Raw genomic sequence first — 230,686 nt, forward strand, 5'->3', positions numbered from 1 at the left:
CGATTCCGATGCCACCCGCGCCGACAAGGCCCAGAATGGTCGACGAGCGCACCGCCTTCTCCAGCGCATAAAGCGCGGTTGACACAAAGGCCGGGGCCGAGGCGGGTAGGGTGGCGCAGGCGGTAATGTCCAGACGCCGCGCGCCGGTGGCGGTCAGCGCCTCAGATGGACCTTTGTCTACGGCCTCCATGTCGTCGGCAAAAAACCGGCCACAAAAGCCGATGGTGTCGATCATAATCGCCAATGTACCGGCAAAAGGGCCAAGCCCCACCGCCACCACAAAGACCAGCGCCCAGGCGATATCCGGCACCGCGCGAATAAAGCCGAGGATATTGCGCACAATCCCGTTGATCCAGGCCCCGGCAATCAATCCCCGCGCGGCCAGCAGGGCAACGGGCAACGACAGGATCACCCCCATCACCGCCCCCGCAAAGGCGATCTGGAGGGTTTCAACCATCTTCCAACCCAGCCGTTCCAGCACTTTGGGTTCCAGATTGGGCGGAAAGGCGCGGGACATAAAATCGGCAAACCGTGGCGGCGAGGTCATCACTTTCTCCAGCGAGAACCCAGCCCCCTGAAAGGCCCAGACCAGAATGATCAAACCCAGCGCATAGCCCAGAAAAGTCAGGACAGAGGGGCGTTCAAACCGCGACGGTGCGGCGACAGGTGTATCAGTCATAAAGCCCTCTGAGATCTGTAGAAGTGAGCGACGCGGCGGTGGCATCCAGCGCCAGCCGGCCTTCGGCCAGACCAATCACCCGGTCGCCGTAATCCAGCGCGTGATCGATGTGATGCGAGGTAAAGACCACGGTCACGCCCTGTTCGCGCACCAGTTTGAAAAACAGCGCCATGACCTCTTCACCTGCAGCCGGATCCAGCGAGGCGCAGGGCTCGTCCGCAATCAACACTTGGGGATTGGCCACCAGCGCACGGGCGATGGCCACCCGCTGAGATTGGCCGCCAGACAGGCGATCTGCACGGCGATCCGCCAGATGGGCCAGTCCCACTTGGGTCAACGCCTGCATCGCGGCGGCACGGGCGGTTGGCGGGGCAAAGCTTTGTGACCAAAACCGCGGGCCGCTGTGTGCGCCCAACAGCCCATGGATCACATTGGACAGAACCGAAAGACGCGGCACCAGATTGTGTTTTTGCGCCACCAGCCCGGTGCGTGCCCGCAGGTGTCGCAGATCCCGCGCCCGCGCGCCGGTAATGCGGTGGCCCAGAACCTCGACCGTGCCACCGCTGGCGGGGATCAGCCCCAGCAGGCAGCGCAACAAGGTCGACTTGCCCGTGCCATTTGCGCCGACCAAGGCCACCGCCTCGCCGCGCAGCAGGCGGAAATTCACGTCCGAAAAAATCGCTGTGTCGCCAAAGGTCTTGCTCAGCCCTTCGACGCTGATGTCATGCAGGGGCACGGTTGCATTTGGCGTGCCCTGCACATGTGTCAAAACCGGAGCGCGCTGCGCTCCGGTCTGATCCGGCAACCCCTGGGCTGCCGGCTTATCATCCACCAGATCAGTCACCGATGAAGTCATCGAACTGCGGGTAACCCGCGGTGGTGTACATGGAGCGCACATAGTTATAGGCGCTGTCGTCGATGGAAACGAGGTCCATGCCAGTGTATTTGTCGTTTTCTTCATGGGCGAGGATACCGGCGATGATGGTCTCTTTGTTTTCCAGGATGGAGGTCTTAACAGCAGTTGCCGCCTCGGCTGGAACATGAGCACCCACCATGATCATGTCGTTTGGCAGGTCGCCAGAACGCGCAATGATCTTGAAGAACCCATAAGGCAGGTCGGTCTCTTTGTTGCGCACGCGCAGCCAGCTGCCTGCGTTGGAGCCCAGCGCGTCAATGTCGCCGTTCTTCAGTGCTTCATGAGCGATGTTGCGGCTGGTGTGGATCTTTTCCAGATCATTCACCGGATCCACACCGTGGTCCGCCAGCGCCTGCATCGGGCACAGCATGTTCGAGGTGGAGCCGATGTCGCCAAAGGCCACTTTTTTACCTTTCAGATCCGCAGGCACGTTGATGCCGCTGTCCGCGCGCACAACGATGGCACAGTGGTAATCCGGACGACCCAGGCCAACCAGCGGCGTGGCGTCGGTCAGTTTGTTGATGACAACATATTCCGCAGGGCCTGTGACCACAAAATCAACGGTCTTGGCGCGCAGCGCTTCGGCGGCTGCGGTGCGGGAGTTCACGGCAAAGAATTCAAACGTCTCACCGGTGGTCTTTTCCAGTGCTTCTTTGAACGGACCCCATTCCAGCTGCAGGCGCTCCAGACCTTCAACGTCGGTGACAGCCAGTTTCCAGGTTTCTGCAGCTGCACCAAATGCAGATACGGCGGCCAGGCCCAAGCCCAGTACAAAAGACTTCAGTTTCATGGGGTCCTCCAGGATTTCCCTTGGTGTGAAATTCATGCGAATGAATCCACGCCTTCATGACGGTTGCGTGACCTGCGACCGAAGCTTTTGTGAATTGGCGCGGATCTGGGAACGCGCAGCGACTTTGAGTTGCGCAAAACGGTCTTGACCTAAACCAGGGTTGAGCTTTTATCCCTCTGGTCCAAGGCGGGTTTTACCGCATTTTTTGCAACCTCTCCTCGGGGTCACGCCACCGGGGACCCCTTTGGACAAACACCACATGCATATTCTGACCGTATTCGATCACCCAAACCCTCAATCCTTTTGCGCAGCGGTGGCTGAGGTTTTTGAACGCGGCGCTTTGGATGCGGGTCATCAGGTGGAGCGGGCGGATCTCAACGCCGAAGGGTTTGATCCCCGCTGGACAATGGCAGATGCCGAGGCCGATGGCACCACGCCGCCACCCGCGGATGTGCAGCGTGAGCAGGCGCGGATTGCGCGGGCCGATGCGATTTGTCTGGTGTTTCCCCTGTTCTGGTGGGGCATGCCAGCCATGACAAAAGGCTGGATCGACCGGGTCTGGAGCTGGGGATGGGCCTATGACCAATTGGATGATCCCAACCGCTCCCTGCAACCCACTCGTCCGGGGCTTTTGTTGGTGCCCGCAGGTGCAGGTGCCAACCGGATCACGGCAAACGGCTATGAGGAGGCGCTGAACCGCGCCTGGCTCACCGGGACCTTTGGCTATTTTGGATTTTCCCCCCGCAGGCTTGAACTGCTCGCTGGATCAGAAGGCTCCCCCGAAAGGCGGGACGCCTTGTTGGCGCGCTGTTACCAGCATGGGCTTTCGATGGCTCAGATGGAGCCCTGTTAGAGGCCCGTTAGAGGCCTGTGCGGCAACCCGCCCCTGAGGGGCGAGCCACCTTGGATGGCGGGCGGCGGTTTATGCGCCCGGTGCCAGATGCGGCTGGGATTTGTGGCGTAGACCGTCGATGGAAAACTGATCCTCGGCGCGCAGCAGGAACAAGGCGACCAATGCCCCCAATGTCGGCAGCGCCGCCAGCATCAGCTGGTTGGGATAGGTGGTGTAATCCAACATATTTGGGAGCGACGCCAGGGTGCCCACCCCATGCATCAGCAAAACCGCCGCATAGGTATAGGTGCGCAGAATCCCAATCGCAAAGGCCAGAACAATCAACATCTGCAGGCCGCCCACAACCGGCGCCAGCGCTTGGGTCACAAAATCCAGCCCGTAGAACTTGTGAAACACCGCTTCAAAGCTTTGGGGTACGCGGAATTTCAGACTGGTCCAGGCCGCAAGGAAGGTCGCAGCGCTCAGCCGTATGATCAACAGCGACAGGGGGAGGGTCAGGGTTTGCATAAGACACCTTTGTCAATTTGTGAATTTGGCGGGTCATGGGGAGACGACACCGCACGGGAAACATTTGGCGCAGAGATAGGCCGAAACACCCTCCCCGTCAGGGCAGAGCGACACGCCACACGGCAACGTGAAGGCTTTGCGTTGAAAGGAACTAGAACCAGATCGACGCAGGGCCTGCCCGTTGCTGGACCTGCGCACGCAGCCTTAACCTGACCTTAGGGCGGCGCGCGGTCATCCGATTGAAAATATTGACTTTTGCAGGTTTTTGCAGTAAGATGCTATGGCAGCCGCTTCCGTTATGCCAAACGGGGCGGGACGGGTCATCTCGGCGCGGCGACGTGCCCGAATTGGACCCTGACCCTTCTCATGAAACACTCCCCTGAAACCTTGATCGGCAAAACCGCCGATCTCCTGCGCTCGCTGCATGACTCCATACTTTTGCTGCGAAACGAGGCGGAAACCCTACGCGCACAGCTCCGGGCCGAGGACGCCGTGAACCCCGAAACCGCCGGGGTCAAACCCCAGATCAACAAGCTCGAAACCCTGATCCGTGATTGCCAAAAGGTGGAGAAAACCCTTGTCGACCGAAGCACCCTCATCTCAGACGCCCACAACAGCGCCCCCGCCTATGACTTTGAAGCCGTGCGCGCCGAGATCCACAGCCGACTGGCTCGTCTGCGCGCCACGTTACCGGGCAGCGCGATTTCTGAATGAACTCACAGGCGCAACCTATGCCGCGCTGCCTTATGAGTTTTCATTCTGGGCGATGGATCACCAGTTGCCGCCACCGGGCGATTGGCGGGCCTGGGTCATTCTGGGTGGGCGCGGGGCTGGAAAAACCCGCGCCGGCGCCGAATGGGTGCGCGCTCAGGTCGAAGGGCCCACCGCGCTGGCCCCCGGCCGCGCCACCCGTGTGGCCCTGGTGGGAGAGACCTATGATCAGGTGCGCGATGTGATGATCCGGGGCGACAGCGGTATCCTTGCCTGTTCGCCCCCCGACCGCCGCCCGGTCTGGAAGGCGTCCGAACGGCGTTTGGTCTGGCCCAATGGGGCCGAGGCCCAGGCCTTTTCCGCCCATGATCCCGAAGCCCTGCGCGGACCCCAGTTCGACGCCGCCTGGGCGGATGAGCTGGCCAAGTGGAAAAAGGGCGAAGACACCTGGGACATGCTGCAATTTGCCCTACGTCTGGGCAGCCAGCCTCAGGTCTGTGTCACCACAACCCCCCGCAATGTTGAGATCCTGCGCCAGCTGTTGCAAAGCCCCTCAACCGTGACCACCCGCGCGCCCACATCCGCCAATGCGGCCAACCTCGCGCCTTCTTTTCTGGCTGAGGTCCAGGCCCGCTACGGCGGCACACGGCTTGGTCAGCAAGAGCTTGAAGGCGCGGTGCTGGGCGAAGCCGAAGGGGCTCTGTGGCGCTCAGCGCAGCTGATTGCCGCGCAGGTGAAACAGGCCCCCGGCCTCAGCCGTATTGTGGTGGCGGTGGATCCGGCGGTGTCCCATCATGAACGCTCGGATGCTTGCGGTATTCTGGTGGTGGGAGCGGTGACCGAAGGGCCGCCATCGGATTGGCGTGCCTTTGTGCTGGCGGATGAAACGGTCTGCGGTGCCAGCCCGCTGGAATGGGCCACAGCCACGGTTGCCGCCTACCACACCCATGGCGCCGACCGGGTGATTGCCGAGGTCAACCAGGGCGGCGCTTTGGTGGAAACCGTACTGCGCCAGGTCGACGCGCTGGTGCCCTTCAAACCCCGCCATGCGCGGCATGGCAAATCAGCCCGCGCTGAACCTGTGGCCGCGCTTTATGAACAGGGGCGCGTGCGACATCTGCCGGGGTTGCAAGCGTTGGAGGATCAGATGTGTCAGATGACGCCGCAGGGCTATCAGGGGCAGGGCTCGCCCGACCGTCTGGATGCGCTGGTCTGGGCCCTGACTGAACTGATGGTGGAGCCTGCCCAAAACATGGCCCGCCCCCGCGCGCGCAGCCTGTAACCGGCATCGTGCAACACTTGAAACGGCCTGCCTTTGCGGGCCGTTTCGTCGTTTTATCAAGCGGTTGTACGATGTTTCGCAGCGGATGTTGCCGCCCCGGCGTACGCCCCGGCATCAGCTTGTTAGGACGCATGGCGCAATCTGTTTCCCACGATCAGAGCCACCCCGCATACCACCCCGGATACCAAGGAGCCCGCCCATGCTGTTTGACCGCCTGCGCCGCCCAAACACTGTTGCGCCAGATCCTGCGCCCGAGACCAAGGCCAGCGCCGCCGCGCGTCTGGTGAATATGGCCGCAGGCACCCAAGCCGCCTGGAGCCCGCGGGACACCGGCTCATTGACGCGGTCCGGCTTTGTCGCCAATCCGGTGGGCTTTCGCGCCGTCAAACTGATTGCCGAGGCCGCCGCCGCGCTGCCGGTGACGCTGCAGGATGTGGCGCGCCGCTATGACACCCATCCGATGCTGGCGCTGATCAACCGCCCCAATGCAGCCCAGGGCCGTGCGGCCTTTCTTGAGGCGCTTTATGGCCATCTGCTGCTGTCGGGCAACGCTTTTATCGAGGCGGCAGGGGGTGAAGGTCTGCCCGCGGAACTGCATGTTCTGCGTTCGGACCGGATGCGGGTGGTGCCGGGCGCGGATGGCTGGCCACAGGCCTATGAATACGCGGTTGGCGGTCGCAAGCACCGGTTTGCGCATTCCGCCATCAGCCCGATCTGCCACATCCGCAGCTTTCACCCGCAGGATGATCACTATGGTCTGTCGCCTTTGCAAGCGGCGGCGATGTCGGTGGATGTTCATAACGCCGCCTCTCGCTGGTCCAAATCGCTTTTGGACAATGCGGCGCGCCCCTCGGGGGCCTTGGTCTGGCGGGGCACCGACGCGCTGGGAACGCTGAGCGAGGAACAATTCCGCCGCCTCTCGGATGAGATTGCCGACAGTTTCCAGGGCGCGCGCAATGCCGGTCGGCCCATGGTGCTGGAAGGGGGGCTGGACTGGAAACCCATGGGATTCTCCCCCTCAGATATGGAATTCCAGCAGACCAAGGACGCAGCCGCCCGCGAAATCGCGCTCGCCTTTGGGGTGCCGCCAATGCTGATGGGGATCAAAGGGGATGCAACTTATGCCAATTACCAAGAGGCCAATCGCGCCTTTTACCGGTTGACGGTCTTGCCCCTAGCGGCGCGGGTGATGGCAGAACTGTCAGATTGGCTGTCGGCCCATCTGGGCCAGCCCCTGACCCTTGCGCCGGATCTGGATCAAGTGCCCGCCCTGGCCGCAGAACGCGAAGCGCAGTGGCGACGCATCGCCGGGGCCGATTTCCTGACCGACGCCGAAAAACGTCACATGCTCGGCTTGCCTGCAAAAATGCAGGAGCAGGCCGATGGCTGATGGCCCGTTCCCATTTGATTGTTCACCGGGCCTGCGTCTGAGCGCCCATGAGCGGATCTATCAGATCCAGCACGAGGCGCTGAACCGTCGACTGGACCGGATCGAGATGATGATGGAACGGCTGGAAAAACGCCTGTGGCTTACGGTTTACGGCGTGGCTGCAGTCATCCTAGCGCAAGCCTTCCAGTCTTTCCTTATTGCACCTTAACAGATGGTTAACGGGAGAAGTGAATGCGGTTTGATCCGAATTTAGAAGTCAAATTTGCCGAAAACCCTGCGCCGATCACCTTGACCGAGGGGGCGCGGATCCAAGGCTATGCCTCCCGCTTTGGCGAGGTGGATCAGGGCGGCGATCAGGTGATGCCCGGCGCCTATACCGAAGCGTTGGAGCGTCTAAATGCGCAGGGCCGTCGCGTCAAAATGCTGTGGCAACATGATCCCAGCCAACCCATCGGCGTCTGGGACGAGCTGCACGAGGATCAGACTGGTCTCTTTGTCTCAGGCCGCCTCCTGACCGAGACGCGCCAGGGCGCTGAGGCCGCTGCGTTGATTGCGGCCGGTGCGATTGATGGCCTGTCGATCGGCTATCGCACCACAAAATCCGCGCGGTCTGAAACGGGCACGCGCCAGCTGTTGGCGCTGGATCTGTGGGAGGTCTCGTTGGTGACCTTTCCCATGTTGCCCTCGGCCCGGGTGGCCGCCCCAAAGACCAAGACCAACCAGTTGAACACGCTGGCCGCTGCCCTGCGTCAGGCCACCGCGCAGCTGAAACGCCAGTCAACCGAGGAGACCCCGTAAATGCGTGCCGAACCAGAGACAGACCTGCAGCAGGCGCTGGAGGGGTTTGTGAGCCAGATCAGCGACTTGCAAGCCGAAGTCAAATCCAAACTGCAACAACAAGATGAGCGTATGACCATGTTGGACCGATCCACCCGCCAAATCTCGACCGCTGCTGCCCGCCCGCAATTGGCCACAAGCTGCGACGCAGAAGCCCCGCATCAAAAGGCGTTTGACACCTATTTGCGCACCGGCGATGACGCCGATCTGCGTGGCCTGGAATTCGACACCAAAGCGTTGTCGACCGCGGTGAACACTGATGGCGGCTATTTGGTGGATCCGGTGACCTCGGACAGCGTGAACGCGGTTCTGGCCTCTTCGGCCTCGCTGCGGTCTGTCGCGGCGGTGGTTCATGTGGAGGCCACGTCCTATGACGTGCTGGTTGATCACGCCGAACTTGGCTCTGGCTGGGCGTCCGAGACCGCAACGGCCACCGAGACCGCAACCGGCACCATCGAGCGGATCGCCATTCCGCTGCACGAGCTGTCGGCGCTGCCCAAGGTCTCCCAACGTCTGCTGGACGACAGTGCCTTTGAGATCGAGACCTGGCTGGCGGGACGCATCGCCACCACCTTTGCCCGCGCCGAGGCCGCAGCCTTTGTGAACGGCGACGGGATCGACAAGCCGACCGGTTTCCTGACCCACCCGGTGGTCGACAATGAGAGCTGGACCTGGGGCAATATCGGCTATGTGGTCACCGGCACGGACGGCGCGCTGGATGGGGGGGATGCGATCATCGACCTGGTCTATGCGCTGGGGGCAGACTATCGCGCCAACGGCACCTTTGTCATGAATTCCAAAACCGCAGGCCTTGTGCGCAAGCTCAAGGATGGCGATGGCCGTTTCCTGTGGACCGATGGGCTGGCGGCCGGTGAGCCTGCGCTGTTGCTGGGCTATCCGGTGGTGATTGCCGAAGACATGCCGGATGTTGCCTCCAACAGCTATTCCATCGCCTTTGGGGATTTTGGCACCGGCTACACCATTGCCGAACGCCCAGACCTGCGCGTCCTGCGGGATCCCTTCAGCGCCAAGCCACATGTGCTGTTTTATGCCACCAAACGGGTTGGCGGCGATGTCAGTGATTTTGCGGCCATCAAGCTTTTGAAATTCGGCACCTCGTAATCCGACGACGAGGTCTCGAATGACGGGGGCGGCAGCCCGTTCCCGTCGGTCGGCGCGCACTCGCGAGATTGCGGAACCCCGCTGCACCCAAACCGTCCAGGTTCTGCAATGGGCGCGCGCCGACCTAACACCCCAACCCAAAACGCCCGCCTGCGGAGATGAACGCGATGATCGTGACAGAACGCACCCAAATACCCGACGCGGCCCTGCCGCGCGATGCTTTCAAAGCCCACCTGAGGCTGGGACGCGGGTTCGGAACCGCGACATTGCAGGATGATCTGTTGTCAGGCTTCCTGCGCGCCAGCCTGGCGGCCATTGAAACCCGCACGGGCAAGGTTCTGATCGCGCGAGACTTCGTGATGACCCTTACGCGATGGCGGGACGCCTCGGGCGAACGCTTGCCGCTGGCCCCGGTAACCGAGGTCACGGCCCTGGTGCGCGTCGCGCCAGATGGCAGCGAAGAGCTGCAGGACCAGATGCAATACCATTTGGACCAAGACGCCCAGGCTCCCCGTCTGTGCCCCACGTCGGCCGGCCTTCCACAGATCGCCAAGGGCGGCCATATGCGGGTGGAGTTTACCGCAGGGCTTGCGCCGGATTTTGACAGCCTGCCTGCGGATCTGTTTCAGGCGGTGATGATGCTGGCGGCGCATTATTATGAACACCGCGATGACACCGGCTTGCACCGGGGCTGCATGCCCTTTGGCGTGACCAGCCTGATCGAACGCCACCGGATCCACCGTCTGGCGTTGGGAGGTCGGTCATGAGACCTGTGAACCTGAACCGGCTGATGGCCCTTGTAGCGCCCGAACGTGTGGCCGATGGCGCCGGCGGCTTTGTGGAGACGGAAACCCAATTGGGGGAGCTCTGGGCTGAGGTGCGCGCATTGACGGGCCGCAACGTGGCGCAGAACGGCGCATCGCTGTCACAACAGCGCTATCGCATCACGGTGCGTGCGGCCCCCGAAGGCAGCCCCGACCGACCCCGTGCGGATCAGTATCTGGTCGAAGGCAACCGCCGGTTTCTGATCCACGCGGTGGCAGAGGGTGACGCATTGGGGCGTTACCTCACCTGTTTCGCAGTTGAGGAGGTGGCGCTGTGAGCTATGCAACCTCAGCCGCGCTGCAGGCGGCCATTTTTACGGCTTTACAAGGCGATACAGAGGTTTCTGCAGCCACAGGCGGCCATATTTACGATGCTCTGCCCAGCGGCAGCCTGCCGCCGATCTATGTGTTGATCGGAGCGGAGGAAGCGCGCGACCGCTCGGACCAGGGTGAAGCGGCGGCGCTCTATCTGATGACGCTCTCGGTGATCAGCGACAGCGCAGGGTTTAGCGCAGTTAAAACCGCCGCCGGCGCCATCTGTGATGCGCTGTTGGCCGCCCCTTTGGTGATGAGCCGTGGTGCGGTGACCGGTCGCTGGTTTGACCGCGCACTTGCACGTTCGCTCAAATCCGGCGGGCGCGAGGTCACGCTGCGGTTCCGGCTGCACGTCGATGACGTGAACACTTACGCTTAACCATTCGTTAATTAACGTAATCATTCCGCTCGCGGCCCAAATGTAAGGAGACGAGATATGGCAGCCCAAAATGGCAAGGATCTTTTGGTCAAGGTCGACATGACCGGCGATGGATCTTTTGAAACTCTCGCAGGTCTGCGGGCCACGCGGATCAGCTTTAACGCCGAAAGCGTTGATATCACAAGCCTTGAAAGCCAGGGCGGCTGGCGGGAACTGCTGGCGGGGGCCGGCGTGCGCTCGGCGTCGATTTCCGGATCCGGCGTGTTCCGCGATGCCAACACCGACGCTCGCGCGAGGCAGCTGTTCTTTGATGGAGAGGTACCCGTGTTCCAAGTGGTGATCCCAGATTTTGGCACCGTCGAAGGTTTGTTTCAGGTGACCGCGCTGGAATATGCAGGCTCCCACAATGGAGAGGCGACCTATGAACTCAGCCTTGCCAGTGCGGGCGCGCTGACCTTTGTGGCCGCGTAATGGCTGCGGTGAACCCATACCGGGGCGAGGTTGCGCTGACTCTGGATGGGCGTGAATATGTGCTGCGCCTGACTCTGGGCGCCTTGGCCGAATTGGAAGAAACCCTGGCCGAGGACAGCTTGATATCTTTGATCCAGCGGTTTGAAACCAATGGGTTTTCCGCGCGCGATCTGATGGCCTTGCTGCTCGCAGGGTTGCGGGGCGGCGGTCATGACCTCAGCGCCGAAACCCTGGCACATGCCACCATCGAAGGTGGCCCCATGGCGGCCACACGCGCGGCAGCGGAACTGCTGGCGCGCAGCTTTGTGGGCCCAAAATGAGCGCGACTGACGGGTTCGATTGGCCCGGTTTGATGCAGGCGGGAATTGCGGGCCTGGGACTGACCCCCGATCGATTCTGGGCGCTGACCCCGGCCGAGCTCCGCCTGTTGTTGGGACCGGTTGCCACGCCGCCGATGGATCGGAACCGGCTGGCGGATCTGATGCGCGCCTTCCCGGATGGCCCACCTTCGGATCCGCCCAAGACATAGGAGAGCGATATGCCACAGGAAGACATCACCGCACTGGAATTGAGCGCGGAGGCTTTGGAGAGATCCCTGGGTGGAGCCGCACAGATGGCCGCCAGTTTTGACGGAGAGCTGACCCGAGTGCGTGCCGCCCTAGCCGCCACGGGAGAGGATGCCAAAACCCTGGAACGCGGCCTGTCGCGCGGCTTGCGCCGGGCCTTTGACGGTTTGGCCTTTGATGGAAAGAACTTGTCCGAAGCCCTTGAAACGGCAGCACGTTCCGTCATTCGTACCACCTATAACGCAGCCCTTAGACCGGTGACCAATCAGGCCAGCAGCCTGTTGACCGATGGTCTGGCTGGGCTGGTTGGTAATATCCTGCCCTTTGCCGATGGGGCTCCGTTTTCGCAAGGGCGCGTGACGCCCTTTGCCCGCGGCGGCGTCGTGTCCAGCCCCACACATTTCCCGATGCGCGGCGGCCTGGGTCTGATGGGGGAAGCCGGGCCAGAGGCGATTTTGCCGCTGGCGCGGGGCGCGGATGGATCGCTGGGGGTGCGCAGCGCTGGTGGATCTGCGGGTCCGACCATTGTGATGAACATCCAGACGCCGGATGCCCAAAGCTTTCAGCGCAGTCAGGGTCAGATCGCTGCCCAAATGAGCCGCGCCTTGTCCCGTGGCAACCGCAACCGATAACCTGAGGAAAAGACATGAATTTTCACGAGGTGAGATTTCCCGCATCGCTCAGCTTTGGATCGGTTGGTGGCCCGGAACGGCGCACTGATGTGGTGACGCTGGCCAATGGGTTTGAAGAGCGTAACACCCCCTGGGCCCATTCCCGCCGCCGCTATGACGCGGGGCTTGGCCTGCGCGCGTTGGAGGATATCGAGACGTTGATCGCCTTTTTTGAGGCGCGCCAAGGCCAGGTCTATGGGTTTCGCTGGAAGGATTGGTCGGACTACAAATCCGCCACCGCCGCGGCGGAGGTCAGTTTTCGTGATCAGGTGATTGGCACCGGCGATGGGATCACCAGCGCGTTTCAACTGGTGAAACGCTATACCTCGGGCGATCACAGCTATGCGCGGCCCATCACCAAACCGGTTTTGGGCACGGTACGCGTCGGCCTGAACCAGGACGAACTGCGCGAGGGCGTGGATTACCAGCTCGATCTGGAACGTGGAATGGTCCAGTTCGTCTTTGCGCCCGAGGTCGGGACCGAGGTGGTGGCGGGGTTTGAATTTGACGTGCCGGTGCGGTTTGACACCGACCGGATCCAGACCAGCGTCGCCTCGTTCCAGGCGGGGGAAGCGCCCAATGTCCCGGTGGTGGAGGTGCGTGTTCCATGAGCTTTGCCAATGATTTACGCGACCATCTTGCCACGGGCAGCACCACAGTGTGCCGCGCCTGGGCGATCACCCGCACGGATGGGGTGCAGTTTGGGTTCACCGATCATGACTGCGATCTGACGTTTGACGGTCTGACATTTCGCGCGGACACAGGCCTCACGGCCCGGCAGCTGGAACAGGCCACCGGCCTGTCGGTCGACAATACAGAGGCGCTTGGCGCGCTCAGTTCCGCAGCGGTGCGGGATGAGGATATCGAAGCCGGGCGGTTTGACGGGGCCGAGGTCACAAGCTGGCTGGTCAACTGGGCCGCGCCCGAAATGCGCTGGCTGCAGTTTCGCGGCGCAATTGGTGAGATCGCCCGCGAGGATGGCCAGTTCCGCGCGGAATTGCGGGGGCTGACGGATCTGCTGAACCAGCCCCTGGGGCGGATCTATCAGGCGCCCTGTACGGCGGTTCTGGGCGATACGGCCTGCGGCTTTGATCTGGCCACGCCGGGCTATGCGGCCGAGGCGGAAGTTATCGCGATCACCGATGGCCAGACGGTTGAGATTGCACCGCAACCGGGGTTTGAGCCCGAGTGGTTCACGCGCGGCGTGTTGCGGATCCTGTCCGGCTCGGCTGAAGGGCTGTGGGGCGCGATCAAGCGGGATCTGTCCTATGCGAACAAGCGTGAGATCACCCTGTGGGAACCGCTGCGTGCCGTGGTCAACCCCGGTGATCAGATCCGGTTGGAGGCAGGCTGTGACAAACGCTTTGAAACCTGTCGGCTGAAGTTCAACAATCTTCTGAACTACCAGGGCTTCCCGGATATCCCCGGCGAGGACTGGATGGTCGCCGTGCCGCGTCGTGACCATGCCAATACCGGGGGGAGCCGCAGATGAGCGCGGTTGATGAGGCCCGCCGGTGGCTGGGCACGCCCTATGTGCATCAGGCGGCGACGCGCGGGGCGGGCTGTGATTGTCTGGGGTTGATCCGGGGGGTCTATGCGGCTGTTGTCGGCACCACGCCCGAGGTTCCCCCGGCCTATAGCCGGGATTGGTCCGAACCCCAGGGCACTGAGGCCCTGTGGCAGGCGGCGCTGCGGCATCTGCAGGCGAAACCCCTGGGGGCTGTGGCCCCCGGCGATGTGATCCTGTTTCGCATGCGCAGCGGGGCTGTGGCCAAACATCTGGGCTTGCAAACCTCATGTGGCGCCAATGCGCGGTTCATTCATGCCTATCAGGGCCACGGCGTGGTGGAATGCGCGCTCAGCGCGCCCTGGCAGCGGCGCATTGTGGCGCGCTTTGCCTTTCCCGCGCAACAGACAGGACAGGAGTAACAGATGGCGACGATCCTTCTTTCGGCGGCTGGCGCTGCTTTGGGCGGTGCGGCGGGTGGCACGGTTTTGGGGCTGTCGACGGCGGTGGTTGGCCGCGCGGTTGGGGCGACGCTGGGGCGGGCCATTGATGAACGGCTGCTTGGGCGCGGCGGTCAGGCGGTGGAAATGGGCCGGGTCGACCGGTTTCGTCTGAGCGAAGCGGTGGAAGGCGCGCCGATTGCGCGGCTTTATGGGCGGATGCGTCTGGGCGGGCAGGTGATCTGGGCCTCGGACTTTGTGGAGACCACCACCACAACTGGTGGCGGCAGCGGCAAGGGCGCGCCAAGGCAGCCAACCGTGACCCAATACAGCTACAGCGTGTCGCTGGCGATTGCGGTTTGCGAAGGCGAAGTTCTGGACATCCCCCGGGTCTGGGCCGATGGAGAAGAGATCGCGCCCAAGGATGTGAACCTGCGCTGGTATGCCGGCAGCCGCGACCAGCTGCCCGACCCTCTGATCGAGGCGGTCGAAGGCGCAGGGAAGGTGCCCGCCTATCGCGGCACGGCTTATGTGGTGATCGAGGATCTGCAGCTCGATCGCTTTGGCAATCGGGTGCCGCAATTCTCGTTCGAGGTGGTGCGCGCGGCCCAGCCCGATCAGCCGGAGTATGATATGGATCTGCCGCAGCTGGTTGAGGGCGTCGCATTGGTGCCGGGGACGGGCGAATATGCGCTGGCGACCTCTCCGGTGTGGCTGGAGCATTCGGCCGGGGAACGCACTGCGATCAACAGCCATTCTCACAGCGGGGAAACGGATCTGGTGACATCGGTGGCCACCCTGGGGCACGAGCTACCGCGCTGTGGGGCGGTGTCGCTGGTGGTCAGCTGGTTCGGCGGCGATCTGCGCTGTGGTCATTGCGCTGTTGAGCCAAAGGTGGAACAGGGGGAGGTCGATGGATCCATGCCCTGGACTGTCTCTGGCCTGACGCGTGAGGATGCGTCCGTAATTGCGCAAGCTGACGCGCGGCCGATCTATGGCGGCACCCCTGCGGATGCGTCGGTGATCGAGGCGATCCAGCATCTGAGAGCCCAAGGCAAAGCGGTGATGTTTTACCCGTTTATTCTGATGGATCAGCAGCTTGGCAACGAACTGCCAGACCCGTGGAGTGAGGCGGCCAGCCAGGCGCATTTGCCGTGGCGCGGGCGTATCACCTTGTCGGTGGCGCCGGGGCGCGCGGGATCGCCCGATCAAACCGCGACAGCCGATGCCGAGGTTGCGGCCTTTGTTGGCACAGCGCGCGCCGCGGATTTTCTGGTGGCTGAGGGCACTGTGACCTATAGCGGCCCTGATGAGTGGAGCTTCAGCCGGTTTATCCTGCACTATGCGGCGCTTTGTGCGGCGGCTGGCGGGGTGGATAGTTTCTGCATCGGCTCGGAACTGCGCGCCCTGACCCAGATCCGGGGCGCAGAGGGCTTCCCCTTTGTCGCGGCTTTGCAGGATCTGCTGGCTGAGGTGCGGACCCTTTTGGGGGCGGATGTCAAACTGGGATATGCCGCCGATTGGAGCGAATATTGGGGGTATACCAGCCCCGAGGAGGATCGGTATTTTCACCTTGATCCCCTGTGGGCGGATCCAGAGCTGGATTTCATCGGCATCGACAATTACATGCCGCTGTCCGATTGGCGCGAGGGGCGTGACCATCTGGATGCAGCGGCCGGTGTGCCTGCGATTTATGATCTGGATTATTTGCAGGGCAATGTGGCGGGCGGCGAGGGGTTTGATTGGTTCTACCACTCACCCGAGGCTGAGGCGGCGCAGATCCGAACCGCAATCACCGATGGTGCCTATGATGAACCTTGGGTGTTTCGGTACAAAGACATCCGCGCCTGGTGGGAAAACGCCCATCACAACCGGATTGACGGTGTGCGACAGACGGCAGCGACCGATTGGCTGCCGCAATCCAAACCCATTTGGTTCACCGAACTGGGCTGTGCGGCCATTGACAAGGGCACCAACCAGCCAAACAAGTTTCTGGACCCCAAAAGCTCGGAAAGTCAGTTGCCCAAATTCTCAAACGGTCAGCGCGACGATCTGATCCAGATCCAGTATCTGCGCGCCATGTATGGGTATTGGAGCGACGCGCAGAACAATCCGGTCTCGGCTGTTTACGGCGCGCCGATGCTGGATATGTCGCGCGCCTTTGTCTGGGCCTGGGATGCGCGGCCTTTTCCGGTCTTCCCCAATGCGTTGGAGGTCTGGAGCGACGGTGAGAATTATCCCCGTGGCCATTGGCTGAATGGTCGGATTGGGCAGCGCCCCTTGGCCGAGGTGGTGACAGAGATCTGCGCCGCCTCCGATGTTCAGGACGTGGACGCTTCGGGCCTTTATGATGTGGTGCGCGGATTTCTTTTGCGGGATGTGGAAACCGGGCGCTCTGAACTGCAGCCCTTGATGCTGCGGCATGGGTTTGACGCCATCGAACGGGATGGGGTTTTGCAGTTTCGCAAACGTCAGGGTGTGGATTCGGTGCCGGTTGCGCCGGATCATCTGGTTGTTGAGGGGCGCGACACATATGTCCGCGAAGACAGCCGCGATGGGGCGGCCGAATTGACGGGCCGGGTTCGGTTGCGGTTTGCGGAATGGGGCGGCGATCACAAGCTCTTGTCCGAAGAGGCGGTCTTGCCCGATGAGGCCACCCATGCGGTCAGCCAGAACGAGCTACCGCTTGCGCTGACGCGGGCCGAGGCGCGATTGACCGTGGAACGCTGGCTGGCCGAAGCGCGGATGGCGCGCGACACCGTGCGCCTTACACTGCCGCTGTCGCTGTTGCATCTGGGGGCGGGGGATGTGGTGGATCTGGGTGGTGACAGCCCGGATCTGTTCCGGATCGACCGCGCCACAATTGGGGCCGCCCAAGAGGTGGAGGCGGTGCGGATCGCGCCCGAGGTTTATCGGCCCGCGCGCGTCAGTGAGGATCTGCCCGGGGTCAATCGCTTTGCCGCGCCGGTTCCTGTGCTGCCCTTGTTCTTGGATCTGCCATTGCTGCGCGGTGATGAGGTGCCCCATGCGCCGCATCTGGCGGTGACGGCCACGCCCTGGCCGGGCTCGGTTGCGGTTTATGGATCGGCGCAGGATCAGGATTACCTGCTGGAAGAGGTTCTGGCCGCGCCCGCCACGGTGGGTGAAACCGAAAGCATCCTGCCCGCCGCCCGCCCCGGACGCTGGGATCTGGGACCGGCGCTGCAGCTTCGCCTTTACCGGGGTGCATTGCAAAGCCTTGAGCCTGCGGCTGTCTTGAACGGTGGGAATGTTCTGGCCATTGGCGATGGCAGTGCGGGCGGCTGGGAAGTGCTGCAATTTGCCGAAGCCGAGCTGATCGCGCCTCAGACCTATTTGCTGCGCAGCCGCCTGCGCGGACAGGCGGGCAGTGAGGTGGAGATGCTGCCCGAATGGCCGGTGGGCAGCCGGGTGGTTCTGTTGGACGGGGTGCCGGGGCAGGTGGATCTGAGCCCGGATCAACGCCGCATGACGCGTCACTACCGGATTGGCTCGGCCCGGCGGGGCTATGAGGATCCGTCTTATGTGCATCGCGTCGAGAGCTTTGAGGGCAAGGGATTGCGACCCTTGGCCCCGGTGCATCTGCGCCAAAGCGGCGATCTGGGCGGGGAGGTGACGGTCCGCTGGATCCGGCGCACGCGTGTCGGTGGCGATCCCTGGGACGGACCAGAGGTGCCCCTGGGCGAAGAGCGTGAGGCCTATCGCGTGCGGATCCTGCGCGGCGCTCAGATCCTGCGCGAAGAGGAGGTCAGCCAGCCCAGCTGGAGCTACAGCACCGCCGCGCAGGCTGCGGACGGGGTAGTGCCCGGCGACCGGGTGGAGGTGGCCCAGATCTCGGCCCTTTGGGGCGCTGGGGCTGCTGCTATTGTGGGACTGGGGTGACTTTGCGCTGTCCGATCCTGCCCGGTGATGTTAGCGCGGTGGCGCGTGCCTTGCTGTTGGTTGGTGCGGACAGTCGGCGCGGGTTGTGTCGCCAGATCTTTGCGGGAGCGGCCCTGGCGTTCCAACATGTGGAAGATCACCGAAGGCTGCATCCTGTTTGGGGCGACGGCACCCTGAACGCCGCAGCCCGCCGGTTCCCTTTGGCCCCGGAACCTGGGTTTGAAGATCGCGATTATGCGGCGGCGACACAGATGGTTCTGGCGGTATTGATGGATGGAAACTTGCGGAGTGATTGCGGCCCACGGACTGCTTCAACCTGAACCAGAGGCTCCCGCCCACAGTCAAAACAGCAAAGCTGTCCCGTCTGCGGTTGGGGTTGGCGTGGGGCGGGGGAAGCCCGCGCCCCCCCCCCCCCCCCCCCCCACGCCGGTCGCTTTGGGCAAAGCCGAAAGCGAAACACCTCACCCAAAAAACCGTGGTGAAACTTAAAGCCCCTGTTGCGAATGCAAAAAATTCCTCTTCCCCCCTATCAAAATGTGAAATAGATCGCATCACAGGATTGCGTTTGGTAGTATCGTGAAGAGATCGCTAGCATGGACGCATCAGCCAGGAGAGCCTTTGATGTCTCAAACACGCACCGCTCTGAGCACCGTTGACCCGGTCTGGGATCAGATTACCGCCGAGGCTGAGGACGCCGTGCGCGCCCAGCCCCTGATGGGCGGCTTGATCCACGCCTGTATCCTGCACCACACCCGGCTGGACAAAGCGTTGTCTTATCGCATTGCTGCCAAACTGTGTTCGAACGAGATGTCGATGGTGATCCTGCGCGAGATCGTGGATGAGGCTTACCGCGATGATCCCTCTTTGGTGGAAGCCGCGCGGGCCGATCTGAGCGCGGTTTATGAACGTGACCCGGCTTGCCATCGCCTGTTGCAGCCCATTCTATATTTCAAGGGCTACCAGGCTGTTCAGGCCTACCGTGTGGGCCATTACCTGTGGACCAAGGGCGATTATGATCTGGCCTATTTCTTCCAGATGCGCGTGTCCGAGATCTTTGGCGTGGACATCCACCCGGCGGCAAAAATCGGGCGTGGGATTATGATTGACCACGCGCATTCCATTGTGATCGGGGAAACTGCGGTTGTGGGCGACAATGTCTCGATGCTGCATTCGGTGACCCTGGGCGGCACCGGAAAGGAAGAAGAGGACCGTCACCCCAAGATTGCCGATGGGGTTCTGATTGGCGCGGGGGCCAAGGTTCTGGGCAACATCAAAGTCGGAGAATGCTCGCGCATTGCGGCGGGGTCTGTGGTTTTGGCCGAGGTTCCGGCATGCAAGACCGTGGCCGGTGTTCCGGCAAAAATCGTGGGCGAAGCCGGTTGCAGCCAACCGGCAGTAAGCATGAACCAGGTTGTCAGCGCCCCTGCGGGCAAATAAGCACAGTCGAAATGCGGCGGGTCGCGCGCCTCTGTACAGACGACAAAGCCCCGCCAGAGCGGGGCTTTATGCGTTTTTCATCGGCGTCTTTAGTGGATCAAGCCGCCCTGGCGGTGTTTGGGGCGGGCGCACGACCGGGCAGGTGGAAGGCCCCGGCCAATGCATCCAGGCGTGCGGCCTCATCACGTAGGACGTCAACGGATTGGGTGTTGCTGGCCACGATCTCGTCATTTTGCGCCGACATGGCGCCCAGCTCACCAATGCGGCCCGACAGGCCCTGAAGCTCTGCGCTGTCTTCGACAAACCCTTCGGCCGAGGCGCTGACCCGTTCTGAGATCTCGCTCATCCTTGTGATGATGTGTTGCAGCACTTCGCCGGTGTTGTTCACCTCGCTCACGCCGTTTTCAATATGGGCGGTGGCATCGGTGATCAGCGTCTTGATCTCGGTCGCGGCCTGCGAGGTGCGCAACGCCAGCGCCCGCACTTCTGAGGCCACAACCGCAAAACCCGCCCCTGCTTCGCCTGCGCGGGCGGCTTCGACGCCTGCGTTCAAGGCCAAGAGGTTGGTTTGGAAGGCGATATCGTCAATGGTGCCAATGATGGTTGCGATCTGGCTGGCACTGTTTTCGATCTCTTCCATTGCGCGGACAGCATGTTCCACAACGGCTGCGTTTTGCTGGGCTTCACTGACGGCCTGGCCGACGATGCCGTTGACCTCGCGCGCGCCTTCGGCGGCGTTTTGAACCGAATGGGTCAGCTCTCCCATACCGTTTGAGATTTCAGACAGGGAATCCGATTGCGCATGAATGCGCGCGGACAGATCGCCCGAGCCCTGACGGATGCTGCTGGTGCGCTGTACGATCCCGTTTGCAGTGCCCAGCACCTGCGCCATCATGTCAGAAATGGCCGTTAGCGCGGTGTTGAAATCCTGACGTAGGGGTTCGTAGGCCTGCGACAAGGGGCGCTCCATCCGGAAGGCAAGATCCTGGTTGGCCAAGGCCGCAAGACCCTGTTGCAGGTCTTCAACTGCTTTGGATTGTTCATCCTGTTCCGCAGCGCGCGCACGGCTGGCGTCCTGGCCTTGCTGTAGAGTAATTTGCAAGCTTTCGATACGGCGGGCGATCTGACCCAGCTCATCCTTGCGATGTGTCGCCTTAAGGCGGGTGTTGTAGTTGCCGGACGTAATTGTTTCCAGGCTCTGGCCGATTTCCTGCAAAGGGCGGCCCAGCAGCCGACGCAGCATTGCAAAACAGACCCCGCAAGAGGCCAGCAACAGCAAGGCGCCGATAATGGCTTCGCGGATCAAGGCGCTCATAAGCTCGACATAGTTTGCGTCCGGGCTCCAGACCATGACCAACGTCCCGCGGAATTTGCCTTTCTTTGACAGGATGGGATAGACGAGGCGAAACCCGTCGTCCGAGATCCACGGCGTGAGGTCAGTGGCGACCTTCTGTTCCATTGCTTCAACCTCGCCAAAGTCAAAGCCTGTGTTGACACCTTTTTCGCTCATCACCACGCCGTTGGACTTGGTCACACGGGCGTATTGAAAGCTTTCGCCAGCCCGTTCAACCACATAATCGATGCGCTCATCGACAGTGCCTGAAAATCCAAGCTGTACCGGCTGGGCCACTTCTTTGGCGACCATCTGGGTGAGTTCCCGTTCCATATCACGGGTGGCGGTCATCGATATGCGCACCAATTCCATTTCTGCAAATATAGCCACTGGAACGGCCACAATCAGCGAGAAGGTGGAGACTAGGATCGCAATGCGAAAGTTCATCGATTGAAAAAATCGTCGTTTTTCTGGGTTAGGGGAGTTCGGTTTCATGTCGCGCTCAATCTGTTTCGGTCCCGCGCCCCTTGTAAAAAGCGATATTTACCGAGTTCTAAACCTCGGGATAAAAATACTGCTCAATTTGAGGTGGTTGTCATATCACCGTCGTAAAACTGTTTCCTTTCTGTGGGCTTTGTGGGTTTCGACGCGTGGACCCGTCGTTTTGCCACAAAAAAGGCCGGGTCTGTGCCCGGCCTAGTTTTCATATTTTGAATTTTTGACGAAAGGTTTACGCCAGCATGACCATCGGGTTTTCGAGGTTATCGACGATGGCTTTCAGCAGGTCTGCGCCCACGGCCCCGTCGATCACGCGGTGGTCAACAGACATGGTCACGCTCATGACAGTGGCCACGGTCAATTCGCCATCTGCCCCGACAACCGGCTTTTTAACACCGGCGCCCACAGCCAGGATGCCTGCGTGTGGCGGGTTAACAATGGCGTCGAAATTGTCGATGCCGAACATGCCGAGGTTGGAGATCGCAAAGGAGCCGCCCTGATATTCATGAGGGGCCAGCTTGCGTTCGCGCGCGCGTTTGGCGAGGTCTTTCATCTCAACCGACAGGGCCGAGAGGGACTTCATGTCTGCGTCCTGAAGAACCGGGGTGAACAACCCCCCTTCGATGGCAACCGCAACGGCCACATCCGACGGTTTCAACTGCAGAACCCGATCGCCTGCCCAGACCGCATTAGCGGCAGGCACAGCCTGCAGCGCATTGGCGAGCGCCTTGATGATGAAGTCGTTGACCGAGAGTTTCACGCCGCGCCCCTCAAGCTGTTTGTTCAGCTGAGAGCGGAATTTCAGCAGCGCATCCAGCTGGATGTCACGGCGCAGGTAGAAATGCGGGATGGTCTGTTTGGCTTCTGACAGGCGCGCCGCGATGGTCTTGCGCATACCGTCGAGTTTGACCTCTTCGTAGTCGCGGCCTTCGTACATTTTGGCAACCATATCGGCCGAAGGACCAGAGGGTGCAGCAGCAGCGGCCGGGGCCGGAGCAGCAGCGGCGGGAGCGGCAGCAGCTTTCGGCGCGGCAGTTGCGTTTTCAACGTCCGCCTTGATGATACGACCACGCGGGCCTGAGCCTGCGATGGTGCTGAGGTCCAGACCCTTGTCAGCCGCAATGCGACGCGCCAGAGGCGACGCAAAGATGCGGGTGCCATCGGCTGCTGCAGGTGCCGCTGGGGCAGGGGCTGCTGCTGCCGGTGTGGCGGCTTTCTCGGCGGCCGCTGGGGCCTCCTCGGCAGCCGCTGCGGCAGGGGCCGCGGTTCCGGCGGCGGCAATGTCGTCTGCGCTTTCACCGTCTTCCAGCAGGACTGCGATCAGCGTGTTGACTTTGACCCCTTCGCTACCTTCTTCGATGAGGATTTTGCCAACAGTGCCTTCGTCCACGGCTTCGAATTCCATGGTGGCTTTGTCGGTTTCAATCTCGGCCAACAGGTCGCCAGACGAAACAGTGTCGCCTTCTTTGACGAGCCATTTCGCCAGGGTGCCTTCCTCCATGGTGGGAGAGAGGGCGGGCATGAGTACTTCGATGGGCATCTTTCTAGCTTCCCTTAATCACGCCATGTCCTGAGACATGTGTTCGATTTCGAATTCTTTATGCGCCACAAAGGAAAGCTCATGCTCCCGTAACGACAAAAGAAATAACTGATGATCCCTAACGCTGTCATCAAACGGGGCTTTGACGGCGTCGAAAATGGCTTGAATCGTTGGCGACGTTGTCGAGCGGTTGAAGAACCCTTTTGGCTGGTTGGCCATGGGAGCATCTTGCAAGCTTTCGCGGGTGATTTGCCCGCCGTCTGATCCAAAAACATCCTCTGACATGGTCAAGCCGATAACATCTGAAAAACGAAGTTTGAGGCCATCGTCCAATCCAGCGCTGCGCAGGTGCACAGTGAGCGTTCCGCGTTCGAAAGCATAGCTTTCCAACACGACAAAACGTCCGTGTTCTGCCGACAGCTTGAGGTTTGTTTCGATGGCCTCAAACATGGATCAGCGATAGGTGACTTGTTTCACGGCCGCGACCACTTCGTCGGCGGTGATCAGCGCGTGTTTTTCGAGGTTCGCGGCATAGGGCATTGGCACGTCCTTGCCGGTGCAGGTCACAACAGGTGCATCCAGATAGTCAAACGCCTCGCGCTGCACTTCTGAGGCGATGTAAGACCCAACAGAGCCTTGCGGCCAGCCTTCCTCAACAGTGACCAGACGGTTGGTCTTGCGCACGGATTGCAACACGGTGGGCAGGTCCATCGGGCGCAGGGTGCGCAGATCGATCACCTCGGCCGAGATCCCTTCCGCTGCCAGCTTGTCCGCCGCTTCCAGCGCATAGGTCATGCCGATGCCAAAGGAGACGATGGTGACATCCGTGCCTTCGCGCCAGATGCGGGCCTTGCCAAAGGGAATGGTGAAATCATCCAGTTTCGGAACCTCAAAGGACTTGCCATAAAGGATCTCGTTTTCCAGGAAGATCACCGGGTTGTTGTCGCGGATCGCGGTCTTCATCAGACCTTTGGCGTCAGCGGCAGAGTAGGGCATCACCACCTTCAGGCCGGGGATCTGCATGTACCATGCGGCATAGTCCTGGGAGTGCTGGGCCGCCACGCGGGCTGCGGCACCGTTGGGACCGCGGAAGACCATGGGCGCACCCATCTGGCCGCCAGACATATACAAGGTCTTGGCCGCAGAGTTGATCAGGTGGTCGATCGCCTGCATGGCAAAGTTGAAGGTCATGAATTCCACGATCGGACGCAGACCGCCAAAGGCCGCGCCGGTGGCGATGCCTGCAAAGCCGTGCTCTGTGATCGGCGTGTCGATGACACGTTTGGAACCAAATTCATCCAACAGACCTTGGGAGACTTTATACGCCCCCTGATATTCGGCGACTTCCTCGCCCATCAGGAACACAGTATCGTCGCCGCGCATCTCTTCGGCCATGGCGTCGCGAAGGGCTTCCCGGACCGTCATGGTGACCATTTCGGTGCCTGCCGGATAATCCGGGGTCAGCTCCACCACTTCAACCGAAGCCGCGGCAGCAGCGACGGGCGCTGCGGGCACCGCAGGTGCCTCTGCGGCCGGCGCTTCTGTTGCCGCCGCAGGCGCAGATGCCGCTGAGGCGTCATATGTTTCGCCTTCTTCGACCAGCACCGCGATCGGCGTGTTCACTTTTACACCTTCGGAACCTTCCGCAATGAAGATGGCGCCAACAACGCCCTCATCGACCGCTTCAAACTCCATGGTGGCTTTGTCGGTTTCGATCTCCGCCAGGATATCGCCCGAGTTTACGGTATCGCCTTCTTTCACCAGCCATTTGGCCAGAGTACCCTCTTCCATCGTAGGGGACAGGGCGGGCATCAGGATTTCAGTTGCCATGTCTTAGGTTCTCCTCAGGCGTAAATGTCGGTCCACAGTTCTTCCAGAGCCGGTTCCGGGCTCTCTTTGGAAAACTCTGCCGCCTGGTTGACGATGTCTTTGATCTCTTTGTCTATCGCTTTCAGATCTTCTTCTGATGCGTGTTTGCCGGTCAGCAGCATGTCACGTACCTGTTCGATCGGATCACGCTCTTCGCGCATCTTCTGCACCTCCTCGCGGGTCCGGTATTTCGCCGGGTCCGACATGGAGTGACCGCGATAGCGGTAGGTCTTCACCTCAAGGATATAAGGCCCTTTGCCGGCGCGGCAGTGGGCAACAGCGCGTTCGCCGGCTTCCTTGACGGTCAGGACGTTCATGCCGTCCACCTCTTCACCTGCGATGCCATATGAAGCGCCACGTTCCCACAGGGAAGGCGATTTGGTCGACCGCTGAACGCTGGTGCCCATAGCGTATTGGTTGTTCTCGATCACAAAGACAACCGGCAGCTCCCAGAGCTGCGCCATATTATAGGTCTCATAGACCTGGCCCTGGTTGGCAGCGCCATCCCCGAAATAGGTGAAGGTCACGCGACCGTTGTCTTGATATTTATCGGCAAAGGCCAGACCGGCGCCCAGCGGCACCTGCGCGCCAACGATGCCGTGACCGCCATAGAAATGCTTCTCTTTCGAGAACATATGCATGGAGCCGCCTTTGCCTTTGGACAGGCCGCCTTCACGGCCGGTCAGCTCGGCCATCACGCCGCCTGGATCCATGCCGCAGGCCAGCATATGGCCGTGATCACGATAGGAGGTAATCCGCTTGTCGCCTTCTTCAGCGGCGGCCTCCAGACCAACCACAACGGCTTCCTGACCGATATACAGGTGGCAAAAGCCCCCGATCAGCCCCATGCCATACAGTTGACCGGCCTTTTCTTCGAATCGGCGGATCAAAAGCATTTCGCGGTAATAGTGTTTCAGCTCATCGGCGGAAACATTTGATTTCGCAGTCGTTTTCCTAGCGGCCATAGCGGCGGGCTCCCCCTTCTGGCAAGATAGTTTAGTGTTAAACTAATTCATAAAGCATTTCCCGCGCCAATGCGAGTGATAATCTTGCGCAATTTTGAGTTGTGCGCGATCCATACGCGGTTTTGCGGGTTTAATATGCAAATTGGGGTTTTAGCCCCAAAGGCTTAACGATGGTTTTCCGGTCTATTTGCGCACAGTCGGGGGAACGGCCAACGCTGGTCCAACAAAGGGTCCGTTGGGATAAAAGCCTACAGCACCGACCGGGCCATGGGCAATTGGCTGATTGTGGCACGGACAGATGATGTGTAGCCAAAACCCTTGGGCACAGCCGCAATTGGTCAGCTGCGCGATGGGGATTTCGATACAGGAAATGATTAGCGGATGACCAGCTCATCCGGGCGCACCAGCCCCAGAACCGAGCGCGCCTGCTCATCCAGAAGATCCAGGTCCAGGTAATTGTCCGACAGGCGATGGGTCAGGTTTTCCATCTGGGCGATGTCCTGAGTCAACCGGCCAAGATCGCTGCGCAGGCTTGCGGTTTCCGCTTCAATTTCCACCCGCCGAAACAGGCCATAATCCCCTTGGATCGCCGCAAAGGTGAAATAGGCGCTGAGGCCAAAAGAAACTGCAAAAAAGAGAAACGCACCCAAATTGGGACGGTTGCCGCGTGTCACGTTGGATCGCCTGTCTAACTAACTGCTATAAGCCAACTCCGCCACTTGTGCCTCGACGGGTTAACTGTTGATTAACTTTTTGTATTTGCATCGTTTTTCGATGTCTCTGATAACTATGCCACAGGGCGGTGGCTTTGTGAATTGCTAAAATTCTATTGATGAAAATTTGCGGTTTTGCTGCGCCTCAAAGAACATTTTGAAGGGATCACGTCCGGTGTACCCTGACCCAAGACCCCAATGGGCTCTGCGCTTGAACTTTGATGAGGCGGTCACTAGCCTGTTATTATGACCAATATATTTGATCGGTTTTCCAACGCATTCCCGGGCGCGGATTTCCCAAATAACCTGTTTTATGAATATGAATACGCCTTGCGGTTTGAACTGGGCGGAGAAGAGGTGACATTTGCGCGCCCCCTAAAACGGTTCATTCAGGCGTTTGAACGGGCCGATCAGGTGGCGGCAGATCTGTTTCGCGATACGGCGACACTCTGGCTGTTCTGTGCCTCTTATGGCGAGGAGGCGCCGCCTCCAATGCGGCTCGAAGAATTTGCGCTCTGCAACCTGCCCAAATCGCGCTTTTCCTATTTGGGCGCTCTGGATCAAAGTGCCGATCCCGGAGTGGATACCGATTTGGGACCTGTGTTTCGCCATTGGGACTGTGCACAGATCGACAGACAGGATCAACTGCGCGAGGTGCTGTGGCTTGGGCTCGGTGGCGAAGTTGGGGTTCGCCCCGCGTCGGAGGTTCAGATCTATTTGGCGGATGTGGAACTCGGGCTGGTGCTGCATCCCTATGATGACCGCGGCATGGATGTGGCCGCCTTGGATCGGGCATCGCTCGCACCGCTGTATCATGCGCACCGGCCCTGGTTGCTGGACTACAACCGAGCAGAGATGGATGCACAGTTTGCCGATCCCTAACGGGGGCCGGAACGTGGGCTATTGTCCTCGAACCTTTGTCCCAAACGCAACCGCGCCGCGCGTCAGCGCGGCGCTTGGCCCAAGTCTGTTGGGCTGCCCGAAGGCGGTCCATAAGGACGCGGGAGCCCCACGCCCTCACATATTTTACTTTTCCAGCGCGGCGACACCGGGCAAGGTCTTGCCCTCCATCCACTCCAAAAACGCACCGCCCGCAGTTGAGATATAGGTAAAGCTTTCCGCCGCGCCGGCCTGGTTCAGGGCGGCCACGGTGTCGCCGCCACCGGCCACGGATGTGAGCGTGCCGGCTTTGGTTAGCTCCGCCGCTTTGGAGGCGGCCGCATTGGTGGCCGCGTCAAAGGGCGTGATTTCAAAAGCCCCCATGGGCCCGTTCCAGATCAGCGTCTTGGAGGCGGCCAGAACCTCGGCCACGGCCTCAACCGTTGCGGGGCCCGCATCCAGGATCATTGCATCTGCGGGGCAGGCGTCGGCTGCGACGGTTTCATTGTCTGCACCCGCCTTGAACTCACGCGCCACAACCACGTCGGTGGGCAGAACAATGGTGCAGCCGGCGGTGTTGGCTTTTTCCAGGATCTCAACCGCGGTGCCGGTCATATCGTGTTCACACAGCGACTTGCCCACATCGATGCCTTGGGCGGCCAGAAACGTATTGGCCATGCCGCCGCCGATCACCAGATTGTCGACCTTGGCCACCAGATTGCCCAACAGCTCCAGCTTGGTCGACACTTTGGCCCCGCCCACAACTGCGGTCACCGGGCGCTCCGGCTGACCCAGCGCGCTTTCTAGGGCGGTCAGCTCGGCCTGCATCAAACGACCGGCACAATTGGGCAGCAGCTTTGCCACGCCTTCGGTGGAGGCATGTGCCCGATGCGCCGCCGAGAAGGCGTCGTTGCAGTAGATATCACCCAGCGTGGCCAGAAAACCAGCCATCTGCGGGTCATTGGCCTCTTCCATCGCGCTAAAGCGGGTGTTTTCCACCAGCACAATCGCATCGGCGGGCAGGGCGTCAATCGCCTCACGGCTGGGGCGTTCAATAAATGTGACTGATGTGCCAAAGGCCGCTTCGAGCGCGGGAACCAACGGTTTCAGCGACAGTTCCGGCACGACCTTGCCTTTGGGGCGGCCAAAATGCGCCAGCATAATCGCAGAGCCGCCTTTGGCGCGGATATCGGCGATGGTCGGGGCGATGCGGCGGATGCGGGTGTCGTCGGTCACGCGGCCGTCCTCGACCGGGACATTAATGTCAACACGCACCAGAACCCGTTTCCCGTTCAGATCCATATCATCCAATGAATTCCAACCCATGCCCAACTCCTTTGGCTCAATCGGCAGTGATAACTAACGGGGTCTGTTTCGGGTCTTTTTGTCCATCCGTCAATGCTGGCGTGCCGGCGCAAGGGCGACTTGTCGCTTTGGATGCCGCACAGGGCCATTATTGCGCCTTGGCAATCCTGCGCGCGCGGCTTAACACTCCTTGTCAATATTACTACATTCTGAGGAGGGCCCTATGGCCGAGATCAAGGATCCCGAAAACACAATCATCATCGAGCTCAAAGGCGGCAATGTGGTGATCGAACTGCTGCCTGATGTGGCCCCCAAACATTCCGAGCGTATGAAAGAGCTGGCGCGCGGCGGTGAATATGACAATGTCTGTTTCCACCGTGTGATCGATGGCTTTATGGCGCAGACCGGTGATGTGGCCAATGGCGACATGGAAGACGGGTTCAACATCCGTATGGCGGGCACCGGTGGCTCGTCCATGCCGGATCTGCCGGCCGAGTTCTCGAAACTGCCGCATGACCGTGGAACCCTGGGTGCGGCGCGTTCGGCCAACCCGAACTCTGCCAATTCGCAGTTCTTCATCAACTTCAGCGACAACCACTTTCTGAACGGTCAATACACCGTTTATGGCCGTGTGATCGAAGGCATGGAACATGTGGACGCGATCACCCGCGGTGAGCCGCCTGCGGAGCCCGATCGCATGATCAGCGTCAAGGTGGCGGCAGATGCGTAAGCTTGTTGCAGCAGCGCTGGCGGTTTTGACCGCCGGCCCCGCGCTGGCCTCGGGGCTGACCATTGATGTCACCGGCGAAGGCGCCAATGGCACCATCACCGTGGATCTGTTCGAAGATGTGGCCCCCGGCCATGTGGAGCGGATCACCACGCTGGCGGCGGAAGGCAAATATGATGGCGTGGTGTTTCACCGCGTGATCGACGGCTTTATGGCGCAGACCGGTGATGTGGAACATGGCAAGATCGGCGCGGACCTGCGGCGCGCAGGCACCGGTGGATCGGATCTGCCGGATCTGAAACAAGAGTTTTCGGACCTGCCGTTTGATCGCGGTGTGATTGGCATGGCGCGGGCGCAAAACCCCAACAGTGCGAATTCCCAATTCTTTATCATGTTTGACCCGGGCTATTTCCTGAACGGCCAATATACCGTTGTGGGCAAAGTCACCGGCGGCATGGATGTTGTGGATGCGATCAAACGCGGCACCGGTCCAAATGGCGCGGTGATTGGCCAGCCGGATCAGATGTCCAAAGTTTCAGTGACCGAGTAACGGGCGCCGTAGTCAGATCCACAGGGTCTGATCGGCAGAATAGTCCAAGCGCATCCCCAGGGGTGCGCTTGTTTTTTTTGGGGGGGGGCACAGGCCCCCGCAGACCTGCATTAGAACAGGAAATTATCCGAGTCGTTCAAATCGCTGACGGAGGCGTCCTCGACAATGATTGTGGTCTGCCCAAAATTGATTTGCGCCCCTTGGTTTGCGGCGCTGAATTGGAGGTCGTCAAAGTCGATGTCGCCCGCGGTGATCTCAATCTGGTCACGGCCGATGGTGAAATCAGTAATCCGGTCGCGTCCGCTGTTGATTTGACTAAAGACAAAGGTGTCGTTGCCGCCGTTGCCGGTCAGCCGGTCATTGCCGCGCCCCCCGTCGATCCGGTCGGATCCTGCGCCGCCAAACAGCGCGTCATTGGCATTGCCGCCATTTAGTGAGTCATTGCCACCGCCACCACGCAGCGTGTCGCGCCCATTGTTGCCCAACAGCGTATCGCGGCTGGAGCCGCCCAGCACCGTGTCGTTGCCGCCGCCACCTTGCAGCCGGTCTGCGCCACGGGCCCCGACCAGCCGGTCGCTCTGGCCGCCGCCAATCAATGTATCCTGACCGCTGCCACCAAAAAGCCGGTCCGCGCCGCCGCCGCCATTGAGCACATCATCCCCCGAGCCACCGGACAGGGTGTCAAGGCCACGCGCGCCCAGCAGATTGTCATTGCCGGCCCCGCCATTTAGATTGTCGCGGCCACCGCCACCCACCAGCGTATCGGTGCCGCCTTCGCCAAACAGCCAGTCATTTCCCGACAGGCCAACAAGACGATCATCGGCGTCGCCCCCAAACAAAAGATCATGTGCCAACCCATCAACCGTGTTGCCTGTCAGAACATCCCCGCCATCGTTTGCAACTGACAGGGCGACGGATTGATCCCGAAACTCAATCGCTTCGACCCCGATCAGAAAATCGCGGTTGTCTGGACCGGTCTCCACCGAAAATGCAAATGTGTCGCCGCCAAATTCGGCCTCGCGGATCCGGCTGTCGATCACAACAGTGTCGATGCCAAGCGCGCCAAAAACGTCCTGTGACTGTTCGTTCAGGATGATCCGGTCGTCGCCTTCAAACCCTTCGATAATGGCGCGGGCATCTCCGGGCTCGAGCGTGATGGTGTCATCGCCTGCAAGCAGGATCTCCAGCAGCTCATTACCGCTGTCGGCATCCAGGATATCACGCCCGGTCAGCGCCAGCTCCTTGATGGTGAAAATAACCTTTTCCGCGCGCCCATAGGTGACGCTGCTGATTGTCCAGTCATCCATAGAGTCCGCCGTGAAATCACCGGTTGCCGTGATAAACGCATCACGTGCGGCGGGCAGGCTTGTGCCATTGTATTCAAGCCTAAGCGTATCCCCGGTGTTTGTCAGGATCGTGTCGGTGCTTTGCACCAAGAAGAACAGCGGCGTGGCGGTGGAGAGAATATCAAATTGTTCTACGGTTGGGCGAAAGGTCACGACGGCCATCATGAAACTCCGATATGAAAAAAGACTAAAATCTATGGGTATCTATTCATACACTATTAACGTGTGGAATTTGGCAGAAATTGGACAAACATGCCAAAAAACAGAAAAGCCGCCCAGCAGAGGCGGCTTTTGTTTTTTGAAATAGAGAGTCTATTGATATTCAGTTTAAAACAGGAAGTGGTCCGCGTCGTTTAATTGTTCGGCGCTGACATCTTCGACGACAATGGTTGTATTTCCAAAGGAGACGCGGCTGTCATTGCCCTGCGATCGAATGGTCAGATCGCTCAGATCATCGGCGCCATTCAGAATTCGGATGTGATCCGCGCCAAGTCGGAAATCGGTGATGGTATCATTGCCGTCGTTGCTGCGGAATTCAAAGACATCCGCGCCGCCGTTTCCGGACAGAACATCATTGCCACTGCCGCCAAACAATGTGTCGCGCCCGGTTCCCCCCAGCAATCGGTCATTGCCAACACCGCCGTTCAAACGGTCCTGGCCATGGTTGCCGCGCAGGATGTCGTCGCTGGCATTGCCGTCCAGCCGGTCATTGTTGCGCCCGCCGTTCAACCGGTCACGTCCGCCACCGCCGATCAAACTGTCTGCGCCGCTGCCGCCAAACAGGGTGTCGGCCAGGCTGCCGCCAACGAGCGTGTCATTACCAGACCCGCCGTCCAAGAAATCCGCGCCCCGCTGACCCAAGAGCCGGTCATTGCCGCTTTCACCAAAGAGCGCATCGCTGCCAGAGCGTCCCAGCAACTGGTCATTGCCCGCGCCGCCCACAATCAGATCGTTGCGGGTCGCCGAAAATTGGTTGCCAATGAGTGTGTTATTGAATGAGGTCCCGGTTGAGATTGCGGCAAGGCGATCCTCAAATTGCAGCAGTTCTACGCTGGACAGGCTGTCGCGCCCGTCCCGTGTTGTCAGGTTGATGGTGCCAGAGGTCACCAGCGTGGCACGGGCCGACGCAAAGCGGTCTTCGACGATCAGAGTGTCAGACCCGCTGCCGCCAAAGACGGTGTCATTGCCTGCGCCCAGGTCAAAGCTGTCGTTGCCGCCAAATCCTTCCCACAGCAGGCCGATGTCTGTGTTGCCGATATTGGTGTCGTCACCCGCTGTAATCGCTGCGAATGGATTGCGATTGAACTGCAATTCTCCGAGGGTGATCGAAAAATCGCTGATGTCGATCAAGATCTCTCCGTTGAAACCGGCGCTGAGCCCGTCGATGGTACGGCTCAGGGTTGGGAATGCGGTGAAATTCCCGGTGACGGTTGCAAAAAGGCCGTTGTCGCCTTCAAGGCGGATTAAGCTGTCGGTTGTCTGCGTTACCTCAAGGCTGTTATCCCCCACCAGTGCAAAAAGGTCATCGGCAGACAATTCATCAGAATCTGCATTAATTACTAAGCGAGCCATAAAAGTATCCTTAAAAAATCGTCTTCTACGTAGAACCACATGGTTTTCAATTTACCTAAACTTTGGATTTCTCAAATGCAAGACTTGGAACACGTTAAGAAGTTATCCTGATGAAACGCCACAGGTTTAAATAGAAAAACGCCGCGCAAGGGCACGGCGTTTTCAGGTCTTTAAAACAGTGACGGGCCGGTGGCGCGTCGGATCAGGCTTGGGGCGCTGCCGGTTTGGCGGCCGCTTTGCCGGGGTTCAGCGGATCGTCCTGACGTTGCACGGAGCCTTCGAAATGGGCGCCGGATTCAATCGCGATGGTCTTGTGGATGATATCACCTTCGACGCGCGCGGTGGCGGTCAGGCGGACCTTGAGGCCACGAACACGACCGACGATGCGGCCGTTGATTACAACGTCATCTGCCGTCACTTCGCCTTTGATGGTGGCGCTCTCGCCGATGGTCAGCAGATGCGCACGAATGTCGCCTTCGACGGTGCCTTCCACCTGGATGTCACCCGAAGTTTTCAGGTTCCCGGTGATGTGCAAATCAGACGACAGCAGAGATGCCGGCGGTTTTGCCTTGGGCGCTGTCGCTTTGAAGTCAGTTGCAGGCGCGGCTGACGTCTTGGGCGCAGAGGAGGGCGGCACAGCAGGAGCTGCGGGAGTGCCTTCCGCTTTGGTTCCGGGTTCGTTGATTTTGCTTTTAGAAAACATTTCTCGCAGCCTTGATATAGATCATCGGGTTTACGGCTTTGCCATTGACCCGAACCTCGTAATGGAGGTGGGTTCCAGTCGACCGTCCGGTGTTACCCATATCAGCAATATGATCCCCGCGCGAGACCCTTTGGCCGACCTTGACGCGGATGTTTGAATTATGGGCGTAACGGGTTTCAATGCCAAAATCATGTTTGATTATGACGATGCGGCCATAGCCGGATTGCCAGCCTGCAAAGCTGACCACACCGTCGGCGGTGGCATAGATATCGGTGCCGTGACGGCCCGCCAGATCAATGCCGTGATGCATGCGGCGACCGCCGGTAATGGGGTGACGCCGAAAGCCAAACCCCGAGGTCAGACGGCTGCTGCCGCGCACAACGGGTTCCGAGAACGGCGCGCGTTCCGCGGCCAGCCGATAGAGGTTCAACTGGCTGAGTTTGGCCAACAGGTCATTGGCGCGCAGCGCATCTGCGTCGGCAACACCGCCGCTTGTGGACAGGGCCAGCGGCACCAAGGGGCCGCCTTGGCCATCATAGCCGCGGCGCACCTGTTCGATAATATGTTCCGGCGGCATCCCGGCCTGGCGGAACATCTTGTCCAGCGGCTCAACCGAGATTTCCATCGCTTCTTCCAGCTGACGGAAGATCTGGTCGTTGCGCTCTTCCATCAGGCGCATTTCCAGCTGCAGCTCATCGCGCTCTTCCAAGGCAGAGCGGGCATCTGCCAGGATCTCGTCCCGTTCAAGCGCGGTTTCCGACAGGGCGTCGGCGACAAATTTGATCTGCGCGGGCAGGGTGACAGAGGCCTGCTGGGCGGCCGTGCTGTCTTGGGCGGTTTCCTGCAGGTCTGCCAGCTCTTGGCGGGCGGTTTCCCGCTCTTGCATGGTTTTGCGCAGGGTGGTTTGGATTACGTCAATGCCGGTTTCTAGCTCGCGGCGCCGCGTTTCAGAGGCCAGGAGCTCGGATTGCATCGCAGAAATCTGTACCAAAGCCGCGTTGAACCGTTCCTGTGCGGCCAGCGCCTCAGCAGCGCGATCGTCGCGTTCCACCGAGATAGCGTTCAGGCGCGCGCGATAGGTGACCTGATCCCGTTTCGCCTGTTCGCGAAAATTGCCAGCGCCGATACTGTCCATCAGAACAATCGCCGAGGCTACAATGGACCATGTGACAACAGCCGTCACCCCAATGGCGGCCACCAGCTGGGTCTCGGATCGCAGGCGAATAAACCGGGTGTCATTATCGGATTTTACAAAGATACGACGCTCGGGAAAGCGCCGTTCCAAAAACCCATGAACCTTGATGCCAAGCCGCGTTCGCATCGGCGCGCTCCGTTCTTATTGCAGTCTTAGCCCTCAGCCGGGCCATTGGGCGCGGGTCGTGATCTTGTGGCCTTTCCCAATTGGATTAACGAGTTGCTAATTTTCGGGCAAGTACGCGCTGCGGTTTTAGAACCCGCACTGGCCGATGTCTGCGCCATATGCGGGGATTTGAGCGAATTATTGCCGATCAAGCGCCGCGATGTGGGGTTTTGAGGCCTAGGTGGCGTCAGGCCCAGCCGGGGAGCGGGCGGATTTGATCCGACAGCGGCCAGTAGAAATCGGGCGGGATGCCCGCTTCGGCGCGTTTTTCTTCGTTAAAGGGTGGCTTTAGCGCCCCGTGGAAATATTTGCGCACCAGCCCGTGAAAGGTCTCTTTGGGGTCAAGCCCATCGCGCCCACAGAGAAAGTTGAACCATTTCGCGCCAAAGGCCACATGACTGACCTCTTCGGCGTAGATCACGTTTAAGGCCTCCACTGCCTGGGTGAGCTTTGCTTTTCTGAAAACCTCGATCATGCCTGGGGTCACATCGAGGCCGCGCGCTTCCAGGACCATGGGCACAACGGCGAGGCGTCCCATCAGGTCATCCGCCGTATCCTCAGCCGCGCGCCACATGCCGGCGTGGGCGGGAAGGTCGCCATAGAAACTGCCGATGGCTTCCAGGCAGTCACACATCATGTTGAAATGTTTGCTTTCCTCATCCGCGGATTGCACCCAATCGTCGTAAAACCCCAGCGGCATGGGGACATGGGAGAATCGTGCGATAATGTCCCAATGGAGATCCACGGCGTTCAGCTCAATGTGAGCCACCGCATGCAAGAGCGCTTTGCGTCCGGCTTCTGAACCGGGTTTGCGTTTCGGCACCTCGCGCGGGTCGAGTAGGGCGGGTTCAGCAGGGCGCGCCGGATGCAATGGGGGCTGTGCGGTGCCAATGGGGATCTCTGGCGCGTCGCCTTTGCGCGCGGCAAACCACTGGGCGGCGTATTGGCGCGACAAGGCGGTTTTTGTGCGCCCGTCGGCGGTGGTTAAAACCTGCGTCGCCATTTCAGCAAGACAATGGGGCGTGTCAGTCATGGTATGTGTCCGCTGTGCTCGGAAAGGAAGGGGCAAAAGTGGTCTTTGGATCCGGGACCCACCAAAGCGAAAGCTTCAGAGCCCCCCATCACCTGATCTGTCCCCTGCCACCCCAGCCTCTGAGCCGCAAGGAAAATAACCGTCTCCCCGCGTTCGCGGGGCCCCTCGGCGATTTGCCTTGCCGCACAGCGGCCAGCGCGGCTGATCGGGGGCAGGTGATGGGCGGCTCCGAAGCGAAAGCGCTGGTCTGCGGCGGGTTCGTTGCTGCGGGGCGGTGGCGCGCCGCGCCAAAAGCGCGGCGCTTGGCCCAACGCTGCCAGGGGGTGCCCCGGTAGGGGCGCAACCGCAGGGGCGGGAGCCTTTGTGAGTCAGAGGGATTTGATAGTGTCCAGAACCTCGTCCACGTGACCGGGCACTTTGACCTTGGGCCAGATCTTGGCGATCTTGCCCTCCGCGTCGATCAGAAAGGTTGCGCGTTGGATGCCCATGTTTTTGCGGCCATACATGTTCTTTTCCACCCAAACCCCGTAGCGTTCACAGGTGTCGCTGTCGGCATCCGACAAAAGCGGCACTGTCAGCCCGTGTTTGGTCGCGAATTTCTCATGTTTGGCAACTGTGTCCTTGGAGATCCCAAAGACAGCTGCGCCGAGATCGGCAAAGCTTTGCAGATGTTCGGAAAATCCGATGGATTCCTTGGTGCAGCCTGGCGTATCATCGCGGGGATAAAAGAATAACACAACGGTCTGCCCTTTGAGCGACGACAATGACACCTCACTCCCGCCGTCGCGGGGCAGGGTGAAGTCGGGGGCCAGATCGGAAGGGCTGAGCATTGGGTATGTCTCCAGATAGAATGTTTCAAAGTTTTCCCGCTATATTTAAGCGATAACACGCAAGGGGAAAGCGCTCATCGGCCGCGAACCGCATAATTCTGACCAGCCCGCACCTGCGGCTGTGGACCCGTCCCCCAGGTTTTGGGTGTTGGGACTGTGGCGCATGGGGCGGACGTTGATGCGATGGGTTAGCCTGTTCTGCATCCTTGCGGCATTGGTGATCTATTTTGGTCAGGGGCGACAGTTCGATCTGCCGCCGTGGATGCGCGACCGGGTCGAACAGGTGATCGAGGCGCAGATGGGCGCTTTGGATGTGGAATTTGGCGGCATCGAAGTGATCGTCAACCAGGGCTGGCGGCCGCGGGTTGGCCTGCGGGATGTGGTGCTTCGGTATGAGGACGGCAGCATTGCCGCCCAGCTGAGCGATGCGCAGGCGTCCTTTTCGATGAACGGATTGCTGCAGGGCAAAGTGCAGCCCAAATCCGTCTATGTGGCGGGGGTGGTGGCCACGTTGCAGCGCAGCGGTGACAGTGTGGCGCTGAGCCTGGCTGATGGGGCGTCGGCGGTGCGGCAGGCGCAGAACCTGCCGCAATTGATCGAACAATGGGATCTTTACCTGGATCAGCCGGGGCTCAGCGCGTTGCGTTCCATCGATGTGGAAGCGGTCACCCTGCAATATGAGGATCTGCGGATCGGGCGGGCCTGGACCTTTGATGGTGGCTTTGTGCGGCTGGATCGCACCGGTCAAGAAGTGGCTTTATCCGCCGGATTCTCGGTTCTGGGCGGCGGGGCCAATGTGGGGCAGGTGGATGCGCGATACCGGTCCTTGATCGGTGATACAGCCGCCGATTTTGGCATCGCGTTCACCGATCTGCCCAGCGAAGATATCGCGGTGCAAAGCCCGGCGTTGGGCTGGTTGGAGATCCTGCGTGCGCCGATTTCGGGCAATCTGCGGGGGCGGCTGGACAGCCACGGCGTGCTGGAGCCCGTTTCGGCCAGTCTGGAGATCGGCGAAGGCGCGTTGCAGCCGGATGAAGCCGCGCGGCCCGTACCCTTTGACGGGGCCAGCAGTTATTTTACCTATTTCCCAGCCGAACAGCTGTTGCAGTTTGATGGTCTGTCGATTTCCACCGGCTGGGGCAGTGGCCAGATGGAAGGGGTTGCCAGCCTCAGCGGGATTGAAAACGGGCAGCTGAAGAATTTGGTCGGGCAGCTCCGGTTCTCGGATCTGCAGCTGAACCCGTTTTACCTTTATCCGGATCTGCAGTCCTTTGCCGGGGTGACGACGGATTTCAAACTGGATCTGGACCCGTTCCGCCTGACGCTGGGTGAGGCGACGGTGACGCAGGACGCCACAACCGTGCATCTGAGCGGCGAGGTTTGGACCAATGCGGATGGCTGGGCCTTTGCCTTGGACGGGAATGCGGATGTGGTTACCGTTGATCAGGTCAAAACCCTGTGGCCATCAAACACGCCGCCCAAGCCGCGCGAATGGGTGCAAAAGAACCTGCATGAAGGGGTTGCGCACGACATTCAGGTCGCGCTGCGCAGCCGGGTTGGGCAAAAGCCCTTGGTGTCCCTGTCACTGGGGTTCCAAGATGTGCGGGTGAGTTATCAGAAATTCATGCCGGATCTGACGGGTGCGATGGGGCAGTTCAGCCTGCATGACAAACGTTTGGTCGCCTCGGCCACAGCTGGTCAAGTGACCGCCGATCTGGGCGGCTCCATCGATGTCGCCGGCACGTCGTTTATCATCCCGGACACCAGCGTCAAAGGGGGCGGCCCGGCGGTGGTGCGTCTGGCCGCCAAAGGCGCGGTGACGGCTGCGCTGTCGCTGCTGAACCGCGCGCCCCTGTCGGTGATGGACAAGGTGGACCTGCCGGTGGATCTGGCCGACGGTCAAGCGCAGGCCCGTGGAACGCTCTCCCTTGCGCTTAAGGAAGAACTGCCGATTGAGGAGATCGAATATCACTACAGCGGTGTGATCCGCGCGGCCAAGACGGACAAGCTGGTGCCCGGTCACGTGCTGACGGCGGATCAGTTGAACATCACCGGCGCGCATGATTTTGTGCAGATCACCGGCGCGGGTGAAATCAGCGGGATTGCGGCCACGGTGGATTGGCAATTGCCGCTGGGGCAAGAGGATGCAACCCATCAGGCCAACGGTACGATTGCATTGACGCCAGAAACCGTCGAGGTGTTCAACATTGGCCTGCCGCGCGGCACAGTTTCCGGCGCGGGCACCGGATCATATCAGCTGACGCTCAGCCCCGGTCTGCCGCCGGATCTGCAACTAAAAAGCGATCTGCAGGGGCTGGGACTGCGCATCCGGTCGCTGGGCTGGCGCAAATCGCCCGCAGCGCAGGGCACGCTGGAGGTGGCGGCCACCCTGGGTGCGGTGCCGCGGGTGGATCAGATCACGGTTTCGGCTGCGGGGCTCAGCGCGCAAGGACGGATCACGTTGCGGGAAAATGGCGGGTTGGATCAGGCCGCGTTCAATTCGGTGCGGATTGGCAATTGGCTAAACAGCAGTGCGACGTTTACCGGGCGGGGGGCAGCTGCGCCTGCGCTTGCCCTGTCGGGGGGGCGGCTGGATCTGCGCACGGCCCCATTCAGCACGGACAGCGGCTCGGGCGGTGGTGGAAGCAGCAGCGGTGATGTGGGGCCGATCCAATTTGCGCTGGACCGGCTGCAGGTGAATGATTCCATCGCGCTCCATAACGTGCGGGGGCGGGTGTCGACCCAAGGGGGTTTGAACGGCGAGTTTCGCGGGCAGATCAACGGGCAGACCGCCGTCAGTGGTGTGCTGGTGCCGCAGAACGGAGGCCTTGGCATGCGGGTGCAATCCGATGATGCGGGCGGCGTCTTCCGCTCGGCAGGTGTGTTGCGCCATGCGGCTGAGGGAAGCTTTGACATGACCCTGGTGCCCAGCACCCGGCCCGGTTACTTCAATGGGCGTATCACTGCCAATAATATCTATATCCGGCAGGCACCGGCCATGTTGGCACTGGTCAATGCCGTCAGTCTGGTGGGGCTGCTGACCGAGCTGACCGGGCAGGGGTTGTTGTTTACGGAAATTGACGCCCGGTTTGAACTGGGGCCAACCCATTTGAAACTGGTCAAAAGCTCGGCCGTTGGCCCGTCGATCGGCCTATCGATGGACGGGATCTATGACCTGGAAAACAGCGTTCTGGACATGCGTGGTGTCTTGTCGCCGATCTATCTGGTGAATGTGGTCGGCAGCGTTCTGACCCGCAAGGGTGAGGGGTTGATCGGGTTCAATTTTAACCTGCGTGGCGCGGCGGACGACCCCAAAGTCTCGGTCAATCCGCTGTCTGGTCTGGCTCCCGGTTTCCTGCGCGAGGTGTTTCGCAGGCAAACCCCGCTTGCCCCCGGAGAGGAACGCCCCGCGCGCAAAAGTTTTCAGGAACGCAAGGATGAACGGGAAGAACGCTGAGGGACCGGTTTATCATGGTCAAAGGCGGCAAAGCCCCTTATGAGAGCGGCCCATGAAACTCAGCGATTTTGATTTTGACCTGCCCGACGACCTGATTGCCACCCGGCCCATGACCCCGCGCAGCGCGGCGCGGCTGTTGGTGGCCAAAGCAGACGTGATCCACGACCAGCACGTGGGCGACCTGGTGGATTGGTTTAATCCCGGCGACCGGTTGGTGTTAAACGATACTAAGGTGATCCCCGCGCGCCTTTTTGGACAGCGCTTTCGCGACAGCGCCCAGGGCCGGGTGTCGGCCAAGGTTGAAGTGACACTGCTGGAGCCGCGCGCGGATGGCTGCTGGGCGGGGCTGTTGAAACCCCTGCGCAAGGTCAAAATCGGCGAAGAGATCCAGTTTTCCCCCGCGCTGTCAGCCACGTTGGACGCGGTCGATGACGGGCAGGGCCTGTTGCGGTTCAATGTGACCGGCGATGATTTTGATGCGGCGCTGAATGAGGCAGGCGCCATGCCGCTGCCGCCCTATATCGCCGCCAAACGCGCGGCGGATGCGCAGGACAAGGAAGATTACCAAACCGTCTGGGCCAAACACAGCGGTGCTGTTGCAGCACCCACGGCGTCCTTGCATTTCGACGATGCGCTGTTGCGGGCGCTGGCGGAGAAGGGGGTTACATTTACCCATGTGACCCTGCATGTGGGCGCGGGCACGTTCTTGCCGGTCAAGGTCGAAGATGTCACCACACACAAGATGCATGCCGAATGGGGCCGCGTCAGCCCTGAGGCCGCCGCCGAGATTGCGGCCACCAAAGCCGTCGGCGGGCGTGTGATCCCGGTCGGAACCACCGCGCTGCGCCTGATTGAAAGCGCAGCCCAAAACAGCGGTGAGATCGCGCCCTGGGAAGGGGAGACGGATATCTTTATCTATCCCGGTTTCACCTTCCACGTAACCGATGGGCTGATGACCAATTTCCACCTGCCCAAATCAACCCTGTTGATGTTGGTTTCTGCCCTGATGGGTCAAGAGCGGATGCAACGCGTCTATGCCCATGCGGTCAAGACGGGGTATCGGTTCTTTTCCTATGGGGATGCGTCGCTCCTTTTGCCTTAGATGCCGCGAACCGAACAGAAATGTCGTGAAATGATGTAGACAAGGCGGCTTGGTCATCGTTCAGATGGCCAAAGCTGCTGTGGCCTGTGCCGCTGATTTGGCACTGGTTTTCGGGCAGCATTTTCACTGCAGAATAGATCCCCCATTGGCTGGAGATGGGGTCAAAGGAGACGTGCGCAGATGTTACAAGTGCTGTCGAGCGCCTGGGCGCTGTTGTTGGGTGTTGGCCTGCTGATGCTGGGCAACGGATTGCAGGGCACCCTGTTGGGGCTGCGTGGCGATATCGAAGGGTTCTCTACGCCTTTGATGTCGGTGATTATGGCCGCCTATTTTGGCGGTCTGCTGGTTGGCAGCTATTTTGTTCCGGCGGTGATCCGCAGGGTTGGGCATGTGCGGGTGTTTGCCGCCTTTGCCTCGTTGATTTCCGCAGTGATGATCCTTTATCCGGCGATTGCCCATCCGATCCCGTGGATCCTGGGCCGTTTTGTCGTTGGGTTTTGCTTCTCGGGCGTTTATGTCACCGCCGAAAGCTGGCTGAATGACGCGGCGGACAATGAAAACCGCGGCAAGGCGCTGTCGCTGTATCTGATTGTGATGACCCTTGGCCTTGCGGCGTCGCAGGTGTTCATTTTGATCGGTGAGCCGAGCGGTTATCTGCCGTTTGTCATCGCCTCGATCGCGGTTTCGATCTCATTTGCTCCGATTTTGCTGTCGATCTCACCGGTTCCGGCATTTGAGCGGTCCAAGCCGATGGAGATCCGAGAGCTGTTCAAAATCTCCCCCCTGGGCTGCGTCGGGCAGTTTCTGATGGGCGGGATTTTTGCGGCACAATTTGGCATGGCGTCGGTCTATGCCACCTCGGCCGGCTTGCCGCTGACACAGGTCTGGATCTTCACCGGCTCGTTCTATGTGGGCGCGCTGGTTCTGCAGTTCCCAATTGGCTGGTTGTCGGACCGGATGGAACGGCGGCTGCTGATCACCTTTGTGGCAGGCATCAGCTGCGCGGCATCCCTAATGGCAGCCTTCCTGGGTGGAAATTTCAACTTGCTGATTGCAGCGTCTTTCCTGATTGGGGGATTGGTGAACCCGCTTTATGGTCTGCTGCTGGCGCATGCGAATGATTATCTGGACCACGAGGATATGGCATCCGCGGCCGGGTCGCTGCTGTTCCTGAATGGCTGTGGAGCGGTTGCCGGCCCGCTGATCATCGGTTGGGTGATGTCAGATAATATGCTGGGCTCGCCGGGCTTCTTCCTATTTATGGCCACACTTCTGGGCCTCCTGGCGCTTTATGCGGTCTACCGCGCGACTCAGCGGTCGGCGATTCCTGCAGCCGAAACCGGCATCACGCCGATGGTTGCGCCAACAGCAACAACCGTCGCTGCGGAATGGGCGCAAGAGTACGTTATCGAAACAGAGCTGGAAGAGCAGGAAGCCGAGAGCGCGCAGGGCTGATAGCGTTAAACTCTCGAAAACATGCCATTTATTTCATCTTATCCACCCCTGGTCGCAATTTGTGACCGGGGGTGACCTTGCGTTCACTGTAAAAAACAAGCCTAAACTGGGGTGTGAGTATTTATACGGAGTGCGTCCCATGAAAGGGCCCCAAGAGATCCTGGAATTCTGGCTGGATAAAGTCGGAGAAAAAGGCTGGTACATCCAGGACCCCGCGTTGGATGAGGAAATCCGACAGGCGTTTTTGGAAACTTGGGAGGGGGCCTGCGCGGGCAAGTTCTCGATGTGGTTGACCTATCCCAGTGGGGCGTTAGCCTATATCATTCTGACCGACCAGATGCCGCGCAATATGTTCCGCGGCGACAAGCGCGCCTTTGAAACCGATGCGCTGGCCCGGGCGGTCTCCAAAAAGGCGATTGATATGAAATGGGATATGAAGATCGACGAGCCAGCGCGCCAGTTCTTCTATCTGCCATTGATGCACTCGGAAAACCTGTGTGACCAGGAACGTTGTATCCGCATGTTTATGGATCACATGCCCAAGACCGGGATGGAAAACCTGCTGCACGCGCGGGCCCACCGCGAAGTGATCCGCCTGTTTGGCCGTTTCCCGTATCGCAACGCGGCCCTGGGGCGTAGCAGCAGCTGTGCCGAGAAGGATTATGTCCAAGCCGGCGGTTATGGTTCGACCGTACGTAGCCTGCAGGCCGCGGAATAAATCTCCGTAAATTTCGCGACAGATCCAGTTTGAGCCATTGGCCGTCTCTTTTTAAGGGGCGGCCATATTTGTTTAATGTGTTGACGCTACACAAGAAAAGACGCCCGCGTTCAGTTGACAGGCGGTTTTTTGACGGAAACCTACAGATTTCTTTCAGCGTCGTTGCGAAGTTTGAAAAAGTAGTTTAATGGTAAACTAAATTTCGGAACCCTGATTTTGGTGAGGAAAAGCATCATGGCCGGACAGAACTTTGACGTGATCGTAATCGGCGCCGGCCCCGGCGGCTATGTGGCAGCTATTCGCGCCGCACAATTGGGTCTGAAGACCTGTGTTGTGGAGCGCGAACATCTGGGCGGCATCTGCCTGAACTGGGGCTGTATTCCAACCAAAGCGCTGCTGCGCTCTTCTGAGGTGTTCCATTTGATGGAACGGGCCAAGGACTTTGGCCTGAAGGCAGAAAACATCGGCTATGATCTGGACGCGGTGGTCAAACGCTCACGCGGGGTGGCCAGCCAGCTGTCTGGTGGCATTGGCCATCTGCTGAAGAAAAACAAAGTCACCGTGGTGATGGGCGAGGCCACCATCCCGGCCAAGGGCAAGGTGTCGGTCAAGACCGACAAGGGCACCGAAGAGCTGACCGCCAAGAACATCGTTCTGGCCACCGGCGCTCGGGCCCGCGAATTGCCGGGGCTGGAAGCTGACGGCGATCTGGTCTGGACCTACAAACACGCGCTGGATCCGGTGCGCATGCCCAAGAAACTGCTGGTGATCGGTTCCGGCGCGATTGGGATCGAATTTGCCAGCTTCTATAACACCTTGGGTGCGGACACGACCGTGGTCGAAGTTATGGACCGCGTGTTGCCGGTGGAAGACGCTGAAATCTCCGCCTTTGCCAAGAAAGCCTTTGTCAAACAGGGTATGAAGATCATGGAGAAAGCCATGGTCAAACAGCTGGATCGTGGCAAGGGCAAGGTCACCGCGCATATCGAAGTGGGTGGCAAGGTCGAGAAACAAGAGTTTGACACGGTGATTTCCGCTGTGGGCATTGTCGGCAACGTCGAAGGTCTGGGTCTGGAAGCGCTGGGTGTGAAACTGGACCGCACCCATGTGGTGACCGACGCCTATTGTCGCACCGGTGTGGATGGGCTTTATGCCATCGGCGATATCGCAGGTGCCCCGTGGCTGGCCCACAAAGCCTCACACGAAGGGGTGATGGTCGCCGACCTCATCGCAGGCAAGCACGCACATCCTGTGAAACCCGAAAGCATCGCGGGCTGTACCTATTGCCACCCGCAAGTGGCGAGCGTCGGTTACACCGAAGCCAAGGCCAAAGAGCTGGGCTTTGACATCAAAGTGGGTCGCTTCCCGTTCATTGGCAACGGTAAAGCCATCGCCTTGGGTGAACCCGAAGGCTTGATCAAAACCATCTTTGATGCCAAAACAGGTGAGCTGTTGGGCGCGCATATGGTGGGTGCTGAAGTGACCGAAATGATCCAGGGTTATGTCGTGGGTCGCCAGCTGGAAACCACCGAAGAAGACCTGATGAACACGGTCTTCCCGCATCCGACTCTGTCCGAGATGATGCATGAATCGGTTCTGGATGCCTTTGACCGTGTGATCCACATGTAAGCCAATTGGCAGACCGTACAGAACAAAAGCGCCCCGATCCGTTCTGGCTCGGGGCGTTTTCTTGAGCGGACACGCGGCGTCTGGGGTGTTGGCCGTGTGTTCGGGACAACCTTATTCTGGGAATAACAAGGTAATTTGCATTGTGCCGCCATTGGTCACCTGGATGCGGCGCGACTGGGTGCGCCCGCTGTCTGTGTCGGTAGCCGTCAGGCGGTAGGTGCCGGGTTTCAGATCAATCTGGCCGCCGGCATTGTGGAAGCCTGTCATGATCGGATTGCCGCTTTGGTCTTCCAGCTGCCAATGGGCTGGCAGGTTCTGCAGTTTGCCGCGCGCCTTGTGAGAGGCCACAAAATACAGGCGGCCGGATTGGGTGATCAGGGGCAGGCTGGTTTCGGTGGTCTGAAACTGGGTTGTTGCGATCAACGCCGCGCTCAGCTCATCCGCAGTGTCCACCGACAGAAACTGCCCGCCCGTGGCCTTGGCGATACAGGCGAATTGCGATTTGGCCTCTTCCTCTTTGACGTCAAAGCCGATCACATGTGCGGTGAAATCAACGCCCGAGCGTTCCAGTTCGGCCGCCACGGCGCAGACATCCGGGGCGCAGGTTTCCACCCCGTCGGAAATCAGGATTACCGTCGCAGGTCCCGCGTTGTTGTTGAGAGACTGGGCCGCCTGGCGCACCGCCTCGGCCATCGGGGTTTTGCCCTTGGGTTTGACCGTGCCGATCTGTTCTGCTATGCGCGCGCGATTGTTCTGGCCGGGATCCACCAGAACCTCGACGTCGCGGCAGTCGCCCGTGCGGCGGTGACCATAGGCGGTGAGGCCGAGGGCAACTTCGGGCGGCAGATCCGTGAGAAGATTGCGCACCACGTCCCGGGCGATGGTGATTTTGGCGGTGCCGTCGATCTGGCCCCACATGGAGTTTGACCCATCCATCACCAGCATCGCGCGGGGCCCGGAGGTCAACGCAGATGGATCGGTCCCCGCCACGGCAGTCGGCGCTGCGAGGCTGATGCTCATCGACAGGACTGCCATAAGGGATGGCAAAAGACCGCGAGATGGCAAAACATGTGTCATAGGGTTCTGGTCCTTTTTTGAGGCCCGTACCGTGGAGGGTGCGCGGAAGGGGTGCGCCGTGTCGCTGTGATATGCTCAAGGGAATGATCCCAATGGCCTTACCTTCAAAGTAGCACAAAGTCCCGCGTCGCGCGCCGGGATCAATCAAGGTTTAACCATTCCACCACATTGCAAACCGGGGCGCTGGCAGGCCGCGGGATGCACCGGCAGAAGACATAATTATTGTTTTGTATCAGTCGTCTGCCCTGGGTTTGAAAAACGAATTTCAAGGCTCTGGTTTGGCGCGCGGGAAAGCTTTAAATCAAATGCTGCGCATCTTTCCAAAATCGGCCACAAAGGCCGCATGTCTTTGACGCGCGTCTCATACGGGAGAACAGCATGACAGCGGCAAGTGCTAAGACACCTTGGGTGGAGATCCTGTTGATCTGGGCGGCAGGCCTTGGGGCGGCGGCGCAATATGGCAAAGTCTCGGTTGTGTTCGATCCGCTGAGCACGCTTTATCCAGCAGCAGGGGCCTCAGTAAGCCTTGCGGTCTCTGTGGTGGGGCTGTGCGGGATTTTGCTGGGCACGGTGGCTGGTTTGCTGGCGGCGCGTCTGGGGTATCGGCGGGTATTGATCCTGTGTCTTTGGGTTGGGGCCATAACCGGCGTGATGCAGGGGCTGCATCTGCCGTTCTGGGCCTTTTTGATCAGCCGCGCGGTGGAAGGTGCCTCGCATCTGGGGATTGTGGTTGCGGGGCCAACCTTGATCGCAGCCCTAGCCGGTGCCCAGCACCGCAATCTGGCCATGACGCTGTGGGGGACGTTTTTTGGTGTCTCCTTTGCCCTGACGGCGCTGGCGGCCGGGTTCATTGTAGCGCGGTTTGGTGTGTTCAGTTTCTTTGTCGCGCATGGGGCCGTGATGGCAATGCTGGCGCTCAGCCTGAGTGCTTTCTTGCGCCGGTCCGCCGCGCCAACGCCGCAGCCCTTGCCCTCTGTGGCGGGGTGGATTGCGCTGCACCGGGAGATCTACAGCTCACCCTGGAAAATCGGGCCCGCAGCGGGATGGCTGTTTTATGCCTCGGGCTTTGTGGCTCTGTTGACGCTGCTGCCGCGGTACATCGACCCCGAATGGCGGCCAGCGGTGACAGCGGCGCTGCCCCTGGTGTCGATCGCAAGTTCGATGACCATTGGTGTCGCATTGGCCCGACGCCTGCCGGCTGTTGGGGTTGTGCAACTGGGCTTTGGGCTTAGCGCGTTATGTGCGATTGGGCTTGGGCTTTCGGGGGGCGGTGCGGGGTTTGCCCTGGCGTTGGGGGCGGCGCTGGGTTTGATCCAGGGGGCCAGTTTTGCCGCAGTTCCACAGCTGAACCCAGAGGATGGCGCCCAAGCCCAGGCCAATGGGGCCATGGCGCAGGCGGGCAACCTTGGCAATTTCCTGGGCACGCCGGTTTTGGTCTTGGCCATTGGTCTGGGCGGCTTTGGCGCGATGATTGCCACGTTGATCGCCCTGTATCTGGGTGGTTTCCTGGTGCACCATGCCCTGTCACGCGCGCGACGGGCTGCGCAAGCCTAAAGCAAGCGGTTGCCTGTTCGCATTTTGTTCACAATTTTCTATTGGAGACTCGCGCCGCTTTGCCTATCTCTAGGGGAGCCGGTGCCCAGGGGGGTGCGGATGCGAAATTGAGGGCAATATGGCTGAGCTAAAATCCATCGAGGTGCGCGGTGCGCGGGAACATAACCTGAAGGGCATCGACGTGGACATTCCCCGCGATGAGCTGGTGGTGATTACCGGTCTGTCGGGTTCGGGCAAATCCTCACTGGCCTTTGACACCATCTATGCCGAAGGGCAGCGCCGCTATGTGGAGAGCCTGTCGGCCTATGCGCGCCAGTTCTTGGATATGATGGAAAAGCCCGATGTGGATCACATCAGTGGTCTGTCGCCTGCGATTTCGATTGAGCAGAAGACCACGTCCAAGAACCCGCGATCGACCGTTGGCACGGTGACCGAGATCTATGATTACCTGCGGCTCTTGTTTGCCCGCGCGGGCACGCCCTATAGCCCAGCCACCGGCAAGCCGATTGAGGCGCAGCAGGTGCAGGATATGGTCGACCGGATCATGACGCTGGAGGAGGGGACGCGCGGCTATCTGCTGGCGCCCATCGTGCGCGACCGGAAGGGTGAATATAAGAAAGAGATGCTGGAGCTGCGCAAGCAGGGCTTTCAGCGGGTCAAGGTGGATGGGGAGTTCCATGAGCTGGACACGCCGCCCACATTGGACAAGAAATACCGCCATGACATTGACGTGGTTGTTGACCGTCTGGTGGTGAAGCCGGGGATTGAAACGCGGCTGGCGGATTCCTTGCGTACCGCGCTGGATCTGGCGGATGGCATTGCCATTTTGGAGACGGCTCCGCGGGAGGGCGATCCGGAGCGGATCACCTTTAGCGAAAACTTTGCCTGTCCCGTCAGCGGTTTTACTATTCCTGAGATCGAGCCGCGGCTGTTCTCGTTCAACGCGCCGTTTGGCGCGTGCCCGTCCTGTGATGGTCTGGGCGTTGAGCTGTTCTTTGACGAACGGCTGGTGGTGCCGGATCAGACGCTGAAGGTTTATGACGGGGCGCTGGCGCCTTGGCGCAAGGGGAAATCCCCGTATTTCCTGCAGACGATTGAGGCCATCGCCAACCATTATGAGTTCGACAAGAACACGCCCTGGAAGGATCTGCCCAAGAAGGTGCAGAAAGTGTTCTTGTATGGGTCGGGCGAGGAAGAGATCGAATTCCGCTATGATGAAGGTGGGCGGGTCTACAATGTGACCCGCGTGTTTGAAGGCGTGATCCCCAATATGGAGCGCCGCTATCGGGAGACCGACAGCAATTGGATCCGCGAAGAATTTGAACGCTATCAGAACAACCGCCATTGCGGCGACTGCGGCGGCTATCGCCTGCGGGAAGAGGCGCTGGCGGTCAAGATCGGCGGATTGCACATCGGCCAGGTGGTGGAGAAATCCATTCGCAAGGCGCTGGCGTGGATCGAGGATGTGCCCAACCATCTGACCCCACAAAAGCAAGAGATTGCCCGCGCGATTGTCAAAGAGATCCGCGAACGGTTGGGTTTCTTGAACAACGTTGGTCTGGAGTATCTGACCCTGTCGCGCGCGTCTGGTACGTTGTCCGGTGGGGAGAGCCAGCGGATCCGACTGGCGAGCCAGATCGGTTCAGGTCTGACAGGGGTTCTCTATGTCTTGGACGAACCCTCTATTGGTCTGCACCAGCGCGACAATGACCGGTTGATCACCACACTCAAGAACCTGCGGGATCAGGGCAATACGGTGATTGTGGTGGAACATGATGAGGATATGATCCGCCAGGCCGATTACGTCTTTGATATTGGGCCAGGCGCCGGGGTGCACGGCGGGCAAGTGGTCAGCCATGGCGTGCCCGGCGCGGTGCAAGCCGATGAGAACTCGGTGACCGGGCAATATCTGGCAGGCACCCGCGAGATCCCCGTGCCGGCCACCCGTCGCAAGGGCAATGGCAAATCGATCAAGGTTGTGAAGGCCAGCGGCAACAACCTGAAGAACGTCACCGCGGAATTCCCGCTGGGCAAATTTGTCTGCGTGACCGGCGTGTCTGGCGGCGGCAAATCCACGCTGACGATTGAGACACTGTTTAAAACCGCATCCATGCGGTTGAACGGCGCGCGCCAGACGCCAGCCCCCTGTGAGAGCATCAAGGGTCTCGAACATCTGGACAAGGTGATCGACATTGACCAACGCCCGATTGGCCGTACACCGCGATCGAACCCGGCGACCTATACCGGGGCCTTTACCCCGATCCGCGAATGGTTTGCGGGCCTGCCCGAAGCGAAAACGCGCGGTTACAAGCCCGGTCGGTTTTCGTTCAACGTCAAGGGCGGACGCTGTGAAGCCTGTCAGGGGGACGGGGTGCTGAAGGTGGAAATGCACTTTTTGCCGGATGTCTATGTCACGTGTGAGACTTGCAATGGCGCACGTTACAACCGCGAAACGCTGGAGGTGACGTTCAAGGGCAAATCCATCGCTGATGTGTTGGATATGACGGTCGAGGATGCGCAGGAATTTTTCCAGGCGGTGCCGTCCATTCGGGACAAGATGGATGCGCTGATGCGCGTGGGCCTTGGCTATATCAAGGTGGGCCAGCAGGCGACCACCCTGTCAGGCGGTGAAGCGCAGCGGGTGAAACTGTCCAAGGAACTGGCGAAACGCTCCACCGGGCGCACGCTTTATATTCTGGATGAACCCACCACGGGTCTGCATTTTGAGGACGTGCGCAAGCTCTTGGAAGTGCTGCATGAGCTGGTGGAACAGGGCAATACAGTGGTGGTGATTGAACACAATCTGGATGTGGTGAAAACGGCAGATTGGGTGATTGATATCGGCCCCGAAGGCGGCAGCGGCGGCGGTGAGATCGTCGCCGAAGGCACGCCTGAAGACATCGCTGCAAACCCGCGCAGCCACACCGGGCACTATCTGAAACCGATGCTGGAGGCCAAGAAGGTCGCAGCAGAATAGGAGACATGCGTGTTCCGGCCCGCAGGCCGGTTCACGTCAAAGCCGTTGCTTTAGCCGGTGATCACTTCACCTGCCAGGGCGTGGGTCCATTTGTTCCGTCGATGGTCAGGACATCGCCATCCAGGGTCATGGCCTGACATTTAGTGCCGGCAAAATTCTTTGGCTCTTTGATTGTCCGGCACCACTGTCCGTTACGGATATCCCATGCGCCTTCAAATTTAACGTCGCCGTTTTTGCCGACTTTACCGCTGAGCCGTCCGTTCTTGCGGGCTTTGAGCTGCGCTTTGCCGGAAACCAACGTCTTGCCAGCGATTGCGGCCTTTAGCGTCTCATCAGATGATGCGAATGCAGGTGCAGCTGCGCCAAGCCCGATACCAAAAGCGATGCAGATGATTGATTTGAACATGTCTTTTCTCCCCTCGTTACCCAAACCAAATTTACGCCGAACAGTGGCATAGATCTGGAGCATACACGTTTGGAGATAGGCTATCTATCATACATCGGATTAAATTGCGGTGGCGCCCCCGCAAATACCGACGCCACCGCGCGGAGCTCTGCGCCACTCAATACAGAGCTCCTTTCTGCTATGCCCGGACTAAAAAACCGGAGAGGTCGCGCGTGGCCGGGCATGTCTGGCGGACTGTGACCGGCTTTGTCTTCGCCGCCGGTCGCTTGCCGTGTGTCGTTGTTGGGCAGAAGTTTGATCAGTTCCGCTCAAGCGGGCAGGTGGACAGCCCAAAAATCCGGTAGAGCGGGCAGTGGTTCATGACGGCGGTTGCCGCAAATACGATGCCTGCGATCAGGGCGATAATCATCCAGCTGCCGCCGATGCCAGCGAAATAGGCGATAATCAGGGCGGCGCCCAGGACGAGGCGGGCGATACGGTCCCAGCTTGCAAGGTTCTTGATCATGGTCATCTCCTCATTGATGTCTGAGAGGAGCGTAGTCGAAGGGGCAAGCGTGGGTCTGTGACAGGGTCACAATGCTGCAGTGATCTAAACTGTCGCAGGGCTATTGCGCGCTCAGGGCAAAATCTTCCAGTGCAGGGCGGTTCACGACCCGCAGGCGGCCACGCCCTGTCTCGACCCAGCCGCGTTTGGCCCAGGCTTCGAGGCGGCGCGAGACAACTTCGCGCGCGGTGCCGATATCGCGGGCCAGTTCGTTCTGGGTGATGGTGATTTCATCCCCCTGATCCAGCTGCAGAAGACGATCCGCAAGACGGTGTTCGGCGCGTTGAAACGTCACCTTTTCAAGGAGATGCATTAACATCTGCATCCGGTCCGAAAAGGCGCGCATCACCATATTGCGGAACTGATCAGAGCGGCTCAGCAGCTCCATAAACACAGGTTTGGGCAGTAAAACCAGCCGCGTGGGCCCGTGGGTGCGGGCCTCGGCTGAGTAATCTTCGCCGCCCAAAAGACCCAAGGTGGATTGAATACAGCTTTGTCCCGGTGTCACCGCATAAAGCAGCATCTCGCGCCCGTTGGTGCCCGAAAGCCCCACATTCACGCAGCCCTCCAACACGATCACATAGCCCTGCACCGCATCGCCGGGGCGGAACAGGACCTGATCATGGGGCAGGGTGATGGGCGACATCAGGGCGAGGCGGGCGCGCGCCGCATCGTCCATGTCCCGCATCAGCGGAGAAGAATCGAGCCAAGACATGTGGCCGATCGTATCAGCCGCGCCCTCGCTTTTCAAAGCGCGGCAACAGCGCTGAAAAGTCGCGGCCCATCCCGTCTTCTTCCTCAACGAATTGCGCATAAAGGGATTTGGCCAGCGCGCCCATCGGCGTGTCAGCGTCCACCTCGGCGGCCGCATCCTGCGACAGGCGCAGGTCTTTCAACATCAGTTCGGCGGCAAATCCGGGGGTATAGTCATTGTCGGATGGGGATTGGGGGCCGACGCCCGGTGCCGGGCAATAGCTGTTCATTGACCAGCTCATGCCGGAAGAGGTGGAGACCACATCAAACATCTTTTGCCGCTCCAGTCCCAATTTGTCCGCCAGCGCAAAGGCCTCGCAGGTGGCGGCCATGGTGACGCCAAGGATCATATTGTTGCAGATCTTGGCGGCCTGACCAGCGCCTGCATCGCCGCAATGGACGCTTTTCTGGCCCATGATATCAAACAGCGGCTTTGCGATGGCAAAGGCATCTGGCGCACCGCCGGCCATAAAGGTCAGCGTGCCGGCTGCGGCACCTGTGATACCACCCGACACCGGTGCATCCACGGCGCGCAGCCCGGCCGCAGTGGCCTGTTCGGCCACATGACGGGCGCTTTGGACATCCACGGTGGAGCAATCCAGCAAAAGCGCGCCCGACTCCATCTGCGGGATGACCTCCTGCGCCACGCTGCGCAGGATTTTGCCATTGGGCAGCATGGTGATCACCACCTCGGCCCCCACAACCGCTGCAACCGCTGTATTTGCAATGGCCACGCCATCGACGCTGACTCCGGCGGTGTCAAAACCGGTGACATTATGTCCCGCCGCCGCCAGATTGGCGGCCATCGGCGCGCCCATGTTGCCAAGACCGATAAAGGCGATGTTCATGTGAAATCCTCCCACAGATTTGGGTCAAAAGGTCAGGCGCGCATCACCCAGCGGCAAAAGCATATTGGACACGGCCACGGGCGGCACCTGCATATCGGCGTATTGCCATTTCGGCTGGCGGTCCTTGTCGATCAGCTGGGCGCGCACGCCTTCCTGAAAATCGCTCAACTCTTGCGCGCGATAGGTGAAACGATATTCCATTTCCAGCGCCCGCTCCATCGACAGCTGGCTGCCGCGCAAACGGTGCAGAACCTCAACCGAAGCGGCCATAGACAAGGGAGAATGCCCTTTGATTCGTGACAGGATGTCAGCAGCAAAATCGGTGTCGTCATTGCCGAGCTGGGTCAGAATGTCGGCCAGGGTTTCGCCGTCAAACAAACGGTCGATCTCATCCTGGTTTTCAGCCAGGGGCGCGGGGCCCGGCTCTTGTTTTTGCGCTTCAATCACTGCGGTGTCGCCGCTTTCTTCCAGGGCCGAAATCACCGCAGGCCATTGGGATTGGGGGATGAAGTGATCGGCAAACCCGGCGTAGATTGCATCTGCGGCTTTCATCCGTCCGGCTGTCATGGCCAGGTATTCGCCCAGCCGTCCGGGGGCCAGCGCCAACAAAAGCGATCCGCCGACGTCAGGTATCAGACCGATCAAAGCTTCGGGCATACTGACCTGCGTGCTTTCCCCCACGATCCGATGGGTGCCGTGACAGCCAAGGCCAACACCACCGCCCATGGTGAAGCCTTGCATCAGGCTGACCACTGGTTTGGCATAGGAAAAGATCCGAGCGTTCATCCGGTATTCATCCCGCCAGAAATCGCGTGCGGCCTGAAAATCCCCACCTTTGGCAGCGTGATAGATCCCCGCAACATCGCCACCCGCGCAGAAGGCTTTGTCCCCTTCGGCGTCAATGATCACCAGCTTTACGGCTGGGTTATCTGCCCATTGGATCAGAGCGGCGTCAATCTCGCGGCACATATCATGAGACAGGGCGTTCAGCGCTTTGGGACGGGTCAGGGTAATACGCCCCGCATGACCGATGATGCGGATTAAAAGGTCGGACATAGAGCTGCTCCCTTAACGGTTTTCCGCCAAAAGATGGCGGGCGGTAATGACGCGCATGATCTCGTTGGTGCCTTCAAGTATCTGATGAACGCGCAGGTCGCGGGCAAGTTTTTCGATCCCATAATCGGCAAGGTAGCCATATCCGCCATGCAGTTGCAGGCATTGATCTACGACAGATGATCCGGTCTCGGTCACAAATTTCTTTGCCATAGCGCAAAATTTGCTGGCATCCGGCGCGCCAGTGTCGAGCTTCCAGGCCGCTTGTCGTAAAAAAGTACGCGCGGCCTGAAGGTCGATTTCCATCTCCGCCAGTCGGAACTGCAGGGCCTGAAATTGGTCGATGCTCTGACCAAAGGCCTTGCGTTCGGACATATATTGCAAGGTCTGGGTCAAAGCCTGCTGTGCGCCACCGATGGAACAGGCCGAGATATTGAGCCGTCCACCATCCAGACCGGCCATGGCGTATTTGAAGCCTTTGCCTTCTTCGCCGACCAGGGCACCGTGGGGGATTTCGCAATCATCAAACTGCACCTGAGCGGTGGGTTGGCTTTTCCAGCCCATCTTTTGTTCAAGCGCACCAAAAGACAGGCCGGGCGTGCCATCCGGCACCAACACGCAGGAGATCCCGCGTGGGCTGTCGTCGCCGGTGCGCACCATGGTGACATAAGCGTCCGAGTAAGACCCGCCCGAGATAAACGCTTTGGTTCCGTTGAGGGCATAGCCTTTGTCCGTTTTGGTGGCGCGCGTCTTAAGCGCCGCCGCATCCGAGCCCGATCCCGGTTCCGTCAGGCAATAAGACAGCAGGGTCTCCATCTGTAAAACGGCAGGCAGGGTTTCGGATTTCATCGCTGCATTGCCATAGGTGTCGATCATCTTGGCACACATATTGTGAATCGACAGAAAGGCCGCGACCGAGGGGCAGGCCATCGACAGGGCCTCAAACACCAGTGTTGCGTCCAACCGGCTGAGGCCAGCGCCGCCGCTGTCTTCGCTGACATAGAGCCCGCCAAATCCCAGGGCTCCCAGTTCCGGCCACAGCGTTTTGGGGATTGTCCCTTGGTCTTCCCAATCGCGAGCAAAGGGCGCAATCTGGGATTGTCCAAAATCATAGGCGAGGTCAAAAATTGCAGTTTGTTCCTCGCTCAAAGCAAAATCCATAACCACTCCTCCCCTGGGTTTGGATGAATTGAACGTTTGTTTAATTACTAGCGCCTCATGAATGCAAAGGCAACCTGCGCAAATGCAAAGTAGCCTTGCAGGTCTGCACCGGTAAAATTTTCCAAGTATGGAGAGGAAATTTTAAGAGGATTGGCTGAAAACTAAGACGAAATCCAAATTCAGGTGGGCTGTGAAACGGCCCAACACCCCGAAGGAGAATGCGTCGTGGCCAATCCACAAAGTCTCACATTCACGGCAGGTCAGTTTACGACCGCTTCCTCAACTCCGGTCGCAAAGGCACAAGCATTGTCAAAGGCCGATCAGAAGAAGCTGCAAAAGCGTTTCAAAGATTTGATGAAATTGGCCAACCGCAAGATTATGGCCGAAGACCTGGATGAAGCAGAGCTTTTGCTGAAAGAAGCGCAAAAAATTGCGCCCGACAATGAAGAGCTTTTGAACAACTACGCAAACCTCCATCTGCACCGGAAACGGTTTGATCTGGCGGTTGTTCCCTTGATGAAGATTCTGGCCAAGAACCCTCAACACTCCATGGCCTATGCCAACCTTGGGGCCATTATGAACAAATGGCAGGATTTCCCAGGCGCGCGAAAATGTTTTGAAAAAGCGTTGAAGTGCGACACCAAAAACTCGGTCGCCGCCATGCGTTTGATGCACAATTCGCTGCAGCTGTCAGCATGGGACAATTGGGATGATTTGGATAGCTACAAAAAGCTGTTCTATGAAAAGATCAGCACCATGGATCCGGGCATTTTCCTGCCCATAGTTGATGATCCTGCGCTGCAAAAAGCAAAGTCGGAAACCTATTTCAACGGCCTAGTGGGAGATGTTCCGCAGAACCGTCCAGCGCCGCGCCAGCGCGGGGAAGGGGACAAAATCCGCCTTGGCTATTTCTCGAGCGATTTTCACAAACACGCGACCATGTGGCTGATGATCCGCATGCTGGAGCTGCATGATCGTGAGCGTTTTGAGATCTTCATCTATGATTACAGCACAACCGCCGATGAAATGACCGAACGCGCCAAGAATGCCGCCGATCACTATCGCGTGGTGCGCAGAATGTCGGACGAAGAAGTTGTGGCCTTGGCGCAAGCTGACGGTATTGACATTGCCATCGACCTCAAAGGCTACACATCCGGTCACCGAACCCCAATTGTGTTCAAAAACCCGGCGCCAGTGAATGTCTCATATATCGGGTATCCGGGGACGATTGGCTCCTCGAAACTGGACTATATCGTCGCGGATGAGGTGATGATTCCGCCGTCCTTGCGCAAATATTACTCGGAAAAGATCATTTATATGCCGGATTGCTATCAGGTGACCAATGATCAGCGGAACGTGGCGACCAAGATCCCAACGCGCGCTGAACTTGGCTTGCCGGAAGATGCATTTGTGTTCTGCTCGTTTAACTCACACTACAAAATCACACCGTTTGAGTATGAAATCTGGATGCGCCTGTTGAAGAAGGTCGACAACAGCGTGATGTGGATCTGGTGTAAGGAAGACCTTGCGCGGGAGAACATGCACAAGGCTGCAGAAGCGCACGGTGTCGCGCCCGAACGGGTGATTTTTGCAGATTCCGTCTCCCAAGAAGATCACCTGGCACGTCTGTCCCAGGCCGATCTGTTCCTGGACACCTTTGCGGTTTGCGCCCACACCACAGCTTCGGATGCGATGTGGATGGGGCTGCCATTGGTGACGCTGGAAGGGAAGCAATTTGCCGCCCGCGTGGCCAGCAGCGTGTTGCAGACCATGGATCTGCCAGAACTGGTGACCACGACCATGGAAGAATATGAGGCGGTGGCGCTGGAGTTTGCGACCAACCCGGACAAGCTTGCCGCGGTGCGCGCCAAGATCAAAACCAACCGTGAGACGTCGCCCATGTTCAAGACCGAGCGGTTTACACGCAACTGGGAACAACAGCTGGAACGTGCCCTGGTGCGGTGTGAAAGCGGTCTGAAACCGGATCATCTGATGCCGTGATGGTCACACGGTGTATTTGAAAAACAAAAACCCGCGCAAATCTCAGCGCGGGTTTTCGGTTTCTATCAGTGTTGGTTCACAGCAGGCGGACTTTGGTGCCGATTTTGACCAGCTCAAACAGCTCTTCCACGTGCTGGTTATAAAGCCCAATACAGCCTGATGAGCTTTGACGCCCGATCTTGCGGGTGTCATGGGTGCCGTGGATCAAATAGGCAGGCCAGGTCAGGTACATGGCGCGGGTGCCCAAGGGGTTGCCCACTTGCCCGCCTTCCATCCGGACGGGCAGGGAGGGATCCCGCTCCCGCATGGAGGCGGTGGGGGTCCAGCTTGGGTTTTCGCGCTTGCGCACCACTTCGGTATAGCCCCGCTTGGTCAGCTCTTCGGTCAAGGGAACCGAGGAGGGGAACAGGCGGTAAGTTTCGCCATCTTCCCCCCAGTAGTGCAGCGCGCGCGAATTGATGTCGGCCAAAAGACAGCCTACGCCCAGCTCCTCAAAGTGATCTTGCCAGTTTTGTTGCGCAAAGGCCGAGATATTGCGGTTCACCGGAATTTGGGTGCGAATGGCCGGTTCGTCCTGCGGGAACGCATCCGTGGATTGGGCGCGCAACAGGGTGGGCGTTGCCAATGTAGCACCCAGGCCCAAAACAGTAGCGCGGCGGGTCAATTTATCTGAGCTCATATCGTTCACTCTGCCTGATCTGTTGATGTCACTGCGGGTGATCTTTGACGCCCATGTAAAATGGAATGTGTGGCGAAAGACAAGCCGGGTTGCGGTCACTTTTGCGTATTCTTTCCCAGCTCTTTTTGGTGGATTTCGCTTATACTGGCCGTAGCAAATTTATTGATCATTGTATTGAGGGGAACCGGATGAGCCAGAAAATCGCCATCGCTGTTATTCATGGAATGGGCAGCCAGGGGGCCAAGCCGCCAAACAGCCATGAAATCGTGTTTTCACATCATTTGTTTCATGGCCTGCGTCAGATCCTGGGGCATGACTTCTTTCACAATGTGATCTGGCGCGAGATCTTCTGGGCCGACGTGCTGCAGGATCGCCAGGCGGCGTTCCAGGACAAGATGTTGAACCAGGAACAGGCACGCTGGCCCGGTTTGCGCGATTTTGCCATGTCGCGCCTGGCCGATGCGGCGGCCTATCGTAGGGGGGCGGGCGACAATGGCAGCTGGACGTATCAAGAGATCCACCAACGGGTGGCCGCCACGATGGCTGAGTTGGAGAGAATGGGTGGCGGCGACACGCCCCTGCTGGTCTTTGCCCATTCTTTGGGCGGGCATATCCTGTCCAATTACATCTATGACCAGCAAAGCGGCAAGCCGGTGGTTCCGGCCGACACCAGCTTTCAGCGGTTTGAAACGCTGACGCATTTTGTGACCTTTGGCTGCAATATGCCGCTCTTTACCTTTAACGAGCCCGAAGACAGAATCCGCCCGATCGACTATCCTGGTGCGCGGGTGTCCATGCGGGGGCGGGCCAATCCGTGGTGGTTCAACTACAACGACCGCGATGATTTTCTGGGCATGCCACTGGCGCCCTCATCGCCGAATTACGCCGCCATGGCCGACAGCGGTGCGTTGCAGGAACGCTGGATCAACACACGTCCGCTGGTGCGTGGCATGACGCCCTTGTCCCATAATCTGTTCTGGAAAGACCGCAATTTCCACAAGCTGTTGGAACCCATGTTAAAGGCAGCAGCCGGAGCCGAGATTGCGCCGGTTCAGCAGAACCCAGCCGTGCAGCTGGTTGCGTAAAACAAAAAAGCCCCGGTGTAAAAACCGGGGCTTTTGATTTGGCTATTATGATTTAGTCCATCGCTTTGAAGTTCAGCGCCGCGCCGTCCTTGATGCCGGAGAACCAGCGGGAGGAGACTTTCTTGGACTTGGTGTAGAATTTGAACGCATCGGGGCCGTATTGGTCCAGATCGCCAAAGCCGGATTTCTTCCAACCGCCAAAGGAATAGTAGGACAGCGGAACCGGGATCGGGAAGTTCACGCCAACCATGCCAACTTCGACGCGGGCCACAAAGTCACGGGCCACATCGCCGTCCGCGGTATAGATCGCAGTGCCGTTGCCATATTGGTTGTCCTGGATCAGCTGAAGCGCGTCTTCATAGTTGTCCTTGCGCACCATGGACAGAACCGGGCCAAAGATCTCTTCTTTGTAGATGTCCATATCCGGGGTCACGTCGTCGAACAGGGTCGGGCCAACAAAATAGCCGTCCTCATACCCTTGGATCGACAGGCCGCGACCGTCGGTCAGGATCTTGGCGCCTTGTTCAACACCAGAGGTGATCAGACCTTCGATCCGATCTTTGGCTTGCGCGGTGATCACCGGGCCAAAGTCCACATCGTCGCCACCGGTGTAAGGTGCAACCTTCAGGCTTTCGATTTTGGGAACCAGCTTGTCGACCAGCTTGTCTGCTGTCTCTTTACCGACCGGGACCGCAACCGAAATCGCCATGCAGCGTTCGCCAGCCGCGCCAAAGCCTGCGCCGATCAGCGCGTCCGCGGCTTTGTCCAGATCCGCGTCGGGCATGATGATCATGTGGTTCTTTGCGCCACCGAAGCACTGCGCGCGCTTGCCGTTGGTTGCTGCGCGACCATAGATGTACTGTGCAATCGGGGTAGAGCCCACAAAGCCCACCGCCTGGATGGTGTCATTGTCGAGGATCGCGTCAACGCATTCCTTGTCACCGTGAACAACCTGAACCACACCTTTGGGCAGGCCCGCTTCATAGAACAGTTCCACCAGACGCATGGAGGTGTTTGGGGTGCGCTCGGAGGGTTTCAGGATGATGGAGTTGCCCGAAGCAACCGCCGGCGCCATTTTCCACAGCGGGATCATCGCAGGGAAGTTGAACGGGGTGATACCCGCGACAACACCCAAAGGCTGGCGCATGGAGTAGAGGTCGATGCCGGTGCCTGCGTCCACGGTGAAATCACCTTTCAGGTGGGACGGAAGGCCCATGCAGACTTCCACAACTTCCAGCCCGCGCTGGATGTCGCCTTTTGCGTCGGGGATTGTTTTGCCGTGTTCCTTGGACAGGATCTCTGCCAATTCGTCCATATGCTCGTTGATCAGAGCACCGTATTTCATGAACACGCGTGCACGACGCTGGGGGTTTACCTTGGCCCATACTTTTTGCGCTTCGGCTGCTTTTTCAACTGCGGCGTCCAGTTCAGCGGGGGTTGCCAATGGCACCTTGGTGATGATCTCACCGGTGGCAGGGTTGCGCGCTTCGGCAAAGCGGCCCGAGGTGCCGGGAACCTTCTCACCGTTGATGTAATGGGTCAGTTCAGTCATGGGAGTCCTCCACATTTAAATCTTGGACGCATCATAGGATTGCAAAAAACGTTGTAACAGAGGAAAAATCTCAAACGGAATTTGCAAAAACGCAATACATTTACCCTTGGTTAACCATGTCACCGATACGGTCTGTTTGCGGTGAAGACCGGTGTTTTCAAGGGTTTCCAGAAGGGAAAAGGCACGATGGAACCACAGTGGGATGATATGAAGGTGTTTCTTGCGGTTGCGCGAGAGGCCAGCCTGTCCGGTGCAGGTCGGGTTTTGAAAATGGACCCTGCGACCGTCGGGCGGCGGGTGTCGCGGTTTGAAAGCGCGCTTGGCACATCCTTGTTTGTGAAATCCCCGCAGGGCTATGCCCTCAGCGCGGCGGGCGATCGCCTTTTGGCCCATGCGGAATCGGCGGAACAGGCGATGCGGGCCGGGCGCGAGGCGCTGAGCGGGCCCAGTGATACCCTGTCTGGCCAGATCCGCATTGGCGCCCCGGATGGCAGTGCAAATTATGTTCTGCCGCAAGTGGTTGCACGGATTTCCGAAGCCAATCCAGACCTGGATATCCAGATTGTTGCACTTCCCCGTGTGATCAACCTGACTCGGCGCGAGGCCGATATGGCCGTCACCGTCAGCGCGCCGACTGCCGGGCAATTGCTGGTGCAAAAGATCTGCGACTATAAACTGCACCTTGTGGCCTCACGCCACTATTTGCGTGAACATGGATCAATCGACAGCCTAGAGGACGTCAAAAACCACAAGGTCATCGGATATATCCCCGATATGATTTTTGACCGCGAGCTGGATTATCTGAGCGAGCTTGGCGTGGAGCGGGTGCATTTGGCGTCAAACTCGGTGGCGGTTCAGATCAAGATGGCCGCCGAAGGCACGGCCCTATGTGTGGCGCATGATTTCACCCTGCCGTCCCACCGTATGCTGCGCAAAATCCTGACCGAACAGCTGAGCCTGACGCGCAGTTTTTATCTGGTACGCCATCAGGGGGATCAACGCAGCGAACGACTAAATCGATTTGCACAAGAGCTGTCCAAGGGAATTCGAGAAGAAATCGAAACCTTAGAGGCCTTGACTTAAACAGGTATTGCGGAAAAGCTTCCTATGGAGGAATAAAATTACGAGTAGGAGGAATAATGCTGGTTCAAGCGATTTTAAAGTCAAAATCAAATTCTTCGGTCTTTACCATTAAGCCGGATGCAAAGGTATCAGAGGCGGCGGAAATCCTGGCAAAAAACCGGATCGGGACCGTGGTTGTATCCGATGATGGCACGACAGCAGACGGGATTTTGTCGGAACGCGATATTGTGCGCGAATTGGCTGTCAGCGGCTCGGGCTGTTTGAACGAACCCGTTCGCGAATATATGACGCAGCGTCTGGTGACCTGTACCCGTCAGGACAACGCCCAAGAGGTTTTGCAGAAAATGACAGAAGGCCGGTTCCGCCACATGCCTGTGGTTGAGGATGGAAAGCTGGTCGGCATTGTCACATTGGGGGATGTGGTCAAGGCGCAGCTGTCTGAACTGGCGATGGAAAAGGATGCGCTGGAGGGGATGATCCGGGGCATGTAATAGCCCGGATCCCTGAACATCAGACGGTTAAAGTGGTGCAAGGGCGTGTTGAAACACTTGCGCCACTTTTGGCAAGAAAACTCTAGATTTACTCTGCAATTCCGGGTGTCGGCCCTTGCACTTTGGCCGCGAAATATGATTGCGTGCACATATGAGAATGCGAGGAGGAGGGCACCATGCGGGTTGCATTATACCCTGGTACCTTTGACCCAATCACCTTGGGTCATATTGATATTATTCGCCGTGCCAGTGCTATGGTGGACAAGCTGGTTATCGGAGTTGCGATCAATCGCGATAAAGGGCCTCTGTTCAGCCTCGAAGAGCGTGTTGCCATGATCGAGGCGGAATGTGCCGTTTTGAGCGAGCAGACCGGAACCGAGATTGTGGCGCATCCGTTTGAAAATCTCCTGATCGACTGCGCCCGTGACGTTGGCGCTCAGCTTATCGTCCGGGGACTGCGCGCTGTTGCGGACTTTGAATATGAGTTTCAGATGGTTGGCATGAACCGCGCGCTCGACAGTTCAATTGAGACCGTGTTTTTGATGGCAGAAGCCAAACATCAGGCCATCGCCTCCAAACTGGTCAAGGAAATTGCACGTCTTGGCGGTGATGTCTCAAATTTTGTCACTCCTCTCGTTCGGGAAAAACTAACCGAACGTCTGCAGGACTGACCGCTCGATTTCCCTCTTTTATGGAGCGGCCCGTGGCGGCCGTTCCTGTTTGTTGGCAGGCGACCGCATAGCGTGCGGTTCCGTTGCTTTGTTCGAATTTCTTGGCCACAGATTTTTTGCGCTTGGTATTTGGCGCGCTTGTTTTCGGGTGTGGTCGGTTGGCCGAACCTTAGAAACCACATGAAATGCCTTACATCGGCTCTCATTTCGCCATTTTGTTCACCAAAGACTTAAGAATAAGACTCCGGGTTGCCGTTGCATCGCTTCCGGTCGCTGTCTTTTGCCGCTGAAGCCCAAGTCGCGGAGATAGCGGGCAACATGGTTGCGCAGAATAACTGTAAAGAGGTCGGGCCCGATGGCCAATATTGATATTGTTCGAGTTGACGGAACGCCGCGCGAAACAGATTTCGCTTTGCGCGCGAACACGTCCTCACGCGGGGTTGACCTTGAAGGGGCCGAGATCACGGTCACATATACCGATGGCACCACCGAGACCCTGACCTGGGAAGCCTTTGATCCTTTTACAAATGGCGGAGCCAACGGTGATAACATCACACTGAAATATGGTTTCGACTGGCATGAGTTAACAGCCACAAAACCACTTGCCTCTATTAGCATTGATCTTTCGAACGCGAACTCGGTCTTTGACACTACAACGCCCTTTGGCAACGACCCAAGTGAGCCGTCAACGCCTGGATCATTAAACGGGTTCCCGTTCCAGCTGCATCCTGATGACGCGGGCATCGGCGGTGATATAACGGCCCGCTATACTGACATTGTAAACTTGGCCGGAAGTGCACCGGTCGGCGATCTTTATACAACGTTGACCATCGATTTCACCGGGCTGCCGGGCGGCGGTTTTGAGGGGCAGCTTGAATGGAATTCGGATATCGACACGTTGACCGGCCCGTTCAAGGAAGTGCTGGACGCAACTGATGATGTGGTGACCATCTCGGGTGACGGATCCGAGCAGTTGAACCTTCTGGACAATGACCAACATGGCGCCGGCACGGATCTGACCATCACGCAAATCAACGGTGAAGACATCGCAGTGGGCGGCAGTGTCGAATTACCAAGCGGTGAAGTTGTAACGCTGAACGCAAACGGTACGGTGTCGATCACCAACAGCAGCCCAGTGGATGAGACCAACACCTTTACCTACACCGTCATTGATGGTCAGGGGCAAACCGACAACGGCAACGTCATCGTCAAAACGCAGATCAATGTGCCCCCGTGTTTTGTTGCGGGAACACGCATCCGCACCTCAACAGGAGATGTGGCGGTCGAGGATCTTGAAGTTGGTATGTTGGTGATGACGCGCGATCATGGCCCCCAACCTTTGCGTTGGATCGGCCAGTGCCGCCGGAGGGCTGATGACAGGAATGCGCCGGTTGTCTTTGCCGCCAATGCGCTTGGCGAGCACGGACCAATTTCCGTTTCTCCAAATCACCGGGTGCTGCTGACCTCTGAACTGGCGGAGCTTTTGTTTGGCCAATGTGAGGTTCTGGTAAAAGCAAAACACCTTGTGAATGACCAAACCATCCGAGTGGATGCCCATGGCGGGGTGATCACCTATGTTCATTTGCTGTTTGACCAGCATGAAATTGTGACCAGCGATGGATTTGAGAGTGAAAGCTATCATCCTGGACCGCAGAGCTTAGGTTCCTTTGACGCTGAAACCCGCGCAGAAGTCCTGGAGCTGATGGCCGAGATGGGCAGTTTTGGCCCAACCGCGCGGCTGGAACTGAAACCCCATGAAAGCCAGCTGTTGAGCTGAGCTTATTTCAAATCACTAACGCTTAGGCGTTTTGTTGACTTCGTTGACGCAGTTGCGCTTGTGCGATTGGGTAGATCTGGACCCATGGCGCTTATCGCCAGAACGCCATCCAATCCGTCAGCTCAAAGATCTTCTTTCCCAAAAAGATCAGGTGCACGTCGCCAAACAGTATGACGTCCGTGACCAGTGCGATCAGGATAATACTTCCCAGCCAAACGGCGATTTTATGGGTCATGAAGGTTCGGCCAATAAAAGTAAAACGCCCGGTCAGATATGCCTGACCGGGCGCAAAGTCTCAAGCTTTTCAAAGGGCCGAGCAGGGACCGTTGCTGTTTAGCCCAGGTTGCCCATGGCCACGGCCACATCCGCCATCCGGCAGGAGAAGCCCCACTCATTGTCGTACCAGGCCAGAACACGCACGGTGCGGCCACCGACGACACGGGTCTGGTCCGGCGCAAAGATTGAGCTTTCGGGGCTGTGGTTGAAGTCAACCGAGACCAGCGGCGCAGGTTCATACCCCAGAACACCTTTCATCTGACCTTTGGCCGCGTCTTCCATGATCGAGTTGATCTGATCCGCGGTTACATCCTGGCCCGCTTGGAACGTCAGGTCCACCGCAGAGACATTTGGCGTCGGTACGCGAATGGCGGAACCGTCCAGTTTGCCTTTCATGGCCGGCAGAACTTCACCCAGCGCCTTGGCCGCACCGGTCGAGGTCGGGATCATCGCCATGGCAGCGGCGCGAGCCCGATACAGGTCCTTGTGACGGCGGTCCAGGGTTGGCTGGTCGCCGGTATAAGAGTGGATGGTGGTCATGATACCGGATTCGATACCCACGGTCTGATCCAGAACCTTGGCGAGCGGTGCAAGGCAGTTGGTGGTGCAAGACCCGTTGGAGATCATCACGTCACTGGCGGTCATTTCCTGATCATTCACGCCAAAGACCACGGTGCGGTCGACGTTTTTGCCCGGCGCAGACAGCAGCACACGTTTGGCGCCACGCTCCAGGTGTTTGTTGGCCTTCTGACCATCGTTGAATTGGCCGGTACATTCGAGAACCACATCACAGCCCTCCCAGTCCAGCTCGTCCATGTCGTAAGTCGAATACATCTGCATGTCACCACGACCAAGGTTCATGGTGTTTTCGCCCAGTGTAACTTCACCGGGGAAACGGCCATGAATGCTGTCGTATTTAATCAGATGCGCCGCGGTCTCAAGCGGTCCGGTTGCATTGACTTTGATCACTTCGATGTCGTCGCGACCCGAGCCCGCGATATGGGCCAGGGTACAGCGGCCGATGCGGCCAAATCCGTTAATACCAACTTTAATGGTCATGTGCATCTCTCCAGGCGAGCGTCTCTTGGCGCAGCGTATAGCGGGGTCTATTAATTTCCTAAAGGAAAAAAGTGTATAAGAGCCAGTCTGTTAGCGCAAAACATGACCGGTGGCGTTAACGAAATGCTGCGGTTGCGATAACATCAAGCAAGCGGCCATTGGCGGTTGCGCTAACGCTTGTTTGAGCCCGGAATTTCGGTAGTCTGCGCCAGACTCACCTGCCTCAGGGACAAAGGAATTTTGGTATGAGCGGCTTGTTGGCCTTGTTGGATGATGTGGCAGCGATTGCCAAGGTTGCGGCAGCCTCTGTCGACGATATTGCCACTCAGACGGTAAAGGCAGGCTCCAAAGCGGCTGGCATCGTGATCGATGACGCCGCCGTGACCCCAAAATATGTCACAGGCTTTGCCCCGGCGCGCGAGCTGCCGATGATCTGGCGGATTGCACGGGGGTCGCTGATCAACAAACTGCTGTTCCTGTTGCCGGTCGCGTTGTTAATGTCTCAATTTGCCCCCTGGCTGGTGCCGCCCTTGCTGATCCTGGGGGGCTGTTACCTGTGTTTTGAGGGGGCAGAAAAGATTGTACATGTCTTGATGCCACACGATGCGCACAGCGGTGGCCCAGACGGCAGCCATGATGTGCAGGACCCCGCCCATCTGGAAGAACAAAAGGTCAAAGGTGCGATCAAGACCGATTTCATCCTTTCGGCCGAGATCATGACCATCGCGCTGTCGACCATCGAAAGCGATGTTCTGTGGCTGCAGGCTGCGACCCTCGCTGTGGTGGGGGTTGTGATCACCTTTGCGGTTTATGGTGTTGTTGCGATCATTGTCAAAATGGATGACGTCGGCCTATGGCTTGCACGTGTCAGCGCCCTGGCGCCGGTGCGGGCCTTGGGGCGGGGAATTGTGTTTATCATGCCATGGTTTCTGAAGTTTCTGACCGTGGTCGGCACCGCCGCCATGCTGTGGGTTGGGGGATCCATTATTGTGCATTCCGCGCATCAGATGGGCTGGCATTTCCCCGAAGAGACCATTCATCACATGGCGCATGGGATTGGACATGGTGATGCAGCAGTCGAGTGGATTGTGAAGGCGGTTCTGGACGGGATCCTGGGCATCCTGATTGGCCTGGCGCTGATCCCAGTGGCAACCAAAGTGATCCAGCCCCTGGTCTCGGGCAAAGCGGACGCGCATTAAGCGGCAACCACTGCGTCTGTGGCGACCGCAGATTTTAAGTATTTGAGAAAAGATGAAAGCCTGGGCCCGCGCGGGCCTCGGCGACGTTGAATGTGCCGCGATGCGTGTTTCATCTTTTTAAAAATACTTACAGCACAACCGAAGCCACAGCCAATACGCCGGTTGTCCAGGCGCTCCACCTGCAAATGGCGCGCCAGTAAATCCGGACTGAAGGAAACGTGATTGGCCGCGTGATGAAGAAAGAAGGATTTTAGAGGGGTCTGTCACAGACGGCACTGGGGTCTTTGCGCGAATGGATTTTGGTGAGCCGGGCAGGCCGCGCAGTGTCCGCTCGGTGCGCGCGACGTTTCTTTTTGGCGCATGAAAGGTTGGTCTCATGACCGGAAAACTTCGCACCCGCCCCCGTATCGCCCTTGTTGCTGCCTGTGTGGCATTTTCACTGACTTCAGGCCAAGTTGCGGCCCAGTCCAAAGCTTCGGCATTGCCGGATTATGTGGTGGCCGAATTCGGCACCCCGCCCGCGATCCCGTCGGGCGCATTGCCGAAAGACCTGAAAAAAGCCGTGCAGATGGCTTTGGTTGACAGTGTTCAGAACTCTTTTTGGGGGCCGGAACAGATTGATGCGCTGATCACCATCGCCCAATCCAAAGACCCGCGTGTGGTCTGGATCATCGCCGATCTTATGCGGTTCACCGCCAATCCAGAGCTGTCGGCCGTGCTGGCGGAGACATCGGCCAATTTGCTGCAGATCGACACGCCGCAGCGCAACCATTGGGGTGTGATCACTGATCATCTGATTGCTTGGGATATTCCGGAACCGCCGGGTTATCTGAAGGCTAAACGTGCCATCTTTACCTCGGTTGTGCCGGGTTGGGACAAGATCTTTGTCAAAGGCGAGATTGATTGGCGTCATGTGTCCTGGGGGGGGGTGCTGATCGACGATCGCGCCTATGACACCACAGATGAACGCTGCAATTGCATCCCGGCGGCTGACAATCCCGAAGTGGAAACCGCAGAAGAGGCAACCTGGCTCAAAGACAGCGATGTGGTCTTTGGCATCGAAGTGAACGGCGAGGCGCGCGCCTATCCCCGGCGGATCATGGAAGTGCGCGAAATGGTGAACGACACCCTTGGGGGGCGGGATCTGGGCATTCCGTATTGTACACTCTGTGGCGCAGCCCAGGCCTATTTCACCGATGATCTGCCCGGCGGTGTCAAACGTCCGATCCTGCGGACCTCGGGGCTTTTGATCCGGTCTAACAAGGTGATGTATGATGTGAACACCTATTCCGTATTTGACACCTTCCTGGGCACGGCCGTCACCGGCCCGTTGGAGCGTAAAGGCATTGCCTTGAAACAGGCCGGTGTTGTGACCACCACCTGGGGAGACTGGAAGGCTGCCTATCCAGACACCACGGTTCTGGTTGAGGCGCTGGCGCTGGGTCGGGATTTTGACTTCCGCAATGGGCGCGACGCAGACGGGCCGATTTTCCCGGTGGGCGACGTGGATCCACGCTTGCCCGTGCATGAGGATGTGATCGGCATTGTTGCAGCCTCTGGCCAGCCGATTGCCTTTCAACGCTCAAAAGCCATCGCGGCGCTGCAACGCGGCCAAGAGATTGCGTTCGAAAACATCCGTCTGACGCTGGATGGCGGCGGGGTCAAAGCCGTGACGGCGGACGGCAGAGATCTGGGCAGCCACCAGGCCTTTTGGTTTGCGTGGTCTCAGTTCTACCCGCAGACCGAGCTGTGGCAGGGATAACTTAATGATCCTGAAGAGCGCCTTGTGAAAAAGGCGCTCTTTCACCATTACAGTCAGGCGTCGCGACTAGATCGCCCGCAGCATCAATTCGAACAAGAGCATGCCTGCGATCGACATGGTCACCGCACTTGCGATCATCGGGCTGGAGGCGTTTTCCAGCGCTTCGGGGACCAGTTCGGACAGGGTCATCCAGATCATTGCGCCCGCCGCAAGGCCCAGTCCAACCGGCAGAAATGGTTCAAAGACGGTCACAAACATAAAGGCGGGCACGGCCAACAGGGGTTGTGGCAGGCTGGAAAAAACGCTCCACCCCATGGCCTGCCAGACTTTGGCTCCGCGTGGCACCAGAACCAGCGCAATGGCCAGACCTTCGGGGATATTATGCACCGCAATGGCCGCTGTGATGAACTCGCCCAGATTGCCTTCGCCCGCATAGGCCACACCAACGCCAACCCCCTCTGCGGCAGAGTGTAGGGTCATGATACCGACGATCATCAACATTTTGACGGCATTGGCGCCTTTGATGGCACCGATGTGGAATTCCTCGTTGTGCGAGATGACCTTGTGGCTGAGGGCAATGAACAGGAAGCCGCCCACCAGACCCAAAATGGTCAGCGTGGCGCTTAGGTTGATGCCTTCCTGCAAAAGGCTGAAACTTGCAGCCAGCATCAGCCCAGCGGCGATCCCATTGCAAATGGACACGGCCTTGGGCGACATGGAGCGCCAGATGGCAAAGGGCAGGGGACCCAGGCCGGTGGCCAGGGCCGTGATCAGGGCCGCCAGGAAGACTAAGGTAACGGAGTCCATGGTTGAACTTTCTATGCGGGGGCTGGACAAACGCCGGAGGTGCTGGATTGCCCAATCTTTGGAAGTTAGAATAATTCTAAATTAGAATCTTTCTAATGAAATGCAATCCAAAACCTTCCTATGCCTCATCGGAATTTCACGCAGAGAAAAGAAATCAGCCGACCTCACAGGGCAACAAAACGGCCAGCCTGTGTAACAAGACCAAAAATAGCCGCTCCTGTGAGCGGCTATTCGGGACCCTCGCTTAAAACGGAAGCCTAGGTTCTACTCTGCTTCGTCGGCTGAGTTTGCGTTCAACGCGCCATAGTTTTCTGCACCGATCGAGTCATGCAGTTCAATCTGGGTTTCCAGGAAATCGATGTGACCCTGTTCATCTATGATCAGCTCCTCAAACAGATGCATTGATGCATAGTCACCCACATCCGCACAGTATTTGCGGGCTTCGGTATAAAGCGCGACCGCTTCCATCTCTGCGTCCAGATCACAGGTCAGGGTTTCACGAACGTTTTCGCCAATCCGCAAGGGGTCCAGTGTTTGCAGGTTGGGATGACCTTCAAGGAAGATAATGCGGTCGATCAGCTTGTCGGCGTGCTCCATCTCTTCGATGGATTCTTCGCGCATCTTCTTTGCAAGCTTACCGTAACCCCAATCAGCCTGCAGTCGATAGTGCAGCCAGAATTGGCTGACGGCTGTTAGCTCAACGCGCAGTGCTTTGTTGAGATATTCGATGACTTTTTTGTCGCCTTTCATGGTGGCCGTTCCCTTGTGATCCAGCTTCCTTCATGCCGCGCAAAATGGCGGGCACTTCCAGCTTGTCACTTTTGCGCATGGTTGACACGAATAATTTCATGCAACCACCGCATTCCGGTTTCTTGCCAAGCGCCCGGTAGACCTTCCCAGGGGTAATGATCGTCTCTGGGTCTGATGAACGCATCCAGTTGATAGCAAAGTGGATGTCGGTGTCTGATATGGTCTGACAGCTACAAACGATCATTGGGGCCTCGGTCAAAGTTTCTTTGTATATTGCGTTATTCCTCGCCTCCCGCAATTCCGAGTAAATCAATAAGGAAGAAATTCCATGTGTTTTTGTCGGGTTTAATTTGGAAGTATTCCAAAGGTGATGATTTTAGTCAGTAAAACAGTGCATTATGCAATAGTTCTGACAATATGTCGCACCTTCGCTTCGCGACGAAATCCGATGCAAAGCCCGGACTTTATGGAAAATCATTCTAGTGGACGTGGCTGTGCCAGAATGGGAATCGGGCGCCAACACGGCAGTTTTGACGTTGAGGGGTTTTCTCCTACGAGGTGAACCGCTCTTTTTGTATGGAAAGTGCCGCCAGAGCGGTGATCGATCTGGGATCGCGCCAAATCGTTTCGGTTACGTCTTCGTTAAATGTGTTCTCGACCTGTTTGCGGGTAACTTCTTTAACACGTTCGATTTCGCGTTCGATCTCTGTGATTACTTCCTCACAGGCTTGGATCATTCTGATCACCCAAGGCCTGTCCGGAGACCATGGCAGTGAGAAGCTAAAAAGCCTAAATCTTAAAAATGACATTAAAAAAAGAGGAGCCCAAAGAGCCCCTCTTCTCATTTTCATGATGAACTGTTGATTAGGCCAGCAGCTCTTTTGCTTTGGCAACTGTTGCATCGGCGGTGATGCCGAATTTTTCAAACAGTTCCGCCGCCGGAGCAGAGGCGCCAAAGCCGGTCATGCCAACAAATGCGGCTTTCTTCTCTTGGCCGCGTTCGCCCATCAACAGGCGATCCCAACCGCCGTCGCGTACAGCCGCTTCGATACCGACGCGGACCGGGCCTGCGGGCAGAACCTTGCGGCGATAGGCTTCGTCCTGCTCCAGGAACAATTCCATACAGGGCATGGACACCACGCGGGTGCCGATGCCTTCGGCCTCGAGCTTTGCTTTGGCGTCCATCGCCAGCGAAACCTCGGAACCCGTCGCGACCAGGATGACCTGACGCTTGTTTTCGGCATCGGCCAGAACATAGCCACCCTGGGCGGTCAGGTTGTTCATCTTATGCTCGGTGCGCAGGGTGGGCAGACCCTGACGGGTCAGCGCCATCACAGAGGGGGTTTCCTTGGACGACAGCGCGATTTCCCAGGCTTCCGCCGTCTCTACCGCGTCCGCAGGGCGGAAGGTATAAGAGTTCGGGGTCGCGCGGCAGATTGCCAGATGTTCAACCGGCTGGTGGGTCGGGCCATCTTCACCAACGCCGATGGAATCGTGGGTCATCACAAAGACTGTGGGAATTTTCGACAGGGCTGCCAGACGCATCGCCGGGCGCGCATAGTCGGTAAAGCAGAAGAAGGTGCCGCCATAAGGGCGCAGGCCACCGTGCAGTGCCATGCCGTTCATCGCCGACGCCATACCGTGTTCACGGATGCCCCAATAGACATAACGCCCCTTGCGGTTGTCGGTGTCGAACATGCCAAGATCATCCGTCTTGGTGTTGTTGGACCCGGTGAGGTCGGCAGAGCCCCCCACGGTTTCCGGCAGCACCGGGTTGATCGCAGCCAAGGCCATTTCAGACGCTTTGCGGGTCGCAACCTTGGGCTGGTCTTCAGACACTTGTTTCTTCAGCGCACGCACCGCAGCGGCCAGCTTCTTGGGCGCTTCCAGCGCATAGGCGCGGTTGAAACGATCCTGTTTCTGGCTGGAGATTTCCGCAAAACGCGCTTCCCAGGCGGCGCGCTCTTCTGCGCCGCGTTGGCCGATGGCTTCCCATGCGGTTTTCACGTCAGCGGGAACCTCAAAGGCTTCCAGCGGGCAGCCATAGGCCTCTTTGGCGGCGATCAACTGTTCCGCATCGGTCAGTGCGCCGTGACCCTTGGAGGTGTCCTGTGCCGCGTGACCCAGTGCGATGTGGGTTTTGCAGGCGATCATGGACGGTTTCTTGGTCTTTTTGGCGGCCTCAATTGCGGCATCGATCGCAACCGGATCATGGCCGTCAATTTCCTGCACGTGCCAACCGGACGCTTTGAAGCGCTGCACTTGGTTGGTGCGATCAGACAATTCAACGGTGCCGTCGATGGTGATGTTGTTGTCATCCCACAGCACGATCAGCTTGCCCAGCTGGTGCCGACCGGCTATGCCGATGGCTTCCTGGCTGACGCCTTCCATCAGGCAGCCGTCGCCTGCGATCACATAGGTGTAGTGATCCACAATCTTTTTGCCGTATTGGGCGCGCTGCATTTCTTCGGCCATGGCAAAACCAACCGAGTTTGCAATGCCCTGACCCAGAGGGCCGGTGGTGACTTCAACTGCGTCCAGCAGGAAGTTTTCCGGGTGGCCGGCGGTCAGCTGACCCATCTGGCGGAAGTTTTTGATCTGGTCCAGCGTGACCTGTTCGTCACCCAGAAGATAGAGCAGGGAATAGATCAGCATCGAGCCGTGACCGGCAGACAGGATAAACCGGTCGCGGTCCGGCCATTTCGGCGCGGTCACATCGAACTTGAGGTGTTTTTCAAAAAGAACGGTCGCCACATCGGCCATGCCGATTGGCATGCCAGAGTGGCCGGAGTTGGCGGCAGCAACCGCATCAAGGGTCAGACCCCGGATTGCGGCGGCTTTGGACCAATGCTCGGGGTTTGCGGAGCGCAGGGCTGTCAGATCCACTGGAGTTTTCCTTTGGCTTATCAGGCGGACTAGAAGGTCAATAGCAGCCATTTGACAAAGTTCAAGCGGGGTTATGGGCCCAAAACAGCCTTTGTTTGCGGCAGAACCCGCAATTGCTTGAAAGGACAGGGCTGCTGTTCTACACAAATTCAGGGCCCGTCCGTTAGCGCGGCATAGTAATGATGTTAGCGTCTGTCACAGCTGCAGACCGGTCAGTTCTAGGCTTGCGATTCGCCGTACGGATTGAAAATATATAGGTATAAAGGCCGATAAACTTTGAGCGCTAACCCGTTCCGGGTCTGTACGTTGTACCGATCAACAGGTTAGAGGCATCAGGTAACGGGTATAGACACAGGCCAGGCATAGGGACAGGCATGGAGCAGATCGAGGAATTGCAAGCACGCATCCTGGCGGCGATGGATCGCATTGCCAGTGGCGTGAATACGCTTGAGGCGCGCCAAGAGGCTGCCGCGGCGGCTACTCCAAACGCAGAACTGGAGCAGGCGCTGGACGAAGAGCGCACCGTCAACGCGCAGCTGGAAGAGCGGCTGCGCCTGTTGCGCGGACGTTTGGATGAAGTTGAAACTGCCGCCGAGGAAGCTGCTGCAGCAGGTGGTGGCGCGGATGCTGAAACCATTGCCGCGCTTGAGGCTGAGGTTCAGCTGCTGCGCAATGAGGTCGGCAATACCGCCGAACGCGATGCGCTGCGTCTTGAGGTAGGCCGATTGAAAGGCGCATTGGAAGGCGCGCAGAACGAAGCCGCCAGTGCCAAAGAACATTGCGAAACGATGGAGGCCGAGGCCGCCCGGTTGCGCAGTGAATTGGAAATTGCGCTGGAAGCCGCAGCACCGGGACCGGAACCTGTGATCTCTGAGGTGGATTTTGCAGCCCTTGAAGCAGAGCGCAACCGCCTGAAAGGGGAGCTGGAAACCGCGCAGGCTTCGATCACCGCATCGGCTGCCCAAGTTGCTGAGGTACAGGCGCAGGTGGATGCGGCGACGGCCGAAGCTGAGGCCGCCAAAGCTGCAACCGCGCAGATGCAGGCAGAAGCGTCCGAGGCCCAGGAAGCCCTGGCCGAAGCAGATGGAAAGATTCAGGCCGCCGAGGCTGCGGCACAGGCGCAAGTCGCCGCTGCACAGCAAGAGGCAGAAACCGCCAAAGCCACATTGGCTGAGGTGCAGGCTGAACTTGAGGCAAAATTGCAGGCTGCAGCCGAAGCTGTGGAAGCCGCTCCGGCACCTGCTCCGGTGTTGCCTGTCCAAGACGATGAAACCCTGATCAAGCTGGATCAAGAACTGACCACATTGCGGGCCGCCAACGACCAGCTGGTTCAATCCAACGCGGCTTTGCGTGCGGCCAATGCCGAAGGGGTCGGCGATCCCGCGCTGATCAATGCCGCGCTTGAGGCGGAGGTGCAGGGTCTGCGCGCGGCCAATGCAACCGATCGCGCCGAGATGTCTGCGGTCATTGCCCGGCTTGAGCCGCTTTTGGCCAACGCCGATACATTGCCCGCCACTGATCTGCCGCAAGTCGAGGAAGAATAATGCCCGAGGTTACAATTCATATCGGCGGACGTGGGTTCGAGGTCTCCTGTCAGGAAGGCGAAGAACGCTATTTGCAGTCCGCGGCCAAAATGCTGGACGACGAAGCGCAGGTTCTGGCCGAACAGATCGGTCGTATGCCCGAAGCGCGGATGCTGTTGATGGCGGGTCTGATGCTGGCGGATAAAACTGCCGCAATCGAAGACCGCTTGGCCGGCTTTGACGCGCAAATGGCCGCCAAGGATGCGGAGCTTGCGGCCAAAGATGCTGAACTGCAAGCTCTGCGCGCTGCTCCAGCTCCTGAGCCCGAACGGATTGAAGTTCCGGTTGTCCCACCTCAGGTAAATGAGACTTTGGCGGAATTGGCGGCACGCGCCGAAAGCCTTGCCCAGTCTGTCGAAGAAAAGGCAATAGCGTAATCTGCGAAATCGCCGGCCTTTGCTTGAAGGCCGGTTTTTTGCTGATGCAGGTGACGCGTGCGTCGAACTGATTCATTGTTCGTCACCAAGCCTGAACAGTTTGCTCGGCAAACAGAAACAATTTGTCCGTTTTAAAATTATTGTTCTTAGCCTGCGGACAGGAATGGCTAAAACAGGCACAGTTTTCATAAACATCTTTAAGTTGCTGTGCTTCCGCCTTAAAGTTAACTTAATTGAAACGAAATTTCAGGACGCACAATGTTTGGATTTGCTATTTTAGCCACGCTGCTGGTGGGCGGCGCAATAATCGCGCTGGATGACGATGATGACACCTCGGTTGCTCCTGAAGAACCAACCGAACCTGATTTGCGTGAAGACGACAATGTCCCAACGTCAGGCGGCGATCTACTCTCGTTTGGTTCAGAAGATGATCTCGTCGAAGCCCGCCAAGGCGACGATGAAGTACGTGCCGGTGGTGGTGATGACACCGTTCTGGGCGGTCTCGGCGCTGATACGTTGTTTGGCCAAGGCGGCAATGATGATCTGCGCGGCGGGGTTGCAGATGATAATCTCATTGGTGCAGGTGGCGAAGATACCCTGTCCGGTGATGGCGGACAGGACGCCTTGATTGCCAGTGCCGGGGATGATGTGATCTTCTCTGGCGAAGGCAGCGATTTTGCCGTGGGTGGCTCTGGCGCTGATAGTATCTTTGGCGGTGCCGGCAATGATATTCTTTATGGCGGGGAATATGATAGCGAGCCGACAGACGATGACATCGAAGCCTTGCGTACTGATGTGGATTCATTTGGTTTGATCGAGACCAATGACAATGCCGCCGACACGTTGAATGGTGGCGACGGTGTTGATGCCTTGATCTTGGATGACGGTGATATTGGTCGCGGTGGTGCGGACAGTGACCTGTTTATGCTGTTGGCTGACGAAGAAAACGACGACGCTATTACCATCACCGATTATGCCGACGGCGAGGATCAGATCCTTGTGGCCATTCGCGGTGAAGACTCCGGTCTGGAGCAAAACGACTTCACTGTTGTGAATGACGAAGACACAGGCGACGCGCTGGTTATGCAAGGCACCGAGGTTTTGGCCCGTGTCGAGGATGCAGGCGAAACCCTGACGGTCGAAGATCTGGCGTTTTCGGTGATCGCGCCGGACCCGTCCGCCGCGTAATTCACGCCCATAAGCGACAAAAAAACCTGCCAGATTTGCGTCTGGCAGGTTTTTGTTTATTTAAACAGTTTGCTTAGCCGTTGTTGGCTTCACGGATCTTGTCTGCTGCGTCTTTGTCAAAGGCAACGTCATTGTCAGCCAGCATGGTGTCCAGTTCGCCGGACAGGGTCATCTCGGTGATGATGTCACAGCCGCCCACGAACTCACCTTTGACGTAAAGCTGCGGGATGGTCGGCCAATCGGAATAATCCTTGATCCCTTGGCGGATTTCTTCATCGGCCAGAACGTTTACGTCGGTGTATTCGACGCCGATATAGTTCAGAACACCAGCTACCCGAGAGGAAAACCCGCATTGCGGCATCTCTTTGGTGCCTTTCATGAACAGCACTACGGTGTTGTCTTTGACGGTATCATCAATACGCGCGTTTACGTCGGTCATGTTTGTCTCCGTTTCCAGGCGCCGCGGCGCAGTTTTTGTTCAACGCGCCAAAAGCGTGGTCCGTATTTAAGAAGTTTTCTAAACTCACATATGGGAACAGCAATGATATGCGCAAGGTCCATAATTATCATTGCCCAGTGTAGCAGTATTTTTGCGATGCCTGCCATGACCAGAACCAAGGCTTCATCCATAAGTGATCACCAGATCACAGCCGGATTGGTTAAAGGCATAACTTACCAAAGGGGCGATCACGAGCCCGCGATATCCAAGATCAATCCGGCGCCTTGGTGGTCAGGGCCAGCGCGTGCAGTTCGCCATCGGAACCGTCCATCTTGCCTTTGAGCGCAGCATAGACGGCGCGTTGCTGTTGGACCCGGTTCTTGCCGCGAAAGCTTTCGTCAACAACCATGGCGGACATATGCACGCCGTCATTGCCGCCGACCTGGATTTCAGCGTCTGGGAAGGTTTCACGCAAAAGCGCTTCGATTTCATGGGCCTGCATGGGCATTTGGATCAATGTCCTTCTGTCTGTCTGGGTAAAATGTAGGGCCGCGCCGGTCGCTCTGCAAGCGGATTAGCGCGCGCGCTGCACATAGGGGGCAAGTTGCGGGATAAACGTGGGCACCTGCGCCAGGGCGTCCTGCACCTCGGGCTCTTCAAAGTCCCAGATCGAAGTTGCATCCTCTGGGCAAAGCGCATGCATCAAGGTCAGGCAGGTCTGGCGCTCAGCGTCGGGCATGGGGATGTTCAGCGCTTCTTTCAGGATCAACAGCGCCTCGTGAATGGGGCGCAGAACCCGCAGGGCGTGGGTCATGTGATGGAGCAGGTCGGGATCTTCGCGCCAGCTTTCACCGTCAAACAGATCCTGCGTGATCCGCTGACCCGCCCCGGCGCAGGAATAGGCGACGCAGCCCGGAAAGCCACGTTTGCTCAGATTCGCATGGATCTGACAGCCGCCTGAGGCGTTTAAATTGGAGCAGGGGTGGTCGGTCGCCTTGTTGATTGCAAACTCTTCCCCCTGATCAAAGGGGTAGGCGAGACAACAGAGATCGGCACAACGGCTGCAGTCGTGGGCCAGCTCCGGCAAGGCAGGCTGACCCAACTGCATCACATCAGGCAACAGCGGCGGCAAAACTGCTGCGGAATATCTCCGCCAGTTCAGCCAACGGCGCTTCTGAGCCGCCGAACTTCACGGTGTCACCGCCAAAGCGGCCCACCGAAATAATTGGAACACCCACTTGACCGGCAGCCAGCATCAGACCTTCGGCCTGATCAAAGTTACAGGCCACCAGATAGCGCGCCTGATCCTCGCCATACAGGGTCGCCATGTCGCTGGCATCCAGATGGACACCAACGCCCGCTGCTTCGGCCAATTCAAACGCGGCCAGTGCCAAGCCACCATCGCCCAGGTCGGTGCAGGCTTTGATCAGCGAACGGTTTTCACGGATGAACTCACCGTTGCGCTTTTCAGCGTCCAGATCCACGGCAGGCGCGTCGCCCTCTTCGCGGTTGAAGACTTCGGCCAGCAGGGCGGATTGGCCCAGATGTCCGGCAGTGTCACCGATCAGAAGGGCCACGTGGCCATCCCGTACTTCACCGATGATCGGCTCTTCGCCTGCGGCCACCAGACCAACAGCGCCGATGGTTGGGGTTGGCAGGATCGCCTGACCATCCGTTTCATTATAAAGCGACACGTTGCCCGAAACGATTGGCATGTCCAGCGCCGCAACCGCTTCGCCGATGCCTTTCAGCGCGCCCACGAATTGGCCCATGATTTCGGGCTTTTCCGGGTTGCCAAAGTTCAGGTTGTCTGTGGTTGCCAGCGGTTTCGCGCCAACAGCGGTCAGGTTGCGATAGGCTTCGGCCACGGCCTGTTTGCCACCCTCAACCGGGTTCGCTTTGACATAGCGCGGGGTCACATCCGAGGTGAACGCCAGTTTCTTGTCGGTGCCATGAACACGGATCAGACCAGCCGCCGCACCAGGGCGCAGTTGGGTGTCGCCCATGACGGTGGTGTCATATTGTTCATAGACCCATTGTTTGCCCGCATAGTTCGGCGAAGAGATCAGCGCCTTGAGCCCGTCGATCGGGTCCACTTCGGGCACGTCCCCGACAGGGCCCGCCGCTGGGGTTTCCACCCACGGGCGATCGTATTCCGGAGCAGACGAGGCCAGTTTTGACAGCGGCAGGTCGGCTTTTACGTCGCCATTGTGCAGGATCAGGAAGCGGTCTTCGGCGATGGTTTCACCCACAATGGCGAAATCCAGATCCCATTTCACAAACACAGCCTTTGCTTCGGCTTCCAGTTCCGGTTTCAGAACCATCAGCATGCGTTCCTGAGATTCCGACAGCATCATCTCATAGGCTGTCATACCCACTTCGCGCTGGGGCACATCTTCGAGGTTCAGTTTGACACCCAGGCCACCTTTGTCGCCCATCTCAACCGCGGAACAGGTGAGGCCCGCAGCCCCCATGTCCTGGATCGAGATCACAGCGCCGGTCTGCATCAGCTCCAGCGTGGCCTCCATCAGGCGTTTTTCGGTGAAGGGGTCGCCGACCTGAACAGTGGGGCGCTTTTCCTCGATGGTGTCATCAAATTCCGCCGATGCCATGGTGGCACCGCCCACACCGTCACGACCGGTTTTTGCGCCCAGATAGACCACCGGCATGCCAACACCCGACGCGGCGGAGTAGAAGATGCCGTCCGTCTTGGCCAGACCCGCCGCAAAGGCGTTGACCAGGCAGTTGCCATTATAGGCCGGGTGAAAGCGGACTTCGCCGCCGGCGCAAGGCACACCAAAGCAGTTGCCATAACCGCCGATGCCTTCAACCACACCGTTGACCAGCTGGCGGGTCTTAGGGTGGGACGGCTCGCCAAAGGACAGGGCGTTCATCGACGCAATCGGACGCGCCCCCATAGTGAAGACGTCGCGCAGAATGCCGCCAACGCCGGTCGCCGCGCCCTGATAGGGCTCGATATACGACGGGTGGTTGTGGCTTTCCATTTTAAAGACAACCGCATCGCCATCGCCAATATCCACAATGCCTGCGTTTTCACCCGGACCACAGATCACCTGCGGGCCTTCGGTCGGCAGTGTGCGCAGCCATTTCTTGGACGACTTGTACGAGCAGTGCTCGTTCCACATGGCGGAGAAAATGCCAAGCTCAGTGAACGTTGGCTCACGCCCGATGATCTCAAGGATCAGATCGTATTCGTCGGGCTTCAGCCCGTGATTTTCAATCAGTTCAGGCGTGATCGCTGGTTCCTGCATTCGTTTCTTCCCGATGGCCGCGTTTGGCCGCCTTTTAGGGCAGCTTGGCCGGTTGGAAAAGCCTAAACAGCATAGAGGGGTTATATAACAGGTCTTATCCCGTTTTGGTTACATCAACGCAGTTGTTCCAACAGGACGAGTGCACAGCGCGCGTTTTGGCGTTTCACATCATCCGTCCGGCAAAGAATGGGTGTAATGCGACAAATTCAATCAAACCTGAAATTTTTATGATAAAAAAAGGGGCAGTTGAAAAAAATCGCTTCAAATGAGGTTGCGGGAACTTGGCTTTTACCGTTGCGCGCGCAAAGCATGGGGCAATCAAGCCAAAAGGCCAAAAAAAAGGCCGAGCACTAAGCTCGGCCGAAGTCCAACAGGGAGGTATGAAGGGCGGCGTGTGCCAGCGCCTTCATGAGGTTCATTTAGGGGGTCTCCCGCCCGCCTTCAAGGATTAACATCGATAAAACACGCAGGGCTGCCATGCGCAAATTGCATAGCTATTAAGCAGGTTTAGAGTTTCCCTAATTCTTTCATGTGCTTGCGATGTTCAATAATTTCACTCTGCACAAAATCGCGGAATGCTGCGACACGGCGCGAGTGACGTAATTCTTCGGGATAGGCCAGATACACGGGCACTTCGTGAGTCTCTTCTTCGGGCAAGATCTCAACCAAAGCTGGGAAGTCCTCGGTGACATAGTCTGGCAAGATGCCAATGCCGAGGTCATGCACAACCGCCTGCAGCACGCCGAAGTAGTTGTTTACGTTCAAAACAGACTGCGGGTTATGGGCCATCAGACGTTTCACCATCAAGGCGGCGGCACCAACCTGCGCCGATTGGGCGTTCTGGCAGATCAGGCGATGATCTTTCATATCCTCGGCACGCAGTGGAGTTCCGTGTTCCTTCAAATATGTCTCTGACGCATAAAGGCGCATCTGCACCGTCATCAGGCGTTTGCGGATCAAATCGGCCTGACTTGGTTCTTTCATACGGATGGCGACGTCCGCTTCGCGCATCGGTAGGTCCAACACCCGCTCTTCCAGCATCAGGTCAATGTTGAGACTGGGGTAGACTTCATACAGCTTGGTCAGCCGTGGGGCGAGCCACAGGGTGCCAAATCCAAACGCGGTGGTCACGCGCAACTGGCCAAACACCTCTTCGTCGCTGTCACGTATACGGGCCGATGCCGCATCCAGTCGCTGGCTCATGGCTTTGGTGGCGTCAAACAGCAATTCGCCCTGTTCCGTCAGGATCAATCCACGCGCGTGGCGATGAAATAAAGTGGCATTTAATTTTTCTTCCAGCGCGCGAATCTGGCGACTGACGGCGGATTGCGACAGGTTCAGCTTGTCACCCGCATGCGTCAGACTGCCGGCGTCCGCCACTGCGTGGAATATCCTGAGTTTGTCCCAATCCATTTTTGTGCTCGCCCTTGATTAATTATGCTCATTATAGGTCTAAGACGCGGTGTTTTCCAAATTGTGACGGGACGTTCAACGGGTCTGAGGCAAAAAAACACTATTAAGGTCAGTAATTGTGACCTACCTTGAGTAAATCAAAGGCAAGCTGATCCAGTGAGGAGGACTTGATGAGCAAGCAAGGGATTTCACTCAACGACAAATATGATTTGTCGCAGTCGCCCATATTGTTAAACGGAACCCAGGCGCTGGTGCGTCTGATGCTGATGCAAAAGGCGCGCGATCAGGAGGCCGGGTTGAATACTGCGGGTCTGGTCACCGGCTACCGGGGGTCTCCTCTGGGCGCGGTCGACATCCAGATGGCCCGCGCAGAACGTCAGCTCAAGGCTGCGGATGTCCAGTTCCAATACGGATTGAACGAGGATCTGGCGGTCACCGCACTGTGGGGCGCACAACAGGCCGAGGTCCGGGGAGAGGGCAAATACGACGGTGTCTTTGGCCTGTGGTACGGCAAAGGGCCGGGGGTTGACCGTTCTGGCGATGCGTTCCGCCATGCCAATATGGCCGGCAGTTCCAAATACGGCGGTGTTTTGGTTGCGATGGGCGATGACCACACCGGCGAAAGCTCGACCGTGCTGCACCAATCCGAATGGTCGCTGTTGGATTGCTATCTGCCCATCCTCAGCCCTGCGGGCGTGCAAGAGATCCTGGATTTTGGCATCTACGGCTATGCGCTGTCGCGATTCTCGGGCCTGTGGGTTGGTCTGAAGACGATGAAAGACACGATCGAGGTCACCTCGGTTGTGGATGGCGATCCGAATCGACAGCAACTGGTCCTGCCGGAATTTGACATGCCCGAAGATGGGTTGAACATCCGTCTGGACGACGACCGGTTCCGCCAGGAAGACCGGATCATCGATTACAAGCGTTTTGCTGCTGAGGCGTTCTCACATGCCAACAAGATGGACAAACGGGTCTGGGGCAAGCCCGGTGCCAAGATTGGCCTGGTGGCTGCTGGGAAGAACTGGTTGGACATGACCCATGCGCTGAAGCTTTTGAACATCGACGCCAATATGGCCGAACGTTTGGGCATCACCACATATAAGGTCGGCCAGACCTTCCCAATGGATATGAAAGGGTTTCATGATTGGGCCGAGGGGCTGGATCTGATCATTGTGGTTGAGGAAAAGCGCAAGCTGATCGAGATCCAGATCAAAGAGGCCATCTTTGACGACCGGCGCGGACGGCGGGTCTATGGCTGGTACAAGGGCGGGGCAGGTGCCATGCACCGCGAGGAGCTGTTCCCGACCAAATACGCGCTGGATCCGATTATGATCGCCCAGAAGCTTGGCGATATCCTGATTGAAGAGGGCCGCGAGAACGAGGCGATTTCAGCCGGTCTGCAAGCCCTGGCCGAAGCGCAGCGCGCCGATAATGCCGAGGAAATCGTAACCCGTCTGCCCTATTTCTGCTCGGGCTGTCCGCATAACACATCCACCCGTTTGCCCGAAGGCAGCCGCGCCTATGCCGGGATCGGCTGTCACTTTATGGTGCAATGGATGGACCGTGAAACGATGGGCGTGACCCATATGGGCGGTGAAGGCGTCAATTGGGTGGGCGAGGCTCCGTTTTCCAACCGTAAACATGTGTTCCAGAACCTTGGTGATGGCACCTACAACCACTCAGGCGTCTTGGCAATTCGCGCGGCTTTGGCCCAAGGAACCAATATCACCTACAAGATCCTCTATAATGACGCGGTGGCCATGACCGGCGGGCAAGAGGCCGAAGGCGGCCTGACGGCCCACCGCATTGCCGATGAGCTGCGCGCGATGGGGGTCCAGACGCTGGTGGTGGTCTATGACGACAAGGAAGACGTGGACCAAAGCCTGTTTCCGGCCGGGTTGAAGTTCCATGAACGGTCCGAGCTGATGCAGGTTCAGCGCGAACTGTCCGAGGTCGAGGGCGTGTCGGTCCTTTTGTACATCCAGACCTGTGCTGCCGAAAAACGCAGGCGCCGTAAAAAAGGCCTGTTCCCGGATCCAGATCAGCGGATATTCATCAACACGGACGTCTGTGAAGGCTGCGGCGACTGCGGGGTTCAGTCCAACTGTGTGTCGATTGTGCCCGTGGAAACCGAACTCGGTCGAAAGCGTGCGATTGACCAATCAACCTGCAACAAGGATTTTTCCTGCGTAAACGGCTTCTGCCCATCCTTTGTCTCAGTCAAAGGGGCCAAGATCCGCAAAACCGCCTCAACCGAGCTGGACTTGCCGGATCTACCAATGCCTGAGCTTCCGGCCATTAACGGCACTCATAATGTGGTGATCACCGGCGTGGGCGGCACAGGTGTTGTGACCGTTGGCGCAATCCTGGCACAGGCCGCACAGATCGATGGCAAAGCCGCCGGCATGATGGAGATGGCAGGCCTTGCCCAAAAGGGAGGCGCGGTTCATATCCATTGCCGTCTTGCCAATACGCCAGATGACATCAGCGCCATTCGGGTCGCCACCGGAGAGGCGGACGCGTTGATTGGTGGTGATCTGGTGGTCAGCGCCGGATCCAAAACCCTGGGTCTGACTGCGCAGGGGCGCACCGGCGCGGTGGTCAACAGTCATGAGATCATCACCGGTGCCTTCACCCGTGATACCGCGTTCCAAATTCCGGGTGACCGGTTGCAACTGGCGCTGACTGCACGGCTGCAAGAGCGCGCCGATCTGTTTGACGCCTCCGAACTGGCGCGGATCACCATGGGGGATTCCATCTTTTCCAACATGATGATCTTTGGCGCAGCCTGGCAACGTGGGTTGCTGCCTGTCGGCCATGATGCGTTAATGCATGCCATCACGTTGAATGGGACAGCCGTGGACCGCAATAAACGCGCCTTTGACATTGGTCGCTGGGCGGTGTTGCACCCGCAGGAAACAGCGGCATTGATTGCGGATCATCGTCCCGGTGCGGCGGATGTCCCCCAAACATTGCAAGGCAAGATCGATTTCCGCGCCGATCATTTGCGCAAATACCAGGGCGCGCGGCTGGCCAAGCGCTACCTTGCTTTGGTCGACAGCGTTGAAGATGCGCGGCTCAAGGAGGCGGTGGCCAAAGGATACCACAAGCTGCTGGCCTATAAGGACGAGTATGAGGTGGCCCGCCTGATGCTGGACACGCGCCAAAAGGCCGAGGCCGAATTTGATGGCGATCTAGAACTGACCTATCATCTGGCGCCGCCCATTCTGGGGGGCAAGGATTCCAATGGACGTCCCCAAAAACGCCGCTTTGGCCCCTGGATCGAAAAGCTGTTGCCGCTGCTTGCGCGGATGAAAACACTGCGCGGGACGCCGCTGGATCTGTTTGGCTATACGGCTGAGCGCAAAATGGAACGCGCGCTGATCCGGCAATATCAAAGTGACATGGCCAAATGGCTGCCTGAGGCGGATCCGGCGCGGATGGAGGCCTTGGTGGCTTTGGCTGAACTGCCTCTGGATATTCGTGGATTTGGACCGGTGAAGGCGAAGAACGAAGCCCAGGCCGCAAAACGGCGCGAAGCTCTGTTGGCCACCTTGCGCGATGGCGGCACGGACAGCGGTTCAACACCCATGCCCGCACAGGCGGCAGAATAGGGGCGTTGCAGATCCGGTAATCGTTTCGTTAGATTAATGTAACTAAACGCTGGGCAGTTCGGCTGACCAGCCCTATATAGCAAGGATTCTCTGGAAACCCCTGTGGTTTTCGGGGTGTCCACCACCGAATGAGACCCGACAGAAATGCAGTCGAGCAAACAGATCGCCCGCGAAATATCCTATTCCTACTCGGCCGAGACCCGATCTGGTCGGGCGTTGATCCGCCTGATGGAGAACACCACAGGCCGGCTGGGACTGATCAAACGCGCCAAAGGGTATGAAAATGACGTGGCCTCTGGTCAAGACTTTTGGGCGGTTATGGCGCAGCGCTATGGGCTTTCGCTGGATATCACCTGCGGATCTTTGGGCAGCATTCCAAAAGACCGGCCGCTGATCCTGATCGCCAACCATCCTTATGGCATTTTGGACGGGTTGATGATGGGGCATATCCTGTCCCAAACCCGTGGTGATTTTCGCATTCTGGCCCATCAGGTGTTCCGCAAGGCGCAGGACCTGAACCGGGCGATCCTGCCCGTGGATTTTGCAGAAACCAAAGAGGCGATACGAACCAATCTGCAAACCCGCAAAACCGCGCTGGATTACCTGTCCGAAGGGGGCGCCATCGGGATCTTTCCTGGCGGCACGGTCAGCACCGCCGCCACGCCCTTTGCCCATCCGATGGATCCAGGCTGGCGCGGCTTTACTGCGCGGATGATTGCCAAATCAGATGCAGTAGTTGTTCCGGTTTTCTTTGATGGCACCACCTCGCGTCTGTTTCAGATTGCAAGCCACCTGCACACAACATTGCGCATGGGATTGCTGATCAAAGAGTTCAAAAAATGCATCGACCGCCCGGTGCGTGTGTCTATTGGCGAGCCCATCGACCGTGACATCCTTGCGCCTTTGGCACGCGACACAAAAGCAATGATGGATTTTCTGCGCAAAGCGACGTATGAGCTGTCCCCAACCCCGTTGAAATCCTTGGATTACGGGTTTGAGTTTGAAGAAAAGCACCGCGTGCGCGCGTGATACGTGCATCCCAGCGTGAGAGGGTAAATTGGCTGTAGGCATCTTTGATTCCGGTTTGGGCGGGCTCACTGTCCTGAACGCCGCGCAGAAACATCTGCCGGATGTGGAATTCCTTTATTATGGGGACAATGCCCGCGCACCTTATGGGGTGCGGGATGCAGAAGATGTGTACCAGCTGACCCGCAACGCGGTTCAGGACATGTGGTCCAAAGGCTGTGATCTGGTCATTCTGGCCTGCAACACAGCCTCGGCTGCAGCGCTGCGCCGCCTGCAAGAGGAAGGCCTGCCCGAAGGCAAACGGGTGTTGGGCGTCTTTGTGCCGCTGATCGAAGCATTGACTGAACGGCAATGGGGCGACAACTCGCCACCACGCGAGGTTGAGGTCAAGCATGTCGCCTTGTTCGCGACACCTGCAACGGTGGCCAGCCGCGCCTTCCAGCGGGAACTGGCGTTTCGTGCCATCGGCGTGGATGTCGAAGCTCAGGCTTGCGGCGGCGTTGTGGACGCCATTGAAGACGGTGACATGATCCTGGCCGAAGCGCTGGTGCGCAGCCATGTGGATGCGTTGCTGCGCAAAATGCCAAAACCGCAAGCCGCCATTTTGGGCTGCACCCATTATCCCCTGATGGAAGAGATTTTTCAGGATGCCCTGGGGCAGGACGTCAAGGTCTACAGCCAGGGAAATCTGGTAGCGGACAGCCTGGGTGATTATCTTCAGCGTCACCCGGATATGCTGGGCAGCGGTGCGGGGGGCTATTTCACCACCGGTGATCCAGCACGTGTCAGCGTACGCGCGACGCAGTTTCTCCGACGAGAAATGAGCTTTCAGGCGGCCTGAGGTCGCGCGACAACGGCTTTCTTCTGCGCCGCAGCTGGTGCACACACATTGATAAGACTCGAGATCCAACATGACCCATAACGTGGCTATTCTGGGCGCCTCCGGCTATACTGGCGCTGAACTGGTGCGGCTGATTTCACAGCACCCTTCGATCAATATTGCAGCGCTGGCTGCGGAACGCAAAGCCGGGCTGGACATGGCCCAAGTGTTCCCACATCTGCGTCACTTGTCGCTGCCAACGCTCTGTAAAATTGACGAAATCGACTTTTCCCAGATCGACCTGTGTTTCTGTGCCCTGCCACATAAAACCAGCCAAGAGGTGATCAGCGCGTTGCCCAAGGATCTGAAGATCGTGGATCTGTCGGCGGATTTCCGGCTGCGTGATCCGGACGCATATGAGAAATGGTACGGCAACCCACATTCAGCCGTCGAAATTCAGGAAGAGGCGGTTTATGGCCTGTCCGAATTTTACCGGGATGAGATCAAGGCCGCGCGTCTTGTGGCAGGCACGGGCTGCAATGCAGCCACTGGTCAGTTTGCGCTGCGCCCACTGATTGCTGCAGGCGTGATTGATCTGGATGAAATCATCCTGGACCTCAAATGCGCAGTCTCGGGCGCGGGGCGCGCGCTCAAGGAAAACCTGCTGCACGCGGAATTGTCCGAGGGGTACCACGCCTATGCGCTTGGCAGCACCCACCGGCATCTGGGCGAATTTGACCAGGAATTCAGCAAGCTTGCGGGTCGCCCCGTCAAGGTTCAATTCACCCCGCACCTGTTACCGGTTAACCGGGGCATTCTGGCTACCGTCTATGTCAAAGGAACGGCGCAGACGGTGCATGACACATTGGCGCAGGCCTATGAGAAAGAACCGTTTATTGAGGTTCTGCCCTTTGGCGAGGCGCCGTCGACCCACCATGTACGTGGCTCGAACTTCTGCCACATCGGGGTGGCTGAAGACCGGCTTGAGGGGCGCGCCATTGTGATTGCGGCGCTGGACAACCTGACAAAAGGTAGCAGTGGTCAGGCCTTGCAGAATGCGAACCTCATGTTAGGTGAAGAAGAGACAGCAGGTCTGATGATGGCACCGCTGTTTCCATAATCCCAAACCAAGAGGCGCGCGTGGCCATCTCGGACGCGCGCGGATCCAGGCTGATGAAGACGCTCAAGAAACAACGACGTATCCAGGTTCTGATGGCTGCAGCGGCGGCCTTGGTCTTGTCAACGGCGCTGATTGGCTATGCGATGCGCGATGGGATCAACTTTTTCCGCGCCCCCAGCCAAGTGATGGAAGAGCCGCCCAAACCCAGCGAAGTGTTCCGGATGGGCGGCTTGGTTGAAGAGGGCAGCCTGGTGCGCGGCGAGGGCGGCCAGGTACGGTTTTCCGTGACCGATGGCGGCGCAGCAGTGCCCGTGGTGTTTTCCGGCGTGTTGCCCGACTTGTTTGGCGAAAACCAAGGCATGGTGGGCACCGGTCGATACATTGACGGTGTGTTTGAAGCGACCGAGATCCTCGCCAAACACGATGAGACCTATATGCCCAAGGAAGTGGTAGACGCGCTGAAAGAGCAGGGCGTCTATCAGGACCCAGAAAGCTAAGCCCGCATCCAGGATCAACGTGGGGCTCCCGCCCCAAACGCGCCGCCCCATGGGGGCGGCGTTTTGCGTTGGGGGTGGCGCCGCGCTTTGCGCGGCGCGCGGCCCAAGGCCGCAAAGGGATCACTGCCCGAAGGGCGGAGGATCCCGCGGGCGCGGGAGCACCTGTGTTCTTTTCCAATGCAGATCGGCCGTGATGGGCGTTGCCTGTCCGGCGCGCGCATCGGTGTCCTGGCCTTAACGTCAGTTTGCGAACCTTGGGCAGATCCAGCCACAAGGAGCCATCACATGCGCCACATCTATGACATCGCGCGGGCCATTGTCGCCCGCGAAGGGGGATTCGTTCAGGACCCGGATGATCCGGGCGGGGCGACAAAACATGGGGTCACTTTGGCGACCCTGCGCACCTTGGGCAAAGATCTTGACGGCGATCGCGACATTGACGCAGGCGACGTCAAAGCGCTGACGCGGCGCGACGCGTCCGAGATTTTTGTCGAGCATTACTTCACCAAGCCGCGCATTGGCCTTTTGCCAGAAGCGCTCCAAGATAGCGTGTTTGATATGCAGGTCAATGCCGGTGCCAATGCGGTTATGATCCTGCAGCGGCTTTTGCGCCAAATGGGCTATGACATAGTTGTCGATGGCCGCATCGGCCCGCAGACAGCCAAGGCTGCACAGGCCGCGGCAGAGATCAATGCGCTAGCTCTGCGGGATGCCTATGGGATTGCGCGTCGGAATTATTATTTTGCAATCGCCGATCGCCGCCCAGCCAGCCGGAAATATGCGCGCACCCGGTCCGGTGCCAAAGGCGGCTGGATCAAACGCGCCGAGGAATTCATCACGCCCAGCTATCACATGAGCGCCAAGGAATTTGCCGAAAGGGTTGCGCCATGGGGATGATCACGCAGCTTTTTGCGGTTTTGTTTGGCGGGCATCGACATGCCTTGCGGGAAACAGTGGAAGTGTTTCGCGAAAACAGTGAAGCGGCCTCACAACGGGGGCATGCGTTTCAAATGGCGGCCTTGGCCCAGCTGGCGGCTGAGTTTAACCACCCATCAAAGGGGTTGTTTGATCGTCTGGTGGATGGGCTCAACCGGCTGCCGCGCCCCTTGTTTGCTTTGGGCACCCTGGCGTTGCTGGTGTCGGCCATGACCGATCCGGTTTGGTTTGCCGCGCGCATGCAAGGTATTGCTTTGGTTCCCGAACCTTTGTGGTGGCTATTTGGGGTGATTGTCGCTTTTTACTTTGGCGCGCGTCATCAGGCCAAAGGTCAGGATTTTCAACGTGATCTGGCCCGTTCACTCGCGCGCCTGCCGGCGGTGATGCAGAATTTGGAGACGTTGGGGGCGCATCAATCGCCATCTGATCCCGGCCTTCATGCGGTTTTCGAGATATCTTCCCCTCCAACGGACACGAATCCCGCCTTGGTCAGCTGGCAAAAAGCCCAGGGTCAAAAGGCTTTGGTCGACTAAGCCCCTCACAACCGCGTGTCTGCGACCAACTGCGCAGGCACGTGAGCCTATTGAGGCATTGGCCAAACCAGCAGACAGGCGTATAAAAACTCCATGATTACAGAGCTCGGCCACTTTGCCCTTATCCTCGCCTTCCTGATCGCAATCGCCCAATCGGTGATCCCCCTTGTGGGCGCTCACAAACGGTGGCCCGGATGGATGTCCTTTGCCGAGCCTGCGGCGCAGGCGCAGTTCTTTTTTGTTGCGTTTTCTTTTGGCGCGCTGATGTGGGGCTTTATCACCTCTGACTTTTCGCTCAATCTGGTGACGCTGAACAGCCATTCGGCCAAGCCAATGCTCTATAAAATTGCTGGCACCTGGGGCAATCACGAGGGCTCGATGCTGCTGTGGGTGCTGATCGTGGCACTATTTGGCGCGGTTGCGGCCCTTTTTGGTGAGGCTTTGCCGCCAACCCTCAGAGCGCGCGTTCTGGCGGTCCAGGCCTCCATCGGTGTGGCTTTTTACAGCTTTATCCTCTTCACCTCGAACCCGTTTCTGCGTCTGGCTGTGCCGCCGATGGATGGGCAGGATCTGAACCCGCTGTTGCAGGATCCCGGCCTCGCCTTTCACCCACCGTTTCTTTACCTCGGCTATGTCGGACTTTCGATGGCGTTTTCCTTTGCCGTTGGCGCTTTGATCGAAGGGCGCGTCGACGCGGCCTGGGGGCGCTGGGTGCGGCCGTGGACATTGGCGGCCTGGGTGTTTTTGACCATCGGCATCGGGCTTGGGTCCTGGTGGGCCTATTACGAACTGGGCTGGGGCGGGTTCTGGTTCTGGGACCCGGTTGAAAACGCCTCTTTCATGCCATGGCTTCTGTCTGCCGCATTGCTGCATTCGGCCATTGTGGTGGAAAAACGCGAAGCGCTCAAAAGCTGGACGATCCTGCTGGCGATCCTTGCCTTTGGGTTTTCCCTGATTGGGACGTTTATTGTCCGCTCAGGCCTTCTGACCTCGGTCCATGCCTTTGCCAATGATCCGGAGCGCGGCATCTTTATCCTGATTATCATAGCAGCCTTTACCGGCGGCGCACTGACCCTGTTTGCAGCCCGCGCCCAGTCGATGGAGGCCAAAGGTGTCTTTGGTCTTGTCAGCCGCGAAACAGGGCTGGTGGTCAATAATATTCTGCTGGCCGTCAGCTGTTTTGTGGTCTTCTTTGGCACGCTGTGGCCAGTGGTTGCCGAGATGGCCTTTGACCGGAAACTGTCGGTGGGTCCGCCGTTCTTCAACATGGCATTCACGCCGTTTATGGTGGCGCTTGGCATTGCCTTGCCGGTTGGCGCGATGCTACCGTGGAAACGGGGCAAGCTGGTGCGCACCTTCTGGCAGCTGCGTTACGTGTTTGGGCTGGCGTTGGCTTTGATGATCCTAGCCTTTGTCCTGCAGACCGGGCGTTCGGCGCTGGGGCCTGTGGGGCTGTTTCTGGGCAGCTGGATGGTCTTTGGCGCCTTTGCCGATCTGTGGATGCGCAGCGGCAAGTCCGGCCGCCTTCAACGTCTGCTGCGTCTGCCGCGTGCGGATTGGGGCAAGGCGGTGGCGCATTCCGGGCTTGGCATCACCATGTTCGCAATTGCGGGTCTGACCGCCTGGGAGGCCGAGGACATCCGGGTCGCCTATATGGATGAACCGTTTGAGGTTGGCGCCTATACGCTGGTTCTGCGCGATGTGGGGCGCGAACGGGGGCCGAACTACTTCTCTACCAAAGCGACGGTGGATGTCAGCCGGAACGGGCAGGCGGTTGCAACGCTGCACCCGGAAAAGCGTGACTATCCTGTCGCCCGCATGCCCACCACAGAAGCCGCGATTGAATATCAATTCCTGCGCGACATTTATGTGGTGATTGGTGATCCGCAAAACGACGGCGGCTGGACCATGCGCACCTATATCAAACCGCTGGCGAATTGGATCTGGGGCGGCTGTTTGCTGATGGCATTTGGCGGGCTTCTCAGCCTCTCGGACCGTCGGTTCCGTGTGGCGGCAGGTGCGCGTCGCAGCGCAATGAAAGGGGTGCCTGCAGAATGAATCGGATCCTTTTTGCCCTGATGCTGAGCTGTGCCGCAGCGCCTGCCATGGCGGTGCAACCGGATGAGATCCTGGAAGATCCCGCGCTTGAAGCCCGCGCGCGGGTTCTGTCCAAGGATCTGCGCTGTCTGGTGTGCCGCAATGAAAGCATTGACGAATCTAACGCGGATCTGGCCCGTGACCTTCGGATTTTGCTGCGCGAGCGTTTAACCGCAGGCGATACGGATGACGAGGCAATGGACTATATCGTCAACCGCTATGGCGAATATGTTCTGTTGCGCCCCAATGTGACCGGCGCAAACTGGCTGTTGTGGGCCGCGGGGCCTGCAATGCTGCTGGTGGCGCTGGTTGTGGGCGGCGGCTTTGTCCGCAACCGGTCCCGCGCTACAACCAAGACCGAGGATGCGCTGAGCGCGGATGAGCAGGCGCGGTTGAAGTCGATCCTGGAAGAGTAATTGCGAAACCGCGCCCCTTTTGTTAAAAGGGCCGTGGTCCGCAGTTCACCAAGGTTCCGCCCCGCGCTAAACCTGCGATTTTTCACGTATACCTGATCTCCAATTGGACCGTTCAGGCGATACCCCGGGACATGGGCGGACATCCTGCTTGCCAACTGCAAGTGTGGTATCGCAAGGAGCGATAAAATGTCCAAGGACCTTGACCGCGCGCAATCCGCGCGTCCGCAACAGGTGGAACAGCAGGCGAGCCACCCGGCGAGATAACAGGCCAAACAACCGGGCCGCGATGTTATTCGGCTGACGATTGATGACCTGTCACACTTCACCAAAACCCTGCGCAAACAGCTGGATGCGCCCCCTAGCCACGTGGAAATGCTGACCCATGTGGCCCGTGCTGCGGGGTACAAGAATTTTCAGCATCTGCGCGACCAGAACCAACCGGAACCCCAGGCCAACCGAAAACAGGTCGACCGCGCCGCGCGTTACTTTGATGCGCGGGGGCAATGGGCGCGGTGGCCGCTCAAACGCGGGGTGCGCGAGCTGTGTCTGTGGGTGATCTGGACCGGCATCCCCGCGCGGCAGACCTTTAATGAGCGCCAGATCAGCGCCGTGATTGATGAGATGACGGTGTTTCATGACCCGGCCCAGATCCGCCGTTCGTTGGTGGAGATGGATCTGATGACACGCGATATCGACGGCAGCAATTACATACGGTTGGAAAAGCCGATGCCACCCGAAGCGCGGGCTTTGTTGCAGATCGTCAAGGACCGGCGCGACAGCCAATAGAACACCCATAAGATTGACGCCGGGTCGGGGTTTAGGCTTCGACCCGTTTCGTGCAGTCTGACGACAACACAGTAATGAGGGGCACGCGTCATGGAATATGTCGAGATTGAATTTACAAACCACGAAGGGCTGGCGGTCATCACCCTAAATCGCCCGGACAAGATGAACGCCATGAACGCGGCGATGCGGTCCGAGATCACGCATGCCTTGAACCATCGGCTGGGGGATGCGCGGGTTGTGGTGCTGACGGGCTCTGGCCCGGCGTTTTGTTCCGGTCAGGATCTGGGCGATGCGCGCAATACCACCAAGCTGAACCTAGAACGGGTGTTGCGCGATGAATATTACCCGATGCTTGAGGCTTTGGTGAATTGCCCGTTGCCGACGATCGCCGCGGTCAACGGCGCTGCAGCTGGGGCCGGGGCCAATCTGGCTCTGGCCTGCGACGTGGTGATCGCCTCACATAATGCGTTTTTCAGCCAGGCCTTCACCCGTATTGGCTTGATGCCGGACGCCGGTGGGACCTGGTTCCTGCCGCGCAAAGTTGGGCTGGCAAAGGCGATGGGCATGGCCTTTTTCGCCGACCGCATCTCCGCGCGCGAAGCCAGTGAGATGGGCATGATCTTTGAAGCCGTGGCCGCAGAGGAATTTGTGACCCACTGGCAGAGACGTGCCCAAGCGCTGGCGGCGGGACCGACCTGTGCCCTGCAGGCGGTCAAACAGGCGATGCGGGAAAGTTTTAACCATGATTTTACCGAGCAGCTAAACCTTGAAGCGCAGCTTCAGGGCAAGCTTGGCAAAACCCGTGACTTCATGGAGGGCGTCTCTGCCTTTATGGAAAAAAGACCGGCCCAGTTCGAGGGGCGCTAAGGAAAACTTAAGTCACATCTTCTACCTCTAAGGCATACGAGCTCCACCCAAATTGACTTGAATTGACTCCATTTATTTGGCGTCACCTTCCAGCCATTGTGGCGTAATGACAGAGTTCGTTTTCTAGCTTTGAGGTGTTTGATGTATGTGATCCGGAGTAAGGAAATTCAATTCTCTGACAGCGCGGTCACGGGCGGTGATCGTGCCGCATTGGCGGAATGGATTGCCGCGGGCGGGTCCCTGACACGCGGGGTTGAAACAGCGCAGTTTGAACGGGAAATTGCAGATTGGTTGGGTGTGCGTCACGCCGTCATGGTGAATTCCGGCGCATCTGCCAATCTGGTTTTGGCCTATGCGTTGAAGCAGGGCGGGTTTCTGCGCAATCTGCGCGCGATTGTCCCGGCTTTGTGCCGCCCGACCACAATCGCGCCGCTGATCCAGCTCGGATTTCAGATCAGCCTGTGCGATTGCGACCCGCAGACACTGAACATTGACCTGGACCAGTTGGAAACCCTTTTGCAGGACCAGTCCCCGGCAGTATTGATGCTGCCGCATGTGCTGGGAGTTCCATGTGATATGGCGGCGATCCAAACACTGTGCGAACAGTATCAGGTGATCCTGTTGGAAGACGCACGTGAGGCGCTTGGCTCGGTTGTGTGCGGACGGAAAGTGGGAACCTTTGGAACCGCGGCCAGTTTCTCCCTGCGCGACGGCTATCAGCTGTCCACAGTCGAAGGCGGGCTGGTTGTCACGGATGACACCGACCTGCACCAAATGGCGCTGAGCCTTCGGGATTACGGCATGAGGGTTATACAGGGAACGGATCGCCGTGCGCGACTGTGCGACAGGCTGGGTCATACCGGCCCCCAGGTGCATCCTGGATTTCTTAACGCGGGGTTTGGATTAAACGGGTCCGAGATCAACGCATTTCTGGGGCGTCGCAAAATCCATCAACTGGATGCTTCAACGGCGCGCAGGGACAGAAATCGAAGCATCCTGTCTCAGGCATTGGATGGCTTCTTTACGCAGTTCAGCCCGGGTGATGCGACCTCTTGTACGGGTTTTGGCACTTTGGTGCGCAACCGCGACGAAGTGGTGGAATTCCTGCGTCAAAACCGGGTGGCCAGCCGGGCGATGATTGCGCCCAATATTGCGCGGCTGCCGTTCTGGTACGCCCAACATGGTGCGCAACCGATGCCAGAGGCGGACCAGATTCATGAAACAGGGCTGTGTCTGCCAGTTCATGCTGGGCTGGATGAAATGCAGATGGTGCGGATTGCCGATCTGGTCGCCAAAATAGCCGATCCGGTTTAAGCGCGCGCAACGCTCTGGTTATGAAAAAGCCGCCCCGATCAGTATGACGAGGCGGCTTTTTAATGGCTTGGGTTGGCCCCACGCAAACGGGGCCAGTTGAGATCTTAGCGGTTTTCGATGTCGATATAGTCGCGAAGACCTTCACCCGTATAAAGCTGACGCGGGCGACCGATTTTCATTGTCGGATCCGAGATCATCTCTTTCCACTGGGAAATCCAGCCGACGGTGCGGCTCAGCGCGAAGATCGGCGTGAACATCGATGTCGGGAAGCCCATCGCTTCAAGGATGATGCCCGAGTAGAAGTCGACATTCGGGAACAGTTTCTTCTCAACGAAATAGGGGTCGTTCAGCGCGGTCTGTTCCAGTTCCTTGGCAACCTGCAAGAGCGGGTTGTCTTCGACGCCCAACAGCTCAAGAACTTCATCCGCAGATTGCTTCAGAACCTTCGCACGCGGGTCGGTGTTCTTGTAGACGCGGTGACCAAAGCCCATGAGACGGAACGGATCGTTCTTATCCTTGGCGCGTGCGATGAATTCCGGAATACGGTCCACGGTGCCGATTTCTTTGAGCATTTCCAGGCAGGCCTGGTTTGCGCCACCATGCGCCGGACCCCACAGACATGCGATGCCCGCGGCGATACATGCAAAGGGGTTCGCACCCGAAGACGACGCCAGACGCACGGTCGAGGTCGATGCGTTCTGTTCGTGGTCGGCGTGCAGGGTAAAGATCCGGTCCATTGCACGGCTGAGGATCGGGTCCACCTCATAGTTTTCGGCCGGAACCGAGAAACACATGTGCAAGAAGTTCGCCGCGTAATCCAGATCGTTGCGCGGATACACAAACGGCTGGCCGATGGAGTATTTATAAGCCATCGCCGCAATGGTCGGCAGTTTGGCGATCAGACGGATGGCCGCAACTTCACGCTGCCAGGGATCCGAAATATCGGTGGAGTCGTGATAGAAGGCAGACATCGCGCCCACAACACCCACCAGGGTTGCCATCGGGTGCGCGTCACGGCGGAAACCTCGGAAGAAGTTGTGCATTTGCTCATGCACCATTGTGTGACGGGTCACACGGGTTTCAAAATCTTCCAGCTGCGTTGCGGTCGGCAGTTCACCGTAAAGCAGCAGATAACAGACTTCGAGGTAATGCGATTTGGCCGCCAATTGGTCGATCGGGTAACCGCGGTGCAGCAGTTCACCTTTGCCGCCATCGATAAAGGTGATGGTGCTGTCGCAGGACGCGGTCGAGGTGAAACCCGGATCATAGGTAAAGACACCTGCCTGGGCATAAAGCTTGCGGATGTCGAGAACATCGGGGCCTGCCGTCGGCGAGAAAATGGGAAGCTCGTATTCTTGCTCATTCAAGAGGAGCTTAGCGGTTTTCTGAGTGTCGGTCATAGATGTCCCTTCCTGTTACAGGCACGGTATGAAAGAAAAATTTCATAGTCCATGCGGGGCAACACCTGCGCGCCACCCGCGCAGGCGATGTGTTAAAGGAGCGGGCTTACTCTCGCGTTAAAGGAGAGGTTATCCCGCTTTGTCATTGATCCGGGCCAGGGTTTCATCGCGGCCCAAAACCATCATCATGTCAAAAACCGAAGGCGTTACCGCCCGTCCGGCCAGCACTGCACGCAAAGGTGCGGCCAGTTTTCCGAACTTGGTTTCGTGCTCCTCAGCGAAGGCGTTGAGTGATGCCTCCAACTCGGTTCGCGTCCAGCTAACATTTTGCAGATGCGGCGTCAATTCGCTCAGTATACCGTCGGATACATTTCTCAGTGCTTTTTCCGCTTTTGCATCGGTCTCAACCGGGCGGGACACCAAGGCAAAGTGAGCCTTTTCAAGGAGTTCCGGGAAAGTCTTGGCCCGGTCTTTGAGACAGAACATTGCCTTTTCCAAATTTTCCGCCTGCGCATCGGTCAGGGCGGGCTGATTGGCCGCAACCAGATAAGCGACAATCTCCTGCCGCAACGCGGCGTCCTCACTTTGAGCGATATGCTGGCCACACAGGTTTTCCAGCTTTTTGGTATCAAAACGGGCCGGGCTTTTGCCGATTCCGTCGAAATTAAACCACTCTTTTGCCTGTGCGTCCGTAAAAAATTCATCATCGCCGTGGGACCAGCCCAAACGCGCCAGATAGTTGCGCATGCCAGCAGCCGGATAGCCCATGGCCTGATATTCCTGCGCGCCCAATGCGCCGTGGCGTTTCGACAGTTTCTTGCCGTCCGCGCCGTGGATCAGCGGAATATGCGCGTATACCGGTAGCGGCCAGCCCATCGCGGTATAGATCATCATCTGACGGGCCGCATTGTTCAGATGGTCATCGCCACGGATCACATGGGTTACACCCATGTCATGGTCATCCACCACAACAGCCAGCATATAGACCGGTGTGCCGTCAGAGCGCAGCAGGATCATATCATCCAGCTGCTGGTTCTTGATCGTCACCTCACCCTGAACCTCGTCCCGGATCACGGTTTCACCGTCCTGGGGCGCTTTGATCCGCACCACAAAAGGCGCATCCGGATGAGTCGCAGGATCAGCATCACGCCAGGGCGAGCGGTAGAGCGTCGATTTCCCTTCAGCCTTGGCCTGGTCGCGGAAGGCTGCAATCTCTTCCTGGGTTGCGAAACATTTGTAGGCCTTGCCCTCGGCCAGCAGCTGGTTGGCGACCTCGGCATGACGGTCGGCACGGGCAAATTGGCTGATCACTTCGCCATCATGATCCAAGCCCAGCCACGCCATGCCTTGCAAAATGGCTGCCGTGGCTTCGGGCGTGGAGCGTTCGCGGTCGGTGTCTTCGATCCGCAGTAGGAACTTGCCGCCGCGGCCACGGGCATAAAGCCAGTTAAACAGCGCGGTGCGCGCGCCGCCAATGTGAAGAAAGCCGGTGGGCGAGGGGGCGAAGCGGGTGACGACCGGTTGGGACATGTCGGGAATTAACCTTTCGGAAACCATGAGAGGCGAGACTAGCAGCCTGTGATTTTCTGCCTGTCTACCCACACGCTCACGCAGGAGCAAGCATGCGGATTGGAACGGCCCTTCTGGAGAGCTGGAATTTGCAACAGGGACATCTGTTTCCCTGGTCTGCGGTTTGCTTTGCTGCCGGGGTTGGATTGTATTTCCAGTGGCCGGTGGAACCTGGCCCTTGGGTCTGGGTCGGGATGTGCGGGTTTCTGGGTCTTGGTCTGGGCGCTTTGATCTTCGCCTCGGTCCGAACCGTCGGCTGGTTGCTTGTCTTGGCGGTGGCCGGGTTTGGAGCCGGGGCTCTGCGGGCTCATTGGGTCGCCGCGCCGGTGTTGGAGTTTCGCTATTATGGTTCGGTTGAGGGGCGTCTAATCGCTGTGGACCGCTCCCAAAGCGACGCATTACGGCTGACGCTGGATCAAGTGCGCCTGTCGCGGATGTCCGCTGAGCGCACGCCGGCCAAAGTGCGGATTGCGCTGCGCGAACTGGACAGGCCGCCCCCTATCGGTGCCCATGTCATGACAACGGCGCATTTGGCTCCGGCGGGTGGCCCGGTGGAGCCCGGCGGATTTGATTTCAGGCGTCATCTTTGGTTCCTTGGGATCGGTGCTGTGGGATACAGCCGCGTCCCCGTTTTGATGAGCGCTCCACCCGGCGGGGAACTGTGGGTCGCGCGGTTTCGCGCTAAAATTACCCGCGCGCTGCACGACCGGCTGCCTGGCGCAGGCGGCGCAGTGGCAGCAGCGATCTTGACCGGGGACCGCAGTGGACTGGGCGCGCAAACGGTGGAGGATCTGCGGGCCAGCAATCTGGCGCATCTTTTGGCAATTTCCGGCCTTCATATGGGGTTGCTGACAGGTGTGGTCTTTGCCGCTGCGCGCATGGCGCTGGTGATTGTTGGGATGATCACAGGCCTTCGCATCAGGGCCAAGAAATCCGCCGCGGCATTGGCCCTTGTGGCGGCCAGCCTGTATCTGCTGATCTCTGGCGGCAATGTGGCGACCGAGCGCGCCTTTGTCATGGTCGCGGTCATTATGGTTGCGGTCTTGCTGGAACGCCGCGCCTTGACGTTGCGGTCGGTGGCCTTGGCTGCGTTGATCGTTTTGACCCATCGCCCGGAAAGCCTGCTGAGCCCTGGGTTTCAGATGAGTTTTGCGGCCACCACGGCATTGGTTGCGGTGTTTGGGCATCTGCGCCACCACAATTGGAATATAGGCCCGCGTTGGGCCCGACCTCTTCTGATCCTGTTGATGTCATCGGCTGTCGCGGGGCTGGCCACGGCCCCCTATGGGGCGGCGCATTTTAATACGCTGTCCCATTATGGGTTGTTGGCCAATCTCCTGGCGGTGCCGGTTATGGGCGGGCTGGTCATGCCCGCCGCCGTGGCAGCCGTTGTAATGCTACCATTTGGAGCTGAAGGGATCGCCCTGAGGGCAATGGTCCAAGGGCTGGAGTGGATCCTGGGCGTGGCGCAGTTTGTGTCCCATCTGCCCAATCCTCAAAGCTTTGTTGCGCAACCGTCTCAATCCATCGTGCTGGTTTTGACCGCTGGCGCGATTTTTGTGGCCTTGTGGCAGGGCAAAGGTCGGTTGGTTGGTGTCGCCGTTGTGGTCCTGGCCCTGTGCATGTGGCAACGGGTTGAGCGGCCCTGGATCTTGATCGCCGAAGACGGCGGTTTGGTGGGGGTGATGGACGGCACGCATCGGGTCCTGTCCAAGGCCAAGGGCAGTGGATTTCCGGCCAAGGTCTGGTTGGAAAACGACGGAAAGCCGCAGTCGCAACCCGAGGCTGCCAGCGATTGGGCCCAAGCCAATCCGGGCATCATACCGATTCGCGGAAAACGGGCCGCAGAGGCGTTCCTTGGGTGTGAGGGGGATTGGCTGGTGGTGAGCAATCAGCCACTGTCTGACCAAGGGATTGCCCCCCATTGTCTGATACTGGATCCAACCGTTCTGCGGCAGACGGGCAGTGTCTCCATCGACCAAAGCGGGCAGATCACAACCTCCCGCAGCCAAACGGGTCTGCGCTTATGGAGCCCGTCCAAATGGCACGGCACCGTGGATCCATTGGCGGGGCAAAAAATCCCCGTACCAGAGCAATAGCTTCGGGTTTAGTAGCTGCGGATGAGGCCCACCAGACGACCCTGAATACGCACCATATGAGAGGGGTATTTCTGTGTCGGATAGGCGGGGTTCTCCGCCTCAAGCGAGATCTGATCGCCGGTGCGGTAGAAGCGTTTCAGAGTTGCTTCCTGATCTTCGACAAGAGCCACGACGATATCACCGTTATCCGCGTGCGAGGTTTCGCGGATAACCACGATGTCGCCATCGTTGATGCCCGCGTTGACCATCGAGTCGCCCTTAACCTCAAGCGCGAAATGCTGGGCGGTGGACGACAGCATCGCGGTCGGCACCGCCACCTGATGCGAAACCTCGCTGATGGCAGAAATCGGCACACCCGCCGCAATACGCCCCATCACCGGCAGTTCAATCGCGCCCGCCATCATCTCATCCACCTTGGGGCGGGCGGGGGTGTCGGGCTTGCCGCCATCGACAACATCCAACTGCGGCGGCTGGACATCACCGCCCATGCTTTCCGGGAGTTTGATAATCTCAATCGCGCGGGCCCGATGGGCCAAACGTCGGATAAAGCCACGCTCTTCCAAAGCGGTGATCAACCGGTGGATCCCGGATTTGGACCGCAAATCTAGCGCCACCTTCATTTCATCAAAGCTTGGGGGAACCCCGTCCCGCTGGAGGCGTTTGTGAATAAAGTCCAACAAATCCAACTGCTTCTTGGTGAGCATGCGGGCCTCGCCTGTTTGTCTGTTGTGTGTCCGTGTCTCATTTTGTTCTACGCATGTTCCTGTTTTGTGTCAACCGTTCTCCTGTGGATAAACCAAAAAACCGCCCCCAAAGGGACGGTTTGGCAACGGGTTACGGAGTTTCACTTAGCCCAGCGGCATATATTCCACGGTCTCACCTGCGTCGCGGGCCGTGTCATGCGGTGGACGGATCAACAGCGCATTGGCGCTGGCCAGAACCGATAGAAGGGCGCTGTCCTGGTTCGGGCAGGGCGTAATCCCCTCGGGCGACAGGATTGCGCGCATGTAATGGGCACGAGGGCCATTGTCAGACAGGGGTTCCAAAAGAGGGGCTGATTTGACCGTTGCCGCAATCGGAAGACCCAGCATGCGATGAACCACAGGTGCCAGGAACACATGGCCGCAGACCATGGCCGACACCGGATTGCCGGGCAGGCCGATCATGGCGGCATCGCCCATTCGTCCGCCCATCAACGGTTTTCCGGGGCGCATGGCAACCTTGTAGAAGGACTGCTCCAACCCCAGTTCCTGCGCCACGTGCCCCACAAGATCATGATCGCCGACCGAGGCACCGCCAATGGTCACCACCAGATCCGCGCCATCCGCAAGGCCAAAGGCCGCCCGCAGCGCGGGTTTATCATCGCGGGCAATCGGCAACATACGGACCGAGGCACCGATCTCTTCCAACAGGGCCTTCAGGCCAAAGGTGTTGGAGGCAATGATTTGATCCGGACCGGGGGTTTCGCCGGGCATCACCAGCTCATCCCCGGTGGACATCAGCGCAATGTCAGGCTTGCGGCGCACCGGAACCGTGGCGATGTTCATCGCCGCGAGCAGCGCAATATCCGCCGGCGCCAGACGTTTTGGGGCCGCCACCACATCGCCGATTTTGAAATCGCCGCCCGCAGGGCGAATGTTATCGCCGCCGGGTTGGTCCATGATGGTGATCAGATTGCCCTTGCGGTCCACGTCTTCCTGAATGACCACAAAACTGGCACCCTCAGGCACCGGCGCGCCGGTAAAGATCCGAACCGCCTGACCCGCGCCGACACGGCCCGGAAACCCATGGCCTGCGGCGGCTTCGCCGATGACCTTGAACATGGCGTGCAGCTCAACCTCGGCCTTGTTCACCGCATAGCCATCCATCGCCGAGGCCGCAAACGGGGGTTGGTCGCGATTGGCGGTCAGATCCTCGGCCAACACCCGCCCTGCAGCCTCAGCCAGGGGGACATGTTCAACCTCAAGCGGGGTGACCAGATCAAGCAGGTGGTCCAGAGCTTCGCTGACGGGGATCATTTACGCCTCGTACCGTCCTGATTTGCCGCCATCTTTCAACGTAACGCGCACGCCGCCGATTTCCATGGCTTTGTCGGCGGCCTTGCACATGTCATAGACCGTCAGTGCGGCGGTGGAGACGGCGGTGAGTGCTTCCATCTCGACCCCGGTTTGGCCGGTTGTTTTGACGGTAGCCGCGATGTGCACACCGGGCAGGTCGGGATCAAGGGTCAGCTCGACCGCGACTTTTGTCACCGGCAACGGGTGACACAGCGGGATCAGATCGGGGGTCTTCTTGGCCCCCATAATGCCAGCCAGACGCGCAACCCCCAGAACGTCGCCCTTTTTGGCGCGCCCGTCCGAGATGATGTCAAAGGTCGCCTGGGCCATTTTGACAAATCCCTCGGCGGTGGCGATACGCGATGTCACCGCCTTGTCTGAGACATCCACCATATGGGCGTCGCCCTTTTGATCGAAGTGGGTCAAAGCCATGGATTACGCTCCGGGTTGGGCGGGATTTGCCAGCAGATCATGGGTTGCTTTGGCCACATCCTCCTGACGCATCAGGCTTTCACCGATCAGGAAGCTGCGCGCGCCATAACGCGACATATCCGCCAGATCCGCTGGCGTAAACAACCCGCTTTCGCAGACGATGGTGCGGTCGGCGGGTACTTGTTTTGACAGGGTGCGCGTGGTGTCCAGCGTTGTCTCAAAGGTTTTCAGATTGCGGTTGTTGATCCCCATCAGGGGAGATTTCAGTTCGCAGGCGCGTTCCAGCTCTTCGGCGTTATGCACCTCCAGCAGCACATCCATTCCCCATTCAAAGGCGCAGGCTTCCAGTTCGGCCGCTTGGGCGTCTGACACGGATGCCAGAATGATCAGGATACAATCCGCATTCAGCGCGCGGGCCTCTGCCACCTGATAGGTGTCATACATAAAGTCCTTGCGCAGCGCGGGCAGGGAACAGGCGGCACGTGCATTGACCAAGAATTCTTTGGCACCCTGAAAACTGGGCGTGTCGGTCAGAACCGACAGGCAGGTTGCGCCACCGGCCTCGTAGGCCTGGGCAATGGCGACGGGATCAAAATCCGGACGGATGAGCCCTTTGGACGGGCTGGCTTTCTTGACCTCGGCGATCAGACCATAGCCCTGGCGACTGGCGGTGATCAGACGATCTGCAAAGCCTCGCACCGGGTCGGCGGCGTGGGCCTCGGCCTCTACTTCAGCCAGTGGTTTGGCCGCTTTGTCGGCGGCGACTTCCTCAAGCTTATAGGCTTTGATCTTGTCGAGCACATTTTCAGTCATGGCGCGGCCTTTCGGATTATTGGCTCCAGTCGATGGGCGGGTGCCCCTGTTGGGTAAGCCAGTCGTTCACATTTGAAAAGGGGCGAGAGCCGAAAAAGCCGCGCCGGGCCGAAAGCGGCGAGGGATGTGCGGATTTCAGGATCAGGTGGGTGTCGCCCTGGATGAATTTTGCGAGCTTTTGTGCCGTGTTACCCCAGAGAATGAAAGCGGTGGGGCGGGCTGAGCATTGCTCCAGTATCTGATGCACCAAAGGAGCCCAGCCGAGCCGTTTGTGACCATCTGCCTCACCTGCAGGAACCGAGAGCGCGGTGTTGAGCAACAGGACGCCTTGTTTTGCCCAGCCGCGTAGATCTCCGTTTGGACGTGAGATGTTAAGGTCCGCCTCTAGCTCTTTGTGAATATTGGACAAGGAGCGCGGCAAGGGACGCACATTCGGTTCAACCGAAAAGGCAAGACCATGGGCGTGGCCCGGTGTCGGATAGGGGTCCTGGCCAAGAATAACCACATGCGTATCAGCGGGCGACGTGAGGTCCAGCGCGGCAAAGCGCTGCGCATTTGGCGGCAGGATCTGGCGCGTCTCTGCGTCGAGTTCGGACTGAATGCGGGGCCAGTCTGATTTAAAAAACGGCAGATGGGACCAGGCGGCGGGAAGGCTGTGGGATGTCATTGGAACGATGATCTCTCCCCTGCGGATGGACGCATCTGCAGGGGATCTGGATTAACCTGTGGTCAGGGCTGCCAAGGCTTCAACCTTGGCTTTGGCGGCACCGCTGTCGATGCTTTCGCGTGCCATTTCTGCGCCTTGCGTCAAAGAGCTCGCCTTGTCCGCCACCACCAACGCGGCTGCTGTGTTCAACACAACAGCGTCGCGATAGGCCGAAGCCTCGCCTGCCAGAAGCGCGCGGAAGGCAACCGCGTTTTCTTCGGGCGTGCCGCCGATGATTGCCTCAAACGGATGTACGGGAAGGCCAGCATCCTCAGGGTGGATTTCAAATTCCCGCACCGCGCCGTCTTCGACCGCAGCAACCCAAGAGGTGCCGGTGATCGTCAGCTCATCCGTGCCGTCGGAGCCATGCACCAGCCAAGCCTTTTCCGAGCCAAGCGCCAGAAGCGTGTCCGCCATGGGACGGATCAGATCCTTGGTGAACGCACCGGTCAGCTGGCGGGTCACACCGGCGGGATTGGTGAGCGGGCCGAGAATGTTGAAAATCGTCCGCGTGCCAAGTTCCTGCCGGGTTGGCATGACGTGGGCCACAGCCGGGTGGTGAACCGGCGCCATCAAGAAGCCGATTCCGACCTCGTTGATTGCACGTTCCATCACAGAAGCGCCCGCCATCACGTTGATTCCCATTTGAGATTGCAGATCGGCGGTGCCAGATTTCGAGGACAGGTTTCTGTTGCCATGCTTGGCAACAACAACTCCTGCGCCAGCAGCGACAAACGCAGTCGCCGTCGAGATGTTCAGGGTGTTTTTACCATCACCGCCGGTGCCAACAATGTCCATCGCGCCCTTGGGGGCGGTTACGGCGTTGCATTTGGCGCGCATGACGGCAGCGGCAGCGGCGTATTCTTCAACCGTTTCCCCGCGGGTGCGCAGGGCCATCAGCAATCCACCAATCTGGCTGGGGGTTGCTTCGCCCTCAAACAAAATACCAAAGGCCTGTTCTGCCTCGGCGCGGGTAAGCGGGCGGTCGGCGGCGGCTCCGATCAGCGGTTTCAGCGCGTTACTCATGCCGGGACTTTCATTTCGGACAGGAAGTTTTTCAGCAGTGCATGGCCATGTTCCGAGGCAATCGATTCCGGGTGGAATTGCACGCCGTGGATCGGTAGTTCCTTGTGCTGGAGGCCCATGATGGTGCCGTCTTCCAGCTCAGCCGTGATTTCCAGACACTCAGGCAGCGTTTCGCGTTCGACAATCAGAGAATGGTAACGTGTCGCCTCAAACGGGGAGGGCAGCCCGGCAAAGAGGCCAGTTCCCGAGTGCTTCATCGTGCCCATCTTGCCATGAACGATCTCATGGCAGCGAACCACATTGCCGCCAAAGGACTGACCAATGGTCTGATGGCCCAGGCAAACCCCCATAAGCGGTGTACGGGTTTCGGCGGCGGCTTCGACCATGGCCAGACAAATGCCCGCCTGATCTGGGTCACAAGGGCCGGGCGATAAAAGGATCGCGGCAGGGTTCAACGCCATGGCTTCCTGCACATCCAGCGCGTCGTTCCGATGCACCTGAACATCGGCCCCCAACTCTCCCAGATAATGGACGAGGTTGTAGGTAAAGGAATCGTAGTTGTCGATTAGCAGCAGCATGGATGGCAGCCTCGTTTTTGGCTGGCGGGCAGGGGCCTCACCGCAGTATAGTCGTTCCAACATAAATGTTCAGGGATAGGCGGCAGCGTCAAGGGCAGTTCAGACTGTGAAAGCTGCATAAACGGTGCAAAGCCTGTAAAAAGGCTTTGTGGCCAGTCGACACCTTGGCCCAGTGACGAGAGGCATAAGAGCGATGCGGGGATTTTTGGGAGGCGCTGCAATTGGCGCGTTGGTCTCAGGGCTTGGCGCGGCTCTGGCGTCTTTGGCGGTGCCATTGCCCCAGACGATTGAAGTGTCGAGCGAAAACCCGCCGGTAAGCGATGCTCCTGAGGTGGAGACACCGGTACCCGTTGAGCCGGTGTCCCGTGATGCCGATCTGGTGGAGGTTGTACCCGTTGCCCCAAAGGATGAGCCAAGCGGCGACAGTTTGGCGGCTTTGGATCCATCTGCTTTGGCGCCAGCCGCAAGGCCTGACATTGGTGGCGCGACGCAACAGCTGGAGACCGCAGTGCTGTCAACGCCGGTCACACCAGACGTGGGACAGGGCGCGACAGAGCCTGTGTTGAACCTGGGCGCAGGCCTTGCCTCCCCAGATGCGCCGGTTCAGGACGCGCAGCCCGAAGTGGAAACCGCAGCGCCCGCGCCGCTTCCGCCGGAACCAGAACCGATTGATCCTGAGCCAACCGAGACTGAGGTGGTTGTCGGGGAGCTTGCCCCTGAGCCGCCGACCTCGGCAATTCAAGCCCCGGAGACACAAGACCCTGAACCTGTGCGCCCAGAAGAAACAGAGGCGCAACCCGCGCCTGTTGAGGATGCTGTCGTAGAAGACGCCCCTGCGGCCCCGGATGAACCTGTTGATGCTGTGCCAGTCATCGTGGAAAATGACGTGCCCGCAATCCCACCCGCGCCCGAGACACAGCCGGTTGCACCGCAAATCGCCGTGACGTCCCCCGAGATCGCAGCGCCATCGTTGGGCGCGGGCTTGCCTGGCCTGACGCTGCCGCAAGTAACCGAACAACCAGCTGTTCGGACCCTGCCTGATACAGAAGGCGCGGCTCAGTCCGACGAAGCCGCAACAGAAAACCGCCCCCGAGTGGGCACGCCGGGTGTTCAATTGGGCACCGCTGATAACACATCGGACCAAGGCACGACGTCCACCTCTGATGCAGACCTAAGTTTGCCTGCGTTTGTGCGCAATTCCGAAGAATTCATCGCGCTGGATGATCGCCCCTTGATGTCGATTGTTTTGTTGGATGAGGTGGACGGAACTGGTGCGGAGGCCTTGGAAGACTTCCCCTATCCGCTGAGCTTTGCGATTCGGGCGGATGATCCCAATGCCACAGCCAAGGTCCAAGCGCGGCGCGATGCCGGGTTTGAAGTGCTGATGCTGGTGGATCTGCCCCGTGATGCCGGGCCGAAAGAGGCCGAATCTGCAATGGAGCTTTGGACTCCGGCCATGCCGCTGGCGGTTGGGGTGCTGGAAGGGGTCGACACCGGCTTTCAGGGCAATCGCGCCTTGGCCGATCAGATGGCTGCAGTGGTGGCCGATTCAGGTTTGGGCTTGGTAACCCAAGCAAAAGGGCTGAATACGGTGCAGAAATTGGCCCAAAAAGACGGCGTGCCGTCGGGCGTGGTGTTTCGCGACTTTGACGGCGCCGGACAAGATCCGCGCGCGATCCGCCGTTTTCTGGATCAGGCTGCATTTCGTGCAGGCCAGGAAGGCGCGGTGATTATGCTGGGTCGTCTCAAACCAAACACGATTTCGGCATTGCTATTGTGGGGTCTGCAGGATCGCGCTAGCCGGGTGCAATTGGCCCCGGTGTCCGCAAGCCTCAAAACCGGTCTAAACACACAATAAGGCAGGGTCATAACAGGTTTTGCCCGTTTTTATCCGCCGTGAATTGCCCCGGTCCAGACGCATCTGAGCCGGGCAAATTATCAACGTATTCTAGACCGGACGTCATAAAACTTTCGCACCCAAAGCTTAGGCCATCCCCACCTAGTTCACATTAGCCAGGGGAAGTAAAATGGCCGATAAACGTGTAGATTTGTCGTGGGACGAGTGGGACGAATTGAACGACCCGCGCCCGAGTGAAAACGAGTTTGACCAAGTTGTTGAAGAAGCGCTGACCCGTCGTGGGTTCCTGAGCGGCATCGTCGCATTTGGTTCCGGCGCAGCTGTTATGGGCACCGGCGCTCTGCTGTCCTCTACAGCCGAAGCGGCCACCACCAGCCGTTTTGCGTTCAAGCCGATCGAAATCGCGACCGACGCAACCGTACACGTTCCAGAAGGTTACACCTGGGACATCCTGACCCGCTGGGGTGATCCGCTGTTCTCGGATGCGCCAGAATTCAGCCACGAGACCGGTGGTGACGCCGTGTCCGACCGCATCTTTGGTGAAAACACCGACGGCATGGAGCTGTTCGAGGTGGGTGACAAGCAGCTGATCGCTGTAAACCACGAATATCTGAACCCCAAGCTGAACCTGCCGAAAAACGAAGACGGCAAGCCGACATCCGCAGACGAAGTGAAAAAACTGCAGAACTTGCAGGGCGTCACCGTCATGGAAGTTGAAGAAACAGGTGACGGCTGGAAAGTTGTTCTGGACAGCGCGTATAACCGCCGCATCCACCACAACACACCGATGCGCATCGCAGGTCCGGCAGCTGGTCACGACATGCTGAAAACCGCAGCGGATCCAGAAGGCATCGAAGTTCTGGGCACCATGAACAACTGTGGTTCCGGCAAGACCCCTTGGGGCACTTACCTGACCTGTGAAGAGAACTTCAACGGCTACTTCGGCTCCACCGACGCAGCATTTGAACAAACGCCTGGTTTCAAGCGTTACGGCATCAAAGGTGAGAGCCGTTACGACTATGAAAAATTCGACGAGCGTTATGACCTGTCGAAAAACCCGAACGAGCCGAACCGTTTTGGTTACATCGTTGAAATCGACCCAACCAACCCCGACAGCAAGCCCGTTAAGCGCACCGCGCTGGGTCGTTTCAAGCACGAGAACGCCGAAGTCGTCATCGCAAAAGACGGCCGTATCGTTGTCTATCTGGGCGACGACGAGCGTGGCGAATACCTGTACCGCTTTGTCTCCAAAGGCGTCTACCAGCCAGGTGGCGACACTGACAACCTGCTGGATGAAGGCACATTGTATGTGGCCAAGTTCCACGCAGACGGCAAAGGCCGCTGGCTGCCGCTGACGCCGGAAACCACTGGCATGGATGAAGTTGAAATCTACATCCACACCCGTATGGCAGCCTCTGCCGCAGGTGGCACCACTATGGACCGTCCTGAGTGGGTTGCAGCCAACCCGATCGCGGTTGAAGCCTATTGCGCGCTGACCAACAACAAAAACCGTGGCGTCAAGCCGAACGCTGGTGGCGACGACACTTCGCCAAACGCTGTTAACCCGCGTGAAGCCAACAACTATGGTCAAATCGTTCGCTGGACCCCTGCGGATGAAGACTATGCTGCCGACACCTTTGACTGGGATCTCTATGTCATGGCCGGCAACCCGAACGTGCACGGCGATGAATATGCGGGTTCCGCAAACATCCACCCGGGCAACATGTTCAACTCGCCCGATGGTATGGCGTTTGACACCGCAGGTCTGCTGTGGATCCAGACCGACGGTAACTTCAAAAACGAAGGCGATTTTGAAGGTCAGGGCAACAATCAAATGCTGGTTGGCGACCCTGTGACCGGCGAAATCGTACGCTTCATGACCGTGCCTTACGGCGCCGAAGTCACCGGCCTGTGCTGGTCTGCAGACCGTCGCTCGATGTTTGTTGGCATCCAGCACCCTGCGGCACCTTTCCCGGACGGCGAAGGCAAGCTGGCGCGTTCCTCCGTTGTGGTGGTCAAGCGTGAAGACGGCGGCCTGGTCGGCTAAGCCACTTTTGCTTCAAGGAAAAAACGGCGCGTCCCCAGTGGGGCGCGCTTTTTTGTGAGAGTACGCGTGCCAAGGGCAGTTCGTTGCGCCGTAACTGGACCTCGGAACATTTAACCCGGCTGATCTGCGCGACACAAATGTCTGCCTGCCACCAAAATGTGAGAATTGCGACAACTGCGCCGTGGTATTCTCGGACCCAGTCAAACCGGGAGAGGCTGCAATGACCAGCGAGACCAACACGCGTAAAAAAGCCAGTGATTTTGATCAACGGATCCTTGAGATCTTTGATGGCTATGTGCATGGCAAAATCAGCAAACGAGAGTTTATGATACAGGCCGGGCGTTATGCTGCGGCAGGCGTCACCGGCGCAATGCTGTTGGAGCAGCTGCAGCCGAATTATGCTTGGGCCGAACAGGTTCCTGCCGATGATCCCGCCATCGAAACCAATTGGGTTGAATATCAAAGCCCCGAAGGTCACGGCACCATAAAAGGCCTGATGGCCAAGCCGGCCGGTGTCACGGGCAAGCTGCCCGCAGTTCTGGTTGTCCATGAGAACCGAGGGCTAAACCCCTATATTCAGGATGTCGTGCGCCGCGCCGCAAAAGCAGGCTATATGGCGTTCGGCCCGGATGGTCTGTCTCCCCTCGGCGGCTACCCTGGTACCGACGAAGAGGGCCGCGCCATGCAAAAGAGCATGGACCGTGCCAAATTGATGGAAGATTTCTTTGCGGCTTTTGAATTTCTGCGGAATCACGCGGACTCAACCGGCAAAGTTGGCGCGGTTGGCTTCTGCTATGGCGGTGGCGTGTGTAATGCCTTGGCCGTAGCCTATCCAGACCTCGCAGCCTCGGTTCCCTTTTACGGGCGTCAACCCGCCGCCGAAGACGTCCCCGCCATCCGGGCCCCGCTGATGATCCAATACGCCGGGCTCGACACACGGATCAATGCAGGTTGGGAGGCTTATTCAGCCGCATTGCGCGAGCATCAAAAAGCCTTCACGGTGCATTTCTACCCGGACGTGAACCACGGGTTTCACAATGACACCACCCCGCGCTACGACGAAGAGGCTGCAACCTTGGCCTGGGACCGGACGCTGGAATTCTTTGCGGACAATCTGCGCTAAACCCCGCCAGGGACAAAAAGGGCGCGGCTGTGTGCCACGCCCTTTCATCTTTTCTCAAATACTTCCGCCGGAGGCTCCCCAGCTTTGCCTCAAGAGTTGCCGCCGCGAGTAAAACGGGCGGCATCTGCAGCCGCGCGACGGATTGCGTTGGATTTGTGAACGGTCTCCATATACTCCGCTTCGGGATCGCTGTCGTAGACAACGCCACCGCCAGCCTGAATAAAGAGCTTTTGATCCTTCACAATCGCAGTCCTCAAGGCGATACACATGTCCATGTCGCCCCCGGCTGAGAAATACCCAACGCCCCCGCCATAAACGCCGCGTTTTTCGGGCTCCAACTCGTCAATGATCTCCATCGCGCGCACTTTTGGCGCGCCAGAGACGGTGCCGGCAGGCATGCCCGCAAAAAACGCATCCAGCGCATCCTTGCCCTCAGCCAGCTCTCCGACCACGTTGGAGACGATGTGCATCACATGGCTGTAGCGTTCGATAATGAACTCTTCGGTCGGCTTGACGGTGCCAATTTTGGCCACGCGTCCCACATCGTTGCGGCCCAGATCCAGCAGCATCAGATGTTCGGCCAGCTCTTTTTTGTCGGCCAGCAGATCCAGTTCGTGTGCCTTGTCCTCTTCGGGGGTGGCACCACGGGGGCGGGTGCCGGCGATGGGGCGAATGGTGACCTCATTGCCGAAGACCCGCACTAGGATCTCGGGCGAGGCCCCCACAACCTGAAAACCGCCAAAATTAAAATAGAACATAAACGGCGACGGGTTGGTGCGACGTAAGGACCGGTAGAGCGCAAAAGGCGGCAGCGGGAAATCATGGGTCCAGCGCTGCGCCGGCACCACCTGAAAGATATCGCCTGCGCGGATGTATTCCTTGGCCTTTTCAACCGCTTCCATGTAACCGGATTTGGTGAAATTCGACACGGGTTCCCCCACGTCCTGACTGTCGCCGAGATCGCGGGTGGCCTCGGGCATGGAACGTTCCAGATCCCGCACGGCGTCCATCACCCGTTCGGACGCCTGAGCATAGGCCGCCTTGGAGCTTTGTTCGCCTGAATTCCAGACCGGTGACACCACGGTGACTTCCCCTTTGACACCGTCCAGAACGGCGATCACCGACGGGCGCATCATCACCGCATCGGGCAGGCCAAGCGGGTCGGGGTTCACATTGGGCAGCACCTCCACATGGCGCACCATGTCATAGCCGAGATAGCCAAAAAGCCCGGCCGCCGCCTGTGGCAGATCTGCAGGCAGATCGATTTTGCTTTCGGCCAGAAGATCGCGCAGATTGTCGAGCGGGTTGCCGGCCTGCGGTTCAAACGCATCCTCATCAAACCGGGCGTTGCGGTTCAGTTCCGAGGCTTTGCCACGCGAGCGCCAGACCAGATCCGGCTTCATGCCAATGATGGAATACCGTCCGCGCACCTCACCACCGGTGACTGATTCCAGCATAAACGCATCTTTTTGCGCGCCGGTCAGCTTGAGCATCAGCGACACAGGTGTGTCCAGATCTGCCGCTAGCCGGGTATAGACAACTTGGTTTTCACCGCGTGCATAAGCGTCCGTGAACGCCGCGAATTCAGGTGTCAGAGCCATGTTACGTCGCCTTTATTAGTGGAAGTTGGCCTGAACAGCCGACAAAGCCTGTTGATTGACCTGCGGTTGCGCCTGTTGCAGCAGATCATTGGCATAGGCCTCAAACAGGCCTTGGGCCAGCGATTGATCCAGCTGTTGTGCGATGGCGTCCGCCAAGGAGTTCAGCTCATCCGTTTCCGCAGGGGGCAGAACCTCATCCAGGCGGACCACAACGGTGTTGTCTTCGCCTGTGACCACGCGCAGATCACCGGGTGCCATTTCGAACACTTGGTTCATCAGGTTAGCCGGAGTGTGATCCAGATAAGCCGTACGGGTCAGCGCGGTCTCAGTCTGAACCTCTGCTGTCTCAGGGAAATCGCCGCCTTCGGTGGTTTGGGTCACCAACGTCTCGGCTTGCTGCTCCAGAGCCTGTGACACGCGGTTTGCCTCCCAGGCGGCGTTGACCGCATCGCGTGCATCCGCAAACGGTTCGGGACGCGGTTCAAGCGTTTCATCCAGGCGCAGCGCATAGAGGCTGCCATCGGCCAGGAAATCTACGGTTGGGAAATCATCCAGCGTCACCGCAGCGGCGCGGTTGCGGAAACCGTCATAGGCTGCGATGTCCGCATCACTGTCGGCGGTCCAGTTGATCTGGCCCAAGGAAAGGCCGTCACTGTTGGCCAGCTCTTCCAATGTCACGCCTCCTGCCAGAAGGTCTTCGATATCTTCCGCGCGGGCTTCGATCAAACGGCGGGCGCGATCACCCGCCAGTTCGCGGCGCAGTTCGTCACGCACCTCATCCAGGGACGTATTGCGGGCGTCCAGAATGCCGTTCACCCGATAAAGCGCAGGGCCAAGGTCAGAGGGCAGGGGCGCTGTCACCGCGCCAGCCGCAACCGCAAAGACGCCCTCTGCCGCATCGCCCAACGCATCAGGGGTCAGATCGCCAAGGTCGATGTCCGCCAGATCAAGACCCCGTTCCGCGACCAGACCTTCAAACGTTACTTCGCCTGCGTCAATCCGAGCCTTGGCAGCTTCTGCGGCGGCTTGGTCGCCAAATACAAGACGTTCAACCAGACGGCGGGCGGGCAGATTGTATTGATCCGCGCGTTGTTCATACAGCTCGACCAGTGCGGCTTCTTCCACGTCGATATCCGCCATAACCATTTCCGGGCTCAGCTGGACATAGGTGATGACTTTGGTTTCCGGCAGCGTGAACGCGGCAATGTTTTCATCATAAAATGTCTGCAACTCAGCGTCGCTTGCAGCCACTTGCGGCAGGATCACATCCTGCGGCGACAGCAAAACATAAGAAAAGCTGCGGCGCGAACCGACATAGTTCAACAGTGTTGCGCGCATGGTTTCGGGCATTTTTACACCCGAGATCACCGCGCCCTGCACCAAGGTCCGCGCTGTTTCCTGACGAATGTCCGCTTCAAACTCACGCTCGCTCAGACCTGCGTTTTGCAAGGCAAAGCCGTAAGCCTCGCGGTCGAAGCTGCCATCGATGCCCTGGAAGGCAGGAATTTCCGAAATTTCCCGCAACAGATTGTCATCCCCGGAAGAGACGCCGATGCGTTTCACCTCATTGTCGATCGCGGCCACGGACACCAGACGGTTCAAAGTGGTGCGGTCCAAACCCAGTTCGATCATTTGTGAGATCGAAAAGGCCTGCCCGGATTGCGCTTGAATGGCGCGTTGTTCCTGTTGCAGCGCGCGGGCGTAATCATTGATCGAGACTTCTTCGTCCCCAACCGTAGCCACAGCCGTGCCGGATCCGGTAAAGCTCACTGCGCCAAAGCCTGCAAGGCCCAGGATCAGCATCCCCATAAGGATCCATACGAAGGTTTTTGAGAGTTTTTTCATGCCTGCCGCCCTGATGGCCAAATTCCAGTTTTCCGCCGCTCCCTGCGCCCAACCCGATGTCGAATGCACAAACGGGAGCCGCGTCTGTGTGGTTCGCCGACCTAATTACGCTGCCACTGGCGGGGGGGCAAGGCACAGCAGTGAGTCAGGTCGCAAAGTTCTGTGCGAAATGCGCGGCCCTAACGCCGGTTTGGGTGCCAATCTGCCAATCGACGATACATTTCAGCGATCCCATCCGCGTCCACATTGGCAAAAGCGATGCGGAATTGACGCTCTCCGCTGGGATCATTTTCGGGTGTGAACATCGATCCGGGCAACATCAAAATCCCACAATCATGGATCATCTGCTGCGCCAGATCGATCGAAGGCGTGTCAAACGGGTGTTCGACATAGGCAAAATAGGCACCACAGCCCAGAAGACGCCAGCCTTGGTCTTGCAATACGGCAAAACCAGCCTCAATCGCAGCACGACGATCCAGAACCTCTTGACGTTCCTGCGCAAGCCAGCCCTGCAGATTGGCAATTCCCCAGGTCGCAGCAATCTGTCCGATCTGGTTGGGGCAAATCGTATGCGTATCTAGGAATTTTTCAATTTCGAACAATTTCGCGCGACCCGCTATGATAGCGCCAACCCGGTGTCCCGTAAGTCTATAGGATTTAGAGAAGGAATAGAGGTGCACCAACGTGCTTTCCCATACGTCAACTTGGAACAACTTATGCGGTATTCCCGTGCGTTGATCAAAGTCGCGATAGGTCTCATCCACAATCAAAGCCACGCCGTGATCGTGTGCCAATCTCATGAACGCTTCCAGAAGGGTATCGGGGTATTCAACGCCACAAGGGTTATTCGGCGTGACCAGCACGATGGCGCGGGTCTTCTCGGTCATCAGCTGTGCGGCCATGTCTGCGTCGGGCAACATGCCATCGCCGACGGGCAGGGGAACTGAGGTCACGCCCGCCAAGTCCAACGCCATCTTGTGATTAAAGTACCAGGGTGTTGGCAGGATCACCTCATCCCCTTCGTCGCACAGGCAGGCAATCGTGGCCGTAAAGGCCTGGTTGCAGCCCGAGGTGATTGCAACCTGATCCGCCGTGATCTGCGCCGCATAGTGGGCGCTGACTTGTTCTGCCAGCGCCTCACGAAGCTCGTGCCGCCCCAGCACTGCGCCATAAAGATGCGCACTGTCATCTGTCAGCACCGCCTCGGCAATGACGTTGCGTAAAGCTTCGGGTGGAGGATCGGCTGGCGCGGCCTGGCTGAGGTTCAAAAGCGGGCGATCTGCCGGAAATGAGACCCCCTGAAGCCATCGCCGCGATTCGACGATGGGCGAGGAAAAGGTGCGTTTGGTGCGTGGTATCGCCATAAAAGCCTCCGCCTTGGGCTGTCTCAAATAAAAGTGACGTAACGAAAAAAGGCGCCCCTAACAGGAGCGCCCGATCAGAAATTGGATGGGTTTAGTCTTTGCCGCGATAAGGTTCGACATATTGCAAAGCCATGTCCCAAGGGAAGAAGATCCAGGTGTCCTGGCTGACCTCGGTGATAAACGTATCCACCTGGGGCCGCCCTTTGGGCTTGGCATAGACCGTTGCAAAATGCGCCTTGGGATACATTTCCCGCACCAGCTCCAACGTCTTTCCGCTGTCGACCAGATCATCGACGATCAGGATCCCGGTACCATCGGTCATCAAATCGGCGTCGGGCGCTTTCAGCACCTGTGCCCGACCCTGGTCCTGGTGGTGGTAGGATTTGACGCTGATGGTGTCCACGGTTCGAATATCCAGCTCTCGGCTGACAATCATCGCAGGCGCCATACCGCCTCGTGTGATGGCGACCACAGCACGCCAGGCGCCGTCGTCAGGACCCTGGCCATCCAGACGCCACGCCAGAGCACGGCTGTCCCGGTGGATCTGGTCCCAGCTGATGTGAAAGCCTTTTTCGTGTGGAAGACGATCTGTCATTAGGGTGCTCCTATTGCGCTGCGGCGCAGTCGTTGGCGGCCGCCTCCTTTGGCGATCCGCCTTATTTTATTAGGCTTTGGACATATCAGGTGCGTCAACGGCCTTCATGCCGACAACATGGTACCCCGCATCCACGTGCAGGTTTTCACCCGTCACGCCGGAACCAAGATCCGACAAGAGATAGAGCGCAGATTTGCCCACATCCTCGGTTGTAACATTACGGCGCAGGGGTGAGTTATGTTCGTTCCATTTCATAATGTAACGGAAATCACCAATGCCCGAAGCCGCCAGCGTCTTGATCGGGCCGGCCGAGATCGCGTTGACGCGAATGCCGTCTTTGCCCAGATCTTCGGCCAGGTATTTCACCGAAGCCTCCAATGCGGCTTTTGCAACGCCCATGACGTTGTAATGTGGCATCACCTGTTCCGCACCATAGTAGGTCAGGGTCAGGGCACTGCCGCCTTCGCTCATCATCTTTTCCGCGCGTTTCATCACGGCTGTGAACGAATAGACCGAGATATCCATCGTCATGGTGAAATTGTCACGGCTGGTGTCGACATACCGCCCGCGCAGCTCGTTTTTGTCAGAAAAACCAATGGCATGAACAACAAAGTCCAGCTTGCCCCATTTTTCCTCGAGCGCTGCGAACAGCGCGTCAATCGACGCTTCGTCCGCGACGTCGCACGGCAGCACGATCTCGCTGCCCAGTTGCGCCGCAAGCGGGTCGACCCGTTTCTTCAGAGCATCGCCCTGATAGGAAAACGCAAGTTCCGCTCCGGCGTCGGCGCAGGCCTTGGCGATGCCCCAAGCAATTGATTTATCGTTGGCAAGGCCCATAATTAGGCCGCGTTTACCAGTCATAAGTTGACTAGACATGCAGGTTCTCCGCCTGTGATCACGTGATTATGTGGTGTTTATTATGACAAAGCGGCTGCTTCAAGAGGTCACGGTGGCTTGCGCACGCTTGTGGTCAATAATCTCAGCGCTTACGTATCCCTATACATTATAATTTGGTGGGGATTTCAGCATATGTCTGATCGCAACGCAGTATTCTCGGGCGACAACCCGTTTGACATCGCACGGCGCTGGCTGACCGAGGCCGAAGCCCAAGAGATCAATGATCCAAACGCGATAGCCTTGTCCACCGTGGACAGCGACGGGATGCCCAATGTGCGAATGGTGCTGCTGAAAGAGATCGAAGACGCGGGCTTTGTCTTTTACACCAATTACGACAGCACCAAGGGTCAGGAAATCTCTGCATCCGGTAAGGCAGCCTTTGTTATGCATTGGAAATCTTTGCGCAGACAGATCCGCGTGCGCGGGTTGGTGGAGCGCGAAGAGGGGCCAAAAGCCGATGAATATTTTGCGTCTCGCTCCCTCAAAAGCCGCCTTGGGGCCTGGGCGTCACAACAATCCAAACCCCTGGCAAGCCGGGCCTCGCTGATGGCTGAAGTTGCCAAGATCACGGCCACAAAAGGTCCTGCGCCCAAGCGCCCTCCGTTTTGGGGCGGGTTCCGAATTTCACCCCTAGAGATTGAGTTCTGGGCCGATGGCGACTTCCGTCTGCATGATCGTTTCCAATGGAGCCGATCAGATATTGGGCAAAACTGGTCAGTACAGAGATTGTCTCCATAACATTTTAGTGCGAATTTCCATTTTGCCACATCCGACACAAATTTGTACTTGCAAATGTTCAATCAATTATCGCATCAGAAAAACGCACATAATAATTCAAAAACGATTGGTGAGATTCCAGTGGCTGAAGACGTTAATCTGAGCAGCATGCAAACTCTGCGTGGTGTGGTGAAGTGGTTTGATCCGACCAAAGGCTATGGCTTTATTGTCTCAGACGAAGGCGGCCCCGATATTCTGCTTCATATAAATGTACTAAGGAACTTTGGACAAAGCTCGGTTGCAGATGGGGCAGTCGTGCAGTTGATCGCACATCGCACGACACGTGGCGTGCAGGCGGTCGAAGTTCTTGAGATCGAACCGCCAAAGCGCGAAGATGTTCCGGTGCTGAGCGATTTTGCTGAGCTGGACATGGCAGAGATCAGCACGCGACCGCTGGAAGCTGCGCGTGTGAAATGGTTCGACAAAGGAAAAGGCTTTGGCTTTGCCAATGTTTTTGGCCGGTCAGAGGATGTGTTTTTACATGTGGAAGTTTTGCGGCAATCTGGCCTTGCGGACCTGCAGCCTGGCGAAGCGCTTGCGATGCGTGTCATCGACGGCAAACGCGGACGTATGGCGGTTGAAGTTCTGGCCTGGGAAGCAGCCAATATCTAATATGATACGCCAGTTGATGGCTGTTGGTGCTGTGCTGATGATGGGAAGCGCGGCTTTTGCGGAGTGCCGCGAAGGGCAGGTCGAGCTCAAAGGGGATTTTGGGCAACTGGCGTTTTCCATCGAATTGGCTGATACACCTGCTGAACGCTCGCAGGGTTTGATGTTTCGCGAAACCATGCCACGCAGCGCTGGCATGCTTTTCGTTTATGAATATCCGCAGCGTGTCGCCTTCTGGATGAAGAATACGTTGATTCCGTTGGACATGCTGTTCGTCGACGCGAACGGTCGAATTTCCCACATCCATGAAAATGCAATCCCAAAGGACCTGACCGTGATTCCGGGCGGGGACTCGGTCTTTGCGGTGTTGGAAATCAACGGTGGTTTGGTCGCTAAATACGGCATTTCGGTCGGTAACGTGCTGCGACACAAAGTTTTTTCAAATTCTTCGCCAATTTGGCCTTGTTAGGGGTTTTCATTCCCATCCAGCAAGGATAGGAAGGCGCACGGTCCGGGGCGTGGCGCAGTCTGGTAGCGCACCTGTTTTGGGTACAGGGGGTCGTAGGTTCGAATCCTGCCGCCCCGACCACTTTCTACTCTCAACGTAGAAAGTGGTCGGAGAGACCGAAATCCAAGAAAATCGACTCACATGATTGTCCGCGATTGTCGGGACCCTTCGGCACTGGCCAAGTCTTAACATACTACATGTAGTCCATTCGTGAATTAACCAAACCTTAATCAATTGGCCCAAAATCGCGCCAAAACATGGCAGGTTAACCGCGGTTCTGATTTATGTGCCTGCTAATCAATCTTCTCCTTTGGTGAAGAAATGTCACACGGCTGGCGCTGAAACGTCTGGCAATTTTTACGCAGAGCGGGATGTAGAGACATACGATTCATTGCGCGGTTGCAGCATCTCAAACGGTTGAAATCTTAAGACATCTCGGCAAGGTATTGATTTCACGTGGCTTCGAAAAAACCAGCCGCTTATGCTGCTTTTGCATTGCCTTGATTGACCCCGCCTTTGGTGAATCAAAAACACTTGCACCCCCATGACTGCCGTTTCTCCGTCAATAGAAAAGAAGGGTAGAACATGGTAAATTTGGCGTTGACCAATTGTGTCCAAATACGTCAGATTGTGTGTACTGGACGCGGCGACACAAGATCTTGTAGGTCAAATTGGGGTAACCGCAAGAAAGCTCAAAACAACGTTTTTTCATAGCCTTACGGGCACGTCGGCGTGTGCAATGCGCCGCGATAAGGCGTTTTTTGGCTGTTTACGCGTCCGATCACGAATGAAAACCGAATTGACTGCAGAGCCGGGGCAGAACGCATGAAAATCGAACGGAAGTTTACCACCGCAGGGGAAGACGCCTACGCTGGTTTGAAATTTAACGCTGCCACTTCCGAAATCCGCAATCCAGATGGCACGATCGTGTTCCGACTGGACGACATTGAAGTTCCCTCGACCTGGAGTCAGGTGGCCAGCGATGTCATCGCACAAAAATACTTCCGCAAGGCCGGTGTCCCGGCCAGCACCAAGAAGGTCCGCGAAAAAGGGGTTCCTGAGTTCCTCTGGCGTTCGGTTCCGGCGGATGATGCCGTTGAAATGGGCGGTGAAACCTCCTCCAAACAGGTATTTGACCGTTTGGCCGGTGCCTGGGCCTATTGGGGTTGGAAAGGGGGATATTTCTCCTCTGAAGAGGATGCGCGTGCCTATTTCGATGAAATGCGGTTTATGCTGGCCACCCAACGCGCGGCACCAAACTCGCCTCAATGGTTTAATACCGGCCTGCACTGGGCTTATGGGATCGATGGCCCATCACAGGGTCACCACTATGTCGATTTCAAATCCGGCAAGCTGACAAAATCGGCCAGTGCCTATGAGCATCCGCAGCCGCATGCCTGTTTCATCCAATCTGTCGCCGATGATCTAGTGAACGAAGGTGGCATTATGGATCTATGGGTCCGTGAGGCGCGCCTGTTCAAATATGGCTCCGGGACGGGCACAAACTTTTCTGCCCTGCGGGGCGAAGGTGAATCGCTGTCAGGTGGGGGCAAATCCTCGGGGCTGATGGGCTTCCTGAAAATTGGGGATCGCGCCGCTGGTGCGATCAAATCTGGCGGGACAACCCGTCGAGCAGCGAAGATGGTGATTGTGGACGCCGATCACCCGGATATCGAGGACTTCATCCAATGGAAGGTCCTTGAGGAACAGAAGGTTGCCTCCATTGTTGCGGGTTCCAAGATGCACGAGAAGATGCTGAACGGGATTTTTCAGGCGATCCGCAACTGGGACGGCGCCGAGGCTGACGCAACCGATCCCGCGAAAAACGACGGGCTGAAGAAAGCGGTGCGTGAAGCCAAAAAAGTCGCGATCCCGGAGACTTATGTCAAACGCGTGCTGGACTATGCCAAACAGGGATACACCAGCATCGAGTTTCCGACCTATGACACCGATTGGGACAGTGAAGCCTATAGCTCGGTATCGGGACAGAATTCCAATAACTCGATCCGGGTCACCAATGCCTTCCTCACAGCGGTTGAAAAAGATGCCGACTGGCAGCTCATCAATCGTGTGGATGGCTCGGTGTCAAAAACCGTAAAAGCCCGGGATCTGTGGGAGAAGGTGGGTCACGCCGCTTGGGCCTGTGCAGATCCCGGCATTCAATTCCATGACACCGTGAACGAGTGGCACACATGCCCCGAAGATGGTCAGATTCGCGGTTCAAACCCCTGTTCGGAATATATGTTCCTGGACGACACCGCCTGTAACCTGGCGTCGATGAACCTGCTGACCTTCTATGAAGATGGCAAGTTCCAGGCCGAAGATTACATGCATGCCTGCCGCCTGTGGACGCTGACGCTGGAAATCTCGGTGACCATGGCGCAGTTCCCGTCCAAGGAAATCGCCCAACGGTCCTATGACTTCCGTACGCTGGGTCTGGGCTATGCCAATATCGGCGGCCTCTTGATGAATATGGGCCATGGCTACGATTCGGACGAGGGACGCGCGCTTTGTGGTGCACTGACCGCGCTGATGACCGGTGTGGCCTATGCCACCTCGGCCGAGATCGCGTCGGAACTTGGTGCCTTCCCCGGCTATGAGCGCAATGCAAAACACATGCTGCGTGTCATCCGCAACCACCGCAATGCGGCCCGCGGCATGGCCGAAGGGTATGAAGGGCTGACCGTAAAACCAGTTCCGCTCGATCTGGACAATTGCCCCGATGCGCGTCTGGTGGATTTCGCCATGAGCGCCTGGGACGAAGCACTGGAGCTGGGCGAGCGCCACGGGTATCGCAACGCGCAGACCACCGTGATTGCCCCCACGGGCACCATCGGTCTGGTGATGGATTGCGACACCACCGGGATCGAGCCTGACTTTGCCCTGGTCAAATTCAAGAAGCTGGCGGGTGGCGGGTATTTCAAGATCATCAACCGGTCGGTTCCGGCCGCGCTGGAAGGTCTGGGATATACCTCTGCTCAGATCGAAGAAATTGTCTCTTATGCGGTCGGTCATGGCTCCATCGGCAATGCGCCGGCGATCAACCACACCTCGCTGACCGGGCATGGCTTTGGCCCGCGCGAGCTGGCCAAAATCGACGCCGCACTCGAAAGCGCCTTTGACGTGCGCTTTGTCTTTAACCAATGGACCCTGGGCGAAGATTTCTGCACCGGTGTTCTGGGCATCCCATCGGCCAAGCTGAACGATCCCGCCTTTGATCTGTTGAACCACCTTGGTTTCAACAAGGCCGAGATCGACGCCGCCAATGACCACGTCTGTGGCACCATGACATTGGAGGGCGCGCCGCACTTGAGCGAAGATCACTATGCGATCTTTGACTGTGCAAACCCCTGCGGCAAGAAAGGCAAGCGTTATCTTAACGTTGAAAGCCATATCTGCATGATGGCGGCGGCGCAGTCGTTCATCTCGGGTGCGATTTCCAAGACGATCAATATGGCCAATTCCGCTACGATCGAGGAATGCCAGAAGGCCTATGAGCTGAGCTGGTCCTTGGGCGTCAAAGCCAATGCGCTTTATCGGGACGGCTCCAAGCTGAGCCAACCTCTGGCGGCGGCACTGGTCGAAGACGATGATGACGCGGCAGAGGTTCTGGAAACTGGCACACCACAGGAAAAAGCAACCGTTCTCGCCGAAAAAGTCGTCGAGAAAGTGGTCATCAAAGAGGTGCTGAAATCTCACAGGACCAAAATGCCGGAACGCCGCAAAGGGTACACCCAAAAGGCGGTTGTCGGTGGTCACAAGGTGTATCTGCGGACCGGCGAATACGGCGATGGCTCCTTGGGTGAGATCTTCATCGACATGCACAAGGAAGGCGCGGGCTTCCGGGCGATGATGAACAACTTCGCCATCGCGGTCTCGGTTGGTTTGCAATATGGCGTTCCGCTGGAAGAGTTTGTGGACGCCTTTACCTTCACCAAGTTTGAGCCCGCCGGCATGGTGCAGGGCAACGACTCGATCAAGAACGCAACCTCGATCCTGGATTACATCTTCCGGGAACTGGCAGTGTCTTATCTGGATCGCACCGATCTGGCGCATGTCAAACCCGAAGGCGCGGCATTTGACGATGTGGGACGTGGCGACAAGGAAGAGGGGATCTCAAACGTTTCCGAAATCTCCGACACTGCAGCCACGCGGTCACTGGAGGTGCTGAAACAGATTTCCTCCACCGGGTATCTGCGCAAACGTCTGCCCCAAGAGCTGGTGGTCTTGCGGGGTGGTCAGGAAGCCCCTTCGACCATCTCCGATGTCGAAGATCCTGTGGCAGCGCTGCAGACATTGGTGCCTGAAACATCGCAGCCGCGATCGGGCATGGATGCGCGCACCAAGGCGAAAATGCAGGGGTATGAAGGGGATCCATGTGGCGAATGCGGTAACTACACTTTGGTGCGCAACGGCACCTGCATGAAGTGCAACACTTGCGGCGCAACATCTGGCTGTAGCTAAGAGAGGTTTTAGCCGGCGCGCGCCATTCACCCCCGGTGCGCGCAGGCGGCCTTGGGTCCCCAGGCTTAAAACGGGGACCACGAAATTTCGGAACCCTGGGGCGGGTGCGCTCGCTCTCAGCGTTGGTCAGGCCGCAGGCAAAAAACAACGAGCGGTATAAAGCAGAGCCTGAACGACGAAACTTACCTCCTCTTCTGCGAAGAGGAGGTTTTATTTTGTCTGGCTTACCAGTGCCTCAGGCGTCAGCGCATTTTTTATGGATTTCTGCTGATATCCCTGCTGTTGGTTAAAAAGAGCGCGATTTTGGAAACCGCAGGTTAAGCAATATGGCCCATAATGAAACCTGGGATGTCAGGCGCGGCGGCGCTGCTTTTTAATCTATCGGTTGAACAATGGGACACTACAGAATGTGGATGGCTCGGGCTGTTGCTCTGGGCCTCATGGTATCGATATCGGTTTTGCCTGGGTACGCACAGGATCAGCGCGGCTTTTTCCTGGGCGCAGGCTGGCCCGGTGGTGGGCAGGTTCATCTGTTTGAAAATCGCGGATCCGGCGCGCAGCTTGGTCCGTCCCACGCGTTGCAATTGCAAACCTATCAGCAGGGCGCGTCCCTGCAACGTTTGGCGGATCAATGGGAGATGGACCCACAAAGTTTGAACCGTCATACTCCGGTTCAACTCCAGGCCGGATATGATTTTGGCAGGCTTTTGGGATATCTCTCGCTTCAGGATGACGGCCATGAAGGGGTAATGGAACTGGATCAGGGCGCGCTGAGCATTGGCATCTCGGTCCCTGTTCGCCAAAACATCCAGCTGATCGGTGAGGTCAGCCAGACAGAGGCCAATGCCGCAAACACCGGCACCTATAACATCTGGTCCCTCAGCGCTGGTTTCCGGTTCTAAACAAAAGGCGGTTGGCCTTTGACCCCCATCGTGATACAGCAAAGTCATGAAGCCCAAATGCACCCTTATTCTCATTTGTATTTCCTGCTGATTTCCTCAGCGGGCTGGTTTCTGTCGTTTTCTTCTTCCTGACAAGCTGCTAAGCCCGCGCTGCGCGGATCCGCGCAAGAAGCCACGCGGAATACCTGGGCCCGACCGAGTAAACGGAGCTGTCATGACGACGATCAAATTGCACAACACCTGGACCCGTCAAAAAGACGTCTTTGAGCCGATTGATGCGCAGAATGTGCGCATGTATGTCTGTGGTCCAACCGTTTACGACCGCGCGCATCTGGGCAATGCCCGGCCCGTGGTGGTGTTTGACACGCTCTTTCGCCTGCTGCGTGAGGTCTATGGCGCGGGTCACGTGACTTATGCGCGCAATTTCACGGATGTGGATGACAAGATCAACGCACGCTCCGCAGAAAGTGGCCGCCCGATTGGCGACATCACCGCCCAGACCACCCAATGGTTCCTGGACGACATGGGAGAGCTGGGCGCGCTGGAGCCGAACCACATGCCCCGCGCCACCGCCTATATTGCCGAGATGGTGGATATGATCGGCGTGTTGATGGAGCGCGGTCATGCCTACGCCGCTGAAGGTCATGTTTTGTTTGCGGTCGACAGCTGGAAAAAAGAATACGGCAAGCTGTCGGGCCGTTCCGTCGATGACATGATCGCTGGCGCGCGGGTCGAAGTGGCACCTTACAAGAAGAACCCGATGGATTTTGTCCTGTGGAAGCCGTCCACCGGCGACCAACCGGGGTGGGAGAGCCCTTGGGGCTTTGGTCGTCCGGGCTGGCACATTGAGTGTTCCGCCATGAGCCAGGCCTTGTTGGGCAAGGATTTTGACATTCACGGCGGCGGCAATGATCTGATCTTCCCACATCATGAAAACGAGATCGCTCAAAGCCGCTGTGCGAACCCGGACCACCGCTTTGCCCGGTATTGGCTGCACAATGAGATGCTGCAGGTCGAAGGCAAGAAGATGTCCAAATCACTGGGCAATTTCTTTACCGTGCGGGATCTGTTGGATCAGGGCATTCCGGGTGAGGTGATCCGCTTTGTCTTCCTGCAGACCCATTACCGCAAGCCAATGGATTGGACCGAGGAAAAGGCCAAGCAATCCGAGGCCACGCTGCGCAAGTGGCGGGCGCTGACAGCGGGCGTCGAACCCGCTGCCACCGCTGCTGCCGCGGTCCTGGAGGCGCTGGCGGATGATCTGAACACCGCGGGCGCGGTTGCAGAGCTGCATAAGCTGGCCGCCAGCGGGGAGGCCGCCTCCTTGTTGGCGTCGGCCCAGTTGATGGGGCTGTTGACACCTGCGCTTGGCGCATGGGCAGAGGCACCGAGCATGGAACTGACCCCCTTTGCCGATCGGTTGGCTGCGGCGCGGGAGGCGGCCATGGTCAGCAAGGACTTTGGCGAGGTTGACCGGTTGAAAGCGGCCTTTGTGGAGGCTGGACTGGAAGTGCGCATGTCGAAATCCGGTGTGGAACTGGTTCCGACCACAGGTTTTGACGCCGCCAAATTGGAGGCACTGGCGTGACCAAGGAGCGTCTGTACCTTTACGACACCACATTGCGGGACGGGCAGCAGACCCAGGGCGTTCAGTTTTCCACCGCCGAAAAGCAGCAGATCGCCGAAGCGCTGGATCTGTTGGGGGTGGACTATATCGAAGGGGGATGGCCCGGCGCCAACCCCACCGACAGCGCGTTTTTTGAGGCAGCGCCCGAGACCCGCGCGCGTATGACCGCCTTTGGCATGACCAAACGGGCGGGACGGTCGGCCGAAAATGACGAGGTTCTGGCGGCAGTATTGAACGCGGGCACGGGTGCGGTCTGCCTGGTTGGCAAAAGCCATGATTACCATGTGACCCAGGCCCTTGGCATCACGCTTGAGGAAAACCTTGAGAACATCCGCGCCTCGATCGCCCATATCGTGGGGCAGGGGCGCGAGGCGTTGTTTGATGCTGAGCACTTCTTTGACGGCTATGCGGACAATCCAGACTATGCGCTGGCCTGTTGTCAGGCGGCTTATGAGGCAGGCGCGCGGTGGGTGGTCCTGTGCGACACCAATGGGGGCTGCCAACCGAGCCGGATTCGGGAGGTTGTGCAGGCGGTGATTGCCAGCGGCATTCCCGGTGGCCACCTGGGTATCCATTGTCACAATGACACCGAGCAGGCCGTGGCCTGTTCGCTGGCTGCGGTTGAGGTCGGAGTGCGTCAGGTTCAGGGCACGCTGAACGGATTGGGCGAGCGCTGCGGCAATGCTAATCTGGTCACCTTGATCCCGACGCTTATGCTCAAGGCGCCTTATGTGGATCTGGTGGACACCGGCGTGTCACAAGACAGACTGGGAGATCTGACCCGCATCAGCCGGATGTTGGATGAAATCCTGAACCGGGTTCCACAGAAACAAGCGCCTTATGTGGGGGCCTCGGCCTTTGCCCACAAGGCAGGTCTGCACGCCAGCGCCATTCTGAAGGATCCGTCAACTTATGAACATGTGGACCCTGCGGTGGTTGGCAATGGGCGCATTATTCCCATGTCCAATCAGGCAGGGCAGTCGAACCTGCGCAAACGTCTGATGGAAGCTGGGATCGAGGTGCCAAAAGGCGACGCCGCCCTGCCGCGTATCCTTGAGGTGATCAAAGAGCGCGAGGCGCAGGGCTATTCCTATGACACGGCACAAGCCTCGTTTGAGCTGTTGGCGCGTCGGGAGCTGGGTCTGTGCCCTGAGTTCTTTGAAGTGAAACGTTATCGGGTGTCGGTGGAACGCCGCAAGAACAAGTACAACCAGATGGTCAGCCTGTCCGAGGCTGTGGTGGTTGTGGTGGTTGATGGTGACAAACGCCTGTCGGTGAGCGAGTCGATGGATGAAACTGGCAGTGACCGGGGTCCGGTGAACGCGCTGTCCAAAGCCCTGCAAAAGGACCTGGGTCGATACTCCGACCAGCTGGCAGGCATGCGTCTGGTTGATTTCAAGGTGCGCATCACCCAAGGCGGGACCGAGGCAATGACGCGGGTGATCATCGACAGCGAGGACGCAAGCGGACACCGCTGGTCCACGGTCGGCGTCTCACCAAACATAATTGATGCGTCGTTTGAAGCAATGCTGGATGCGGTGAACTGGCGTCTTTTGCATGCCGAGACGATGGCAGCGGAGTAAACCGTGGCAGAGCTGCAATTTGACGACGACCTGCGCGCCTGTGCTGAATTGGTCGAACGGGCGGATCCGGATCGGTTTCAGGCTGCCATGGCGGCTCCGGTGCCCGCACGGTTTCGGCTCTTTGTGCTCTATGCATTTAACGCGGAACTGTCGCGCGCGCCCTGGGCCAGTCAGGAAAGCATGATTGCAGAGATGCGCGTTCAATGGTGGCGCGATGTAGGGGCAGAAATTGCCAGCGGAGCGCCCGTGCGCCGTCACTTTGTGGCAACCCCTTTGGCGAAGGTTCTGTCACCCACAGAAGCCCAAAACATCGACGCCATGGCCGAAGCGCGGCGCTGGGACATCTACCGTGACCCGTTTTCGGATGTGGAAGCCTTGGTCCAGTATCTGAAGGACACATCCGGCAATCTGATGTGGATGTCTGTCGCAAGCCTTGGGTCGAATCTGGGGCAGGGGGACGAAACCGCTGCGCGGGAATTCGGCTTCGCGCAGGGCGTTGCGAATTGGCTGCGCGCCGTTCCTGCGTTGGAAAAACAAAACCGCGTTCCGTTGGTGGATGGCACGCGTGAAGGTGTGCAAGAGCTTGCGCAAATTGGCCTGGATGCTTTGCAGAAATCACGGCGCTCTGGCGCGTTTGCCGCAGAAACCCGCCCGGCGTTGCTGGCAGGCTGGCAAAGCGAGGCGATCCTACGCCAAGCTTTGAAAGAGCCCCAGCGGGTGGTCGCAGGTGAACTGGGACTGAGCGAGTTTAAAAAGCGCCTGCGTCTGATGTGGTGCGCCAGCACCGGTCGCTGGTAGACAGGCAATCAGACTGGGCCGCTTAGCCTGAACACGTCAGACTGGGCGGGGGCGCAAGGCCAATCGCAACAGAACCGCACCTGCCAGAACCAGGAAAGGCGCCATCGCCAGGTTCACCGCGCTCCACCCTTCGGTTGGGGTTCCACCAGAACAATTCATCAGACCACCGGACGACAGCGATGCCAGAGTGACACCGCCAAAGACGAGGAAGTCGTTCATGCCCTGCATGCGACCTTTTTCCGAGCCCTCATGGGCTCCGGCCAACATTGTGGTTGCGCCAATAAAGCCAAAGTTCCAGCCAAGCCCCAGAAGGATCAGCGCGATATAGAAATTCTCAAGCGTTACCCCGCTTAGCGCTACACCACCTGCGCCGGCAAGGATCACCAGACCCGCGCCAACAATCTTTTCCACGCCAAAACGGGCGATCAGATGGCCAGTAAAGAACGAGGGAACATACATCGCCAGAACGTGGCTCATCACAACATTGGCGGCATCACCTTGGCCAAAACCACAGCCTACAACCGCCAACGGTGTCGAGGTCATCACCAGGTTCATCAAAGCATAGGACACGACCGCACAGATCACAGCGGTCGAAATCACAGGGTCTTTCAGCAGTTCCATCCGGCTGCGACCACGTGGTGCCGAGGCGGAAGGTTTTTCCGGCATTGGGATTTTCAAAAAGAAAAACACCGCAGATCCCACCAGATTGAGCAGGATGATCACCATATAGGTGCCCATAAACGGCACCACAAAGGCGTCGGATGTTTCGACCACCAGCGTCTTGCCCAGCACCGCGGCCAGCAGGCCGCCTGCCATGACATATGAGATCGCCTTGGGGCGAAACGCATCGGACGCCGTGTCCGCAGCTGCAAAACGGTAAAACCCCTGTGCGCTCATATAGACGCCGGTCAAAAGGCTGCCGGCGAGAAAGATCGGAAATGACCCAAGATAAAGCCCATAGGCCCCAACAGCTGCCCCAAGCGCGCCAAATAAGGCCCCCATCAAAAACCCGACACGCCGCCCAAAACGCTGCATCACAGCCGACACTGGGTTCGCCGCCAACATGGATCCCGCAACGATCAATGAGATCGGCAGGGTTGCAAAACATGCGTTGGACGCCAATGACTGTCCTGCAAGGCCGCCGATGGTAAAAATCATCGGCATCTGTGCACCAAGGATGGCCTGAGCCATCACAAGGATAACAACATTGCGTTTGGCGACGCGATCATCGGGGGCTGTCATGGTCATTGTCATGTGAACTGCCTACTCCTATGGAAGAAAGGGAACAAGAGTCTCACGCCGCTTGGTACAATCACAGTTTTGCAATGCTTGAACCCACCAAACCAACAAACCCTGCAGAGATGCCGCAATCAATCGGCCGGGTCATCACCTCGGACGACTGTGTAGCCGAAGGAGCCGCCTGGCTGGCGTCGGCCGAACCGCGCTTTGCCCATGCGCTCACCCTAACGGGGCCTTTGCCGCTACGGCTGAAATCGGATGGGTTTGATCAGCTGCTAAGCGCGATTGTCAGCCAACAGGTGAGCGTGGCCTCGGCCAATGCCATTTGGAAACGGATGCAGGAGGCGCGGCTAACAGGTCCGCGTAAAATCATGTGGGCCAGCGACGATGATTTGCGCGCTGTGGGGCTCAGCCGTCAAAAGATCCGATATGCCCGCGCCCTGGCTGAGGCGCGGATTGATTTCAAAGCATTGCGCGATGCGCCAAATGATGTGGTGATGACAACCCTGACCCAAGTGCCCGGCATCGGAGTCTGGACGGCTGAGATTTATGCCATGTTCTCGCTTGGACGGGCGGATGTTTTTGCGCCGGGTGATCTGGCCCTGCAAGAGGCGGCGCGGGTGTTGTTTGACCTGGATGCACGGCCCAAAGAACGTGACCTGCGCGACATGGCCCATGCCTGGTCGCCCTGGCGGTCGGTTGCGGCGCGGCTCTTGTGGGCCTATTACCGAGTGGCAAAGGACAGGGAAGGGATCCGATGACACGTGTTTTGAACGCAGGGCGCAAAGCGCCGCTTTCCGGGGACACCCGATCTGCTGTGGTGTTTCTGCATGGCTATGGCGCGAATGGGGCCGACCTTTTGGGCATGGCCGATCCATTGGCCGAACATTTGCCCGATACGTTGTTTGTGGCGCCTGATGCGCCCGAGGCCTGTGCCGGTGCGCCAATGGGGTTCCAGTGGTTCCCGATCCCATGGATTGACGGCTCCTCCGAAGAAGAGGCCGAACGCGGCTTGTTGGCGGCAGCCGAGGATCTGAACGCCTTTTTGGATGCGTTGATGGTGGATGAGGATCTGCTGCCCGAGCAGGTTGTCCTGTTGGGTTTCAGCCAGGGCACCATGATGAGCCTGCATGTGGCCCCACGCCGCGAAGATCCGGTGGCCGGTGTTGTCGGCTTTTCCGGGCGTTTGATGCGACCAGAACTTTTGGACGACGAAGTGGTGTCGCGGATGCCCATTCTTCTGGCCCATGGGGATCAGGACGATGTTGTGCCAATCCAATCGCTGCCTCAGGCTGCCGAAGCGCTGCAAGAGGCCGGGTTCAAGGACGTCTATGCCCATGTGATGAAAGGCACCGCGCATGGGATCGACCCCGATGGGCTGGGCGTTGCCTTGGCTTTTATGCGCGATGTCCTGAGTCTGTAAACCGGACCCGGTTACGATTTTGCGCCGCGCGGCCGTCTGGGTTTGCGCGGCGTTTCTGTCTTTGGTCGCCGCGGTGGTTTCATCGCGGGTTTTGGACGCCCCGGAATACGCGGAACCTCAAGGTCTTGCCAACTGCCTTGGGGTAGGTCGTCCAAATTCCATGTGCCGATGGAATAACGGATCAAGCGCAGCGTCGGGTGGTTCACGGCGGCAGTCATGCGGCGCACCTGCCGATTTTTGCCTTCGGTGATTGTCAGCTCGATCCAACTGTCGGGAACCGATTTCCGCTCCCGGATCGGTGGAACCCGCGCCCAGAGGTTTTGGGGTTCTTTTATGAGACGCGCCTTGGCCGGGCGAGTCTGGCCGTCTTTGAGCGTCACGCCGTCCCGCAACGCCTTAAGGGCCGCGTCATCGGGAACACCTTCGACCTGCACCCAATAGGTTTTGGGCAGCTTGTGTTTTGGGTCACTGATCCAGGATTGCACCCGACCGGTATCCGTCAGCAGCATCAACCCTTCGCTGTCACGATCCAACCGACCCGCCGGATAGACACCGGGGCAGTTTATATAGTCGCTCAGCGTCTTGCGCGGGCTGTCCGCATTGGCGCTGTCGGTGAACTGCGGCAACACGTCAAACGGTTTGTTAAATCGGATCAATCGGGACATGAGCACGCACATAGGCTGCAGGCTCCAGACTGGCAAGCCCGCAGGCTTGCAGCCTGTGGATAACCGTCACGCCGCTGTCACGGAATCGACGTAAACACTGCGACATATTGTGGACACTTGGGGCTTGCCTCCTGTTAACCACGATATATAGTTTGAGGTAGCTGGGGCGGGTTCCCCGCTCTGGTGCCAGTAGAGGCAGACAGGGCGAGGAAGACGTTACCAATGGACGGCGATTTCAGGACAGATTTTGTAAGAGAACCGGGCGCTTTGCGTCACCATCCGGCGTTGGTTTTGAACGCGGATTACAGACCGCTTTCTTATTATCCATTGTCCTTGTGGCCCTGGCAGGATGCGATCAAGGCGGCTTGGCTGGATCGTGTTGATATTGTTGCAGAATATGACGAAACCGTCCGCAGCCCGAGCACCGAAATTCGAATACCTTCGGTTGTTGTATTGAAAGATTTTGTCAAACCCCAAAAGCGCGTGGCCTTCACGCGCTTTAATTTATTTTTGCGGGACGGTTTTCAATGCCAATACTGCGGTGCCAAAGGGGATCTGACCTTTGACCATGTGGTGCCACGGGCGGCCGGCGGTGTCACAAGCTGGGAAAATGTGGTTGCGGCCTGTTCGCCTTGTAACCTGAAAAAGGGTTCCAAATCGCTGCATCGCGCTGGAATGTCCCTGCGCAAACCGCCACGTCGCCCAAATGCTGAAGAATTACGCAATATCGGGCGACGGTTCCCCCCAAATCACCTGCATGAAAGCTGGATGGACTTCCTCTATTGGGACACCGAGCTGGACGCGTGATCCACAGGGTGTTTGAAAGCCAAATGTTGGATTGAACGTCTGCTCGGATCTCACCAAAGCAGCAAGCTTCAGACCCATCCTCTTTCTTGGCCCAAACTGGCAGAGGCGGGGTCTTGCACAAGGAAAATGGACGTATCCCCGCCCGATGGGCGCGGAGCCTCGTCAATTTTTCTTGCGCCAGCCCCCTCGACCCTCTGCCCAATTGGAGCCAAGCGAGGACGGCTCCGAAGCAGCAGCTCAGGTTTTGGCGCGGGTCAACATGCCAAAGAGGTCGCGCGGATCATCCGGGTCAGCCAGCATATCGAGATCCTCGTAGTAACCTGTGCCATTGATATGATCGCGGATATACCGCAGCGCCGAAAAATCCTCGATCGCAAAGCCGACGCTGTCGAACAAGGTGATCTGCCGTGCGTCGCTGCGCCCTTGGGCCTGGCCGGTGACAACTTTCCAGAATTCGGTCACTGGGAAGTCCTCAGCCATTTGTTGGATCTCCCCCTCAATCCGGGTTTGCGGCGGGAATTCCACAAAGACATCTGAACGGGACAGTATACCCGCTGCCAGTTCGGTCTTACCCGGACAGTCGCCACCAATCGCATTAATATGAACCCCGGCACCCACCATATTGTCGGTCAGAATCGTGGCACATTGCTTGTCTGCAGTGCAGGTTGTCAGGATCTGCGCTCCCTGAATTGCGTCTTCGGGCGTGCTGCAGGAAACGATGTTGATCCCAAGACCCGAGAGGTTTTGCGCGCACTTACGTGTAGCGGAGGGATCATTGTCATAAAGGCGCACCGTCTTCAGACCACAGATCGCCTTCATCGCCAACGTTTGAAATTCAGACTGCGCCCCATTGCCGATCATCGCCATGGTATCCGCACCTTGGGGGGCAAGATGTTTGGCAACCATAGCTGACGTGGCCGAGGTGCGCAGGGCGGTCAGCAGGGTCATTTCGGTCAAAAGCACCGGATAACCCGTGTACACATCCGCCAGCAGGCCAAAGGCCGTCACGGTTTGCAGCCCTTCGGATGTGTTTTTCGGATGGCCATTGACGTATTTGAACCCATAGGCCTCTCCGTCTGAGGTGGGCATCAATTCGATCACGCCGACCTCGGAGTGGCTGGCCACACGTGGGGTCTTGTCAAAGCTATTCCAGCGCTTGAAGTCATCCTCGATATATGTGGCAAGCCCTTTGAGCATGTCCTCCAAGCCGATGTGGTGGATCAGCTTCATCATATTGTCGACGCTGACAAAGGGGACCAGGGCTTTTTCCGACGGGTGTGACATAGAGTTGTCCTTTGATCTTTAGACTTTACGAGGGCTGAGGTGGATCCCCGCCATCATGCAGCGGACCGAGCCGCCGGCTGTTTCAATGGTTGGAATGCGCAGGGGCAGAAGGGCGGCGCTGTCTTCGATTTGGGCCATTTGACCCTTGGACAAGGCCGCCAAAGCGGTTTCCGACAGGGCCAAAATCCGACCGTCAGAGACCGACAGTTCCAAAGCATTTCCCGCAAAGGCGTTGATCTGCGCCTCGCTGAGGTCAATAACGGTGCGCCCGGTTTCTTCCAAACGCTGCACCACTTGGTCGCGGCGAGTGGGGTCCACGATCATATCCAGGCAGATCAACGCAAAACGGGTCGCAACGCTCATCAGAACATTGGTGTGATAGACATCGCGGCCTTGGGAATCCTTGGCGTCAAAGGCCATCGGTTCAAAGTTGAAATGGGTGCAAAACCGTTCCAGCAACACAGGATCCGCCCGGTTGGATTTCGCCACATAAGCCACCCGGCCGATATGGTCCAACACCATGGCACCGGTCCCTTCAAGCCACAGATCGTCCTGTTCCATGCCCGAGTAATCAATCACATCCTGGACCCTGTAGCGCTGTTTCAACGCCTCGATCACATCCCAGCGGCGTTCCCGGCGTCGGTTTTCTGCAAACATCGGATAAACCGCGATGTGACCGCCCGCATGGGTCGAAAACCAATTGTTGGGAAACACGCTGTCAGGCGTGCCGGGGGTGTCATCGTCAAACACCAGAACGGACACGCCAGCCGAACGCAGCGTCTCAACCGTGCTGTCAAATTCGCGCAACGCTGAGTCTGCAACCGCGCCTTCGTCCAGATTCGGGCGGGTTTGAAACGCATTGTCGGCGCAGGTCTCGGGGTTTGATACAAAATGATGGGGACGGATCATAACCAGATCCGATGGAGATTGCAGGGACGTCATAGATAGCTCCGGGTGGGACGATCAAAAACACGGCGACCAAAGGCAGAGGCACAAAGGTCCACCATCAAATGCGCGGTGCGGCCGCGCTCATCCAGGAACGGGTTCAGCTCAACCAGATCCATGGACGTGATCAGCCCGCTGTCGTGGAGGATTTCACAAACCAGATGCGCCTCGCGCACCGTGGCGCCACCGGGAACGGTTGTGCCAACCGCGGGGGCAACGGCAGGGTCCAGAAAGTCCACATCCAACGAGACATGCAACATGCCGTTTTGGGCCGCGACCTGTTCGAGGAAAGCTTTCAAGGGTTTTACAACCCCGTTTTCATCAATGTCCCGCATGTCGTGGATGCGCAGCGCGGTTTTGTGGATCTGTTCCCGTTCCACTGGATCCACCGAGCGTAGACCCATCATGCAAACATTCGCAAAGGGCACCGGATAGGGCACGGGCGGGAACGGGTCAAATCCGGAAACTCCGGTAAAATAGGCCGCTGGTGTCCCATGCAAATTGCCGCTGCCCGTGGTGGTCAGCGTGTGAAAATCGCTGTGTGCATCCAACCACAGGACAAATTGCGGGCGCTTGATCTGTGCGGCATAGGCCGCAACACCGGTGACGGTTCCCATGGCCATCGCATGGTCGCCCCCCAGAAAGATCGGCACACCTTCTGACATGACCTGTTCCGCCACGTCCTGAAGGGTTCGTGTCCAGGCCACGGTTTCATTTAATGCATGCGGGTGCGCGTGGGGCAGATCCGGTGCAAACGCCGCGGGACCAAGGTTGCCAAGATCCGTGACGCGAAATCCCAAGCTCTCCAACGCAGGGCCCAGACCTGCGGTGCGCAGCGCATCTGGTCCCATCAAACAACCGTTTCGGTCTTTCCCACTGTCAATCGGCGCACCGACCAAAACACAGGTCTGCTTCATCTGTCCCAGCCTTATCAATCAACCTGGAAACAGTGTATCTTTGCAAAGGGGCTGGATTTAATCCCACAATTTGACCATAACGGAACCCAATTTACCATTGCGGGTTAGAAAATGGACAAAGTGGACGAGCGCCTGATTTCAGCTTTGCGACATGACGCGCGGGCGTCACTGTCGGATTTGGCAACACAGCTGAATCTGTCACGCACCACTGTACGCAGCCGTATCGAGCGGTTGCAAGCGCGTGGCGATATCCTTGGCTTTACGGTGGTTATGAAAGAAGACGTGTTGCGCGATCCGGTGCGCGGCTTGATGTTGATCGGGATCGAGGGGCGAGGAACCAACCGGATTGTGCGACAATTGCAAGGTCTGCCCGAGGTGCGCGCCATTCATACCACAAACGGGCGATGGGATCTGATTGTTGAGATCGGCACCGAAACGCTGGAAGATTTTGACGCCGCCCTGTCACGGGTTCGATTGATCGAAGGCATTACCACCAGCGAAACAAACCTGCTGTTGGCGACCAAGAAGGACAGTTGAGCGCGAGGGCGCTCAAGCTTTGGTTCGCGCGTTATCGCGGATGGCGGGCCGCTGCGACCCACAAAAGCGCAAGGATCACGGACACAACCGCATTCCACCCAGCCATGGAAAGGCCAAACAGCTCCCATGGGATATCATCACACCGCACCAATGGCGCGGACATGATCTGGTTCATCAGCTGATCTGGTGTCAGCCCGCCAATAGGAGAAGAGGTGCAGGTGCTGGGCCCCTCCCACCATCCTTGCTCCACACCTGCGTGATATGCGCCGACGCCAGCAGTTGCCGCAGCAGCCAACGCGCCAAGCCAGAGCAGGGCGGGCAGGGGAATAAAGAAGGCGATCACACCAATGGCTGCAGCCGCCGCATGCGGATAACGTTGCCAGATGCAAAGCTTGCACGGTGCCAACCCACCAAGGTGCTGAAACGCAAAGGCCGTCAAAAGCACGGCAGCCGATCCCAGCGCCGCCATTAGAATCAAAAACTTACGTGTCGTCAAAGGGTCCTCACAAACCTGCGCTCAATCCATGGCACCTGTGGGATCTGACCTGATGGCCACATCCGGTGCCTTTGGTCCCTGTCTGACGGAAAACGCCTTACAGGCCAATCCAATTTTTGATGAGGCTGGCCAAAGTTGCGCCGGCAAAAATAAGAGACGCAATCCAGGCCGTACCCAGAAGCGAGCCGATGATCACCAAAATCCCATCCCGTTGCAACAAACCCATGGCCACCACAACCACCGCAAACCCCGGCACCGTATTTGTGCCCGGCAAGGGGACGAGGATCGACGCGCTGAACAGCACCAGAGCCAGGCCGACGAAACGATCCAGCGGTGGGTTCGTGAGCAGCGCCAAACGCGGTTTGCTCACCCCCTCGATCCGCCGCAACCAGGGGCCTGCCCGTTGTGACAGCTTGTCCAAACCGTCCTTGGTCACGCTGCGTTCGCCCAGTTTCCCCGGCAGCCAAGGGTCGCGACGGCCCATTACAATCTGAGCAGAGATAAACATCAACGGCAACGAGACGATCTGCGGGATCCCATACAGAAAGGGGATGCAGCACGGCAGCGCCAGGATCAGCAGAAACAGACCAAAGGCCCTTTCATGCAGCTGATGCAGGATCCAACTGAGCGAGATCTGCTCGGCTGGGGCCTCTGCCACCAAATGGTCAAGCCGTTGCGAAATGGTTAAATCCACAGAGGGTTGCGCTGTCATGGGTTGGATCCTCGCACTGCTTGGGCCTGGTTACTTACCGTTCGCCTAGCAAATCATGACCCGCAGCGCCACCGCTGCAAAGCAGCAATTTCACCCTGTGCTTTAGCTGCCATGGATGCAACGGCATCGGTCGATCAGGCGCATAGATTTTTGTCACTACGTCTTTGGAAATAATCGCAAATAAGTGCACGCTTAGCTCTTGTCCTTTCCAAAAGACTTGGATAAACAGCCCAAACGCGGCCCAAGTGGCGGAATGGTAGACGCAGGGGATTCAAAATCCCCCGCTGGTGACAGCGTGCCGGTTCGAGTCCGGCCTTGGGTACCACCGCGTTTTCAAAAATAGTGAAAAATTAATCTCTGCGCCCATACGGTGTGCATAGGTTAATTTTTGACGTCCGCTTGCCGCCAGATGGGCGGAATTCTCCCAATTCTCCTACCGCCACCTCACAACAGCTCCAATGGTGATCCCCATAGCGAGTGGGTCAGTTGGGGATTCTTTATCGTGACAAATCCAAAACCTATTTCAGACAAGACGGTTTATGACGCGCAGGCGCGGTTGACGTTGCAATCTGCGGCACCGTCCAATAACGCAAAGCCAGGACCGTTCAACATCAGGGGGCCGGCCGATTTGTGCCAAATCGTATCCCCTCAGGTCGTATTTGTTTCTGAGCGTGGAAAATAAAAAAGCCGCCCTAATTGGGGCGGCTTCTTTTTATCTTGTGACAGCGTTTTAGGTCTCGCTTGGACCCTCATCCGGTTCGTCGTCCTCGTTTTGCTCGGCGATCCAAGCAACCGACACAACCTCTTCACCGGCGCCGGTGTTAAACACCCGCACACCACCGGCAGAGCGGGAGCGGAAGGAAATGCCATCCACTGGCACCCGGATCGACTGCCCTTTGGACGTGGCCAGCATGATCTGATCACCCATTTCAACCGGGAAAGAGGCAACCAATTGACCACCGCGCATGCCTTTGTCCATGGCCGTGACGCCCATGCCGCCCCGGCCACGAACCGGATAGTCATGGCTGGACGAAAGCTTGCCCGCGCCGCCTGCAGTGATGGTCAGGATCAAATTCTCAGCCGCGGACATTTCTGAATAAAGCTCGGTGGAGAAATTCGGATCCTCGACCGCATCCTCGTCAGATGTTGCATCCTCTTCGGTCAGGCCCGCCATGGCGCGCCGCATCTTGAGGTATGCAGTACGTTGTTCTGGCGTGTATTTCGAATGGCGGATCACCGACATCGACACGACCTCATCACCATCACCCAGCTTGATACCGCGCACACCAACCGAGTTGCGCGAGTTGAACACGCGGACCTCGGTTGTGGGGAAGCGAATGGCGCGACCTGTGTTGGTCACCAGCATCACGTCGTCATCTTCCGAGCAGATGCGCGCGTTGATCAGCTTGGTCTCTGCGTGCTCATCTTCGAACTTCATCGCAATCTTGCCGTTGCGCATGACATTGGTGAAATCCGACAGCCGGTTGCGGCGCACGGTCCCGGCCGATGTGGCAAAGACAATCTGCAGATCGTCCCATTCATCATCCGGGCGGTCCACTGGCATAATTGCGGCAATCGAAACACCGGTTGGGATTGGCAGAATATTCACAATCGCCTTGCCCTTGCCGGTACGGCCCGATTGCGGCAGGCGCCAGGTCTTCAGCTTGTAGACCATACCATCGGTGGTGAAGAACAACAGCTGCGTATGGGTATTGGCCACAAAGAGGGTGGTGACCACATCCTCTTCTTTGGTCTGCATCCCCGACAGTCCTTTGCCACCGCGTTTCTGCGCCCGGAAATCTGCCAGAGGTGTCCGCTTGATATAGCCGCCCGAGGTCACGGTGACGACCATATCTTCGCGTTCGATCAGGTCTTCGTCGTCCATATCACCGGACCAGTCGACAATCTCGGTCCGACGCGGCACGGCAAAGTTTTCACGAACCTCGCGCAGCTCATCCGCGATAATACCCATAATCCGCTCACGAGAAGACAGGATTTCAAGGTATTCCTTGATCTTCTTGGCCAGTTCTTCCAGCTCATCCGTGACTTCTTTGACGCCAATCTGGGTGAGACGCTGCAGGCGCAGCTCAAGGATCGCACGTGCCTGTGTTTCCGACAGATTATAGGTCCCGTCTTCGTTCATCTTGTGGGTCGGGTCGTCGATCAGCTGGATATAGCCTGCGATCTCGGCCGCGGGCCAGCGGCGCTCCATCAGCTTCAACCGGGCTTCCGCCGCATCGGCCGAGGCACGGATAGTCGCAACCACCTCATCCACATTGGAGACAGCAACCGCCAAACCACACAGGATATGACTGCGTTCGCGCGCTTTACGCAAATTATAGGCGGTGCGGCGCGCAACAACATCCTCGCGGAAATCAATAAAGGACGTCAGGAACCGGCGCAGCGTCAGCTGTTCCGGACGGCCACCGTTCAGCGCCAGCATGTTACAGCCAAAGGACGTCTGCATCGGTGAGAAACGGTACAGCTGGTTCAGAACAACCTCAGGCGTTGCGTCGCGTTTGAGCTCAACCACCACACGGACACCGTTGCGGTCAGATTCGTCCTGAACATGCGCCACGCCTTCGATCTTCTTTTCGCGGACCTGTTCAGCGATCTTCTCGATCATCGACGCTTTGTTCACCTGATAGGGGATCTCATCGACAACAATCGCATAGCGATCCTTGCGGATTTCCTCCACCCGCGTCTTGGCGCGTATGATAACGCTTCCGCGCCCTTCCAGATAGGCTTTGCGCGCACCGGAACGGCCCAGCATGGTGGCTCCGGTTGGGAAATCCGGGCCCGGAATATACTCAATCAACTGTTCGGAGGTCAGATCGGGATCGTCGATCAGTGCAAGGGTCGCATCAATCACTTCGCCCAGGTTATGGGGCGGGATATTTGTGGCCATACCCACCGCGATACCGCCGGCACCGTTGACCAGCATATTCGGGAAACGGGCAGGGAGGACGGTCGGTTCACGGTCCTTGCCGTCGTAGTTATCCTGAAAATCAACCGTCTCTTTTTCGATGTCGGCCAGCATAAAGGCGGCCGGCTTATCCATGCGCACCTCGGTATAACGCATGGCCGCCGGGTTATCCCCGTCCATCGAGCCAAAGTTGCCCTGACCATCCAAAAGCGGCAGCGACATAGAGAAGTCCTGGGCCATCCGCACCAGGGCATCATAGATCGCGCCGTCGCCATGCGGGTGATATTTACCCATCACATCGCCAACAGGGCGGGCGGACTTTCGATAGCTTTTGTCATGCGTGTTTCCGGTTTCATGCATGGCGTACAAAATACGCCGGTGCACCGGTTTTAAACCGTCACGCAGGTCGGGAATGGCCCGGCTGACAATGACCGACATCGCATAGTCGAGATAAGACGTGCTCATCTCGGACTCGATGGATACTGTCGGACCGTCGTACTGAGGGCGTTCCGGTTGGTTTTCTTCCATGTTTTCAGGAGTTTCCGGCGTATCGTTCACGTCGTGTGCCCGCTCTTTCTTTTGGGTCTATATTTTGTGTCTACACCTTAGCAGACAGGGCACATCCTGCGCAAGCACGCGGATCACGTGGCGGTGAGCCAGAAGGATCCCACCGCGCCGAACATGCAAAAAACCGAGAAATGTGCCAGGTTTACCCAGAGCAGCTGGCCCCACCCAGAACGCAGAATTTGGCGCAATGGGGGTGGTTTAAGTAGACGTCCTGTTCGGCCTCTTCCAAGGTCTCACCCAGCTCAAACTCATCTTCATAGGGCAGGAGTGTACAGGCGAGAACAGTAGGGGCTTTGGCCCCTTTGCGTTTGACCACCATGCGCGACGACGAACACATGATCGCATCGGGGGATTTATTCAGGATCCCCCAGCATTCGGAGGAGATTTCCGGCACTTCGACATTCACATCCATTTCTGGGAACAGAACTGTTTCGGCCGGGTTGTTTGGATCAATGTCAAAGCCGTGCTCAGCAAACAGCGCAGCAAATCCCGCCCGCGCTTCGGCATCGCTTTCCTCCCACAGGGCGCGACCAGCAACGGCCATTTTGAAACCGTTGTCCCGCAGCCATGTCATGCCGGCGATCGAGAGATCAAAACTGCCTTTGCCGCGCACCTGATCATGCAGTTTCGAGCTGTGGTGGTCGAGCGAGATGCGGAAATTCAGCTTGTCCCCAAATTCACGGCCAAGTTCCAGCAGACCGTCCTGAACCCGCTTGCGCATCATGGGGCGCATCGCGTTGGTGAGGATCAGAACCTCGAACCCGCGTTCCAGACAGGCACGGGTCATATCCACCATCTGCGGATTCATAAAGGGTTCGCCGCCGGTAAAGCCGATTTCCTTGACCGGCCATTTGCGTGCCTCGATCTGGTCCAGGTAGCTGCGGATATCATCAACAGTCAGATAAACCAGCGCGTCATTCTTGGGAGAGCTGAGGATATAGCAGTTCTCACACTCAATGTTGCACAGGGTGCCGGTGTTGAACCACAGGCTGTCTGGATCGGTCAGGGACACTTTAGCGCGTGCGGCCCCTTTGGCTGTTACAAGCCTGTCTTGGAACTTGCCTACGTTGGCAACAGGTGTGGACAGGTCTTTCATTTGCACAGCTCCTAAGCGTTTACTGAGCGGTTTGGGTTGTCGCTAAGCTATGCGCAGGAAACCGCTTTTGAAACCATTGTCCGGGGGTTTAACAGGGATGTGATCGATGCAACAACGAACCCCAATGGCCTGCGTGAAATACGGGATTGATCCGATATGGTAATTTTAATTAGCGAAAGAAATCTTGAAGAAGCGGTAAATGAGGACTGTTAGCGATATCATTTTCAGAATTGTTAGAGTAGAAACCCGATGAAATCGCGAAAACCCCATCACCAAAGGGGCGTGGACCAAAGGGAGAGACCTTGATGCACAAAACCGATTACGCGAACCGGGACGAAGCGGCCAAAGGGATCGCAGCGGCAATGGAAGCGGATCTGAAAACCCTTCTTGGCAGCCAAGATCAGGTTACGGTTGCCGTCGCGGGCGGGACAACACCCGCGCCCATCTTTGACATTCTGGCACAGGCGGATCTGGATTGGGATCGTGTTACGATCATGGCCAGTGATGAACGTTGGGTGCCCGAAACCCATGACCGCTCCAATGCTCAGATGATCCGCGCCCGTCTTTTGACCGGTCCAGCGGCAAAGGCGCGCTTTTTACCCTTTCATCAGGATGATCTGACCCCCGATGAGGGGGCCGCGGCCCTGTGTAAAACCGTGTCCTCTGTGGATATGATCCTGCTGGGCATGGGCACGGACATGCATACGGCCTCTCTGTTTCCCGATGCTGTGGGGATTGACGCGGGCCTTGCGCCGGATGCGCCAAGTTTTGTTGTCATGCATCCCCCCAGCCAACCCGAAGCCCGGATCAGCCTGTCGGCGCGTGTCCTGAATGCCGCAGCGTGTAAACACCTTGCGATTTATGGCCAAGACAAAGCCGAAGCGCTGGCCAAAGCCCAGACCTGTGATGCAAAAGAAGCCCCGATCGCCGCAGTCCTGACGGATATGACCGTGCATTGGGCGCCCTGAAGTTTGGAGTATGATGATGTTTAAAGATTTAAAAACCCAACATGACGCCCTTGGCGCGCGTCGTATTTTAGACCTGTTTGACGCCAACCCAAATCGCGCCACCGAATGTTCGGTCACGTTTGGGGATCTGGTCTTTGACTATTCAAAAACCCAAATCGATGCGGATATCCAAAATTCTCTTCTGGCGCTGACAGATGAACAAGGGCTTGCCGACTACGCACAAGCCATGTTCAGCGGGCAAAAAATCAACGACACCGAAGGACGGGCCGTGTTGCACACCGCTCTGCGTAATCCGGACGGCCCACCATTGGAAGTTGACGGCGAAGACATCCGTCCAGGCGTGCGCAATACACTGGCGCGCATGCGCGAGATGGCGACGGCGGTGCGTGACGGCAGCTTTGCCGGGACCGGTGGCGCCTTTACCGATGTGGTCAATATCGGCATCGGCGGATCTGATCTGGGCCCTGCGATGGCAACCCTGGCGTTGGCCCCCTATCACGATGGCCCGCGCTGCCATTTTGTGTCGAATGTGGACGGCGCCCATATCCACGATGTGCTGAAAGACCTGGAACCAAAGACGACCTTGATTGTGGTGGCTTCCAAAACCTTCACCACGATTGAGACCATGACCAACGCCAAGACCGCACGCGATTGGATCGTTGCAGGGGGTGGTGATGGAGCCGGTCAATTCCTGGCCCTGTCGACCGCGATGGATAAAACCGCCGATTTCGGCATTCCGGCCGAACGTGTGTTCGGGTTTGAGGATTGGGTCGGCGGGCGATATTCCATGTGGGGGCCCATTGGTCTCAGCCTGATGTTGGCGGTGGGACCTGATAACTTTGACGCCTTCTTGGCGGGTGGCAAGGCGATGGATGACCATTTCCTGTCCGCAGAAGGGGCCGACAATATGCCGGTGATGCTGGCCTTGGTGGGGCTGTGGCACCACCAGATCTGTGGCCATCCAACCCGTGCGGTCTTGCCCTATGATCAACGCCTGTCACGTCTGGCGGCCTATTTCCAACAGTTGGAAATGGAATCCAACGGCAAATCCGTCGCCATGGATGGCAGCAGCGTTGACTACGTCACTGGCCCCGTTGTCTGGGGTGAACCGGGCACCAATGGCCAGCACGCGTTTTACCAGCTGATCCACCAAGGCACGGGCGTTGTCCCTTGCGAATTTATGGTGGCGGCTCAAAGCCATGAGCCGGAACTGCGCCACCATCACGAACTGCTGGTGTCCAACTGCCTCGCCCAATCTGAGGCGCTGATGCGGGGGCGCTCGCTGGAAGAGGCGCGCGCGCTGATGGCGGCCAAAGGGATGGAAGGCGACGAGTTGGAGCGCCAGGCGCGCCATCGTGTCTTTGTCGGCAACCGGCCCTCAACAACTTTGATCTACCCCAAGCTGACGCCCTTTGTTCTGGGCCAGATTATCGCGCTTTATGAACATCGGGTCTTTGTCGAAGGGGTAATCCTGGGCATCAACTCCTATGATCAATGGGGTGTTGAACTGGGCAAAGAGCTGGCAAAATCACTGGAGCCCATGGTCAGAGGCGACGCCGTCACGGATGGTAAAGACGGCTCAACCGCGGCCTTGATCGCCTATGTACGGGCGCGCGCTTAACTGTCGCGCAGGGCCCCTTCGGTTTTGGTCCAAAAAGAAATCAGGCTCTCCGGCACCGGGTAGCCTTCACGCCCGTCAGGGGTGCGCAAGACCATGACCCCTTCCATCCGGCAGCGCAGCGTGCCACCTGACCAGATCTGCTGCTCCATCACATAAGACGTGCGGCGGAACCGGAGAACCTGTGATGTGGCGATATAGGCCTCTCCCAGCAGCATTTCCTGCACGTAATGCACATTGGCATTGCGCAGCACATTGCGCGGACGCGGCTGACCTTCGAAATGCGGCAGGCAAAACTGGTTGAAATAGGCCACGCGTGAAACCTCGAACCAGTCCAGATAGGCCTTGTTGTTGACATGCTGGAGGATATCCAGCTCAGAAAACCGCACGCGGTCCGCCATCGCCAGAGTTTGCGGTGTCTCAAGCCCGTGGGCGGTTTGTTCATCCGCGCTGAGCGGTGTGTGAAAACGAAGATCCATGGCGGCACCTTAATGCAGGCATCAGATGCGGACCAAGTACGCATGTTAAGTGACGTTGCGACATCGCAAAACAACCTGCGACATGGCGGATCGCATGTCACTTTCTGTGCAGAAATTGGGGAAGATTTGGAGCGGGTAACGGGAATCGAACCCGTAACTAAAGCTTGGGAAGCTGCCGTGATACCTTTTCACCATACCCGCGCTCCGGGAGGTCAGGATTAGGCCCCAGCGCCAAAATGGTCAAGAGGCGCGGGGGCTGATTTTTGATTTATCCGCGACGCCGACGCCGACGACGCCCGGACCCTTCGGTCGCATCCCCACCGCCGCTGTTAAAGGACACATCCGGCAGATCGACCAAAGAGTTCAGGATTGGAAAAGGATCCACCGCATTGGGCATGGCAGAGGCGTTCACAAAATGCTCCTGGAAGCGCGCTTCTACGGCGGTTTCGATCTTTTCGATCTGGCGCACGGTCTCTTCGATCTCAGAGCGGGCATCGGTGTTCAGCAGAGCAATCCGCGCGCCTGTGCCTGCGGCGTTCCCGGCAGACGTGACTTTTTCCAGCGTGCAATCGGGGATCATCCCCAGAACCATCGCGTGTTTGGCTGAGATATGCGCGCCAAAGGCACCGGCCAACACGACACGGTCCACCTTGTCCACCTCCAGCTTGTCCATCAACAGACGTGCACCGGAATACAATGCGGCCTTGGCCATCTGGATTGCTCGCACATCGCCATTTGTCACTGTGATCACCGGCTCCCCATTGGCCGATCCATCCCACAGCACATAGGAATGCGTGCGCCCGTCCTGAATACAGCGTGTCGTCCCGGTCTGTTCGGCAGATCCGATCAGGCCAGAGGCATCAAGCAGCCCGGCCATTCGCATCTCGGCCAGAGCTTCGATAATGCCGGACCCACAAATGCCGGTGATGCCGGTGGTGGCAATCGACAGGTCAAAGCCTTCTTCATCGGACCACAGGTCCGAGCCGATCACCTGGAAGCGGGGTTCTTTGGTCTCGGGGTTGATCTCCACACGTTCAATCGCACCAGGCGCGGCACGCTGTCCGCTGGAAATCTGCGCCCCTTCAAAGGCCGGGCCGGTGGGTGAGGAACAGGCCAGCACCTTGTCCTTGTTGCCCAAGAGGATTTCGGCATTGGTGCCGACGTCCACAACCAAAACCAGATCTTCGGATTTGTCGGGGGCTTCGGACAGGGCAACGGCTGCGGCATCCGCCCCCACATGGCCTGCGATACAGGGCAATAGATACACACGGGCAGCTGGGTGGATGTTCAGATCCAGCTCCACCGCCCGCAACGACATGGCGTTAGAGGTTGCAAGTGCAAATGGCGCCTGACCCAGCTCAAATGGGTCAATGCCAAGGAACAGGTGGTGCATGACCGGGTTACAGACAAAGACCGCATCCACAATCAGCGCTTTGTCGATCTCGGCCTCAGTGGCGATCTGAGTGAACAGCGCATTCATGCCTTCGCGCACGGCCGCTGTCATTTCCTGATCGCCGCCACTGTTCATCATCGCATAGGACACCCGGCTCATCAGATCCTCACCAAAGCGGATCTGGGGATTCATCACCCCAGAGGAGGCGACAACCTCTCCGGTTTTCAGATCACACAGATGCGCCGCGATGGTGGTTGAGCCCAAGTCAACGGCCAGGCCATAGACGGTGCCGTCATAATACCCAGGCCAGATGTGCATGATCTTGGGCGGGTGGGTGTCATCGCCAAGGTGCACCGCAACGGTGACTTTCCAATCCCCTTTGCGCAACACAGGCTGGAGCTGTTGCAGGATATGCAGGTCGGTTTTGACCCCTTTGATCTGCCACTGTTCTTCCAGCGCGGTGATCAGCCGCTCCATGTCCCCCGAAGGTTTGTGCATGTCGGGCTGTTCCACCTCTACATAAAACAGGCGGGTGGAGGGGTTCATGGTGATGTCGCGCGCTTCGGCGCGTTTGCGCACCACTTGTTTGTGGACCTGGCTTTCGGGGGGGACGTCAATGACCACATCGCCCTGAACCGTAGCCTGACAGCCCAGACGCCGCCCATCAATCAGTCCGCGCTTGTCTTTGTAGCGTTGTTCAACCGCGTTCCACGCGCTCAGCGCGTCCTCGGACACTGTGACGCCGTGTTTGGCAAACTCACCATAGGACGGTGTGATCTGGCATTTGGAACAAATCCCGCGCCCACCGCAGACCGAGTCCAGATCCACGCCCAATTGGCGCGCGGCTGTCAGAATGGGGGTGCCAACCGGAAAACGGCCGCGTTTGCCGGTTGGGGTAAACACAACAAGAGCATCGGTGGTCATAAACTGAACCTTTTTTCTTCGCACGTCGCTGGAACATATCCCTTTTGCCGCAAAGGGAAAGGGGCCGCCACGCGAATTGCGACATCTAAAGGTTCAGTTCACCGCCAAATGGACGTCCCGCTAAGTAGAGCGCTCCTCAAGCCAGCGTAGAATTGCCTCGCGATCCCCATCCAGCTTTGGCGCAGGCGAACGGGTGGTCGGATCCGCCATCCCCGACAGTTTGATCGGATTGCCCGCCGCCACATAAGCAGGCGCGCCTGCCTTATCCAGCACTGACACGACCATATTGCGGGCCAACATCTGCGGATCCTCCATCGCTTGGACCACATTCTGGATCGGACCGGTGGGAATGCCGGCGGCTTCCAGCTTGTTCACCCAAAAATCAACGGGGCGATCGATGGTCACCGCTTCGATCAGCCGCTTGAGCAGCCGCGCATTCTCGCAACGCGCCATATTGGTGGCAAAACGGGGATCACCGGCAAGCGGCAGCTCCAAAGTTTCGCACAGGCGCGTAAACAGCACATCATTGCCGGCCGCAATCACAAACAGGCCGTCTTCAGCATGGAAGGTTTCAAACGGGGTAATGGACGGGTGACGGGCTCCGTTTGGCCGCGGCGCTTCGCCAGTGGTGGAGGCAATCGCCACCGCATGTTCCAACAGGGCCAATTGGCTGTCGAGCATGGCCACATCCACCTTTTGCCCAGGTGCACCGGATTTAACCGACAACAGGGCCGCAAGGATCCCATGGGCCAGGAACATGCCCGCAGCAATATCCCCGATCGAGGCCCCAACACGAACAGGTTCACGGTCGCGTTCGCCGGTGATCGACATCACGCCGCCACGGGCCTGCACCACCATATCATAGGCGGGTTTCAGGGAATCCGGTCCAGAATGGCCAAAGCCCGAGACCGCGCCATATATCAGCTTGGGGTGGCGCGCATGCAGATCGTCCCAGCCATACCCCAAGCGCTCCATCACACCGGGGCGGTAGTTTTCCAAGATCACGTCAGACTGGGCCAGCAGCTGATCAAAGATCTCACGGTCCTCAGCCTTCTTCAAATCCAGCGCAATGCTTTCCTTACCGTGGTTGATGGCGGCAAAATAGGCGCTAAACCCATCCTTGAACGGGGGGAAGGCGCGGGTGTCATCACCAATTTCGGGGCGCTCGACCTTGATCACCTTGGCTCCGAGGTCAGAGAGGATCATCGAGGTATAGGGGCCCGCCAAAACATGGGTCAGATCGAGAACGACATATCCTTCAAGCGGTTGGGACATGGTGTTTTCCTTTGAGGTTTTCACAAGGTTCAATACGCGCAAGCCAGGCTTGCGCACGGGGGAGGTGGGGATGTGATGTCTTGCTTTGATACCGTGTTCCTTGTTCCAGATCATTTCAATCGGCATTTTGTTAGCGCAATCCCATGATTTGGACTTATCCGGTTGATGAACTGTCGTTTTGAGCAAAATCAGGGCTTTCCACTTTGACCAAACCGTGCCATAGGGTCACCGCCAAACGGGGTTATGCATGGGGTTGATAAATGCAGATTCGTGAGGCTCTTACTTTTGATGATGTTCTGTTGGTGCCTGGCGCATCCAACGTGCTGCCAAGCACGGCGGACACACGCACGCGGGTGACCCGCGAGATTGCGCTGAACATCCCGCTTCTCAGCTCGGCAATGGACACGGTGACCGAAGCGCGCATGGCCATTGCCATGGCACAGGCCGGCGGTATGGGCGTTATTCACAAGAACCTGGATGTCGAAGAACAATCGCGCCAAGTCCGCCGCGTCAAACGCTTTGTCTCGGGCATCGTCTATAACCCCATCACCCTGACAGCGGACCAGACACTTGCAGACGCGAAGGTCTTGCAGGAACGCTATCGTGTGACAGGTTTCCCGGTTGTTGATGCCGAAGGCCATCTGTTGGGGATCGTCACCAACCGCGACATGCGTTTTGCAACCGATGACAATACGCCTGTGTCGGTCATGATGACCTCGGACAACCTGGCCATGCTGCAAGAGCCCGCAGATCTGGACGAGGCGAAATCGCTGATGAAATCCCGCCGGATCGAAAAGCTGTTGGTTGTGGATGGTGACAAGAAACTCACGGGTCTGTTGACCCTGAAGGACAGCGAACAAGCGGTTTTGAACCCCACCGCCTGCAAGGACGATCTGGGCCGCCTGCGCGTTGCCGGCGCTTCCTCTGTTGGCGACAGCGGTTTCGAACGCTCCATGGCGCTCATTGATGCGGGCGTGGATGTGGTTGTTGTCGACACCGCCCATGGCCACTCACAAGGTGTGATCGACGCGGTCAAGCGGATCAAGGCAGAGGTCGGCAATATCCAGGTCATCGCAGGCAATGTTGCCACCGCCGAAGCCACCAAAGCGCTGATCGATGCGGGCGCGGATGCTGTAAAGGTCGGCATCGGCCCGGGTTCCATCTGTACCACACGTATGGTTGCAGGTGTTGGCGTTCCGCAGCTGACCGCGATCAATGATTGCGCCACCGCAGCCGGTGACGTTCCTGTCATTGCCGATGGTGGCATCAAATTCTCGGGCGATTTTGCCAAGGCAATTGCGGCAGGGGCCTCTTGTGCCATGGTCGGCTCGATGATTGCGGGCACCGATGAAAGCCCGGGCGAGGTTATTCTGTATCAGGGCCGGTCGTTCAAATCCTATCGCGGCATGGGCTCTCTTGGCGCGATGGCGCGCGGGTCTGCGGATCGATATTTCCAGAAAGACGCCGCCAGCGACAAGCTGGTTCCTGAGGGCATCGAAGGTCAGGTTCCTTACAAAGGCACCGCATCCACCGTTCTGCACCAATTGGTTGGCGGTCTGCGCGCAGCGATGGGTTATACTGGCTGTGCCACCGTGGATGAGATGCGCAAGAACTGCAATTTTGTACGCATCACCGGCGCGGGTCTCAAAGAAAGCCACGTCCATGACGTGCAAATCACCCGCGAAGCCCCGAACTATCGGGTCGGCTAAGGAGACCAAGATGGCCGCCTATTCTAGTGAGGCCGGGGCATGACCCCCGGTGCCCGCCTACAGGCGGCCATTGAAGTTCTGGATCAGATCTCGGCAGGCACGCCCGCAGAAAAAGCGCTGACGGGTTGGGCGCGGCGCAGCCGGTTTGCCGGATCCAAGGATCGCGCGGCCGTGCGCGATCACGTCTTTGACGCGCTGCGCTGTTGGCGGTCCCATGCGGCACTGGGCGGCGGAACCAGTGGCCGCGCCCGTATCCTGGGTGGACTGCGTGATCAGGGCGTCGCGCCAGAAACACTGTTTAATGGTGTTGGGCATGCGCCAGCTGCGCTGACAGAGGCAGAACAGACCCCACCACAGGCTGAGATGTCCGAAGCCGAGCGGCTGGATATTCCGGATTGGCTGTGGGATGCGTTTTCCCAAAGCTTGGGGCCCGATAGCGAAGCCGCGGCATTGGCCTTGCGCCAACGTGCGCCCGTTCATCTGCGCGTGAATCTGGCCCGCACAACGCGGGAAGCAGCGCAGGCCGCGCTGGCAGAGCAGGGGATCCAGACACATCCGCATCCAGCCGCCACCACCGCATTGGAGGTCACCGAAGGCGCGCGCAAGATCCGCAATTGCGACGCCTTCCAATCCGGCCTGGTCGAGCTGCAAGACGCCGCAAGCCAAGCCGTGGTGGAATTGTTGCCGCTGCAAGACGGTCAGAGCGTTCTGGATTACTGCGCAGGCGGCGGCGGCAAAACGTTAGCGATGGCTGCGCTGGCCGATGTGTCCCTGGTAGCGCATGATGCAAATTACGCGCGGATGACCGACCTGCCTGCGCGCGCAGAACGGGCCGGGGCCAAGGTCGCGCTGTCCAATAGCCATGATCTTCAACAACACGGCCCCTTTGATCTGGTGCTGTGTGATGTGCCATGTTCCGGTTCCGGCAGCTGGCGGCGTGCGCCCGACGGCAAATGGTCCTTGACCCAAGAGCGCCTGGACAGCATCCAGACCACCCAGTCCCGCATTCTGGATCAGGCATCCCAGCTGGTCGCCCAAGGCGGCACGCTGGCCTATGCAACCTGTTCCATGCTGGAGGCCGAAAACATGGTGCAGGTCAACCGCTTCCTTGCGCGCACGCCCGGTTGGACATTGCAGGAGATGAAATCCTGGAAAGTGCACGAGGGCCACGACGGGTTTTTTGTTGCCGTGTTGACGCACGCATAAGCCGATTGGTAGGGTGCCTTTTGTGCTTGGCGCGCGTTAACTGAACCTTAACTCTAAATATCCATTGATCAAGCATAGTTAAGAGAACCTATACGGAGCCCCGATGGTTGGCCGTCCTAATACCTATGTGCCCCAATTAAAGGTGTTCCAAACGGAGAACACGCGCTTAATTGTCTCTGCCGTTTTGTCGGCGCTGTTGGTTGTTGCTCCGGCCCTGCTGGAACTGCCCAATTGGGTCGGGCGCGGTCTGGTGGCCGTGGGCCTGACGCTGACCTTGGTCACTGGGTTTGTCCTGTTACAAACGCAACTTCGTCTTCGCGCGCGCAATGTTGCCAGCACCCTGCTGACCGGCTTCATCGAACAAGACAGCGTGCCCTGTTTTGTGACCGACGAAGACGGGATGATCCACGCCTGCAACCCGGCGGCGGTCCAGGCCTATCATGGGGTTGAAAAAGACACGCTGGGTGGCAACCTGCGCGCCGTTCTCGCCAATCCATCGGCGGTGTTGTACCGGCTGAAATGCCGCGCCAAGAAAGAAGGCGCTGCACGTGAGGACATCGCGACTCGTCGTGGTCAACTGCGTCTGGCCGTCCACAAGATGGCTGGAGAAAGCTATTTGTGGCGCGTGGAGAATATCGCAGATCGCACCTCTCAAAACGGGCGCAGCCGTGAGGCGGCACCTTTTCCGATGTTAACCGTGGGCCGCACCGGCTCAGTTCTGTTTATGAACGAGGCCGCGCGGTCGTTTTTTGGCGAACGGGTGCGCGCCTTGGACGCGATCCTGACCAACGACGATATGGCGCCCGGACAGATCCAGACCATCGCCACCAAATCCGGTCTGAAACAGGTTCTGGTCCAAGAACACGAACGCAGCCAAGGGCGGCGAGAGCTTTACTTTATTGAGGCCGAAGACAGCACCTCCCCTGGCGGAAAGACCGATTTCGAGACGCTGCCGGTGCCTTTCCTCAAGGTTGCGCCCAATGGTGACGTGCTGTTTGCCAACCGAATGGCGCTGTCGTTGCTTGGGCTCAAATCCTGTGATGGCCAAAAACTGGGGCAGGTGATGGAAGGTCTTGGCCGACCGATGGCGGATTGGCTGACGGACACCGTCAAAGGCATGGCCCCCAATAAATCCGAGTTCCTGCGTATTTCGCGCCGGGATCGCGAAACCTTTGTTCAGGTCACTCTGACACGGGTGCTGGAAGAGGGTGAGCCGGTTCTGATTGCGGTCTTGAACGACGCAACCGAGCTAAAAACGCTTGAAGCTCAGTTTGTTCAAAGCCAGAAGATGCAGGCGATTGGCCAGCTGGCCGGCGGCGTGGCCCATGACTTTAACAACCTGTTGACGGCTATATCTGGCCATTGTGACCTGCTGCTGCTGCGCCACGACCAAGGAGAACAGGATTACGGCGATCTGATCCAGATCCATGAAAATGCCAATCGCGCGGCTGCTTTGGTAAGCCAGCTGCTGGCGTTTTCGCGCAAGCAAACGCTGCAGCCCGAAATTCTGGATGTGCGCGATACGCTGTCGGACCTAACGCATCTGTTGAACAGGCTGGTTGGCGAAAAAGTCACGCTGACGCTCAGCCATGATCCGATCATGAAATCCATCTGGGCCGATAAACGCCAGCTGGAACAGGTGCTGATGAACCTTGTGGTGAACGCCCGCGATGCCATGCCCCAAGGCGGTGAGATCCGGATCGAAACCGAAGTCATCCATCTGGACAAAAACCTACAACGCAACCGTGCCACGGTTCCGGCGGGCGAATGGGTGACCATCCGTGTGGCAGACGAAGGTATTGGGATCGACGCCGACCGCCTGGAAAAAGTGTTTGAGCCGTTTTACACCACCAAACGCACCGGCGAAGGCACTGGGCTGGGTCTGTCGACCGCTTACGGGATTATCAAACAGACCGGTGGCTTTATCTTTGTTGATTCCGTCAAAGGGCAGGGCACGCAATTCACCCTGTACTTCCCAGTTCACCGTCAGGACGCAACCGTTGATGCCGAGCCGGTGGAGAAAGCCGCAGAAAAAGCCGCGCCGTCCCACGGCGAGGGGGTGGTCCTGCTGGTCGAGGATGAGGCTCCCGTGCGCGCTTTTGCCTCCCGCGCGCTGCGCATGCGTGGCTACACGGTGCTGGAAGCGGACTCTGCCGAGGAGGCGCTGCATATCCTTGAAGATGACAGCCTGATGGTCGATGTCTTTGTCACGGACGTGGTGATGCCCGGAATGGATGGCCCAAGCTGGGTCCGTCAAGCTCTGGTCACCCGTCCTGAAACGCGGGTGGTCTTTGTTTCGGGCTATGCCGAAGGGGCATTTGACGATTCCGAACCGGAAGTGCCAAACTCAGTCTTCCTCCCGAAACCTTTCTCGCTCAACCAATTGACCGAGACAGTACACCAGCAAATGGAACCGGTTGAGGCGTGATCAGGCCTCAACCTATCCCATCATACAGCGCAAATTCTTCTGGCTTCTTGCGCCGGAACATCTGTTCAACCTCCGGCGAAAGCTGCACGTCCAGTGTCGGGCTGACATTGGAGCGCCGGGTGTCGATCTGGACCCCCAAACGGCCCGTGAGGAATGCATCCAGTTTTTCTAGCTGGTCATAGCGGAACAGATGCGAAACCTTGCAACCGTTGGTCTGCGGTTCCAGAAATTTTGCCTGGCTTCCCACATTGGCATGGGCAGGCTGCGCGCCCCGGCAATAATCGCGCACAAATTCATCAAAGCTGACCCCCTTGGTCGAAGTCGCTTTGCCATCCAGAAACGGGCGCTGACGGTATTTATACCAGCTTCCAAGCCAGCTGACCGGCTCGCGTACCACGGCCAAAAGTTCGGGTTCTGCATTGCAGATCTTGGCAAACATCGGGCGGAACCAGCGATTATATCTGAACACCGGTGAATGTTTCAGCTCGGGCGGGTTGGCCACAACCATATCCGCATGCGGGGCAAGAGCCTCCATATAGGCTGTTGTTCCGGTCTTGGGCACCGACAGAAAAACGAGGTTTTCCTTTAAAAAGACAAGCATTTCGTAAAGGTTCCAGTAAATCCTATGGCCAAAACTGGGCCATAAACCACTCTTTAACATTCCGGCCGCTGAGTGGGTATCAGAAGTTTTCGCTTGAAATGTTCCCCTTTTGATCGCACAAGAGAACAAGAGGCGAACAAAGCAGCGATTGCCGGCACCCCGCAGGTATGACACATAGAGAGGGACAAGGGACTATGGCGGATCTTTTGACCATGAAAAAAGACAAAGTGAGCGACGACAAACAAAAAGCGCTCGACAGTGCGCTGGCGCAGATTGAGCGTCAGTTTGGCAAGGGCTCGATCATGAAGCTCGGCGATGGCACCGCATTGGCTGAGATCGAGGCGTCCTCTACCGGATCGCTCGGTCTTGACATCGCGCTTGGCATTGGCGGTCTGCCGATGGGCCGGATCATCGAAATCTATGGGCCGGAAAGTTCCGGTAAAACCACGCTGACGCTGCATTGCATTGCAGAACAGCAGAAAAAGGGCGGTGTTTGCGCCTTTGTGGATGCGGAACACGCGCTGGACCCGCAATATGCAGCCAAGCTGGGCGTTGACCTGGACGAACTGCTGATTTCGCAGCCGGACACCGGTGAGCAAGCGCTTGAAATCACAGACACGCTGGTGCGTTCCGGTGCTGTAAACATGGTCATTGTGGACTCGGTGGCCGCGTTGACGCCGAAATCAGAGCTGGAAGGCGACATGGGCGACAGCAACGTGGGGGTCCAGGCACGCCTAATGTCGCAAGCCATGCGCAAGCTGACCGGCTCAATCAGCCGTTCAAAATGCATGGTGATCTTCATCAACCAGATCCGGATGAAAATCGGCGTCATGTTCGGCTCCCCAGAAACCACGACCGGCGGGAACGCGTTGAAATTCTACTCCTCTGTACGTCTGGACATCCGCCGTATCGGCGCGATCAAGGACCGCGACGAGGTGGTCGGCAACGCAACCCGTGTGAAAGTGGTGAAAAACAAAGTTGCTCCGCCTTTCAAACAGGTAGAATTCGACATCATGTATGGCGAAGGCATCTCCAAAATGGGTGAGCTTTTGGATCTGGGCGTGGCAGCCAGCGTGGTCCAGAAGTCCGGCGCCTGGTTCTCTTATGGGGATGAACGCATCGGGCAGGGGCGTGAGAATGCCAAAACCTTCCTGCGTGACCACCCGGAAATCGCCTATGACATCGAGGACAAGATCCGCGCCGCCCATGGGCTGGAATTCGACCGCCCCGAAGGCGGCGACGATGACATTCTAGAAGCGTAAAATCACTTCGACCAAATCGGTTTGAACGAGGGCGCGGACAGATGGTTTGCGCCCTTTTCATTTGGTTTTTCGACACAACCCGGCACATTCTGTGGACAGCACCGCATCTGAGGGATAAACCGGGTCGACTATGCTGTGTAAGCCTCTGAAAAAGAGAGACGGAAGATGCCGAGCCTGAACGAAATCCGTTCCACATTTCTGAACTACTTCGAAAAACAGGGACATATGATTGTCGACTCCAGCCCACTGGTGCCGCGCAATGACCCGACCCTGATGTTCACCAACTCTGGGATGGTGCAGTTCAAAAACTGCTTCACCGGGGTTGAAAAGCGCGACTATGTCCGTGCGACAACTGCGCAGAAATGTGTCCGCGCCGGCGGCAAGCACAATGACTTGGACAACGTGGGCTATACTGCGCGCCACCACACATTCTTTGAGATGCTCGGTAACTTCTCCTTTGGCGATTACTTCAAGCATCAGGCAATCCCTTTTGCCTGGGAGCTGATCACCAAGGAATTCGCGATTCCCAAAGAGCGTCTTTATACCACCGTCTATCACACCGATGACGAAGCGTTTGATATCTGGAAAAAGGTCGGCGTGCCCGAAGACCGGATCATCCGCATCTCGACCTCGGATAACTTCTGGCAGATGGGCGACACCGGCCCCTGTGGTCCCTGCACCGAGATCTTCTATGACCATGGCGACCATATCTGGGGTGGCCCTCCGGGCAGCCCAGAAGAAGACGGCGACCGGTTCATCGAGATCTGGAACCTTGTTTTCATGCAGAACGAACGGTTCGCGGATGGCTCTATGGTCGATCTGGACATGCAGTCCATCGACACAGGTATGGGGCTGGAGCGGATCGCGGCGCTGCTGCAGGGCACCCACGACAACTATGAAACCGATCTGTTCAAAGCGTTGATCGAAGCCTCGGCCAATGTGACCAATTCCGATCCTTTTGGCGATCAGAACGTCCACCACCGGGTGATTGCAGACCACTTGCGGTCCTGTTCGTTCCTGATCGCCGAAGGTGTTCTGCCCTCCAACGAAGGCCGTGGATATGTCCTGCGCCGTATCATGCGCCGCGCCATGCGTCATGCGTCATTGTTGGGCGCAAATGATCCGGTGATGCACAAGCTGGTGCCCGCGCTGGTTCAGCAGATGGGCGCGGCCTATCCTGAACTGTCCCAAGGTCAGGCGCTGATCGAAGAGACGTTTGAGCAAGAAGAAACCCGGTTTCTCAAGACTTTGGACCGCGGTCTGAAACTGCTGGACGAAGCCTCGACCGATCTGGGCAAGGGCGACACGCTGCCTGGTGAGACGGCGTTCAAACTCTATGACACCTATGGCTTCCCCCTCGACCTGACCCAGGACGCCCTGCGCGCCAAGGAAATCGAAGTCGACACCGACGGGTTCGACGCCGCCATGAAAGCGCAAAAAGAGAAGTCCCGCGCCGGTGGCATTGGTTTGGGCGAAGCGGCGGATGTGAAGGTCTATTTCGATATTCTGGATGCGTCCGGTTCAACCGAGTTCCTTGGTTATGAGACCGAGAAGGCCGAAGGTCAGATCGTTGCCATCGTCAAAGGCGGTGCGCAGGTCGACACAGCCTCCAAAGGTGACAGTGTTCAGATCATCCTGAACCAGACCCCGTTTTACGCTGAAAGCGGCGGTCAGATCGGCGACACTGGTGTTTTAACCGTCGAAGGCGGCGCGGCGCAGATTACTGATACCAAGAAGGTCGAAGGTCTGTTCCTGCACATCGCCGAGGTCACCGAGGGTGAGATCGCGGTTGAGGCCGGGGCAGAGCTGGTGGTGGATCATGCGCGTCGCAGCCAGATCCGCGCCAATCACTCCGCCACCCACCTGTTGCATGAAGCTCTGCGCAATGCGCTTGGCGATCACGTGGCCCAAAAGGGCTCGCTGAATGCCGATGACCGTTTGCGTTTCGACTTTAGCCACAACAAAGGGCTGAGCGGCGAAGAACTGGCCAACATCGGCGCCGAAGTGAATGAATTCATTCGCCAAAACACAGCTGTAACCACCCGTATCATGACCCCGGATGATGCCCGTGCCATTGGTGCACAGGCCTTGTTCGGTGAGAAATACGGCGAAGAGGTCCGCGTGGTCTCCATGGGGCGTGCGCCAACGGGCAAGGGCGCGGATGGGGAGACCTATTCGCTGGAACTTTGCGGCGGAACGCATGTCAAACAGACCGGTGACATCGGAACCTTTGTGATCCTGGGCGACAGCGCGTCGTCTGCCGGTGTCCGCCGGATCGAGGCGCTGACCGGTGCCGCAGCTTTGGAGCACTTGGAACGCGAAGCGGGCCGGATGGCGGATGTTGCCGCAGCGCTTAAAGCGCAACCTGTGGATGTACTGGATCGCCTCAAGGCTCTGATGGACGAACGCAAAGCCCTGCAGAACGAGATTTCCAACCTAAAACAACAGGTTGCCATGGGCGGTGGCTCTGGTGGTGGGGTTGAGGCCAAAGAGATCGGCGGCAAAAAGTTCCTGGCGCAGGCCCTGAAAGGCGTCTCTGGCAAGGACCTGCGCGGCTTGATTGACGCGCATAAACAGAACCTCGGATCTGGTGTGATCCTCTTGATCGCCGACGACGACGGAAAAGTGGCCGTGGCAGCAGGCGTGACCGATGATCTGACCGGTGAGATTTCTGCGGTGGACATCCTGAAAGCGGCGGTTCCGGCTGTTGGCGGCAAAGGTGGCGGTGGCCGTCCTGACATGGCACAGGGCGGTGGCAAGGATTTTGCCGGAGCTGAGGACGCAATCAAAGCAGCCGAAGCCGTGCTCCTGAATTGACCAAACGGTCAAAAAGAACTTGGACTTTCTCGCAGAACCCTTAATCTGCGGGGAAGTTTATCTGCTTTGGAGCCAAAAATGTCCGCACTCTGGATTGCACATGTCACCGTAACTGATGCTGACGCATATGGGAAATATGCGGAGCTGGCAGGTCCGGCAATTGCCAAACACGGCGGTGAATTCATCGCCCGCGCCGCGCGTTACGTTCAACTTGAAGGCAAAGAGCGCCCACGCAATGTGGTTGCCAAATTTGCCAGCGTGGAAGCTGCGGTTGCGTGTTACAACAGCGACGATTACCAGGCTGCGCTGGCCCATGCAAAAGATGCGTCTGAACGTGAATTGGTTGTTGTGGAAATCACCGAGTAATCCCGCCAAGTTCGTCACGTATTCGAGTTAATTCCAACCCATCCAAGTTTTGCTTGGGTGGGTTTTTTCTGTGTATTCTGTGGCAAAGGGCACGACCTAATTGGGCTTGTGACCCAGATTTACCGGATACTGGAAACCAAAAATGTTAACTCCCATTGGCGTTCCTTTGTCACCAGTACAACCTGTTACCCCAATCCAATCGCAAGCAGACAAGACAGACTCGCAGAAGATCGATGCAACGTCGCAGTCAGCATCCGCAACGCCAAGCAGTGCGCAGGCCTCTCAGTTTGTTCAACCGCCTGCTGACAGCTCCAAAGGACAGGACGCGGACCTTCAGTCCGCGTTAAACCAAGACGCCGCCCAACGCGCCCGGCCAAGCGTTGAGGGGAAAACAAATACACCGCAGCGCAACGTCGGCGGTGGCACTGCTGGGATCAACAAAGAAGCTATTGAAATCTTAGAACGCGTGCTTGAAAGCGCGCAGCAGGCGGATAACGTCAGCGCCGAAGATTTTCGAACCCAGCTGAGCGCCGAGCTTGAGGCCTCAGGACTGGATCCGTCCAAACCGATGGTGGATATCCGGGTCTGAAAACCAGATGTCACCGTGGGTTCTGTTATCCAATGCAGCAGAGAACGATAAAAACCCACATGCGAGATGCAGCATAAGTCATTGAATCATTTTGAAATACTCAAAATTTAGTTGGTAAGCAAATCAAAATATCTAACTGGCAATTGTTCCCTCGCAGTCAGGAGGCTGCACGGTAACAAGCAAGTGGATAGAAACCATGATTTATGCGACCAGCGGCGCGGCCGTTTCAGCATATTTTTCTCAATCGTCACAGGTTCAAACTCTCAGCGACGAGCAGCAGAACAATCTGGAAGAGATTCTTTCGCGTTATGATACAGATAATCTGAGCGAGGATGACGCATCAGAGATTGTCCAAAACATTCGCGACTTGAATATTCGCTCAGGCCCAGCATTAGGGTCGGCGCTCACGTCGGCCGGCGTAGATCCGAATGAACTTTTGGACAAGGCAGGCGTAGAGCGCGGCGGCCCGCAAGGTCCCGGTGGTCCGGGCGGCCCTGGAGGTCCTGGTGGCCCCGGAGGGCCGGGCGGTCCAGGTGGCGCTGGTGGCGCGCAAGAAGGCGGTGATGGCACCTCTGGCGTGAATGAAGCCGCAGTGACCATTTTGGAATCCGTTCTGGAGGCGCTGGAAGAGGACGAAGACAGCACCACTGAGGATTTTCAAACGCTTCTGGCCGCTCAGCTCGAGGAAGCAGGTATTGATTCCACTCAGCCGATTGTGGATTTTCGGCTCTAGGGACCTAAGAGCAGCGTACCGATGGCTGTCCTCAATGGAAAAAGGCCGCTCATCCCGAGCGGCCTTTGATCGTTTTAAAAAGGACAGCTGGCCGTTACTGGTTGGCCTTTGCCATGCGCTTGCGCTCATGCGGGTCGAGATAGCGTTTGCGCAGACGCACGTTGCTCGGTGTCACTTCCACCAGCTCATCGTCGTCAATGTAAGCAATCGCCTCTTCAAGGCTCAGTGTCATCGGCGTGGTCAGGCGCACTGCATCGTCGGTGCCCGAAGCACGCACGTTGGTCAGCTTTTTACCTTTCAGCGGGTTCACTTCCAGATCATTTTCACGGCTGTGTTCGCCGATGATCATGCCAGTATACACGTCTTCCTGTGCGCCGATCATCATCTTGCCGCGCTCTTCTAGGTTCCACAACGCGTAAGCAACCGAGGTGCCGTTCTCCATAGAGATCAGAACACCAGCACGACGGCCCGGAATTGCACCTTTGTGCGGGGTCCAGCCATGGAACACGCGGTTCAAAACACCGGTGCCGCGGGTGTCGGTGAGAAATTCGCCGTGATAGCCGATCAGGCCGCGCGACGGAACATGCGCGATAATGCGGGTCTTGCCTGCGCCTGCGGGCTTCATCTCGACCAGTTCACCTTTGCGGTGGCCGGTGAGCTTTTCGATCACAACGCCAGAGTATTCGTCATCCACATCGATGGTGGCTTCTTCGACCGGCTCCATGCGCACACCGTCCTGCTCATCAAACAGAACCTGCGGACGAGAGATCGACAGTTCGAACCCTTCGCGACGCATGTTTTCAATCAGAACGCCCATCTGCAATTCGCCACGACCTGCAACCTCGAACGCCTCACCGCCGGGGGTGTCGGTGATCTGAATCGCCACGTTAGACTCTGCTTCTTTCATCAGACGGTCACGGATCACACGGGACTGAACCTTTTTACCATCGCGGCCCGCCAGCGGGCTGTCGTTGATGCCAAAGGTCACAGTGATGGTAGGCGGGTCGATCGGCTGTGCAGGCAGCGGGTTTTCAACGCTTGGATCCAGCAGAGAGTCCGCAACGGTGGCTTTGGTCATACCAGCAACCGAAACAATGTCACCGGCTTCGGCCACATCGATCGGCTGTTGCGCCAGGCCCCGGAACGCCAGAACCTTGGTGCAGCGGAAGTTTTCAATCAGCTCGCCCTCGCGGGTCAGCGCTTTGACGCTGTCGCCAACTTTCAGGGTGCCGGATTCAACGCGACCGGTCAGGATGCGGCCCATAAACGGGTCAGAGCCCAGGGTGGTTGCCAGCATCTGGAAGGGTTCGTCTTTTCTCTCGATTTGCGCGGGGGCAGGCACGTGCTCAACAATCAGATCAAACAGAGCGGACAGATCCTTGCGGGGGCCGTCCAGCGTCATGTCGGCCCAGCCGGAGCGACCGGATGCATACATGGACGGGAAGTCCAGTTGTTCATCCGTGGCGCCAAGGTTGGCAAAGAGGTCAAAACACTGGTCCAGCGCGCGGTCGGGTTCTCCGTCGGGCTTGTCAACTTTGTTCACAACCACAATCGGACGCAGACCCAGTGCCAGCGCCTTGGAGGTTACGAATTTGGTCTGCGGCATCGGGCCTTCAGCCGCGTCCACCAGCAAAACAACACCGTCAACCATCGACAGGATCCGCTCAACCTCACCACCAAAATCGGCGTGGCCGGGGGTGTCGACGATATTGATCCGAGTGTCGTTCCATTCCACTGACGTCGCCTTGGCGAGAATGGTGATCCCGCGTTCGCGTTCCAGATCATTGCTGTCCATGGCCCGTTCAGCCACAGCCTGGTTTTCGCGGAACGCGCCGGATTGTTTCAATAGCTCGTCAACCAGGGTCGTTTTCCCGTGGTCAACGTGGGCGATGATCGCAATATTGCGCAGGTCCATAGGTATCAGCCTTTTAAAGGAGGTTGCGCCGCCCATAACGTGATCGGTGGCAGAAGGCCAGCGAAAAGAGGTGCGCGCGCAGCATGATACAGCCGGTGTGCGAAAATTCGGTCAGTGGCCGGCTGTTTTTGAGAACAAATGGATGACCAGAATGCCGATAATAATCAGGCCCAGCCCCAGTATTGCAGGCAGATCCAACGTCTGTCCAAAGACCACATAACCGATGGCTGCAATCAATACGATGCCAAGTCCAGACCAGATGGCGTAGACGATGCCAACAGGCATAAAGGCCAAGGTACGTCCCAGAAAATAGAACGACACCCCATATGCTACAACCACAAGCGCCGAAGGCAGAAGCCGCGTGAACTGATGGCTGGCCTGCAACGCGCTGGTGCCGATGGTTTCCGCAACAACCGCTATGATGAGAAATAGATAAGGGGTCGGCATGTCACGCTCCATAGGAAAATCACCCGCGCACTGGGCCAGAAAAACCCTGCATTTGCAACGCAGTCCAATAGGTTTTTAAACAGCGCCTGAAGGAATGACGCAAAAGCGACGATTGGCCCGTTATGCGCGTCCGTTGGTGACAAACCATTCCGCCACTTGCGGACGCATGTACTCCCAAACGATCTGCGCGCCTCGGCGAACCTTGATGCCGACGCGCGCATCAATCTGCGGCAATTGAACGTCATAATCCAGCCAGCTGCCACCTCCGTTGGCCAGGTTCAGCAACAACGGCTGGACCCGGTCGATGGATTTGGCAAACACGGCTTCGGCGGTTTCGGCGGCTTCAAACTCTTCCCAAATGGCGCGCAGCTCTGCGTTTTGCGGGTCTGGCAACAAGCCAAACAACCGATCAGCCGCGGCTTGCTCGGCCGCTTCAACCGCTGCCAAAGCTTCGGGAGAGACAACACCGTGTATTGGCGCATCCCCTGCGTCAATCTCAACCAGGTCATGCAGAACCAGCATGGTCAGCACTTTTAACAGATCCACCGGCGCATGCGCATGGTCCGACAGGATCCAGGCAAACATCATAATGTGCCAGGAATGTTCCGCCGAGTTCTCGTGCCGTGTGCCATCGGCAAGCTTGGACGCCCGCAGGACATGTTTCAGTTGGTCCGCCTCGCTCAGAAAGGTGATTTGCTGGGTGAACGTCGGATCGTGCTCCGTTGCCCCGCCATCCAGCAGTCCTCGAACATGATCATAGGCCAGTGGCAAATGGGATTTGAGAGAGACCGCGCGCCCCGTTTCGATGTTTTCACGGCAGATCGCCACATGTTCCGATGGTGGATTTGCACCGCGCAGGGTTTGAAACAGGGGCTGCGCACGATCCAGCGCCTTGGCGAATTGGGCGTCCTTGGATTGATTTGCCTCGAACTCACGCCACAGGTCTGCCATTGCCTGACCCTGGGTCTGAGGCAACAGGCCAAAGATCCGCGCAGCCGCCGCGTGCTCGGCGCGCGCAACCGCTTCCCAATCCACGGCTTCGTGGATCGGGTGATCGCCCACATCCACTTCGACGACATCATGCAACAGAAGCATCTGAATAACACGCAGCAGATCCACGCCATCCGGCGCGTGACCGGCCAGCACCAAAGCATACAAAGCCAGGTGCCAGCTATGTTCCGCAGAGTTTTCAACCCGCGAACCGTCCAAAAGCAAGTTGTGCCTGTCTACCCCCCTTAGCCGCTCGATTTCGTTCAAAAACTCAAACTGCTGGGCGAGGGTGGTCTGCACTGTTAGTCCTTTGGTTTTAACGAGGCCTGCGCGGCCGCAATCTTTTGTTCGAGAAAAATGCGCGCCTTTTGTTCCGCCAGACGCACGCGGACCTCGGTCAGAAAGGCTTCTTCCAAGGATTGAGAGGCGGCGCCAAGCACTTGGGCCACCTCTACATAAAGTCGTTCCTCGCCCAAAGCGTCCTGCACCTTGAGGGTGTCAGACGCGAGCTTCTGGGCGAGTGTGTCGAGTGTCGACGACATCAGCGGGTGTTTTCCGTCAGACGGCGTTTCACATAGTCGGACACATTGTCGACCATGGTTTCCATATGCTGATCCTGGAAGAAGTGATCTGCACCGGGCACCTCGGTATGGGTGATGGTAATACCTTTCTGCTCGTGCAGTTTGTTCACCAGGTTCACTGTATCCGCAGGCGGTGCCACACGGTCAGCGGTCCCATTGATGATCAAACCGGACGAGGGGCAGGGCGCCAAGAACGAGAAGTCATACATATTCGCAGGTGGGGCCACCGAGATAAAGCCGGTGATCTCAGGGCGGCGCATCAACAACTGCATGCCGATCCAAGCTCCAAAGGAGAAACCTGCAACCCAGCAATGCTTGGAATTGTTGTTCATCGACTGAAGATAATCCAGCGCCGATGCTGCGTCGGACAATTCGCCAACACCCTGATCATATTCACCCTGGCTGCGGCCAACACCACGGAAGTTAAACCGGAGCACCGTGAAGCCCATGTTGTAAAAGGCATAGTGCAGGTTATAGACAACCTTGTTGTTCATCGTTCCACCAAATTGCGGGTGCGGATGCAGCACGATGGCAATCGGGGCGTCACGTTCTTTTTGCGGGTGATAGCGGCCTTCCAGGCGGCCTTCGGGTCCAGGAAAAATGACCTCAGGCATGGGCGGTTTTAATCCTACTCTCGTTTTACGCTCGCTGATCCGATGCAAATTCTTGACGGAATCCCTCGGGCAGTTTAGAACGGTTCTAAATTGGTGATGTTGGCCTTGCCGAAACATCGTCCCGATGAGATACGCACAGTTGTACGAAACGTCAATGATTTCGCTGACACAGGCACCATTTGAGGGGGTAGGGGCATGAAACTATCGACAAAAGGACGCTATGCGATGGTGGCCCTGGCCGATATTGCCTTGCAACCGTCTGACACGTTGGTGGCGCTGGGGGATATCTCAAAACGTCAGGACATCTCGCTCGCCTATCTGGAACAGCTGTTTGTGAAACTGCGCCGTGCGGAACTGGTGGCATCGGTGCGTGGGCCCGGCGGCGGATACCGTCTGGCGCGCCCGGCATCTGAGATCCGAGTGATCGATATTCTGTCGGCTGTCGAGGAAACCATTGACGCCATGCACAAAGGCGCGGGGGCCTCTGGCGCGCTGTCCGGCAGCCGGGCGCAATCCCTGACCAATCGTCTGTGGGAGGGGTTGAGCGCACATGTCTATGTCTTCCTGCATCAAACCCGCCTGTCCGATGTGATCCAGAACGAGCTGGCCCCTTGCCCTGCGGTACCCAGCCTGTTTGACGTGGTGGACGATTAAGTCGCGATGTCCCGTATTTATCTGGATCATAACGCCACTGCACCGCTTCGCCCGGAGGCACGCGATGCCATGATCGCGGCGATGGAGGCTTGCGGCAACCCGTCATCGGTCCACGCTGAAGGGCGCAAAGCCAAAGCGATCGTCGAAAAGGCCCGCGCACAGATTGCAACAGCTTTTGGCGCGGATGGCGCTGATCTGGTCTTTACCTCCGGATCGACCGAAGGCGCGGCGCTGGCTCTGGCGGGGCGCGAACTACACGGTGCGGCTATTGAACATGATGCAGTAAGGTCTTGGATTGTTGAAGATCTCAGCGTCGATGAACACGGCGTTGCAACGGTTACAGATCCGGCACAGTCAACACTGCAACTGGCCAATTCCGAGACCGGGATCATCCAGGACCTTCCCGAAGGGCTGGCCGTAACAGATGCAACCCAGGCGTTCGGGAAACTGCCGGTCGCCTTTAATTGGTTGGGTGCCACAATGGCGCTAATCTCGGCCCATAAACTGGGTGGCCCCAAGGGGATTGGCGCTGTCGTCATGAAGCGCGGCACTGATTTAGCCCCACAGATCACTGGTGGCGGTCAAGAGATGGGGCGCCGTTCAGGAACCGAAAATGTCATTGGAATCGCGGGCTTCGGAGCCGCAGCTGAAGCGGCTTCGCGGGATCTTGCAAATGGCGTTTGGGATGAAATTAAAGAATTTAGAAATATTCTAGAAAACGCTCTTGTGGCTGGCGCGCAAGAGACTATTTTTGTCGGGAAAGATGCACGGCGTTTACCTAATACCTTGTGTTTCGCAACACCAGGGTGGAAGGGGGAAACCCAGGTCATGCAGATGGATCTGGCCGGGTTTGCCATCAGCGCCGGTAGCGCCTGTTCCAGCGGCAAGGTGCGCGCAAGCTCAGTTCTGACGTCGATGGGGATTGCGTCAGATGTGGCCCAATGCGCGATCCGGGTTTCGCTGGGTTTGGGGACGACACAGGACGATGTGCTGCGCTTTGCCGATGCGTGGCTGGACAAACAAAAGAAACACCGCGCCCGCATGGCGTGACTGCAGGAGATGACCATGGCCGCTTTGGACCAATTTGAAGCCAAGGAAGGCGTCGATCAGGAGACTGTCGATGCGGTGCGGGAGATCAGCACGTATAAATATGGCTGGGAAACCGAAATCGAGATGGAATACGCCCCCAAAGGCGTGAACCCCGATATCGTCCGCCTGATCTCGGAAAAGAACAACGAGCCCGAGTGGATGACCGAATGGCGTCTGGCGGCGTTTGAACGTTGGGAAAAGATGGATGAGCCCAACTGGGCGATGGTCAGCTATCCGGAAATCGATTTCCAGGACCAGTACTACTATGCCCGTCCCAAATCGATGGAAGAAAAGCCGAAATCTCTGGATGAGGTCGACCCCAAGCTGCTCGCCACTTACGAAAAGCTCGGCATCCCGTTGAAAGAACAGATGATTCTGGCCGGTGTTGAAGGTGCCGAAGACATGCCAGCCGAAGGCCGCAAGGTTGCGGTGGACGCGGTATTTGACTCGGTTTCCGTGGGCACGACCTTCCAGGAAGAGCTGAAAAAAGCGGGCGTTATCTTCTGCTCCATCTCCGAAGCGATCCGTGAACATCCCGAGCTGGTCAAGAAGTACCTGGGCACCGTGGTTCCGGTGACGGATAACTATTACGCCACGCTAAACTCGGCTGTGTTCTCGGACGGGTCGTTTGTTTACATCCCGCCAAACACCCGTTGCCCGATGGAATTGTCCACCTATTTCCGCATCAACGCGGAAAACACTGGCCAGTTCGAACGCACCCTGATCATCGCCGACAAAGGCAGCTATGTCAGCTACTTGGAAGGCTGTACGGCTCCGCAACGCGACACCGCGCAGCTGCACGCCGCCGTGGTTGAGATCATCATCGAAGAAGACGCCGAAGTGAAATACTCCACCGTTCAGAACTGGTTCCCCGGTGACGAAGAGGGCAAAGGCGGCATCTACAACTTTGTGACCAAACGCGCCGACTGCCGGGGCGATCGCTCCAAGATCATGTGGACCCAAGTGGAAACCGGCTCTGCCGTGACATGGAAGTACCCGTCCTGCATCCTGCGTGGCAAGGAAAGCCAGGGTGAGTTCTACTCAATCGCGATCACCAACAACTATCAACAGGCCGACACCGGCACCAAGATGGTTCACCTGGGTAAAGACACCAAATCGCGCATCGTCTCCAAAGGGATCTCAGCTGGCAAGGCGCAGAACACCTATCGCGGTCTGGTCTCCATGCACCCCAAGGCCAAGAACAGCCGGAACTACACCCAGTGTGACAGCTTGCTGATTGGTGACAAATGTGGCGCGCACACGGTTCCTTATATCGAGGTGAAGAACAATTCTTCCCGCGTGGAGCATGAAGCGACAACCTCCAAGGTGGATGATGACCAGCTGTTCTACTGCCGCCAGCGCGGCATGGACGAGGAAGAGGCGGTTGCCCTGGTTGTAAACGGCTTCTGCAAAGAAGTGCTGCAGGCGCTGCCGATGGAATTTGCGATGGAAGCACAGCAGCTGGTTGCCATCAGCCTGGAAGGCTCAGTCGGCTGATGTCGTTCCCCAAGGTAAAGAAAAAAGGACCTGTTTCCATGATCGTAACAACCACCGCGAATGTCGAAGGCTACCAGATTGCCGAATACAAGGGCATCGTCGTGGGCGAGGCGATCATGGGTGCCAATGTGGTGCGGGATTTCTTTGCCTCGGTCACAGATATCGTTGGCGGCCGCTCTGGTGCCTATGAGAGCAAGCTGCGTGACGCCCGCGAAACAGCCATGGCGGAACTGGAAGATCACGCCCGCGCGCGTGGGGCCAATGCGGTTGTGGGCGTCGATATTGATTATGAAGTCGTAGCGGACAGCATGCTGATGGTCTCTGTCAGCGGTACGGCTGTTCTGCTCGGCTAACGGAATTCGCCCAAACGGGCTTTGAAACAAACGGGACCAGCTCCCGACGGATTGAGACGAGGAAAAAATGCTCGAAATCAAAAACCTGCACGTCAAACTTGAAGACGAAGACAAGCAGATCCTGAAAGGTGTGGATCTGAAAGTGGAAGCTGGCAAGGTGCACGCCATCATGGGGCCGAACGGCTCTGGCAAATCCACCCTGTCTTATGTGCTGTCCGGCCGTGACGGTTATGAGGTCACCGAAGGCACTGCGTCGCTGGGTGGCGAAGAACTGCTGGACCTGGAAGCCGAAGAACGTGCGGCCCTGGGCCTGTTCTTGGCGTTCCAATACCCGGTCGAAATCCCCGGCGTTGGCAACATGACCTTCCTGCGCACTGCTGTGAACGCGCAGCGCAAGGCCCGCGGTGAAGAAGAGCTGTCGGCAGGTGAGTTCTTGAAGGTTGTGCGCGAAAAAGCCAAGACCCTGAAGATCGACGCCGACATGCTGAAGCGTCCGGTCAACGTGGGCTTCTCGGGCGGTGAAAAGAAGCGCAACGAGATCCTGCAGATGGCAATGCTGGAGCCGAAGATGTGCATCCTGGACGAGACTGACTCGGGCCTCGACGTGGACGCGATGAAACTGGTCTCCGAAGGTGTAAACGCGCTGCGCGATGCAGGCCGTGGTTTCCTGGTGATCACCCACTACCAGCGTCTGCTGGATCACATCAAACCTGACGTTGTGCACATCATGGCCAACGGTCGTATCGTCAAAACCGGTGGACCTGAGCTGGCTTTGGAAGTTGAAAACAACGGCTATGCCGACATCCTGGCGGAGATCGCATAATGGCGCTGCCGGAATTGAAACAAACCGCAACCGAGGCGCGGCTGGCGGCGCTGAGCTTGCCCCAAGGCGGCTGCCTGGACGCCGGACGCGCCGCTGCCGTAGCCCGTGTCCAGACCCTTGGCCTGCCGGATCGCCGCGACGAATACTGGAAATACACCCGTCCCGACACATTGGTCACGGCTGATGCGCCAACAGCCGAAGTGTTCGAGTCAACCGAAGCACCGGTCTTTGACGCGATGGACCGCGTCAAGATTGTGTTTGTCGACGGCGTTTTTGACAGCGCAGCTTCCGATGATCTGTCCCTGGAAGGTGTGACGATCGATCGTTTGTCGGATCTGGCGGACACCGATATTCACTGGGCCAAAGACCTTTATGGTGTGCTGGAAGCCCGTGGTCAAACCCCGGTGGCCCGCCCGCTGGCCGCGCTGAACACCGCATATGCGACCGATGGCGTGGTGATCCATGTGACCGGCAAGCCGTCAAAACCCATCAGCCTGATCTACAAACATGCCGATACGGCATCTGACGCGATCCTGCATCATGTGATCCGTGTTGAAAGCGGTGCCGAGGCGACCATTTTGGAAAACGGTCCCGCAGCCTCCCGGTTCAACAAAGTGACCGAGATCGACATTGCAGATGGCGGCACATTGCACCACATCCGGGCCCAAGGTCGCGATCACGCACGTCGCGCGGCGACCCATATGTTCACACGTCTGGGCAGCGGGTCGGTTTATAAGTCCTTTACCCTGACCGTAAACGGCGTTTTGACCCGCAACGAGCAGGTGATTGAGCTGACCGGCGATGATGCGGTGGCCCATGTGGCCGGTGCCTGTGTGGGCGATGGTGATTTCCACCACGACGACACCGTGTTCATCACCCATGATGCGGTGAACTGCGAAAGCCGTCAGGTCTTCAAAAAGGTTCTGCGCAACGGCGCGACCGGCGTGTTCCAGGGCAAGATCCTGGTGAAAGAAGGCGCGCAAAAGACGGATGGCTACCAGATTTCCCAGTCTTTGCTGCTGGATGAAGACAGTCAGTTCCTGGCCAAACCAGAGCTTGAGATCTATGCTGACGATGTGGCCTGTTCGCATGGCTCCACGTCGGGTGCGATCGACGATGATGCGTTGTTCTATCTGCGCTCGCGCGGTGTGCCCCATGGCGTGGCGACGGATCTTTTGACCTTGGCCTTCCTGGCTGAGGCCGTCGAAGAGATCGAGCATGAGGACATCGCGGCCGAATTGGTCGACCGCCTCGAAGGCTGGCTGGCCCGGCGTCGCTGATGGCGGTCACAACTGATATTTTGCTGACATATAAAGGGCCGCGCCAGGTTTTGGCGCGGCTCCTGTCCGCAGGCCCGCGCGAAGACCGGCTGGTGGCCCTGGCGATGGGCAGCTGTGTGATCATGTTCATTGCACAACTGCCGCGTTTGGCACGCATTGCCCATATGACCGATCAGGATCTGAACGCGCTGATGGGCGGATCATTGCTGGCCCTTGTATTTGTCCTGCCGCTGATACTTTATTCCTTGGCCTTTGTGTTTCACCTGATCGCCCGCGCTCTGGGTGGCAAAGGACACGGGTTCCAATCCCGCGTGGCCTTGTTCTGGGCGATGATGGCAGCCAGCCCCTTGATGCTTCTGAATGGGCTGGTGGCAGGGTTTATCGGCGATGGACCTGCGCTTTCGGCGGTTGGTGGCTTGTGGTTTGGTGCAGTTTTGTGGTTCTTGGGAACCGGTTTGCACGAAGCCTATTGGAGACGGCAGCAATGATCGCAATTGGTCCTCTGGTCGGCCAGACCATTCAAACCCCAGAACAGGCGGCGAAACAGTTTTTGGCGTTGGACCTCCCGCGTGAGGCAATCTGGGTTGGGTTTGCGCTGGTCCAAATCCTGAACACGCTTAATTTTGTTCTGCGCGCGATTGTGACACCTTTACCCAGCGAATTTGAATGGATGGTCTCACCGGTTGAACATCTGATAATGAACTCGGTCTTGCAGTTTGGGCTGGCAGTCAGCGTCACCTTTGCCGGACGCTGGTTGAACGGGCGGGGCGGGTTCCTTCCTGTACTGAGCTGCCAGGTTTGGATTAACTTTGTGCAACTGATTGCCATGGCTGGCCTGACCGTCGTCGCAGTGGCTACGCCAACCCTGGCGGGCATACTGGATTATGTCGTAGCGATTTTTGCGATCTATATCTCGCTGCATTTTATCAACCAAGTGCACCAGCTCGGATCCCTATGGCGGTCCTTTGGGGTGTTTCTACTGTCTGGCGTTGTCATGGCTGTCGCCATCGCTCTTTTGGGACAGTCGTTGCTGCCCAGCATCTAGGAACAAACTATGTATGACATTGAAAAAATCCGCAGCGACTTTCCGATCCTATCGCGTGAGGTGAACGGTAAGCCGTTAACCTATTTGGACAACGGCGCATCAGCTCAAAAGCCACAGGTGGTGATTGACGCGGTTACACGCGGTTACGCAGAGGAATATTCCAATGTTCACCGTGGCTTACATTACCTTTCGAACCTAGCTACCGAAAAATACGAGGCCGTACGTGGGACCATTGCTCGGTTCTTGAACGCCGCCCACGAAGATCACATCGTTCTGAATTCCGGCACCACGGAAGGAATCAATATGGTGGCCTATGGCTGGGCTATGCCGCGTATGGAAGCCGGGGATGAGATCATCCTGTCCGTTATGGAACATCACGCCAATATTGTGCCCTGGCACTTCCTTCGGGAACGTCAGGGTGTGGTGATCAAATGGGTCGACACCGAAGCCGATGGATCGCTGGATCCACAAAAGGTGCTGGATGCCATTGGCCCCAAGACCAAGCTAATCGCCGTGACCCATTGTTCAAATGTGCTGGGCACCGTTGTCGACGTCAAAACCATATGCCAAGGCGCAGCCCATCAGGGCGTTCCGGTGCTGGTTGATGGCTCCCAAGGGGCCGTGCACATGCCTGTTGACGTGCAGGACATCGGCTGTGATTTCTATGCGATCACTGGTCACAAGCTGTACGGGCCTTCAAGCTCGGGCGCGATTTATGTGAAGCCGGAACGCATGGCCGAGATGCGCCCCTTTATTGGCGGCGGTGATATGATCAAAGAAGTCAGCAAAGAGGCCGTTGTCTATAACGATCCGCCCATGAAGTTTGAGGCCGGAACGCCGGGCATTGTTCAAACCATCGGATTGGGCGTCGCGCTGGATTATATGATGGACCTTGGCATGGATAACATCGCAGCGCATGAGGCCCAATTGCGCAGCTATGCCGAAGAACGGTTTGCCGGGTTGAACTGGCTTAACATCCAAGGACATGCAACTGGAAAAGCTGCAATTTTCAGCTTTACCCTGGACGGTGCGGCACATGCGCATGACATCTCGACCATTCTGGATCGCAAAGGTGTGGCCGTGCGTGCGGGGCATCACTGTGCGGGTCCATTGATGGATCATCTTGGGGTCACCGCAACGTGTCGTGCGTCTTTTGGGCTTTATAACACGACCGGCGAAGTCGATACGTTGATTGATGCGCTGGAACTGGCGCATGAGCTATTCGCCTGACCAATAGACACGCCACAACATTTAGACACCGGGGTGGCTTTGGGCGAAAACCGCTCACGCTACCCCGTTTAATTCGCGGAAAGCGCGCATCTTTTTCTATACCAAATATCGCGTCGGATCCGTGTTCATGGAACCTAGGCGGCACAAGTCTTCTGCGTGTCCGCATCTGTTGAAACATTTGAGCACAAACTAACAATCGTGTGCCTCGCAGAGCTTGCCATAACTCTGGGAGGAGAGACATGCGCGATTTGACTTTAACGCGTCGACACACGCTTTTTGGGGCGGCCGCCGTTGCAGGCACGCTGACAACTGGTTTCACCGCCAGCCCGGCCGAGGCCAAAGCCCCGCTTGCCACAGACCAAGCCCCTTATTTCTATCGGTTCAAACATGGCTCGATGCAGGGAACCGTGATTTCGGACGGGATTTTGCCCCTGGGTGAGCCGTCCGGCAGCTTCCTTGGCACCAGCAAGGAAGAAGTCGAGCAGATACTAACCGGTAACTTTCTGGACCCCAGCAATGTCATTCTGGAACAGAACATTCTGATTTTGAACACCGGCTCAAAACTGGTTCTGTTTGACACCGGAATGGGGGAGTCGCAGTTGTTTGGCCCAACACCGGGCCGTATGATGGAAAACCTGGCGGCAGCTGGCATCGACCCCAAAGACATTGACGCGATTGTCTGCACCCATGCCCATTGTGACCACGTCTGGGGGATTATGTCCGCTGGCGGGAGCCCCAATTTCCCCAACGCGCAAATCTATATCTCGCAAGCGGATTTTGAGTTTTGGACGGATGAGGCCAAGCTTAGCTGGTCCGAACCCGGATATATGAAAGCCTTTGTGGAGGGGGCGCGCCGCAATCTGATGCCAAACCGGGATCGCATCATCTTTTTTAAAGACGGTGAAGAATTCCTGCCGGGCATCCAGGCCATGTATGCGCCAGGGCATACGGTTGGGCACTCCATCTTTCTGATCACATCAGACGGGCAGACCATGGCGGCCATTGGCGATACGACCCACCATCACGTGCTGTTGTTGGAACGCCCGTTGATGGAATTTGCCTTTGACACCGATCCCAAATTGTCGGCGCAAACCCGGTTCAAGGTGTTGGACATGCTGGCGCAGGAACGCATTCCCATGATCGCCTACCATTTCCCATGGCCAGGCATTGGGCATATCGCCAAGGTGGGCGAGGGGTTCCATTTCTACCCAGCGCCGATGGTGATGCAGACCTTGCCGAGCTGACGCACAGAACGCCAGAGCATGGGCTGTTCCAAAGATGAGCGGTTTGCGCTCCAACTCCGCCGGATTGTGGGGTGTAAACCAATAGTCCCACCGTTAAGGTCAGTGAATTGGAGGAGGCGGATCGACGGACACTATGTTCTGGCGGCACAATAATTTGGCACGAAGATATATGTTCGCAGCCCTTGTGGCTGCGATCGTTCCCTTGTTGGTCATAGCTTTTCTCTATGATCGCTACAGCGTCCGCCTGATTGACACGATTTCACGCAGCCGCACCGAGGGCGAGGTTCAGGCCGTGGCAGTCCGGATGGGCAGTTTTTTGCGCGCACAATTGAACCGGCTGGAAAACATCGCAGACCTCCCCGAGACCGCGCAGTTTCTTGCATCAGATCACCCGGTGATGAGCGACACGTTGTATGATTTCCTCCTGCTGGAAGCCGACAGCCCTGATGTCTATGCAATCGAGCTCTATAGTATGGAAGAGAGGCTTTTGGCCACGGTGCCGCAAACCCAAAGCCCGCCACCGGTGCAGGATGCAACCACGCCATTTGTCAGTTTTGAACAGGCAGATGTGATAGGGCCAGTTTTGCCCCCAAACGGCCTGCCGGGGTGGTTCATGATCCGCTTGCCGGTTTCGGTAAACCGCGCAGAGCTTGGCTATGTTGTAATGAGGCTGCGGTTGAACTCATTGACCGAAAAGATGGGGCCGCTGATCCTGACCGGCATCAAAAGCCCGCAGCTTGTGGTGTTTGACCGCATTCACTTGAATGCCGCGGGTCACCGTGTTGCGGCCGGATCTGTGCTGCATTCTTCCAATCCCATATTACCGGGATGGCATCTGGATCTGGTCGCACTGACCGATAAGTTGAACGACCGACGGCAGGCCTTACGACTGACCCTTTTGATCCTGTCCTTTGCGCTGGTATTGGCACTTGGACTGTTGTTTTTCCAACTTTCAAACCGACTAACCGGATACCTGCGCCCCCTGAAAGAGGGGGCCGATGCGCTATCGCGCGGGGACTTCTCCGCAAATGTGCCGGAAAACGGTCCAGGTGAATTGGGCAGCCTGGCCCGTGCCTTTAACCACATGCGGCGCCATTTGCGGGATATGATAAATTCGCGCGTGGACATCGAACGCCGCGCAGCCCTTGGCAATATGGCGGCTGGCATTGCCCATGAGGTTCGCAACCCATTGGCGACAATTGCAGCCACGGTTTACGGGCTGAAGCGCGGCGAAACCAGCCCGGAACGGGTTGAAATGTATGATGAAATGTCTGGCGAGATTGAGCGAGTTGATCGCGCAATCGAGGAGTTTCTGAAATACGCGCGCCCTTCAACGCCAAAGCGAGAGCCCGTTTTGGTCCGTGACACATTCCGGGGTCTGCGCACGCTGACATCGGCGCAGGTTTTGGAACGGAACATCACACTGAACCTTGGCGGTGACTCGCAGCTGGAACTGATGATCGACCCGGCCCATCTGCGCCAGATCCTATTAAACCTCATCCTCAATGCCATTCAGGCTGTGCCAGATGGCGGGCTGATCTCGCTCAAAGTGCTGCATCTATGCGGCGCAACCGTTTTGACGGTGGAAGACAACGGAGCAGGGATGGATGGTGCCACCTTGGACAAAGTCATGCGCCCGTTCTTCACCACACGCTCTGGCGGCAGCGGGCTGGGGCTTGCGGTCACGGCTGAACTGACGCGGGCCAACGGTGGGTACATCCACATCGACAGCACGCCCGGCACGGGCACCACAGTTACATTGACGTTCCCAGATCCCCCCAGAGAGGCACCAGAATGAAACGGCGCATCCTGATCATCGATGATGAAATCAAACTCACACGTTCCATTGCCTTTGCGCTGCGGCAGTCTGGTTATGATTGCCTCGAAAGTCACAATGGCCGGGCAGGGTATGAGCTGGCCCAAAAGGAAACGCCGGATCTGGTTCTATTGGATGTACGCATGCCTGGGCATTCGGGCCTCGCGGTGCTGGAATCCTTGCGCCAGGATCTGCCAACTGTGCCCGTTATTATGATGTCTGCCCTGGATGCCACGCAGGACGCGGTCAAGGCGGTGAAACTTGGGGCCGTCGATTATCTGTCCAAACCCGTGGATATGGACGATCTGATCCAATTGATCGAAACCACAACGGCAGAAACACAGGACAGCCCTGAAATCCAGACTTTGGAAGAGGGGCGACCCTATGAGGCGTCGCTGTTGGGCAACAGCGCCTTGATGCGCGACTTACGGAACCATATTGAACGCGCCACCACATCGGGTGTGCGCACTGTATTGTTGCGCGGGGAGCTGGGCGTGGGGCGCGCTATGGTTGCGCGTGACCTGCACAAACGGGCCTGCGGCGCCGCGGCACCCTTTGTGGAAATCAACTGCGCCACATTGGTTGGGGATCAGATTGAAACGGAGATTTTCGGCAGTCACGGCGATCTTCACCGGCGTGGTTTGATTGAGGTTGCGGATGGCGGCACCTTGTTCCTGCACGAGGTCGAAGCCCTCTCACCCGTGGCGCAGGCCCGGATTATGGCATTCCTTGAAAGCGGGGTTCTGCGCCAATTTGGCGGTCGCGTCGTCAGGCCAGATGTGCGGATTGTGGCCGCGGCCAATGCCGACCTTGCACAATGCGCAGCCGCAGGTCAGTTTCGCAAAGATCTGCACCTGCGGCTGGAATTGCTGCCGCTGGATGTGCCTCCATTGCGCGACCGGCGCGAAGATATTGAGCTGTTGTGGATGAGTTTCGCCCGCAGCTATGCGCGCAAAATGGGGTGCAAACAGATCCGCCTGTCTGCCGCTGCCCGGGATCAACTGATGTCCTATGACTGGCCTGGAAATGTGCGCGAGTTAAAGAACCTGGTGGAACGGCTGACGATCTTGAAACCGGGTGCGTTGATCGATGTCGCTGATTTACCACGCGAGATGTTCAGCGAAGATCTGATCCCTGACGCCAATATCGAAGAGCAGATGGCCACATTGGAACGCGCTTTGGTGCGCGATGCGCTGACCAAGGCACGCGGGCGCAAAGGGGTGGCGGCAGACACGCTTGGCATTTCGCGCCACGCGCTGAAACGCAAGATGCAACGGCTGGGACTGACATGAGAGCGCTTGCAGCAATCCTTTGGGTATTCACCTCACTCACAACCGCAGCGGCGGACCCTGTTAAGGTTGGCTGCCTTTACCCGCTGTCTGGGTCCGGTGGCCTTTATGGGCGGGACTCACTGGTGGCGATTGATATGGCGCTGGAAGACATCCGGCAGTCAAACACGCCGATTGAAATCGAAGTCGCCGTGCGCGACAGCCGGTCCAAAACCCTGCGATCCCTGCAAATCGCGCGGAATTTTGTCGAAACGGATGGGGTGGATTTTCTCTGTGGTATGGTGAGTTCAACCGTGGCGCTGACCGTTTCAGACTATGCCCGCAAAAGCGCAACCTTTCTGATCGGCACCGATCACGCATCGCCAACATTGGTGTCCTCGCAGCTCCACCCCTATTACTTTCGTGTCACCAATGGCTCGCGGTTATCGATGCGGGCAGGGGCCATGTATATTGCCGAAACCCAGCCCAAAACCCCGCTGCGCATCAGCTTTGTCGGGCCTGATTATGACTATGGTTACCAAGTTTTTGAGGATCTGCGCCATTTCCTTGAAGCAGAGGGAGTTGCCCATGAAATCTCATCTGTCTATTGGCCCGCGCTGTTTGCGTCAGATTACAGCCTTTACATCCAACAGCTGATCGAAGACGCGCCGGATATTGTTGTAAACGCCCATTGGGGGCTGGATCTGGTCACATTTGTGCGCCAAGCCGACCAGCTTGGCCTGTTTGAGACGGTCCAGTTTATGAATTTCGACACCGGCGGAAACTACGAGATCTTGGCTGAACTTGGCGCAGATATGCCCGAAGGGCTGGTTCTGTCGGCACGCCATCACCTGAATTGGCCCGCGACCGCCGCCAACGATGCATTTGTCACCGAATTCCACGCCCGCGCCGGACGCTACCCGAGTTATGCCGCCGAAGGGGCCTATTCCGGCATAATGGCCATTGCCGAAGCCGTCCGCCAGGCTGGAGGCACGCAGGACAAAGAGAAGCTGAAACAAGCGCTTGAGAACCTGAAACTGTCGCTGCCCGAGGACCCGGATGGGTTTCGCTCTACGATGGATCCCAAACATCACCAGATGTTGCAGGTTCAGGCCATCGGCCGCACCGAACCCTCACAAGCGTTTCCTCCGGCTCAGATGATCCTGGGTGACATCCGCGTTTATGAGCCGCCGCTACATTGGCCGGATCGTCCGGTCATCCCCCAGCAAAACTGAGCGGCAACCGCTCAGGCCATGTTATCAGATGGGCGCAATGCGCTCAGCTGCATCCTGTAAAACGCTATTTAAAATGCGGGTTTCTCGGCAGGTTCACACTCAGTTCCGAGGAGGGAACATCGGGGGGAGCCGCGGTTGCAACTTGCACATCCAAAACAGGGTGCAAGACCAATCGCGCAAGTCTTCCCGAAGTGAGAACAAGGAGGACCCCATGGGGATCAAGACCCGCATTCTGACCACCACCGCAACCCTGGCTGCATCGGCAGCGCTGTGCCTGCCGGCCGCAGCTGATGAGGTTAAAATTGGCGTTGTGACATTCTTATCTGGCGGCGCTGCTGGCCCGTTTGGCGTGCCCGCACGAAACGCCGCCGAACTGGTGATTGAGGCGATCAATGATGGCAGCCTGCCTGCGCCATACAACTCCGCAGGACTGGCCGGTGACACCATTGCACCGATTTATGTGGATGAAAATTCCAAACAGAAAAACGCCGACTTCCAGAAACTGGTGGAAAAAGACGGTGTGGAGCTGGTGCTGGGCTACATCTCATCCTCATCCTGCAAAGCAATCGCGCCCGAGGCTGAGAAGCTGAAAAAGCTGACGGTCCTGTTTGACTGTGGCACGCCGCAGATCTTCGAAGAGATTGTCACCGAACCAAAATACACATTCCGCACTGCGGCCACCGCGACCATGGATAACGTGGCCGCCGCACGATACCTAATGGACACTGGTGCGACCTCGGACCGGGTGGCCGGCATCAACCAGAACTACGCCTGGGGACAGGACAGCTGGCGTGACTTCTCAGCCTCGATGGCACAGCTTGCGTCCAAGGCTGAAATCGTGACCGAGCAATACCCCAAGGTCTACGCAGGTCAGTATGGGTCTGAAATCTCGGCCATTTTGACCAAACGCCCCGATGTCGTGCATTCCTCGTTTTGGGGTGGCGATATGGAGGCCTTTGTCATCCAAGGGTCCGCACGGGGCGTGTTTGAACGCTCCAAAGTGGTTCTGACAGCGGGTGAAACCGCGATGCACAGCCTGGCCAAACAGATCCCAGATGGCACGATTATCGGCGCACGGGGACCGCATGGGGATCTAGCCCCGGACAGCGCGCTAAACGATTGGTTCCGCGCAGCCTATGAGGCGAAATTCGGCTCGCTGCCCACATACCCGTCCTATAAAATGGCGCAGGCTTTGTTGGGTGTGAAATCTGCCGCGGACAAGGCAGGTGCATCCTCACAAGACGCCATCATCGCCGCCTTGGCTGGACTGGAATGGGAAGGGCCGTCAGGCAAGGTTTCCATGGCTCTGGCCGGAGGGCACCAGGCCATTCAGGACACGGCCTATGGCACCTTCAAACTGACCGAAGACGGCAAAGGCAGCCTGGTCGACATCATCCGCTATGATGCGACATGTGTGAACCCGCCGGAAGGCAAGATCTCGATCGAGTGGATCAACGCCGGTTTTGACGGCGCAAGCTGCAACTAAACCCAAAGACCGCAGCGACGCTGACATATCCCATTTCGCTGCGGCTGCGCCGGACCTGTTCTCCCCATCTTGACGCAGGTCCGGCCCCAATTTTCCAAACAAACCAAAGACGCCGCACGCGTCTTGAAAGACGGAGATACCACATGCTGACTGCGGTCGCGATCGCAGTGGACGGCCTTGGCTTTGCCGCCTGGCTGTTCCTGTCCTCGGTGGGTTTGACGCTGATTTACGGCGTCATGCGCATCCTTAACATCGCCCACGGAGGGTTTTACGCCCTTGGGGCCTATGCCTCAGCCTGGGCCATCGGGCTTTATATGCAGACAGGTCAGCCTGTGGCGCTTGCCTTTCTGATCATTCCGGTGATGGCGGTGCTTGCAGGCACGGTTGCGGGCTTGCTGATCGAACGCGGCGTGTTGCGGTTCATGTATGGTCGGGACGAGGTGCTGATGGTTCTGGTGACCTATGCGCTGTTCCTGATCCTGGAAGACGTGACCAAGCTGATCTGGGGCACCGACAGCTATGTGGCTTGGCAGCCTGCTTATGCGCTTGGCACCATTGATATCATGGGCATCCCCTATACGGGATACAAATTCATGATCATCGGTGTGGCGGTGGTCTGTGGCGGCGCGCTTTATTGGGGGCTCAGCCATACCCGCGTTGGCAAACTGTTGCTGGTGGTGATCGAAGACCGCGAGGTCGCGGGCAGCTTGGGTATCAATGTGACCCGTTTTTTCACAGTAACCTTTCTGGTTGGCGCAACGCTCGGCGCATTGGGCGGTGCCTTGACCGCACCCGAGATTTCCGTGGTTCCCGGTATTGGCGCCGAGATCATCGTGATGGCCTTTGCGGTGATTGTGATCGGAGGCATGGGTTCCATTCCGGGAGCTGTCATTGGCGCGTTGATCGTGGGTCTGGCACGCGCAACTTCCGTGCATCTTTACCCGCCGGCCGAGCTGTTTTCGATCTACCTCGTCATGGCAGCGGTGCTGGCCGTCAAACCCTATGGGCTGTTTGCCCTCGCAGAGGGGCGTAAGATATGACCCGAGCTGATAAAACCGAATGGGCGCTGATCATCGCCTTTCCCGTGCTGATCGCCGCCGCGCTGCTGCTTCCGTCCTGGATGGTGAACTACATTCAGGTGTCTTTGGGGACTGGTCTGGTGGCGCTTGGCGTGATGATCCAGATGCGGGCAGGGCTGGTCAGCTTTGGACAGGGGCTTTACTTCTGCGTCGGCGGCTATGCGGCTGGGATGGCTGGCAAGTTCCTTGGGATCACCGATTTCTTTGTCCTCCTTGTTTTGGGCGTCGTGGCGGCCCTGGTGATTTCCATCGCGTTGGGGTTCCTCCTGCGCCGCTACCGCGAGATCTTCTTTGCCATGCTGTCGCTTGCGGTTTCCATGATCCTTTATGGGCTCCTCAGCTCCTCCGAGGGGCTTGGATCAACGGATGGATTTAACCTGCCGGTGCCGACCTATCTGTTTTTTGCACCCGAAGGGGACGCCGCACGTATGACGCTTTATGCGTTGACGGCCGCCTTGACCGTGATTTGCGCCATTGTGTTGAATCGCGTGCTGCGCTCGCCTTTGGGAATGATAAACGAGGCCATCCGCGAGAATGAGCTGCGGGTCGAATATCTTGGTTCTTCAGCGCATTATGCGGTGCATGTCACCTATGTGATTGCGGCCTGCGTGTCGTCGATTGGCGGGGTTCTCTGGGCCTTGTCATTAGGTCACGTGGATCCTGAGATGACAAACTGGACTACATCCGGCGCCTTTGTCTTTGTGGTGATCCTGGCAGGCACCGGCAATATCATCGCGCCTTTGGTGGGCACATTCCTGCTGGAAATCCTGCGGGTCTATGCGGTCGAACTGTCGCCCAACACCTGGCAGATGATCCTTGGCACCGTCATGCTTTTGACCATCATCTTCCTGCCCAAAGGTCTGTGGTCGTTGATGGGCCGCAAACCCAAAGCCCAAGGGCCAAGCCCGGACGGCGCGGTCCAACCCGGAGAGTGATATGACTGTTATTCTGGAAACCCGCGCATTGAAGCGCACGTTCGGAGCGGTTGTGGCCGCACATAATATCAACATTCAGATCCACGCCGGAGAGGTCATGGGCGTGATCGGGTCAAACGGCGCAGGCAAGACCACATTTGTGAACATGGTCACCGGCTACCTGCCGCCGTCCTCGGGTGAGATCCTGTATCACGGGGACAGCGTGGTCGGCCTGCCAACCCGGGACATCACCCGCAAGGGGATCTGCCGTTCCTTCCAAATCCCGCAGTTATTTGCAGAGCTGACGGTGATCGACAACATGTTGATTGCGCTCACCATCGCAAACGGCGCGCGACCGGCGCTGATGCGCCGGGCTGTCACCCCGGAATTGGAAGAGCGCGCAATGGCACTGCTGGACCGCTTTGGCATTGCCCATCATGCACAGCGCGAGGTTGGCGTTCTGGCCCAGGGCGTGCGCAAGTTGGTGGATATTGCCATGGCCACCGTGGCCGAGCCGCAGCTGTTGTTCCTGGACGAGCCCACCTCTGGCGTCTCTGCCGATGAGAAAATGGATTTCATGGGGACCTTGATCGCCGCGCTCAAATCCACCCAGACGGCGGTTCTGTTCATCGAACACGACATGGAAATCGTCGAGACGTTTTCACCCCGTGTTGTGGCCTTTTATGAAGGCACCATCCTGGCGGATGGTCCCACGGCCGAGGTTCTGGCCAATGATAAAGTGCGTGAATTTGTGATTGGCGGCGAATTTCACCGAAAATCCGAAACTGAGGGAGGCGTTCACTGATGCTGACGATTGATAATGCAAGCCTGTCGATCCAAGGCATTCCGATCCTGCGGGATGTCTCCTTGGCGATTGAAACCGGCACCACCGTTGGTCTGATTGGCCGCAATGGTGCGGGGAAAACCACGATGATGCGGGCCGTTATGGGCGCTTTGCCGCTGGACAAGGGCACGATCCAGTTTGAACACCAAGCGCTGCATAAAACCCCGCCGCACCACCGGGCGGAACTGGGCATCGGCTATTTGCCGGAAGACCGGCGGTTGGTGCCGCATTTCAGTGTTGAGGACAATATCCTGGTGTCCCTTTGGGCCACCGGCAATGCGGATCGGGCACGGCTGAAATGGGTCTATGATCTGATGCCAGAGATTGGCCGGTTTGCCGACCGGCGGGCCATGACCCTGTCGGGCGGCCAGCAGAAATTGGTCGCCTTGGCACGGGCTTTGGTTGCAGGCAGCAACCTGTTGTTGCTGGATGAACCCTTTGAAGGCGTAGCACCTGCACTGGCGCAACGGCTGATGGAGGTGATCAGCGATCTGCGGCGCGAGCACCTGTCGGTTTTGATCTCCGAATCCGACTACACCCATTCCGAAAAGGTGGTCGACAAGGTCTACGCGATCGAGCGGGGGCAGATCAGCCTGATGCCTCGCGCTGATGCGGCATAACAGGAGCGCGAAACATGAGTGATTTCATCTTCAACACCACACCATCGGTTGTCGTGCGCGCGGGCGGAGCGGCGGATATAGCCGCAGTTCTGTCACCATTTAACTTGGCCCAATCTGCGCCGATCCTGTTTGTAACCGATCCGGGCCTCATGTCCTTGGGGCTCGCAGACGCGGCCCTTGCCAGCCTGAAAGCTGCAGGTCATGCGGTGACCGTGTTTTCCAACATTGAACCAGATCCCAAGGCCACCACGGTTGAAACAGCAGCCCAAATTGCGCGCGACGCAAAGGTGCATGCGGTCATCGGCTTTGGCGGAGGCTCTTCGATGGATGTGGCCAAGGTTGCGGCGCTTCTTCTGGGATCAGACCAGTCTCTGGACGAAATGTACGGCGTTGGATTGGCCAGCGGCCGCCGCTTGCCACTGGTTCTGGTGCCAACCACCGCAGGCACCGGATCCGAGGTCACGCCGATCTCTATCCTGACAACGGGCACGGCAGAGAAGAAGGGGATCAGCTCGCCTTTGATCCTGCCTGACATCGCGCTGCTGGATGCGGATCTGACCCTTGGCCTGCCAGCTGCTGTTACTGCGGCGACCGGGGTGGATGCCATGGTCCACGCGATCGAGGCCTATACCTCCACCAATGCCAACGCCAACCCCGTCAGCAAGGCGTTGGCGGTCGAGGCGCTGCGGCTCTTGTCCGCGAACATACGCACGGTGGTCACAGATGGCACAGACCGCGACGCGCGCGAGGCGATGCTGTTGGGTTCCATGCTGGCGGGCCAGGCCTTTGCCAATTCGCCGGTCGCAGCGGTTCACGCCTTAGCCTATCCCATTGGCGCGCTGTTCAAGGTTCCACATGGTTTGTCAAACGCGTTGGTTCTGTCTGAAGTGATGCGTTTCAATGCCCCCAACGCTATGGCGGCCTATGCTGAACTGGCACCCGTCGTGTTCCCGGATATCGATTTGGACAAGGGCAGCCAGGCGGTCGTCGCTGATTTTATCGCCCGGCTGGATGCGTTGAACACTGAATTGGGGCTGGAACCGGGCTTGCGTTCGGTTGGGATCACCGAAGGCGATTTGGACAAGCTGGCGGCAGACGCCATGAACCAAACGCGCCTGTTGGTGAACAACCCGCGCATTGTGACCGAGGCAGACGCGCGCGCAATCTATCAGGCCGCGCTGTGACGGGCAGGGGAGACATATGACACATTTAGACCTCAACGCCCGCCTGACGCGTCCAGACTTGTTGGTGACCTCTGCCCTGGTGGGCGGCGAATGGGTTTCTGCGGATGCTGCCCACCAGCAGTTCATAGTCACCAATCCAGCCACAGGCGCGGAGATTGCCACCCTGCCGGACCTCGACGTGACAGCGGCCCGCAGCGCAATTCAGGCCGCGGAACAGGCACGCCACAACTGGGCGGCGCAAACGGGTAAAACCCGCGCCAGCGTGTTGCGCCGCTGGCATGATTTGCTGATTAAACACGCCGACGATCTCGCCGAAATCCTGACCGCAGAAATGGGCAAACCTCTGGCCGAGGCCAAGGGAGAAATCCTCTATGGCGCGTCCTACATCGAGTGGTTCGCCGAAGAGGCCAAGCGGATCTATGGCGACGTCATCCCCGGCCATCAGCCTGACAAGCGGATCATAGTGATCAAGCAACCCGTCGGCGTTGTTGCGGGGATCACCCCCTGGAACTTCCCAAATGCCATGCTTGCCCGCAAAATTGCCCCCGCGCTGGCGGTAGGGTGCAGTTTTGTGGCCAAACCAGCGGCTGAGACCCCGTTGTCCGCGCTGGCACTGGCCAAACTTGGAGAAGAGGCCGGTCTACCCACAGGACTTTTGAGCGTGATTACCTCAACGCAGGCAGCGCTCTTGGGGCAAGAGTTCTGCACAAACCCATTGTTGCGCAAGCTGACCTTCACCGGCTCCACCAAGGTGGGCAAGATCCTGATGCGTCAATCCGCAGACCAAGTGCAAAAGACATCCATGGAACTGGGCGGCAACGCGCCGTTTATTGTGTTCAATGATGCCGATTTGGATGCGGCGGTCGAAGGCGCGATGATCTCCAAATATCGCAACAACGGCCAAACCTGCGTCTGCGCCAATCGGATCTATGTGCAATCCGGGGTCTATGATGCCTTTGCAGAGAAACTGGTTGCGGCGGTGGAGGCGCTGAAAGTTGGGCATGGCACCGAGGACGGGGTCACCACCGGGCCAATGATCACCGCGGCCGCGGTCGACAAGGTGGAGGCCCATATTTCCAATGCCACGGCCCGTGGCGCAAAACTGGCCACAGGTGGGTCACGCCATGCTTTGGGCGGGACGTTTTTTGAACCCACGGTTTTGACCGGTGTCACCTTTGACATGGACGTCGCGCGCGAGGAAACCTTTGGACCGGTCGCGCCTTTGTTCCGGTTTGAGACCGAAGCCGATGTGATTGCCCAGGCCAATGATACTGAATTTGGTCTCGCGTCTTACTTCTTTGCGCGTGACTTGGGACAGGTGTTCCGGGTGGCCGAGGCGTTGGAATATGGCATGGTTGGCATCAACACGGGCCTCATATCCACCGAAGTTGCCCCCTTTGGCGGGATCAAACAATCCGGACAGGGGCGCGAGGGGTCAAAATACGGCTGCGATGACTACCTTGAGACCAAGTACATGTGCCTTGGATTGGGCTGATACCCCTGTTTCTCCGTGGGGTCCAAGTCTTGCACCAATTGCTGCGGCCACCCAGGCCACAGCATGAAAAGCGTTAGGTGTTGAATTTGAAGCATTGCCCAAATGCGCCGCATCAATTGACATCATGAATTGCAATTCACTGGCATTCTGTGTTCGAATAATGCTGTTTCAGGAGAAGACTTTATGAACAAGAGCTTTGCAACATATGTGATCCCATTTGCCTGCTGTGCATTGTTATCTGCCTGCGCCGGGGTGCCTGCCAGCAATGAACTGCGGATCGACAATGATGGAAACGGTCGTTTCAGCGGTGTCGCCGGGTCTGCCTTTTCCGATCAAGAGATTATAGAACAGGTCGAACGCCAAGTCTGCGCAAATAGCCCCATCCAAACCTTCCGCCCGTCAATCTTGGCAAGCGCGCCAGAGGTGACGCTTTTTTCAGGCACATGTGGGCCCGCAGGAGCCGGCACCTCAGCCCCTCAAAAAGCTGTACCGGTCACAGCCACACCGCCGCGTGTAAACAGCGCTGGTTGGGATGGCTCCACACCATTTGTGGATTAAAACAAGCATCATCCGCAGTGGGTAAACCGCTCAATGCGCCAACATCGGCCTAAATAAAGAGGGAACATGGCGCACCCGAGAGGATTCGAACCTCTGGCCTCTGCCTTCGGAGGGCAGCGCTCTATCCAGCTGAGCTACGGGTGCCTGTTCGGGCGGTATATCCGTGGGGGCGCGGCACTGCAATGGAAAAATCGCAGTTTTTTGACCAGCATGGGCCAAAGTCACACGGCCATAAAACTATGTTTCAGAAAAACAAAACCCCACCAGATATGGCGGGGTTCTTGGTCTTGGGTGGAACGCGAAGATCAGTTGATCATCCGCGCCATGTGCGCACGTCGCCGCAGTCCATATGGACAAAGTTCGAACCGAAATAGCGGCCAACGCCACCTGCACGGCAGGATTGGGCGGCGGCTGCCATTTGGGACACGCTGCGCGACGCCAGGCGCAGATCTGCGGCCTTGCCCTGCATATGCAAAGAATTCTTGGCCACGCCACGGGACCGACTGCGCAACATCGCGTTGGTTTGCGGGCTGCGATAACCCGACAGCAGCATATATGGCTCGCTCACATCCAGCAGGTTGTGGGATGCGGCCATGATGTCGATGGTGCGTGTGTCGATGGATTTCACCTGGTCGGATCGCCAGTCGCGCATAAAGTGGTTTACCTCTTTCAGCGCGTCTTTGATGTACTGGCCTTCAATCCAGTAAATCATGTCCAGACGTTCACCTGTTCTCCCTGAGTACATGCGGATGCGGCGGATATCACCTGCGCCTCGCAAAAAACCAGCAGCGTTAGCAAACGTCGGGGCTGCGGATACTGCTGTTGCTGCAAATGCGCCCAAGATTGCACGCCGGGTGAACCGGTGGTTGTTGGATTCTGCCATAGTTTCTTCGCCGTCCCGTACGCGAGTTTATCGTCCTGCCTTAGATCTGATGTTACAGACCCGTTATATCGTCCCAATTCGATGCCAAAATCTATGGCACAGCGGGAATCATCTGCCAAGTTTTGTTTACCAAGAATGTAAACTGCAGCGATTTTTAGGCGAAAAATTGCGCAAAAGGGGACGAAGAGACGAGAATTCCCCGTAATTCACTTTGGTGTGATTTTGCTGCTGTGCGCGTGCACCACCTGATAACATAAATCGCTTACATTACAAAAAGTGAGTGGCACAGGGATTGGCTTTGGTCGATATCTCTTTTATCGAACAGCGATTGCCATATATGATCTCTTTTTTTGTCAAGGACCTATGCGATGTCAAAAGGAAAAGCGCCTGCACCCGGAAAACTGTTCAAAGCGGGGCTTTTTGCCTTGGCCTTAGGTGGCTTTGCCATCAGCAGCACCCCGGCGACGGCGCAAGTGACCGCATTCAAGCAATCCTTGGCGGAAGCGGCGTCCAGCGCGCCGGCGGTTGCAGCATTTTATCGTAAAAACGGCTTTGACGCGATCTGGACCGGGTCGGATGATGCCTCCAAGCTGCGCCGCAAAGCTTTGTTCCGCGCGCTGGAAGATGCGCCGGTCCACGGCTTGCCCGACCAAACCGACCGGATCGCAGAGCTGATGGCGCAGTTGAAAGCTGTGCGCACGACCCGCGACCTTGGCGAGGCTGAGGCTGCATTGAGCAAAGCCTTTGTCGAATATGCGCGCGATATGAAAACCGGTTTGTTGGTGCCATCACGCATCGACGATGGCATGGTCCGCAAGAAAGCCGAGCTGGAAGCGGATGTGCTTTTGGCCGGTCTCAAAGACAGCCAACCGTCTGCCTTTATGCGCTCGCTGGTGCCGGATTCCGCGCAATACCGGTCTTTGATGCGGGAAAAACTGCGTCTGGAACAGATTGCCACCAACGGCGGTTGGGGACGCTCTGTGCCCAATGGGAAATACGAACCCGGCGACCAAGGGGCTGGCGTGATTGCTTTGCGCAACCGCCTTATCGCGATGGGGTTCCTGGAACGCAGCGCCTCGGCCACATATGATGCAGCGCTTGCCAATGCCGTTCTGGACTTCCAAGCCTCGCACGGGTTGGAGCAAGATGGCGTTGCCGGTGAAGGTACCATCAAAGAGGTGAACGTCACCGCACGCGAGCGTTTGAAATCGATCATTGTCGCCATGGAACGGGAACGCTGGCTGGCGCCGGAACGTGGCACCCGTCACGTGCTGGTCAACCAGACGGATTTCAGCGCCAAGATCGTGGATGACGGTGAAATCACTTTCCAAACCCGGTCTGTAATTGGCAAAAACACCGGTGACCGCCGTTCGCCCGAGTTTTCGGATGTGATGGAGCATATGGTGATCAATCCCAGCTGGTATGTGCCGCGCTCGATCATCACCAAGGAATATCTGCCAAAACTGCGCGCAAATCCGAACGCGGTTTCGCACTTGCAGATCACCGACAACCGGGGCCGTGTTGTGAACCGGGGCTCTGTGGACTTTTCACAATATACCGCGCGCAGCTTCCCCTTTGCCATGAAACAGCCGCCCAGCACACGCAATGCGCTGGGTCTCGTAAAGTTCATGTTCCCGAATAAATACAATATCTATCTGCACGACACGCCAGAAAAACACTTGTTCTCGCGCGAGGTGCGGGCCTTTTCACATGGGTGTATCCGTCTGCATCAACCGTTTGAATTTGCCTATGCGCTGCTGGCGAAACAGACCGAAGACCCCGAAGCGTTTTTCCAACGCATCCTGAAATCCGGTCGCGAGACCAAGGTTGACCTGAAACAACACGTGCCGGTTCACATCATTTACCGCACCGCCTTTGTGCCCAACAAAGGCCCAGCTGAATTCCGCCGCGACGTTTACGGGCGGGACGCAAAAGTATGGGCTGCATTGGAACGGGCAGGGGTGGCGCTACCCAGCGTTCAAGGGTAAAGGTCAGGGCCAATCCAACTGCTTGAGGAGAGGCCCTGATGTTCACAGTTCGCGAGATTGCAGAGGCCCTGGGGGCAGAGGCTGCCGGAGATCTGGATTTGACCGTCTCTGGTGCAGCAGAACCCCAAGATGGTGCGTCAGGCCTGTTGGCCATGGCGATGGATCCGAAATATGCGGACAAGCTGGCCGAAGGCAATTCCGAAGCCGCGATCCTGTGGGAAGGTGCCGACTGGCAGGCAATGGGGTTGAAGGCCGCGATCTTTGCTGCCCGCCCGCGTATGGCGATGGCTGGGATCACAGCCCAGCTGGACCCCGGTCAGCATTTTGGAGCAGGTATTCACCCTTCGGCCGTGGTTGACCCCACTGCAGAGCTTGGCGATGGCGTTTCAGTGGGGCCGCTGGCTGTCATTGGTCCGCGTGCAAAAATCGGCACCAGTTGCCACATTGGCCCGCAGTGTTTTGTAGGTGCAGACGTCACTTTGGGTGCAAACGCCCAATTGCGGGAGGCTGTGACCATCGGTGCCCGCGCAAGCATTGGCACCAATTTCCGCGCGCAACCCGGCGCACGCGTCGGCGGCGATGGGTTTTCATTTGTCACTCCCGAAGTATCCGGCGTCGAAAAAGCGCGCGAGACCCTGGGCGATCAGGGCGACGTCAAAGCGCAGGCCTGGGAACGCATTCATTCTCTGGGTGCTGTTACGATTGGAGACAATGTTGAACTTGGTGCAAATGTCACCATCGACAATGGCACCATCCGCGACACGGTCATCGGCGATGGTTCCAAATTGGACAATCAGGTCCACATTGGCCACAACACCCGCGTTGGGCGCGACTGTCTGCTGTGCGGACAGGCGGGCATCTCTGGCTCGGTCGAGATCGGCAACAATGTGGTTCTGGGTGGCAAGGTTGGTGTCAGCGACAATGTCTTTATCGGCGACGGCGTGATTGCGGGGGGCAGTTCAATCATCCTCTCCAACGTGCCGGCCGGTCGGGTGATCTTGGGGTATCCGGCTGTCAAAATGGAGACACATACTGAGATGTATAAAGCACAACGGCGTTTGCCGCGGCTGATGCGCGACATCGATGCGCTCAAAAAGGCTGTTTTCAAATAGGCGGCCAGCCATTACATCACCTCAAGCACCAAAGATTGGAGAGGCCACATGAGCATTCAGGATCAGGTTATCGAAATTATTGCCGAACAGGCAGTCCTGGAACCCTCCGACGTCAAACTGGACAGCACGCTTGAAGATCTGGGCATTGACAGCCTGGGTCTGGTCGAAAGCATCTTTGCCATCGAAGAGGCTTTCGACATCTCAGTCCCGTTTAATGCAAATGAACCCGAGCAAAGCGATTTCGACATTTCCAATGTCGCGGCAATCATAGCCGGTATCGAAAAGCTGATCGCAGAAAAGCAAGCCTGAAAATAGATATGAAACGCGTTGTAATTACCGGGGCCGGAACCATCAACTCGCTGGGCCATTCGGTTCCTGAAACGCTGGAGGCCATGCGCGAAGGGCGTTGTGGCATCGGGCCGCTTGACTTTCAGGACGTGGAGCGTCTGTCGATCAAGATCGGCGGGCAGGTCCGTGGTTTTGAAGCCGAAGGGCGGTTTAACCGGCAGCAAATGGTGCTGTATGATCGGTTCACCCAATTCACCCTGATCGCCGCCAAAGAAGCGATCGAGCAATCCGGGCTTGAATTCGTCGGCGATCTGGCGGCCCGGTCCGGTGTCATCCTGGGCACCGCTGGGGGCGGGGTGTCGACCTGGGATGCCAATTACCGATCGGTGTACGAAGACGGCAAAAACCGGGTGCATCCCTTTGTGGTGCCCAAGCTGATGAACAACGCAGCCGCCAGCCACGTGTCGATGGAGTATAACCTCAAAGGGCCAAGCTTTACGGTATCAACCGCCTGCGCCTCCTCGAACCATGCGATGTCACAAGCCTTTCAAATGGTGCGCTCTGGCATGTCTCCGGCCATGGTCACGGGTGGTTCGGAATCCATGTTGTGTTTTGGTGGCGTCAAAGCCTGGGAAGGGCTGCGTGTGATGTCCAAAGACGCCTGCCGCCCGTTCAGCGCCAATCGAAATGGTATGGTTCAGGGCGAGGGTGCCGGGGTCTTTGTGTTCGAGGAATATGAACACGCCAAAGCACGCGGTGCAGAAATCCTGTGTGAGATTATTGGTAGCGCCATGTCATCAGATGCTTCGGATATTGTGATGCCCAGCAAACAGGGGGCCGCGAGAGCCATTTCTGGCGCGTTAAAGGACGCCAATATCAACCCTGCCGAAGTTGGGTACATCAACGCCCATGGCACAGGCACTGCGGCCAATGACAAAACGGAATGCGCCGCCGTGGCGGATGTCTTTGGTCCGCACGCGGACAATCTGATGATTTCCTCTACCAAATCCATGCATGGCCATATGATTGGCGGCACCGGCGGGGTGGAGCTTTTGGCCTGTATCATGGCCTTGCGGGACGGGGTGATTGCGCCGACTATCGGTTACGAAGAGCCCGATCCAGAATGTGCCTTGGATGTGGTCCCGAACGAAGCCCGCGATGCAAACGTCAACGTCGCGCTGAGCAATGCTTTTGCCTTTGGCGGGTTGAACGCCGTATTGGCGTTGCGTGCGGTTTAAACCGGCAGACAGATAAACAAAAAAAGGCCGCGATGCATAAACATCACGGCCTGTTTTGCGTTGAACTTTATTGTTTAACAATATCAACCACGTTGAAGCCAGCCGTAAAACCGGACAGCGACAGACGCATGCGGATCACCTGTTCCGGCGCCTGAGCGGGCTTCAGCGCAAGAACGGCTTCTTTGCCACGTTTATACGCATCCACATCTTCTTGGGTCAGTGCAATCAGCGCCACACAACCAAGCGGGTTGCAGAAGGAATAGTTGTACCGTTTTGCTGGCGCACCATCGACCGAGATCGACAGACCCGCAGGCAGCAGCGTTTCCAGCGGCACCACAACGGTTGCACCGGCTACGGCTGGGCTGTTTTCCTGTTCGATACGGTGCAAAGACATTTCCGCAACGGGATGTCCTTGTTGGTCGACGACAATTTGCAGCATTGAGCAGGGGTCCTGGTCGGTGTCGGTTTTGACGCAAGCCAGATCCCAATCGCCAAACTGCTCTTTGGAGTAACGTTCACCCAGGCGGGGTTCTTCGGGAACGGTTTCACCAAGGTCAAACGCCAGGCTGTTGCCCCCTGCCGGTGCCTCAGCGTCCTGCGGTGCTGCCTGCTCTGCGTCGGTTTGCGGCGCGGCCGTCTGTGCGTCTTGCGCAACCAAAGGAGTGGCAGCAACCAATGCCATCGCCAATGTAATCGGCGTCAGGGACTTAAACATAAATGCCTCGTTTTTTCTAAGGTCTCTGTCTGCGCGGTTTAACATGCAATCCATGGCGTGTCAGCGTCCGATGCGATCAACACAGGTCATTTAAAAATGTGCGGCAAGATCACGCATCACGCGCCATCACACGCTAAAAAGCACAAACGAAAAAAGGAAACCCGCAGGTTTCCTTTTCTATTCTTCTCCCCGTCGGACTGGCCGACTTAGTTATTGCTTGGGAGGTTACGAGAGCCCGGCAAATCGGTCAACAGTCAATGACAAGAAAATGACAAAGATCTGGATCGGGCTGAAAATTCTTGCGCAGCGCTGATGTTGCATCAGCCGGGGCCGGGAAGAGATTCTGCGAAAAAAAAGGCCGTGCCCGAAGCACGGCCAGTCTGACAGGGAGGAAATGACCACCGATACATCCGCATATGCTTCGTTGGTCACCTTTAACCGTAAGAAAAATTTGTTAATCATATGTTTCCAAGGAAAATCACTCACTTTTCGAGCAGGGACGAGCAATGGTTCACGAAGTTTTCATAGGTAGCAGCGGTGAAAAACATAATCAAAAGCAGATGCTTATCTCCAAATACGCGAACCGGCATGGCCTTATTTCAGGTGCAACGGGTACTGGGAAAACTGTAACATTACAAATCCTGGCCGAGAGTTTTTCCAATATTGGTGTTCCAGTGATTCTCACCGACATCAAAGGCGACCTGTCCGGATTGGCAAAATCCGGTGACAGCGCCCATAAACTGCATGACGCATTTCAATCCCGCGCGCAGAAGATCGGTTTTGACAGTTATCACTATGCGGCCAGCCCAGTAACGTTCTGGGATCTATTTGGTGTGGACGGGCATCCGGTACGCACAACTGTGGCGGAAATGGGGCCACTGTTGTTCTCGCGCCTGTTGGAGTTGAGTGAAACTCAGGAAGGGATTTTGAACATTGCCTTCCGGCTGGCGGATGAACAGGGAATGCCGCTTTTGGACCTAAAAGACCTGCAGGCCCTGTTGGTTTGGGTGGGCGAAAACCGGTCTGATCTGTCCTTGCGCTATGGGAATGTGTCGATCGCCTCGATCGGGGCGATTCAACGCCGCCTCTTGGTGCTGGAAAATCAGGGGGGCGGTGATTTCTTTGGCGAACCTGCTTTGGCCCTGTCGGATCTGATGCGCAGCACACCAGATGGGCGCGGGATGGTGAACATTCTTGCAGCAGACAAGCTTATGGCCTCGCCCCGGCTTTATTCGACCTTTCTCTTGTGGCTTCTGAGCGAGCTGTTCGAAGATCTGCCCGAGGTTGGCGACCCAGACAAACCACGGCTGGTCTTCTTTTTTGACGAGGCGCACCTGTTGTTTGATGACGCGCCCAAAGCCCTGATCGACAAAGTAGAGCAGGTTGCACGCCTGATCCGGTCCAAAGGGGTTGGGGTCTATTTTGTGACCCAGTCGCCGTCGGATGTGCCCGAAGACATTCTGAGCCAGCTTGGCAACCGGATTCAACACGCGCTGCGCGCCTTTACCGCGCGCGACCGTCGCAATCTGAAACTGGCGGCCGAGACCTATCGTGAGAATCCGGAATTCTCGACCGAAGAGGCCATTCAATCCGTGGGCGTCGGAGAAGCCGTGACCTCGCTTTTGCAGAACAAGGGCATTCCCGGCATCGTCCAACGCACGTTAATCCGTCCGCCCAGCAGCCAGTTGGGGCCCATCACGGATGCGGAACGGGCCGAAATTCTGTCCCAATCCTCCTTGGCGTCCAAGTATAATACCCGAGTAGATCGCCATTCTGCCTTTGAGATTTTGCAAAAACGCGCGGATGAAGCGGCACAAGAGGCTGAGGCTGCAGAAGCACGCGCCGAAGCGGAGCCAAGCCCGATGGCCCGTGAATTCAGCGCCGCGCGGCGCTACTCCGGTGGTCGCGTCAGCCGGTCTTCGTCCCGTATGCGGCGTCAACCGGAGACCTTTGGATCGGCGATCTCACAGGCGGTGATCAAAGAGCTGAAGGGAACCACCGGACGCCGGTTGGTGCGCGGCATTTTGGGCGGTTTGTTCAAAGGTAGATAGCCGCCTTCGCAAATGTGATGAGCGGCGGGACAATTTCGGTGCATAGTTCAATCAATCTTGGACTTCGCGCAGCAGAAAGGGATGCCAATGCTCCGGTTTTTAAAAACGGCCTGTATCGCCTCGACCTTGTGGTTTGGCGGGCTTACTGATCTGGCCGCGTTGGAACTGAACACCAGCCAAGGCGCGTTAAAACTGACCAAAGTTGTCGAAGGGTTTGACGTGCCTTGGGGGTTTGCCTTCCTGCCCACGGGCGAGGTTTTGGTCACGGACCGCGAGGGGGAGTTGTTCCTGGTCGAGGGCAACAAGAAATCCCGCATTCGCGGATTGCCGCAGGTCGCGGCGGTCGGGCAGGGTGGGCTTTTGGATGTCCTTGTGCCCCGCGATTTTCCCGAAACACGCGAAATTCTGCTGACCTTGTCCCGCGCGGATGGGCGTGGCGCAGGGACCGCATTGATCAGCGCGACGCTGTCTGCGGATTTGAAATCGATGACGGCGTCCAGGCTGTTGCTGCAGGTGCCGGGCGTTGATGGCGGGCGGCACTTTGGCTCTCGCATACGCGAAGCGACGGATGGGTCGATCTTTATGACGTTGGGTGATCGCGGAGACCGCGACAGCGCGCAGAACTTGGCCAGCCTGCACGGCAGCGTCTTGCGCATCAACCGCGATGGAAGCCCCTTTCGCGGCAACCCGTTTTTGAAGCATTCCGATGTCGCGCCTGAAATCTGGTCCTTTGGCCACCGTAACCCCCAAGGCCTGGCGATTGATGGGGCAGGGCAGATCTGGGCTGTGGAACATGGGGCGCGTGGCGGCGACGAGGTGAACCGGATCCAGAAAGGGGCCAATTTTGGCTGGCCTGTCATCGCCTACGGCCGCAATTATTCCGGTACAAAAATCGGCATTGGCACGTCCAAATCCGGGATGGAGCAGCCTGCGTTTTACTGGGATCCCTCCATCGCGCCCTCAGGCATGATGATTTATTCCGGCAAGCTGTGGCCAGAATGGAAAGGCGACATGTTCATCGGGTCGCTCAAGTTTGACTATATCTCACGCCTTGAGGGCTCGCCCCTGCGTGAGGAAGAGCAGCTGCGCCATGCGGTCACCGGGCGCATCCGCGACATTCGCGAAGCCCCCGATGGCAGCATCTGGTTTGCCACCGAATACGAGGGTGCTTTGTACAAGATCACTCCCAACGGATCCTGATTGCTCTAAGGCAACTCCGGCCCGGCCCGCGTGCCACGCTCCCGATAGGGTGTGGTATCATAATGCGACCGGTAGCATTTGGAGAAATGCGATGGGGAGGCAAACCCACAGGCCAGCGCCACGTTGATCACCGACAGATCCGTTTGCATCAGAAGATTGCGCGCCTTTTGCAGACGCAGCTCCATGTAATACCGCTTGGGCGACCGGTTCAGATATCGGCGAAACAGCCGTTCCAACTGCCGTGTCGACATCCCGACCTCTTGTGCCAGGGTGGCCGGGCTGATCGGTTCCTCGATATTGGTTTCCATCTTTTGGATGACTTGCGACAGTTTTGGATGCCGCACCCCAATGCGCGATGGCACCGACAGACGTTGGCTGTCCTGTTCCGTGCGAATATTGGAATAAATCATCTGATCCGCCACGGCATTGGCCAGCTCTTCGCCTTGGTCGCGCGCAATCAGGTTCAGCATCAGATCAATGGTCGACGTACCACCCGCCGCTGTGACACGTTTTCCATCCACCACATAAACAGATTTGGTCAGCTCAACATCCATGAACTCTTCGGTAAAACTGTCAATATTTTCCCAGTGAATGGTCGAACGTTTCCCGTCCAAAAGCCCTGCTTTGGCCAGAACATAAGAGCCGGTGCACAAAGCGCCGATGGTTGCCCCCTTGCGCGCTTCGCGGCGCAGCCAGCTGATCAGGCGCGGGCTGGTTGCATCACGAACCCGAACCCCACCACAGACCAGAACCGTGTCATCACGGCCAATCTCGCAGAAATCAGAATCCAGCAAAAAGGCAGGCCCAGCTGAACAGTTAGCCTCTTCTCCGCCATCACCAACAAGCGTCCATTCAAAGAGCGTTTTATCACTCATCTTATTGGCCAAACGCAGCGCGTCCAAAGCCGACGAGAACGGCAACAAAGTAAACCTGTCCAACAACACAAAGACGAACCGACGGGGCGATCCAGACTGCGCACGCTGAGTATTCATGCTTGGCACCTGCGAGAGTAAGAACACCATGTGAATCAAACCCTTTGGCGACGGGTCACTTTTGGGTCTGGCAGAAACCCTGCTCACAGGTTTTTATTTTGGTCAAGCCCACGCAAATCGGAACTGGCCACATTGAGACCGTTTTTGTATAGGTGGCCTCCAACGATCCTATGACGCGATCACGGAGAATGAGCGATGAGTGATTGGCAAAAGTCGAACTGGCGTAACAAGCCACGAGTTCAGATGCCGGACTATACCGATGCAGCAGCACTGCAGAAGGTCGAAGCACAGCTGTCGAAATACCCGCCGCTGGTCTTTGCTGGCGAAGCCCGCCGCCTGAAAGAGCATTTGGGTGCCGCAGGGCGCGGCGAAGCCTTCCTGCTGCAAGGGGGCGACTGCGCGGAAAGCTTTGATCAATTCAGCGCCGATGCGATCCGAGATACTTTTAAGGTCATGCTGCAGATGGCGTTGGTTCTGACCTATGCCGCCAAGGTGCCGGTGGTCAAAGTGGGTCGGATGGCGGGTCAATTCGCCAAACCACGGTCTGCGCCAACCGAAACCGTCAATGGCGTGGAATTGCCAAGCTATCGCGGTGATATCATCAACGAGCTGGCCTTTACCTCAGAAGCGCGCATCCCAGATCCGAAAAAGATGCTGCAGGCCTATACCCAGGCGTCCGCAACGCTGAACCTGTTGCGGGCGTTTTCCACCGGGGGCTATGCGGATCTGAACCAGGTCCACGCCTGGACTTTGGGCTTTACGGAAACCGAAAAGGCCGAAGCCTATCGTGAGATGGCAAACCGGATCACCGACGCGCTTGATTTCATGAAGGCGGCTGGCGTGACGGCAGATATCGCGCATACGTTGGAATCAGTGGATTTCTACACCAGCCACGAAGGGTTGCTGCTGGAGTATGAAGAGGCGCTGACGCGCAACGATTCCACCTCGGGCAAATGGCTTGCCGGGTCGGGCCACATGATCTGGATCGGTGACCGCACCCGTCAGCCTGACGGCGCACATGTGGAGTTCTGCCGTGGAGTTTTGAACCCGATCGGTCTGAAATGTGGTCCAACCACCACCGCAGAAGATCTGAAGGTTCTAATGTCCAAGCTGAACCCCGAGAACGAAGAGGGCCGCTTGACCCTGATCGCTCGGTTTGGTGCGGGCAAAGCGGGCGACCACCTGCCGCGTCTGATCAAAGCCGTCAAAGAAGAAGGTGCCAAAGTGACCTGGGTCTGTGACCCGATGCATGGCAACACCATCAAATCCGCAACCGGTTACAAAACCCGCCCGTTTGAGCAGGTTCTGGGCGAGGTGCGTGACTTTTTTGGCGTGCACAAGGCCGAAGGGACCGTCCCCGGTGGTGTGCATTTTGAGATGACTGGTCAGGACGTCACCGAATGCACCGGCGGTGTTCACGCGGTGACCGAAGAAGATCTGTCGGCACGTTACCACACCGCGTGTGACCCGCGTCTGAATGCCAGCCAATCGCTGGAGCTGGCTTTTTTGGTGGCCGAAGAGATCACCAAGCAACGCAACACCAGCGCGGCACGCGCAGCGGGCTAATCACCGCGCACAAGAAAAATCAAAACGGCGCGCCCATCCGGCGCGCCTTTTTTGTGTCACGCCCCAAAAGGGAAACGCCCCGAGCGTTCTGCTGCGGGGCGCTGGATGCTTTCAAAACGGTGACCAATTCGTTCTAAAAGCGGGATAAATTTTAGAGATCGGGGAGCACTTAATCTTTGCTGACGACCAAACGCAGATGCGTTCCGCGGGCCGCCCTGGGCTGTTCCGGCTCTTCCTCTTGCGCGGTTTCAGTCGACACTTTGTCCGCTTCGGCCTTGCGTCGTTTCAGCAGGTTGCGTGCCTCTTCCATAATGCTTGGCTCAGCTTTGAAACGGGTCTGCGTTTCAGCAAAGCCCGGGTTCACTACATTGGTGTCGGCTTTTGCCGGTGCTTTTTCAGGGCGATCCGTAACCTCGGTCCGTGCTTTGGCCTTGAACTCCATATCCTGGATCGGATCGGCGGAAACGGAGCGCATATCGATGCTGCTGATCGCGAAGCGCTGCGATACGCCCGTTGGGTTGCCTTCGGAAACAAACACACCCAGCGCGCGGCTGATATCGCCCAGATCACTGCGCAGGGGCAGCAGCAACATATGTGCTTCACGGGCACCACGGGTGCGGGTGGTTTCGGTTTGAAGACCCATTTCAACAATCGCCGGGGTTTCAAACATGCTTTCCATCGCAGCGCTCAGCTGTTTGCGCGCTTCAGGGGTGAAAAACGCGCTCAGCGGCATGCCGCGGACTTCCATACCAGCCATTTCATTGACTTTCTGACCCGCCAGACGGAAACGCACAATACCCGGCGCAATACGTTCAACAATGAACGTCTGGCTCAGAATGTTTTCCAGCCCACGCGGATCCACCTGTGACCGGCTGGGCACGTCATCGCCGCGACGCAAGGCAGTCCAATATGCCTCGGCCTGGCGCAAAGGTGTCAGCGACACACGGTTACGGAAGCGACCCATAGATACGACCTTGTCCTGCTCTGTCCCTTGTTTGGAACCATTGCGACCGCCAAAAAACATAGCTGTTATCCTTATTGCATCCGTTTAGAACCAGCCCTTCCAGATGCCCCATCGCGTCTTTAGGATTAGCTCTATTTTGGTTACCTTGGAGTTAACATGCCATAATATGAATCAATTTTGGACGACTTCTTTAAGCAATGGTTAACGCTTAAGTATAGGAGGCTTCCCATATCTCCTTGTCCATCCCCTATCCAAAGGGATAGGAAACAAATAAATCCTTGTTTTTATATGGAGTTTACCCATGGCGCTCAGTTCTATGACCGGCTTTGCTTCTTCTCAAGGCACGATTGACACCCACGCGTGGAGCTGGGAGATCCGTTCTGTTAACGCAAAAGGATTGGATTTGCGCCTTCGGGTACCGGATTGGCTGGAAGGCCTAGAACAATACCTAAGAACCGAACTAGGCAAGGCACTTTCGCGCGGGAATGTCTCTCTTTCGATACGTATTTCCACCGAAGCAGCAGAGGGACAGACCTTTGCCGTCAATAAAAAAGTCCTGCAGTCGTTGTTGGCCGCGATGGCTGTTGCCGAAAAAGACGCGGCAACGCATGGGATCCCCCTTGATCGTGCAACCGCCGCTGATCTGGTGTCGATGCGCGGTGTCCTGGAACAAGAGCAAACCGAGACCGACCCGGCTCCATTGCTTGCCGCTCTGAAAAAGGATTTCGAAACCCTTTTGGCGGAATTCGTTCAAATGCGGGGCAGCGAAGGTGCGGCGCTGGAACAGGTCCTGACAAGTCAATTGGCCCAAATGGAAGATCTGCGCGCGCAAGCCTTGGCCTGCGTAGAGACGCGCAAAGACGATGCAAACGCCGCCTTTAAAGCGGCGCTGGCGCGTGTGATCGATAATGTGGATGGGCTGGACCAAGACCGCGTTGCCCAAGAGCTTGCGCTGCTGGCTGTGAAGTCCGACGTCACCGAAGAGCTGGACCGGTTGGACGCCCACATCAAGGCCGCAGCGGAACTGTTGGCCAAAGGCGGAGCGGTTGGGCGGCGGCTCGACTTTTTGATGCAAGAGTTTAACCGCGAAGCCAATACACTGTGTTCCAAATCACAGCACAGCGCTATGACCCGCATTGGTCTGGAGATGAAAGCGGTCATTGACCAAATGCGCGAACAGGTTCAGAACGTCGAATAATTTGGCCAGGAAAGGGCATCCAGCATGAGCAACCGTCGCGGTCTTTTGATTATCCTCAGCTCTCCGTCCGGCGCAGGGAAGTCGACCCTGGCCAAACGTCTGCGTGCCTGGGATCCGACGATTTGTTTTTCGGTCTCCGCCACCACGCGCAAACCACGTCCCGGCGAAGAAGACGGCAAGGATTACCACTTTTCAACGGTCGAAGATTTCAAAAGCGCGGTCAAAGAAGGTGAAATGCTGGAACACGCCTTTGTCTTTGGCAATTTCTATGGCTCCCCCAAAGGGCCGGTCAAAGCGGCGATTGATGCAGGCCAGGATGTCTTGTTTGACATCGACTGGCAAGGTGCGCAGCAAATTCGCAACTCGGACCTGGGCCAGCACACGCTGTCGATTTTCTTGCTGCCCCCTTCCATTCACGAGCTGAAACGACGTCTGGAAAGCCGAGGCCAGGACGATGCAGAAACCATCGACCGCCGTATGCAGAAAAGCTGGGATGAGATCTCTCACTGGGGGTCTTATGATCATGTGCTGGTCAATGACGACCTTGATGCGACAGAAGAGGCGCTCAAGACCATTATCTCGGCCATCCGCCTGCGCCGCATTCAACAGCCACAATTGGTGGACCATGTACGCACCCTGCAGGCCGAGTTTGAGGAGATGTCATGACCCTTTACGCACTGGGCACGCTGGAACCGAAGATTGCGGACGACACCTGGGTGGCACCGGATGCCAATCTGATCGGGCAAGTCGTGCTGGACACTGGCGCCTCGGTCTGGTTCGGCTGCACCATTCGCGCGGATCATGAAATCATCCATATTTCGGCCGGCACCAATGTGCAGGAAAATGTGGTGATGCACATCGACAAAGGCTATCCGCTGACCATCGGAACCAATTGCACCATCGGTCACAAGGCGATGCTGCATGGGTGTACCATTGGAGACAACACCCTGATCGGTATGGGGGCGACCATATTAAATGGCGCAAAGATCGGCAAAAACTGTCTGATCGGGGCAGGGGCACTTGTGACCGAGGGCAAGGACATTCCCGACAACTCATTGGTTATGGGTTCCCCCGGCAAAGTGGTGCGCGAAGTGGATACAGCCCTTGCTGCCAAGCTGACCCAAAGCGCGGTTCTTTATCAGGAGAATATGCGCAAGTTTCGGGATGATTTGCGCCCGATCTGATATATACCCCGACCTCGACGCAACTATAGGTTTTGTCGTTCGTTAAGGATTTTGCCACGTGCCCTTTACAATTCCGAGGTAGTGAGCCGCATTCAAATTAGGATGTATGTTATGTCTGACGATCTGATCCGCGGTTTCTTGGATGCGATCCCACAGCCGGCCCTGTTAATTGATCAAAGCGAGCGCATGATTGGCGCGAATTCTTCGGCGATCTCCTTGCTGGGGAACGCGATTGTCGGTCGTCACTTTGCGACCATTCTGCGCCAACCTCAGGTGATTGCCGCGATCGAAGGCTGCCTGCATGACCGTGCCCCCAAGTCGGCCCGCCACCTGTCCAATGATGGTGCCCAAGACACAAGTTTCGATGTCACCTTGCGTTATGTGCCAGGGATCGGAGCGGTTAATGGCGGCGCTGCGCTGCTGAGCTTTGTGGATGTCACTGACCGTGAACAGGCCAGCCAGATGCGGCGGGATTTTGTCGCCAATGTCAGCCACGAGTTGCGCACGCCTTTGACGGCTCTGATGGGGTTCATTGAAACGCTTCGGGGTCCTGCACGAGATGATGCCAAGGCTCGGGATCGGTTTTTGGACATTATGGAAGGTGAAGCCAACCGGATGAATCGTCTGGTCGGCGATCTTCTGTCTCTCAACCGGGTTGAAAGCGAAGAGCGGGTGCGCCCCAAGGAAGACGTGGACCTGAACGGGCGCTTGGCTTCAACCATCAAGACGCTGGAACCTCTGGCCGCGGCACAGGGCACGGTATTGGAACTGTATGTGCCCGAAGAGGGGATCACCGTCAAAGGTGACCCGGATCAGCTGCAACAAGTGTTCACCAATCTGGTCGAAAACGCGATTAAATACGGTGGCGACAAGGTAGAGCTGCGGCTGCACGCGTCGGAACGGGACCCGGCTGTGCGGGCCGCAGCAGCACGTATTCAGGTTATCGACAATGGCCCCGGAATTGACCCGGTGCATCTGCCACGGCTGACAGAACGGTTCTACCGCGCCGATAGTCACAGATCCCGAGAAATGGGCGGGACCGGCCTTGGACTGGCAATTGTCAAACATATCGTAAACCGGCACCGCGGCCGGATGCGGGTTGAAAGCCATGTTGGCAAAGGCTCGGTCTTTACAGTGATTTTGCCTTTATGTTGAATATGTTAAATCATACTTGCGAAATTTCCCTTTTCAAAGGTCGTAACCACTGATTCTCACAATCAGTGGTTTTTTTTAGCAAACCACGCCCATTGTCATATAGCTGTTACATACCTGTCACAAAAGGCTCATGTGGCCCGCTTACCACGTCCCACAGATCATCGTGGGGGTGATCGAAAAAAAACTCTTACTCATGGAGACAGATATGTCCTTTGTGAAACTGACCGCATCCGCGCTGGCAATTGCAGCCGTATCCGCAACTGCAGCAGCAGCTCGCGACCAAGTGCAGGTTGCTGGTTCGTCCACCGTTCTGCCTTACGCTTCTATCGTTGCTGAAGCATTTGGCGAAAACTTCGACTTCCCAACTCCGGTTGTTGAATCCGGTGGTTCTTCCGCTGGCCTGAAGCGCTTCTGTGAAGGTGTTGGCGAAAACACCATCGACGTTGCAAACGCATCTCGCGCGATCAAAGAAAAAGAAATCAAAGCATGTGCCGAAGCTGGTGTTACCGACATCATCGAAGTGCGCATCGGTTATGATGGCATCGTTTTCGCTTCCGACATCAACGGCAACGAATTCGCTTACACCCCGACCGACTGGTTCCTGGCTCTGTCCGACAAAGTTCTGGTTGACGGCAAACTGGTTGACAACCCGAACAAAACTTGGGCCGACGTTAACGCAGACTTCCCTGCGCAAGACATCCAAGCCTTCATCCCGGGTACCAAGCACGGCACCCGTGAAGTTTTCGAAGACAAAGTGATCCTGGCTGGCTGTGAAGCAACTGGCGCGTTCGAAGCATTCCTGCACAACGCAGAAGGCGACAGCGACAAAGCCAAGAAAAAAGCTGCTGAAAAAGCATGTATCGCTCTGCGTACCGATGGCGTTTCCGTTGACATCGACGGCGACTACACCGAGACCCTGGCGCGCATCGAAAGCAACAAAGACGGCATCGGCGTCTTCGGCCTGGCTTTCTATGAGAACAACACCGACAAGCTGCAAGTTGCAACTATGTCCGGTATCGTTCCTTCCACCGAGTCCATCGCGACCGGTGAGTACCCTGTATCCCGTCCGCTGTTCTTCTACGTGAAGAAAGCACACATCGGCGTGATCCCTGGCCTGAAAGAATACGCTGAGTTCTTCGTATCTGACGAAGTTGCTGGCTCCGACGGCCCGCTGTCCGAGTACGGTCTGGTTGCTGACCCTGAGCTGGTTAAAACTCAGGAAGCAGTTTCCGCAGAAGCGGTTCTGGGCGGCAACTCCTAAGCTCGCCCCGCGCACCTAAGATAGTGGCCGGGGTAGGGTGACCTGCCCCGGCCAACTTTTTTCCTGCAACAGATCCTTCTGTCGGTTTCCGAAAACGGAGCTTTAAATGCCCACTCTTTGGCTCGTTGCTTCTCTCCTTTTGCTGGCGGTTGCCGGTTTTGTCGTCGGGCGTCAAAGGGCGTTGTCGACGGCAGGTGGAGACGCAAAAGAACTTCATTCGCTGCCCTCCTACTATGGGCATAACGTAGCCTTCACCACATTGGTTCCTGCCCTCGGGGCTTTGGCCATTTGGCTGCTTGTGCAGCCTATGTTTATTGAATCTCGCGTGTCCAAAATGATCCCCGACGAGATGGCGCCTGATCGTCCCACATTGGGTCTGGTCATGAGCGACGTCCGTCGCGTCGCCGAAGGTCTGGATATCGCGGTTGCCCGCGGTGCTTTGTCGGCTGATGACGCACGCTCGCTCCGCACTGAATTTACAGACGTTCGTGGACGCCTGGGCGAAGTTGGCGTGGCTTTGGGTGCTGACGTGCGCCCCGAAGTTTTGCGCGCGGCCCAACGGTACCGGGTCATGAGCAAAACCGGAAACCGCATGATGGGGATTGTCATCGGGGTACTCGCAATTGTCGGGTTTGCCTGGTCCTACATGCAGACGCACAAAGATTTCCGCGCGCGCAACGTGGTCGAAAAGGGCGTCTTGTCCCTGTTGATCCTGGCCGCGTCTCTGGCGATCTTGACCACCATCGGCATTGTTTTGTCGATGTTCTTTGAGACAATCAACTTCTTCAAGCTGCACAACGCGTCAGACTTCTTCCTTGGCGGCACCTGGGCTCCAAACTTTCGCGGGGACTCGGAACTGTCGATCCTGCCGCTTCTGTGGGGCACGCTCTACATCTCGTTCATTGCGTTGCTGGTTGCGGTTCCTGTGGGTCTGTTTGCAGCGATCTACCTGTCGGAATATGCCAACAACGCGGTTCGGTCCTTTGCCAAACCGCTGTTGGAGATCCTCGCGGGTATCCCAACCATCGTTTACGGTCTGTTTGCATTGCTGACTGTTGGTCCGCTGCTGGTGAACACCTTTGGTAAAGGTGGCGCGCTGGGTGTGGAATGGATGGCCGGTGCGACATCGGTTCTGACGGCGGGCGTGGTTATGGGCATCATGCTGATCCCGTTTGTGTCCTCTCTGTCGGATGACATCATCAACGCGGTTCCGCAGTCCATGCGCGATGGCTCGCTCGGTCTGGGCGCGACCAAGTCGGAAACAATCCGCCAGGTTGTTATGCCTGCAGCGCTTCCGGGTATCGTTGGTGCGATCCTCTTGGCCGCGTCCCGCGCCATTGGTGAAACCATGATCGTGGTTATGGGGGCGGGCGCGATTGCCAAGTTCTCGGCCAACCCGCTGGAAAGCATGACCACAATTACCACCCGTATCGTGAGCCAGCTGACAGGGGACACCGACTTTGCGTCGCCTGAAACTCTGGTGGCCTTTGCACTGGGTCTGACACTCTTTGTCCTGACGCTGGGTCTGAACGTTCTCGCGCTTTATATCGTGCGCAAATACCGGGAGCAGTACGAATAATGTCGGATACATCCAAAACATCCTTGCTGGCCTTGACGCCGCGGACCAAGGCGCGCAACGCTGCAGAGAAACGGTTCCGCGCCTATGGGATCGCCGCGATTGCGGTGGGTCTGATGATGCTGATCGTCTTGGTCACCAACATCATCGGCAAAGGCACCGGTGCCTTCCAGCAGACCTTTGTCACTTTGAATGTTGAGCTGCTGGAAAGCAAGCTGGACAAAAAAGGCAACCGTGATCTTGATGACATCAAAAAGGTCACGACCTTTGGCTATAACCCGCTGATCCGGGGGGCCATGGAAGCCAAACTGGCTGAGATCGGCATCGAAACCGATATGAAAGGCAAAGACCTGGAAGGGATCCTGTCCAAAGGCGCGGTGGGCCAACTGCGTGAATATGTGACTACCAACCCGGACAAGATCGGCGAAACGGTTGAGTTCCGCTTTCTGGCGCAAAGCCGTGTCGACGGCTACCTTAAAGGTCGCGTAACCCGGGAGAGCATTGAAAACGACAAAGCAATCTCGGTTGAGCAGCTGGAGCTGGTAGACCAACTGGTGGATGCCGGTGTGATCGTCAAAACCTTCAACGCTGACTTCATTCTGGGTGCTGACGCTTCGGACCAACGTCCCGAGGCTGCGGGTATCGGTGTTGCGATGCTGGGGTCTTTGTCCATGATGCTGGTGGTTCTGGCGCTTGCGCTGCCCATTGGTGTTGCGGCCTCGATCTACTTGGAAGAGTTCGCGCCCAAGAACCGTCTGACTGACATCATCGAGGTCAATATCTCAAACCTCGCTGCGGTTCCGTCGATCGTGTTTGGTATCCTGGGCCTGGCCGTATTCATCAACTATATGCACCTGCCGACCTCTGCGCCGCTGGTGGGTGGTCTGGTGCTGACGCTGATGACCCTGCCGACCATCATCATCTCGACCCGCGCGTCGCTGAAGGCGGTTCCACCGTCGATCCGTGATGCGGCACTGGGTGTCGGGGCGTCCAAGATGCAGTCCGTGTTCCACCACGTTCTGCCGCTGGCTGCTCCTGGTATCCTCACCGGCACCATTATCGGCCTCGCACAAGCCTTGGGCGAGACCGCACCGCTGCTTCTGATTGGTATGGTTGGCTTTATCGCCTCCAACCCACCAGAAACACTGGTTGATGGCCTTCTGGCCCCGAACTCGGCCATGCCTGCCCAGATCTATGAATGGGCGAAACGTGCTGACCCTGCGTTCTATGAACGTGCCTGGGGTGGCATCATCATCCTGCTCGTGTTCCTTGTTACAATGAACACACTCGCCGTCATCCTGCGTCGTCGCTTTGAGCGTCGCTGGTAATTGGAGGACACTGCCATGAACGATATGCAATTTACGGACAGAGCCGTGGAACAAAAAGAAACCAAAATCGCAGCAAAAGACGTCAATGTTCACTACGGTGAGGCACATGCCATCAAAGACGTGAACGTCGAAATCGAAGACAAGACTGTCACCGCATTCATCGGCCCGTCGGGCTGCGGTAAGTCCACATTCCTGCGGTGTCTGAACCGCATGAATGACACCATCGACGTCTGTAGCGTCACTGGCAACATCCTGCTGGACGGCGAAGACATCTATGACAAACGCGTTGATCCGGTTCAGCTGCGCGCCAAGGTGGGTATGGTGTTCCAAAAGCCAAACCCATTCCCAAAGTCGATCTATGACAACGTGGCCTATGGCCCGCGCATCCACGGCCTGGCGAAATCCAAAGCCGAACTGGATGAAATCGTCGAGAGCGCGCTGCGTCGCGGTGCGATCTGGGAAGAGGTCAAGGACCGTCTGGACAAGCCAGGCACGGGTCTTTCGGGTGGTCAGCAGCAGCGTCTGTGCATCGCGCGCGCCGTCGCAACCGAGCCGGAAGTTCTGCTGATGGACGAACCTTGTTCAGCGCTCGACCCGATCGCAACGGCACAGGTCGAAGAGCTGATCGACGAGCTGCGCGAGCGCTATTCGGTTGTGATTGTTACACACTCCATGCAGCAGGCCGCGCGTGTCAGCCAGAAGACAGCGTTCTTCCACCTGGGCACTTTGGTTGAATTTGGCCACACCGGTCAGATCTTCACCAACCCCGAAGATCCGCGCACCGAAGCCTATATTACGGGTCGCATTGGTTAAGGTTAGGAAATTACATGGACGAGCAACACATAACATCGGCCTTCGACCGTGATCTTGAGGCGATGCAAGCCCAGATCATGAAAATGGGTGGCTTGGTTGAAGCGGCAATTATGGAAGCCGCAAGCGCGTTGGAAACCCGCGACGAAGAACTGGCACAGAAAGTCCTGGAAAATGACGCGGCAATTGATGGTCTCGAAGAGATCATCAATTCCGAAGCGGCACGGGTGATCGCTCTGCGGTCGCCAACAGCCGTGGACCTGCGTCTGATCCTCTCGGTTATGAAGATCGCCTCTAACCTGGAACGGGTTGGGGATTATGCGAAAAACATCGCCAAACGGACGGGTGTTCTGGCACAGACTGGCCACATCCTGGACAGCGGCGCAGCCCTGCGCCGGATGGCCCGCGAAGTTGAACTGATGCTCAAGGACGCCTTGGACGCCCATGTTCAACGCGATGCAGAACTGGCGCAAGACGTGATCAACCGCGATCTTGATGTCGACCAGATGTACAACGCGATGTTCCGGGAATTCCTGACCTATATGATGGAAAACCCACAGAACATCACACCGTGCATGCACCTGCATTTCATCGCCAAGAACATCGAACGTATGGGGGACCACGTGACCGCGATTGCCGAACAGGTGATCTATGTGGTGGCTGGTGAAACTCCTGCCGAAGAGCGGGTCAAAGGCGACACCACTTCGACTGCACCCCAGGAGGGTTAATTGAATGTCAGCCGATCAGCCAACTGTTCTGGTCGTCGAAGACGAGCTCGCACAACGTGAGGTCCTTGCCTATAACCTGGAAGCCGATGGCTTCCGGGTCGTAAAAGCGGAAAACGGCGAAGAAGCGCTGTTGATCGTCGACGAAGATACGCCGGATATCATTGTTCTGGACTGGATGATGCCGAACCTCAGCGGGATTGAGGTTTGCCGTCGTCTAAAAACCCGCCCAGATACACGTTCCATCCCGATCATCATGTTGTCAGCCCGATCCGAGGAGGTGGACAAGGTCCGCGGCCTTGAAACCGGTGCCGATGATTATGTGGTCAAACCCTATTCCGTGATCGAATTGATGGCCCGGGTGCGGACGCAACTGCGCCGCGTCCGTCCGGCAACGGTTGGGATGCGATTGGAGTTTGAGGATATCATCCTCGATTCTGAAACCCACAAGGTCAGCCGCAGTGAAAAGCCTCTGAAGCTCGGACCAACCGAGTTTCGCCTGCTGTCGACCTTTATGGAAAAGCCGGGCCGGGTCTGGAGCCGCGAACAGCTGCTGGACCGGGTCTGGGGGCGTGACATCTATGTGGATACTCGCACGGTTGACGTCCATATTGGCCGTTTGCGTAAAGCTCTGACCCAACATGGTGGCGCGGATCCCGTGCGTACTGTCCGGGGTGCTGGCTACGCGCTGGGTTAAAACCTTTGATCCGTTGCCTCATCGGGGCAGCGGATCCTCTGCTTGGGCCTGAGGTGCCAGCCAGTCGCGGAACTTTGTCAATCCAGGATGCCGATTATTGCCACGTGCCCACATCAGGTAATAGGCCCCTCCGGTCTCAATCGCACGATCATAAAGCGCCACAAGCCGACCGGTCGCCACATCCTGCTCCACCAAATAATCCGGCATCAGGGCAACACCCATCCCATGCTGTGCGGCCTGGCTGATCGTCGCAAACTGATCAAACACCGCCCCATCCAATGGCTGATCAATCGGCACACCAACAGCGGCAAACCATTCCTTCCAGGCGGTGGGACGCGTCTGAATATGCAGCAAGGGGCAGCTGGCAAGGTCCTGCGGGCCGTTCAAGTTGCGCCCCGCAAAGAAGTCTGGCGAACACACGGGCAACAATTGTTCATGGCGCAAAAGCATACCTTCACTATGGGGCCAATCCCGTGCGCGACCGTAGTGAAGTGCTGCGTCAAAGCTCTCGGTTGCAAAGGAAAACGGTTGCAGTCGCGTCGCCATATTGATCGTCACATCCGGATGCAGCCGGGCAAAGTCGGGCAGGCGGGGCATCAACCACCGCATGCCAAAGGCCGGTAAAATTGCCAGATGCAGGGTTCCTGCCACGGGCTCCTGAACCAGATTGTGGGTCGCCTGCGCAATTGTTGTCAAAGCCTGACGGATCTCTGCCGCAAAATCCCCAGCCCGATCCGTCAGCCGCAGCTGTTTCTGACTACGATCCACCAGATCCACCCCCATTTGCGCTTCCAGCGATTGAAGCTGTCGGCTGATGGCCCCTTGGGTCAGATTAAGATCGCCGGCCGCCGCTGACGCGCTGCCCAACCGATCCAAGGCTTCAACCGCGCGCAGGGCCGCCATAGAGGGGAAATATCGTCGAGGAGCTACCATGTATGACATATGCTCATACAAATCAGCCAAAGTCTCGTTTTTAATTGCGCCTTTGTCGGGTTACCCTTGCGACAACGTTAATTTTCCCATCGGAGCTTCCCTATGCTTGACGACAAACCTACGCTGCGCGCCAAAGATGCCCCTGATCTGGGCAAGTTCACCTGGGACGATGCCTTTCGTCTGGAGGACCAGTTAAGCGAAGAAGAGCGGATGATCGCGGCTTCTGCACGCGCCTATGCCGAGGAAAAGCTGGCCCCGCGTGTCCTGGACGCCTTTGAGGAAGAGACAACCGACCCTGCCATTTTCAAAGAGATGGGCGAGATGGGGCTGTTGGGCGTGACCCTGCCCGAAGAATATGGCGGGCTTGGCGCGGGCTACGTTGCCTATGGTCTGGTCGCACGGGAGATCGAACGGGTGGACTCCGGCTACCGCTCCATGATGTCGGTTCAAAGCTCCTTGGTGATCTATCCCATTTACGCATACGGAAGCCAGGCGCAGCGGCAGAAGTACCTTCCGAAACTGGCCAGCGGTGAATGGATCGGCTGTTTTGGCCTGACCGAACCCGACGCGGGGTCAGATCCTGCATCGATGAAGACCCGGGCCGAAAAGATCGAGGGTGGATATCGTCTGACCGGGTCGAAAATGTGGATTTCAAACGCGCCGATTGCCGATGTTTTTGTAGTTTGGGCCAAATCAGATGCGCATGGCGGTAAGATCCGTGGCTTTGTGCTCGACAAAGGCACCAAAGGTTTGAGCGCACCAAAAATCGCCAACAAAGCCTCGCTGCGCGCATCCATCACTGGCGAGATTGTCATGGACAATGTCGAAGTCGGCGAAGAGGCACTGTTGCCCAATGTACAAGGGCTGAAAGGTCCCTTTGGATGTTTGAACCGCGCGCGTTACGGGATCTCTTGGGGTACAATGGGTGCAGCAGAGGCCTGCTGGCATTCTGCGCGCCAATATGGGTTGGACCGGATCCAATTTGGCCGTCCGCTGGCAAACACACAGATCTTCCAGCTGAAGCTTGCGAATATGCAAACCGAGATCACCTTGGGACTGCAGGCCTCATTACGGGTCGGGCGTTTGATGGATGAGGCCAATGCAGCGCCTGAAATGATCTCATTGATCAAGCGCAACAACTGCGGCAAGGCGCTTGAGATTGCGCGCATGTCCCGCGATATGCATGGCGGCAACGGCATCAGTTATGAATTCGGGGTGATCCGCCACATGATCAACCTTGAGACGGTGAACACTTATGAGGGCACCCATGACGTGCATGCTTTGATTTTGGGTCGGGCCCAAACCGGTCTGCAAGCGTTCTATTGAACATTTTTGCAAAGCAGGAATGCAAAACCGGGTTTGCGTTCCTGCATTTGTTAACAGCACAGCTGACAAAGTCTGGTAATTAGATCAGCCGTAAATGTTAACCCAGGTCCATGCAGCCACGAAACCGCAAAACTAGATTTGCAATACCGCAAGACACAGCAGGCATTGCAAAATCACACCCAAGAGTAGCGCGTCAGCACGTCTATTTTGCAAACTCGCAACGAACTGTTGGCGTGTTTCGAAGTGATCAACAATGCTTCTTCAGAGATATCAACGCATGCATAGCCCGATATTCGGGTAAACTGTGCCAAATGGCACCATACATGCAAAACAAATCTCTACATTACGATATCATTCCGACTTTTATGCAAAACATGGAAATCACTGGCCGAACCCACCGTCAAATGCCTTGAAAGCTTTCGTTCAGGTAAACACAGACGATCCAAAACGCAATTGAAGGCGGGTTTTATGGTTAACGCCATTGCGTTCGTGCGATGCCAACCGCCTGGGATCGCCCCTCACTTTTGCAATTATTACGCCTTAACAAAAGGTTAAACCAATTTTAAAGCATAAGACGAACCTCAGGACAACTCCACCTCTGCCGCCAGAATATAGCCTTCACCGCGAATGGACTGGATCAAAGACACATCCGCACCCGTGGGATCAATCTTGCGCCTGAGGCGAGAGATATGCGCGTCCACCGCCCGATCGGTAATCGTCACTGATTTTCCATACAGCGTATCCATAATCTCATCCCGGCTGAGCAAACGCCCCGCACGTCCAACCAACGCCGACAAAAGAGCAAATTCAGCCCCAGTCAATGAGATGGGCCGATTGCTGTCCTCCCGCTCCAAAGTGCGTTTCGCGAGATCAAGGTGCAGGCCAGAAAACCGCGCATGAGAGTGATCTGCGGCGCTGCTGCCCTGTATGGCTGGTTCCATCCGGCGCATCACCGCCTTGATCCGCGCCAGCAACTCGCGCGGTTCATAGGGTTTGGTCAGATAATCATCCGCCCCCAGTTCAAGACCAACAATCCGGTCAAACACTTCATCCCGTGCGGTCAGCATAATCACCGGCGTCTTGGCGGTTCTTCGAATATCTTTCAGAATATCAAACCCATCGGCATCCGGCAGATTGAGATCCAGAACCAGAAGATCAACCAAATGAGGATCAAACATGGCGCGCGCCTGCGCCCCGGATGTTGCGACCTGAACCTTGAACCCGTGTTTGTCCAAAAACCGGGACAAAAAGGCGGTTAATTGCATGTCATCGTCAACAACCAGGATTTTCTGATCCATCTCAAACCTCTGCGTTGCAGCTGCGATTACTGTTGTCGGAAAATTCCTTAAACCGCAGTGAGCGTAAATGGCCCAAATGATCGCAGTCCCGAAACGATTTTATGCAATTGGAATCGCGGCATTTTTGATGATCTTGCTGTCATCGGGCCTGGGCGTCTACCTTGGAATGGAGACGCAACATAAATTTCGCGAAGTCGAAGCCAGCTGGGTGGATCACAACGGTGATGTTGGTCAAAAAGGCGTCTGGATCAGCACAATCCGCGGGCATTTGGGGTATGGCGGGATCATCCACAATTTTAAAAACTACGTCTTGCGGCGGGATCCTGCATACCTGGAAACAGCGGTACAACAGGTCACACAGTTCAACACGGTGATCGAAGAGTATCTGGCCCATAGCCAGGACCCAAATGAACGTAAGGCCCTCAGGATCTTGCAAGACACCATTGCGATTTATGACGCGAATTTTGCAGTGGCACAAAGCGGCGTGCGGGAAGGTATCAGCACGCAGGCTTTGGATCAGATGGTCAAAGTGGATGACAGCGCCGCAAAGCTAGCGCTGGCACAGCTTGAGAAAACCTGGACGGATGCGCGACTTGCCTCCACCACGCGTGTGTTTGCCGCTGTGGAAGAGGGGCGCGCGCTTATTGCGGTGGGTTTTGCCTCCGTCGCGGGCCTAGTGCTGGCGTCGATTTCCATTGGCACCATTATATATCTGATGTTTCACGATATGGGCCACACGTTAAACCGCTTGTCCGATGAATTGGACGCACGACGCGCCGCCGAAGCCTCAGAACATCGCTTGGCCAGTGTGGTGGAACAAAGCCCCGCGACCATCATTATCACGGATCGCAACGCCAAAATTCTTTATGCTAACAAGCGGTTCTTGGAGGTGACCGGCTGGAGCAGTGCTGAGATCTTTGGAAAATCGCCAAAGTTCCTGCAGTCCGGCGATACCAGCGATGACACCTACCTCGACCTGCGCCAGGCCCTTGAGGAGGGGCGCGATTGGCATGGAACGTTTCGTAATCGCAAAAAGGACGGCGGGATCTATTGGACCGACACTTTGATCTTGCCCCTGCGCGGCCCCGATGGCGAGGTGCACAGTTTTGTCGGCATCGGAGAAGACATCACCGAACGCAGACAGGCGCGGGAACAGGTGGCGCGGGCTCAAAAGCTTGAGGCGGTGGGGCTGCTGGCGGGTGGCATCGCGCATGATTTCAACAATGTCCTGACCACCATCATCGGGGCAGCACATTTGGCGGCGCTCGACGCCCCCGAGGGCAGCGATTTGGCAGGTGAGATCGATCAAATCGAGATTGCAGCCAAACGTGCCCAAAGCCTGGTGCGCGGATTGTTGACCTTTGCGCGGCGCGAACCCGGTCAGTCCCAACCCGTTGATCTGGATGTCATCACGCAGGAAGTGCAGCGCTTGCTGCGGGCTTCGGTTCCGCCGACACTGCGGATTGAGGTTGATCAGACGGACGGTCCGCATGGCGTTTTGGCCGATCCAACCCATCTGCATCAGATTGTGATGAACATTGTTCGAAACGCAGCCGAAGCGATTGGCGTTCATGAGGGCGTTGTGCGTCTTACGGCCCATCGCGTAACCGAAACACCAGATGGGTTGAGACCGCTCAAAGCAGGATGGATGCGGTTGACCATTCAAGACAACGGCCCCGGCATGTCGGCAGAGGTGCGCAGGCGTCTGTTTGACCCATTTTTCACCACAAAACCCCTTGGGAAAGGGTCCGGGCTTGGGCTGGTGGTGGTCGCAGGCCTGGTGGAAGAGATGGGAGGTCGCGTGCTGGTGGACAGCGTGCAAGGGCAGGGCGCACGTTTTGATATTTTCTTGCCCGCGACGGATCTGACAACGGTTCCGGACAGCGGCTCAGAGGCGCAACTGCCTCGTGGCAAGGAGCGGATCCTGGTGGTGGATGATGAGACCGAAATTGCGGCGACCTGGCGGCGCCTGTTGATGCGGCTGGGCTACCGAGTGGAGGCCTATACCTCGCCCGTGATTGCGCTGGAGAAATATGCAGCGGATCCCGGACGGTTTGATGCGGTGATCACGGATATGGTGATGCCGGACATGTCCGGCGCAACCCTTGCGACACAAATCCGGCGACTGCGGCCGGGGCTGCCGGTGATCATCTGCACGGGATACTCCCCCTCTGCCATCAACGTGGAAGGCCCAGCGCCGGTGGTGCTGGACAAACCCGTGGATCCGGCCCGTCTTGCCCAGCAATTGCGCAGCGTGTTGGACCCGCCGGTATCACAGGCCAAGCCGCCGTCACAAACCGTAACACTTCAGAACGTTTTGTAAGCCTGCCCGCAACACTTGGCGTTTCACGATTGGATAAACCGATTGCGTGGAACAACCCGGCCACTCGCCTGCGGCCGGGACGCAAGCCAGGGTGCAGCATGCACCGGCCAGCTTTGTCTGACCCTTCTGTCCAGTCCCCGCAGGCACACAGCATTCCGCTGATCGGCTGGACAGGAGGTCAAAATGATCCGAACACTCACCTTGATGGGCGCTTTGTTGGCGGGCACGGCCGCCATCGCGCAGGACACGGTGCCCATTCCCCCGATCGATGTCGACGCTGCGCGGGCTGAACTGGGCAAACGGATGTTTTACGACACCCGCCTGTCAGGCGATGCAAGCCTTGCCTGCGCCAGCTGTCACGACCCGGCGCGCGCCTTTACCGACGGCGAAGCGCTGTCCGCGGCTTATACCGGCGCTGCGCATTTCCGCAACGCCCCAACCCTGGCCAACGTCGGCTACCGCGGCGCGTGGATGCATGACGGTCGTCTGGGCACCAATTTGAACGATGTCGCGCGTGAGATGATCACCGAGACCTATCTGATGAATATGGACATGCGCATCATGCAGGAACGCATGAAGCAAGACCCGGTTTATGTGGAGATGTTCAAGGCGGCTGGCATGTCCGAACCCTCAAACGGCGGGGCTCGCAATGCGCTGATGGACTTTATGAAAACCATCGTGTCCCGCGGCGCTCCGGTGGAAACCGGTGACTTGTCCGAGGCCGCCCAGCGCGGGCAGGTTGTGTTTGAAGGCAAAGGCCAGTGCGCATCCTGCCACACCGGCGCGCGCTATACCGATGATCAGGTCCATAACACCGGCGTTCCTGGCAATGCGGAGATCTGGGCAGATCCCGAACGCCATTCCGCCTTTGTCACCTATGCCAAGTTCATGGGTGTCGAGAACTATATGAACCTGCGCGAAGATCTGGGTGCCTTTATCCGCACCCATGAAGACGACAGCAAACGCACCTTCCTGACCCCGACCTTGCGCGAGCTGACATATACAGCGCCTTACATGCACAACGGTGTGTTCGAAACACTGGAAGAGGTTGTGGCCTTCTACAACCAAGGTGGCGGTGATGATCCCCTGAAAGACGACCGCCTGAAGCCCCTGAACCTGAGCGATCAGGAACAGTCTGATCTGGTGGAATACCTCAAAGCCATGTCGGGCGAGAGCTTCGACATCGATGCCTATGTCTGGCGCGAAGACGATTTTGACTACGTGCTGATCAATGACTGGCTGAACGCAACCAACTGAGGAGAGGGACCATGATGAAAACAACAACCGCAATCCTCGTCTGCCTGACCGCTTTGGCCAGCCCAGCGCTGGGAGAGGCACCACGTCCCGCAGGGCTTGCTCCCTTGGGCGAGGCACCGATCCCCGGATCCAACCCTCAAAGCGACGCCAAGGTTGAACTGGGCAAACTGCTGTTCTTTGATCCGATCCTGTCCGGCAACTACGGCATGCCCTGTTCCTCGTGCCACCTGCCGGATGCAGGATGGGCCGTGCAGGCACCGATCTCGTTTGGTTATCCGGGCACAACCCACTGGCGCAACAGCCAGACCATTGTGAATTCGGCCTATTACAGCAAACTGTTCTGGGCTGGATCTTCTGGCAACCTTGAACACCAGGCGCGTTCTGCCGCCCGTGGTGGTGTTGCGGGCAATGGCGAAGACGACATGATGGAAAGCCGCCTGGCCTTTGTGCCGGAATACCGGGAGCGCTTTGCGGATGTCTTTGGCGATGACTGGCCCAATGTGCGCCACGCCTATGATGCGATTGCCGCCTTTGAGCGTACGATCAACCAGACCGACACGCCATTTGACGCCTATATGCGTGGTGATGACAGCGCTTTGAACGCACAAGAGATCCGCGGGCTTGAGCTGTTTGCTGGCAAAGCGGGCTGTATCTCGTGCCATGACGGGCCGATGCTCACCAACGAGAAATACTACAACCTTGGTGTGCCTGCTTATGACGGCTGGCAAGAGGATGAGCTGGCGCAGATTACATTCCGGTTTGAGCTTTATGCCAAAGGCTCCACCGAAGAGATGTATCGCACCACCAAGGATGATCCCGGCCTTTATTTCCGGACCAAGGAGAAGTCCGACAAGGGCAAGTTCCGCGTACCGTCGCTGCGCTACACCAAATACACCTATCCCTACATGCACAACGGCATGTTGGAGACGCTCGAAGATGTTGTGGAGTTCTACAACCAGGGCGGCGGTGTAAACGAGTTCGCCGCGAATAAATCCGATCAGATCCAGCCCCTTGGCCTGAGCGCGGATGAGAAAGCCGATCTTGTGGCTTTCCTCCTGACCCTGTCGGGCGAGGAAATCCTGATCGAAGAACCTGACCTTCCAACCATGGAGCCGCTGCCATCCCCTGCGGCCTTCAATTGAGACGAGGAGTGACAAGATGAAAGATCTTGATCCGCACATCGCCGCCGCCGTCAATGGCGAGAACGGCGAAGCCCAAAAGGCGGGCACGCGCAAATGTCTGATGAACCGGCGTCAGTTTCTGCTGACGTCGGGGCTGACCACCACCGTGGTGATGGTGGGTATTCCGGGCCTCTCTGAGGCTGAGACACCCGCCGTGGTCTCCACCTATCCCCGCAAGCTGATTGGCAAGCTGTCTGAGTTGAAAACCGACGAGCCCTTGTCCTTTGAATACCCGGACGAGGGGCAATACGCCGAAAGCATTCTGGTCAAGCTTGGCACCAAAGTGGGCGGCGGCATTGGCCCCGATGCGGATGTGGTGGCCTTTAACTATACCTGCACCCACCAAGGGGGGCCGTTGCAGGGCACCTATAAGGCCGCTGACAAGGCGCTGGGTCCGTGCCCCTTGCACCTGACCACTTTTGATCTGACCCGCCACGGGATCTTCATCTCGGGTCAGGCCTATCAATCCCTGCCACAGGTCCTGCTCGAAGTGGACGGCGACGACATCTACGCCGTCGGCATGTTCGGGTTGATCTATGGCCGTTTCGACAATCTTCAGGGTTAAGGAGACAAAGACATGTCCACCCCATACTATGTCCCCGAGGAATTCGTCCCCCTGCCGCCGCCAGACGCAGAGGTGATCCCTACAGCTTGTGATTACTGCATCGTGGCCTGCGGCTACAAAGTCTACCGATGGCCCGTTGCAGGCGGCAAAAATGGTGGCCCGGCCGCCGATCAAAACGCCTTTGGTGAGGATTTCCCGGTCAGCCCGCTGGGCCCCTGGATTGCCCCCACGCAGCACAATATCGTCCTGCACAACGGCGCGCCGCACCATGTGGTGATCATCCCCGACAAGGACACAGAATTTGTGAACTATTCGGGCAACAGCTCGATCCGGGGTGGGGCGATTGCGCAAAAGGTCTATAACCCGCAGACCCCAACCCGCGACCGCCTGAAATCGCCGATGATCCGGATGTTTGGCGTGCTGATGCCGGTGACATGGGATTTTGCTCTGGAAATAGCAGCCGAGGTTGGCAAACACGTGTTGAAAACACATGGCACCAATGCCTATGGCGTTAAAACCTTTTCCTATGGCTATATGGAAAACACATATGCCATCACAAAGTATGCGCTTGGCAATATCCGCACCGCGAACTTTACCTTCCACGACACGCCGTCAGACGTAACCTCGACGCCGGGTTTCCGGGACGCGGGGTTCGATAACTTTGGCCCCTCATATGACGACTGGGCAGAGGCCGACACATTGCTAATGTGCGGCACCGATCCTTATGAGACCAAGACCATCTTGTTCACCGACTATATCATGCCGGCAATCCAGGGCGGGCAAAAGGCGATCTTTATGATCCCGCGCCGGTCTGCAGGCACCGCCTTTGCCGAAGCCAATGGCGGCTTGGTTCTGGATATCCAGCCGGGCACCGACCTTCCGGTGGTTCTGGCCATTGCCCGTGTCATCGTGGAAAACGGCTGGCAGGACAAAGAATGGATCAAGAACTGGGTGAACAACAAATGGGAAAGCTCATCAGGCTTTGGCCAGGGCACCCGCAACACCCCATGGCAGTGGCGCACCACCTGGGGCAAATTCCAGACCAAAGGCTTTGACGATTGGGTCGACTGGCTGATGGCGCAGGACTATGCAGTGCCCGAGAAAGCCGCTGAAATCGCGCAGATCGACGTACAGAAGATCTATACCGCCGCCGAATGGATGGCCAAACCCCGCGAAGATGGCAGCCGTCCCAAGACCTCGATCATGATCGAAAAGGGGTTTTACTGGTCCAACAACACCGGCAACACCCAAGCGATTTCCGCCTTGGGCATTACAGTTGGGGCCGGTGGCCGCCCCGGTCAGGTCATTGGCCGTGCCGGCGGTCACCAGCGTGGAGGCCTGCGCGGCGGTGGCTATCCCCGCAACAAATCGCCCGAGAAACTGCCTGGCCGTCGCCGTCGCGCAATGGATACAGACCGGTATTTTATGGCCGGTCACACCCGGTTGGCGCATGTGATCGGCACCACTTGGGTGCAGGCAATGTGCGGCAGCCAGTCCTTGCAGGCCAAATTCGAAGAGCTGACCGTGCGCAACCCGCATCAGGTCGGATCCTTTGACAAGCAAGAGATCATCGACACGCTAAAAGCGCGCGCGGACAGCGGTGGCACGGTGGTGATCAACCAGGACATCTATCTGGTCGACCCAATTGGCGCACGGTTTGCCGATATCATCTTCCCGGCTTCTGGTTGGGGTGAGGACACATTTACCCGCGCCAATGGTGAACGGCGCTTGCGGGTTTACCCCAAGTTCTATGATGCGCCGGGTGAAGCAAAACCCGATTGGTGGATCATTGCGCAGCTGTCCAAGAAGATGGGCTTTGAAGGTTTTGATTGGCAGAACTCCAACGATGTGATCGAGGAGGGGGCCCGCCATTCCCGTGGCTCGCGCAAGGACTTTAACATGGTTCTTGTGGCCGCCAAACGCGAAGGCAAAACCCTGCACCAAAAGCTGGGCGAGTTCGGCACCAATGGGATCCAAGGTCCCGTTCTGATGCGCGAAGATGGCACATTGGAGGGCACCAAACGGCTGCATGACACCACGCGCAAACTGCCGGATACCGGGCCGGGTGGGGCCAATATGTTCAACAAGAAGCTGACCCACTTCAACTCACAGACCGGGAAATGCAACATTCAGAAAGCGCCTTGGGATCTGTTCAGCTCTTATTGGGAATGGCTGAAACCGCGTGAGAGCGAGGACGAGCTGTGGATCACCTCGGGCCGGATCAATGAACGCTGGCAGTCCGGCTATGATGACCGTCGCCGCCCGTACATCGTGCAGCGCTGGCCGGAAAACTGGATCGAGCTGCACCCGGAGTTTGCCGAAAAACACGGCATCGAAAGCGGTGACTATGTGCAGGTCTATTCCGAGCGGATCCCAGTTCAAAAAGACACCATCGTGGGCGTCGAAGGCGATGACTTTGACTTCGCCAAGCTGATGGAACACGGCCATATCGAGCTGACCAAAGCGGCGATCACCGCTGTGGCGATTGTCACCCCCGCTGTAAAGGAGAACATGGGCTACATGGACTTCCTGCACACCGCCCAACCCGCCAATGCTTTGGCTGGTCGCGTGGTGGACTGGATCAGCGGCAACTACAACTACAAGATGGGTGTCGGCAAAGTACGTAAAATGGGTGAAAGCCCTTATAAAACACAGATGCGCTCTATGTCCTTTGCCCGTCGCGACATCGCTTGATCGGCCTTGTGGTGCGCTCCTTGCCTGAAACGGGCAGGGCGCGCATCGCCCCCCTGGCTCCGGCGGTCTCAACCTCCCCAGACCTGTGCCGGGGCCAGTTTTCAAAACACGAATTGAACATTTCACTCATCCTCAAAGAGGCCCACAATGCTGCAACACGTGTCTCCCCAACGCGGCGAAAACTTTGATCCCGTCCCAACCCTGTTGATGCATTTTGCGGATGGAAATGATGTCATCCGCACCGACGCCGTGCAGGCCATGGCACAAGTTGCCCCAGGTGACGACAGGGTGCGTCAGGCCCTGCTGGGGGCGCTGCTGGACCAGGACCCTGATGTGCGCAGCGATGCAATGGAAGCCTTGCAGGATTTTGCCCAACCCGAAGACTGTGACACCATCCGCAACAGTTTAACCGGCGACCCTGTGCGAGAGGTCAAGCTGGCCGCCGTGGTCCTGCTGGCCATGCTCAAGGATCACGCCTCCATTCCGCTGTTTCGCAAGCTGACCCTGTCGCGCGCCGAAGACGAGGTTGCCTGGGAAGATGAGGCGGGCCTGTGGGACGAATGGCTGGAGGTGCAGGCGGCTGTGATCCGCGCGCTCGGGCATTTGGGTGCCTCTGACGCAATCGCGGATATGCTGGCCGCCCGTGATGATGAATTTGGCCAGAATCTGGATCAACCGGTGTTTGAGGCCTTGTCACAAATGGGTCAGGACGGTCTGATCTGGCTGTTGGCTATTGTCCAGACGGAAACCGGGCTGCCGCGCAAACGCGCGTTGGAAATCTTGGAACGCCTCGATCCGATGGCCCTGGTGGATCAGATCGACGCCCTATGGCAGGATAAAAACCCCGAGGTTCGGGCATTGATCCTGAACCATATGCCGGTTCACGACCCGCGTTTGGCGCAGGCCGCAACACAAGACCCCTCGGAACTGGTGCGCCAGGCTGCGTTGCGTTTGGCGGCGGATCCAGAGCTTGCAATCGAAGCTTTGGCAGATCCCTCCACAAAAGTGCAGGCCGCCGCGCTGGATCTGGTGGACCGGCCGCAAAACGCCGATTTTCACGCAACGCTTTTGGCGAATATGGTCGCATGGGCCCGCACGGATGATGGTCCATTGGTCAGCGCAGTTGCCCGGAACTGGGTCCGTTTGGCGCCTACAACACCGTTTGATTTGTTGATGGAGATTGCGCGCGCAGCAGATCGACCATTGGAGGCCCGCGTTCTGGCAGTATCTGCCTTGGCCGATTTGCAGGACGAGGCTGCGACCGAGCGTTTGATTTCACTGCTGTCCAACCCATCCCAACAAGTGCGCGCGGCAGCTGGCCGCCACCTTGCCGCGCGGGGCAGGGACGGGGATGAGGACGCGGTTGAGGCACTGGCCGCCGCCGCTGAAGCCGTATTGCTGCCCCCGCAGGAGACCCCCGACCCTGTGGCGGTGACAGCCGAAGCTCCACGGCTGAAAGTGTCGGACAAAGGGGATATTGTGGCAACATCCCCAAGTGAGACAGCGGTTTCGACACTGGAAGCAATCCAGATCAATCGAACCGCATCCCCAAGAGAGACCAAAGCTGAAGGCAAACCATCCCCCGAACGCAAACAGGGCAAAAACCGCAAACGCCAGGCCATCGAAGGTCCCACAGAGATCGCTCCGGATCTGGCCCGGATTGTTTTGACACTGTTCCAGGACCTGCGCGACCCACGCAGCGGCGCAGCCGTTCTGGCAATGACGCATGCGGGGGACGACACACTGCGATATGGGGCCTATCGGGCACTGGTCGCGCGTCTGGATGATTTGCGCATCACCGAGGCGGACGCTGTCCGGCTTCTGGCGGGGCTCAAAGACCGCAATGCAAACATTCGCGCATGTTGTGCGGAATACGCGGCGCAAGCGCCTGACACACACCCCGCGCTCTGCGCAGCGCTTGGGAATTGCCACGACGACACCGATGCCATGGTGCGCGTTGCGGCCGCTCGCGTGTTGACCCAGAAAGAGAGCGTCTTGTCCGCCTTGCGCGACGATGACGCCCGCATTCGGGCCCGTGTTCTGGACCGGATCCTGTCCACTGAGGACGTGGTTTCGCCTGAGGAGGCTTTTGAGACCCTCCTTGCAGGGGATCGCATTGTCACGTTGCGCCAAGGGGCTGCGCAATCAGACGACTTTAAACAGCGCATTTTGGAAAAACTGGCCGCGCATGACCTGACCCCGCGCACGGCTCACGTGTTGCTTCAATCTTTGAACACCAAACATGGGGATGGGGCAGCGGTCTGACTTTCAGGCCAAAGCCTAATGGTGTTTTGACCTGGTGACGCCTGATGTGGGCTGAGGGAACACCGGTTAGCAGAGATTGATGCATCGGGGTTCTGCGAAACATCGCGGAACCCCATTTTAGCGCACCCAGGCCTCAGGCTCAAACCGGCACATGATCCAGAAACCGACGTGTCGGCGTGTCTGTAACCATGCCCGCCAAAACCGTAAAATCGCCCCGATCCTGCCGCCAGGCGTTGTAGCCCTCATAATCCGCCCGGGTGCGCCAGGTTTCGATCATTATTATCCGTGCGGGATCATCCTGGTCTTGTTTCACCTGAACACCCAAGTTCCCCGGACGGCGCCGGGTTTGAGGCAGTAAACCCTGGCACATCAGCTCAAACTCATCGAGCTTATCTGCCTTCAAGTTGAGTTCGACGATAACGGTAATGCTCATCGGCGCAGCCATGCTCGAATGAAAGGTCTTATGGGTTTAAGGTAACTATAAAAAATATCAGGCATTCTCATCCTCTTAGGTGGATTGAACTTTGGAGTTCATTCTGGCTAGGAGGGTGAGGTCCGGCAAGGAAACCTGCGATTACTTTAAGTAGAATTATTGAGTTCATTAACAACTTAACGTGAAAGTTGTGTTTTTCATTCTTGGGATTTCCATTTTCGTCAATCTATCGAAAATGGAAATCCCAACAAAACTAGGGTATTGATTTCGACTTTACTCTTTAAAATCAAAGACAAAAACACCTGTGACGACCGACTCACACGGTGTGGTCGTTGGTAGATTTAAATACTCAAAACAAGTGATGAGGGATAATGGCGGAGAGACAGGGATTCGAACCCTGGGTCCCCGTGAAGGGACAACGGTTTTCGAGACCGCCCCGTTCGACCACTCCGGCACCTCTCCGCGGTGGAGTGTGAAGGGGCGTTTAAAGGGGACGGGCAGGGGGCGCAAGAGGAAAATCAAACTTTCTTTAGAAGATCGCATTTTTCCTTGTCCCCTTTGGGCTTTGCCTTAAGGTCTTGTACATGATTACAAAAACACCCCTTCCGCGCCCCTTATTTTTTGTCGCTTTTTTTGTCGCTGGTTTTCTGGCTTTGACCTTGGCCACCGCGACCGCCCAAGCGGCTGATCGTGCCCGGATCGAGACTTTTTTAAACGTAACAGGGTTTGACGTGGCTTTGGACAGTATCGCCCTGTCCGCCGAAAGCGCGCCTGGGATGATTGGCCTCACACCTGAGGACTTTGGCGGTGCCTGGGATGGGATCGCCGATACCGTGTTCTCACTTCCTGACATGCGCAATCAAGCCTTGGATTATCTGGAAGAAACGCTCAGCGACGCGGCCTTGACGCATGCTGAGGCCTTCTATGCAACGGAGCTCGGCCAACGGCTTGTGAAGGCCGAAAACGCCTCTCATTTGGTGGAAGACAGCGACACCAAACATATCGCTGGACGTCGTATTGTTGCAGATCTGGTCCAAGCTGGTGACAATCGGGTCGATATCCTGAAACGCATGGGACGCGCGGTTGACGCTGGTGAGAGCTCGGTGAAAGCCGTACAAGAGGTTCAGTTCCGTTTTATTGTTGCCGCCGAAACCGCCGGGATCATCGAATTGCAGCTTGAACCTGATGCCTTAAAAGGTCTCTTGGCTGAGCAGGAAGACGAGATGCGCCTTGAGATGGTGGAAAGCGCCTTGACCTCATCCGCCTATGCCTATCAAGGGTTCACCAACCAAGAGCTGGAAACTTACTCCGATGCGCTGGAAACGCCAGAGATGCAGGAAGTCTACCGGCTGTTGAACGCCATCCAGTTCGAGATCACGGCGTCGCGTTATGAAGAACTGGCGTACCGGCTGGGTAAAATTGGTCCCAGCGAAGATATCTGAACCTTGGCTTCTAAAAACAGTTGACTTTGCGGGTGACGAACTGCAAAAGGCCGCATCCCGGCACGGATTCTGTCTGCGCCGGGATTATTCTGTCATACGCCCACAAGGGCGCGCTGTTCGAGGTGGGAGCGCAAGCTGCCAAAACACCCAACCGGGGACCGTAGGACGCGGGTAACAAAAGGAAAACGCAATGTTCGCGGTCCTCAAGACTGGCGGCAAGCAGTATAAAGTACAGGCAGGCGATGTCCTGCGTGTTGAAAAACTGGCTGCTGACGCTGGCGAAACTGTTCAATTCAACGACATCCTGATGCTGGGCGGCGACGCTCCGGTTGTTGGCGCACCTCTGGTTGACGGCGCAGCCGTACAAGCGGAAGTGATCGACCAGATCAAGGGCGACAAGGTCATCAACTTTGTCAAACGTCGTCGTAAACACAGCTCCAAGCGCACCAAAGGTCACCGTCAAAAACTGACCCTGGTCAAGATCACCGAGATCCTGGCGTCTGGCGCAGACAAAACCGGTATCAAAGTTGCAACCGGCAAAGGCGAAACCTCCGCTGCTCCGGCAGCTGCTGCAAAGGCCGCTCCGGTCGCTGCCGCAGGTGACGCAGACGATCTGACCAAGCTGACTGGTGTTGGCCCCGCAGCTGCCAAGAAATTGGTAGAAGCAGGTCTGTCCACCTTCGCCCAGATCGCAGCCTTGTCTGACGACGCAATTGCTGCTATCGACACCATCAAAGTGAAGCCCGAATGGGTGGAACAGGCCAAAGAGCTGGCCTAAGGCTAAGGAGAGACACTTATGGCACATAAGAAAGCTGGCGGTTCATCCCGTAACGGTCGCGACTCTGCCGGTCGTCGTCTTGGCGTAAAACTCTATGGTGGTCAGGCTGCAAACGCAGGCAACATCATTGTACGTCAACGCGGCACCAAATTCTGGCCGGGCGAAGGCGTTGGCATGGGCAAAGATCACACCATCTTTGCAACTGTCGAAGGCGCAGTAAGCTTCCAAAAAGGCCTGAAAGGCCGCACCTTTATTTCGGTTCTCCCGGTGGCGGAGGCCGCTGAGTAAGCCGAACCTGAAAGGTTAATGAAAAATTCAGGGGGATCGGCTATAAGGCCGGTCCCCCTTTGCTTTTGATGCTGGACACATGCTTAAGTTACATAATATCAATATCACTTCCCATATGGGAGAGAGGCAGGCCCGTCGCTTCACATCGACGCGCATGTTGGGGAGGGATATTGCACGGGTGGATGCTCGAACTTATCTCATTCATGTGTCTGCATATGGCAGGGCAGGAGGCCCTGCTGTGGGATATACGTTCAAAGGAGGAGCGTTAACATGAGCCTGGATCAAATCGCTGCACAACACCCGATTGAATCCGAACGCTTCGATCTGCGCCCGCTGCGGAAATCCGACGAGGGGCTGATTTCCCATTATGCGTCCGATAAACGGGTGGCCGGAATGACCAGTTCTATCCCCCATCCCTTGCCGCCCGGTGCAACCGAAGCATTCGTGACACGCGCCATGCAGGCCGAGCAGAACGAATACGTCTGGGCCATTGATGGCTTGCGGGACGGCAGCGCGGAACTGATGGGGATCATCTCCTTGAAACGGATGGATCGCAACCAATCCGAAGTGGGGTTTTGGATCGCGCCGACCTTCTGGAACACCGGAGTCGCGTCCGAGGCTTTGCAGGCCTTGATTGACGCAAATCCGTTTGAAGATGCCGCCATGTTTGCCACCGCCTTTCAGGACAACCCGGCCTCCGCCCGTGTGCTGACCCATTGCGGGTTTGAATATCTGGGCGATGCGGAAACCTTCTCAGTGGCACGCGACGCAAACGTCCCAACCTGGACTTACAGCCGAAAACTGTGATTGGCCCCCGGGCTCGTTTACGGTAAAGCAGGCAAAACCAACCCAAAGGGCAAAAGGCACCGGCCTTCTGCCCTCGTCTTACGTTTTCGCACCGATGGATCAGGTGCACAGGAGCTGATATGAAATTCCTCGACCTGACAAAGGTTTACATTCGTTCGGGCGGCGGTGGAAACGGCTGCGTCAGCTTCCGACGTGAGAAATACATCGAATACGGTGGCCCCGACGGTGGCGATGGCGGCAAGGGCGGCTCGGTCTATGCCGAAGCCGTCGATGGTCTGAACACGCTGATCGATTTCCGCTACCAACAGCATTTCTTTGCCCAGAACGGCCAATCCGGCATGGGCCGTCAACGCACCGGTCGTGACGGGGATGACATTGTCCTGCGGGTGCCCGTCGGGACTGAGATCCTGGATGAGGATGAGGAAACCGTATTGGCCGACTTGACCGAAGTTGGACAAAAGGTGCTGCTGGCCAAAGGTGGCAATGGCGGCTTTGGCAACCTGCACTTTAAATCGGCCACCAACCAGGCCCCACGCCGGGCCAATCCGGGCCAAGAGGGCATTGACCGGACCCTCTGGCTGCGTCTGAAACTGATTGCGGATGCCGGGCTTCTGGGCCTGCCCAATGCGGGCAAATCCACCTTTTTGGCCGCAACCTCCAATGCGCGGCCCAAAATCGCCGATTATCCCTTTACCACGCTGCACCCAAACCTGGGCGTTGTGGGGATTGATAACGCGGAGTTTGTGATGGCCGATATCCCGGGTCTGATCGAAGGCGCGCACGAGGGCCGCGGTCTGGGCGATCTGTTCTTGGGCCATGTGGAACGCTGTGCTGTCCTGCTTCACCTGATCGACGGCACGTCCGAGACCATCGCCGAAGATTACCGCACCATTATCAACGAATTGGAAGCGTATGGCGGCGCACTGGCGGATAAGCCCCGCATCACAGCGCTGAACAAAATTGACGCGCTGGATGATGAAGAACGCGCCGAGGCACAGGCCGCGCTTGAGGCCGAAGTGGGCGGTCCTGTCATGCAGATGTCCGGCGTCAGCCGCGAAGGGCTGAACGAGGTGCTGCGCAGCGTGCGCAGCGAAATCAAAGACGACCGTATCCGTCAAAAACCTGCTGAGGAGCCCGCGCCGTGGCAACCCTGACTGCAGCCAAACGGGTTGTGGTCAAAATCGGCTCGGCCCTTTTGGTCGACCGCGCAACCGGGCGGCTTAAATCGGACTGGCTGAAAACCCTTGCGGGCGATGTCTCCTGGCTCAAATCCCAGGGCAAAGACGTGATTTTGGTCTCTTCCGGCTCTATCGCCTTGGGCCGTGGGGTCCTGGGGCTGCCTCCGGCGGAACTTGCGCTGGAACAATCACAGGCCGCAGCCGCTGTTGGCCAAATCCAACTGGCCCGCGCGTATGAAGACGCGCTGGCCCCGCATCAGATCACCACGGCGCAGGTGCTGGTGACGCTGGAGGACAGTGAAAACCGCCGTCGTTACCTAAATTCACGCGCAACTCTGGAAACTTTGTTGTCCTTGGGCGTTGTGCCGATTGTGAATGAAAACGACACCATCGCCACGGATGAGATCCGCTATGGCGACAATGACCGCCTGGCCGCACAGGTTGCGGTGACTGTTGGCGCCGATTGCCTGGTGCTGTTGTCTGATGTCGACGGGTTCTACAGCGCCAATCCGGGCCTTGATCCAACCGCAAAACGCTTTGACGTGATTTCCCAAATCACCCCTGAAATCGAAGCCATGGCTGGGGATGGCATTTCCGGCCTGTCCAAAGGGGGCATGATCACCAAGCTTTTGGCGGCCAAAATGGCGACCAGCGCAGGTTGCGCCATGGCGATCACCGAAGGCTCGGCCATGAATCCGCTAAAATCGCTGGCACAGGGGGCAAATTGCACCTGGTTCACTGCAGATGGCGACCCACAAGCGGCCCGCAAGCGCTGGATTGCAACGATGAAGCCGCGCGGCACGCTGACGGTGGATGAGGGTGCTGCGCGTGCCTTAATGTCTGGAAAAAGCCTGCTGCCGGCCGGCGTGCGTCATGTGGAGGGTGACTTTGGTCGCGGGGAACCGCTGGCCATCCTCAGCCCAGACGGGCGCAAACTGGGTCAGGGGCTGTCACGCTACACCGCACAGGAAACCAAATCCATCCAAGGTCGAAAATCGGCTGAGATTGAACCCATCCTGGGCTATGCTGCCCGCGCGGCCCTGATCCACCGTGATGACATGGCGCTCTGAGGTGACGCGCGCCTTTCATCTTTTCAAAAATACTCCCGCCGGAGGCGCCCTCTGGCCTGCCACATACAAAGGCATCTGAGATATGAAAGACATGGAAAATATTCCCGCCCTTATGGAAGATCTGGGCAAACGCGCAAAGGCAGCAGCGGCAACACTGGCAACAGCCAGCGCTGAATGCAAAACAAAAGCCTTGAAAACAGCAGCCGACGCGGTCTGGGCCAACCGCGACAAAATTATTGAAGAGAACGCAAAAGACCTGGAGTTTGGTCGGTCCAAAGGTCTGACCGCTGCGATGATGGACCGGTTGGAGCTGAATGAGGGTCGCATTCAAAGCATCGTGGACGGTCTGCGTGCCATCGCTGGACAGGATGATCCTGTGGGCGAGGTGTTGACCGAATGGGATCAACCCTCGGGGCTCAACATCCAGCGCGTACGCACACCTTTGGGCGTGATCGGCGTGATC

Annotated in this window: 207 protein-coding genes and 5 tRNA genes (2 of these 212 only partly in view); 133 read left to right on the forward strand and 79 right to left on the reverse strand. The window is 57.8% G+C overall.

The annotated features are described in order from the left end of the window. The 3 genes in view from phnE to GFB49_RS00585 are tightly spaced (each overlapping or abutting the next) and all read right to left on the reverse strand, a layout consistent with a single transcriptional unit that may run on beyond the window. Positions 1 to 679: the 5' portion of a phosphonate ABC transporter, permease protein PhnE gene (gene phnE / locus GFB49_RS00575; protein WP_153213864.1), read on the reverse strand. Its footprint begins 134 nt before the window's first position; the window shows 679 of its 813 coding nt (coding positions 1-679); its start codon is at positions 677 to 679; its stop codon lies off the left edge, out of view. Next, positions 672 to 1,523 (reverse strand): phosphonate ABC transporter ATP-binding protein, encoded by an 852-nt coding sequence (locus tag GFB49_RS00580; protein ID WP_343032424.1) that lies wholly within the window; start codon positions 1,521 to 1,523, stop codon positions 672 to 674. Before GFB49_RS00580 ends, phnE begins: the two co-directional genes overlap by 8 nt. Further along, positions 1,516 to 2,385: a phosphate/phosphite/phosphonate ABC transporter substrate-binding protein gene (locus GFB49_RS00585; protein WP_153213866.1), complete on the reverse strand. Its 870-nt coding sequence runs from the start codon at positions 2,383 to 2,385 to the stop codon at positions 1,516 to 1,518. Before GFB49_RS00585 ends, GFB49_RS00580 begins: the two co-directional genes overlap by 8 nt. A 259-nt stretch (positions 2,386 to 2,644) precedes the next feature. Here GFB49_RS00585 and GFB49_RS00590 point away from each other — a divergent pair, with 259 nt between their 5' ends. Further along, entirely contained in the window at positions 2,645 to 3,238 is a 594-nt protein-coding gene (locus GFB49_RS00590) for an NAD(P)H-dependent oxidoreductase (protein WP_153213867.1), read from the forward strand. A 69-nt stretch (positions 3,239 to 3,307) separates the two neighbouring features. On the opposite strand, the gene GFB49_RS00595 is transcribed toward GFB49_RS00590, so the two are convergent. Next, on the reverse strand, positions 3,308 to 3,745 hold the full coding sequence (locus GFB49_RS00595; RefSeq protein ID WP_153213868.1) for a DoxX protein: 438 nt from the start codon (positions 3,743 to 3,745) through the stop codon (positions 3,308 to 3,310). A gap of 366 nt (positions 3,746 to 4,111) precedes the next feature. On the opposite strand from GFB49_RS00595, the gene GFB49_RS00600 reads away from it, so the two are divergent. The 19 genes from GFB49_RS00600 to cysE all read left to right on the forward strand — a co-directional run bounded on the left by GFB49_RS00600 (position 4,112) and on the right by cysE (position 19,597). Then, a complete protein-coding gene (locus GFB49_RS00600; RefSeq protein WP_153213869.1) occupies positions 4,112 to 4,459 on the forward strand; it encodes a recombinase in 348 nt (115 codons plus the stop codon). Further along, positions 4,374 to 5,738 (forward strand): DNA-packaging protein, encoded by a 1,365-nt coding sequence (locus tag GFB49_RS00605; protein ID WP_194269234.1) that lies wholly within the window; start codon positions 4,374 to 4,376, stop codon positions 5,736 to 5,738. The genes GFB49_RS00600 and GFB49_RS00605 overlap by 86 nt, the downstream gene beginning before the upstream one ends. A gap of 199 nt (positions 5,739 to 5,937) precedes the next feature. Continuing rightward, on the forward strand, positions 5,938 to 7,128 hold the full coding sequence (locus tag GFB49_RS00610) for a phage portal protein (RefSeq protein ID WP_153213870.1): 1,191 nt from the start codon (positions 5,938 to 5,940) through the stop codon (positions 7,126 to 7,128). After that, the gene (locus GFB49_RS00615; RefSeq protein ID WP_153213871.1) at positions 7,121 to 7,336 is read left to right on the forward strand and encodes a GTA head formation protein, RCAP_rcc01685 family; all 216 of its coding nucleotides are present in this window, start codon (positions 7,121 to 7,123) and stop codon (positions 7,334 to 7,336) included. Before GFB49_RS00610 ends, GFB49_RS00615 begins: the two co-directional genes overlap by 8 nt. 23 nt (positions 7,337 to 7,359) lie before the next feature. Continuing rightward, entirely contained in the window at positions 7,360 to 7,926 is a 567-nt protein-coding gene (locus tag GFB49_RS00620) for an HK97 family phage prohead protease (protein WP_153213872.1), read from the forward strand. After that, positions 7,927 to 9,087 (forward strand): phage major capsid protein, encoded by a 1,161-nt coding sequence (locus tag GFB49_RS00625; RefSeq protein ID WP_153213873.1) that lies wholly within the window; start codon positions 7,927 to 7,929, stop codon positions 9,085 to 9,087. It abuts the gene before it with no gap. Positions 9,088 to 9,254: 167 nt separating this feature from the next. Then, positions 9,255 to 9,854, forward strand: a complete 600-nt coding sequence (locus tag GFB49_RS00630) for a head-tail connector protein (protein WP_153213874.1) — start codon at positions 9,255 to 9,257, stop codon at positions 9,852 to 9,854. Further along, positions 9,851 to 10,189 (forward strand): head-tail adaptor protein, encoded by a 339-nt coding sequence (locus GFB49_RS00635; RefSeq protein WP_153213875.1) that lies wholly within the window; start codon positions 9,851 to 9,853, stop codon positions 10,187 to 10,189. The genes GFB49_RS00630 and GFB49_RS00635 overlap by 4 nt, the downstream gene beginning before the upstream one ends. Beyond that, positions 10,186 to 10,605 carry a DUF3168 domain-containing protein gene (locus GFB49_RS00640; RefSeq protein WP_343032425.1) on the forward strand — a complete coding sequence of 140 codons (420 nt, stop codon included), beginning with the start codon at positions 10,186 to 10,188 and terminating at the stop codon, positions 10,603 to 10,605. Before GFB49_RS00635 ends, GFB49_RS00640 begins: the two co-directional genes overlap by 4 nt. 57 nt (positions 10,606 to 10,662) lie before the next feature. Next, positions 10,663 to 11,076, forward strand: a complete 414-nt coding sequence (locus GFB49_RS00645; RefSeq protein WP_153213876.1) for a phage major tail protein, TP901-1 family — start codon at positions 10,663 to 10,665, stop codon at positions 11,074 to 11,076. Next, a complete protein-coding gene (locus GFB49_RS00650; RefSeq protein ID WP_153213877.1) occupies positions 11,076 to 11,396 on the forward strand; it encodes a gene transfer agent family protein in 321 nt (106 codons plus the stop codon). The genes GFB49_RS00645 and GFB49_RS00650 overlap by 1 nt, the downstream gene beginning before the upstream one ends. Next, positions 11,393 to 11,605, forward strand: coding sequence for a rcc01693 family protein (locus GFB49_RS00655; RefSeq protein WP_153213878.1), 213 nt, complete (start codon positions 11,393 to 11,395; stop codon positions 11,603 to 11,605). Before GFB49_RS00650 ends, GFB49_RS00655 begins: the two co-directional genes overlap by 4 nt. A 9-nt stretch (positions 11,606 to 11,614) precedes the next feature. Beyond that, positions 11,615 to 12,274 (forward strand): phage tail tape measure protein, encoded by a 660-nt coding sequence (locus tag GFB49_RS00660; protein ID WP_153213879.1) that lies wholly within the window; start codon positions 11,615 to 11,617, stop codon positions 12,272 to 12,274. A gap of 14 nt (positions 12,275 to 12,288) precedes the next feature. Next, positions 12,289 to 12,924 carry a DUF2460 domain-containing protein gene (locus GFB49_RS00665; RefSeq protein WP_153213880.1) on the forward strand — a complete coding sequence of 212 codons (636 nt, stop codon included), beginning with the start codon at positions 12,289 to 12,291 and terminating at the stop codon, positions 12,922 to 12,924. Continuing rightward, positions 12,921 to 13,805: a DUF2163 domain-containing protein gene (locus GFB49_RS00670; protein ID WP_153213881.1), complete on the forward strand. Its 885-nt coding sequence runs from the start codon at positions 12,921 to 12,923 to the stop codon at positions 13,803 to 13,805. The genes GFB49_RS00665 and GFB49_RS00670 overlap by 4 nt, the downstream gene beginning before the upstream one ends. Further along, on the forward strand, positions 13,802 to 14,242 hold the full coding sequence (locus GFB49_RS00675) for an NlpC/P60 family protein (protein ID WP_153213882.1): 441 nt from the start codon (positions 13,802 to 13,804) through the stop codon (positions 14,240 to 14,242). Before GFB49_RS00670 ends, GFB49_RS00675 begins: the two co-directional genes overlap by 4 nt. Positions 14,243 to 14,245: 3 nt before the next feature. Continuing rightward, positions 14,246 to 18,160 (forward strand): baseplate multidomain protein megatron, encoded by a 3,915-nt coding sequence (locus GFB49_RS00680; protein ID WP_153213883.1) that lies wholly within the window; start codon positions 14,246 to 14,248, stop codon positions 18,158 to 18,160. Further along, entirely contained in the window at positions 18,157 to 18,480 is a 324-nt protein-coding gene (locus GFB49_RS00685) for a DUF7742 family protein (protein ID WP_343032426.1), read from the forward strand. Before GFB49_RS00680 ends, GFB49_RS00685 begins: the two co-directional genes overlap by 4 nt. A 301-nt stretch (positions 18,481 to 18,781) precedes the next feature. Beyond that, positions 18,782 to 19,597 (forward strand): serine O-acetyltransferase, encoded by an 816-nt coding sequence (cysE, locus tag GFB49_RS00690; protein ID WP_153213884.1) that lies wholly within the window; start codon positions 18,782 to 18,784, stop codon positions 19,595 to 19,597. 97 nt (positions 19,598 to 19,694) lie between these two features. Here cysE and GFB49_RS00695 read toward each other — a convergent pair whose 3' ends face one another. From GFB49_RS00695 to GFB49_RS00720, 6 genes are all read right to left on the reverse strand, one after another. After that, entirely contained in the window at positions 19,695 to 21,377 is a 1,683-nt protein-coding gene (locus GFB49_RS00695; protein ID WP_194269235.1) for a methyl-accepting chemotaxis protein, read from the reverse strand. Between the two features lie 283 nt (positions 21,378 to 21,660). Continuing rightward, the gene (locus tag GFB49_RS00700) at positions 21,661 to 22,968 is read right to left on the reverse strand and encodes a pyruvate dehydrogenase complex dihydrolipoamide acetyltransferase (RefSeq protein WP_153213886.1); all 1,308 of its coding nucleotides are present in this window, start codon (positions 22,966 to 22,968) and stop codon (positions 21,661 to 21,663) included. Between the two features lie 18 nt (positions 22,969 to 22,986). After that, a complete protein-coding gene (locus tag GFB49_RS00705; RefSeq protein ID WP_153213887.1) occupies positions 22,987 to 23,418 on the reverse strand; it encodes a hypothetical protein in 432 nt (143 codons plus the stop codon). 3 nt (positions 23,419 to 23,421) lie between these two features. Further along, the gene (locus tag GFB49_RS00710; protein ID WP_153213888.1) at positions 23,422 to 24,798 is read right to left on the reverse strand and encodes a pyruvate dehydrogenase complex E1 component subunit beta; all 1,377 of its coding nucleotides are present in this window, start codon (positions 24,796 to 24,798) and stop codon (positions 23,422 to 23,424) included. 14 nt (positions 24,799 to 24,812) lie between these two features. Beyond that, on the reverse strand, positions 24,813 to 25,802 hold the full coding sequence (gene pdhA / locus GFB49_RS00715; RefSeq protein WP_153213889.1) for a pyruvate dehydrogenase (acetyl-transferring) E1 component subunit alpha: 990 nt from the start codon (positions 25,800 to 25,802) through the stop codon (positions 24,813 to 24,815). Positions 25,803 to 26,176: 374 nt separating this feature from the next. Further along, positions 26,177 to 26,476: an FtsB family cell division protein gene (locus GFB49_RS00720; RefSeq protein ID WP_343032427.1), complete on the reverse strand. Its 300-nt coding sequence runs from the start codon at positions 26,474 to 26,476 to the stop codon at positions 26,177 to 26,179. Between the two features lie 285 nt (positions 26,477 to 26,761). On the opposite strand from GFB49_RS00720, the gene GFB49_RS00725 reads away from it, so the two are divergent. Next, positions 26,762 to 27,397, forward strand: a complete 636-nt coding sequence (locus tag GFB49_RS00725) for a DUF3885 domain-containing protein (RefSeq protein ID WP_153213890.1) — start codon at positions 26,762 to 26,764, stop codon at positions 27,395 to 27,397. Positions 27,398 to 27,541: 144 nt separating this feature from the next. Here GFB49_RS00725 and GFB49_RS00730 read toward each other — a convergent pair whose 3' ends face one another. Beyond that, positions 27,542 to 28,720, reverse strand: a complete 1,179-nt coding sequence (locus GFB49_RS00730; RefSeq protein WP_153213891.1) for a phosphoglycerate kinase — start codon at positions 28,718 to 28,720, stop codon at positions 27,542 to 27,544. 202 nt (positions 28,721 to 28,922) lie between these two features. On the opposite strand from GFB49_RS00730, the gene GFB49_RS00735 reads away from it, so the two are divergent. Next, positions 28,923 to 29,429 carry a peptidylprolyl isomerase gene (locus GFB49_RS00735; RefSeq protein WP_153213892.1) on the forward strand — a complete coding sequence of 169 codons (507 nt, stop codon included), beginning with the start codon at positions 28,923 to 28,925 and terminating at the stop codon, positions 29,427 to 29,429. Continuing rightward, positions 29,422 to 29,976 carry a peptidylprolyl isomerase gene (locus GFB49_RS00740; protein WP_153213893.1) on the forward strand — a complete coding sequence of 185 codons (555 nt, stop codon included), beginning with the start codon at positions 29,422 to 29,424 and terminating at the stop codon, positions 29,974 to 29,976. The genes GFB49_RS00735 and GFB49_RS00740 overlap by 8 nt, the downstream gene beginning before the upstream one ends. A gap of 110 nt (positions 29,977 to 30,086) precedes the next feature. On the opposite strand, the gene GFB49_RS00745 is transcribed toward GFB49_RS00740, so the two are convergent. The 6 genes from GFB49_RS00745 to GFB49_RS00770 all read right to left on the reverse strand — a co-directional run bounded on the left by GFB49_RS00745 (position 30,087) and on the right by GFB49_RS00770 (position 36,820). Next, complete coding sequence (locus GFB49_RS00745; RefSeq protein ID WP_194269236.1) at positions 30,087 to 31,484, reverse strand: calcium-binding protein; 1,398 nt, start codon at positions 31,482 to 31,484, stop codon at positions 30,087 to 30,089. Between the two features lie 165 nt (positions 31,485 to 31,649). Beyond that, complete coding sequence (locus GFB49_RS00750) at positions 31,650 to 32,894, reverse strand: calcium-binding protein (protein ID WP_153213895.1); 1,245 nt, start codon at positions 32,892 to 32,894, stop codon at positions 31,650 to 31,652. Positions 32,895 to 33,096: 202 nt separating this feature from the next. Beyond that, complete coding sequence (locus tag GFB49_RS00755; protein WP_153213896.1) at positions 33,097 to 33,597, reverse strand: bactofilin family protein; 501 nt, start codon at positions 33,595 to 33,597, stop codon at positions 33,097 to 33,099. Beyond that, a complete protein-coding gene (locus GFB49_RS00760) occupies positions 33,587 to 34,918 on the reverse strand; it encodes a M23 family metallopeptidase (RefSeq protein ID WP_153213897.1) in 1,332 nt (443 codons plus the stop codon). The genes GFB49_RS00755 and GFB49_RS00760 overlap by 11 nt, the downstream gene beginning before the upstream one ends. Before the next feature lie 226 nt (positions 34,919 to 35,144). Next, complete coding sequence (locus GFB49_RS00765) at positions 35,145 to 35,990, reverse strand: ferritin-like domain-containing protein (RefSeq protein WP_153213898.1); 846 nt, start codon at positions 35,988 to 35,990, stop codon at positions 35,145 to 35,147. A gap of 368 nt (positions 35,991 to 36,358) precedes the next feature. Continuing rightward, positions 36,359 to 36,820 (reverse strand): peroxiredoxin, encoded by a 462-nt coding sequence (locus GFB49_RS00770; protein WP_153213899.1) that lies wholly within the window; start codon positions 36,818 to 36,820, stop codon positions 36,359 to 36,361. A gap of 178 nt (positions 36,821 to 36,998) precedes the next feature. On the opposite strand from GFB49_RS00770, the gene GFB49_RS00775 reads away from it, so the two are divergent. From GFB49_RS00775 to lpdA, 5 genes are all read left to right on the forward strand, one after another. Then, a complete protein-coding gene (locus GFB49_RS00775) occupies positions 36,999 to 40,277 on the forward strand; it encodes a YhdP family protein (protein ID WP_153213900.1) in 3,279 nt (1,092 codons plus the stop codon). Positions 40,278 to 40,329: 52 nt separating this feature from the next. Further along, positions 40,330 to 41,379: a tRNA preQ1(34) S-adenosylmethionine ribosyltransferase-isomerase QueA gene (gene queA / locus GFB49_RS00780; RefSeq protein ID WP_153213901.1), complete on the forward strand. Its 1,050-nt coding sequence runs from the start codon at positions 40,330 to 40,332 to the stop codon at positions 41,377 to 41,379. Positions 41,380 to 41,559: 180 nt separating this feature from the next. Further along, on the forward strand, positions 41,560 to 42,834 hold the full coding sequence (locus GFB49_RS00785) for an MFS transporter (protein ID WP_153213902.1): 1,275 nt from the start codon (positions 41,560 to 41,562) through the stop codon (positions 42,832 to 42,834). Between the two features lie 139 nt (positions 42,835 to 42,973). Beyond that, entirely contained in the window at positions 42,974 to 43,552 is a 579-nt protein-coding gene (locus GFB49_RS00790; RefSeq protein WP_153213903.1) for a DUF924 family protein, read from the forward strand. Positions 43,553 to 43,786: 234 nt separating this feature from the next. Continuing rightward, complete coding sequence (gene lpdA / locus GFB49_RS00795; protein ID WP_153213904.1) at positions 43,787 to 45,181, forward strand: dihydrolipoyl dehydrogenase; 1,395 nt, start codon at positions 43,787 to 43,789, stop codon at positions 45,179 to 45,181. A 111-nt stretch (positions 45,182 to 45,292) separates the two neighbouring features. Here the strand turns inward: lpdA and GFB49_RS00800 are convergent, their stop codons facing one another. Then, the gene (locus tag GFB49_RS00800) at positions 45,293 to 46,258 is read right to left on the reverse strand and encodes a vWA domain-containing protein (protein ID WP_153213905.1); all 966 of its coding nucleotides are present in this window, start codon (positions 46,256 to 46,258) and stop codon (positions 45,293 to 45,295) included. A gap of 378 nt (positions 46,259 to 46,636) precedes the next feature. On the opposite strand from GFB49_RS00800, the gene GFB49_RS00805 reads away from it, so the two are divergent. Together GFB49_RS00805 and uvrA are read left to right on the forward strand one after the other, a co-directional pair. Next, the gene (locus GFB49_RS00805) at positions 46,637 to 47,812 is read left to right on the forward strand and encodes an MFS transporter (RefSeq protein WP_153213906.1); all 1,176 of its coding nucleotides are present in this window, start codon (positions 46,637 to 46,639) and stop codon (positions 47,810 to 47,812) included. A gap of 118 nt (positions 47,813 to 47,930) precedes the next feature. Further along, complete coding sequence (uvrA, locus tag GFB49_RS00810) at positions 47,931 to 50,789, forward strand: excinuclease ABC subunit UvrA (RefSeq protein WP_153213907.1); 2,859 nt, start codon at positions 47,931 to 47,933, stop codon at positions 50,787 to 50,789. A gap of 61 nt (positions 50,790 to 50,850) precedes the next feature. Here uvrA and GFB49_RS00815 read toward each other — a convergent pair whose 3' ends face one another. The 6 genes from GFB49_RS00815 to GFB49_RS00835 form a co-directional block, all read right to left on the reverse strand. Beyond that, positions 50,851 to 51,258 (reverse strand): hypothetical protein, encoded by a 408-nt coding sequence (locus GFB49_RS00815; protein WP_153213908.1) that lies wholly within the window; start codon positions 51,256 to 51,258, stop codon positions 50,851 to 50,853. Between the two features lie 235 nt (positions 51,259 to 51,493). Beyond that, positions 51,494 to 51,700 (reverse strand): YgaP family membrane protein, encoded by a 207-nt coding sequence (locus tag GFB49_RS00820; protein WP_153213909.1) that lies wholly within the window; start codon positions 51,698 to 51,700, stop codon positions 51,494 to 51,496. A gap of 100 nt (positions 51,701 to 51,800) precedes the next feature. Beyond that, on the reverse strand, positions 51,801 to 52,454 hold the full coding sequence (locus GFB49_RS00825) for a Crp/Fnr family transcriptional regulator (RefSeq protein ID WP_153213910.1): 654 nt from the start codon (positions 52,452 to 52,454) through the stop codon (positions 51,801 to 51,803). 13 nt (positions 52,455 to 52,467) lie between these two features. Next, positions 52,468 to 53,340, reverse strand: coding sequence for a 3-hydroxyisobutyrate dehydrogenase (gene mmsB / locus GFB49_RS21140; protein ID WP_246149562.1), 873 nt, complete (start codon positions 53,338 to 53,340; stop codon positions 52,468 to 52,470). A gap of 24 nt (positions 53,341 to 53,364) precedes the next feature. Beyond that, positions 53,365 to 54,396 (reverse strand): enoyl-CoA hydratase/isomerase family protein, encoded by a 1,032-nt coding sequence (locus GFB49_RS21145; protein WP_246149563.1) that lies wholly within the window; start codon positions 54,394 to 54,396, stop codon positions 53,365 to 53,367. A 12-nt stretch (positions 54,397 to 54,408) separates the two neighbouring features. Then, positions 54,409 to 55,554 (reverse strand): acyl-CoA dehydrogenase family protein, encoded by a 1,146-nt coding sequence (locus GFB49_RS00835; protein WP_153213911.1) that lies wholly within the window; start codon positions 55,552 to 55,554, stop codon positions 54,409 to 54,411. A 225-nt stretch (positions 55,555 to 55,779) separates the two neighbouring features. Here GFB49_RS00835 and GFB49_RS00840 point away from each other — a divergent pair, with 225 nt between their 5' ends. Continuing rightward, on the forward strand, positions 55,780 to 57,555 hold the full coding sequence (locus GFB49_RS00840; RefSeq protein ID WP_194269237.1) for an O-linked N-acetylglucosamine transferase family protein: 1,776 nt from the start codon (positions 55,780 to 55,782) through the stop codon (positions 57,553 to 57,555). Positions 57,556 to 57,631: 76 nt separating this feature from the next. Here the strand turns inward: GFB49_RS00840 and GFB49_RS00845 are convergent, their stop codons facing one another. After that, the gene (locus GFB49_RS00845; protein WP_153213913.1) at positions 57,632 to 58,234 is read right to left on the reverse strand and encodes a L,D-transpeptidase; all 603 of its coding nucleotides are present in this window, start codon (positions 58,232 to 58,234) and stop codon (positions 57,632 to 57,634) included. A gap of 188 nt (positions 58,235 to 58,422) precedes the next feature. Between GFB49_RS00845 and GFB49_RS00850 the strand changes: the two genes are divergently transcribed. After that, on the forward strand, positions 58,423 to 59,319 hold the full coding sequence (locus GFB49_RS00850; protein WP_153213914.1) for a hypothetical protein: 897 nt from the start codon (positions 58,423 to 58,425) through the stop codon (positions 59,317 to 59,319). A 52-nt stretch (positions 59,320 to 59,371) separates the two neighbouring features. Here the strand turns inward: GFB49_RS00850 and GFB49_RS00855 are convergent, their stop codons facing one another. Continuing rightward, positions 59,372 to 60,871, reverse strand: coding sequence for a CoA-acylating methylmalonate-semialdehyde dehydrogenase (locus tag GFB49_RS00855; RefSeq protein WP_153213915.1), 1,500 nt, complete (start codon positions 60,869 to 60,871; stop codon positions 59,372 to 59,374). Between the two features lie 186 nt (positions 60,872 to 61,057). Between GFB49_RS00855 and GFB49_RS00860 the strand changes: the two genes are divergently transcribed. The 4 genes from GFB49_RS00860 (at position 61,058) to GFB49_RS00875 (ending at position 64,893) form a co-directional block, all read left to right on the forward strand. After that, complete coding sequence (locus GFB49_RS00860; RefSeq protein ID WP_153213916.1) at positions 61,058 to 61,954, forward strand: LysR family transcriptional regulator; 897 nt, start codon at positions 61,058 to 61,060, stop codon at positions 61,952 to 61,954. Positions 61,955 to 62,010: 56 nt separating this feature from the next. Next, positions 62,011 to 62,445 carry a CBS domain-containing protein gene (locus tag GFB49_RS00865; protein ID WP_153213917.1) on the forward strand — a complete coding sequence of 145 codons (435 nt, stop codon included), beginning with the start codon at positions 62,011 to 62,013 and terminating at the stop codon, positions 62,443 to 62,445. A gap of 176 nt (positions 62,446 to 62,621) precedes the next feature. Then, positions 62,622 to 63,116, forward strand: coding sequence for a pantetheine-phosphate adenylyltransferase (coaD, locus tag GFB49_RS00870; RefSeq protein ID WP_153213918.1), 495 nt, complete (start codon positions 62,622 to 62,624; stop codon positions 63,114 to 63,116). A 355-nt stretch (positions 63,117 to 63,471) separates the two neighbouring features. Then, entirely contained in the window at positions 63,472 to 64,893 is a 1,422-nt protein-coding gene (locus GFB49_RS00875; protein WP_153213919.1) for a Hint domain-containing protein, read from the forward strand. Between the two features lie 91 nt (positions 64,894 to 64,984). Here the strand turns inward: GFB49_RS00875 and GFB49_RS20965 are convergent, their stop codons facing one another. Further along, complete coding sequence (locus tag GFB49_RS20965) at positions 64,985 to 65,128, reverse strand: hypothetical protein (protein WP_194269238.1); 144 nt, start codon at positions 65,126 to 65,128, stop codon at positions 64,985 to 64,987. Between the two features lie 98 nt (positions 65,129 to 65,226). Beyond that, entirely contained in the window at positions 65,227 to 66,228 is a 1,002-nt protein-coding gene (gene gap, locus GFB49_RS00880; RefSeq protein WP_153213920.1) for a type I glyceraldehyde-3-phosphate dehydrogenase, read from the reverse strand. 245 nt (positions 66,229 to 66,473) lie between these two features. Here gap and GFB49_RS00885 point away from each other — a divergent pair, with 245 nt between their 5' ends. Both GFB49_RS00885 and GFB49_RS00890 read left to right on the forward strand, forming a co-directional pair. Then, on the forward strand, positions 66,474 to 67,427 hold the full coding sequence (locus GFB49_RS00885; RefSeq protein WP_153213921.1) for a DUF808 domain-containing protein: 954 nt from the start codon (positions 66,474 to 66,476) through the stop codon (positions 67,425 to 67,427). A gap of 376 nt (positions 67,428 to 67,803) precedes the next feature. Further along, positions 67,804 to 69,189, forward strand: a complete 1,386-nt coding sequence (locus GFB49_RS00890; protein ID WP_153213922.1) for a DUF3179 domain-containing (seleno)protein — start codon at positions 67,804 to 67,806, stop codon at positions 69,187 to 69,189. Positions 69,190 to 69,255: 66 nt separating this feature from the next. On the opposite strand, the gene GFB49_RS00895 is transcribed toward GFB49_RS00890, so the two are convergent. The 4 genes from GFB49_RS00895 to tkt form a co-directional block, all read right to left on the reverse strand. Beyond that, the gene (locus GFB49_RS00895) at positions 69,256 to 69,996 is read right to left on the reverse strand and encodes a ZIP family metal transporter (protein WP_153213923.1); all 741 of its coding nucleotides are present in this window, start codon (positions 69,994 to 69,996) and stop codon (positions 69,256 to 69,258) included. Between the two features lie 264 nt (positions 69,997 to 70,260). After that, positions 70,261 to 70,746 carry a bacterioferritin gene (bfr, locus tag GFB49_RS00900; RefSeq protein ID WP_153213924.1) on the reverse strand — a complete coding sequence of 162 codons (486 nt, stop codon included), beginning with the start codon at positions 70,744 to 70,746 and terminating at the stop codon, positions 70,261 to 70,263. Between the two features lie 551 nt (positions 70,747 to 71,297). Continuing rightward, positions 71,298 to 71,483: a hypothetical protein gene (locus GFB49_RS00905; RefSeq protein WP_153213925.1), complete on the reverse strand. Its 186-nt coding sequence runs from the start codon at positions 71,481 to 71,483 to the stop codon at positions 71,298 to 71,300. A 127-nt stretch (positions 71,484 to 71,610) separates the two neighbouring features. After that, positions 71,611 to 73,632, reverse strand: coding sequence for a transketolase (tkt, locus tag GFB49_RS00910; RefSeq protein ID WP_343032428.1), 2,022 nt, complete (start codon positions 73,630 to 73,632; stop codon positions 71,611 to 71,613). A 374-nt stretch (positions 73,633 to 74,006) separates the two neighbouring features. Here tkt and GFB49_RS00915 point away from each other — a divergent pair, with 374 nt between their 5' ends. From GFB49_RS00915 to GFB49_RS00925, 3 genes are all read left to right on the forward strand, one after another. Next, the gene (locus tag GFB49_RS00915; RefSeq protein ID WP_153213927.1) at positions 74,007 to 75,176 is read left to right on the forward strand and encodes a coiled-coil domain-containing protein; all 1,170 of its coding nucleotides are present in this window, start codon (positions 74,007 to 74,009) and stop codon (positions 75,174 to 75,176) included. Then, the gene (locus GFB49_RS00920; protein ID WP_153213928.1) at positions 75,176 to 75,592 is read left to right on the forward strand and encodes a cell division protein ZapA; all 417 of its coding nucleotides are present in this window, start codon (positions 75,176 to 75,178) and stop codon (positions 75,590 to 75,592) included. The genes GFB49_RS00915 and GFB49_RS00920 overlap by 1 nt, the downstream gene beginning before the upstream one ends. Positions 75,593 to 75,850: 258 nt before the next feature. Beyond that, positions 75,851 to 76,780: a calcium-binding protein gene (locus tag GFB49_RS00925; RefSeq protein ID WP_153213929.1), complete on the forward strand. Its 930-nt coding sequence runs from the start codon at positions 75,851 to 75,853 to the stop codon at positions 76,778 to 76,780. A 73-nt stretch (positions 76,781 to 76,853) separates the two neighbouring features. On the opposite strand, the gene grxD is transcribed toward GFB49_RS00925, so the two are convergent. From grxD to GFB49_RS00955, 5 genes are all read right to left on the reverse strand, one after another. After that, positions 76,854 to 77,219, reverse strand: coding sequence for a Grx4 family monothiol glutaredoxin (gene grxD, locus GFB49_RS00930; RefSeq protein WP_153213930.1), 366 nt, complete (start codon positions 77,217 to 77,219; stop codon positions 76,854 to 76,856). Positions 77,220 to 77,490: 271 nt separating this feature from the next. Then, on the reverse strand, positions 77,491 to 77,727 hold the full coding sequence (locus GFB49_RS00940; RefSeq protein ID WP_153213932.1) for a BolA/IbaG family iron-sulfur metabolism protein: 237 nt from the start codon (positions 77,725 to 77,727) through the stop codon (positions 77,491 to 77,493). Positions 77,728 to 77,793: 66 nt separating this feature from the next. Continuing rightward, positions 77,794 to 78,351: a hypothetical protein gene (locus GFB49_RS00945; protein ID WP_246149565.1), complete on the reverse strand. Its 558-nt coding sequence runs from the start codon at positions 78,349 to 78,351 to the stop codon at positions 77,794 to 77,796. Then, a complete protein-coding gene (gene purL, locus GFB49_RS00950; protein ID WP_153213933.1) occupies positions 78,332 to 80,491 on the reverse strand; it encodes a phosphoribosylformylglycinamidine synthase subunit PurL in 2,160 nt (719 codons plus the stop codon). The genes GFB49_RS00945 and purL overlap by 20 nt, the downstream gene beginning before the upstream one ends. A gap of 507 nt (positions 80,492 to 80,998) precedes the next feature. Continuing rightward, positions 80,999 to 81,904: a LysR family transcriptional regulator gene (locus GFB49_RS00955; protein ID WP_153213934.1), complete on the reverse strand. Its 906-nt coding sequence runs from the start codon at positions 81,902 to 81,904 to the stop codon at positions 80,999 to 81,001. 170 nt (positions 81,905 to 82,074) lie between these two features. Here GFB49_RS00955 and GFB49_RS00960 point away from each other — a divergent pair, with 170 nt between their 5' ends. The 12 genes from GFB49_RS00960 to GFB49_RS01015 all read left to right on the forward strand — a co-directional run bounded on the left by GFB49_RS00960 (position 82,075) and on the right by GFB49_RS01015 (position 95,933). Then, positions 82,075 to 85,521, forward strand: a complete 3,447-nt coding sequence (locus tag GFB49_RS00960) for an indolepyruvate ferredoxin oxidoreductase family protein (RefSeq protein ID WP_153213935.1) — start codon at positions 82,075 to 82,077, stop codon at positions 85,519 to 85,521. 144 nt (positions 85,522 to 85,665) lie between these two features. After that, on the forward strand, positions 85,666 to 86,550 hold the full coding sequence (locus GFB49_RS00965) for a lysophospholipid acyltransferase family protein (protein ID WP_153213936.1): 885 nt from the start codon (positions 85,666 to 85,668) through the stop codon (positions 86,548 to 86,550). A gap of 28 nt (positions 86,551 to 86,578) precedes the next feature. Continuing rightward, positions 86,579 to 87,388 (forward strand): glutamate racemase, encoded by an 810-nt coding sequence (murI, locus tag GFB49_RS00970; RefSeq protein WP_153213937.1) that lies wholly within the window; start codon positions 86,579 to 86,581, stop codon positions 87,386 to 87,388. A gap of 70 nt (positions 87,389 to 87,458) precedes the next feature. Further along, positions 87,459 to 88,487 carry an N-acetyl-gamma-glutamyl-phosphate reductase gene (argC, locus tag GFB49_RS00975; protein ID WP_153213938.1) on the forward strand — a complete coding sequence of 343 codons (1,029 nt, stop codon included), beginning with the start codon at positions 87,459 to 87,461 and terminating at the stop codon, positions 88,485 to 88,487. Between the two features lie 53 nt (positions 88,488 to 88,540). Beyond that, a complete protein-coding gene (gene ccmE / locus GFB49_RS00980) occupies positions 88,541 to 88,984 on the forward strand; it encodes a cytochrome c maturation protein CcmE (protein WP_153213939.1) in 444 nt (147 codons plus the stop codon). A gap of 285 nt (positions 88,985 to 89,269) precedes the next feature. Then, positions 89,270 to 89,881, forward strand: coding sequence for a holin-associated N-acetylmuramidase (locus GFB49_RS00985; protein ID WP_153213940.1), 612 nt, complete (start codon positions 89,270 to 89,272; stop codon positions 89,879 to 89,881). After that, positions 89,872 to 90,453, forward strand: coding sequence for a holin family protein (locus GFB49_RS00990; protein ID WP_153213941.1), 582 nt, complete (start codon positions 89,872 to 89,874; stop codon positions 90,451 to 90,453). Before GFB49_RS00985 ends, GFB49_RS00990 begins: the two co-directional genes overlap by 10 nt. Positions 90,454 to 90,546: 93 nt before the next feature. After that, positions 90,547 to 92,511 carry a heme lyase CcmF/NrfE family subunit gene (locus GFB49_RS00995; RefSeq protein ID WP_153213942.1) on the forward strand — a complete coding sequence of 655 codons (1,965 nt, stop codon included), beginning with the start codon at positions 90,547 to 90,549 and terminating at the stop codon, positions 92,509 to 92,511. Next, positions 92,508 to 92,966 (forward strand): cytochrome c-type biogenesis protein, encoded by a 459-nt coding sequence (locus tag GFB49_RS01000; RefSeq protein ID WP_153213943.1) that lies wholly within the window; start codon positions 92,508 to 92,510, stop codon positions 92,964 to 92,966. Before GFB49_RS00995 ends, GFB49_RS01000 begins: the two co-directional genes overlap by 4 nt. Before the next feature lie 372 nt (positions 92,967 to 93,338). Further along, positions 93,339 to 93,752 carry a DUF2087 domain-containing protein gene (locus GFB49_RS01005; protein WP_153214522.1) on the forward strand — a complete coding sequence of 138 codons (414 nt, stop codon included), beginning with the start codon at positions 93,339 to 93,341 and terminating at the stop codon, positions 93,750 to 93,752. Between the two features lie 90 nt (positions 93,753 to 93,842). After that, the gene (locus tag GFB49_RS01010; protein ID WP_153213944.1) at positions 93,843 to 94,619 is read left to right on the forward strand and encodes an enoyl-CoA hydratase-related protein; all 777 of its coding nucleotides are present in this window, start codon (positions 93,843 to 93,845) and stop codon (positions 94,617 to 94,619) included. 141 nt (positions 94,620 to 94,760) lie between these two features. Beyond that, positions 94,761 to 95,933, forward strand: coding sequence for a DegT/DnrJ/EryC1/StrS family aminotransferase (locus GFB49_RS01015; RefSeq protein WP_153213945.1), 1,173 nt, complete (start codon positions 94,761 to 94,763; stop codon positions 95,931 to 95,933). Positions 95,934 to 96,037: 104 nt separating this feature from the next. Here GFB49_RS01015 and gltA read toward each other — a convergent pair whose 3' ends face one another. Then, positions 96,038 to 97,333: a citrate synthase gene (gltA, locus tag GFB49_RS01020; RefSeq protein ID WP_153213946.1), complete on the reverse strand. Its 1,296-nt coding sequence runs from the start codon at positions 97,331 to 97,333 to the stop codon at positions 96,038 to 96,040. 129 nt (positions 97,334 to 97,462) lie between these two features. Further along, positions 97,463 to 98,863, reverse strand: coding sequence for a glutamate--tRNA ligase (gene gltX / locus GFB49_RS01025; RefSeq protein ID WP_153213947.1), 1,401 nt, complete (start codon positions 98,861 to 98,863; stop codon positions 97,463 to 97,465). A gap of 92 nt (positions 98,864 to 98,955) precedes the next feature. Between gltX and GFB49_RS01030 the strand changes: the two genes are divergently transcribed. Then, positions 98,956 to 101,001 carry a ComEC/Rec2 family competence protein gene (locus tag GFB49_RS01030; RefSeq protein ID WP_153213948.1) on the forward strand — a complete coding sequence of 682 codons (2,046 nt, stop codon included), beginning with the start codon at positions 98,956 to 98,958 and terminating at the stop codon, positions 100,999 to 101,001. 8 nt (positions 101,002 to 101,009) lie between these two features. On the opposite strand, the gene lexA is transcribed toward GFB49_RS01030, so the two are convergent. From lexA to GFB49_RS01065, 7 genes are all read right to left on the reverse strand, one after another. Beyond that, positions 101,010 to 101,705 carry a transcriptional repressor LexA gene (gene lexA / locus GFB49_RS01035; RefSeq protein ID WP_153213949.1) on the reverse strand — a complete coding sequence of 232 codons (696 nt, stop codon included), beginning with the start codon at positions 101,703 to 101,705 and terminating at the stop codon, positions 101,010 to 101,012. Positions 101,706 to 101,849: 144 nt separating this feature from the next. Then, complete coding sequence (locus GFB49_RS01040; protein ID WP_153213950.1) at positions 101,850 to 103,019, reverse strand: molybdopterin molybdotransferase MoeA; 1,170 nt, start codon at positions 103,017 to 103,019, stop codon at positions 101,850 to 101,852. Then, positions 103,020 to 103,490, reverse strand: coding sequence for a cyclic pyranopterin monophosphate synthase MoaC (gene moaC, locus GFB49_RS01045; RefSeq protein ID WP_153213951.1), 471 nt, complete (start codon positions 103,488 to 103,490; stop codon positions 103,020 to 103,022). It abuts the gene before it with no gap. Positions 103,491 to 103,493: 3 nt separating this feature from the next. After that, a complete protein-coding gene (gene trpC / locus GFB49_RS01050) occupies positions 103,494 to 104,303 on the reverse strand; it encodes an indole-3-glycerol phosphate synthase TrpC (RefSeq protein WP_153213952.1) in 810 nt (269 codons plus the stop codon). A 16-nt stretch (positions 104,304 to 104,319) separates the two neighbouring features. Then, positions 104,320 to 104,970, reverse strand: coding sequence for a uracil-DNA glycosylase (locus tag GFB49_RS01055; protein WP_153213953.1), 651 nt, complete (start codon positions 104,968 to 104,970; stop codon positions 104,320 to 104,322). Positions 104,971 to 105,021: 51 nt separating this feature from the next. Next, positions 105,022 to 106,035: an anthranilate phosphoribosyltransferase gene (gene trpD, locus GFB49_RS01060; RefSeq protein WP_153213954.1), complete on the reverse strand. Its 1,014-nt coding sequence runs from the start codon at positions 106,033 to 106,035 to the stop codon at positions 105,022 to 105,024. Beyond that, a complete protein-coding gene (locus GFB49_RS01065; protein WP_153213955.1) occupies positions 106,032 to 106,613 on the reverse strand; it encodes an anthranilate synthase component II in 582 nt (193 codons plus the stop codon). The genes trpD and GFB49_RS01065 overlap by 4 nt, the downstream gene beginning before the upstream one ends. Positions 106,614 to 106,806: 193 nt before the next feature. Here GFB49_RS01065 and GFB49_RS01070 point away from each other — a divergent pair, with 193 nt between their 5' ends. From GFB49_RS01070 to yghX, 3 genes are all read left to right on the forward strand, one after another. After that, positions 106,807 to 108,471, forward strand: coding sequence for a divergent polysaccharide deacetylase family protein (locus GFB49_RS01070; RefSeq protein WP_153213956.1), 1,665 nt, complete (start codon positions 106,807 to 106,809; stop codon positions 108,469 to 108,471). A 169-nt stretch (positions 108,472 to 108,640) separates the two neighbouring features. Continuing rightward, a complete protein-coding gene (locus GFB49_RS01075; RefSeq protein WP_153213957.1) occupies positions 108,641 to 110,518 on the forward strand; it encodes a PhoX family protein in 1,878 nt (625 codons plus the stop codon). Positions 110,519 to 110,738: 220 nt separating this feature from the next. Then, a complete protein-coding gene (gene yghX / locus GFB49_RS01080) occupies positions 110,739 to 111,641 on the forward strand; it encodes a YghX family hydrolase (protein ID WP_153213958.1) in 903 nt (300 codons plus the stop codon). Positions 111,642 to 111,730: 89 nt separating this feature from the next. Here yghX and trpE read toward each other — a convergent pair whose 3' ends face one another. From trpE to fabI, 5 genes are all read right to left on the reverse strand, one after another. Continuing rightward, positions 111,731 to 113,242 (reverse strand): anthranilate synthase component I, encoded by a 1,512-nt coding sequence (gene trpE, locus GFB49_RS01085; protein WP_153213959.1) that lies wholly within the window; start codon positions 113,240 to 113,242, stop codon positions 111,731 to 111,733. 15 nt (positions 113,243 to 113,257) lie between these two features. Then, on the reverse strand, positions 113,258 to 115,087 hold the full coding sequence (locus GFB49_RS01090; RefSeq protein ID WP_153213960.1) for a peptidylprolyl isomerase: 1,830 nt from the start codon (positions 115,085 to 115,087) through the stop codon (positions 113,258 to 113,260). 179 nt (positions 115,088 to 115,266) lie between these two features. After that, positions 115,267 to 116,451 carry an aminotransferase gene (locus tag GFB49_RS01095; protein WP_153213961.1) on the reverse strand — a complete coding sequence of 395 codons (1,185 nt, stop codon included), beginning with the start codon at positions 116,449 to 116,451 and terminating at the stop codon, positions 115,267 to 115,269. A 91-nt stretch (positions 116,452 to 116,542) separates the two neighbouring features. Next, a complete protein-coding gene (gene gpt / locus GFB49_RS01100; protein ID WP_153213962.1) occupies positions 116,543 to 117,046 on the reverse strand; it encodes a xanthine phosphoribosyltransferase in 504 nt (167 codons plus the stop codon). Between the two features lie 69 nt (positions 117,047 to 117,115). Further along, positions 117,116 to 117,922, reverse strand: coding sequence for an enoyl-ACP reductase FabI (gene fabI / locus GFB49_RS01105; RefSeq protein ID WP_153213963.1), 807 nt, complete (start codon positions 117,920 to 117,922; stop codon positions 117,116 to 117,118). Positions 117,923 to 118,075: 153 nt separating this feature from the next. On the opposite strand from fabI, the gene pdxH reads away from it, so the two are divergent. From pdxH to GFB49_RS01150, 9 genes are all read left to right on the forward strand, one after another. Next, the gene (gene pdxH / locus GFB49_RS01110; protein WP_153213964.1) at positions 118,076 to 118,681 is read left to right on the forward strand and encodes a pyridoxamine 5'-phosphate oxidase; all 606 of its coding nucleotides are present in this window, start codon (positions 118,076 to 118,078) and stop codon (positions 118,679 to 118,681) included. Between the two features lie 120 nt (positions 118,682 to 118,801). Next, on the forward strand, positions 118,802 to 119,332 hold the full coding sequence (locus GFB49_RS01115) for a cold-shock protein (protein WP_343032429.1): 531 nt from the start codon (positions 118,802 to 118,804) through the stop codon (positions 119,330 to 119,332). Positions 119,333 to 119,348: 16 nt separating this feature from the next. Then, positions 119,349 to 119,798, forward strand: a complete 450-nt coding sequence (locus tag GFB49_RS01120; protein ID WP_246149566.1) for a DUF192 domain-containing protein — start codon at positions 119,349 to 119,351, stop codon at positions 119,796 to 119,798. 43 nt (positions 119,799 to 119,841) lie between these two features. Beyond that, positions 119,842 to 119,918 (forward strand) — tRNA-Pro (locus GFB49_RS01125). A gap of 744 nt (positions 119,919 to 120,662) precedes the next feature. Beyond that, positions 120,663 to 124,301 (forward strand): vitamin B12-dependent ribonucleotide reductase, encoded by a 3,639-nt coding sequence (locus GFB49_RS01130; protein WP_153213966.1) that lies wholly within the window; start codon positions 120,663 to 120,665, stop codon positions 124,299 to 124,301. A 407-nt stretch (positions 124,302 to 124,708) separates the two neighbouring features. Beyond that, the gene (locus GFB49_RS01135; protein WP_153213967.1) at positions 124,709 to 125,203 is read left to right on the forward strand and encodes a hypothetical protein; all 495 of its coding nucleotides are present in this window, start codon (positions 124,709 to 124,711) and stop codon (positions 125,201 to 125,203) included. Between the two features lie 214 nt (positions 125,204 to 125,417). After that, the gene (gene cysS / locus GFB49_RS01140) at positions 125,418 to 126,791 is read left to right on the forward strand and encodes a cysteine--tRNA ligase (RefSeq protein WP_153213968.1); all 1,374 of its coding nucleotides are present in this window, start codon (positions 125,418 to 125,420) and stop codon (positions 126,789 to 126,791) included. Beyond that, positions 126,788 to 128,413: a citramalate synthase gene (gene cimA, locus GFB49_RS01145; protein ID WP_343032430.1), complete on the forward strand. Its 1,626-nt coding sequence runs from the start codon at positions 126,788 to 126,790 to the stop codon at positions 128,411 to 128,413. Before cysS ends, cimA begins: the two co-directional genes overlap by 4 nt. Before the next feature lie 12 nt (positions 128,414 to 128,425). Then, a complete protein-coding gene (locus tag GFB49_RS01150) occupies positions 128,426 to 129,211 on the forward strand; it encodes a squalene/phytoene synthase family protein (RefSeq protein ID WP_153214525.1) in 786 nt (261 codons plus the stop codon). Between the two features lie 36 nt (positions 129,212 to 129,247). On the opposite strand, the gene GFB49_RS01155 is transcribed toward GFB49_RS01150, so the two are convergent. Further along, positions 129,248 to 130,465: an MFS transporter gene (locus GFB49_RS01155; RefSeq protein ID WP_153213969.1), complete on the reverse strand. Its 1,218-nt coding sequence runs from the start codon at positions 130,463 to 130,465 to the stop codon at positions 129,248 to 129,250. Between the two features lie 71 nt (positions 130,466 to 130,536). Between GFB49_RS01155 and GFB49_RS01160 the strand changes: the two genes are divergently transcribed. Then, a complete protein-coding gene (locus tag GFB49_RS01160) occupies positions 130,537 to 131,211 on the forward strand; it encodes a DNA-3-methyladenine glycosylase family protein (protein ID WP_246149567.1) in 675 nt (224 codons plus the stop codon). Then, complete coding sequence (locus GFB49_RS01165; protein WP_153213970.1) at positions 131,208 to 131,873, forward strand: alpha/beta hydrolase; 666 nt, start codon at positions 131,208 to 131,210, stop codon at positions 131,871 to 131,873. The genes GFB49_RS01160 and GFB49_RS01165 overlap by 4 nt, the downstream gene beginning before the upstream one ends. An 11-nt stretch (positions 131,874 to 131,884) precedes the next feature. Here the strand turns inward: GFB49_RS01165 and GFB49_RS01170 are convergent, their stop codons facing one another. Then, positions 131,885 to 132,538, reverse strand: coding sequence for a pseudouridine synthase (locus GFB49_RS01170; RefSeq protein ID WP_153213971.1), 654 nt, complete (start codon positions 132,536 to 132,538; stop codon positions 131,885 to 131,887). A gap of 222 nt (positions 132,539 to 132,760) precedes the next feature. Between GFB49_RS01170 and GFB49_RS01175 the strand changes: the two genes are divergently transcribed. Then, positions 132,761 to 133,345 carry an HNH endonuclease gene (locus GFB49_RS01175; RefSeq protein ID WP_153213972.1) on the forward strand — a complete coding sequence of 195 codons (585 nt, stop codon included), beginning with the start codon at positions 132,761 to 132,763 and terminating at the stop codon, positions 133,343 to 133,345. A 237-nt stretch (positions 133,346 to 133,582) separates the two neighbouring features. Here GFB49_RS01175 and GFB49_RS01180 read toward each other — a convergent pair whose 3' ends face one another. Genes GFB49_RS01180 through rocF form a run of 3 tightly spaced genes read right to left on the reverse strand, consistent with a single transcriptional unit; the run spans position 133,583 to position 136,491 of the window. Further along, entirely contained in the window at positions 133,583 to 134,629 is a 1,047-nt protein-coding gene (locus tag GFB49_RS01180) for an ornithine cyclodeaminase (protein ID WP_153213973.1), read from the reverse strand. Between the two features lie 18 nt (positions 134,630 to 134,647). Continuing rightward, positions 134,648 to 135,571, reverse strand: coding sequence for a citrulline utilization hydrolase CtlX (gene ctlX / locus GFB49_RS01185; RefSeq protein WP_153213974.1), 924 nt, complete (start codon positions 135,569 to 135,571; stop codon positions 134,648 to 134,650). Next, positions 135,568 to 136,491 carry an arginase gene (gene rocF / locus GFB49_RS01190; RefSeq protein WP_153213975.1) on the reverse strand — a complete coding sequence of 308 codons (924 nt, stop codon included), beginning with the start codon at positions 136,489 to 136,491 and terminating at the stop codon, positions 135,568 to 135,570. The genes ctlX and rocF overlap by 4 nt, the downstream gene beginning before the upstream one ends. 111 nt (positions 136,492 to 136,602) lie before the next feature. On the opposite strand from rocF, the gene GFB49_RS01195 reads away from it, so the two are divergent. Then, positions 136,603 to 137,028 carry an Lrp/AsnC family transcriptional regulator gene (locus GFB49_RS01195; RefSeq protein ID WP_153213976.1) on the forward strand — a complete coding sequence of 142 codons (426 nt, stop codon included), beginning with the start codon at positions 136,603 to 136,605 and terminating at the stop codon, positions 137,026 to 137,028. Between the two features lie 31 nt (positions 137,029 to 137,059). On the opposite strand, the gene GFB49_RS01200 is transcribed toward GFB49_RS01195, so the two are convergent. Both GFB49_RS01200 and GFB49_RS01205 read right to left on the reverse strand, forming a co-directional pair. Then, complete coding sequence (locus GFB49_RS01200; RefSeq protein ID WP_153213977.1) at positions 137,060 to 137,524, reverse strand: disulfide bond formation protein B; 465 nt, start codon at positions 137,522 to 137,524, stop codon at positions 137,060 to 137,062. A 97-nt stretch (positions 137,525 to 137,621) separates the two neighbouring features. Next, positions 137,622 to 138,236, reverse strand: coding sequence for an exopolysaccharide biosynthesis protein (locus GFB49_RS01205; RefSeq protein WP_153213978.1), 615 nt, complete (start codon positions 138,234 to 138,236; stop codon positions 137,622 to 137,624). Between the two features lie 239 nt (positions 138,237 to 138,475). Here GFB49_RS01205 and GFB49_RS01210 point away from each other — a divergent pair. Beyond that, positions 138,476 to 138,561 (forward strand) — tRNA-Leu (locus GFB49_RS01210). A 405-nt stretch (positions 138,562 to 138,966) separates the two neighbouring features. Here GFB49_RS01210 and gyrA read toward each other — a convergent pair. Together gyrA and GFB49_RS01220 are read right to left on the reverse strand one after the other, a co-directional pair. Beyond that, entirely contained in the window at positions 138,967 to 141,720 is a 2,754-nt protein-coding gene (gene gyrA, locus GFB49_RS01215) for a DNA gyrase subunit A (RefSeq protein WP_343032431.1), read from the reverse strand. A gap of 151 nt (positions 141,721 to 141,871) precedes the next feature. Then, positions 141,872 to 142,825, reverse strand: coding sequence for a radical SAM protein (locus GFB49_RS01220; protein WP_153213979.1), 954 nt, complete (start codon positions 142,823 to 142,825; stop codon positions 141,872 to 141,874). A 305-nt stretch (positions 142,826 to 143,130) separates the two neighbouring features. On the opposite strand from GFB49_RS01220, the gene pgl reads away from it, so the two are divergent. Together pgl and pgi are read left to right on the forward strand one after the other, a co-directional pair. Beyond that, complete coding sequence (gene pgl / locus GFB49_RS01225; RefSeq protein WP_153213980.1) at positions 143,131 to 143,793, forward strand: 6-phosphogluconolactonase; 663 nt, start codon at positions 143,131 to 143,133, stop codon at positions 143,791 to 143,793. Between the two features lie 16 nt (positions 143,794 to 143,809). Continuing rightward, positions 143,810 to 145,414 carry a glucose-6-phosphate isomerase gene (pgi, locus tag GFB49_RS01230; RefSeq protein WP_153213981.1) on the forward strand — a complete coding sequence of 535 codons (1,605 nt, stop codon included), beginning with the start codon at positions 143,810 to 143,812 and terminating at the stop codon, positions 145,412 to 145,414. Here the strand turns inward: pgi and GFB49_RS01235 are convergent. The 4 genes from GFB49_RS01235 to GFB49_RS01250 all read right to left on the reverse strand — a co-directional run bounded on the left by GFB49_RS01235 (position 145,411) and on the right by GFB49_RS01250 (position 149,482). After that, the gene (locus GFB49_RS01235) at positions 145,411 to 145,890 is read right to left on the reverse strand and encodes an acyl-CoA thioesterase (RefSeq protein WP_153213982.1); all 480 of its coding nucleotides are present in this window, start codon (positions 145,888 to 145,890) and stop codon (positions 145,411 to 145,413) included. The two genes, pgi and GFB49_RS01235, sit on opposite strands and share 4 nt — an antisense overlap. A gap of 127 nt (positions 145,891 to 146,017) precedes the next feature. Then, a tRNA-Gly gene (locus tag GFB49_RS01240) sits at positions 146,018 to 146,091 on the reverse strand. Between the two features lie 67 nt (positions 146,092 to 146,158). Then, complete coding sequence (locus GFB49_RS01245) at positions 146,159 to 148,207, reverse strand: ASKHA domain-containing protein (protein WP_153213983.1); 2,049 nt, start codon at positions 148,205 to 148,207, stop codon at positions 146,159 to 146,161. Between the two features lie 120 nt (positions 148,208 to 148,327). Next, a complete protein-coding gene (locus GFB49_RS01250; protein WP_153213984.1) occupies positions 148,328 to 149,482 on the reverse strand; it encodes a CaiB/BaiF CoA transferase family protein in 1,155 nt (384 codons plus the stop codon). Between the two features lie 260 nt (positions 149,483 to 149,742). Here GFB49_RS01250 and guaB point away from each other — a divergent pair, with 260 nt between their 5' ends. From guaB to GFB49_RS01265, 3 genes are all read left to right on the forward strand, one after another. Continuing rightward, entirely contained in the window at positions 149,743 to 151,191 is a 1,449-nt protein-coding gene (guaB, locus tag GFB49_RS01255; RefSeq protein WP_153213985.1) for an IMP dehydrogenase, read from the forward strand. Between the two features lie 39 nt (positions 151,192 to 151,230). Next, on the forward strand, positions 151,231 to 152,397 hold the full coding sequence (locus tag GFB49_RS01260; protein WP_153213986.1) for an RsmB/NOP family class I SAM-dependent RNA methyltransferase: 1,167 nt from the start codon (positions 151,231 to 151,233) through the stop codon (positions 152,395 to 152,397). Positions 152,398 to 152,500: 103 nt separating this feature from the next. Further along, on the forward strand, positions 152,501 to 154,825 hold the full coding sequence (locus GFB49_RS01265; protein WP_153213987.1) for a PAS domain-containing hybrid sensor histidine kinase/response regulator: 2,325 nt from the start codon (positions 152,501 to 152,503) through the stop codon (positions 154,823 to 154,825). A 7-nt stretch (positions 154,826 to 154,832) separates the two neighbouring features. On the opposite strand, the gene GFB49_RS01270 is transcribed toward GFB49_RS01265, so the two are convergent. Beyond that, positions 154,833 to 155,426 carry a sulfotransferase family protein gene (locus GFB49_RS01270; RefSeq protein WP_153213988.1) on the reverse strand — a complete coding sequence of 198 codons (594 nt, stop codon included), beginning with the start codon at positions 155,424 to 155,426 and terminating at the stop codon, positions 154,833 to 154,835. A 194-nt stretch (positions 155,427 to 155,620) separates the two neighbouring features. Between GFB49_RS01270 and recA the strand changes: the two genes are divergently transcribed. The 5 genes from recA to GFB49_RS01295 all read left to right on the forward strand — a co-directional run bounded on the left by recA (position 155,621) and on the right by GFB49_RS01295 (position 161,193). Continuing rightward, the gene (gene recA / locus GFB49_RS01275) at positions 155,621 to 156,688 is read left to right on the forward strand and encodes a recombinase RecA (RefSeq protein ID WP_153213989.1); all 1,068 of its coding nucleotides are present in this window, start codon (positions 155,621 to 155,623) and stop codon (positions 156,686 to 156,688) included. Between the two features lie 165 nt (positions 156,689 to 156,853). After that, on the forward strand, positions 156,854 to 159,505 hold the full coding sequence (alaS, locus tag GFB49_RS01280) for an alanine--tRNA ligase (protein WP_153213990.1): 2,652 nt from the start codon (positions 156,854 to 156,856) through the stop codon (positions 159,503 to 159,505). 78 nt (positions 159,506 to 159,583) lie between these two features. Next, entirely contained in the window at positions 159,584 to 159,871 is a 288-nt protein-coding gene (locus GFB49_RS01285; protein WP_153213991.1) for a DUF1330 domain-containing protein, read from the forward strand. A gap of 142 nt (positions 159,872 to 160,013) precedes the next feature. Then, positions 160,014 to 160,460, forward strand: coding sequence for a hypothetical protein (locus GFB49_RS01290; RefSeq protein ID WP_153213992.1), 447 nt, complete (start codon positions 160,014 to 160,016; stop codon positions 160,458 to 160,460). A gap of 196 nt (positions 160,461 to 160,656) precedes the next feature. Beyond that, positions 160,657 to 161,193 (forward strand): hypothetical protein, encoded by a 537-nt coding sequence (locus GFB49_RS01295; protein WP_153213993.1) that lies wholly within the window; start codon positions 160,657 to 160,659, stop codon positions 161,191 to 161,193. Between the two features lie 94 nt (positions 161,194 to 161,287). On the opposite strand, the gene typA is transcribed toward GFB49_RS01295, so the two are convergent. The 5 genes from typA to GFB49_RS01320 form a co-directional block, all read right to left on the reverse strand. Further along, positions 161,288 to 163,108, reverse strand: a complete 1,821-nt coding sequence (gene typA, locus GFB49_RS01300; protein ID WP_153213994.1) for a translational GTPase TypA — start codon at positions 163,106 to 163,108, stop codon at positions 161,288 to 161,290. 111 nt (positions 163,109 to 163,219) lie between these two features. Continuing rightward, positions 163,220 to 163,555: an SMR family transporter gene (locus GFB49_RS01305; RefSeq protein ID WP_153213995.1), complete on the reverse strand. Its 336-nt coding sequence runs from the start codon at positions 163,553 to 163,555 to the stop codon at positions 163,220 to 163,222. Between the two features lie 120 nt (positions 163,556 to 163,675). After that, a complete protein-coding gene (locus GFB49_RS01310) occupies positions 163,676 to 164,845 on the reverse strand; it encodes an HD domain-containing protein (RefSeq protein WP_343032432.1) in 1,170 nt (389 codons plus the stop codon). Between the two features lie 2 nt (positions 164,846 to 164,847). After that, the gene (locus GFB49_RS01315; RefSeq protein ID WP_153213996.1) at positions 164,848 to 165,087 is read right to left on the reverse strand and encodes a hypothetical protein; all 240 of its coding nucleotides are present in this window, start codon (positions 165,085 to 165,087) and stop codon (positions 164,848 to 164,850) included. Beyond that, positions 165,087 to 165,740 (reverse strand): alpha/beta hydrolase, encoded by a 654-nt coding sequence (locus GFB49_RS01320; RefSeq protein WP_153213997.1) that lies wholly within the window; start codon positions 165,738 to 165,740, stop codon positions 165,087 to 165,089. Before GFB49_RS01320 ends, GFB49_RS01315 begins: the two co-directional genes overlap by 1 nt. Positions 165,741 to 165,935: 195 nt before the next feature. Here GFB49_RS01320 and iscR point away from each other — a divergent pair, with 195 nt between their 5' ends. The 21 genes from iscR to GFB49_RS01425 all read left to right on the forward strand — a co-directional run bounded on the left by iscR (position 165,936) and on the right by GFB49_RS01425 (position 187,454). After that, a complete protein-coding gene (iscR, locus tag GFB49_RS01325) occupies positions 165,936 to 166,394 on the forward strand; it encodes a Fe-S cluster assembly transcriptional regulator IscR (RefSeq protein ID WP_153213998.1) in 459 nt (152 codons plus the stop codon). Positions 166,395 to 166,400: 6 nt separating this feature from the next. After that, positions 166,401 to 167,444, forward strand: coding sequence for a cysteine desulfurase family protein (locus GFB49_RS01330; protein WP_153213999.1), 1,044 nt, complete (start codon positions 166,401 to 166,403; stop codon positions 167,442 to 167,444). A gap of 15 nt (positions 167,445 to 167,459) precedes the next feature. Beyond that, entirely contained in the window at positions 167,460 to 168,980 is a 1,521-nt protein-coding gene (sufB, locus tag GFB49_RS01335) for a Fe-S cluster assembly protein SufB (protein WP_153214000.1), read from the forward strand. Between the two features lie 38 nt (positions 168,981 to 169,018). Continuing rightward, positions 169,019 to 169,333: a heavy metal-binding domain-containing protein gene (locus GFB49_RS01340; RefSeq protein ID WP_153214001.1), complete on the forward strand. Its 315-nt coding sequence runs from the start codon at positions 169,019 to 169,021 to the stop codon at positions 169,331 to 169,333. A gap of 67 nt (positions 169,334 to 169,400) precedes the next feature. Then, complete coding sequence (sufC, locus tag GFB49_RS01345; RefSeq protein WP_153214002.1) at positions 169,401 to 170,156, forward strand: Fe-S cluster assembly ATPase SufC; 756 nt, start codon at positions 169,401 to 169,403, stop codon at positions 170,154 to 170,156. After that, complete coding sequence (locus tag GFB49_RS01350; protein WP_153214003.1) at positions 170,156 to 171,436, forward strand: SufB/SufD family protein; 1,281 nt, start codon at positions 170,156 to 170,158, stop codon at positions 171,434 to 171,436. The genes sufC and GFB49_RS01350 overlap by 1 nt, the downstream gene beginning before the upstream one ends. After that, positions 171,436 to 171,924, forward strand: a complete 489-nt coding sequence (locus tag GFB49_RS01355) for a YIP1 family protein (protein ID WP_153214004.1) — start codon at positions 171,436 to 171,438, stop codon at positions 171,922 to 171,924. Before GFB49_RS01350 ends, GFB49_RS01355 begins: the two co-directional genes overlap by 1 nt. Next, positions 171,921 to 172,481, forward strand: coding sequence for a YIP1 family protein (locus tag GFB49_RS01360; protein ID WP_153214005.1), 561 nt, complete (start codon positions 171,921 to 171,923; stop codon positions 172,479 to 172,481). The genes GFB49_RS01355 and GFB49_RS01360 overlap by 4 nt, the downstream gene beginning before the upstream one ends. Before the next feature lie 9 nt (positions 172,482 to 172,490). Beyond that, positions 172,491 to 173,711, forward strand: coding sequence for a cysteine desulfurase (locus tag GFB49_RS01365; RefSeq protein WP_153214006.1), 1,221 nt, complete (start codon positions 172,491 to 172,493; stop codon positions 173,709 to 173,711). Positions 173,712 to 173,950: 239 nt separating this feature from the next. Further along, positions 173,951 to 174,955 carry an MBL fold metallo-hydrolase gene (locus GFB49_RS01370; RefSeq protein WP_153214007.1) on the forward strand — a complete coding sequence of 335 codons (1,005 nt, stop codon included), beginning with the start codon at positions 173,951 to 173,953 and terminating at the stop codon, positions 174,953 to 174,955. A gap of 169 nt (positions 174,956 to 175,124) precedes the next feature. After that, positions 175,125 to 176,753, forward strand: a complete 1,629-nt coding sequence (locus GFB49_RS01375) for a sensor histidine kinase (protein ID WP_194269239.1) — start codon at positions 175,125 to 175,127, stop codon at positions 176,751 to 176,753. Further along, complete coding sequence (locus GFB49_RS01380; protein ID WP_153214009.1) at positions 176,750 to 178,063, forward strand: sigma-54-dependent transcriptional regulator; 1,314 nt, start codon at positions 176,750 to 176,752, stop codon at positions 178,061 to 178,063. Before GFB49_RS01375 ends, GFB49_RS01380 begins: the two co-directional genes overlap by 4 nt. Continuing rightward, positions 178,060 to 179,274 (forward strand): ABC transporter substrate-binding protein, encoded by a 1,215-nt coding sequence (locus tag GFB49_RS01385; protein ID WP_153214010.1) that lies wholly within the window; start codon positions 178,060 to 178,062, stop codon positions 179,272 to 179,274. The genes GFB49_RS01380 and GFB49_RS01385 overlap by 4 nt, the downstream gene beginning before the upstream one ends. A gap of 211 nt (positions 179,275 to 179,485) precedes the next feature. Next, positions 179,486 to 180,760, forward strand: coding sequence for an ABC transporter substrate-binding protein (locus tag GFB49_RS01390; protein WP_153214011.1), 1,275 nt, complete (start codon positions 179,486 to 179,488; stop codon positions 180,758 to 180,760). Positions 180,761 to 180,903: 143 nt separating this feature from the next. Beyond that, a complete protein-coding gene (locus GFB49_RS01395; protein ID WP_153214012.1) occupies positions 180,904 to 181,800 on the forward strand; it encodes a branched-chain amino acid ABC transporter permease in 897 nt (298 codons plus the stop codon). Continuing rightward, a complete protein-coding gene (locus GFB49_RS01400; protein ID WP_153214013.1) occupies positions 181,797 to 182,774 on the forward strand; it encodes a branched-chain amino acid ABC transporter permease in 978 nt (325 codons plus the stop codon). The genes GFB49_RS01395 and GFB49_RS01400 overlap by 4 nt, the downstream gene beginning before the upstream one ends. Before the next feature lies 1 nt (position 182,775). Next, positions 182,776 to 183,558, forward strand: coding sequence for an ABC transporter ATP-binding protein (locus GFB49_RS01405; RefSeq protein WP_153214014.1), 783 nt, complete (start codon positions 182,776 to 182,778; stop codon positions 183,556 to 183,558). Continuing rightward, positions 183,558 to 184,217 carry an ABC transporter ATP-binding protein gene (locus GFB49_RS01410; protein ID WP_153214015.1) on the forward strand — a complete coding sequence of 220 codons (660 nt, stop codon included), beginning with the start codon at positions 183,558 to 183,560 and terminating at the stop codon, positions 184,215 to 184,217. Before GFB49_RS01405 ends, GFB49_RS01410 begins: the two co-directional genes overlap by 1 nt. 14 nt (positions 184,218 to 184,231) lie before the next feature. Beyond that, positions 184,232 to 185,401 carry an iron-containing alcohol dehydrogenase gene (locus GFB49_RS01415; RefSeq protein ID WP_153214016.1) on the forward strand — a complete coding sequence of 390 codons (1,170 nt, stop codon included), beginning with the start codon at positions 184,232 to 184,234 and terminating at the stop codon, positions 185,399 to 185,401. Between the two features lie 16 nt (positions 185,402 to 185,417). After that, on the forward strand, positions 185,418 to 186,896 hold the full coding sequence (locus GFB49_RS01420) for an NAD-dependent succinate-semialdehyde dehydrogenase (RefSeq protein ID WP_153214017.1): 1,479 nt from the start codon (positions 185,418 to 185,420) through the stop codon (positions 186,894 to 186,896). Positions 186,897 to 187,079: 183 nt separating this feature from the next. After that, the gene (locus GFB49_RS01425; RefSeq protein ID WP_153214018.1) at positions 187,080 to 187,454 is read left to right on the forward strand and encodes a hypothetical protein; all 375 of its coding nucleotides are present in this window, start codon (positions 187,080 to 187,082) and stop codon (positions 187,452 to 187,454) included. A 67-nt stretch (positions 187,455 to 187,521) separates the two neighbouring features. Here GFB49_RS01425 and GFB49_RS01430 read toward each other — a convergent pair. Continuing rightward, positions 187,522 to 187,598 (reverse strand) — tRNA-Arg (locus tag GFB49_RS01430). A gap of 169 nt (positions 187,599 to 187,767) precedes the next feature. Beyond that, a complete protein-coding gene (gene mepK, locus GFB49_RS01435; RefSeq protein ID WP_153214019.1) occupies positions 187,768 to 188,337 on the reverse strand; it encodes a peptidoglycan L,D-endopeptidase MepK in 570 nt (189 codons plus the stop codon). Positions 188,338 to 188,705: 368 nt separating this feature from the next. On the opposite strand from mepK, the gene GFB49_RS01440 reads away from it, so the two are divergent. From GFB49_RS01440 to GFB49_RS01455, 4 genes are read left to right on the forward strand one after another with little or no spacing between them, the layout of a single operon-like run. Further along, positions 188,706 to 190,325: a L,D-transpeptidase family protein gene (locus tag GFB49_RS01440; protein WP_153214020.1), complete on the forward strand. Its 1,620-nt coding sequence runs from the start codon at positions 188,706 to 188,708 to the stop codon at positions 190,323 to 190,325. A gap of 38 nt (positions 190,326 to 190,363) precedes the next feature. Next, positions 190,364 to 191,437 (forward strand): UDP-3-O-(3-hydroxymyristoyl)glucosamine N-acyltransferase, encoded by a 1,074-nt coding sequence (gene lpxD, locus GFB49_RS01445; protein WP_153214021.1) that lies wholly within the window; start codon positions 190,364 to 190,366, stop codon positions 191,435 to 191,437. Positions 191,438 to 191,485: 48 nt separating this feature from the next. Continuing rightward, positions 191,486 to 191,746, forward strand: coding sequence for an acyl carrier protein (locus GFB49_RS01450; RefSeq protein WP_153214022.1), 261 nt, complete (start codon positions 191,486 to 191,488; stop codon positions 191,744 to 191,746). An 8-nt stretch (positions 191,747 to 191,754) separates the two neighbouring features. Beyond that, positions 191,755 to 192,963, forward strand: a complete 1,209-nt coding sequence (locus GFB49_RS01455) for a beta-ketoacyl-[acyl-carrier-protein] synthase family protein (protein WP_153214023.1) — start codon at positions 191,755 to 191,757, stop codon at positions 192,961 to 192,963. 67 nt (positions 192,964 to 193,030) lie between these two features. On the opposite strand, the gene GFB49_RS01460 is transcribed toward GFB49_RS01455, so the two are convergent. Continuing rightward, a complete protein-coding gene (locus GFB49_RS01460) occupies positions 193,031 to 193,678 on the reverse strand; it encodes an invasion associated locus B family protein (RefSeq protein ID WP_153214024.1) in 648 nt (215 codons plus the stop codon). A 506-nt stretch (positions 193,679 to 194,184) separates the two neighbouring features. Between GFB49_RS01460 and GFB49_RS01465 the strand changes: the two genes are divergently transcribed. Together GFB49_RS01465 and GFB49_RS01470 are read left to right on the forward strand one after the other, a co-directional pair. Beyond that, positions 194,185 to 195,729 carry a helicase HerA-like domain-containing protein gene (locus tag GFB49_RS01465; protein WP_153214025.1) on the forward strand — a complete coding sequence of 515 codons (1,545 nt, stop codon included), beginning with the start codon at positions 194,185 to 194,187 and terminating at the stop codon, positions 195,727 to 195,729. An 87-nt stretch (positions 195,730 to 195,816) separates the two neighbouring features. After that, the gene (locus GFB49_RS01470) at positions 195,817 to 196,929 is read left to right on the forward strand and encodes a PQQ-dependent sugar dehydrogenase (RefSeq protein ID WP_153214026.1); all 1,113 of its coding nucleotides are present in this window, start codon (positions 195,817 to 195,819) and stop codon (positions 196,927 to 196,929) included. Between the two features lie 5 nt (positions 196,930 to 196,934). On the opposite strand, the gene GFB49_RS01475 is transcribed toward GFB49_RS01470, so the two are convergent. Continuing rightward, complete coding sequence (locus GFB49_RS01475; protein WP_153214027.1) at positions 196,935 to 197,921, reverse strand: GlxA family transcriptional regulator; 987 nt, start codon at positions 197,919 to 197,921, stop codon at positions 196,935 to 196,937. Between the two features lie 195 nt (positions 197,922 to 198,116). Between GFB49_RS01475 and GFB49_RS01480 the strand changes: the two genes are divergently transcribed. Beyond that, complete coding sequence (locus GFB49_RS01480; RefSeq protein WP_153214028.1) at positions 198,117 to 199,487, forward strand: class II 3-deoxy-7-phosphoheptulonate synthase; 1,371 nt, start codon at positions 198,117 to 198,119, stop codon at positions 199,485 to 199,487. Between the two features lie 169 nt (positions 199,488 to 199,656). On the opposite strand, the gene GFB49_RS01485 is transcribed toward GFB49_RS01480, so the two are convergent. After that, positions 199,657 to 200,511 (reverse strand): PAS domain-containing protein, encoded by an 855-nt coding sequence (locus GFB49_RS01485; RefSeq protein ID WP_153214029.1) that lies wholly within the window; start codon positions 200,509 to 200,511, stop codon positions 199,657 to 199,659. 241 nt (positions 200,512 to 200,752) lie between these two features. Between GFB49_RS01485 and GFB49_RS01490 the strand changes: the two genes are divergently transcribed. The 10 genes from GFB49_RS01490 to phoB all read left to right on the forward strand — a co-directional run bounded on the left by GFB49_RS01490 (position 200,753) and on the right by phoB (position 210,385). Next, on the forward strand, positions 200,753 to 201,649 hold the full coding sequence (locus GFB49_RS01490; RefSeq protein WP_153214030.1) for a YicC/YloC family endoribonuclease: 897 nt from the start codon (positions 200,753 to 200,755) through the stop codon (positions 201,647 to 201,649). 24 nt (positions 201,650 to 201,673) lie between these two features. Continuing rightward, positions 201,674 to 202,315 carry a guanylate kinase gene (gmk, locus tag GFB49_RS01495; protein ID WP_153214031.1) on the forward strand — a complete coding sequence of 214 codons (642 nt, stop codon included), beginning with the start codon at positions 201,674 to 201,676 and terminating at the stop codon, positions 202,313 to 202,315. Then, positions 202,312 to 202,833, forward strand: coding sequence for a gamma carbonic anhydrase family protein (locus GFB49_RS01500; protein WP_153214032.1), 522 nt, complete (start codon positions 202,312 to 202,314; stop codon positions 202,831 to 202,833). The genes gmk and GFB49_RS01500 overlap by 4 nt, the downstream gene beginning before the upstream one ends. 111 nt (positions 202,834 to 202,944) lie before the next feature. Next, positions 202,945 to 203,988: a sensor histidine kinase gene (locus tag GFB49_RS01505; protein WP_153214033.1), complete on the forward strand. Its 1,044-nt coding sequence runs from the start codon at positions 202,945 to 202,947 to the stop codon at positions 203,986 to 203,988. Between the two features lie 205 nt (positions 203,989 to 204,193). Further along, positions 204,194 to 205,249: a substrate-binding domain-containing protein gene (locus tag GFB49_RS01510; RefSeq protein WP_153214034.1), complete on the forward strand. Its 1,056-nt coding sequence runs from the start codon at positions 204,194 to 204,196 to the stop codon at positions 205,247 to 205,249. Between the two features lie 106 nt (positions 205,250 to 205,355). Further along, the gene (pstC, locus tag GFB49_RS01515) at positions 205,356 to 206,828 is read left to right on the forward strand and encodes a phosphate ABC transporter permease subunit PstC (protein WP_153214035.1); all 1,473 of its coding nucleotides are present in this window, start codon (positions 205,356 to 205,358) and stop codon (positions 206,826 to 206,828) included. Further along, positions 206,828 to 208,153, forward strand: a complete 1,326-nt coding sequence (gene pstA / locus GFB49_RS01520) for a phosphate ABC transporter permease PstA (protein WP_153214036.1) — start codon at positions 206,828 to 206,830, stop codon at positions 208,151 to 208,153. Before pstC ends, pstA begins: the two co-directional genes overlap by 1 nt. 15 nt (positions 208,154 to 208,168) lie before the next feature. After that, complete coding sequence (gene pstB, locus GFB49_RS01525; RefSeq protein ID WP_153214037.1) at positions 208,169 to 208,966, forward strand: phosphate ABC transporter ATP-binding protein PstB; 798 nt, start codon at positions 208,169 to 208,171, stop codon at positions 208,964 to 208,966. A gap of 14 nt (positions 208,967 to 208,980) precedes the next feature. Next, positions 208,981 to 209,691 (forward strand): phosphate signaling complex protein PhoU, encoded by a 711-nt coding sequence (phoU, locus tag GFB49_RS01530; protein WP_153214038.1) that lies wholly within the window; start codon positions 208,981 to 208,983, stop codon positions 209,689 to 209,691. A 4-nt stretch (positions 209,692 to 209,695) separates the two neighbouring features. Further along, positions 209,696 to 210,385 carry a phosphate regulon transcriptional regulator PhoB gene (phoB, locus tag GFB49_RS01535; protein ID WP_153214039.1) on the forward strand — a complete coding sequence of 230 codons (690 nt, stop codon included), beginning with the start codon at positions 209,696 to 209,698 and terminating at the stop codon, positions 210,383 to 210,385. Between the two features lie 18 nt (positions 210,386 to 210,403). On the opposite strand, the gene GFB49_RS01540 is transcribed toward phoB, so the two are convergent. Beyond that, positions 210,404 to 211,318, reverse strand: a complete 915-nt coding sequence (locus tag GFB49_RS01540; RefSeq protein WP_153214040.1) for a LysR family transcriptional regulator — start codon at positions 211,316 to 211,318, stop codon at positions 210,404 to 210,406. A gap of 102 nt (positions 211,319 to 211,420) precedes the next feature. Between GFB49_RS01540 and GFB49_RS01545 the strand changes: the two genes are divergently transcribed. Next, on the forward strand, positions 211,421 to 212,644 hold the full coding sequence (locus GFB49_RS01545) for an acyl-CoA dehydrogenase (RefSeq protein WP_153214041.1): 1,224 nt from the start codon (positions 211,421 to 211,423) through the stop codon (positions 212,642 to 212,644). Positions 212,645 to 213,225: 581 nt separating this feature from the next. Here the strand turns inward: GFB49_RS01545 and GFB49_RS01550 are convergent. After that, the gene (locus GFB49_RS01550) at positions 213,226 to 213,942 is read right to left on the reverse strand and encodes a response regulator (RefSeq protein WP_153214042.1); all 717 of its coding nucleotides are present in this window, start codon (positions 213,940 to 213,942) and stop codon (positions 213,226 to 213,228) included. Positions 213,943 to 214,009: 67 nt separating this feature from the next. Between GFB49_RS01550 and GFB49_RS01555 the strand changes: the two genes are divergently transcribed. The 6 genes from GFB49_RS01555 to GFB49_RS01580 all read left to right on the forward strand — a co-directional run bounded on the left by GFB49_RS01555 (position 214,010) and on the right by GFB49_RS01580 (position 224,227). Then, positions 214,010 to 216,265, forward strand: coding sequence for a hybrid sensor histidine kinase/response regulator (locus GFB49_RS01555; RefSeq protein WP_153214043.1), 2,256 nt, complete (start codon positions 214,010 to 214,012; stop codon positions 216,263 to 216,265). A 183-nt stretch (positions 216,266 to 216,448) separates the two neighbouring features. After that, positions 216,449 to 217,522 carry a cytochrome-c peroxidase gene (locus GFB49_RS01560; RefSeq protein WP_153214044.1) on the forward strand — a complete coding sequence of 358 codons (1,074 nt, stop codon included), beginning with the start codon at positions 216,449 to 216,451 and terminating at the stop codon, positions 217,520 to 217,522. Between the two features lie 11 nt (positions 217,523 to 217,533). Then, on the forward strand, positions 217,534 to 218,664 hold the full coding sequence (locus GFB49_RS01565; RefSeq protein ID WP_246149568.1) for a cytochrome-c peroxidase: 1,131 nt from the start codon (positions 217,534 to 217,536) through the stop codon (positions 218,662 to 218,664). 16 nt (positions 218,665 to 218,680) lie between these two features. Then, entirely contained in the window at positions 218,681 to 219,268 is a 588-nt protein-coding gene (locus GFB49_RS01570; protein WP_153214045.1) for an arsenate reductase (azurin) small subunit, read from the forward strand. Positions 219,269 to 219,280: 12 nt separating this feature from the next. Continuing rightward, positions 219,281 to 221,962, forward strand: coding sequence for an arsenate reductase (azurin) large subunit (locus GFB49_RS01575; RefSeq protein ID WP_153214046.1), 2,682 nt, complete (start codon positions 219,281 to 219,283; stop codon positions 221,960 to 221,962). 147 nt (positions 221,963 to 222,109) lie between these two features. Further along, positions 222,110 to 224,227 carry a HEAT repeat domain-containing protein gene (locus GFB49_RS01580; RefSeq protein ID WP_153214047.1) on the forward strand — a complete coding sequence of 706 codons (2,118 nt, stop codon included), beginning with the start codon at positions 222,110 to 222,112 and terminating at the stop codon, positions 224,225 to 224,227. Positions 224,228 to 224,366: 139 nt separating this feature from the next. Here GFB49_RS01580 and GFB49_RS01585 read toward each other — a convergent pair whose 3' ends face one another. Then, the gene (locus GFB49_RS01585) at positions 224,367 to 224,660 is read right to left on the reverse strand and encodes a putative quinol monooxygenase (protein WP_194269240.1); all 294 of its coding nucleotides are present in this window, start codon (positions 224,658 to 224,660) and stop codon (positions 224,367 to 224,369) included. 372 nt (positions 224,661 to 225,032) lie between these two features. After that, positions 225,033 to 225,122 (reverse strand) — tRNA-Ser (locus GFB49_RS01590). Positions 225,123 to 225,244: 122 nt separating this feature from the next. Between GFB49_RS01590 and GFB49_RS01595 the strand changes: the two genes are divergently transcribed. From GFB49_RS01595 to GFB49_RS01625, 7 genes are all read left to right on the forward strand, one after another. After that, a complete protein-coding gene (locus GFB49_RS01595; RefSeq protein ID WP_153214049.1) occupies positions 225,245 to 226,102 on the forward strand; it encodes a DUF2059 domain-containing protein in 858 nt (285 codons plus the stop codon). 190 nt (positions 226,103 to 226,292) lie between these two features. Continuing rightward, on the forward strand, positions 226,293 to 226,880 hold the full coding sequence (locus GFB49_RS01600; protein ID WP_153214050.1) for a 50S ribosomal protein L21: 588 nt from the start codon (positions 226,293 to 226,295) through the stop codon (positions 226,878 to 226,880). Positions 226,881 to 226,898: 18 nt separating this feature from the next. After that, a complete protein-coding gene (gene rpmA, locus GFB49_RS01605; protein WP_153214051.1) occupies positions 226,899 to 227,168 on the forward strand; it encodes a 50S ribosomal protein L27 in 270 nt (89 codons plus the stop codon). A 270-nt stretch (positions 227,169 to 227,438) separates the two neighbouring features. Continuing rightward, positions 227,439 to 227,975, forward strand: a complete 537-nt coding sequence (locus GFB49_RS01610) for a GNAT family N-acetyltransferase (RefSeq protein ID WP_153214052.1) — start codon at positions 227,439 to 227,441, stop codon at positions 227,973 to 227,975. Between the two features lie 119 nt (positions 227,976 to 228,094). Next, a complete protein-coding gene (gene obgE / locus GFB49_RS01615; RefSeq protein ID WP_153214053.1) occupies positions 228,095 to 229,129 on the forward strand; it encodes a GTPase ObgE in 1,035 nt (344 codons plus the stop codon). Continuing rightward, a complete protein-coding gene (gene proB / locus GFB49_RS01620) occupies positions 229,117 to 230,223 on the forward strand; it encodes a glutamate 5-kinase (protein WP_343032433.1) in 1,107 nt (368 codons plus the stop codon). Before obgE ends, proB begins: the two co-directional genes overlap by 13 nt. An 82-nt stretch (positions 230,224 to 230,305) precedes the next feature. Then, positions 230,306 to 230,686, forward strand: partial view of a glutamate-5-semialdehyde dehydrogenase gene (locus GFB49_RS01625; protein ID WP_153214054.1) — the 5' portion only. It continues 885 nt past the right edge of the window; the window shows 381 of its 1,266 coding nt (coding positions 1-381); it begins with the start codon at positions 230,306 to 230,308; its stop codon lies off the right edge, out of view.

This window comes from Tritonibacter litoralis, from assembly GCF_009496005.1.
GTDB lineage: Bacteria > Pseudomonadota > Alphaproteobacteria > Rhodobacterales > Rhodobacteraceae > Epibacterium > Epibacterium litoralis.

Coding starts and splice junctions, on each gene's coding strand:
- pgl (WP_153213980.1), top strand. CDS start 143,131: ATGCACAAAACCGATTACGCGAACCGGGACGAAGCGGCCAAAGGGATC.
- GFB49_RS01205 (WP_153213978.1), bottom strand. CDS start 138,236: ATGACAGCGCAACCCTCTGTGGATTTAACCATTTCGCAACGGCTTGAC.
- GFB49_RS01375 (WP_194269239.1), top strand. CDS start 175,125: ATGTTCGCAGCCCTTGTGGCTGCGATCGTTCCCTTGTTGGTCATAGCT.
- sufC (WP_153214002.1), top strand. CDS start 169,401: ATGCTCGAAATCAAAAACCTGCACGTCAAACTTGAAGACGAAGACAAG.
- GFB49_RS00695 (WP_194269235.1), bottom strand. CDS start 21,377: ATGAACTTTCGCATTGCGATCCTAGTCTCCACCTTCTCGCTGATTGTG.
- gltA (WP_153213946.1), bottom strand. CDS start 97,333: ATGACCGACACTCAGAAAACCGCTAAGCTCCTCTTGAATGAGCAAGAA.
- GFB49_RS01395 (WP_153214012.1), top strand. CDS start 180,904: ATGCTGACTGCGGTCGCGATCGCAGTGGACGGCCTTGGCTTTGCCGCC.
- pstC (WP_153214035.1), top strand. CDS start 205,356: ATGCCCACTCTTTGGCTCGTTGCTTCTCTCCTTTTGCTGGCGGTTGCC.
- GFB49_RS01600 (WP_153214050.1), top strand. CDS start 226,293: ATGTTCGCGGTCCTCAAGACTGGCGGCAAGCAGTATAAAGTACAGGCA.
- GFB49_RS01390 (WP_153214011.1), top strand. CDS start 179,486: ATGGGGATCAAGACCCGCATTCTGACCACCACCGCAACCCTGGCTGCA.
- GFB49_RS00730 (WP_153213891.1), bottom strand. CDS start 28,720: ATGGGTTGGAATTCATTGGATGATATGGATCTGAACGGGAAACGGGTT.
- GFB49_RS01165 (WP_153213970.1), top strand. CDS start 131,208: ATGACACGTGTTTTGAACGCAGGGCGCAAAGCGCCGCTTTCCGGGGAC.
- GFB49_RS01480 (WP_153214028.1), top strand. CDS start 198,117: ATGAGTGATTGGCAAAAGTCGAACTGGCGTAACAAGCCACGAGTTCAG.
- GFB49_RS01005 (WP_153214522.1), top strand. CDS start 93,339: ATGCTGACCCATGTGGCCCGTGCTGCGGGGTACAAGAATTTTCAGCAT.
- GFB49_RS01500 (WP_153214032.1), top strand. CDS start 202,312: ATGACCCTTTACGCACTGGGCACGCTGGAACCGAAGATTGCGGACGAC.
- GFB49_RS00875 (WP_153213919.1), top strand. CDS start 63,472: ATGGCCAATATTGATATTGTTCGAGTTGACGGAACGCCGCGCGAAACA.
- GFB49_RS00885 (WP_153213921.1), top strand. CDS start 66,474: ATGAGCGGCTTGTTGGCCTTGTTGGATGATGTGGCAGCGATTGCCAAG.
- GFB49_RS00585 (WP_153213866.1), bottom strand. CDS start 2,385: ATGAAACTGAAGTCTTTTGTACTGGGCTTGGGCCTGGCCGCCGTATCT.
- GFB49_RS01065 (WP_153213955.1), bottom strand. CDS start 106,613: ATGCTGCTGCTAATCGACAACTACGATTCCTTTACCTACAACCTCGTC.
- GFB49_RS00920 (WP_153213928.1), top strand. CDS start 75,176: ATGCCCGAGGTTACAATTCATATCGGCGGACGTGGGTTCGAGGTCTCC.
- alaS (WP_153213990.1), top strand. CDS start 156,854: ATGCCGAGCCTGAACGAAATCCGTTCCACATTTCTGAACTACTTCGAA.
- GFB49_RS01420 (WP_153214017.1), top strand. CDS start 185,418: ATGACACATTTAGACCTCAACGCCCGCCTGACGCGTCCAGACTTGTTG.
- GFB49_RS01410 (WP_153214015.1), top strand. CDS start 183,558: ATGCTGACGATTGATAATGCAAGCCTGTCGATCCAAGGCATTCCGATC.
- pdhA (WP_153213889.1), bottom strand. CDS start 25,802: ATGGCCGCTAGGAAAACGACTGCGAAATCAAATGTTTCCGCCGATGAG.
- GFB49_RS00845 (WP_153213913.1), bottom strand. CDS start 58,234: ATGAGCTCAGATAAATTGACCCGCCGCGCTACTGTTTTGGGCCTGGGT.
- grxD (WP_153213930.1), bottom strand. CDS start 77,219: ATGACCGACGTAAACGCGCGTATTGATGATACCGTCAAAGACAACACC.
- GFB49_RS00905 (WP_153213925.1), bottom strand. CDS start 71,483: ATGATCCAAGCCTGTGAGGAAGTAATCACAGAGATCGAACGCGAAATC.
- obgE (WP_153214053.1), top strand. CDS start 228,095: ATGAAATTCCTCGACCTGACAAAGGTTTACATTCGTTCGGGCGGCGGT.
- gap (WP_153213920.1), bottom strand. CDS start 66,228: ATGACCATTAAAGTTGGTATTAACGGATTTGGCCGCATCGGCCGCTGT.
- GFB49_RS00995 (WP_153213942.1), top strand. CDS start 90,547: ATGATTACAGAGCTCGGCCACTTTGCCCTTATCCTCGCCTTCCTGATC.
- GFB49_RS00790 (WP_153213903.1), top strand. CDS start 42,974: ATGAAAGGGCCCCAAGAGATCCTGGAATTCTGGCTGGATAAAGTCGGA.
- phoB (WP_153214039.1), top strand. CDS start 209,696: ATGTCAGCCGATCAGCCAACTGTTCTGGTCGTCGAAGACGAGCTCGCA.
- GFB49_RS00895 (WP_153213923.1), bottom strand. CDS start 69,996: ATGGACTCCGTTACCTTAGTCTTCCTGGCGGCCCTGATCACGGCCCTG.
- GFB49_RS00925 (WP_153213929.1), top strand. CDS start 75,851: ATGTTTGGATTTGCTATTTTAGCCACGCTGCTGGTGGGCGGCGCAATA.
- pgi (WP_153213981.1), top strand. CDS start 143,810: ATGTTTAAAGATTTAAAAACCCAACATGACGCCCTTGGCGCGCGTCGT.
- GFB49_RS00785 (WP_153213902.1), top strand. CDS start 41,560: ATGTTACAAGTGCTGTCGAGCGCCTGGGCGCTGTTGTTGGGTGTTGGC.
- purL (WP_153213933.1), bottom strand. CDS start 80,491: ATGCAGGAACCAGCGATCACGCCTGAACTGATTGAAAATCACGGGCTG.
- GFB49_RS00755 (WP_153213896.1), bottom strand. CDS start 33,597: ATGTTTTCTAAAAGCAAAATCAACGAACCCGGAACCAAAGCGGAAGGC.
- GFB49_RS01460 (WP_153214024.1), bottom strand. CDS start 193,678: ATGTTTAAGTCCCTGACGCCGATTACATTGGCGATGGCATTGGTTGCT.
- GFB49_RS01560 (WP_153214044.1), top strand. CDS start 216,449: ATGATCCGAACACTCACCTTGATGGGCGCTTTGTTGGCGGGCACGGCC.
- GFB49_RS01265 (WP_153213987.1), top strand. CDS start 152,501: ATGGTTGGCCGTCCTAATACCTATGTGCCCCAATTAAAGGTGTTCCAA.
- GFB49_RS00745 (WP_194269236.1), bottom strand. CDS start 31,484: ATGGCCGTCGTGACCTTTCGCCCAACCGTAGAACAATTTGATATTCTC.
- GFB49_RS00615 (WP_153213871.1), top strand. CDS start 7,121: ATGGCTGATGGCCCGTTCCCATTTGATTGTTCACCGGGCCTGCGTCTG.
- lpxD (WP_153214021.1), top strand. CDS start 190,364: ATGTTCACAGTTCGCGAGATTGCAGAGGCCCTGGGGGCAGAGGCTGCC.
- GFB49_RS01220 (WP_153213979.1), bottom strand. CDS start 142,825: ATGAAAGACCTGTCCACACCTGTTGCCAACGTAGGCAAGTTCCAAGAC.
- GFB49_RS01555 (WP_153214043.1), top strand. CDS start 214,010: ATGGCCCAAATGATCGCAGTCCCGAAACGATTTTATGCAATTGGAATC.
- GFB49_RS01540 (WP_153214040.1), bottom strand. CDS start 211,318: ATGGTAGCTCCTCGACGATATTTCCCCTCTATGGCGGCCCTGCGCGCG.
- GFB49_RS01425 (WP_153214018.1), top strand. CDS start 187,080: ATGAACAAGAGCTTTGCAACATATGTGATCCCATTTGCCTGCTGTGCA.
- GFB49_RS01000 (WP_153213943.1), top strand. CDS start 92,508: ATGAATCGGATCCTTTTTGCCCTGATGCTGAGCTGTGCCGCAGCGCCT.
- GFB49_RS01245 (WP_153213983.1), bottom strand. CDS start 148,207: ATGACCACCGATGCTCTTGTTGTGTTTACCCCAACCGGCAAACGCGGC.
- GFB49_RS00635 (WP_153213875.1), top strand. CDS start 9,851: ATGAGACCTGTGAACCTGAACCGGCTGATGGCCCTTGTAGCGCCCGAA.
- ccmE (WP_153213939.1), top strand. CDS start 88,541: ATGAAGACGCTCAAGAAACAACGACGTATCCAGGTTCTGATGGCTGCA.
- GFB49_RS00725 (WP_153213890.1), top strand. CDS start 26,762: ATGACCAATATATTTGATCGGTTTTCCAACGCATTCCCGGGCGCGGAT.
- GFB49_RS01040 (WP_153213950.1), bottom strand. CDS start 103,019: ATGATCCCCGTCAGCGAAGCTCTGGACCACCTGCTTGATCTGGTCACC.
- GFB49_RS00605 (WP_194269234.1), top strand. CDS start 4,374: ATGACTTTGAAGCCGTGCGCGCCGAGATCCACAGCCGACTGGCTCGTC.
- GFB49_RS00630 (WP_153213874.1), top strand. CDS start 9,255: ATGATCGTGACAGAACGCACCCAAATACCCGACGCGGCCCTGCCGCGC.
- GFB49_RS01340 (WP_153214001.1), top strand. CDS start 169,019: ATGATCGTAACAACCACCGCGAATGTCGAAGGCTACCAGATTGCCGAA.
- GFB49_RS00960 (WP_153213935.1), top strand. CDS start 82,075: ATGAGCAAGCAAGGGATTTCACTCAACGACAAATATGATTTGTCGCAG.
- argC (WP_153213938.1), top strand. CDS start 87,459: ATGACCCATAACGTGGCTATTCTGGGCGCCTCCGGCTATACTGGCGCT.
- GFB49_RS01415 (WP_153214016.1), top strand. CDS start 184,232: ATGAGTGATTTCATCTTCAACACCACACCATCGGTTGTCGTGCGCGCG.
- GFB49_RS00645 (WP_153213876.1), top strand. CDS start 10,663: ATGGCAGCCCAAAATGGCAAGGATCTTTTGGTCAAGGTCGACATGACC.
- GFB49_RS00850 (WP_153213914.1), top strand. CDS start 58,423: ATGAGCCAGAAAATCGCCATCGCTGTTATTCATGGAATGGGCAGCCAG.
- GFB49_RS00750 (WP_153213895.1), bottom strand. CDS start 32,894: ATGGCTCGCTTAGTAATTAATGCAGATTCTGATGAATTGTCTGCCGAT.
- GFB49_RS00800 (WP_153213905.1), bottom strand. CDS start 46,258: ATGACACATGTTTTGCCATCTCGCGGTCTTTTGCCATCCCTTATGGCA.
- GFB49_RS00940 (WP_153213932.1), bottom strand. CDS start 77,727: ATGCCCATGCAGGCCCATGAAATCGAAGCGCTTTTGCGTGAAACCTTC.
- GFB49_RS01250 (WP_153213984.1), bottom strand. CDS start 149,482: ATGTCCCAACCGCTTGAAGGATATGTCGTTCTCGATCTGACCCATGTT.
- GFB49_RS01160 (WP_246149567.1), top strand. CDS start 130,537: ATGCTTGAACCCACCAAACCAACAAACCCTGCAGAGATGCCGCAATCA.
- GFB49_RS01465 (WP_153214025.1), top strand. CDS start 194,185: ATGGTTCACGAAGTTTTCATAGGTAGCAGCGGTGAAAAACATAATCAA.
- GFB49_RS01350 (WP_153214003.1), top strand. CDS start 170,156: ATGGCGCTGCCGGAATTGAAACAAACCGCAACCGAGGCGCGGCTGGCG.
- GFB49_RS01055 (WP_153213953.1), bottom strand. CDS start 104,970: ATGACATCCCACAGCCTTCCCGCCGCCTGGTCCCATCTGCCGTTTTTT.
- GFB49_RS01575 (WP_153214046.1), top strand. CDS start 219,281: ATGTCCACCCCATACTATGTCCCCGAGGAATTCGTCCCCCTGCCGCCG.
- GFB49_RS01235 (WP_153213982.1), bottom strand. CDS start 145,890: ATGGATCTTCGTTTTCACACACCGCTCAGCGCGGATGAACAAACCGCC.
- GFB49_RS00735 (WP_153213892.1), top strand. CDS start 28,923: ATGGCCGAGATCAAGGATCCCGAAAACACAATCATCATCGAGCTCAAA.
- GFB49_RS01585 (WP_194269240.1), bottom strand. CDS start 224,660: ATGAGCATTACCGTTATCGTCGAACTCAACTTGAAGGCAGATAAGCTC.
- typA (WP_153213994.1), bottom strand. CDS start 163,108: ATGGACCTGCGCAATATTGCGATCATCGCCCACGTTGACCACGGGAAA.
- fabI (WP_153213963.1), bottom strand. CDS start 117,922: ATGTCTAGTCAACTTATGACTGGTAAACGCGGCCTAATTATGGGCCTT.
- GFB49_RS01290 (WP_153213992.1), top strand. CDS start 160,014: ATGTTAACTCCCATTGGCGTTCCTTTGTCACCAGTACAACCTGTTACC.
- GFB49_RS20965 (WP_194269238.1), bottom strand. CDS start 65,128: ATGACCCATAAAATCGCCGTTTGGCTGGGAAGTATTATCCTGATCGCA.
- GFB49_RS01485 (WP_153214029.1), bottom strand. CDS start 200,511: ATGTTTTTTGGCGGTCGCAATGGTTCCAAACAAGGGACAGAGCAGGAC.
- GFB49_RS01270 (WP_153213988.1), bottom strand. CDS start 155,426: ATGCTTGTCTTTTTAAAGGAAAACCTCGTTTTTCTGTCGGTGCCCAAG.
- GFB49_RS00985 (WP_153213940.1), top strand. CDS start 89,270: ATGCGCCACATCTATGACATCGCGCGGGCCATTGTCGCCCGCGAAGGG.
- GFB49_RS01360 (WP_153214005.1), top strand. CDS start 171,921: ATGATCGCAATTGGTCCTCTGGTCGGCCAGACCATTCAAACCCCAGAA.
- GFB49_RS01505 (WP_153214033.1), top strand. CDS start 202,945: ATGTCTGACGATCTGATCCGCGGTTTCTTGGATGCGATCCCACAGCCG.
- GFB49_RS00620 (WP_153213872.1), top strand. CDS start 7,360: ATGCGGTTTGATCCGAATTTAGAAGTCAAATTTGCCGAAAACCCTGCG.
- GFB49_RS01175 (WP_153213972.1), top strand. CDS start 132,761: ATGGACGGCGATTTCAGGACAGATTTTGTAAGAGAACCGGGCGCTTTG.
- GFB49_RS01015 (WP_153213945.1), top strand. CDS start 94,761: ATGTATGTGATCCGGAGTAAGGAAATTCAATTCTCTGACAGCGCGGTC.
- GFB49_RS00805 (WP_153213906.1), top strand. CDS start 46,637: ATGACAGCGGCAAGTGCTAAGACACCTTGGGTGGAGATCCTGTTGATC.
- GFB49_RS00590 (WP_153213867.1), top strand. CDS start 2,645: ATGCATATTCTGACCGTATTCGATCACCCAAACCCTCAATCCTTTTGC.
- GFB49_RS01370 (WP_153214007.1), top strand. CDS start 173,951: ATGCGCGATTTGACTTTAACGCGTCGACACACGCTTTTTGGGGCGGCC.
- rpmA (WP_153214051.1), top strand. CDS start 226,899: ATGGCACATAAGAAAGCTGGCGGTTCATCCCGTAACGGTCGCGACTCT.
- GFB49_RS01440 (WP_153214020.1), top strand. CDS start 188,706: ATGTCAAAAGGAAAAGCGCCTGCACCCGGAAAACTGTTCAAAGCGGGG.
- pstA (WP_153214036.1), top strand. CDS start 206,828: ATGTCGGATACATCCAAAACATCCTTGCTGGCCTTGACGCCGCGGACC.
- iscR (WP_153213998.1), top strand. CDS start 165,936: ATGAAACTATCGACAAAAGGACGCTATGCGATGGTGGCCCTGGCCGAT.
- GFB49_RS01320 (WP_153213997.1), bottom strand. CDS start 165,740: ATGCCTGAGGTCATTTTTCCTGGACCCGAAGGCCGCCTGGAAGGCCGC.
- GFB49_RS01010 (WP_153213944.1), top strand. CDS start 93,843: ATGGAATATGTCGAGATTGAATTTACAAACCACGAAGGGCTGGCGGTC.
- GFB49_RS01260 (WP_153213986.1), top strand. CDS start 151,231: ATGACCCCCGGTGCCCGCCTACAGGCGGCCATTGAAGTTCTGGATCAG.
- GFB49_RS00915 (WP_153213927.1), top strand. CDS start 74,007: ATGGAGCAGATCGAGGAATTGCAAGCACGCATCCTGGCGGCGATGGAT.
- GFB49_RS01315 (WP_153213996.1), bottom strand. CDS start 165,087: ATGTCGTCGACACTCGACACACTCGCCCAGAAGCTCGCGTCTGACACC.
- GFB49_RS00705 (WP_153213887.1), bottom strand. CDS start 23,418: ATGTTTGAGGCCATCGAAACAAACCTCAAGCTGTCGGCAGAACACGGA.
- GFB49_RS00700 (WP_153213886.1), bottom strand. CDS start 22,968: ATGCCCATCGAAGTACTCATGCCCGCCCTCTCTCCCACCATGGAGGAA.
- GFB49_RS00680 (WP_153213883.1), top strand. CDS start 14,246: ATGGCGACGATCCTTCTTTCGGCGGCTGGCGCTGCTTTGGGCGGTGCG.
- GFB49_RS00660 (WP_153213879.1), top strand. CDS start 11,615: ATGCCACAGGAAGACATCACCGCACTGGAATTGAGCGCGGAGGCTTTG.
- GFB49_RS01130 (WP_153213966.1), top strand. CDS start 120,663: ATGAAAATCGAACGGAAGTTTACCACCGCAGGGGAAGACGCCTACGCT.
- GFB49_RS01490 (WP_153214030.1), top strand. CDS start 200,753: ATGGCGCTCAGTTCTATGACCGGCTTTGCTTCTTCTCAAGGCACGATT.
- GFB49_RS00990 (WP_153213941.1), top strand. CDS start 89,872: ATGGGGATGATCACGCAGCTTTTTGCGGTTTTGTTTGGCGGGCATCGA.
- GFB49_RS01545 (WP_153214041.1), top strand. CDS start 211,421: ATGCTTGACGACAAACCTACGCTGCGCGCCAAAGATGCCCCTGATCTG.
- GFB49_RS01285 (WP_153213991.1), top strand. CDS start 159,584: ATGTCCGCACTCTGGATTGCACATGTCACCGTAACTGATGCTGACGCA.
- trpC (WP_153213952.1), bottom strand. CDS start 104,303: ATGACTGAAAATGTGCTCGACAAGATCAAAGCCTATAAGCTTGAGGAA.
- guaB (WP_153213985.1), top strand. CDS start 149,743: ATGCAGATTCGTGAGGCTCTTACTTTTGATGATGTTCTGTTGGTGCCT.
- GFB49_RS00670 (WP_153213881.1), top strand. CDS start 12,921: ATGAGCTTTGCCAATGATTTACGCGACCATCTTGCCACGGGCAGCACC.
- GFB49_RS00835 (WP_153213911.1), bottom strand. CDS start 55,554: ATGGATTTTGCTTTGAGCGAGGAACAAACTGCAATTTTTGACCTCGCC.
- GFB49_RS00675 (WP_153213882.1), top strand. CDS start 13,802: ATGAGCGCGGTTGATGAGGCCCGCCGGTGGCTGGGCACGCCCTATGTG.
- GFB49_RS01565 (WP_246149568.1), top strand. CDS start 217,534: ATGATGAAAACAACAACCGCAATCCTCGTCTGCCTGACCGCTTTGGCC.
- GFB49_RS01195 (WP_153213976.1), top strand. CDS start 136,603: ATGGACAAAGTGGACGAGCGCCTGATTTCAGCTTTGCGACATGACGCG.
- moaC (WP_153213951.1), bottom strand. CDS start 103,490: ATGGCTTTGACCCACTTCGATCAAAAGGGCGACGCCCATATGGTGGAT.
- trpD (WP_153213954.1), bottom strand. CDS start 106,035: ATGAGTAACGCGCTGAAACCGCTGATCGGAGCCGCCGCCGACCGCCCG.
- GFB49_RS00625 (WP_153213873.1), top strand. CDS start 7,927: ATGCGTGCCGAACCAGAGACAGACCTGCAGCAGGCGCTGGAGGGGTTT.
- GFB49_RS01030 (WP_153213948.1), top strand. CDS start 98,956: ATGCGGATTGGAACGGCCCTTCTGGAGAGCTGGAATTTGCAACAGGGA.
- GFB49_RS01365 (WP_153214006.1), top strand. CDS start 172,491: ATGTATGACATTGAAAAAATCCGCAGCGACTTTCCGATCCTATCGCGT.
- gmk (WP_153214031.1), top strand. CDS start 201,674: ATGAGCAACCGTCGCGGTCTTTTGATTATCCTCAGCTCTCCGTCCGGC.
- ctlX (WP_153213974.1), bottom strand. CDS start 135,571: ATGACGTCCCTGCAATCTCCATCGGATCTGGTTATGATCCGTCCCCAT.
- GFB49_RS01135 (WP_153213967.1), top strand. CDS start 124,709: ATGTGGATGGCTCGGGCTGTTGCTCTGGGCCTCATGGTATCGATATCG.
- GFB49_RS01330 (WP_153213999.1), top strand. CDS start 166,401: ATGTCCCGTATTTATCTGGATCATAACGCCACTGCACCGCTTCGCCCG.
- GFB49_RS01595 (WP_153214049.1), top strand. CDS start 225,245: ATGATTACAAAAACACCCCTTCCGCGCCCCTTATTTTTTGTCGCTTTT.
- GFB49_RS01400 (WP_153214013.1), top strand. CDS start 181,797: ATGACCCGAGCTGATAAAACCGAATGGGCGCTGATCATCGCCTTTCCC.
- GFB49_RS01580 (WP_153214047.1), top strand. CDS start 222,110: ATGCTGCAACACGTGTCTCCCCAACGCGGCGAAAACTTTGATCCCGTC.
- GFB49_RS01295 (WP_153213993.1), top strand. CDS start 160,657: ATGATTTATGCGACCAGCGGCGCGGCCGTTTCAGCATATTTTTCTCAA.
- pstB (WP_153214037.1), top strand. CDS start 208,169: ATGAACGATATGCAATTTACGGACAGAGCCGTGGAACAAAAAGAAACC.
- GFB49_RS00665 (WP_153213880.1), top strand. CDS start 12,289: ATGAATTTTCACGAGGTGAGATTTCCCGCATCGCTCAGCTTTGGATCG.
- GFB49_RS00600 (WP_153213869.1), top strand. CDS start 4,112: ATGAAACACTCCCCTGAAACCTTGATCGGCAAAACCGCCGATCTCCTG.
- sufB (WP_153214000.1), top strand. CDS start 167,460: ATGGCCGCTTTGGACCAATTTGAAGCCAAGGAAGGCGTCGATCAGGAG.
- GFB49_RS01550 (WP_153214042.1), bottom strand. CDS start 213,942: ATGGATCAGAAAATCCTGGTTGTTGACGATGACATGCAATTAACCGCC.
- GFB49_RS01470 (WP_153214026.1), top strand. CDS start 195,817: ATGCTCCGGTTTTTAAAAACGGCCTGTATCGCCTCGACCTTGTGGTTT.
- GFB49_RS00855 (WP_153213915.1), bottom strand. CDS start 60,871: ATGACTGAACTGACCCATTACATCAACGGTGAGAAGGTTCCCGGCACC.
- GFB49_RS01095 (WP_153213961.1), bottom strand. CDS start 116,451: ATGGCGATACCACGCACCAAACGCACCTTTTCCTCGCCCATCGTCGAA.
- cysE (WP_153213884.1), top strand. CDS start 18,782: ATGTCTCAAACACGCACCGCTCTGAGCACCGTTGACCCGGTCTGGGAT.
- GFB49_RS01380 (WP_153214009.1), top strand. CDS start 176,750: ATGAAACGGCGCATCCTGATCATCGATGATGAAATCAAACTCACACGT.
- GFB49_RS01120 (WP_246149566.1), top strand. CDS start 119,349: ATGGCTGTTGGTGCTGTGCTGATGATGGGAAGCGCGGCTTTTGCGGAG.
- GFB49_RS01090 (WP_153213960.1), bottom strand. CDS start 115,087: ATGAAAAAACTCTCAAAAACCTTCGTATGGATCCTTATGGGGATGCTG.
- GFB49_RS00760 (WP_153213897.1), bottom strand. CDS start 34,918: ATGCGAACGCGGCTTGGCATCAAGGTTCATGGGTTTTTGGAACGGCGC.
- GFB49_RS01610 (WP_153214052.1), top strand. CDS start 227,439: ATGAGCCTGGATCAAATCGCTGCACAACACCCGATTGAATCCGAACGC.
- GFB49_RS00765 (WP_153213898.1), bottom strand. CDS start 35,990: ATGACTGACACGCCCCATTGTCTTGCTGAAATGGCGACGCAGGTTTTA.
- GFB49_RS00890 (WP_153213922.1), top strand. CDS start 67,804: ATGACCGGAAAACTTCGCACCCGCCCCCGTATCGCCCTTGTTGCTGCC.
- mmsB (WP_246149562.1), bottom strand. CDS start 53,340: ATGAACATCGCCTTTATCGGTCTTGGCAACATGGGCGCGCCGATGGCC.
- GFB49_RS00820 (WP_153213909.1), bottom strand. CDS start 51,700: ATGATCAAGAACCTTGCAAGCTGGGACCGTATCGCCCGCCTCGTCCTG.
- GFB49_RS01170 (WP_153213971.1), bottom strand. CDS start 132,538: ATGTCCCGATTGATCCGATTTAACAAACCGTTTGACGTGTTGCCGCAG.
- GFB49_RS00965 (WP_153213936.1), top strand. CDS start 85,666: ATGCAGTCGAGCAAACAGATCGCCCGCGAAATATCCTATTCCTACTCG.
- GFB49_RS01405 (WP_153214014.1), top strand. CDS start 182,776: ATGACTGTTATTCTGGAAACCCGCGCATTGAAGCGCACGTTCGGAGCG.
- trpE (WP_153213959.1), bottom strand. CDS start 113,242: ATGGCTCTGACACCTGAATTCGCGGCGTTCACGGACGCTTATGCACGC.
- pdxH (WP_153213964.1), top strand. CDS start 118,076: ATGTCTGATCGCAACGCAGTATTCTCGGGCGACAACCCGTTTGACATC.
- rocF (WP_153213975.1), bottom strand. CDS start 136,491: ATGAAGCAGACCTGTGTTTTGGTCGGTGCGCCGATTGACAGTGGGAAA.
- GFB49_RS00955 (WP_153213934.1), bottom strand. CDS start 81,904: ATGGATTGGGACAAACTCAGGATATTCCACGCAGTGGCGGACGCCGGC.
- GFB49_RS00775 (WP_153213900.1), top strand. CDS start 36,999: ATGCGATGGGTTAGCCTGTTCTGCATCCTTGCGGCATTGGTGATCTAT.
- GFB49_RS01305 (WP_153213995.1), bottom strand. CDS start 163,555: ATGCCGACCCCTTATCTATTTCTCATCATAGCGGTTGTTGCGGAAACC.
- cysS (WP_153213968.1), top strand. CDS start 125,418: ATGACGACGATCAAATTGCACAACACCTGGACCCGTCAAAAAGACGTC.
- bfr (WP_153213924.1), bottom strand. CDS start 70,746: ATGAAAGGCGACAAAAAAGTCATCGAATATCTCAACAAAGCACTGCGC.
- GFB49_RS00770 (WP_153213899.1), bottom strand. CDS start 36,820: ATGCTCAGCCCTTCCGATCTGGCCCCCGACTTCACCCTGCCCCGCGAC.
- GFB49_RS01070 (WP_153213956.1), top strand. CDS start 106,807: ATGCGGGGATTTTTGGGAGGCGCTGCAATTGGCGCGTTGGTCTCAGGG.
- yghX (WP_153213958.1), top strand. CDS start 110,739: ATGACCAGCGAGACCAACACGCGTAAAAAAGCCAGTGATTTTGATCAA.
- GFB49_RS01355 (WP_153214004.1), top strand. CDS start 171,436: ATGGCGGTCACAACTGATATTTTGCTGACATATAAAGGGCCGCGCCAG.
- GFB49_RS00860 (WP_153213916.1), top strand. CDS start 61,058: ATGGAACCACAGTGGGATGATATGAAGGTGTTTCTTGCGGTTGCGCGA.
- phoU (WP_153214038.1), top strand. CDS start 208,981: ATGGACGAGCAACACATAACATCGGCCTTCGACCGTGATCTTGAGGCG.
- uvrA (WP_153213907.1), top strand. CDS start 47,931: ATGGCTGAGCTAAAATCCATCGAGGTGCGCGGTGCGCGGGAACATAAC.
- coaD (WP_153213918.1), top strand. CDS start 62,622: ATGCGGGTTGCATTATACCCTGGTACCTTTGACCCAATCACCTTGGGT.
- GFB49_RS00655 (WP_153213878.1), top strand. CDS start 11,393: ATGAGCGCGACTGACGGGTTCGATTGGCCCGGTTTGATGCAGGCGGGA.
- GFB49_RS01475 (WP_153214027.1), bottom strand. CDS start 197,921: ATGAATACTCAGCGTGCGCAGTCTGGATCGCCCCGTCGGTTCGTCTTT.
- gltX (WP_153213947.1), bottom strand. CDS start 98,863: ATGTCCCAACCGGTCGTCACCCGCTTCGCCCCCTCGCCCACCGGCTTT.
- lexA (WP_153213949.1), bottom strand. CDS start 101,705: ATGCTCACCAAGAAGCAGTTGGATTTGTTGGACTTTATTCACAAACGC.
- GFB49_RS01385 (WP_153214010.1), top strand. CDS start 178,060: ATGAGAGCGCTTGCAGCAATCCTTTGGGTATTCACCTCACTCACAACC.
- queA (WP_153213901.1), top strand. CDS start 40,330: ATGAAACTCAGCGATTTTGATTTTGACCTGCCCGACGACCTGATTGCC.
- GFB49_RS01075 (WP_153213957.1), top strand. CDS start 108,641: ATGGCCGATAAACGTGTAGATTTGTCGTGGGACGAGTGGGACGAATTG.
- GFB49_RS00865 (WP_153213917.1), top strand. CDS start 62,011: ATGCTGGTTCAAGCGATTTTAAAGTCAAAATCAAATTCTTCGGTCTTT.
- GFB49_RS00825 (WP_153213910.1), bottom strand. CDS start 52,454: ATGTCTTGGCTCGATTCTTCTCCGCTGATGCGGGACATGGACGATGCG.
- GFB49_RS00610 (WP_153213870.1), top strand. CDS start 5,938: ATGCTGTTTGACCGCCTGCGCCGCCCAAACACTGTTGCGCCAGATCCT.
- GFB49_RS00595 (WP_153213868.1), bottom strand. CDS start 3,745: ATGCAAACCCTGACCCTCCCCCTGTCGCTGTTGATCATACGGCTGAGC.
- mepK (WP_153214019.1), bottom strand. CDS start 188,337: ATGGCAGAATCCAACAACCACCGGTTCACCCGGCGTGCAATCTTGGGC.
- GFB49_RS01155 (WP_153213969.1), bottom strand. CDS start 130,465: ATGACAATGACCATGACAGCCCCCGATGATCGCGTCGCCAAACGCAAT.
- GFB49_RS01510 (WP_153214034.1), top strand. CDS start 204,194: ATGTCCTTTGTGAAACTGACCGCATCCGCGCTGGCAATTGCAGCCGTA.
- gpt (WP_153213962.1), bottom strand. CDS start 117,046: ATGACAGATCGTCTTCCACACGAAAAAGGCTTTCACATCAGCTGGGAC.
- GFB49_RS21145 (WP_246149563.1), bottom strand. CDS start 54,396: ATGTCCGACCTTTTAATCCGCATCATCGGTCATGCGGGGCGTATTACC.
- GFB49_RS00815 (WP_153213908.1), bottom strand. CDS start 51,258: ATGCTCCAGATCTATGCCACTGTTCGGCGTAAATTTGGTTTGGGTAAC.
- GFB49_RS01450 (WP_153214022.1), top strand. CDS start 191,486: ATGAGCATTCAGGATCAGGTTATCGAAATTATTGCCGAACAGGCAGTC.
- recA (WP_153213989.1), top strand. CDS start 155,621: ATGGCGGATCTTTTGACCATGAAAAAAGACAAAGTGAGCGACGACAAA.
- GFB49_RS01455 (WP_153214023.1), top strand. CDS start 191,755: ATGAAACGCGTTGTAATTACCGGGGCCGGAACCATCAACTCGCTGGGC.
- GFB49_RS00740 (WP_153213893.1), top strand. CDS start 29,422: ATGCGTAAGCTTGTTGCAGCAGCGCTGGCGGTTTTGACCGCCGGCCCC.
- GFB49_RS00650 (WP_153213877.1), top strand. CDS start 11,076: ATGGCTGCGGTGAACCCATACCGGGGCGAGGTTGCGCTGACTCTGGAT.
- GFB49_RS01570 (WP_153214045.1), top strand. CDS start 218,681: ATGAAAGATCTTGATCCGCACATCGCCGCCGCCGTCAATGGCGAGAAC.
- GFB49_RS01180 (WP_153213973.1), bottom strand. CDS start 134,629: ATGTCACACCCGTCGGAAAAAGCCCTGGTCCCCTTTGTCAGCGTCGAC.
- GFB49_RS00710 (WP_153213888.1), bottom strand. CDS start 24,798: ATGGCAACTGAAATCCTGATGCCCGCCCTGTCCCCTACGATGGAAGAG.
- lpdA (WP_153213904.1), top strand. CDS start 43,787: ATGGCCGGACAGAACTTTGACGTGATCGTAATCGGCGCCGGCCCCGGC.